Below are 230,686 nucleotides of genomic sequence, written 5' to 3'. Positions count from 1 at the left end.
CTCCGGCCAGCGCGCGCGCCAGCACCTGGATGAGCGGATACGCACTGCGCGGGCCGGATTCGAGCAGCCGGCCTGCGCGCCAGCCGATCGCGTTCTGCAGGCGTTGCAGCCAAGCCGCATCGTCCAGCGCCATCACCGCATCGGCCTGGTCGCGCGCAACACCGTGCACGGTGCCGAAGTGGCGATCACCACGCGGCAGCAGGGCGGTCGGGCCGGTATCGGTGAAGCGCTCCCAGGCGGTGCCGTCCGGCGCGCGCTGGCTGCGCACGCGGGCCACGAACAGGGTCTGCTGGAAATCATGGCGGTCGACCTCGATGCCGAGCGCGCCGCGCACGCCACTGGTCGTGCCATCGGCCCCCACCACCAGCCGGGCCTGCAGCACGCGTTCGCCGGTCTCGTCGGCCACCCGCACCTGGCGGTAGCCATCGACCACCTCGCCCAGGCCCAGGAAGCGCATGGGCCGGTAGCGCCGCAGCCGCGGCAGCTCCTGCAGGCGCGCTTCCAGCGCCTGGCCGAAGTCCCGCGCCACCACCACCTGGCCGAACCACGGCCGGTCGTAGTCGGAAGCCTCCAGCAGCACCCGGCCGAAATCGCCGGCGCGGCTGACGTGGATGCGGCGGATCGGGCCCGGCGCCATCGCCAGCTTCTGCATGACCCCCAGCGCGGTCAGCGCATTGACCGTGGCAGCGGCAAAACTGAGGTTGCGCTGGTCGAATACCGCCGGCAGCTCGCCGGCCGGGCTGGCCTCGAGCAGGCCCACATCGCGGCCCAGGCGGTCCAGGGCGATGGCCAGGCTGGCACCGACCAGGCCACCACCGACGATCAGCACGTCATGTCGTTCACTCATGATGTTCATGATACGCTCTCGCCCTGCCCGAACGCCCAACACCACCCGACCTGCGCCAACCGGCGCGGCGGGCTAGAATGAAACCTGAATCCGCTCCGGGCCCGCTGCCATGTCCGCCACCGCCAACCGCGCCTTCGTCCTGTCCGTCCTCGTGCTGTTGCTGGCGGCGACCCGGGTCAACCACTTCGCGGCGATCCCCGATGCCTCCTGGGCGGTGTTCTTCATCGGTGGCTTCTACCTGGCCACGTGGACACGCTGGGCGTTTCCGCTGTTGATGGTGTTCGCCGTGCTGGTGGACTGGATCGTGATCCGCAGCAGCGGCCTGGATTTCTGGCAGCACTACTGCGTGTCGCCGGGTTACTGGCTGCTGCTGCCGGCGTATTTCTCGCTGTGGGCCGGCGGCATGCTGCTGGGCCGCAACTACCAGGGCGCACGCTGGCCGGTGCTGGCCAAGGGGGCACTGCTGCTGGTGGCCTCGGTGGCGGTCTGCCACCTGCTGGCGCAGGGCGGTTTCTACTGGACCACCCGCAACGTGGCCGAGCCGACGCTGGCCGGTTGGGCGCAGAACTACGCACAATGGTTCGGCCCCTACCTGCGCACCACCGCGATCTACGTGGCGCTGGCGGCGGCATTGCAGCTGGCGGTGGAGCAGGTACTGAAGCTTCAGCAGGCCCGCCGCGACATCCGGCACTGAGCCGCGCCATGGGTCATCGCCTCTCGCGCATCTATACCCGCACCGGCGACGACGGCAGTACCGGCCTCGGCGACGGCCAGCGCGTGGCCAAGGACGACGCCCGGGTGGCGTCCTACGGCACCGTCGATGAAGCCAACGCTGCGCTCGGCCTGCTGCTTGCCACCGCGCTGCCCGAGGATGTCCGCGCGCTGGTGGTGCATCTGCAGCACCAGCTGTTCGACCTGGGTGCCGAGCTGTGCATCCCGGGCCACGCCGCCATCCACGCCGCCGATGTCTCGGCACTGGAACAGCAGCTGGACCACTACAACGCCAACCTGCCGATGTTGAAGGAGTTCATCCTGCCGGCTGGTGGCGAGGCCGCCGCACGCTGCCACCTGGCCCGCACCATCGTCCGCCGCGCCGAGCGCGAGACCGTCACCCTGGCCCGCCTTGAGCCCGTGCGCAGCGAGGCGCTGCAGTACCTCAACCGGCTGTCGGACCTGTTGTTCGTGCTGGCGCGCGTACTGGCCCGCGCCGACGGCCATGGCGAAGCGCTGTGGCAGCCACAGCAGCGCCAGCGCTGAGTCGGCACGATGCTGGTCTTCACCCATCCGTCCTGCCTGCTGCATGACCCCGGCCCCGGCCATCCGGAGTGCCCGCAACGCCTGCAGCAAGTACTCGATGCCCTGCACGCCGCGTTCCCCGGCCAGCTGGACTGGCGCGAGGCGCCGCCGGCCAAGTTCGGCGAACTGACCCGGGTCCACGACAGTGCCCTGCTCGACTTCGTGCTGCAGCCGCAGACCGCGCCGCTGCGCCAGCTGGACATGGACACCTGGACCTCGCCGGGCTCGGCCAGTGCCGCCGTGCACGCCGCCGGCGCCGGGGTGGCCGCGGTCGATGCAGTGATGCTGGGCGAGGATCCGCTGGCGTTCTGCGCGGTGCGGCCCCCGGGCCACCACGCCACCAGCAGCACCGCGATGGGCTTCTGCCTGCTCAACAACATTGCCATTGCCGCGGCCCATGCCCGCGACCGCCATGGGCTGGAGCGGATCGCGGTGGTCGATTTCGATGTCCACCATGGCAACGGCACCCAGGACATCTTCCAGCACGACGCCCGGGTCTCGTACTACAGCACCCACCAGGCCGGCCTGTTCCCCAATTCCGGCCTGCGCCGCGACCGCGGTGCCGGCAACCTGATGAACATCCTGCTGCCCCCCGGCAGTGGCGGTTTCCGCTTCCGCAACGTGTGGGCCGACGAAATGCTGCCGGCCATCGACGACTTCCGTCCGCAGCTGCTGCTGATCTCGGCCGGCTTCGACGCCCACCTGCGTGACCCGCAGGCCGACCTGATGCTGGAAACCGACGATTTCGCCTGGATCACCCGGGAACTTCATGCGCTGGCGCGCCGTCATGCGGCCGGCCGGGTGGTCTCGATGCTGGAAGGCGGCTATGACCTGCAGGCCCTTGCCGAGTGCAGCGTGGCCCATGTCCGGGCCCTGCTGCTGCCCCCTCCCGGCAGCGTCTCCGGATGAACCCGAACCGGCAGGCTGCGGCGTCCTTCATTGCCCCTATGCAAGGGATGGGGCAAGCTACCGTCCGTTTTCGCCCGAATCCGAACCGCGTGCGCCGAGCCCTCCGCCTGCTTCCCCTGCCTCTGAGCATCGCCATCTGCCTGCCGGCAATGGCCGATGAAAAGCCGCTCAACTGGGGCCTGTGCCCGGCTACCGACGTGATTCCCGCGTTCACCGATGCGCCCACCCCGGTCCCGGGGCAGGACAAGGCCGCCGCCAGCGCTGCGCGCGAGCAGCAGCCGACCGACATCGAGGGTGACCAGCTGCTGGGCACGACCACCGTGCCGCAGTACGAAGGCAACGTGGCCCTGCGCCGCGGCGACCAGTTCGTCGGCACCGACAAGCTCAGCTTCGATACCGAGAGCGGCAACTACATCGCCGACGGCAATGTCCGCTACCAGGACTCCTCGATCCGCATGGTCGCCAAGCGCGCCGAGGGCAACCAGGAAAGCGACACCCACAAGATCACCGACATCAAGTACCAGCTGGTGTCGCGCCGCGGCAACGGCGATGCCGAGTCGGTCGACCTGCAGGGCGCGGTCGGCCAGATGCACCGCTCCACCTACACCACCTGCGACCCGTCACAGCCGGTGTGGAAGCTGTCGGCGCCGCAGATCGAAGTGGACAACGACGAGGGCTTCGGCACCGCCCGCAACGCCGTGCTGCGGATCGGCAAGGTGCCGGTGCTGTGGGCGCCGTACTTCAAGTTCCCGATCGATGACCGCCGCAAGACCGGCCTGCTGTTCCCGCAGCTGGGCATGTCCGGGCGCAACGGATTCGACTACGCACAGCCGATCTACTTCAACCTGGCGCCGAACTACGACGACACGTTGACCCCGCGCTACATGAGCCGGCGCGGCCTGATGCTCGACAACGAGTTCCGCTATCTCTACAACGGCGGCCGCGGCGAACTGCTGACCGCGTTCATGCCCAACGACAAGCTGCGCGACCGCGACCGCGGCCGGGTGATGTTCAGCGGTTACCACAACGTGGACAGCCACTGGCAGGCCCGTGCGAACCTGGCCTGGGTCAGCGACGAGCGCTATGTCGAGGACTTCGCCAACCGCCTGGTCGGGGTGACTGCCTCGAACCTGCAGAGCACCGTGGGCCTGTACGGCACCGGCAGGAACTGGACGGCCGGCATCATGGCCGACCGCTGGCAGCTGACCGACTACACGCTCAATGAAAGCGCGCTGCCGTACAACCGCCAGCCGCGCCTGTACTTCAACTGGGACAAGCCGGTCCTGCCGTGGCTGGAAACCGGCATCTATGCCGAAGCCGTGCGCTTCACCCACGACGACATCAACTTCAAGTACGGCGCCGATGCGGGACCCGACCTGCAGTACACGCGCAACGGCCAGACCCAACGCATGTACGGCGGCTCGCGCCTGGACGTGAAGCCGTACGTGTCGTTCCCGATCAGTGGCGCGGCCTGGTACGTCACCCCGACCCTGGCCTACCGCTACACCGGCTACGACCTGGACCAGGGCCTGGCTGACAGCGTCCGCCGCAACGTGCTGGCCTCGCAGGGCATCGACCCGAACACCGCCACGCCGGAGCAGCTGCGCGGCAACAAATCGCCCAGCCGCAGCCTGCCGATCGGCAGCATCGACGCCGGCCTGTTCTTCGATCGCGAGACCACGATCGGCGGCAAGTCCTTCCTGCACACCCTGGAACCGCGCCTGTTCTACCTGCGCACGCCGTACCGCAACCAGGACGACCTTCCGATCTTCGACACCCGTGACTTCACGTTCAGCTGGGGCCAGCTGTTCCGCGACTCGCGCTACACCGGCGCCGACCGCCAGAACGATGCCAACCAGCTGACCCTGGCATTGGGCACCCGCTTCATCGACCAGACCACCGGCAAGGAACGCTTCTCGGCGGCCATCGGCCAGATCCAGTATTTCGACGAGTCGCGGGTGACCGTCACCCCGGGCGGCGCGCCGGTGGAAAAGGGCAAGTCGGCGTGGATCGCCGACGGCAACTACATGATCAACGACCGCTGGACCCTGGGTGCCACCTACCAGTGGGACCCGAAGTACAAGCGTGAGGATCTGGCCAGCGTCCGTGCCCGCTACCTGATGCCCAACGATGGCGTGATCAACCTGAGCTACCGCTACCGCATCAACTCGGGCGCCCCGGCCAACGCCAACAAGCACGACCGTACCCTGCTGGAACAGGCCGACCTGTCGTTCCTGTACCCGCTGAATGCGCGCTGGAGCCTGGTCGGTCGCTACTACTACTCGCTGCAGGACAAGGAGCCGCTGGAAATCATCGGCGGTGTCCAGTGGGACAGCTGCTGCCTGGCCGTGCGTGTGGTCGGCCGCCGCTATGTCCGCAACCGCGAAGGCGAGATGAACAACTCCATCCAGGTGGAGTTCGTGCTCAAGGGCCTGAGCTCCCTGGGGCAGGACACGGACCGTACCCTGCGCCGTGCTATCCTCGGCTACAACCGCGACGACCTCTATCTCGTGCCGCCGAGCAACACCGGGGCGACCCGGGATGACTACGATCCGAACCTGATCCCATGACCAAGCGCTTCCCCGTTCTTCTCGCCTCGCTGCTGGCGGTGTCCAGCGTGTCCGCCCCCCTGCAGGTGCTTGCCCAGGAGGCGCAGCCGCTTGACCGCATCGCTGCCGTCGTCGATGAGGACGTGATCCTGCAGAGCGAGCTCCAGCGTGCGATCGCCAACATCAAGGCGCAGTATGCCGGCCGGGAAAACCAGCTGCCGCCGGAAGACGTGCTCAGCCGCCAGGTGCTCGAACGCCTGGTGCTGGTCAAGCTGCAGGTGGCCCGCGCCCAGGGCAGCGGCATCCGTGTCAGCGACCAGGAGCTGAACCAGGCGATGAACGCCATCGCCCAGCAGAACGGTTCGAACCTGGATGCCCTTCGCCAGCGCCTGGCCCATGACGGTATCGATTTCAACGATTTCCGCGCGTCGGTGCGTGACGAGATCACCGTGCAGCGCCTGCGCCAGAGCTTCGCGCAGAGCCGCATCAGCGTCAGCGAGGGTGAAGTCGACGCCGCGCTGAAGCAGCAAGCGACGGTAGGCAACCAGTATCACCTGGCGCACATCCTGATCGCCCTGCCCGACGGTGCCAACGCCGACCAGATCGCCACCGGCCAGAAGAAGGCCGATGGCGTGAAGGCCCTGCTGGACAAGGGCGAGCTGGACTTCAATGCCGCGGCCGTGCGCTATTCGGACAGCCCGAACGCGCTGGAAGGCGGCGATCTGGGCTGGCGCAGCCTGGATGAAATCCCGCAGGCCTTTGCCCAGTTGATGGAAAAGATGAAGCCGGGCGAGGTGGTCGGCCCGATCCGCGGCCCGAGCGGCTTCCAGCTGCTGAAGCTGGTGGAAGTGCGTGACAGCAGTTCCGCCGCCGGTGAGCAGACGGTCACCGAGTTCCACGGCCGCCACATCCTGGTCCGCGTGGACGACCACCAGACCGATGCCGCTGCCAAGGCCAAGATCGATACCCTGCGCGCCCGCATTGCCGGCGGCGCCGACTTCCAGACCGTTGCCAGGGAGTCCTCCGAGGACAACAACAGCAAGGGCCAGGGCGGTGATCTCGGCTGGTTCCCGGCTGACGCGTTCGGTCCGGCCTTCGGCCAGCAGGTGAGTGGCCTGCAGGATGGTGGCGTCAGCCAGCCGTTCCGCACCGACGCCGGTTGGCACATCGTGCAGCGCGTGGCGACCCGCCAGACCGACGTGACCACCGACAACCAGCGCGCCCAGGTCCGCGAGACCATCGGCCGCCGCAAGCTGGAAGACGAGTACAACCGCTTCCTGCAGGAACTGCGTGGCGAAGCCTACGTCAGCTTCCGCAGCGGCGACCGCGCGGAAAACACCGCCACGCCGCCGCAGTCCTGACCGATGCGCCCCGAGCTCGCTCTGGTACCGGGCGAGCCCGCCGGGATCGGCCCGGAGCTGTGTGTCCGCCTCGTCCAGCAGCCGCGTGAAGATTGCCGGCTGCTGGCCTTCGCCGACCCGGACACCCTGCGCGCGGCTGCGGCCGCCCTGAACCTGCCCCTGCAACTGCTACCCGAGCACGCCGAAGCACGCGTCCCCGGCGATCTGCGCCTGCGCGCCGTCCGCAACGCGGTGCCCAGCCACTTCGGCCAGGCCGATCCGGCCAATGCCAGCGCGGTCATCGGCGCCCTGCTCGGCGCCGGCCAGGCCTGCCTGTCCGGTGAGCTGCACGGTGTGGTGACCGGCCCGGTGCACAAGGCGGTCATCAACGAGGGCGGCATCGCCTACAGCGGCACCACTGAACTGCTGGCCGACCAGGCCGGAGTGAAGGTGGTGATGATGCTGGCCAATCACATTGTCCGCGTGGCCCTGGCCACCACCCACCTGCCGCTGCGCGAGGTGGCCGATGCGATCACCGCGCCCAGCCTGGAACACACCCTGCGCACGGTGCATGCCGCGCTGCGCCGCGAGTTCGGCCTGCCTGCGCCGCGCATCGCGGTGCTCGGGCTGAACCCGCATGCCGGCGAAGACGGTCATCTGGGACGCGAGGAACTGGACCTGGTCATCCCCCTGCTGCAGCGCCTGCGCGCGGAGGGCATGGACCTGGTCGGGCCTCTGCCGGCCGACACCGCCTTCCTGCCGGCCAAGCTGGCCGGTTTCGACACCGTGCTGGCGATGTACCACGACCAGGGCCTGCCGGTGCTGAAGTATTCCGGCTTCGAACAGGCGGTGAACCTGACCCTCGGCCTGCCCTACCCGCGCGTGGCGGTCGACCATGGCACCGCGCTGGACCTGGCCGGCCGCGGCATCGCCGATCCTTCCAGCCTGCAGGCGGCAACGACGCTGTGTGCGCAGCTGGCGCGGCAACGTACACTGAGCGCATGAATTCCCCGCATTCCCCCTCCGGCCCGGTGTTCACCGCACCGGCCAAGAAGCAGCTTGGCCAGCATTTCCTGGCCGATCGCCACTACATCGACAAGATCGTGATGGCGGTCAACCCGAAAGATGGCGACCGCCTGGTTGAAATTGGTCCAGGCCAGGGCGCCATCACCCTGCCGCTGCTGCGCGTGCACCCGAAGCTGACGGTGATCGAGTTCGACCGCGACCTGATCGCGCCGCTGACCGCCGCCGCCGAGCCGCTGGGCGAGCTGACCATTGTCCATCGCGACGTGCTGCGCGTGGACTTCACCGAACTGGCCAATGGCCAGCCGATCCGCCTGGTCGGCAACCTGCCCTACAACATCTCCTCGCCGATCCTGTTCCATGCGCTGGAGCATGCCGCAGTGATCCGCGACATGCACTTCATGCTGCAGAAGGAGGTGGTCGACCGCATGGCCGCCGGCCCCGGCAGCAAGGTGTATGGCCGCCTCAGCGTGATGCTGCAGGCCTACTGCCAGGTGACCTCCCTGTTCGTGGTGCCGCCGGGCGCGTTCCGGCCGCCGCCGAAGGTCGATTCGGCCGTGGTGCGGCTGGTGCCGCGTGACCCGGCCTCGATCAGCATCAACGACCACACGCGCTTCGCCGAGGTGGTCAAGGCCGCCTTCGGGCAGCGCCGCAAGACCCTGCGCAATGCCCTGAACAACGTGGTGTCCGCCGAGCAGTTCATCGCTGCCGGCGTGCGTCCCGATGCCCGCGCCGAACAGCTGGACGTGGCCGAATTCATCGCTTTGGCCAATGCCTCCTGATTACACTGCCGGTATGGAAGACGCTGACGTATATGCCATCTCCGTCGAAGTCGCGCCGCGCTTCCTCGACGATCAATCCGCGCCGGAAGACGGTCGCTTTGCGTTCGCCTACACGATCCGCATCCACAACCAGGGGCGGGTCGCCGCACGCCTGGTCGCACGCCACTGGCGCATCACCGATGCCAATGGCCGTGTCGAGCATGTCGATGGCGACGGGGTGATCGGCGAGCAGCCGCGGCTGCGCCCCGGTGAAGACTTCCGTTACACGTCCGGTGTCATGCTGGGGACCGATCACGGGACCATGCAGGGGCACTACGACATGGTCGCCGACGATGGCACCGAATTTGCCGCGCCGGTCGCACCGTTCGTGCTGGCCGTCCCGCGTACCCTGCACTGACACGGAGGCCGAACGATGAGTGTGTGGGCGATCGGCGACCTGCAGGGCTGCTACGACGTTACCCAGCGGTTGCTGGAGAAGATCCGCTTCGACCCGGCCCAGGACACCCTGTGGTTCTGCGGCGACCTGGTCAACCGTGGCGGCCAGTCGCTGGAAACGCTGCGGCTGGTGCATTCGCTGCGCGAGCACAGCGTGGTGGTGCTGGGCAACCATGATCTTTCGCTGCTGGCCGTCGGTGCACGCACCGAAGAGGAGCAGCGCAAGGTCAACCCGGACCTGCTGCGCATCGTGCAGGCCGAGGACCGCGACGAACTGCTGGACTGGCTGCGCCTGCAGAAGCTGGTGCATGTGGATCGCGAGCTGGGCTGGATGATGGTGCACGCCGGCCTGGCGCCGAAGTGGACCACGCAGATGGCAGAGAAGCACGCCGCCGAAGTCGAGGTGCAGCTGCACGGCGCCGGCTACCGCAAGCTGTTCCGCAACATGTACGGCGACAAGCCAAGCTGGGCGCCGAACCTGTCCGGCTACGACCGTTCGCGTGCGATCATCAACGTGCTCACCCGCATGCGCTACTGCACCCCGCGCGGGCGCATCGGCATCGAGGACAAGGGCACCCCTGGCACGCAGGAACAGGGACTCTACCCCTGGTTCGAAGTACCGGGACGGGTCGAGCGCGACCTCAAGATCGTCTGCGGCCACTGGTCGGCGCTGGGCCTGACCATCACCCAGGGCGTGCACGCCATCGACACCGGCGCAGTCTGGGGCGGCAAGCTGACCGCGATCCAGCTCGATACCGACGAGCTGCGCGTGGTGCAGGTGCCGGGCCGTGATGTACCGGCACCCGTACCCCACGCCCGCCCGCCGGCGCGACCGGCGCACGAGCGCCCCGCCGCTGCGGTGCAGGGCAAGGAACAGGGCGGCGGCAACGCCGCTGCTGCCAACCCGGGCAACCGTGGTCCGCGCCGTCGTCGCCGTCGAGGTGGTGGCGGTGGAGGCTCCGGTGGACCCCACAACAACGGCGCCGCGCCGCAGGCATGACGCGGCGCGGCTGGGCACCATGGAGGGTGCTGCTGCTGACGCTGGCCCTGGCCAGCGGCTGCCAGCCTGCTTCGCCCCCGGCTCCCACCGGCGGCGGAAATGCCGCCCCCACGCCATCGCAGCCGCAGGCCCCTTCACCGCCACTGGTGGCCGCAGCGCGCGCACAGATCGGCGTCACCACCCGTTACGATTCCGCCTACCAGGTCCTGTCCTATCCCGGCGGCGACGTCCCGCTTGATCGCGGCGTGTGCACCGACGTGGTGGTGCGCGCCCTGCGCAGCCAGGGCCTGGACCTGCAGGCGCGCGTGCATGAAGACATGCGCGGCAACTTCAGCGCGTATCCCGCGATCTGGGGCCTGTCACGGCCGGACCGCAACATTGATCATCGACGTGTGCCGAACCTGATGCGCTGGTTCGAACGGCAGGGCTGGCAGCAACCGATCACCGCCCTCGCCACCGACTATGCGGCCGGTGACATCGTGGCCTGGAAGCTCAACGGCAACGGTCTGCTGCATGTCGGCATCGTCTCCGACCGGAGGCTGGCCAATGGCACACCGCTGGTGCTGCACAACATCGCGCGCGGCACGCGTGAAGAGAACCTGCTGTTCCAGCACGCGATCATCGGGCATTACCGGATGCCGTAGGCACCTGCAGAGCCGGGCCATGCTCAGCTACGGGAGGTATCAGGCAACAGCAGCCGAGCATGGCTCGGCTCTACAGAAAACCATCCTCAGCGGCGCACGTAATGCACGAAGCGGAACGCATAGGCGTGGCGGTCATCGGCCGGATGCGGCTCGCTGCTCACTTCCCGCCAGTCCTGCACGGCCACCTCGGGGAAATGGGTGTCGGCGGGGACTTCGGCATCGACCCAGGTCAGGTACAGGTCGCTGGCCTGGTCCAGCAGCTGGTGGAAGATCTCGCCGCCGCCGATGATGCACAGCTCGCTGGCGCCCTCGCCTTCGGCAATCGCCTTCGCCTCGTCCAGCGACGCCACCGCGCGCATGCCCGCGAACGGCACCTGGCCGCTGCGGGTCAGCACCAGGTTGGTGCGCCCCGGCAGTACGCGGCCGATCGACTCGGCCGTCTTGCGCCCCATCAGGATCGGCTTGCCCAGGGTGAGCGCCTTGAAGTGCTTGAAATCATCCGGCAGGTGCCAGGGCATGGCATTGCCCTGGCCGATGCCACGGTTGCGGTCCAGCGCCACGATCATCGAGAGCTTCATGGCACTCACACCGCCACCGGCGCCTTGATCGCCGGGTGCGGGTCATAGCCGTCGATGCGGATGTCGTCGAACCGGAAGCCGAACAGGTCGCTCACCTCCGGGTTCAACCACAGCTTCGGCAGCGCGCGCGGTTCACGCGAAAGCTGCTCGCGCGCCTGCTCGAAGTGGTTCGAATACAGGTGCGCGTCGCCCAGCGTATGCACGAAGTCGCCCACGCCCAGGCCCGTGGCCTGCGCCACCATGTGGGTCAGCAGCGCATAGCTGGCGATGTTGAACGGCACGCCGAGGAAGATGTCGCCGCTGCGCTGGTACAGCTGGCAGCTGAGCTTGCCGTCCACCACGTAGAACTGGAACAGGTTGTGGCACGGCATCAGCGCCATCTGCGAAAGCTCGCCCACGTTCCAGGCGCTGATCACCAGCCGGCGCGAATCGGGGTTGCGCTTGATCTCGTCCACCAGCCACTGCATCTGGTCGATCTCGCGGCCATCGGCGGTGGCCCAGCTGCGCCACTGCTTGCCGTAGACCGGGCCGAGATCGCCGTTCTCGTCGGCCCACTCGTCCCAGATGCGTACCTGGTTGTCCTTCAGGTAGCCGATGTTGGTATCGCCCTTCAGGAACCACAGCAGCTCGTGGATGATCGAGCGCAGGTGCAGCTTCTTGGTGGTGACCAGCGGGAAACCTTCATTGAGGTCGAAGCGCATCTGCCAGCCGAACACGCTGCGGGTGCCGGTGCCGGTGCGGTCGCTCTTCTCCGCGCCATGTTCCAGCACATGCGCGAGCAGATCCAGGTAGGCCTTCATGCCTTGCCCTCCGCAGCCATCACCGGTTGCGGCTGCAGCACCGGCGCACGGCGCGACATCGCCAGCAGCACCAAGCCGAAGGCGATGAGCGGCAGGCTGAGGATCTGGCCACGGGTCAGCCAGTCGAAGGCCACATAGACGCCGTTGTCGGGCATGCGTACGAATTCGACGGCGAAGCGGAACAGGCCGTACATCAGCGCGAACAGGCCGCCGACCAGGTAACGGTGGCGCGGCTTGGCCGACACCGTCCACAGCACCACGAACATCACCAGGCCTTCCAGGAACGCTTCATACAGCTGCGAGGGATGGCGGGCGAACTGGTTCAGCGCGCCGGTGGCGAACTGCGCCTGCAGGGTCGCGTGGTCCAACTGGTTCAGCGGCGCCGGCAGGCCCGACGGGAACACCACGCCCCACGTGCCGTCGGTGTACTTGCCCCACAGCTCGGCGCCGATGAAGTTGCCGATGCGACCAAACCCCAGGCCCAGCGGTACCAGCGGCGCCATGAAATCCATGGTGTCGAAGAAGTGCAGCGCGTGCTTGCGCGACCACCACCAGCAGGCACCCAGCACGCCCAGCAGGCCGCCATGGAAACTCATGCCGCCGTCCCACACCTTGAACAGCAGCAGCGGGTTGTGCAGAAAATCGCCCAGCGCGTAGAACAGCATGTAGCCGATGCGGCCGCCCAGCACCACGCCGAGCATGGCGTAGAACAACAGGTCGGAGAAGCCGTTGGCATCGACGCCCGGCAGGCGCCCGGCGGCGATGCGCGTGCGGCCCAGCAGCCAGGCCGCAGTGAAGCCGAGCAGGTACATGATGCCGTACCAGTGCACCTTGATCGGCCCCAGCGAGAGGGCGATGGGGTCGATGTCGTGGAAGTAGATCATGGAAGGTGCCTTGCGGTTGAACGTCTATTCTCGGGCCAGTGCCGCCCCGGCTCAACCAAGGATCTGCGGCGAGTTCGGCAACGCGTCATCGTTCGACCGCGTCGAGGCCGGAAAGTGCCCTTCGATCAGGCTGGAGACCTCGTCGATGGCATCCTGCAGCGCTTCCACCGGGTTGGAACCACGCAGGCCCTCGCGCAGGTGAGTGCAGACCCGCTGCCACTGCGCCGGGCTGACCCGGCCATGCAGGCCGCGGTCGGCGACGATCTCGATGGCATGGTCGGCCAACAGCAGGTAGATCAGCACGCCGTTGTTGTGGGCGGTGTCCCAGGTGCGCAGGCGTGCGAAGGCATGCTCGGCGGCCTGCCTCGGGGTGACCTTGTGCCACAACGCGGCCAGCGGCAGATCGGCCTCCACCGCGAACATCACCTGACCGCCGTGGCGCTGCTCACCGGAAGCGATGGCCTCGGTGATCGCCTGCAGCGTGGCTGGCGGGAACGCGCGCCGTACCGACGGCGAACATACATGGCGGAACAGACGTTGGATCATCACCAGCCTCCCGAAGCGCCACCGCCACCGGAACGGCCACCGCCGCCGCCCCAGCCGCCTCCGCCGCCGAATCCACCACCACCGCCGAAGCCGCCTCCCCCGCCCCAGCTGCCACCGCCCCAGCCACCACCGCCGGCAAAGCGCCCCGGATGGCCGGACAGCATCGCCACGATCAGGCCAACCACGCCGGCCAGGCCACTGGCCAGCAGGGTGGAGGTGAACAGGAACGCCGCCACGGCTGCGCCAGCGCCGCCGAGCAGGCCACGCAGCGGGCGCGGCACGCGCGCGAACACGCCGCGCAGGATGCTGCCGGCGAACACACCGATGAACAGCGCCAGAAACCAAGCATCGCCGCCGCCACCCGGCTCGCGCCCACGATGGCCACTGACCGGTGCCGGCAGCGTTTCACCATCGATCAGCTTGACCAGCACGGCGGTGGCATCGGTGATGCCCCCGGCGTAGTCGCCGGCGCGGAAACGCGGCACCAGGTATTCCTGGATGACCCGGTTGGCGATGGCATCGGGAATCGCGCCTTCCAGGCCGTAACCCGGCTCGATCCGCACGCGCCGGTCGTCCTTGGCCACCACCAGCAGCACGCCGTCATCGACGCCCTTGCGGCCGATCTGCCACTGGTCGAAGACCCGCGTGGTGTACTGCGCGATGTCCTCCGGCTGGGTGGTGGGTACCACCAGCACCTGCAGCTGGCTGCCCTTGCGCTGCTGCAGGTCCAGCGCCTGCTGCACCAGCGCCTGCTTCTGCGCGGCATCCAGCGTGCCGGTGGTGTCGACCACCGGCGAATCCAGCGCCGGAATCGGCGCCAGCTGCTGGGCCTGCGCCGCCAGCGGCAGCCACAGCAGCAGGGCCAGCAGCGCAGTGGCCAGGCGCATCGGTCAGTGGCCCGGCTGCGGTGCCGGCTGCTGCTGCGGCGCGTTGCCGAAATCCACCGCCGGTGCGTTGGAGATCTGCGCCTCGTTCTCCACGGTGAAGTTCGGCTTGGTCTTGTAGCCGAAGATCTTGGCGGTGATCACCTGCGGGAACGAACGGATGTAGGTGTTGTAGTCCTGCACCTGCTGGATGTAACGACCACGCGCAACCGTGATCCGGTTTTCGGTGCCTTCCAGCTGGGCCTGCAGGTCGCGGAAGTTCTGGTCGGACTTCAGCACCGGATAGTTCTCGGTCACCACCAGCAGCCGCGACAGCGCGCTGCCGAGTTCACCCTGGGCCTGCTGGAACTGCTTGAGCGAGGCTTCGTCATCGGCGTTGACGTTGATCTGGCCGACACGCGAGCGGGCGTTGGTGACTTCGGTCAGCACGCGCTCTTCCTGGCTGGCGAAACCTTTGACGGTCTGCACCAGGTTGGGCACCAGGTCGGCGCGGCGCTTGTACTGGTTGAGCACTTCGGACCAGCTGGCCTTGACCGCCTCATCCTTCTGCTGGATGGCGTTGTAGCCGCAGCCGGACAACAGGGAGGCCAGCAGCATCAGGGGCAGGACACGGGTGAACAGGCGCATGGCGGAGGTTCCGGGTGGGCTTGGCGCCGAGCATGCCATGGTTCGGGTGAAAGACCGGCCATCGGGCGCCGCCCCCTCCGCGGTGTGGTCCAGCCAGCTCGGGGATGGGCCGGGAGGGTGGGTCGGCTGGGGGCCGCTGCAAGTACGTCCATGTAAGCTCGGTCGCCGCATCCATGCGGCTCACGCCCCCAGCCGACCCACCCTCCCGGCCATGGACAGTTTTCTGCGCACCGCGGGAAGATCAAAAGAAAAATCAAAAGCAAAAGCCGGTTCTTCAGGCATTCGTGTCGACCAAGGTCGACACCTACCAAAGCAGAACGCCGTTCCGACCGATCGCGGCAATCTGTCGGAGGTGGGGCGGTGTGGGTTGGCAGGACCGTTGGCGCCATGGATGGCGCCATCGAGCCCCCATGGATGGGTTCACGGCGTGTCCTGCCAACCCACACCGCCCCGCCCAACCCTCAGAAAACCAGCGCCGGCTGTTGCGGTTGCTGTTGCTTCGGCGGTTGCCTTCGCCTTTAGCGGGTGCAGGGCGCAGCCCTGCCGGAACCCCACATCACTCAGCAGGCCTCAGCCACCGCAGTGCGCGGACGCCCCAGCCATGCCAGCAGCAGGCCCGACGCGGCCAGCAGGCCACCGGCCACCGGAATCGCGGCGTAGCCCAGTCCCGAGCTGATCACCGCCCCCCCCAGCGCAGCACCTACCGCATTGCCCAGGTTGAATGCACCCACGTTGATCGACGACGCCAGGCCCGGCGCCTCGCTGGCCACCTGCATCACCCGGATCTGCAGCGGCGGCACGAGGGCGAAGGTCGCCGCACCGAACAGCAGTACCCCCAGCGCCGCGGTGGCGTGGCTCATGAAGGCCAGCGGCAGCACGAACATCAGCACCGCCAGGACGGCCAGCAGGATCCGTGTGGCGCCATCGAGCGACCAGTCAGCCATCCGTCCACCGATGCCGTTGCCGAAGGTGAAGCCGATGCCGATCAGGGCCAGCGACATCGCGATGAAGGCATTGGAGGCGCCGGTCAATTCGGTCAGCACCGGTGCGACGTAGGTATAGAGGGTGAACATCGCACCCGCACCAAGCACGGTGGTGGCCATCGCCAGCAGCACCTGCGGCTGCAGGATCGCCTTCAGTTCGCGGCGCACGTCCGGGCGCGGCCCCGGTGCAGATGCCGGCAGCGCGAAGCCCAGCGCAGTGATCGCGATCAGGCCCAGCGCCGCAGTACCGGCGAAGGACAGGCGCCAGCCCAGCTGCTGGCCGACCCAGGTCGCCAGCGGCACACCGCCGATGTTGGCGATGGTCAGGCCCATGAACATGGTGGCCACGGCTGCGGCCTGCTTTTCCTTCGGCACCAGGCTGGCGGCGACCACCGCACCGATGCCGAAGAAGGCACCATGGTTGAGGCTGGTGACCAGGCGCGACAACAACAGCAGCCCGTAGTTCGGCGCCAGCGCAGACAACAGATTGCCGGCGACGAAGATCGACATCAGCAGCATCAGCGCGGTGCGCTTGCCGAAACGCCCCATCAGCAGGGTCATCACCGGCGCGCCCAGCATCACGCCCACGGCATAGGCGGTGATCAGCATGCCCGCAGTGGGGATGCCAACGCCGACGCCGTCGGCGATGACCGGCAACAGGCCCATCGGGGCAAACTCGGTGGTTCCGATGGCGAAGGCGCCAACGGCAAGCGCCAGCAAGGCGGCTCTGGAATTCATGGGGGGTCCTGGGGGCGGGAATCGGGAGTGCGTAGCCTGCGCGCTTTGCTGCGCCGGATTAAGCCTCGCCCCGGGAAAACACTGTTGATCCTGGTTCACAAGTGGAAGCCGGAACGCAGCCACAAGTGCAAAAACCGCGGTTCCGGTGTAGAGCCGAGCCCATGCTCGGCTGCTTCCGGCCGGTCAGCCGAGCACGGGCTCGGCTCTACAAGGCAGAACGCAGAACCCCCGGAATGCCGGGGGTTCTGAGGGACTCACACGCCAGTGGCGCACTTACCAGTTGCCGGCGCCCGGCACGTTGTGCTCGCGGGCGCGGCGGCGCATCAGCAGGTTCAGCCACTCCACCAGCACCGAGAAGCCCATCGCGGCGTAGATGTAGGGCTTGGGCACGTGCACGTCCAGGCCGTCCAGGATCAGCACCGCGCCGATCATCAGGATGAAGGCGAGCGCCAGCATCTTCACGGTCGGGTTGGCATCGATGAAGCGGCCCAGCGGGTTGGCGGCCAGCAGCATCACCATCACCGACAGCAGGATCGCGGCGACCATCACCGGAATGTGGTCGGCGATGCCGACGGCGGTGATCACCGAGTCCAGCGAAAACACGATGTCGATCACCGCGATCTGCGCGATCACGTAGCCGAACACGGCCGAGGCCTTGGTGGTGCTGGGATCTTCATCCTCGCCACCGCTGATCAGTTCCTTGATCTCCATGCAGCCCTTGATGATCAGGAACAGGCCGCCAACGATCAGCACCAGGTCGCGGATGGAGATGCCCATGCCGGCCACGGTGAACAGGTTTGCCGCCATGTGCGCCAGGTAGGCCAGCGATACCAGCAGGCCGATGCGGGTAATGCAGGCCACCGCGATGCCGAGCTTGCGGGCGAACGGGCGGCGCTCTTCCGGCAGCTTGCTGACAGCAATGGAAATGAACACCAGGTTGTCGATGCCGAGCACGATTTCCAGCGCGCTGAGCGTGAACAGGGTCACCCAGGCATTGGGGTCGGCGAGGAACTCAAAGGACATGGAAACTCTTCAAGGCAGTGGGGGAATGGGGTTTCAGCCGTAGCTGCCGGCCAGCGCGTGCGGAACCACGACCAGCGCCCAGCACAGCAACACGTTCATCATCAGCACGAACACCGCCGCCGAGCCCATGTCCTTGGCGCGGCCGGCCAGCTCGTGAATCTCACTGCCGTAGCGTTCGATCACCGCTTCGATGGCCGAGTTGGCCAGCTCCATCGCCAGCACCAGCAGCATCGAGCCGATCAGCAGCGCGCGTTCGACCGGCGTCTGGCCCAGCCAGATCGCAATCGGCGTCAGCAGGATCAGCAGGTAGACCTCAAGCCGGAACGAGGACTCGTGCAGCCAGGCAGCGCGCAGGCCCTGCCAGGACCAGCGGGCGGCCTGGAAGATGCGGCGCGGGCCGCGCGGCAGGTGGCCGAACTGATCAGCCACGGGTGGAACATCCAGCAACGGGGGCGCGGCGCAGCGACCGCTCAGACGCACGGCAGGGAATCATGGGTGCACAGGAATAGGCAGATGGCGGCCATTTTGCCACAAGGCCGCCAACCGCAGCCCGCGCCGGCCCGCTGAACGGCCTGCCAGGGGCAAGCAACGGCCCGGGCATGCTCCTATGATGGATGCCCCTTGCCTGCTGGAGCGCCTGATGTCCCGTCGCCGTACCTGCCTGTTGATGCTGGGCCTGCTGACTGCCGCACCGCTGGCCCAGGCGCTGAGCCCGGCCGAGTCGCCCCGGGTGCCAGAACAGGTCTCCAACGTGGCCTGGGCCGGCGACATGGCCCGCTTCGCCAGCGCCGACCAGTCCACCCCGCCGCCGCGCGGTGGCATCGAGTTCATCGGCAGCTCCTCGATCCGCTTCTGGGAGAGCCTGGCCACCGACTTCCCTGGCCAGCCAGTGTTCAACCGCGGCTTCGGCGGCTCGGAAGTGCGCGACAGCACCTGGTACGCCGACCGCATCGTGGTGCCGTATGCGCCATGCAAAGTGTTCTTCTACGCGGGCGACAACGACCTCAACAGTGGCCGCAGCGCCGTGCAGGTGCGCGACGACGTGGTTGCCTTCGTGCAGCGCGTGCACCGCGACCTGCCGAAGACCAAGGTGGAGTTCCTGTCGATCAAGCCGAGCCCGTCGCGCGCGCACCTGCTGCCGGCGATCAACGAGGCCAACACGCTGATCAAGGCCGCGCTGGCCAAGCTGCCCAACACCGGTTTCACCGACATCTACACGCCGATGCTCGGCGCAGACGGCCAGCCGGATGCGACGCTGTTCCGCGAGGACATGCTGCATATGACCCCGGCCGGCTATGCGATCTGGACCAGGGCGCTGGCGCCGAAGGTCAACTGCAACTGAGGGACTGCGGACGCCGGGCATCGCCCGGCGCTACCGCAACCCCATCCACGCATGGCGTGGATCTACTGAATCACGGGCAATGGGGTCGGAGGATCAGCGGAAGATCACCGTGGCCTCGGTGCCCTGCCCCGGCTCGCTGGCCAGGCTGACCTTCCAGCCGAAGCGGTCGCACAGCCGGCGCACGATCGACAGGCCCAGGCCGGTGCCCTGCGGACGGCTCGGCTCGGCGCGGTAGAACGGTTCAAACGCGCGCGACAGCGCCTCGGCGGACATGCCGATGCCGGTATCGCGCACCACCACCCGGTCATTGAGCACGTGCACGTCGATACGCCCTTCGTCGGTGTAGCTGCAGGCATTGCGCACCAGGTTGCTGACCACCACCTGCAGCACCCGCGGCGGTGCGTGCAGCTGTACCGGGCCGTCGCCGTGCAGGTGCACCGATACGGGCCGGTTGCCCAGCAGCTCGTTGGCGTTGTCCACCTCGTAGCGGACGATGTCGTTGACGTCGAACAGCTCGATCTGCGGTTCGACATCGGCCTCGCGGGCCAGGATCAGGAACGCATCGATCACCGCCTCCATGTCACGGCCTGCACGCTGGATGCGCTGCAGGCTGCGGCGCAGGCGCGGTTGCAGGGTTTCATCGCCAAGCGCCATGTCGCTGGCCACGCGGATGACGGTCAACGGCGTGCGCAGCTCATGGCTGGCATCACGGGTGAAGTTGCGCTCGCGCGCCACGTGCGCGCTGACCCGGTTGGCCAGCGAATGCAGTGCGGCCGCCAGCTGGCGGGTCTCGCCCTGCATGTCCGCCGGCAGCTTGTTCGGCTCCAGATCGGCCGCTTCGGGGTGGCCCGGGTCCCAGCGCGAGACCCGCCGCGCCAGCCAGTTCACCGGCGACACCAGTCGCTTGGAGGCACGGTAGGTGACCCAGCTGGCACCATACACCGCCAACAGGGTCAGCAGCACCGGCACGATGCCGAACCAGAACGCCAGCATCTCCGCGCGCGAGCGCAGGAACACCAGGTACAGGCGACCGGCAGGGCGCACGTCGACCAGCACCAGCTGGTCGTCCTGGGGCAGCTCGTGGAAGCCAGGCTCCAGGGTGCGCAGGTTGGCCGGCAATGACAGTGCCGACTGCCCGCTTTCCAGCAGGTAGCCGCGGATGTTGTGGGTGTTGGGCGGCGGCTGCACCGGCGACGCCTCGTGCAGCGTCCAGTAATAGGCCGCTTCCTCGCGCAGGGCGGCGCCGACCAGGCTGTGCTTGATCACCAGCGAGACCAGCCAGGCACCGAGCAGGATGCCCAGGCTGGCCAGGACTGCCTGCAGGATGAAGGCGATACGGATCTTGCGCGGCAGGCCGTGCGGCATTGCGGGGTCCCGGTCAGAGCGCTGCGATTATAGGCAGCGCGCTGCGCCGTAGTCGTGCACGGACGCTGACCGGCGGCAGCGCCGGCCGGTCATCCGTGCCCGGTGCGGGGTCGTTGCCCGGCCGGGCCTGATGCTGCACAGGCCGGGCCCCGATCAGGCCATCGGCTGGGCAATATCGGCAATGCGATAGCCGGCGCTCTGCACGGTGTGCAGCAGCGGACGGTCGAACGGCTTGTCGATGATCTTGCGCAGGTTGTACAGATGGCTGCGCAGGGTGTCCGAATCCGGCAGGCCATTGCCCCAGATCTCGCGTTCGATCTCCTGGCGGGTGACCACGCGCGGCGATTCGCGCATCAGGATGGTCAGCAGGCGCAGGCCGATCGGCGACAGCTGCAGCTCGGTACCGGCACGGGTAGCCCGCATGCTGACCGGATCGAGCACCAGGTCGGCGACCTTCAGCACCTCCGAACCGACCTGGCGACGTTCGCGACGGATCAGCGCGCGCAGGCGGGCTTCCAGCTCCTGGATCGCGAACGGCTTGGTCAGGTAGTCATCGGCACCGAACCCGAGGCCGGTGAGCTTGTCGTCCAGCGTGTCGCGTGCCGTGAGCATCAGCACCGGCGTGGACTTGCGCGCATCGTTGCGCAGGCGACGGCACACTTCGATGCCATCCAGGCGCGGCAACATGAGATCGAGCACCACGACGTCATAGCTGTTCTCCGCCGCGAGGCGGTAGCCATCCAGGCCGTCCTGTGCATAGTCGACTTCGAAGCCGCGACCTTCCAGGTATTCCCCGATCATCTCGGAGATGTTGCGGTTGTCTTCGACCACCAGCACCAAGCCGGAGGTCTCCTTCGTCTGACGCATGTGATTCCCTCTAACTTCAGCTTTGTGAAACATGCCGGATCGACGGTGGACGCGATGTGAAGTTCCGTCAAGAGGTACACAAACGGTTCAGAGCAGCGGCCTGAGCAGCGGCCAGACGTTGTCCAGCACCTTCGGCTGCGCCTGCGCCGTGGGGTGCAGGCCGTCGCCCTGCATCATGCCCGGCTGCAGGGCCACGCCCTCCAGCAGGAACGGCAGCAGCGGCACCTTGTACTGCGTGGCCAGCGCCTTGTAGGCCGCGGCCAGGCGCTGGCGGTAGGCCGGTCCGTAGTTGGGCGGCACGTCGATGCCCAGCAGCAGCACCTTGGCACCGGCCTTCTGGCTGGCCTGCACCATTTTTTCCAGGTTGCCCTGCACCTGCGCCGGGGTCAGCCCGCGCAGCGCGTCATTGCCGCCCAGCGCAATCACCACCACGGTCGGCTTCTCCCTGGCCAGCAGGCCCGGCAGGCGGGTCAGCGCGCCGGCGGTGGTTTCCCCGCTCATGCTGGCGTTGACGATGCGCGCCGGGGTTTTCGACTGCTGCCTGACCCGCTGTTGAAGCAAGCTGACCCAGCCGGCGTCGGCAGGGATATTGTGGGCGGCACTGAGGCTGTCGCCGAGCACCAGCACGGTGCCAGCCGGACCTTTGGCACAGGCCAGCCCCGGCAACAGCAGGAACCCTAGCAGCAGCACCATCATCGCGCCGGCTCGCCGGCTCCATCCCGTCTTGCGCATTGGAGTCTCCTCATCGACAGCCTGTCCCCCCGCAGCGCGCCCGTCGCCATCGCCGTCGACCAGGTCGGCAAATCCGTGCAGGGCCCGGAGGGTGAAGTCCACATACTGGACAACATCACCCTGACCGTCCATGAAGGCACCAGCGCGGCCATCGTCGGCGCCTCCGGTTCGGGCAAGACCACCCTGCTCGGCCTGCTGGCCGGGCTGGACCTGCCCAGTCGGGGCCGCATTGCGCTGTCGGGCCAGGACCTGGGCGACCTCGATGAAGAAGCGCGGGCCCAGCTGCGCGCGCGCGAGGTTGGCTTCGTGTTCCAGAGCTTCCACCTGCTGCCGGCGCTGACCGCCGCCGAGAACGTCGCGTTGCCACTGGAACTCGCCGGGCGCGAGGATCGCACGCGGGTCGATGAAGTGCTGGCGCAGGTCGGCCTGGCCCATCGCGCCCGCCACTACCCGCGCCAGCTGTCCGGTGGCGAGCAGCAGCGCGTGGCACTGGCGCGTGCCTTCGTCACCCGGCCGCGCATCCTGTTCGCCGACGAACCGACGGGATCGCTGGACCATGCCACCGGCCAGCACGTCAGCGACCTGCTGTTCGAACTCAACGCCGGCAGCGGCACTACCCTGGTACTGGTCACCCACGACATGCGCCTGGCGCAGCGTTGCCAGTACATCCATCGTATCGACGACGGCCGCCTGCTGCCGGTTGAGCGCGGAGCCCAGGCATGAACCTGCTGCGGCACGCGTGGCGCGCGCTGCGTCGCGAGGCGCTGGCCGGCGACCTGCTCACCGTGTTCGCCGCACTGGTGCTGGGCGTGGCGGTGATGACCGCGGTGGGCACGCTGGTGAACCGGGTCAACCTGGCGCTGACCGGCAGCGCGGCGGAAATGCTCGGTGGCGATCTCGGCATCGCCGGGCGCGATGATCCGCCGCAGGCATTCGCCGACGAGGCACAACGGCGTGGACTGGCCTACACCCGCATCGCCAGCTTCGGCAGCGTGCTGTTCCATGGCGAGGCCAGCCAGATGGCGAGCATCAAGGCGGTGCAGGCGGGCTATCCACTGCGCGGCACGCTGCGGGTACGGGCCACGCCCGGCGGTACGTTGATCACCGATGCCGGCATGCCGCCCAAGGGCCAGGCCTATGCCGACCCACGCCTGCTGCAGGGGCTCGGGCTGAAGGCCGGCGATGATCTCGAGTTCGGCGCCGGCACGCTGCGCATCGCCGGCATCATCGAGGCCGAGCCGGACACCGGCGGCGACCTGCTGACGCTGTCCCCCACCCTGCTGGTCAACCGCGCCGATGTGGAAGGCACGGGACTGCTTGGCCCCGGCAGCCGCATCAACTACCGGCTGATGTTTGCAGGACCGCCCGGGCAGGTCGCGTCCCTGCGTGAGTGGCTGCTGCCACAGGTGAAGGGCCTGCGCCTGCTGAGCGTGGATGACACCCAGCGCGGCGTGCGCCAGGCCTTCGATCTGGCCGGGCGCTTCCTCGGCCTGAGCGCGCTGCTGGCGGTGCTGCTGGCCGGTGTGGCCACGGCGCTGGCGGCCAACCGCTTCGCGCTGCGCCGCATCGACCAGGTGGCGATCCTGCGCTGCCTGGGTGCGCGCCAGCGCGACATCCTGCTTGGCCTGGCACTGCAGTTGCTGATGCTGGCGGTGCCGGCCTGTGCGCTCGGCATCGGCCTGGGCATGGCCGCGCAGGAAGGCCTGGTGCAGGTACTGGGCAGCCTGGTGCCGCAGCGCCTGCCGTTGCCCGAGGCGATGCCTGCGCTGACCGGCGCCGGCATCGGCCTGTTGCTGCTGTTCGGCTTCGGCCTGCCACCGCTGCTGCGCCTGCGCGGGGTGCCGCCGATGCGGGTGCTCAACCGTTCCTTCGCTGCCCTGCCGCCGGCGTCACTGCTGGCCTATGTGGCAGCGCTGGCGGCCAGCCTGCTGCTGGCGGTGCAGGTCACCGGCGACCTGAAGCTGGCGTTGTGGGTGCTGGGCGGCCTGGCCACGCTGGCACTGGCCGCCGGGGTGGTCGGCTTCGTGCTGCTGCAGCTGCTGCGCGGCCTGCAGCACCGCCTGCACGGCCACTGGCGGCTGGGCCTGGCCGCGCTGACCCGGCGCCGGATGCTGGCGGTAATGCAGCTGGTCGGGCTGTCGCTGTCGCTGTGTGCGCTGTTGCTGCTGGCGGTCACTGGACCGGGCCTGCTGCAGCAATGGCGCGAGCGCCTCCCCGCTGATACGCCCAACTACTTCCTGATCAACATCCAGCCCGAGCAGCGCGACAGCGTGCTGGCCACGCTGCGTGGACTGGGCGCCGGTGACGCCAGCATCGAACCGATGGCCACCGGCCGCCTGATCGCGATCAATGGCAAGCCACCGCTGCGCGTGGACCGCGAGCCCGGTCAGGACGGACAAGCGGCACAAGGCGAAGGTCAGCGCGATGACGACGACGAGAACCGGCCGTTGAACTTCAGCTGGCGCAGCACCTTCCCCCCCGCCAACACGCTGGTCAACGGCACCTTCTGGAAGAACGACAGCACGGCGCCGGAGGCATCAGTGGAGATCGGCTGGGCCAAGCGTTACGGCGTGTACCCGGGCGACCGCATCACCATTGCAGTGGGCGAGCAGGAACGCGAGTTCACCGTCACCAGCGTGCGCAAGGCGGACTGGAACACCTTCCGGCCGAACTTCTTCGTGTTGCTGAACCCGAATGCGGTGGGCGAAACCCCGCACAACCTGCTGTCGGCCTTCCATCTGCCGGCCGGCAAGGCGGCGGGCCTGGGCGAACTGGTGCGCGCGCAGCCGAACCTGTCGCTGCTGGACGTGGATGCGGTGATTTCGCAGGTGCGCGATGTGATGGAGCGCGTGGCGCAGGCGGTGCAGCTGGTGATGGTGTTCAGCCTGCTGGCCGGCGTGCTGGTGCTGCTGGCCGCGCTGCAGGCCACCGCCGGCGAGCGCCGCTATGACAGCGCGGTACTACGCACCCTGGGTGCGACCCGGCGCCAGTTGCGTGGCGCGGTACTGGTGGAGTTCGGCGCGCTGGGCACGCTGGCGGCGATGCTGGCGGTGGGCGCGGCCGCTGCGATCGGCGTGGCGGTCTCGCAGAAGGTGTTCGAGCTGCCATTGCTGCCGCCGTGGCCGGGGCTGCTGATTGGCGGCGTAGTCGGCATCGGCTTGAGCCTGCTGGCGGGCTGGTGGGGCACGCGGGCGATCCTGCATACGCCGCCGGCATTGGCGTTGCGCGAGGCCTGACGCCGTTGTGAAAGCAAAGGCATCCACGCATGGCGTGGATCTACCAGCGATAGCCCCAGTAGATCCACGCCGTGCATGCCAGTAGATCCACGCCATGCGTGGATGCAGTGCCGAGCAAGCTCGGCACCCACCGGTACAATGCACGTCCGGCACCCTACCGCGCCGATCAGCCTTCCTTCGGCGCCTTTTCCACGTACTTGGCGAAGACCTCGTCGATCTGCGCGTCCTTCACCTGTTTACCGGACTGGATCTCTTCGGCCTGGGTGAACAGCGGGATGATCATCGCCATGCCATCGAGCTTGGTCTTCAGGTGCACGCCCGGGGCCTGGCCGAGGAAGCCGTCCCAGCGCTGGCGCACTTTGGCCCAGTAGCCGGCGGTGGCCTTCCAGTAGGCGCGGGCCGGGGTGAAGTCGACCTCGGTTGTCTTGACGTAGTCGTTGAAGCCGAACTCGCGGGCGATCTCCACCTGGCTGCCGTCGGCGTTGCGCTGCACCTTGGTATTGAACTGCTCGTGGGTCCAGCCATTGGGCGTGAGCGTGTGGCGGTTGACCACGGCCAGCGCGTTGTAGTCGCTGCGCTTCGTGTATTCACGACGCGGCAGCGGGCGCCAGCTCAGGTCGCTGGTCCAGCTCGGCACATTGTTGGTGTACGTCCATTTGCCGGTGCCACAGTAGCGCGGTGCATCGCTCACTTCATACACGCACTGGGTCCAGGCGCCCTGGTTCACCGCTGCGGGAATGCGGCGTACCTGCCAGGTCTGGTCGGCGCTGAACTCGAAACGGCTGGGCGCTTCGTAGACCCAGTCCTGGCGCCAGTGCTTGGTAATGTGGCCGCTCTTCTCATCGAGCAACAGGTGCTGCAGCACGATGCGCTGCGGGGTGTCCTCGACCACGATGACCACTTCGCTGCCGCCGCTGCGCATCGCCGGCGCACGCTCGTAGCCGGGCTTGAGCAGCACGGTCTCGTCGAACGCGAAGTCGACGGTGTACTCGCCCTGCATGGCGAGGATGCTGTCGTGGTCGCGGGCGGTGTCGGAGGGCTGCGCGCTGGCCACGCCGCTGGCAGCGAGCAACAGCATGACGCTGGCTGTCTGGAACTTCATCGGGTCTTCCTTCGGGGTTGCAGATGTAGTGAGAGGCCGTCCGTGGCCGACAGGCGTTCCATCAGGAAAGGATCACAGGCGGATCAGCGGCAGGTCGCCGGGAACCCGCGGTGTCGGACGCCGCGCGGCATCGGCACAGCAGCAATCGTCGATCGCCAGCTCGCCTTCGGCACCTTCCAACCGCGCGATGCGACGCGCGGTGGCCGCGCCCAGCGAGGACAGGGTCGACAGGCTGGCTGCCAGCGTGCGGCCCTCGTCCGCGGCATGCAGGCGCAGCGTGCACAGGCGCCAGCGCTGGCCACCGAGGTGGCCGGCCAGGCGACGCCACAGGCGTTCGCCGACACTGCCATCGCTGTCGTGCTCCGGGCCCGGCGGCAGCGCCGCGACCAGCCGGTCCCAGGCCAGGAAATCGCTGTCGGGCAGCAGGTACAGGCGCCACACGCAGCGGCCGCGGGTATCAAGGAAACACAGGCTTTCGCGTACGCCTTCGCTGTCCACGCCCTGGCAGGCGTGCACGCGCACCGCCTGGCGCCAGCCACCGAGCTCGTTGCCGTCGGCGCGGTACAGGCACAACACGGTGCCAAGCGTGGCCAGCTGTGCCGGGGTCGGCCAGGCCGCGCTGCCCTGCACGGTGATGGCGTCATTCCTGCGTGCGGACAAGGCGCGGCTCATGAGGTCACCAGGAAACGGCAAGGCTGGCGGAAAGGGTGCGGCCCGGGCTGGTGTAGCGATCCAGCACGCGGCTGGTCGCCGACAGCGTCGAACCCACGTTGGACCAATCGATGTAGCGCTTGTCGCCCAGGTTGAACACGCCGACGTTGAAGGTCGCGCCCGGGGCGAAGTTCCAGTGCGCCATCAGGTCGGCCACGCCGTAGCCGGCCGGGCGGTACACCGTCGCTGCAGTGACGCGGTCCTTGCGCTTGACGAAGGTACCGGCCAGTTCGACGCCCCAGGCGTCGGTGTCGTACATCAGGCCGACGGTGCCGCGCAGCGGGTCGACCGAATCCAGCGGAGTGTCCTCGGTCTTGTTGTCGCCGCGCGACCAGGCCACCGAGCTGCGCAGCGCCCAGCCCTGCAGCGCCGGGTTGATCTGGCCGAAGTCAACGCCAGCCTTCAGTTCGGCACCGTAGATGCGCGCATCGGCGATGTTGCGCGACTGGAACACCATCAGGCCCTGGGCGTTGGTGCCGACCAGCGACTGCGACTCGATGAAATCCTTGTACTCGTTGTAGTAGCCGCTGACGCTGACGTAGGCGGCCGGTGACAGGAAGCGCAGGCCCAGCTCCATGCCATCACTGGTTTCCGGCTTCAGGTCCGGATTGGGGATGGCGGTGTAACCGAAGGCGAAGTTGGTGAAGCCCAGGTTGACGTCGTTGTACGGCGGCGAGCGGAAACCATGCGAGTAGCCGGCGAACAGCGACCATTCGTCGGTGAAGCGATAGACCACGCCCAGCTTCGGCGAGACGCTGGTCTTGGTCAGCCTGGCCACCGCAACGCCGGGATTGTCGTCGGCGAAGATGCTGTCCACTTCCGGCTTCAGCTCGTAGCGATCCACGCGCACGCCCGGCACCAGCGACAGCTTGCCGCCGGCCATGCGCATTTCATCCTGCGCGTACAGGCCCAGCTCGGTGGTCTTGCTGATCGGGAAATCGCGTACCGGGAAGGCGTCGGGCAGGATGGTGGTGCTGGTCTGGCCATTGGCCAGAACCTGATAGCCGTCGCGCTTCTGGCGGATCTCGGTACGCGCACCTTCGAAGCCGTAGGTCAGCGCGTGTTCGACACTGCCGGTGCTGAACGCCTTGTTGAATTGTGCCTGCAGGCCGTACACGCGCTGGTCGAAGTTGAACTCGCGGTGGCGGCGGCTGCGGTTGGCGCGGTCTTCGTCGGTGATCTGGTGGGTCTCGCTGTGCTGGGTATACAGCTGCCAATGCAGGTTGTCGGCGAAGCCCTTGTCCAGCGCATCCATTTCATGGGCGAACGACACGCGGGTGCGGTTCTGCGTGTCGCGCGCCTTCATGCCGGTGGTGGTGGTGCGGTCGATCGAGGACAGCACGTTGGTATCGGTGTTGTCTTCGTTGCCTTCCACGGTCAGGCGGAAGCGCTGGTCCTCGCTCGGTGCATAGACCAGCTTGGCCAGGCCACTGCGACCGTCGCGGTCCTGCGGGTTGGGCGCGGTACGGGTGTTGTCGAGGCTGCGAACATCGCCCTTGTTACCGGTTTCCTGGCCCTGGCGATGGTTGATGTTGACCATGCCGCTCCAGTGTTCGCCGCCGAACGCGCTGGTCACGCCGCCGAGCAGGCCCTTCCACTCACCGTCGTAGCCGAACTTCAGGCCGACGTAGCTGTCCTTGCCATCCTTCAGGTAATCGGCCGGATCCTTGGTGACGAAGGCCACCACGCCCCCGAGCGCGTCGGAACCGTACAGCGAGCTGGCCGGGCCGCGCACGATCTCCACGCGCTTGAGCGTGTCCAGATCGGTGAAGTTGCGGTTGGCGTTGGAGAACGAGCCGATGTTGAAGCTGGTGGGCATGGCGATGCCATCGGTCTGCACGCGCACGCGGTTGCCGTCCAGGCCACGGATGCGGATGCTGCCAAGGCCGAAGCGCGCGGCGCTGCGGCTGACCGACAGGCCCGGCTCGTAGCGCAGCAGATCCTTGATGTCCTGCACCAGGTGCCGGTCCATCTGCTCGCGGCCGATGACATCCACGGTGGCCGCCACGTCACTCACTGCCCGCTCGGTGCGGGTGGCGGTGACCTGCACGCGGTCGAAGTCGCGCGCATCAGGCGCGGCGGTGGCCGCGGCAGCAGCATGGGCGGACAGCGGCAGGGCCATCCAGACGGCGAGGCAAAGGGCGGTAGGGCGGGTCATCGGGTTCGTTCGGTCAGGCAGGGGAACCCCCGGTTACCGGCACACCCGGGAGGTGCACGCGGTAGACCGAGGGGGAGAGAGCGGGCGCGGACGGGTCGCCCACCCTGCCGGCGCTGCCGGCAGGAGGGAGGGAGGCGGGCGACCAGGCCGTGATTACTTGGTCAGGATCAGCTTGTCGTTGCTGGTGTGCCGCAGGCGGTAGAAGCGGTCGCCGTGCTGGATCAGGATTTCACGACGGCCCTTGAGCAGGGCTTCGCTGTCGATGACCTCTTCCGGCGGAACGACACGGACCGGACGATCGCGGAGGGTCAGCGTTTCGGGGCGCAGCAGTACAGGTTGAGCATTCATGAGCATCTGGACTCGTGCGAGGGACGAGTCAAATGATAATGATTCTCAGTTGACAATCAACAACCATTCTCACTTTGATTGATGGGATTAATGATCGAATTCGAAAATTCGATAGTCACCATCAATCAAAAGACGGGCACAGCGCTTTTGTAGAGTCGAGCCATGCTCGACTGCTCCTGGCACCGTCGCCTGGAAACGCACGCGCTGCGCGCGGAGTCGCGCATGGCTCGACTCTACAAAGACCTGGTCAATCTGAAGTCCAGCATGGCTCGACTCCGCAAAGGGCTGTCAGGCGACGGCGGCTTCGACCTGCGCCCAGCCAGCCGCATCGACCTGCTCCAGCACCTCCAGCGCCTGCAGGTTCTGCAGCAGCTGGCTGACCCGGCTGGCGCCAAGAATCACGCTGGAGACGTTCGGGTTGCGCAGGCACCAGGCAATCGCCAGCGCGGCCGGGGCGTGGCCCAGCTCACGCGCTGCTTCGCTGAAGCGGCGCACCTGGGCCAGGCGGGCCTCGGCGTCGTCACCCAGTACCAGCGCCTGCAGCCATTCCATGCCCTCGCGGCCCAGCCGCGCATCGGCCGGAATGCCCTGGTCGTACTTGCCGGTCAGCAGGCCCGAGGCCAGCGGCGAGAAGATGGTGGTGCCCAGGCCGGCACCGGCATACAGCGGCGCATACTCGACCTCGACGCGTTCGCGGTGCAGCAGGTTGTACTGCGGCTGCTCCATCGACGGGCCCTGCAGGTTGCGTGCTTCGGCGATGTCCAGCGCCTGCTGGATCTGCACCGCCGACCACTCCGAGGTCCCCCAGTAGAGGATCTTGCCCTGCCGCACCAGGGTATCCATGGCATGCACGGTCTCGGCGATCGGCGCGTCCGGATCCGGGCGATGGCAGTAATAAAGGTCCAGGTAGTCCACCCGCAGGCGCTTGAGCGCGGCATGGCAGGCGTCGGTCACATGCTTGCGCGACAGGCCGCGCTGGGTCGGCCGTGGGTCCTTGGCGCTGCCGAAGAACACCTTGCTGGAGACGCAGATGCCATCGCGCGGCAGGCGCAGGTCGGCGATCACATCGCCCATCACCTGTTCGGCGCGGCCGTTGGCATAGCCCTCGGCGTTGTCGAAGAAGTTGACGCCGTGGTCCCAGGCGGCCGCCACCAGGTTGCGGGCCTCGTCGCGCGGGATCTGGTCACCGAAGGTCACCCAGGCGCCGAAGGACAGGGCGGAAATCGGCAGGCCGGTGGAGCCCAGGCGACGGTATTGCATGCGAATCTCCTGCTGCGGGCCCGCATCCGGGCCGGGATCGAGCCCCATTCTACCTGCCGCCGCCGGCCGCAAGCCCTTGCCGTTGCTGGCCTGATCGGTACCGATGGGCGCGCGCACGCTGCTTTTTCTTGCCCCGGCCCCTGCCCTGCACTAGGCTTCCCGTTTTTCGCGACGCCCCAGGGGAGTCACTCACATGGTCGAAGGTTTGGGCAGGATCGGCTTCGGCCTGTTCGGGTTGGCGGTGCTGATCGGCATCACCTGGCTGTTTTCCAACAACAAGCGTGCGGTTGACTGGAAGCTGGTTGCCACCGGTATCACCCTGCAGATCGCCTTCGCGGCGCTGGTGATCCTGGTGCCGGGCGGGCGCGACGTGTTCGATGCGCTGGGCAAGGGCTTCGTCAAGGTCCTGAGCTTCGTCAACGAGGGTTCGGGCTTCATCTTCGGCTCGTTGATGGACACCAAGAACTACGGCTTCATCTTCGCCTTCCAGGTGCTGCCGACCATCATCTTCTTCTCGGCGCTGATGGGGGTCATGTACCACCTCAACGTCATGCAGGCGATCGTGCGCGTGATGGCCTGGTCGATCACCAAGGTGATGCGCGTGTCCGGCGCGGAAACCACCAGCGTCTGCGCCAGCGTCTTCATCGGCCAGACCGAGGCGCCGCTGACCGTGCGCCCGTACATCGCCAGGATGACCCAGTCCGAGCTGCTGACCATGATGATCGGCGGCATGGCGCACATCGCCGGCGGCGTGCTGGCGGCCTACGTGGGCATGCTCGGCGGTGGCGACCCGGCGCAGCAGGCCTTCTACGCCAAGCACCTGCTGGCGGCGAGCATCATGGCCGCACCGGCCACCCTGGTCGTGGCCAAGCTGCTGATTCCGGAAACCGGCACCCCGCTGACCCGCGGCACGGTGAAGATGGAAGTGGAGAAGACCTCCAGCAACATCATCGACGCGGCCGCTGCCGGTGCCGGTGACGGCCTGAAGCTGGCGCTGAACATCGGCGCGATGCTGCTGGCCTTCATCGCCCTGATCGCGCTGCTGAATGCACCACTCACCTGGTTCGGCGAAGTGACCGGCCTGGCCGCTGCCATCGGCAAGCCGACCAACCTGTCGACCATCTTCGGTTACGTGCTGGCCCCGATCGCCTGGGTGATCGGTACCCCGTGGGCTGATGCCACCACCGTCGGTTCGCTGATCGGCCAGAAGGTCGTGATCAACGAGTTCGTGGCCTACACCGAGCTGTCGCAGATCGTGAACGGCCAGGTGGCGGGCGTGAGCCTGTCCGACGAAGGCCGCCTGATCGCCACCTACGCGCTGTGCGGCTTTGCCAACTTCAGCTCGATCGCGATCCAGATCGGCGGCATCGGCGGCCTGGCGCCGGAACGTCGCCACGATCTGGCCAAGTTCGGCCTGCGCGCGGTGTTGGGCGGTACCATTGCCACCTTCATGACGGCGACCATCGCCGGCGTGCTGACGCACTTCAGTTGAACCCTTGGTTGAGAAAAGATTTCCTATGAGCAGCAGTGTCGTTGTCGTCGGTTCCTTCAATGTCGATCACGTGTGGCGGTGCGAGTCGCTGCCGGCACCGGGTGCGACCATTGCCGGCCGCTACAGCACCGGCCCGGGAGGCAAGGGCTTCAACCAGGCCGTGGCCGCCTGCCGCGCCGGCGCCGAGACGCACTTCGTGTGCGCGCTGGGCGATGACGCCGGCGGCGCCACCGCACGCGAACTGGCCGCGCAGGATGGCTTCGGCCTGATTGCCGAAGCCAGCAGCGAGCCGACCGGCACTGCGGGCATCTACGTGGACGCGCGTGGCCGCAACACCATCGTGATCGGCCCGGGCGCCAACGCCGCGCTCAGCACCGACTTCCTGCAACAGCAGCAGGCATTGCTCACCAGCGCCAAGGTGGTGCTGGTGCAGCTGGAATCGCCGGTGCAGACCATTGAAGCGGCGCTGGCCACGGCCCGCGAGGCCGGTGTCACCACCGTGCTCAACACCGCACCGGCGGACGCGCCCTCGACCATCGGCCTGCTCAAGCTGGCCGATGTGATCACCCCGAACGAGACCGAGTTCGCCGCGCTGCTCGGCCGCCATGTCGGTGAGCGCGTGGATGCCAACGATGTCGCCGCGCTGGATGGCGCCAGCCTGCATGCGCTCTGCCGCAAGCTGGTCGGCAACGGTACCGTGGTGGTGACCCTGGGTTCGGTGGGCGTGTTCGTCTCGCATGCCGACGAGAACCTGCGCGGCGATACCCAGCCGTACTACCGCGTCGGCGCCGAGCAGGTGCAGGCCATCGACACCACCGGTGCCGGTGATGCCTTCAACGGTGCGCTGGCCGCGTCGCTGGCGCAGGTGGCCGACGCCCCGTTCGCCCGCCACGTGCGCTTTGCCAACCAGTTCGCCGGTCGCTCGACCGAGAAGGAAGGCGCTGCAGCGGCGATGCCGCGCTTCACCCCGGCCGAGGCCGAAGCCAAGTAATTCCACGCCACGCGTGGATGACAAGGCCCGGGTGCACAGGCACCTGGGCCTTTCTTTTGCCCATTGCCCAGCCCCTGCGACCGCCTGTCGCATTGCCCACACCCTGCCCCTCGCTCACGATCCGCGCAGCTTCCTTGCACGGGCAGGACATGGACGGATTCCCCTGGTTGCTGGTCGCGGCCGCAGGCAGTGCCGCTGCGGCGCTGCTGCATATCGGCTGCATCGCCTTCGGCGCCGCGTGGTACAGATACTTCGGTGCCGGCCAGCGCGTGGTCCGGCTCGCGCATGCGGGGCACTGGTGGCCACCGTTGATGACCGCCGGCATCACGGCCGTGCTGGTGGCCTGGACCCTGTACGCACTGGCCGCCGCGGGCTGGCATTCGCCGCTTCCGGCCAGCCGCCTGGTCCTGCCCGCCATCGCTGCCTTGCTGCTGCTGCGCGCCGCGACGGGCTTCGGCCTGGCGCTGTTCCGGCCGGGGTACAACGGCCGGCGCTTCTGGGTGGTCAGTTCGCTGGCCTGCCTGGGCCTGGGGCTGGCCTTCGCCCTGGGTACCCGCCAGGCCTGGCAGAGCCTGGGTTAGCCGCCCACCATCGCCCGCCCTTGGGGGCGACGGAAGCAACCGTCAAGCATCTGCTGATGCCGGTACGGCATGAGGTCGGTGCCGATCGGCCTGAACCGGACCGTACCCGACACGGCCGTACCGCCGCCCGCGCCCTACAATGGGCGCATGCAGATCGGCCCGTACACCATTGCCCCCAACGTCGTGCTGGCGCCCATGGCCGGCGTCACCGACAAGCCCTTCCGCCTGCTGTGCAAACGGCTGGGCGCGGGCCTGGCCGCCTCGGAAATGACCATCAGCGACCCGCGCTTCTGGAACACGCGCAAGTCGATCCACCGCATGGACCATGAGGGCGAGCCGGCGCCGATCAGCGTGCAGATCGCCGGTACCGAGCCGCAGCAGCTGGCCGAGGCGGCGCGCTACAACGTCGACCACGGCGCGCAGATCATCGACATCAACATGGGCTGCCCGGCCAAGAAGGTGTGCAACGCCTGGGCCGGCTCGGCGCTGATGCGCGACGAGCAGTTGGTGGCGCGCATCCTCGAAGCCGTGGTCAACGCGGTGGACGTGCCGGTCACGCTGAAGATCCGCACCGGTTGGGACTGTGACCACCGCAATGGCCCGCTGATCGCGCGCATCGCCGAGGACAGCGGTATCGCTGCACTGGCCGTGCACGGCCGCACCCGCGACCAGCATTACACCGGCCAGGCCGAGTACGCCACCATCGGTGAGATCAAGGCCGCCCTGCGCATTCCGGTGATCGCCAACGGCGATATCGATTCGCCGCAGAAGGCTGCCCACGTTTTGAAGGAAACCGGCGTGGACGCGGTGATGATCGGCCGTTCCGCACAGGGCCGGCCGTGGATCTTCCGCGAAGTGGCGCATTACCTGGCCACCGGGCAGGAACTGCCGCCACCGTCGCTGGCCGAAGTGCGCGACATCCTGCTGGGCCACCTGCACGCACTGCATGCCTTCTATGGCGAACCGCAGGGCGTGCGCATCGCGCGCAAGCACCTGGGCTGGTATGCCAAGGACCGGCCGGAGAACGCCGCCTTCCGTGCGGTGGTCAACCGTGCCGAAGACCCGCAGAGCCAGATCGCGCTGACCACCGAGTACTTCGACCGCTTGATTGACGGGGAACCGGCGCTGTCTTCGGCGGCCTGACCGCCCTGCCGCGTCGCAACGTCGAGCCTGCTCGACCGAATTGAACTCCGAGAGCCCGCCCCATGACCCCGCCGATTTCCTCCCCGACCTACCTGCACGGGTTTTCCGGCACCGAACAGCAGCGCCTGATGACCCAGGCGCGCCTGCTGGAATCGAGCATCTTCGGCCAGATCGACTACAGCGGTGCACGGCGCCTGCTGGAAGTCGGCAGCGGCGTGGGTGCGCAGACCGAGATCCTGCTGCGCCGCTTCCCCGAGCTGCACGTGACCGGCGTGGACCTGAGCGAGACCCAGCTGGCCACCGCGCGCGAGAACCTGGCGCGCACCCCGTGGTGCAGCGACCGTTACACCCTGCAGCAGGCCGATGCCGGCGAACTGCCGTTCGAGGCGCGCAGCTTCGATTCGGCCTTCCTGTGCTGGGTGCTGGAACACGTTCCGTCACCGGCACGCGTGTTGAGTGAAGTGCGCCGCGTGCTGGCGCCGGGTTCACCGGTCTACATCACCGAGGTGATGAATGCCTCGTTCCTGCTTGATCCGTACTCGCCGCACATCTGGCGCTACTGGATGGCCTTCAACGACTTCCAGTACGATCACGGTGGCGACCCGTTCGTCGGCGCCAAGCTGGGCAACCTGCTGCTGGCCGGCGGCTTCCGCGACGTGCATACCGAGATCAAGACCATCCACCTGGACAACCGCGAGCCTGCCCGTCGCAAGACCATGATCGCGTTCTGGGAGCAGCTGCTGCTGTCGGCGGCCGACCAGCTGCTGCAGGCCGGCTCGGTGGACGAGGAAACCGTGGAAGGCATGCGCCGCGAGTTCCGGCTGGTGCAGAACGACCCGAATGCGGTGTTCTTCTACTCGTTCGTGCAGGGCCGCGCGACGGTGTACTGAGCCGACGCGGCGCTGCTGATGTTCCCGCCATCCACGCATGGCGTGGATCTACTCAACGGCACCGGCTGCGGGCGCTGATCGACGCAGTAGAGCCACGCCATGCGTGGCTGCCACCGCCGATGTCCCTTCATCCACGCATGACGTGGATCTACTCAACGGCACCGGCTGCGGGCGCTGATCGACGCAGTTGAGCCACGCCACGCGTGGCTGCCACCGCCGATGTCCCTTCATCCACGCAGGGCGTGGATCTACTCAACGGCGCCGGCTGCGGGTGCTGATCGACGCAGTAGAGCCACGCCATGCGTGGCTGCCAACGCCGATGTCCCTTCATCCACGCATGGCGTGGATCTACTCAACGGCACCGGCTGCGGGCGCTGATCGACGCAGTGGAGCCACGCCATGCGTGGCTGCCACCGCCGATGTCCCGCCATCCACGCAGGGCGTGGATCTACTCGGGCGCATGCCAGATCCGCTGCCACATGGCCGCCAGCCGGCGACTTGCGTCGGCGCGCGCGGCCGGGCTGCTGTAGTCCGCCCGCACCTGCTCGGGCACGATCGCCCGCCATTGCCCGTCGGCCTGCTCGGCGACGACGAAGTTGAAGGTGTAGTCCGGCTCCAGCCCCATGCGCAGGTCGCTCAGTACCAACTGGCCATCCACGACCTGCGCACGCATGAAACCGCGGTTGAACCACTGAAGCTGCTGCACCGCCGGGATGGCCCGCGCTTCGCGCAAGGCCTGCACGTTGGACGCATGGCCTTCGAACCGCATCGGCCCATGGTCGGCCACCAGTGAGCGATCACCCACCACGTAGCCATTGGGCGTCATCGCCACCACCCGCCACAGCAGCGTATTGAACGGCATCGGCACCGAGAAGCGCGGCGCGTCACCCAGGCCCATCGCCGCCAGGCTCTGCTGCGCGGCCCGATCGACCTGCGCCTTGGCGATCAGCCCCCAGCCCAGGTAGCCACTGCTGAACAGCAACGCCGCGCCCAGCACCTTGCCCACCCAGGGCCGCGCACGACCAAACCAGGCCAGCACGCAGCCCAGCAGCAGCCACACCGTGTAGCCAGGGTCGATGATGAAGACGCTGGAGCCCATGGTTGGGTGTGGCCGCAGCGGCCACCACAACTGGGTACCGTAGACGGTGAACGCATCCAGCAAGGGATGGGTAACCAGCGCCAGCTGGATCGCCCAGAACCAGCGCAGCGGTGACTGCGCGACGCGACCATTGCCGAAGCGCTTGAACAACCACCAGATCAGTGCGGCCACCCAGGGCAGCACCAGCAGCGAATGGCTGAAGCTGCGGTGTTCGGTCATGTTCGCCACCGGGTCGGCCGCAGTGAAGCCAAGCCACAGGGCGTCGAGGTCCGGCAGGGTGCCGAGCGCGGCACCGGCCAGCAGGGCCGCGCGGCGATGGCCGGGCGGAGCGATGGCAGCAGCGACGGCGCCACCGAGCACGATCTGGGTCAATGAATCCATGGGCCGATGCTAGCGGCTTGCGCGCGGTGTATGTAGAGCCGAGCCCATGCTCGGCTGCCGTTACACGCAATGAAGAGCAGCCGAGCATGGGCTCGGCTCTACAAGGGGACACACGCGGGCTATGCCGCCTGCGACAACCGCGCGCCCGGCAGCTCCACCAGCGTCTGGCCGTTGTGGTCCAGCAGGCGCAGCGCGCCGTCGTGGTCTTCGACCAGCGCGGTCAGGCTTTCCACCCAGTCCCCATCGTTGGCATAGACCAGGCCATCGCGTTCGACCAGCGAGGCGCGGTGGATATGCCCGCAGACGATGCCGTCCAGGCCACGCCGGCGCACGTCGTCCAGGCCGGCCTGCACGAAGCGCTCGATGTAGCGTTCAGCCGCACCACTGCGCTTCTTCAGGAACTCCGATAGCGACCAGTAGCGCATGCCAAGCTGGCGGCGCACCGCGTTCAATGCCTGGTTGCCGGTGAGGATGCGGTAATACAGCCAGTCACCGAACTTTTCCTGCAGGCCGCCGAAGTGGGTCACGCCGTCGTAGTCGTCGCCGTGCGCGACCAGCAGCCGGCGGCCATCGGCGGTCACGTGGATGGCGCGGCGGCGCACCTGCATCGCCGGCAGCATCAGCCCGCACACCTGGCGCAGCGATGCATCGTGGTTGCCGGGGATGTAGATGATCTCGGTGCCAGCGCGACGCAATGCGTGCAGCGCTTGGATGACCTCGCTGTGCGACTGCCGCCAGTTGGCACGGCGGTGCGCCATCCACCACAGGTCGATGATGTCGCCGACCAGGTACAGCCGTTCACAGCGCAGTTGCGAGAGAAAGCGCGCCAGCTCGGTGGCATGGCAGTGACGTGATCCCAGGTGCACGTCGGAGACGAACACTGCGCGCCGGTGCGGCGACAGGTTCGCCAGCGTGCTCATGCCGGCGCCCCCGCGTCGCGCAGGTAACGTTTGCGCTTGTTCGGCCGGATCGCACACAGGTCCACCTCGATCAGGCCGTCGATCGAATCGCTGAAGTCCGGATCCACCCCGAAGGCGAGGAAGCGCGCGCCGCCCGGTTCGCACAGATCGGTGTACTGGCGATACAGCGTGGGTACGCCGGTACCGAGTGCAGCCAGGTTGGCCTTGAGCACGTCGAACGCGGCGCCTGTATCCAGCTCACCGAAACTGGGCGGTGCGGCGAAGTACTGGAACGGCCGGTTCGATTCGGCCATGCCGGCGGTGCCGCTGTAATAGCGCTGGTAGTACGCCACCAGCTGCTCGCGCGCATCGCGCGGCAGCGCCGCACTGATCGACACCGCGCCGAACAGGTAGCGGATCCCCGGCCGGCACTGCAGGTAGGCACCGATGCCCTGCCACAGGTAATCCAGGCTGCGGCTGCCCCAGTAGTCGGGCACCACGAAGCTGCGGCCCAGTTCCAGGCCTTCGGCGATGTGGCTGATGGCGTCGTCGGAATAGCGGAACAACGACGCACTGTAGAGGCCGGACAGGCCGTGCCGGGCCAACGCGTGGGCACCACGCATGATCCGGTACGCGCCAGCGATGCGCTGCGCGGCGGCGTCCCAGATCACGATGTGCTCGTACTGCGGGTCGTAGTTGTCGAGGTCACGGCTGCGGCCGGTGCCCTCACCCACCTGGCGGAAGGTCAGTTCGCGCAGGCGGCCCAGTTCCAGCAGCATTGGCGAATCGGCAGTGCAGGTGGCCAGCAGGATCTGCTTGCCGTCGGCGGTCTGGCCCAGCTGGGTGGCGGCTGCGATGCCAGCGGCGACCTGCGAAGGTGGCACCGGGGCGGCCAGCGGCTCAGGGCCTGCGCAGGCAGCGGCATTGCCGGCCGCGCCATTGCGGCCCAGGGCATAGAGTGCGCGGCGTACCGCCAGCAGTTGGGCACCCGGATCGCCGCCGTCGCCCAGCCGCATCGGCTCGCCGATGCTCAGCCGCAGTGGGCGGCCACGACGGGTGAACATCTCGCGCGCCAGCAGCGCGGTACCGGCCGGCTTGAACAGGGTCGAGGCGCCATAGAACAGTGCCGAGTTGCGCGCTTCCACCCGCACCGGCAGCACCGGCGCACCGGCCGCGCGGGCAAAGCGGACAAATCCCCGCTGCCAGCGGCCATCGCGGATGCCGCGCAGCGACAGGCGCGAGACCTCGCCAGCCGGGAACACGATCACGCACTGCTCGGCGGCCAATGCCTGCTCCACCGCATGCAGGCTGCCGCGCTGCGCCTTGCCGCCCAGGATGCGCACCGGCAACAGCAGATCCTGCAGCGGCGCGATCGCCCCCAGCAGGTCGTTGGCCACGATCCGCACATCGCGGCGGATACGGCCGACCGCGTCCAGCAAGGCCAATGCGTCCAGAGCCCCGGAAGGGTGGTTGGCGACGATCAGCAGGCGGCCGGTGGCCGGAATCTTCGCCAGCGCGGCCGGATCCACCTGGTACTGGCCGCCGATGAACTCCAGGCCGGCGGCGACGAAACCGAAGCCGCGCAGGCCTGAGCTGCGCTGCAGGAAGGCTTCGATCTGGTCCAGGCGCGACCAGCGGCCGACGCTGCGCAGCAACGGCCGCGCCAATTGGCCGCGACGGCCATGGAACCAATCGGGGAAACGTTGCTGGAGACGCTGTTCGAGTTCCTGCATGGCGGATCCACTGATGCCCGGCGGCCGGATTGGCCGACAGCCTGCGCCCGGCAGGCGGCAGCCAGATGGCGGTTTCGGGGCAGAACGATGACGGTGGGCCCGCCTTTACGGCCGGGTCGCGGACTGCGCGGTCGGGAGGGTTGGGCAGTCCCGTCTGTTGTCACGCTGGTGGAACACTGGGCCTCGAGGCTGGCCCCCAATCCCGTCATGACGGCCGCTGCCGGGCCTACGCGGGCTTAACCACCGGCAACCGGTACGGGTTCACAATGCACAGGCGGCGCGCCCCGTGTATCATGCGCGCCCATCTTTCCATCCGAATCAAGGGATATTACGCCTGATGTCCAGCTATCTCTTCACCTCCGAGTCGGTCTCCGAAGGCCATCCGGACAAGGTTGCCGACCAGATCTCCGATGCGGTGCTGGACGCGATCCTGACCCAGGACCAGCGCGCCCGCGTGGCCTGCGAGACCATGGTCAAGACCGGCGTTGCAATCGTGGCCGGTGAAATCACCACCAGCGCCTGGATCGACCTGGAAGCGCTGACCCGCAAGGTCATCACGGACATCGGCTACGACAGCTCCGACGTCGGCTTCGACGGCGCCACCTGCGGCGTGCTGAACCTGATCGGCAAGCAGTCGCCGCACATCGCCCAGGGCGTGGACCGCAAGAAGCCGGAAGAAATGGGCGCTGGCGACCAGGGCCTGATGTTCGGCTATGCCACCAACGAGACCGACAGCTACATGCCGGCCGCGATCCACCTGTCGCACCGCCTGGTCGAGCAGCAGGCCAAGATCCGCAAGAAGAAGAACTCGCCGCTTTCGTGGCTGCGCCCGGACGCCAAGAGCCAGGTCACCCTGCGCTATGAAAACGGCGTGGTCTCGGCCATCGACGCCGTGGTCCTGTCGACCCAGCACGCCCCGGGCATCAAGCAGAAGGACCTCATCGAGGCCGTCCGCGAAGAGATCATCAAGCCGGTGCTGCCGGCCAAGTGGCTGCACAAGGGCACCAAGTTCCACATCAACCCGACCGGCAAGTTCGAGATCGGCGGCCCGGTGGGCGACTGCGGCCTGACCGGCCGCAAGATCATCGTCGACACCTACGGCGGCTGGGCCCGTCACGGTGGTGGCGCGTTCTCCGGCAAGGACCCGTCCAAGGTCGACCGTTCGGCCGCCTACGCGGCCCGCTACGTCGCCAAGAACGTGGTTGCCGCCGGCCTGGCCGACCGTTGCGAAGTGCAGGTCTCCTACGCCATCGGCGTGGCTGAGCCGACCTCGATCTCGGTTACCACCTTCGGCACCGGCAAGATCAGCGACGACAAGATCGAGAAGCTGATCCGCAAGCACTTCGACCTGCGCCCGTACGGCATCATCAAGATGCTGGACCTGATCCACCCGATGTACCAGCAGACCGCGGCCTATGGCCACTTCGGCCGCAAGCCGAAGGAGTTCAGCTACCTCAACGGCGAAGGCGAGACCGTCAACGCCACGGCCTTCTCCTGGGAGAAGACCGACCGCGCCGCCGCCCTGCGCGCCGATGCGAAGCTGAAGTAAGCAACACGAAGGGCCGCGCAAGCGGCCCTTCTCTTTCTGGTAGAGCCGGCCGCTGGCCGGCTTTTTCATGACCTCCGGAAACAATCGCGTGGTTGCCGGCCGGCGGCCGGCACTACCGGTTGCCGATACAATCGCCGCATGTCGACCGAACTGAAAACCCACCAGCTGTCCATGACCGTGCTGATGTCGCCGGAAATGGCCAATTTCTCCGGCAAGGTCCATGGTGGCGCCATCCTGCGCCTGCTTGACCAGGTGGCCTACGCCTGCGCCAGCCGCTATGCCGGCAGCTACGTGGTCACCCTGTCGGTGGACCAGGTGATGTTCCGCCAGCCCATCGCGGTGGGCGAGCTGGTCACCTTCCTGGCCTCGGTGAACTACACCGGCACCTCATCGATGGAGATCGGCATCAAGGTGGTGGCTGAGGACATCCTCAAGCGCAGCGTGCGCCACGCCAACAGCTGCTTCTTCACGATGGTCGCAGTGGATGAAGAAGGCCGGCCGACGCCTGTCCCGCCCTTGCAGCCGGCAACGTCCGACGAAAAGCGCCGCCAGGCCGCAGCACAGATCCGCCGCCAGTTGCGCCAGGAAATGGAGCAGCGCCACCTGGAACTGCTGGCGTCGAACCCGCCGTCGCCGGAAGAATAAGGACGTGCGGGGCAAGCCCCGCCCCCACCGGGGCCGCAGTTGCCGGCCAGCGGCCGGCACTACCCTTTCGAATTCGCCGGGCCATGCCCGGTGGATGCGGATCAACCGGTGTTCTGCACACCCTGCGAAACGCCGTTCACGCACGCCACCAGCGCGCGCAGCAGATCGTCATCCTCGCGCCCGCTGGCCCGCCAGCGCTGCAGCAGTTCCACCTGCAGCACGCTGATCGGATCGACGTAGGGATTGCGCAGGCGGATCGACAGCGCCAGCCGCGCGTCGTGGTCCAGCAGCGTCTTCTGGTCCATCAACGCCAGCAGCCAGCGCCGGGTGAGCTCCAGTTCGCGCTGCACCTGCGGGAAGAAGCGCCCATGCAGTTCACCCGACAACAGCGAGAACTGCTCGGCGATGGTGATATCGCCCTTGGACAGCACCATCGCGATGTCATCCAGGAAGGTACGGAAGAACGGCCAGTCCCGCGCCATATCGCGCAGGGTCTGTTCGTGGCCGGCATCGACCGCGGCCTGCAGGCCACTGCCCACGCCGTACCAGCCGGGAATCACCGCACGCGCCTGGCTCCAGGCGAACACCCAGGGAATCGCACGCAGGTTGCCCAGCGCTGCGTCCTGGCCGAGCCGGCGCGACGGCCGCGAGCCCAGCGTCATCCGCTCGATCACGTCGATCGGCGTGGCGGTACGGAAATAATCCATGAAACCGGCCTGGCCAACGAACCCGCGATACACCTCGCTGCTGGCCGCAGCCACCGCATCCATCACCGGCCGCCACGCATCCTCGCGCGGTTCGGCCGCGCGCGGGCGCAGGCTGGCGCGCAGCACTGCACCGGTAGCCTGCTCCAGCGAGCGCAGGGCCAGCGCGCGGATGCCGTACTTGCGATGGATCACCTCGCCCTGCTCGGTCACCCGCAGGCGGCCATCGATGCTGCCGCGTGGCGACGCATCCACGGCGTGGGTGGTCTTGCCACCACCACGGCTGATCGAGCCGCCCCGGCCATGGAAGAAGGTCAGGCGGATGCCGGCCTCGGCCGCCACCTCCAGCAGTTCCACCTGCGCGCGCTGAAGGCCCCAACGCGAAGCAGCAATGCCACCATCCTTGCTGCTGTCCGAATAGCCCAGCATCACCATCTGAACATCATCGCGTGCACGCAGGTGCGCGCGGTACACCGGATCCTCCAGCAGGTCGCGCAGCGTGGCGGTGCCGCGCTTGAGGTCGTCCACAGTTTCAAACAGCGGCGCGATATCGAGCGGCACGCCGCCATCGGCATCGACCAGGCCACCACGCCGCGCCAGCGCCAGCACCGCCAGCACGTCGCTGCGGTCGTGCGCCATCGAAATGATGTAACTGCCCAGTGCATCGCCGCCATGCCGCGCACGGGCATCGGCCAATGCAGCGAACACGGCGTCCAGCCGCCGGTTGCCTTCGTCGTCGCCTTTCGGCAACGGCACCTCGCCACTGGCATGCGGTGCCAGCAGGCGCGCGCGGCCCAAGGCATCCAGGCCCTCCCACGCCGGGTCGCCGCCCAGCACCGCCGCCAGCGCGCGCGCATGCACGCTCGATTCCTGACGCACGTCCAACCGCGCCAGATGGAAGCCGAACGTCTTCACCCGCCACAACAGCCGCTGCACGGCGAAGCCGCCAGCGTGTTCGCCGCGATTGGCGCGCAAACTGTCGAGGATCAGCTGCAGGTCGTCGATCAGTTCATCCGGGCCGGCGTAAGCGCCCTCGCCGTCTTCCAGCGTGGCCTGCAGGCGCGCGCGCATGCGATCGTTGAGCAGGCGGTAGGGCATGTCGGCATGGCGCGGGCGCGACTGTACCTGCGGCAGCAGCTGCTGGTAGTGCGCCACGCGCGCCTGCAGCGCATCGCTCACGCCCACCCGCTCGGTGGACTGGCTGAGCAGGCTGGCCAGCTGCAGCAGTTCCTTCTGATAGCGCGCCAGTACCGCCTGCCGCTGCGCATCCAGCGTAGTGCGGATGGTGTGGGCATCCACGTTCGGGTTGCCGTCCATGTCCCCGCCCACCCACGTACCGAAGCGCAGCAGGCGCGGCAGTGGCAGCTCTTCACCATAGGTATCGCGCAGCGCCTGCTGCAGCGATTCGTACAGCACGGGAATCACGCGGTACAGCACCTGCACCAGATAGAAGCCGACGTGCTCGCGCTCGTCATCGACGGTGGGCCGCACCGGCGAGGAATCAGTGGTCTGCCACGACGCGGTCAGCGCCATGCGGAAGCGCGCAGCATCGGCGGCCGCTTCCCCGGGCGTGCGCTGGCCGTCGAGGTTGTCGACCAGGCTGGCCACCATCAGCTGCTCTTTCTCCAGCAGCGCACGGCGCACCGCTTCGGTCGGGTGCGCGGTAAACACCGGTTCGATGTCGATGCGCGGCAGCCACTGCGCCAGCTCGTCCAGGCCCACGCCCTGCGCCTTCAGGTGCTGCAGCGCATCCTGCAGGCCGTCGGGCTGCGCCCCTGCGGTACCGGCACGCTGGTAGTCACGGCGGCGGCGGATGCGATGCACGCGCTCGGCAATGTTGACCACCTGGAAGTAGGTGCTGAAGGCCCGCACCATGGTCTCGGCCTGCTGCGGCGTGCGCCCGGCCAGCCCTTCGGCCAGCTCCGACAGCGGCGCCTGGTTCTCGCGACGGGCGATGGCGCGGGTGCGCACGTCCTCGACCTCGTCGAGGAAGGCCGCCGATACCTGCTCGACCAGCAGGTCACCGACCAGTGCGCCGAGCCGGCGCACGTCATCGCGAAGCGGAAGATCGGGGGAAGCAAACTCGATGCTGCTGCGGTACTCGTTCATCGGCGACGCACAGGCCTCGGTCAACGGATCCAGACCCCAAGCCTAAACCAGAACGGGCAGCGTGCTGCGATGCAAAAATGGTTTCATCTGCACGCATCCCTGGCGGACGCAGCCGAGCATGGGCTCGGCTCTACAAGCGTCGTGGCGCGTGACACCGTGTAGCGCCCGAGCCCATGCTCGGGCGGCGGCGCAGCCGCACAGGCGGCCCCTGTTACAGGGGCCGCCCTCATGCAGGTATCAGCGCTTCTTCTTCGCCTTGCCCTGCTCGGCCGGGCCGATGGTCTGCTCCAGCCAGCGCTCGCTTTCGGCCAGCATGGTCATGATCGATTCGCGTGCCCGGTAAGCATGCGATTCGTTGGGCAGCATCACCAGCCGCGCGGTGCCACCCAGGCCCTTCACCGCGGCGAACATGCGCTCGCTCTGGATCGGGAACGTGCCGGAGTTGTTGTCGTCCACGCCGTGGATGAACAGGATCGGATCCTTGATCCTGTCGGCGTAATTGAACGGCGCCATCTTCTGGTAGACGTCCTGCGCCTGCCAGTAGTTGCGCTCCTCGGCCTGGAAACCGAACGGGGTAAGCGTGCGGTTGTAGGCACCGCTGCGCGCGATGCCGGCCTTGAACAGGCGGGTGTGTGCCAGCAGGTTGGCCGTCATGAACGCACCATAGGAGTGGCCACCGATGGCGATGTGATCGCGATCGGTCACGCCTCGGCGCACCACTTCATCCACCGCCGCCTGCGCATTGGCCACCAGCTGTTCGATGTAGGTGTCGTTCGGCTCCTTGTCACCCTCGCCGATGATCGGCATCGACGGGCTGGCCAGCACTACGTACCCCTTGGCCAGGAACGCCTGCGGGCCCCAGTAGCTGACCGCGTTGAAGCGGTACGGCGAATCGGTCACCTGGCTGGCCGCGGCCGCGCTCTTGAACTCGCCCGGGTAGGCCCACATCAGCAGCGGGCGCGGGCCGTCGCGCTTGGGATCGTAGCCCGGCGGCAGCAGCAGTGTCGCGGTCAGGTCGACGCCATCCTTGCGCTGGTAGCGGATCTGCTCCTTCTGCACGCCCTTCAGCTGCGGCAGCGGATGGGCGAAACGGGTCAGCGCGCGCGGTGCGGCACCGGCATCGGCCAGCGACTGCACGTAGAAGTTGGCCGGTTCGTCCGGGCTCTCGCGGCTCAGCAGCAGCGAATTGCCCTGGTTGTCCAGCAATGCCACCGGCAGCGAATAGCTCGGCGCCTGCGAATGGAACAGGCGCGTCGCCTTGCCCGTGGCGATGTCGAAGCGGTCCACGAACGGGCGGTCGCCTTCCGGCGAAGCGCCGGCACCGGCCAGGTACAGGCTGCTGCCTTCCGGGCTGGTCTGCAGCAGCGAGCGACCACGTTCATCGCTGGCCAGCAGCGGCCGCCCCGGATCGGCATAACGGTCCTGCGCGTCACGATCCCACAGCAGGCGCGGCTCGGCACCGGCGTTGTCCGGGGCAATCAGCCAGGTCCTGGTCCTGCGGGTCTTCCACCACGACTCGGTCAGCAGGGCCAGGTCGCCACGGCCCCAGTTGATGCCGCTCAGGCGGCTGCCAAGCTGGGCCAGGGTCACCGGCGGCTTGTCGAACGGCGCAGCCTGCATCAGCACCGCATCGCGCACCTTGGCTTCCCGGTTCGGATCACCACCGTCCTGCGCTTCGGCCCAGACCAGGGTGGCATCGGCATCACCGCGCCAGCTGATGTCGCGCACGCCGGTCACTTCGGCATCGTTGCCGGTCGGCAGGCCTTCCACCAGCGGGCGCACCGCCACGGTATGCACCAGCTTGCCGGTGGCACGCTCGATCACTTCAATGCGGCGCGGAAAACTGCTTACCGGCACCACGTAGGAGTACGGACGCTGCACCGGCTGGCGCAGCACGAAGCGGCCGTCAGGCGACACCGAGAAGCCCATGAAGATGCCGGCCGCACCGATCGCGCGGGTACTGCCATCCAGGCCGACTTCCATCGGCTGGGTCGTCGCGTAGTAATCGAACTGGCGGGCGTCGGCTTCGTTCTTCAGCAGGTCCTGATAGGTACGGATCGACACCACGCCGCCGCCCTGGCTGGTCTGCTGCACGGCAGGGCCGGTCGGGACGCCGTCGGCGGCCGGGGCCGGCCCCAGGTTGGCCGGGCGGGTGAACACCACCAGCCCGCGGCTGTCCGGCAGCCACTGGTAGCCGCTGCCGATCACCGTGTTCAAGCCGGCAACCAGGCGGCGGGCGCTGCCACCGGCCACATCCACCAGCCACAGTTCATTGGCGCCGCTGGCGGCGTCGACCTGGTTGAAGGCCAGCCACTTCTGGTCCGGCGACCACATCACACTGGCGATCGACAGCGTGGCCGGCAGGCCACTGATCTGCCGCTCCTTGCCATCGGCCACGTTCATCAGCCACAGCTTCTCACCGAAGCTGAAGCGGCTGTCGGAGAACGTGCGCGGGTTGATGCGCAGGCCGGCCAGCTTCAGTTCCGGCTGCGCCACCACCTGGATCGACGGCAGCGACGGCATCTGCATCATCGCAGCCACGTCGCGGCGCGGCGACAGGAACAGCGACGGCGCGCGCGGGGCGTCGACCACTGCCTGCAGTGCGGCCGATGGCAGTTCGTAGCCATTGACGCCCTGCGCCTGCGCCGGAGCTGGCTGCGAGGCGGCCGCCCAGGCCAGCGGGGCCACCGCCAGCAGCCCCATCGACAGGACCAGGCCGGTCCAGCGCCGTGTGCGGCGCGCGTGCATGCTCATCGTTCCACCTGTGTGATGCGTGAAAACTCCGACCTTAACAGGCCGTGCACGTGGCCCCATCTGCCGATGGTTGGGTCATGCCGATGTCACGCTGGGGCCGCGATATAATGGGGGTTCTCCCCTGCCGAGGGGCGCTGCGACCGGATCCCACGAGGCCCGGCCAGGCTCGGTAAGGTGGCTTTGTAACAACGGCGCCCGGCTAGATGCGAGCATCCGCTCGCCCACAACCGGAGCACACGAATGAACGCTGTTGCCAAGACCTTCTCCACCGAAGGTGATTACAAGATCCGCGATATCACGCTGGCCGACTGGGGCCGCAAGGAACTGGACATCGCCGAGCACGAAATGCCGGGCCTGATGTCGATCCGCCGCAAGTACCAGGCCGAGCTGCCGCTGAAGGGCGTGCGCGTGACCGGCTCGCTGCACATGACCATCCAGACCGCAGTGCTGATCGAGACCCTGAAGGACATCGGCGCCGATGTGCGCTGGGCCTCGTGCAACATCTTCTCGACCCAGGACCACGCGGCTGCCGCCATCGCCGCCACCGGCACCCCGGTGTTCGCCTGGAAGGGCGAGACCCTTGAAGAGTACTGGGACTGCACCCTGGACGCGCTGACCTTCACCCTGGCCGACGGCACCCTGACCGGCCCGGAACTGGTGGTCGACGACGGCGGTGACGTGACCCTGCTGATCCACAAGGGCTACGAGCTGGAAAACGGCAGCGACTGGGTCAACACCGCGTCCGCCTCGCACGAAGAACAGGTCATCAAGAACCTGCTCAAGCGCGTGGCCAAGGAGCGCCCGGGTTACTGGGGCCGCGTGGTCAAGGACTGGAAGGGCGTCTCCGAAGAGACCACCACCGGCGTGCACCGCCTGTACCAGCTGGCCCAGGCCGGCACCCTGCTGATCCCGGCGATCAACGTCAACGACTCGGTCACCAAGAGCAAGTTCGACAACCTGTACGGCTGCCGCGAGTCGCTGGCCGACGGCCTGAAGCGCGCGATGGACGTGATGCTGGCCGGCAAGGTGGCCGTGGTCTGCGGCTACGGCGACGTCGGCAAGGGCTGCGCGGCCTCGCTGCGTGCCTACGGCGCGCGCGTGATCGTCACCGAGATCGACCCGATCTGCGCCCTGCAGGCGGCGATGGAAGGCTATGAAGTCAACACCATCGAATCGACCCTGGGCCGTGCCGACCTGTACGTCACCACCACCGGCAACCGCGACATCATCCGCATCGAGCACCTGAGCGCGATGAAGGACCAGGCCATCGTCTGCAACATCGGCCACTTCGACAACGAGATCCAGGTCGACGCACTGGTGTCCTACCCGGGCATCAAGCACGTCAACATCAAGCCGCAGGTGGACAAGTACATCTTCCCGAACGGCAACGCGATCTTCCTGCTGGCCGAAGGCCGCCTGGTGAACCTGGGCTGCGCCACCGGCCACCCGAGCTTCGTGATGTCCAACAGCTTCGCCAACCAGACCCTGGCACAGATCGACCTGTGGGCGAACAAGGACAGCTACGAGAAGAAGGTCTACCTGCTGCCGAAGAAGCTGGACGAAGAAGTGGCCCGCCTGCACCTGGAGAAGATCGGCGTGAAGCTGACCACCCTGAGCCAGGAACAGGCCGACTACATCGGCGTGCCGGTGGAAGGCCCGTTCAAGCCGGACCACTACCGCTACTGATGCCTGTGGGGTGCCGGCCAGCGGCCGGCACTACCGGCGTACGCGGGGTCGGATCCCTTTCCGCATGAAAGGGCTCTGACCCCGGCAACGGATGCAGACAGGACGGGCGCCTTCGGGCGCCCGTTCTGCGTTGCGGCACCCGGCAACCGATCGGCGCACCCTGTCACGAAGCACTAAGAAGCTGCTTGCTAGGCTTTACGCCCGCGTGGGCTGCCAACGGCAGGCCATGCGCCGGGACGCAGACACCAAAGGACAGGACATGCCGCGCAACCGTGAACGACTGAACCGGGCCATGAAGCCCCTGATGACCCTGTGCTGGGTGGCCCTGCTGGCCGCCTGCACCCCACCTGCCGGCGACGCCGGCGCTACGGCTCCGGCTGCGGCCAGCGGACAGGCCAGCCCCGCAGGCAAGGCCGCCGACGCGCCCGCCACGGTTGCCGACACGAGCGCTGGTTGCGCCGATGCAGCGTCGCCGGCACAGACCCTGGTCTGCAAGGACCCGACCCTGACCGGCCTGGATGCGGACATGGGCAAGGCGGTCACTGCCGCACAGGCCACGCTCGATGCAGCAGGGCAGAGCAAGCTGCACGCCGAACAGCAGCGCTGGCAGGAGCACACCCGCGACCTGTGCACCGATGCACAGTGCCTGCGGCAGGTGTACGCCGATCGCCTCAAGGTGCTGTCCGCTACGCGCGACGGCCTGGTCGATCAGGATGCATGCGAAGCCCCTGACGGCCAGCAGCAGTGCGTGGACCTGCTGGTGCTGCGCGATCCCAACAGCCAGCTGGCTAACTTCAACACGCTGCTGGGTGAGAACGGCCAGGAAGGCCGCCTGCTGGGCTGCACGGCCGCCACGAACATGGGCGGCGGCGCCAACGCCCTGCTCGCAGCCAACTGCACCCAGGAAACCTCCGCCGGCAGGCGCACCGTACAGCTGTGCAGCAACCAGATGGTTGGCCAGTTCGCCCTCGAACCGGCGCCGGCTGCTTACGGCACCCAGGCTATCCGCCAGCTGCTCGGCTTCACCCAGCAGCACTGCGCCGGCTGACAATCGCCGGGCACGCCCGGCGCTTTTGTCTCATTGAAGGACGATGACCATGGCAACGGATTCCACCATTACGCGCGAACAGCTGTCCACGCTGTTCCTCAACACCGAGCTGGGCGGCGACACCCGCCACCTGGACCACTTCTCATACGCACAGAAAGGCGCAAGCACTTATTCGTTCGGGCTGGTGCAGTTCGATGTCGGCGGCAATCCGCAGGCCAGGCGCTTCCTGCGCGACAACGGCTTCACCGATGGTGACATCGCACTGTTGTCCCAGCAGGGCGGATTGAGCACCCAGCAGCTGGCGGCGCTCGACGCCAAGTTGCAGGCCATTCCGCAGGCCAGGATGGACGAGCTCACCAACGCCAAGCTGGACAGCGCCATCGAGCGTGTCGATCAGGCCATCGCCAAGGTGCGTGCAACCAATCCGGCCGCGGCCGATGCCATCGCCGCCAACCCGGAGTTGCAGTTGGCCATGGCGGACTATGACAACCAGTTCGGCAGCATGGGCCCGCAGTTCATCAGCTATCTGGCCGGCAACGCGGAAAAGCTGCAGGGCGGCACGGTCCAGGCCGGCAATCCGCCGACGCGCGGCGACGTGCAGAACTTCGTCGATGCCACCAAGTACGGCATCCAGTCGCAGGCCGCCGTAGCCAGCCGCGATGAGCGCTTCGACCGGGCCATGGTCCAGATCGGCATCACCCCCACCCATGCTCCCTCGCACGGGTCACCGGGCACGCCTGCGGGCAACGGCGTGCTGGTCAACGGCAGCAAGGGCGATGAGGTGCAGGCCATGCAGCAGAAGCTGTCCGACCTGGGCTATCTGGGCAAGGACGGCAAGCCGCTGGTGGCCGATGGCGATTTCGGCCCCGGCACCCTGGAAGCGGTCAAGCAGTTCCAGCGTGATCACCACCTCACCGTAGACGGCAAGGCTGGCGGCACTACCCTGGCCGCACTGGATGCGGCCACGCAGCAGCGCGCACCGGCTGCCGAACCGACCATGGCCACCCCGGGCCACGCCGACAACCCGCGTTACCAGCAGGTCGTGGAAAAGCTGGAAGCACTGGAAGAACAGCGGCGCCAAGGCGGCCTGTCGCCGCTGTTCAATGACCGCAGCCAGCTCGAGAACGCCGCAGGCCAGGTGGCTTACGAGTCAAAGTTGGCCGGCATGAGCCAGGTCGATACCGTGCTGGCGCGGCCGGACAACCAGGGCGTGTTCGCGGTGCAGGGCCAGCTCGGCGATCCCGCCATGCATCGCACCTACGTCGACCTGTCGCAGGCGGTGAACCACAATCTGCAGGACAGCACGCGGCAGAGCCAGGCCCTGGACAACGAACTGTCGCAGCGGCAGACCCAGGAACAGATGCAGACGCAGCAGTCGATGTCGCGCTGATGCTGGATGCAGCCGATCGCAGCCGGGACGGGCGCCTTCGGGCGCCCGTTCTGCGTTGACGCGCGAGTCTCGGTCAAGGCAACGCCCCTGCCCCGCGCTAGGATGCGTCCATGACCCCGGCCATCAACCTGCTCAAGCGCGAGAAGATCGCCCACACCGTGCGCAGCTATGTGCACGACGCCCACGCCGAATCGTATGGTGGCGAAGCCGTCGACAAGCTCGGCCTCGACCCGGCCCAGGTCTTCAAGACCCTGCTGGCCAGCACTGAAGCACATGAACTGCTGGTGGCGATCGTGCCGGTGGCCGGCCACCTGGACCTGAAGGCGCTGGCCGAAGCGGCCGGCTGCAAGAAGTGCGAGATGGCCGCCGCCGACGCCGCGCAACGTGCGACCGGCTACCTGGTCGGCGGCATCAGCCCGCTGGGGCAGAAGAAGCGCCTGCGCACGTTCCTGGATGCCAGCGCGCAGGTGTTGCCCACGCTGCACGTCAGCGCCGGCCGCCGTGGCCTGGAAGTGGAACTGGCGCCGGCCGACCTGCTGCGCCTGACCGCCGGCCACTACGCTGCCATCGGCAAGGCACGCTGATGCGCTGGCCGTGGTCTGCGGCACCGCCGCCCAGGCTGGAAGACGCGCAGGCCGATGTGCTGCTGCAGGACCTGCTGTCGCGCGACGCGACGCGCATCACCGACGCCGCCCGCATCGTCGCACGACTGTTCAGTGCACCGTCGCTGGACGCATTGGCCGCGCATGTGGACCTGATTGAACGCAGCTGCCACGGCATCACCCTCGGCGGCATGCTGATCAGCAACCAGGCTCATCTGGAGGCGGCCCTGAAACGGCTGCGTCACTGGCAGGCGCACGCAGGCTGCCTGTGCGCGCTCAATCCCGGCTACCCGTTCTTCGATCCGCGCCGCCTGATCGAACAAGGGCAGATGCAGCTGCTCGCGTTGCAGGAGGCCGAGGATGGTTGGGGCGATTGCCACAACGTTGCCTGCATGCACTGCGGCCAGCATTGGCAGGCCATCGACCGCGAGTACCACTACCCGTGGTGGGAATGGAAAACTGCCTGAAGGCCAGGCAGCCAAGCATGGCGCGGCTCTACTGCGGTCCGTACACTCACGCGATGCGTGGATGACCACTATCGCTCACGGCCGCCAGTTCGCGTTGCTCTCCCAGAACTCGACAGAACGCCGGTAGGCCTCGCGGTCCAACGGCACGCCGGAACCGCCCTCTTCCACGCCCAGCGCATTGCGCATCATCGTGATCGGCGCCATCGGCACCTCTTCCGGCTCGGCGGTATAGATACAGCCGACGATGCCCCAGTCGGCCTCGATCGGCGAGCCTTCCTTCGCCAGCTGCTCGGCGCTGTACAGGATCACCACCAGATAGTTCGCACGCGGCGACTCCACGCCCTCGAACCAGCGCACCAGCACCGGCAGTTCGTCGCGATTGCGTGCCTCGTAACCACTGCGCAGCAGATGGCGGTTGGCCTCGGTGATCGGCACGGTCAGGCAGCGCGTGCTGGTCCAGTTCTCGTAGACGAACAGTTTGCAGAACGGCGCATAGCCGTCCAGTACCTTCATCGGCGCGTGCGCGTTGAGGTGCGCTTCGAACTGTTCGGCAGTGCAGTCCTGGATCGTGTTGCCACGCGGTACGCGCGGGAACAGGCGGGGACGGGCGAAATCGGTGAGAACGATGGACATGGCGCGGCGTGATCAGGGAATCCGCTGCACAGGGTAACCGCTGGTAGCGCCTACAACGCCATCCGCTCGCGCAGCTCCCGCGCCTGCCGTCGCGACACTTCCACCTCGCTGCCATCATCCAGCGTCAGATCGTAGCCGTCGCCGATGCTGGGCGACACCCCACGGATACGGCGCAGGTTGACCAGTGTGTTGCGGTTGGCGCGGAAGAATAGATCCTGCGGCAGGCGTGCTTCCAGCGCGCTCAGGCTGCGGGTCAACAGGGCGTTCTGGTCGCGGAACCACAGGCGCGTGTAGTTGCCATCCACCACCAGCCGGCGAATCTCGGAGACCGCCACGAACCAGCAGCGTTCACCCTCGCGCACGAACACCTGGTCCTGTGCGCCCAGCGTGTTTCGCAGTTCCAACGCCCCGCTCGCCACCACGTCGCGCTCGCGCGCCCGCTCCAATGCTTCCAGCAGGCGCGGCGCCTCCACCGGCTTCACCAGATAGTCCAGCGCATTGGCCTGGAATGCGCGTACCGCGTAGGTGTCATAGGCGGTAACGAACACCACCGCCGGCACCGCCTCCAGGCCGTCCAGCACATCGAAGCCGCTGCCGGAGGGCATCTGCACATCCAACAGCACCAGGTCCGGCGCCAGTGCAGCGATCGCCTCGCGTGCGGCCGGCACATCATCGGCCTCGCCCACGCACTGCACCCAGGGCAGCGCTGACAACAGCGTACGCAGCTCCTGCCGCGCCAGCCGCGCATCATCAACGATCAACACGCGCAGCACGCCACTCATTGCGCAATCTCCAGCAGGGCATGCATGCGGTCACCGACCGGCTGCAGCACGAATCGGCCACGCGTGCCCAGCTGCGCACGCAGGTAGGCCAGGCCGACGCCATGGCCATGGGTGGGTTCGCTGCCGGTTGCACGTGGATTGTCAACCTGCAACCGCAGCACATCATTGGCCAGCGAGGCATGGATCCGCACCTCGCCACCGCCCGGGCGACTGGCAATGCCGTGCTTGATCGCGTTCTCGACCAGCAGCTGCAGCGCCATTGCCGGCAGCTGTGCCTGCGTGGCATCGGCATCGATCTGCTGCAGCACCTGCAGGCGCTGCTCGAAGTGGATCGCCTCGATGGCCAGGTAGTCGTCCACCACTGCCAGTTCCTCGGCCAACGTGACCTGCTCACTGCGGTTGTGCGCCAGCGCCTGGCGCAGCGTGCGCGACAGCCGCGTGACCATGTCGCGCGCACGTTCCGGATCCTCCAGGATCAGCGCGCGCAGATTGTTCAACGCATTGAACATGAAATGCGGGTCGAGCCGCGCACGCAGCGCATCACGTTCCAGCGCACTGCGTTCGGCTTCGGCGCGCAGGCGGGCCAATTCGGCCTGGCGCGCGCTGCGCATGCCGTGCAGGCCGGCCCACATCGCGGTCCATAGCCCCAGCATCAGCACGGTGTTGAGCCAGTAGAGCAGGCGTGCGACCGGGCGGAAATCACCCGATCGGCCGCCAAAATCCACCCACCCCAGCGCCAGCGCCGGCTGCAGCACCGCCGTCAGCAGCAGTTGCGCCAGTGCTGCACCCAGCAGCACCGCCAGCGCCAGCCGCAGCACCAGCGCGCCCAGGTCCAGCCGCCACCAGTGGCGCCGCAAGGCCAGCGCGCGCAGGCTGCCGCTGATGCCATACAGCAGCACGCCGAGGCCGACGCTGATGAGCGTACTTCCACTGCTGCTGGCGCCACCGAACGCGCCGGTCATGGCCAGGCTGATCACGCAGAACAGCGCCCAGCCGAGGGTGTTGATCAACCAGAAGCGCAGTGCGGAAGTCGAATCGGGCATGGCCATGGCCGGAACGGTCGGAAGGATCAGCGGTGGCTGTCGAGGAACGCCTGCACCTGCCCACGCAGCCACTGCGGATCATCCCACATCAGGAAGTGGTGGCCGGTCGCGCTCAGTTCGATGCGCACGCCGGGCAGCGCGGCGTACTGCGACTGGAAGATCGCACGCGCCGATGATTCGGTCGCACCGAGTGCCTGGTAGGACGCCCAGGCGCCCAGGACCAGCGTAGGCGAGTGGATGCCGGCCACCTCGCTGCGCAGGTCGGTCACCAGCATCGAGTACATCGCATCGGCGGTGGTGGCGCGATCGCTGTCATGGCCCCAGCGCCTCAGTTCGGGCAGGCGCGCGGTGCTGCTGGTCAGCGGGGCCAGCGCCGCTTCAGCCTGCGCCTGGTAGCTGGCCGGGTCTGCAGCCAGCATCGCAGTGCGCATCTTTTCGGCCATCGGCTGCACGCTCTGTGCGGTCGCCTGCGGGTTCTGCATGCCTGCATAGAACGGCAACGAATCGACGATGACCAGCGGCCCCAGTGCGTCCGGTTCCTTTACCGCCATCTGCAGCGTCAGCACGCCGCCCAGGCTGTGGCCGATCACCGCCGGATGGTCCAGCTTCTGGTCATGCACATAGGCCAGCAGCTGGTTGCGCATGGCCGAAAGGAAATCCGCCGGCTGCGGGTCTGCCGGCGCGGCGCCGGCAAACCCCGGCAACTGCACCAGGTGGCACTGCACGTCCTGCAACGCGCGGCAGGTCTCGCGCCAGACCTCCGCGCTGCTGTTGAGGCCGGGAATCATCAACAGCGGGCGCCCCTTGCCGACCACCTCGACCTGCACCTTGCCGGCGGTCGAGTCAGTGGCGGCATGCGCCGAGCCGGAACCGAACACGGCCATCGCCATGCCGATCATCGCCAGCCGGGCCAGGTCTTTCATCGCATACCAAAATGCCAGGAAGATCTTCATCGTCTGCTCCTTCATCGGCTGGGTGGTGCCGGGATGGGAACAGCGTGCTGCCGGTCCAGCGCCCCCGGTTACGATTCCGGAGCAACGGCCGGTCAGCAGGGCGAACGGTCGCGCGCCACGGATGGCCCGCCCTCACACCGCAATCGCACATCCATCTTGATGAAGCGATATACTGATCCACACCCGCCGCCGCCGCCCGTGCCATGACTGCCATCAGCTTCGAGTTCTATCCGCCCAAGACCGATGAACAGCGCAGCCAGCTGGATCGCGCCGCAGCCAAGCTGAAGGACTACGGCCCCGAGTACGTGTCCTGTACCTTCGGCGCTGGTGGCTCGACGCTGAGCTATACCTCCGAGACCGTGCGCCATCTCAACCAGCACCATGGCTTCGAGGCCGCACCGCATCTGTCGTGCGTCGGCGGCACCCGCCAGGAAATCCGCGAACTGCTCAAGCTGTACCGCGCCATCGGCTGCCATCGCCTGGTCGCGCTGCGCGGCGACCTGCCCTCCGGCATGGGCTTCCCCGGCGACATGCGCTATGCCGCCGAGCTGATCGAGTTCATCCGCGCCGAACACGGCGATGCGTTCCGCATCGAGGTAGGTGCCTACCCGGAGACCCACCCACAGGCCTCCGATGCATTGGCCGACCTGAAGCACTTCAAGGCCAAGATCGATGCCGGCGCCAACGCGGCGATCACCCAGTATTTCTACAACCCGGATGCGTACTTCCACTTCGTCGATGCCGTGCGCCGGCTCGGCGTACAGGTACCGATCACGCCCGGCATCATGCCGATCGCCAACTTCAGCCAGCTGCGCCGTTTCTCCGAGCAGTGCGGTGCGGAGATCCCGCGCTGGATCAGCCGCAAGATGCAGGCCTATGGCGATGACGCCGAATCGGTGCGGGCGTTCGGTACCGAAGTGGTCGCCAGGCTGTGCCAGCGCCTGGTCGAGGGCGGCGCGCCGGGCCTGCACTTCTACACCCTGAACCTGGCCAAGCCGACCACGTCGGTGCTGAAGCTGCTGCACGGCTGAAAGCACGCCATGCCACCGCGATCGGCGCTACCCTGCGTCGATGAACCGGCTTTCCTTCCTGCTGTTGCTGCTGTCATTGTGCTCGGCATCGAGCGTTGTCCATGCGCAGTCCACGCGCTTGAACCGCTGCACCGATGCGCAGGGCCAGAGCGTGTATACCGACCGGCCCTGCGACAGCGTCGGCGCCCGATCACGATTGCCACCGCCCGCGCCCACCGGCAGCACCCTGCGGCGAGACACCCTGGGGGCGCGCTGCCCACGGCGCCTTAGCGAGCTGGTGGACGCGCTGCGCATCGGCATCCTCAGCAACGATGTGAACCGGTTGTCGTCGCTGTACCTGTGGGGCGCGGTCTCCGATGCCGGTGCGCAGCGCATCCTCGGTCAACTGGAATCGCTGGCGCGGCGGCCGCTGGTAGACGTGGTACCGGTGTATCCCTCGCAGGCGCTGCCGCAATCGCAGGATGAGGATCAGAGCCCTGCGGCGCAGGTATCCGACCCGGAGCCGTCGGCCGTGCGGCATCCGGTCGGCCTGCGCCTGGAACAGACCCTGCCCGGCAGCGTGTCGCGCGCTTCGACGGTGCTGGGGTTGCGGCGTCAATACGGGTGTTTCTGGATCACATTGTGACCGGGAGGGCTCACGCCGGCCACAACCCGCCAATCGCAGCGATACCCTGCCCACCGTGGCGACGGGCTTCGGCGATATGGCCGGCGACCATCCCACCCAACGCGTAGATCGGCAGCGACACCTGCGCGCGCAGCGCGGCGAAGGCCTCCCAGCCCAGCGGCACTGCCCCGGGGTGGCTGGCCGTGGCCTGCACCGGGCCGAGCACCACGAAGTCGCAGCCCAGCCGCTGCGCCGCCTGCAGCTGCTCCAGGTCGTGGCAGGACGCGGCGACAAGCTGCCCTTCCGGCAAGGGCCGTTCCTGCAGGTCCTGCAGCTGCTCGCTGCCCAGGTGCACACCCACGCCCAGTGCGCGTGCCAGCGCGACATCGCGGTTGATCAGCCATTGCACGCCGCGACGATGCGCGCGCACGGCCTGTTCGATCATTGCCTGCCGTTGCGGGTGTTCCGGTGGCAGGCGCAGCTGGATGCGCTGCTGGCCCGCCGCGACCGCGCGCTGCAGGCAGTCATGCCAGTGCTGCACGCCGCTGGCATCGTCAGCCGGCGCCGGCGTGATCAGGTAGCGGTCCGGTTGGCGCAGTGCGGCCACCACCGGCAGGTCGGCCGGCGGCATCGAATAGCGGCCCAGCTTGTCCTGCGCCACCCAGGTGATCGCCTGGCCTTCGCGGCCGCGCGGGGCGCCCTTCCAGCTGCGCACATGGCGCACTTCCAGGGTCAGGTGCTTGTCCGGATAGCGCTGCGGCACGTCCATCAGCCAGGGCCCGACATCGGCCTCGATGCCCAGCTCTTCGCGCAGTTCACGCGCCAGCGCCTGTTCGGAGGTCTCGCCGGATTCGCGCTTGCCGCCGGGGAACTCCCACAGGCCGGCCATGTCGCGGTTCTCGGTACGGCGGTTGAGCAGCACGCGGCCACGGGCGTCGGTGATGACGGCGGCCACGACGTGGATCGATCGGGTGGGGGAAGGCATGGGGGAAGCATGCCCAGAACAGTGCGGCCGGCGCAATCACGGATCCTGTGCAACTCCCCCGCAACAAACGAAAAGCCCCGCTTTCGCGGGGCTCTTCGGGATCAGCTCAGCTGGCCGTGGCAGTGCTTGTACTTCTTGCCACTGCCGCACGGGCACGGATCATTGCGGCCGATCTTCGGCTCGTCGCGCTGCATCTGCGCGACGCCCTGCTGGGCAGCCTGCACCTGCGCGGCTTCCTCGTCGGCACTGTAGCCGCCCGCATCCTGGTGCTGGAACTGCGACTGGCTCAGGCGAGCCTGCGCCTGCTGCCGCTCGGCGGCCTCCAGGGCCTGCACTTCCTCGTCGCTGCGGATACGCACGCGGGCCAGCAGGGTCACCACTTCGCGCTTGACGTTCTCCAGCATGTCCGAGAACAGCTCGAAGGCTTCCTTCTTGTATTCCTGCTTGGGCTGCTTCTGCGCGTAACCACGCAGGTAGATGCCCTGGCGCAGGTAATCCATGCGCGCCAGGTGCTCCTTCCAGCTCTGGTCCAGCACGGTCAGCATCACGTGCTTCTCCAGCGCGCGCATGGTCTCTTCGCCCAGGCTGGCTTCCTTCTCGGCGAAGTGCTGGTTGACGCGCTCCTGGACCTTGCTGGCGATGGCCTCGGCGTCCAGTTCCTCATGCTGCTTGACCAGGTCGGTCAGCGACATCTGCAGGCCGAAGTCCGACTCCAGGGTCGCTTCCAGGCCACGCAGGTCCCACTGCTCGTCGATCGAGTTCGGCGGCACGAAGCGCGCAACGATGTCGAAGATCACGTCGTCACGGATGCCGTCGACGTTGTCCTTCACCGATTCGGCGTCCAGCAGCTCGTCGCGCTGGGCGTAGATCACCTTGCGCTGATCGTTGTTGACGTCGTCGAAGTCCAGCAGGTTCTTGCGGATGTCGAAGTTGTGGGCCTCGACCTTGCGCTGCGCCTTTTCGATCTGGCGGCTGACCAGGCGGTCCTCGATGACGTCGTCTTCCTTCATGCCCATCATGCGCATGGCCTTCTGCACCCAGTCGGAGGCGAAGATGCGCATCAGGTTGTCTTCCAGCGACAGGTAGAAACGGGACGAACCCGGGTCACCCTGGCGGCCCGAACGGCCGCGCAGCTGGTTGTCGATACGACGCGACTCGTGGCGCTCGGTGCCGACGATATGCAGGCCGCCAGCGGCCTTCACTGCATCGTGGCGCTTCTGCCATTCGGCCTTGACCGCCGCCTTCTGCTCGTCGGTTGCGTCCTCGCCCAGAGCGTGGATCTCGGCTTCCAGCGAGCCGCCCAGCACGATGTCGGTACCACGACCGGCCATGTTGGTGGCGATGGTCACCGCCGCCGGGCGGCCCGCGTTGGCGACGATGGTCGCTTCGCGGTCATGCTGCTTGGCGTTGAGCACTTCGTGCTTCACGCCGGCCTTGCTCAGGTGCTCGGACAGCATTTCCGAGGTTTCGATCGAGGTGGTACCCACCAGCACCGGCTGGCCGCGCTTGGCGCACTCTTCGATGTCGGCCAGTACCGCATTGAACTTGCCCTTGCGGTTGAGGAACACCTGGTCCGGGCTGTCCTTGCGGATGGTCGGGCGGTTGGTCGGGATCACCACCACTTCCAGGCCATAGATGCTCTGGAACTCGAACGCTTCGGTATCGGCCGTACCGGTCATGCCGGACAGCTTCTTGTACATGCGGAACAGGTTCTGGAAGGTGATGCTCGCCAGCGTCTGGTTCTCGCGCTGCACCGGCACGCCTTCCTTCGCTTCCACCGCCTGGTGCAGGCCATCGGACCAGCGGCGGCCGGCCAGGGTACGGCCGGTGAATTCGTCGACGATGACCACTTCGCCATCGCGCACGATGTAGTCCACGTCACGCTGGTAGATCGCGTGCGCGCGCAGGGCGGCGTTGAGGTGGTGCACCACGGTCAGGTTCTGCGCCGCGTACAGGCCTTCGGTCTCGCCATCGAGGATGCCGGCCTCGACCAGCAGCTGCTCGGCGTGCTCCATGCCCGCTTCGGACAGGTGCACCTGCTTGCCCTTCTCGTCGACCCAGAAATCGCCTTCGCCGTCTTCCGCTTCCTGCTTGACCAGGTGCGGCACGACACGGTTGACGCGGATGTACAGCTCCGGGGAATCATCGGCCGGACCGGAGATGATCAGCGGGGTGCGCGCTTCGTCGATCAGGATGGAGTCGACTTCGTCGACGATGGCGTAGTGCAGGCCGCGCTGGTAGCGGTCGGCCTTGGACAGCGCCATGTTGTCGCGCAGGTAGTCGAAACCGAATTCGTTGTTGGTGCCGTAGGTGATGTCCGCGGCGTAGGCTTCGCGCTTGTCGCTGTGCGGCATGCCCGGGTACACCACGCCCACGCTCAGGCCCAGCCAGTTGTACAGCTTGCCCATCTGCGCGGCGTCGCGGCGGGCCAGGTAGTCGTTCACGGTGACCACGTGCACGCCCTTGCCTTCCAGCGCGTTGAGGTACACCGGCAGGGTCGCCACCAGGGTCTTGCCTTCACCGGTGCGCATTTCTGCGATCTTGCCCAGGTGAAGCACCATGCCGCCGATCAGCTGCACGTCGTAGTGGCGCATGCCCAGCACGCGGCGACCGGCTTCACGGCAGACCGCGAACGCTTCCGGCAGCACCTTGTCCAGGGCTTCACCGCCAGCAATGCGCTGCTTGAACTCCGGCGTCTTGGCCTGAAGCTGCTCGTCGGACAGCTTCTCGATCTCCGGCTCCAGCGCATTGATCTTGGCGACGATGCGGTTGAGCTGGCGCAGCTGTCGTTCGTTACGACTGCCAAATACGCGGGTAAGCAGGCTGTTGATCATTGAAGGAACCGGGTTGGATGGACACGACGCCCGGCCTCCCCCTGGGGATCCGTCCGCCGCAAACGAAACAGGGCGCCTGGCGCCCTGTCGATGGCAACACCCATTGTAGCTTGGGACGGCCCCAAGGGGTTTCAACCCTTTGGCGGCAATGGCATCCGAACATTCCCGGTAGTGCCGGCCGCTGGCCGGCAATCCGCGATGCTGCCGAAATCCATGAGGTTGCCGGCCAGCGGCCGGCACTACCAGATCAACCACATCGGGTCAGAGCCCTTCCGCAGCGCGGAAGGGATCCGACCCGCGCATCAGCCGCGGCTGACGCGCCCGACCGGCGTGTTGCCGCCGTCGCCGAGGAACTTGCGCGGGTTGACCACGTTGCCGTTCTCCCACACTTCGAAGTGCACGTGGGCGCCGGTCGAACGACCGGTGGAACCGGCCTTGGCCACTTCCTGGCCGGCACGGACCAGGTCACCGGCCTTCACCACCAGACGCGAATTGTGCGCGTAGCGGGTGACATAGCCATTGCCATGGTCGACATCGACGACATTGCCGTAGCCGCCCTTCACGCCGGCGAAGCTGACCACGCCCTCGGCCACGGCCATCACCGGGTCACCGACCTTTGCGTGGAAGTCCATGCCCTTGTGGGTGGCGGCGCCGCGGCCGAACGGGTCGGCACGGGTGCCGAAACCGGAGGTCACGTAGCTGTTGCGGATCGGCATGCGCGAGGGCACGGCGTTCTGCTGCAGCTGGTGGTCGAACATCAGCGATTCCATCACCGACAGCTGGCGGCCTGAAGCAGCGAAGCGCTGCTCCAGCACCTGTAAGTCGGCGTTGACGTCCTTGACCGGGATGTCGCTGGTCGGGCCGCCTGCGTCACCGTCACCGAGGCCGGGGGTCTCGTTGAAGTCGAACTCGCCGTCCTCCAGCTTGCCCATCTGGGTCAGCCGTTCGCCGAGGGCGTTGAGGCGGGTCGCCTGGGCCTGCAGCTCGCCGAGGCGAGCGGCCAGCGCATTGACCTGGGTCTGCGCATCGCGCTTGACCTTGGCCAGCTCCGCATCCTGGCGCTCGACCTTGGCCTGCAGCCGGGAATCATTCAGCGCGCTGGCGCCAATGCCGCCAGCAAGGCCGATAATGCAGCCTACCCCGAGCACGCTGCCCAGCAAGGCGCGGGGGCGGTCCTCGAAATAGAACCGCAAACGCGTGATCGGCGACGATTTGGCCTGTCCTTCACGCGTTTTGATTACGATCTTTTTGAATGCCATCAGTGAGTTTTCATGTCTGAGCCGAAATCCAGCGTTCGCCCCGCGTCGGCACCGAAACCGGCGCTGGATGCGGTAATGGCGGACAAAAGCGGGAACCCGCTGCGGCGTGCCCTGTGGCTCGACGCGCTGGACCGTCAGTTGCGCCCCCAGTTGCCGCCACCTCTGCGCAGCCGTTGCCGGCTGGCCAATGTGGACGGGGAACACCTCGTTTTTCTCGTCGAGTCCCCGGTCTGGCATGCCAAGTTGCGGCTTGCCGAAGCCCAGCTGCTCGACGCGGCCCGTTCCATCGGGCTGAAGGCCACCAGGGTGACCATCAAGACTGCGTCTCCCACTCCCACGCGCTCCCCAGCGCTCGACAACCGGAATGGACCCCACGCAGTTTCAGCCGCCACGCACAAAGGGCTACGCGACGCCTTGGCTTGCCTGCAGGACGTTCCCTCGAAGCCGAAGAAGCGGTCCTGATGGCAACGGAGCATCCGGCTCCGCTCCCCGTCGCGCGTGTCACCACGGCGTGAAACATTTCGGGGGCCGGGTCGCATCCTAGCGGCCATCCGGGGGCCTGTCGTTAGATTGTTGTTAAAACTGCGTTAAATTCAGGCTTCTGATCCAACAGGTTCACAAAACCGTGACCTTGAACCAGCCTTGACGTCTTTCAAGCACGCTGAATGCGTCGCCAACGCCGGAAACAAGAACGCCACCCAGGAAGGCGGCGTTTTTGTCTTTAAATTCAACAACCTACGGAATCAGGCGTATGCTGGGGTGGCGTATTCCACCGGATCCGGGGTGGCCGGCGAGTCGAAGCTGACCCATTCCCAGGCACTGGCGTCGGCCATCAGGGCCCGCACCAGCTTGTTGTTGAGCGCGTGGCCGGACTTGAAGCCCTCGTAGGCGCCCAGCACCTGGCCACCGGCCAGATAGAGGTCGCCGATGGCGTCAAGGATCTTGTGGCGCACGAATTCGTCGGCGTAGCGCAAGCCGTCTTCGTTGAGCACGCGGAACTCGTCCAGCACGATGGCGTTGTCCATCGAACCGCCCAGGCCCAGGTTGCGCTCGCGCATGTACTCCAGGTCGCGCATGAAACCAAAGGTGCGCGCGCGGGAGATTTCCTTGGTGTAGGCCAGCGTCGAGAACTCGATTTCCTGGCGCGACTGCTTGGCCGGAATCATCGGGTGATTGAACTGGATGGTGAAACCCAGCTTGTAACCCTCGTACGGAGTGAAGCGGGCCACCTTGTCGCCCTCGGTCACTTCCACGGTCTTCAGCACGCGGATGAAGCGCTTGGGCGCATCCTGTTCCACGATGCCTGCCGACTGCAGCAGGAACACGAACGGGCCGGCCGAACCGTCCATGATCGGCAGCTCGGCCGAGGACAGCTCGACGATGATGTTGTCCACACCCAGGCCGGCCAGCGCCGACATCAGGTGTTCGACGGTCTGGATCTTGGCGTCGTTGCAGGTCAGGCCGGTGCACAGGGTCACTTCGGTGACCAGTTCGGCCTTGGCCGGCACTTCCACCACCGGGTCCAGGTCCACGCGGCGGAACACGATGCCATGGTTGACCGGTGCCGGGCGCAGGGTCATGTAGACCTTGTCACCACTATGCAGGCCAACGCCGGTGGCGCGGATCGTGTTCTTGAGGGTGCGTTGCTGGATCATGGGGATGGACCGGAAGTGACACATTAGATTAACACGCGCACTCCCCTACCCTGGCTGAAACGCCAGTGACAGCCACCGGCAGGACACACCGGCACGCCGCTGGGAAAGCGCGTGAAGCAGGGCAGCCGGGCCCATCCTGGCCCGGCGCCCGCATTTTCAGGACATGGTGGCGCAACCCGGGGAGGACAACCCCGGGCCGCCCCGCTTAGTCCGCCTGGCGGCGCAGGAAGGCCGGGATGTCCAGGTAGTCGTTCGGCAGTTCCGCCGCTGCCGGGGCCGAAGCCGCCGGGGCCGACGGGGCCGACGCCGCCGCGGTATCGCTGCTGGCGCGACGCAGGCCCAGGCCCATGCCGCCCACGGCCTTGGACACGGCGTCGCCGCCGTTGTCGAACTCGCCGAACTCCGGCTGGCCGGTGGTGGCGTTGCGGACCAGCTTGATCGGTGCACGCTCGCCCGGACGCTGGGTCTTGCTGGCCGAGACGCGGTTCAGGCCAGTGGCCACCACGGTCACGCGCACTTCGTCCTGCATGTCCGGGTCCAGCACGGTGCCGACCACGACGGTGGCGTCTTCCGAAGCGAAACCGTCGATGGTGCGGCCGATCTCGTCGAACTCGGCCATGGTGAAGTCGGCGCCGGCGGTGATGTTGACCAGGATGCCGTTGGCACCGGCCAGGTTCACATCGTCCAGCAGCGGGTTCTGGATCGCCGATTCGGCAGCGGCCTGGGCGCGGTCATCGCCCCGTGCGGTGCCGGTACCCATCATCGCCAGGCCCATTTCGGACATGACGGTGCGCACGTCGGCGAAGTCGACGTTGATCAGGCCCGGACGCACGATCAGGTCGGCGATGCCCTGCACGGCGCCCTGCAGCACGTCGTTGGCGGCGCGGAAGGCCTGGATCATGGTCGCGTTGCGACCCAGCACGGTGATCAGCTTCTCGTTCGGGATCGTGATCAGCGAGTCGCAGTGCTGGCTCAGTTCCTCGATGCCCTTCAGCGCCACCTGCATGCGGCGACGGCCTTCGAACGGGAACGGCTTGGTGACCACGGCCACGGTCAGGATGCCCATTTCCTTGGCCAGCTGCGCCACCACCGGCGCAGCGCCGGTGCCGGTGCCGCCGCCCATGCCGGCGGTGATGAACACCATGTCCGCGCCCTGCAGCGCGTCCATGATGCGCTCACGGTCTTCCAGCGCGGCCTGGCGGCCGACTTCCGGGTTCGCGCCTGCGCCCAGGCCCTTGGTCACGTTGGTACCCAGCTGCAGCTGCAGCTTGGCACCACAATTCTTGATGGCCTGCGAGTCGGTGTTGGCGGTGATGAACTCCACGCCGTCCACCGCCGAGTTGACCATGTGCGCCACGGCATTGCCGCCGCCGCCGCCCACGCCAACCACCTTGATCACCGCATTGGGTGCCATCTTTTCGATCAGTTCAAAATGCGCCATGTCCGTGTCCTCGTTGTATCCGCTTGTCGGTGGCATGGACGGTCGGGCCTCCTGCCTTCGCGTGTCATGTTGCCGTTGCGGCTGTGTGGGTTGTGTAGTGCGTTGTTGCGTTGTTGCGTTGTGATGCGGGTACTGCGGGTGTTGCGCCGGGCTGGGCCCGGAGTTACGGGTTCCGCGTCAGAACTCGCCGCGGAACCAGGTCTTGAGTTTCTTGAACATGCTTCCAGCGCGCCCGGTCGGCAGCGACGGCCGCCGCGGGTGCTCGATCTGGCTGCCCATCAGCAGCAGGCCCACGCCGGTGGCGTGCACCGGGTTGCCGACCACTTCGCCCAGGCCGGTGACGTGCTGCGGGATGCCCACGCGCACCGGCATCTGCAGCATTTCCTCGGCCAGTTCGACCACGCCCTCCATCTTCGACGCGCCACCGGTCAGCACCATGCCGGCGCGCACCAGTTCCTCGAAGCCGGAGCGGCGCAGTTCGGCCTGCACCATCTCGAAGATCTCCTCGTAGCGGCCCTGCACGGCCTGCGCCAGCGAGTGGCGCGGCATGCGGCGCGGCGGCCGGTCGCCGACCGACGGCACCTGGATGCTCTCCTCGGCCGTGGCCAGTTGGGCCAGGGCGCAGGCATAGCGCACCTTGATCTGCTCGGCTTCCGGGGTCGGCGTGCGCAGCATGTGCGCGATGTCGTTGGTCACGTGGTCGCCGGCGATCGGCAGCGAGGCGGTGTGGCAGATCGCGCCCTGCACGAACACCGCGATGTCGGTGGTACCGGCGCCCATGTCGACCAGCACCACGCCCAGCTCGCGCTCGTCGGCGGTCAGCACCGCCACGCTGGAGGCCAGCGAGGACAGCACCAGGTCGTCCACCTGCAGGCCGCAGCGCTGCACGCACTTGCTGATGTTGGCCGCCGCCGACTGCGCGCACACCACCAGGTGCGCATGTACCTCCAGGCGCACGCCGGTCATGCCGACCGGGTTGCGGATGCCCTCCTGCGAATCGTCCAGCACGTACTCGCGCGGAATCGCGTGCAGGATCTTCTGGTCGGCCGGGATCGCCACCGCCTTGGCTGCGTCGAGCACGCGATCCAGGTCGCCCCAGGTCACTTCACCGTCGCGGATCGGCACGATGCCCGGCGAGTTCTTGCACTGCACGTGGTTGCCGGAGATCGAGGCGTACACCGAACGGATCTCGCAGCCGGCCATCAGCTCGGCTTCTTCCACCGCACGCTGGATCGACTGCACGGTCGATTCGATGTCCACCACCACGCCACGCTTCAGCCCGCGCGATTCGTGCGAGCCGATGCCGATCACTTCGATCGGGTTGCCCGGCGAATACTCGCCCACCAGCGCCACCACCTTGGAGGTGCCGATGTCCAGGCCAACGATCAGCGATTTGTCACCCTTGCGATTCATGTCCTTTCCTGCGTGCTTCTGGCCGGGGTCGCCGGCGTTTTCGCCGGCGTGGCCGGGGTACCCCAGCTCAGCGTGAAACCATTGGTGTAACGGAGGTCGGCGCGCTCGATCGGCGCGTCCTGGCGGTTGAGCTGCGGCAGCACCTTGACGAAGCGCTGCATGCGCGAGCGCGCGTCGTCACGGCCGACCACCACTTCGGTGCCGTTGCTCAGCACCAGCGACCAGCTGCCGCGTGCATCCATCGTCACCCGGCGCACGTCGACGCCGGCCGGTGCGAACAAGGCACGCGAGTCGCTGTACAGCTTCATCACTTCCTGGGTCTGGCTGTCCGGGCCATCCAGCTCCGGCAGTTCCAGGTCGGACAGTTTCTTCGGCGTGGGGAACAGCTTGCCCTGCTCGGAGACCAGGCGGTCGTTGCCCCAGCGTGCGAACGGCTTGTGCTCGACCAGGGTCACTTCCAGCACATCCGGCCACTGCTTGCGTACCTGCGCGCTTTCCACCCACGGCAGCTTTTCCAGCGCGTCCTGCGCATCCTGCAGCTTGACCGCGAAGAACCCGGCGCGCGCGTACGGCAGCAGCACCTGCTGCAGCTGCTCGGCCGGTACCCGCTTGAACTCGCCATGCACGCGCAGCTTCGCCAGCGGCCAGCGCTCGGCGCCGACCCAGCCATTGACCACGGCCACCACCGGCAGTGCAACCACCGACAGTGCCAACAGCCAGACGAAGATGCGCAGCAGCGCGTTCATGCGTGCGTGGCCTCCAGGGTCTGTTCCAGCACGCGCCACACCAGTTCCTCGAAACCGATGCCGGCCTGGCGGGCCGCCTTGGGTACCAGCGAATGGCTGGTCATGCCCGGCGCGGTGTTCACTTCCAGCAGGAAGAAACGGCCGCTGGCGCGGTCACGCATCACGTCCACGCGGCCCCAGCCACGGCAGCCGGCGGCGCGGAATGCGGCCAGCGCGATGCGGCGGATCTCGTCTTCGTCGCTACCGTCCAGGCCCGGGCACAGGTACTGGGTGTCCTCGGCGATGTACTTGGCGTTGTAGTCGTACCACTGGCCCTTGGGCACGATGCGGATCGACGGCAGGGCAACGTCGCCAAGGATGGCCACGGTCAGCTCATCGCCCACCACCATCTGTTCCATCAGCAACTGGCCGTCGTAGCGCGCGGCCAGGGCCACGGCCTCGTCCAGGCCGGCCTCGTCGGTGACCCGGCTGATGCCCACGCTGGAGCCTTCGTTGGCCGGCTTCACCACCACCGGCAGGCCCAGCTCTGCCGCCAGTGCATGCACCGTGGACGCGTCGACCTTCCGGTACTGCGGCGTTGGCAGGCCCAGCGACAGCCACACCTGCTTGGTGCGGATCTTGTCCATGCTCAGCGCCGAACCCAGCACGTCCGAGCCGGTGTACGGCACGCCGAAGGCGTCCATCAGGCCCTGCACGATGCCGTCCTCACCGCCACCGTTGTGGCCATGCAGGATGTTGAACACGCGGTCGATGCCACCGGCGGCGAGCGCGCTGGCCAGCGCCGGAATGCCATCGACGGCGAACGCATCGACGCCGCGCGACTGCAGGGCTTCGAGCACGTTGCGGCCCGAATCCAGCGACACCTCGCGTTCGCTGGAACTGCCGCCGAGCAGCACGGCGACGCGGCCGAACACGGCCGGGTCGGTCACGCGCAGCGGCGGGAAAGTCAGCGCGCTCACGCCTGGCCCTCCCCCTGGAAGCCTTCCACCGCGATATGGGCGGCCACGGCACCGATATCGCCGGCCCCCATCATCAGCAGCAGGTCACCGTCCTGCAGCACGTCCGGCAGCACGCTGGCCAGCTCGGCGGCCTTGCCCACCACCACCGGCTCGCTGCGGCCACGCGCGCGGATGGCGCGGGCCAGCGCATGCGAGTCGGCACCGGCAATGGGTTCCTCACCGGCCGGATAGACCTCGCTCAGCACCAGCGCGTCGACGCTGGACAGCACCGCGGCAAACTTGTCGAACTGGTCACGGGTGCGGCTGTAGCGGTGCGGCTGGAAGGCCACCACCAGGCGCTTGTCAGCCCAGCCGCCGCGGGCGGCGGCGAACACCGCCTCCAGCTCGCTCGGGTGATGGCCGTAGTCGTCGATGATGCGCACCTTGGCACCGCTGGCGGTGGTCACTTCGCCCAGGTCATTGAAGCGGCGGCCGACACCGGCGAAGCCTTCCAGCGCGCGCGCGATGGCGTCCGGCGCCACGCCCAGCTGCCAGCCCACCGCGGCGGCGGCCAGCGCGTTGAGTACGTTGTGCCTGCCCGGCAGCGCCAGCACCACTTCCTGGCTGGTGCCCTGCGGCAGGCGCAGGGTGAAGCGCATGCGCGATCCTTCCTGCACCACGTTCTCGGCGCGCACGTCGGCCTGCGGGCTCATGCCGTAGCTCATCACGTGGCGCGGGGTCCTGGCAGCCAGCGCGGCCACTTCCGGATCGTCGATGCACAGCACCGCCAGGCCGTAGAACGGCAGGCGCTGCAGGAATTCGGCGAACGCCGCCTGCACGCGGGCAAAGTCGTTGCCGTAGTTCTCCAGGTGGTCCGCATCGATGTTGGTGATGATCGACATCAGCGGGTTCAGGCGCAGGAAGCTGCCATCGCTTTCGTCGGCCTCGGCCACCAGCCACTGCCCACCGCCCAGTTTGGCGTTGGCACCGGCAGCTAGCAGCTGGCCACCGATCACGAACGTCGGGTCCAGGCCACCTTCGCTCAGCACCGCTGCGGTCAGGCTGGTGGTGGTGGTCTTGCCATGGGTACCGGCCACGGCGATGCCGCGGCGGAAGCGCATCAGCTCGGCCAGCATCGCCGCGCGCGGCATGATCGGAATGCGCTGGCTGCGCGCTTCCATCAGCTCCGGGTTGTCCTCGCGGATGGCGCTGGAGACCACCACGCAGTCGGTGCCCAGCACATTGGCTGCCGAGTGGCCGCGCATGATGCGCGCTCCCAGGCTGGCCAGGCGGCGGGTTGCCACGTTGTCGGCGTTGTCCGAGCCGGACACTTCGTAGCCCAGCGTCAGCATCACTTCGGCGATGCCACTCATGCCGGTGCCACCGATGCCGACGAAATGCACGCGCGGGAACGCGCGCACCAGGTCGTTGGTGTCGTGCAGGCGACGGATCATGCGCGGCCTCGCGCAGGGCAGGCGCGGTGGCATGCCTTCTTCATACAGCTTCCTCGAGAATGATATCGGCGATGCGCTCGGCGGCATCGACCTTGGCCAGGGCACGCGCGGCTTGCGCCATCTGCATGCGGCGGGCGGGATTTTCGGACAGATCGCGCAGCAGTGCGGCAATGCCGTCGGCCAGCGTTCCGTCCTGCTTCAGCAACACCGCCGCGCCGCGCTCGACCAGGTACTCCGCATTGCGGGTCTGGTGATCGTCGACGGCAGCAGGGAATGGCACCAGCACGCTGCCGACGCCGGCCGCGCACAGCTCGGCCAGGGTCGACGCACCGGAGCGGCACACGACCAGATCGGCCCAGGCGAAGGCCTCGGCCATGTCCGCGATGAACGGGGTGATTTCAGCCTGCACGCCGGCCTTGGCATACGCCTCGACCGCCTCGGCATGCATTTTCTCGCCGCTCTGGTGGCGCACCTGGACCGGCACGCCGGCACCCAGCGCGGCAATCGCCTGCGGCACGCCGGCATTGAGTGCGCGCGCACCCTGGCTGCCGCCCACCACCAGCACGCGCAGCGGGCCGTTGCGGTCGGCGAAGCGCTGTTCCGGCGGAGCGATGGCAGCGATCTCCGCACGCACCGGGTTGCCGACGAACTCCTCGCGCTGGGCGAAGGTGCCCGGGAAGCCGGTCAGCAGCCGGCGCGCATAGCGCGACAGGATGCGGTTGGTCAGGCCCGGTGCACGGTTCTGCTCATGCACGATCAGCGGCAGGCCATGCAGGCGGGTGGCCATGCCACCCGGGCCGGAGGCGAAGCCACCGAAGGCCACCACCGCACGCGGCTGGCGCTTGCGGATGATCATGCCGGCCGCGCGCAGCGCGCGCATCAGCCGCCATGGCGCCGCCAGCAGCGCCAGCTTGCCCTTGCCGCGCAGGCCGGTGATCGCCAGCGTGTCGATGGCGATGTCGTGCTGCGGCACCAGGCGGGTTTCCATCGCGCCTTCGGCGCCCATCCAGGTGACCGGCACGCCACGCTCGCGCAGCACGCGGGCCACGGCCAGGCCGGGGAAGATGTGACCGCCGGTACCACCGGCCATGATCATCACCGGGCGCACCTTCTCGTTGGCTGCACTCATGACAGCCTCCCGAAGGTCGGTTCGATGCGCGACTGCAGGCGGCTGGTGCCGCGCGCTGCGTTCGCCGCAGCGGCAGCCGTCGGCTCGGCGCTCGCCGGCACGCTGGCGGCCACCGGCGTGGCGGCGGCGTCCATCGGCTCGGCAGCCGTTTCTTCGGCGCCACCGATGCGCACGGCCTGGCGACGCTCGGCGCGCTTGAGCTCATAGGACACGCGCAGCAGCAGGCCCATCGCCACGCAGGTCATCAGCACCGACGAGCCGCCGGAGGAGATCAGCGGCAGAGTCAGGCCCTTGGTCGGCAGGATACCCAGGTTCACGCCGATCGAAACGAAGGTCTGCATGCTGATCCACAGGCCGATGCCGAAGGCGATGTAGCCGGAGAAGTGGCGCTTCATTTCCACGCAGCGCATGCCCAGCCAGAAGGTACGGCCGACCAGCAGCGCGTACAGCGCCACGATCACGCAGGTACCCAGGAAACCGAATTCCTCAGCGGTGACCGAGAAGATGAAGTCGGTATGCGCTTCCGGCAGGTAGTAGAGCTTCTGCACCGAATTGCCCAGGCCGACGCCGGTCCACTCGCCACGGCCCACCGCCATCAGCGCGTTGGACAGCTGGTAGCCGTCGCCCTGCTGGTCGGCCCACGGGTCCAGGAACGAGGTGATGCGGCGCATGCGGTACGGCTCGATGATCGCCAGCGCGCTCATGCCGACCAGGCCGATGACCACCGGCATCGACATGCGCGGCATGTTCACCCCGCCCAGCACCAGCATGCCGGCGGTGATCGCCAGCAGCAGGGTCGAAGAACCAAAGTCCGGCTGCAGCAGCAGCAGCACCACCAGCGCACCGGCCACGCCCAGCGGCTTGAGCATCGCCGGCCAGGTCGCATTGACCTCGTCGCGGAAGCGCACCAGGTAGCTGGACAGCCAGACGATGTACAGCACCTTCACCGCCTCGACCGTCTGGAACTTGGAGATGCCCAGGTTGATCCAGCGGCGTGCGCCGTTGACCGTGCTGCCCAGGCCCGGCGCGAACACCGCCAGCAGCAGCACGAAGCAGCCCAGCAGCAGCATCTGGTTGTACTGCTCGATGGACTTCAGCTCGGTGCGGGCGGCGATGACCGCCAGCACGATACCCACCGCCAGGAAGATCAGGTGGCGGTTGAGGTAGTAGAACGGGCTGCTCATCAAGGCGATCGAGCTGGACGCCACCATCACCACGCCCACGCCGGTGAGCGCGATGATCGCGCCCAGCAGCCACTTGTCGTAGCTGCCTTCGATGGCTTCAAGGCGTGTTGCCTGGCGGGACAGGTCGTTCATCTCAGCGCACCTTCAACGTGGCCAGGCCGATCAGCACGAGCACGACGGAGATGATCCAGAAGCGCACGATCACGCGCGGCTCCGGCCAGCCCTTCAGTTCGAAATGGTGGTGGATCGGCGCCATGCGGAACACGCGCTTGCCGGTCAGCTTGAACGAGGCGACCTGGATCATCACCGACAGGGTTTCGATGACGAACACGCCGCCCATGATCACCAGCACCAGTTCCTGGCGGGTGATCACCGCGATGGTGCCCAGCACCGCACCCAGCGCCAGCGCGCCGATGTCGCCCATGAAGACCATGGCCGGATAGGTGTTGAACCACAGGAAGCCCAGGCCGGCTCCGGCGATGGCCGCGCAGATGATGACCAGCTCGCCCGCGCCCGGGATCTGCGGGATCTGCAGGTAGTTGGCGAACACCACGTTGCCCGAGGCATAGGCGAACACGCCCAGCGCGCAGGCCACCAGCACGGTCGGCATGATTGCCAGGCCGTCCAGGCCGTCGGTCAGGTTCACCGCGTTGGAGAAGCCGACGATCCAGAAGTAGGCGATGGCCACGAAGCCGATGCCGGCCAGCGGCAGCGCGACCGACTTGAACATCGGGATGTAGAAGGTCAGCGCTGCCGGCACGTCGGCCGTGTAGAACAGGAACAGGCCCGCGGCCAGGCCGAAGATCGACTGCAGCAGGTACTTCCAGCGCGACTTCAGGCCGTTCGGGTCACGGCGGACGATCTTGATCCAGTCGTCATACCAGCCGATGGCGCCGAAGCACAGCATCACCGCCAGCACCAGCCACACGTAGCGGTTGCGCAGGTCGGCCCACATCAGCACCGACAGGGTGATGGTGAGCAGGATCAGCGAACCGCCCATGGTCGGCGTGCCAGCCTTGGAGAAATGGGTCTGCGGACCGTCCTGGCGGATCGGCTGGCCGCCCTTGAACTGGGCGAGCTTGCGGATCATCGCCGGGCCAAGCCACAGCGACAGGAACAGGGCCGTCAGCGCGGCAAGGATGGCGCGGAACGTCTGGTAGTTGAACAGCCCGAACAGGCTCTCCAACTGCTGCAACCATCGAGCCAGTTCATACAACATGCGGGGATTCCTCTCCTTGCGCCAGCAGCGCTTTGACAATCGTGTCCATGGCGCTGCCACGGGAACCCTTGACCAGGCAGCGCACGCCGGCGTGCAGCTCGTCCTTCAGCGCCTGCGACAGCGCGTCGTGGGTGGCGAAATGACGGCCGCCGTCGCCGAAGGCGGTGGCGGCGGCGGCACTGAGCGGGCCCAGCGCGTACAGGCGCTTCAGGCCGGCGGCGCGTGCGCGGATGCCGGCCTGCGCATGCAGCGCCTCGGCGTCCGGGCCCAGCTCGCGCATGTCACCCAGCACCAGCCAGCCCTCTTCCGGGGCAGCGGCCAGGGCATCGATGGCCGCAGCCAGCGAGCCGGGATTGGCGTTGTAGCTGTCGTCCACCAGCACCGCGCCGTTGCGCAGCTGATGGGCAATCTGGCGGCCCGGTACCGGCTGCGCCTCGGCCAGACCGGCCGCAATCAGCGCCAGATCGACACCGGCCGCCAGCGCCAGGCTGGCGGCGGCCAGCGCATTGCTGACGTTGTGGCGACCCGGCAGGCCCAGCACCACGCGGGCTTCGCCGGTCGGGGCGACCAGGGTGAACTGGCTGCCCTGTGCACCGGCGCGGATGTCGCGCGCGGTCACGTCCGCCGAGTGTTCCAGCCCATAGCGCAGCACGCGGCAACGCTGCGGGCGACCGACAAAGTGCTGCTCGAACCAGCGGCCGTAGGCATCGTCGGCGTTGATCACCGCCACGCCATCGGCCGGCAGCGCGGCATAGATCGCGCCCTTGGTCACCGCCACGCCGAGCAGGCTGCTCATGCGTTCCAGGTGTGCCGGGGCAATGTTGTTGACCAGCGCATAGCGCGGGCGGGCGATGTCGGTCAGGTAGGCGATATCGCCAGGCTTGCCAGCGCCCATCTCGTAGACGGCGTAGTCGGCATCTTCCGGCGCGTCGATCACCGCCAGCGGCAGGCCGATCTCGTTGTTGCGGTTACCCGGGTTGGCGTAGACCACCTTGTGCGCGTGCTGGGCCACCTGCTGCAGGATCGACAGCAGCAGGCTCTTCACGCTGGTCTTGCCATTGCTGCCGGTGATCGCGAACACCTCGGTGCCACGGTCACGCTGCATGCCGGTGGCGATCTTCGCCAGTGCCAGCTCGCTGTCGGCCACCAGTACCTGCGGCAGCTCGATCGGCAGCAGCCGCTCGACCAGCAGCGCACTGGCACCGCGCGCCTGCGCGTCGGCAGCGAAGTCATGGCCGTCGAAACGCTCGCCGCGCAGCGCCACATACAGGCTGCCCGGGCCCAGGCTGCGTGTGTCATTGCTGACTGCATCGATGGCCACGTCGTCGCCATGGATCTCGCCGCCGGCCCAGTGTGCGATCAGCGAAAGCAGGGTGCGCTTCATGCGGCGCCCTCCCCGGCCTTTGCCTGCAGAACACCGGCCTTGGCCGCCAGTGCAGCCGCAGCCACTTCGGTGTCGTCGAAGTCATGGCGCACGCCATTCACTTCCTGGTACGGCTCATGGCCCTTGCCGGCAATCAGGATGATGTCTCCGGCACCGGCACGCTTCACCGCCAGGCCGATCGCACGCGCGCGGTTGCGCTGCACGGTCACGGCATCGGCGTGCTGGAAGCCGGCCAGGATGTCGGCCACGATCACGTCGCCATCCTCGCCGCGCGGGTTGTCGTCGGTGACGATGACCTGGTTGGCCAGGCGCTCGGCAATCGCCGCCATCTGCGGACGCTTGCCGGTATCGCGCTCGCCACCGCAGCCGAACACGCAGAACAGCGTGCCCTGCAGATGGCCGTGCAGGCTGTCCAGCGCCTGCTCCAGCGCGTCCGGGGTATGGGCGTAATCGACCACCACGGTCGGCAGACCGTCTTCACCACCCAGGCGGTTCATGCGGCCACGGATCGGCTGCAGCGCCGACAGCACTTCGGCGATGCGCGGGAGCGGCTGGCCCTGCGCATGCAGAGTACCGGCCACGGCCAGCAGGTTGTCCACGTTGAAGCGGCCCAGCAGCGGCGACTGCACCGCAGCACGCTGGCCGTCGATGACCAGCTCGAAGGCAATGCCGCGTCCATCCAGTTGCAGCGCCTCGGCGCGCACGCTGGCGCCAGCGGCAGCGCGCGAGCTCAGGCCGATCGGTTGCACGCCAGCAGGCAGGCCAGCGAACAGCTGGCGACCGAAGGCGTCGTCCAGGTTGACCACCGCCGCCTTCAGGCCCGGGCGATGGAACAGCCGCGCCTTGGCCGCGCCGTAGCTGGCCATGTCACCGTGGTAGTCCAGATGATCGCGGGTGAGGTTGGTGAACACCGCCACGTCGTAGTGCACGGCATCCACGCGGCCCTGGTCCAGCGCGTGCGAGCTGACTTCCATCGCCACCGCGCGCGCACCGGCGTCGCGCAGCTGTGCCAGCAGCGCATGCATCTGCAGCACCAGCGGCGTGGTGAAACCAGTCGGCTCGACCGCACCATAAAGTCCGGCGCCCAACGTGCCGATACTGCCACTGGGCGTTCCGAGCAGGTGCCAGGCCTGGGCCAGCAGCTGCACGGTGGAGGTCTTGCCGTTGGTACCGGTCACGCCGACCATCGCCATCGCCCGCGACGGCGCGCCATGGAACTGGTCGGCCATCGCCCCCATGCGCGCCCGCAGGCCCGGCACGGCGATCGCATCGGCCGGCGCCGGCAGCTCGGCCGGTGCCGGTGGCTCGAACAGGATGACGCTGGCACCGGCCGCACGGGCCTGCTCGACAAAGCCCAGCCCATGCGCGCCGAAGCCGGCGATCGCGACGAAGGCATTACCGGGGCGCACGGCGCGGCTGTCCAGCACCAGGCCGGTCAGAACGGGATCATGGCCCGCCAGGGCCACGTCCGGAAGCAACTGCGAAAGCAACATCGAAGGACTCATTGCGTGCCTCCCGTAACGGGCGGCGTCTGGGCTTGCGCGCTCGGCAGCGCAGCATCGAATTCAGCGGCGGCATCGACCGGCAGCGCGGTCTCGGCCGGCGGTGCGGGCAGGATCGAGGCCGAATGGCCGACCTTGCCCGACTGCTGTGCGGCCAGCCACGACTGCAGGTCATCCAGCGGCACGTCCATCAGGCGCAGGGTGCCTTCCATCACGTTGTGATAGACCGGCGCCGACACCAGGCCGCCGTAGAACTTGCCGGCCTGCGGATCGTTGATGACGATGACGGTGGCGAAGCGCGGGTTGGTGGCCGGCACCACGCCGGCGAACAGCGCGTTGTAATGCCCGCGCTCGTAACCGCCCGGGCCAGCCTTGCGTGCAGTGCCGGTCTTGCCGGCCACGCGGTAGCCCAGCACCGCCGCCTGCTTGGCGCCGCCCTGGGTGACCACCGTTTCCATCATCGCCACCACCTGTCTGGCGACGTTCTCGTCGATGATCTGCTGGCCTTCGTTGCGCTGGCCCTTGACGAAGGTCGGCGCGATCAGGCGCCCGCCGTTGGCCAGCGCCGAGTAGGCGGTGGCAATCTGCAGTGGCGTGACCGACAGGCCGTAGCCGTAGGACATGGTGGTCTTGGTGGTCCCCGACCAGCGCGCCGGACGCATCACCACACCAGCCGATTCACCCGGGAAACCGCTGTGCGGCGCCGAGCCATAGCCGAAGCGGCGCACGCCGTCGTAGAAGGTCTGGTCCGGCATCTTCGCCGCAACCTTGGCTGCACCCACGTTCGAACTGCGGGTGATCACGCCGGTCACGTTCAGCACGCCGTTGTTGCGTGGCACGTCGCGGATGGTGAAGCGACCCAGCGTCATGTAGCCCGGGTTGGTGTCGATGATGGTGTCCTTGGTCACCGCACCGGCCTGCAGCGCGGTGGCGATGGTCAGCGGCTTCATCGTCGAACCCGGCTCGACCAGGTCGGTCACCGCACGGTTGCGGCGCGTATCAGGGATCGCGCCGGTCAACGAATTCGGGTTGTAGGTGGGCAGGTTGACCATGGCCAGGATCTCGCCGGTGGTCACGTCCATGATCACCATCGAACCACCGGCCGCCTTGTTGGCCACCAGCGCGTTGCGCAGCTCCTTGAAGGCCAGGTACTGGATGCGGCGGTCGATGCTGAGGGTCAGGTCCTTGCCCGGCTCAGCGGCACGCAGCAGATCGCTTTCGACGGTTTCCCCCTTGCGGTTGCGGATCACCCGCTTCGCACCGGGCTTGCCGCGCAGCCATTCGTCGAAGGCCAGTTCCAGGCCTTCCTGGCCGCGATCATCGATGTTGGTGAAGCCCAGCACGTGCGCCATCGCCTCACCCTGCGGGTAGAAGCGGCGGAACTCGCGCTGAGCCGCCACGCCCGGAATCTTCAGCGCGACCACCTTCTCTGCCTCGTCCGGATTGATCCGGCGACGCAGATACATGAATTCCTTGTCCGACTTCTGCGACAGGCGGCTGCTCAGCTCATCCACCGACATGCCGACCGCCTGGGCCAGCTCGGGGATGCGCTCGGGCGAACGCAGCAGGTCCTGCGGGTTGACCCAGATCGAGGCAACCGGCGTGGACACCGCCAGCGGCTCGCCGTTGCGGTCGGTGATCATGCCGCGCGAAGTCTTGATCGGCAGCTCGCGCAGATAGCGGGCCTCGCCCTGGCGCTGGTAGAAGTCGCTGTTGATGATCTGCACGTAGGCCGCGCGGCCGACCAGCGACACCGAGCACAGGCCGAGCGCCAGCGCGACCCAGCGCAGGCGCTGGCGCAGGTTGAAGGCATTGCGTGGACGGTTGCGACCGGCCTTGCTCATGGGCGCACCACCACGATGTCGGCGGCCTCGGGGAACTTCATGCCGAGCTTTTCGCGGGCGATGCGATCGACACGGTTGGCTTCGGCCAACGTGGCCTGCTCCAGCTGCAGGCGGCCGAATTCCAGGTTGATGTCATCGCGCTTGCGCTCGGCGCGCGACAGCTCGATGAACGTCTGCCGATGACGGTGACGCACGAACACGACGCCGATCGCCGAGGCCACGGTGCAGGCCAACAGGATGATCAGCAGCAACCGGCTCATGCGTCGGCCTCCCGCTTCTGGGCCACGCGCAGCACCGCGCTGCGGGCGCGCGGGTTGGCGGCCAGCTCTTCGTCGGTGGCCTTGATGGCCCCGCCAATCAGGTCCAGCGTCGGCACGAACGCAACGGCCTCGGGCAGGCGGCGGTTGGCCGGTGGCGCCTTGGCCAGGCGGTTCATGTACTGCTTGACGATGCGGTCTTCCAGCGAGTGGAAGCTGATCACCGCCAGACGGCCACCGGGCTTGAGCCTTTCCACCGCCGCATCGAGCCCCGCTTCCAGGTCTGCCAGCTCGCGGTTGATGTGGATGCGGATGGCCTGGAAGCTGCGCGTGGCCGGGTGGATCTTGTCCTTGCCACGCGGCATCACCGAGGCGATAAGCTCGGCCAGTTCGGCGGTGCGGGAGAACGGCTGCTTCTCGCGGCGGGCCACGATGGCGCGGGCGATGCGCCGGCTCTGCCGCTCTTCGCCATAGGTCCACAGCACGTCGGCGATCTCGCGCTCTTCGACGCGGTTGATCCACTGCGCGGCGCTTTCACCGCTGTCCGGGTCCATGCGCATGTCCAGCGGGCCGTCCTTGCCGAAGCTGAAGCCTCGTTCGGCCACATCCAGCTGCGGCGACGACACGCCCAGGTCGAACAGCACGCCGTCCAGGCCTTCGGCCGTGGCATCCCACTGCAGCAGCTGGGCGAAGCTGCCACGGAAGATGGACACGCGCGGATCCGGCGCGAAATCGCGCTCGGCAACGGCGATGGCTTCCGGATCCTTGTCCATGACCAGCAGGCGCCCCTCGGGACCGAGCTGGGTAAGCACGCCACGTGCATGACCGCCACGACCGAACGTGCCATCCAGATAACGTCCGTTTTCGATCACCCTCAGGCCTTCAAGGACCTGGGTGTACAGGACCGGCAGGTGCACCGCCGGCGACTGCGACACCGGAAGGTGACCGGTCTGCGCTTCTGGGCGCATCCGGGCACCCCGGCTCACAACTTCAGGTCGAGCAACCCATCACCCAGATCCTCGTCAGACAACGTCTGCTGGATCAGGGCCCGATGCGCCTGCTCGCTCCACAATTCGAACTTGTCGCCCATGCCGAGCAATACCGCCTTCTTCTCAATGCCCACCGCACCGCGGTGGCTGGCGGGGATGCTGATGCGACCGTTGCCGTCCAGTTCCAGATGGGCGGCCGAGCCGACCAGCTTCTGCTGCAACAGGCGCACGACGCGCTGGGTGTTGGGCTTGGACATCACATCGTCGCGGACCCGTTCCCATTCCGACTCTGCGTACAGCCACAGGCAGCCGGCTTCGAACGGGTTGTAGGTCAGCACGAGACGGTTGTTGCTGGCGCGCGCGACGAGGTCGCGGTAAGCGGTGGGAACCGCCATGCGCCCCTTGTCGTCAACTGTGATGGCCGTCTCGCCCTGGAACACGACGCCTGCACCTTGTCCTTCGCCCGGTGAAACATTGAACCACGAAAACCCACAAAACACCCGGATTTCCCTCTGATGCCCACCTTAGCAGCGGGCAGAGGGTTGTCAACAACTTTTCAGCAGGGAAATCGCCAGCCGCATCAATGGCTTGCAACAACCTTTAGAGAATTGTTCAAGGCTTATCCACAAGTTGCTGATCCGTCTCAATTTTTGAGATTGAACGGAAGTTCAGGGGCGTGGACGGGGCGTGAAACATCGACCGCGCATTCATCCCGGCCTGGCCGGAAACGGCGCCGTAATGCGCAAACGGTGCACAATGAGGCCATGTGCCTGCTCGCTCTTGGCTGGATGCACCACCCGCGCTGGCGGCTGGTAATGACCGGCAACCGTGATGAGTTCCACGCCCGCCCCACCGCGGCGCTGGCCCCCTGGCAGGATGAGACCTCCGTCATCGGGGGACGCGACCTGCGCTCCGGCGGTGGCTGGGCCGGGGTCGGCGCCTCGGGCCGGATGGCGGTGGTCACCAACGTCCGCGACCCGCTGGCGGCCCAGACCGGACCGTCGCGGGGCGCGCTGGTGGCCGACTTCCTGCGCGGCCGCGACCCGGCCGCCGTGCATATCGAGCGGCTGGCAACCGTGGCGGGTGCCTACGCCCCATTCAATCTGTTGCTGGCCGATGGCGACAGCCTGGAGTACCTGGGCAACCATCCCGCCGAACGGCAGACGCTTGGCCCGGGCGTCCACGGCATGTCCAACGGCGCGCTGGACGCGCCCTGGCCGAAGACCCGACGGCTGATGGCCGCGCTGTCGGCATGGCTGGAAGCAGACGGGATCAGATCCCTTTCGCAACGCGAAAGGGATCTGACCCCGGACCTGACCCCGCTCTGGAATGCCTTGGCCGATGAACACCGCCCCGCCGACAGCGACCTGCCCGACACCGGCATCGGCCTGGAACGCGAGCGCTGGTTGAGCCCGGCCTTCATCCGCGGCGACGACTACGGCACCCGCGCCAGCACCGTGCTGCTGATCGACGCCGACGGCCACGGCGAGATCCACGAACGCCGCTTCGGCCCGCAGGGTGCACCGAGCGGACAAAGCCACGTCATTTTCTGACCCGATCAAGACGGCCCTTGGCCGGATGCTCGTGGCGGGGGTAGTGCCGGTCGCTGGCCGGCAGCCTTTGGATGCTCGGATTCGCCATGAAGCTGCCGGCCAGCGGCCGGCACTACCCGCAGCTTGATGTCGCGATCCACGTGACGGCCGTCGCCATCGCAGCGGGCCTGAAACGTCATTCAGCTTCCAGCCGCGACCACGATCCGTCCGCACCCCAGGGGTTTCAGCATCGCCGCCACCCGACTGTGCCCTTTTCGCAATCGGCACTGTGTCTATAAATGTCGGCCCTGACCTCCCAGGGTGGTCGCGCCCGGCAGCACGCCGCGCGATCGACCGCAACCACAAGGAGGCCCCATGCGCCGCATCCTCATCCTGCTCGCCACCCATCTGCTCACCCTCGGCCTGGGCTTCGGCCTGGGCGTCTATCTGCTGCCGATCCTGATCGCCCCCGATGACCCGCCGGTCGCCCAGGTACAGGCCGCAATGAAAGACGCCACCTACCGCACCACCTTCCGCCGCGACCTCAAAGGCAGCGATGCGGTGCACTGGGCCGAAGGCAAGGTCAGCGTCAGTGCCACCCAGGTCGCCTTCGACGGGAAGATGGGACCGGGCCCGGATTACAAGGTCTATCTGGTTCGCGATTTCGTCGACAACAAGGCCGACTTCCTGAAGATCAAGGCGCAGGCCCAGCGCATCGGCGAGGTAAAGACCTTCAACCGCTTCCTGGTGGACGTCCCCGCGAACGTGGACGTGGACGACTACACCACCGTGGTGGTGTGGTGCGAGCGCTTCTCGCAGTTCATCTCCGCCGGGCAGTACCGTACGCCGGGCTGATCAGGGCATGGGGTCGGATCCCTTTCCTCTGGAAAGGGATCCGACCCCGGAATCACGGTAGATCCACGCCATGCGTGGAAGAAGAAAGAGGCGGAGCCGGCCGATAAGCCGGGTTCTGTCGTGGACAGTCATTCCTCTAGGCGTTACGTCACCGCAACGCTCAAGCAACCTACCCGGATCCAACGCGGGCCGCGCCAAAGGATCCCTATTTGGTCTTGCTCCAGGTGGGGTTTGCCGTGCCGGTCTGTTGCCAGACTCGCGGTGCGCTCTTACCGCACCATTTCACCCTTACCGGCCTTCCGAAGAAGACGTAGGCGGTATCTTTCTGTTGCACTTTCCGTCGGCTTGCGCCGCCCAGGCGTTACCTGGCACCTTGCCCTATGGAGCCCGGACTTTCCTCGGCACCCCCGAAGGGATGACGCGACTGTCTGGCCGACTCCGCCAGCGCGCATTCTAGCGTACGCACGCCTTTCCTGCCGTGCCGATCGCGGCGTCCGGTTCATCCACGCGTGGCGTGGCTCTAGCGGCCCTTCGCCTTCGCCTTCGCCATCACCGCCGCCCGCGACTCCAGCACCACCCCGACGATCAATTCCCGCACCTGCGGTCGCGAACCGTCCCATTCAATGCGGCGGACGCGCACGTCCACGCGATCGCCCGGCGCGTAGGCTTTCAACGCTTGGCCGACACCGAAGACGGTCTTCACTCGGGTACCCGCCACGGCCAGCACCTCATCCCCCTTGCGCAGGCCGGCGCGATGGGCCGGACCCTCGTCAGGCTCGGATTCGATCACGGTCGCGCCCCCCATCTGAACGCCGAGGACCGGGCGCAGCGCGTCGCTACGCGAATCCCCTTCCCCGGCCTGCTCGCGCGCCAATTCGGTGGCGCCCAGCAGTGCATCGTCCAACCCCGCATCGAAATAGGGCGCGTTGTCCACGAATGCGGCGCATTGCCACGACGCGCGCTCGGGCACCGGCTCGCGCCTCGCACGCAGGGCCTGCCGCAGGTCGCGCCATTGCGCCGCGCTGACGTACCGCTGCTGGCTGTTCACCAACTGCTGGTAGGCCGCCTCGATCTGTGCGTGGTTGTCGGCCCCCACCTGCAGACATGCCTCGTAGCTCTCCAACGCGTCACGTGCCGCGCGGTAGGTCAGGTAATTGCCGTAATCGCGAACCGACTGCAGCCGATTGAACTCGACCAACCCCGGATCGAACAGCAGGTAGCCGACATAGTCCGGGCCCAGATCGGCTTCGGTAATGGCTGCGGGTGGCGGCGCTTCAGCTGCAGGAGCTGGCACATCGGCCAGTGCGAACAGCAGGAACAGTCCCTTTTCAAACATCTGTCTTTCCTCCCTGAAGGAAATTTGAGAGCTTCGCCCCTTAGCCCCCCCCGGAATTCGGCCGCTGCCGTGTTCCAGCGTCCCAGTCTGTGAACGAGCCATGCAGGTCTGCACGCCTTTCAGGACTTTTCGCCCAGCTCCCGGCGAGGATCGTCGACCAACCGCTTTCTACTGCTACGGTCATACTCGGTCGGCGAGAACGGCATCGACGCACGCGCATAGATGGTGCCTTCCTCGCAGGTGCAGGTGGGCTCCGGCACCGCGCGCACTGCAATCAGGCGACTTAGCCATTCTTCTGACACATTGCAGAATGCGGCGAACACATCCTTTGGCAGGAAATGAGCCTGAAGGTAGGCTGTCAATGCCATCTCGAACAATTGCTCCCAAGTGGGGAATGAAGAGGCGTGTGCCGGAGCGTCTTCGCCCAGGACAGGCATTTGAAGACATCCCGAGCACCGGTCCTCACGCGTCAGAGGCCTCGGAAATGGGGTCACACTACGGACACCCTTCCGCATCGGGAGTATCCGCACGGGCTCGACTGATCTCAATGCCGCTCTGCAGGACGTCCCGCAATACCCAAGGCTGCAGGCTTCGTACGATCATCAGTGGGTCGGTCATTGCTGCTCATCACGACATCGCCTGTCCCCGGATTCGTCCCTCAGCCGCGCACGTGAGCACGTTCACGCGGCAGAGGTTGGCGTCCCTCCGGCGGATCCGAACCGTTTCGCATTTCGCGCCGCGCGCTGCCCCGACATGGCCCGGAGCGAGCGATCAACTGCCGTACAGCGCCTTGCGCGGCGCACCGGTCAGTTCCGCGGCCAGCTTGGCGGCGGTCGACGGCGGCAGGTGCTCGCTCAGCTTCGCGTAGACGCGGCGACCATGCGCCAGCTGCGCTTCCTCGTCGTCACCGGCACCCTGCACCATCACCACGAACTCGCCCTTGCGCTGGTTGTCGTCGGCCTCGACTTGGGCCAGCAGCCCCGCCAGGTCGCCATCAAGCACGGTCTCGAACAGCTTGGTCAGCTCGCGGGCCAGCACCGCCGGGCGCTCGCCGCCGAAGATCGCCGCCATGTCGGCCAGCGACTCGGCGATACGGTGCGAGGATTCGTAGAACACCATCGTGCGCACTTCGCCGGCCAGCGCCTGCAGGCGGTCGCGGCGGCCGCTGGCCTTGGCCGGCAGGAAACCCTCGAAGCTGAAACGGTCGCTGGGCAGGCCGGCCACGCTCAGCGCGGCGATGGCGGCGCAGGCACCGGGCACCGGGCTGACCTTGATACCCGCCGCGCGCGCGGCACGCACCAGGCGGAAACCGGGGTCACTGACCAGCGGGGTACCGGCATCGCTGACCAGCGCCAGCGACTCGCCGGCCTGCAATCGCGAAACCAGGCGCTGCGCCAGGGCCTCTTCATTGTGTTCGTGCAGGGCCACCAGCGGTTGCTGGATGCCGAAATGGGACAGCAGCTGGCCGCTGCGGCGGGTGTCCTCGGCACAGATGGCCGCCACCGAACGCAGCACCTCCTGCGCGCGCGGGCTCAGATCGGCCAGGTTGCCGATCGGCGTGGCGACGACGTACAGGGTTGGCACACTCATTTCAGCGGTACTCACGGGGCAAGGGTAGAATCGTAGCGTGTACCCGGCCAAGGCCGCTGCCCCCATCGCATGGACCCGATCATGAACAAGCCCGCCGCACGGATCTCCGCCCTGTCGTTGTCGCTGATGCTGCTGGCCGGTTGTGCCACCACCAGCCTGACCAGCACGCCCGATTCGCCGGCCCAGAGCCAGGCGCTGGCGCTGATCGAACAGGGCAAGCCGCGCGATGCCGCGCTGCAGCTGGAAGGCCTGGCCTCCACCCTGCGCGGCGGCGCCCGCAGCAACGCACTGGCCGATGCGGCCTGGGCCTGGCACCTCGCCGGCGACAGTGCCCGCGCGCGCAGCCTGCTCGGCCAGCTCACCGCACGCCAGCTGTCCGGCGCCAGCCTGCAGCGCTACCAGCTGACCAGTGCCGAGCTGGCCCTGGCCGACAAGCAGCCGGCGCAGGCGCTGGCCCTGCTGAAGGACCACGGCGACAACGTGCTGCCGGCCCTGCGCACACGCTGGTACCTGGCCCGTGCCAGTGCCCTGCAGGGCACCGGCGATGCCTTCGGTGCCGCCACCGAACGGGCCCGCGCCCATTCCAGCCTGACCGGCAGCGCGCGCAGCGAGAACCAGGCCGCCATTGCCGGCCTGCTCGGCACCCTCGACGACGCCACCCTGCGCAGCCGTGCCGCCGCCCTGCCGGCCAACGACCCGCTCTACAACTTCGCCGGCCGTGCACTGATCGCGCGCGGCCTGCCGCTGCCGCGCCCGTTCGACCGCGATGGCGCGGCCCAGTTCGACACCAGCAAGCGCCCGCCGGCGATGAGCGACGGTTACCGCCCGCCGGCCAAGCTGGCCGTGCTGCTGCCGCTCAGCGGCCGCCTGGCCACCGCCGCACAGCCGGTGCGCGATGGCCTGTTGAGCGCCTACTACGGTGAAAGCCGGCGCCGCCCGGACATCAACTTCTTCGACACCGCCGGCACCCCGGCCGGTGCCCTGGCCGCCTATGACAAGGCCGTCGCCTCCGGTGCCGACTTCGTGGTCGGCCCGCTGGGCCGCGACGAAGTGGACGCGGTGTACGGCCGCCAGCAGCTGCAGGTGCCGGTGCTGGCCCTGAACCGCGGCAAGGACGCACCGCCGGCCGGCAGTGCCGGCTTCTCGCTGGCGCCGGAAGACGATGGCATCGTCGCCGCCGAGTACCTGCGTGGCCGCGAGCGCGTCAAGGCGCTGGTGATCAACAGCGCTGACGACACCGGCCGCCGTGCCGCCGCCGCCTTTGCCCAGCGCTTCGCGCAGCGCGGTGGCCAGGTGGTGGCCACGATCGGCGTCACCGATGCCGTCGGCGATGTCGGCGCGCAGGTGCGCAACGCCGGCCAGGTCGATGCCGTGTTCCTCGCCGTGCGTGCGCCGCAGGCGCGCCTGCTGGCGCCGCAGCTGGCGCTGGCCGGTGCAGGCGGCGCGACCCGCGTCGGCACCTCGCAGCTGACCGTTGGCAGCGGCAAGGTGGAAGAAGACGTGGCGCTGGACGGCATTGTCTACCCGAACGAAGCCTGGAACGTGCGCAGCGTGTCCGGCCTGCCGTCGGCCAGCCAGGTGGCCAGTACCCTGCCGAGCGCACGCGGTGCGGCCGGCCGCCTGTTCGCCTTCGGTGCCGACGCCTGGAAGATCACCGCCTACCTGGACAAGCTGTCCAACGAAGGCGGCCTGGACGGTGCCACCGGCACCCTGTTCCTGGACAGCAACGGCAACATCCTGCGCCAGCCGGCCTGGTCGACCTTCAATGGCGGCCGGCCGATGCCGATCGTCGGTGGTCGCTGAACGCAGCCAACGGGGCTCGGCGGTGGAAGCCGCCGCCGAGCAGCACCTGCAACAGGCCGGACTGCAGCCGCGTGCGCGCAATGTGCGCTATCGCGGCGGTGAACTGGACCTGGTGATGGACGATGCCGGCACCGTGGTGTTCGTGGAAGTGCGCTACCGCGCGCGATCCGATTTCGGTGGCGGCGCCGCGTCAGTGGATGCGCGCAAGTGCCGGCGCCTGGCCCATGCCGCGCAACTGTACCTGCAGGACAACCCGGTGCTGGCCAATGCACCCTGCCGCTTCGATGTGGTGGAAGCCAGTGGCGAACCGCCGCAGCTGCACTGGCTGCGTGATGCATTCCGGCTGGATGATTGCTGATGGGTACCGTCCGCTCTGGTAGAGGCCGACCTTGGTCGGCGCTTGTGTGCCAACCAGGGTTGGCAGCTGCCAGAGCCGGCACGACCACGGTGCGTGACTGATGCCTTCGATCATCACCCATGCCGCTGTGCCGCTGGCGCTGTGGTGCGCCGCGGATCGTGGCCGCATCCCGCCGCGCCTGCTGGCCGCCGGCGTGATCGCCGCCATGCTGCCCGATGCCGATGTACTGGCCTTTGCGCTGCATATTCCCTACGCCGATGCGTTCGGCCATCGTGGCGCCAGTCATTCACTGCTGTTTGCCGGCGTGCTGGCCGCATTGGCTGCGGTGTTGGCGTTCTTTGGTAGTCGCCGACCTTGGTCGGCGGGTGTGTGCCAACCAAGGTTGGCATCTACCGTGCAAGCGGCGGTATTCGTCTTCGTCTGCGCCGCCAGCCATCCGCTGCTGGATGCGATGACCTCCGGTGGCCTGGGCGTTGCGCTGGCCTGGCCGTGGAGCGAACACCGCTTCTTCGCGCCGTGGCGCCCCATCCGCGTGTCACCGTTCGCGCCACAGTTCTTCAGCGCACGCGGCGTGGCTACCCTGCTCTCCGAACTGCGCTGGGTGTGGCTGCCACTGGCCGGCGCCGTTGTCGCCTGGAAACTGATCCAACCCGCTCCTGCTGCCCCACGAGATCCGTCATGAGTCCTGCCCTGCCCACCGCATTGGTTACTGAACTTTCCACCCTGCTGGGCGCGGAGGGCTGGCGCATGGATGACGGCGCGCTGGAGGCCAACGCACAGGACAACTCATGGCGCCATCAGCGTCCGGCTGCAGTGGCGTTTCCGGCGGACATCGAGCAGGTGCAGGCGCTGGTGCGTGCATGCCGCGCGCATGGCGTGGTTCTGGTCGCACGTGGCGCCGGCACTGGCACCACCGGCGCGGCCGTGCCGCTGCCCGGCAGCATCGTGCTGTCGTTCACCCGCATGGACCGCATCGTCGAGATCCGCGCCGGCGATCGCTGCGCGGTGGTGCAACCGGGCGTGCTCAATGGCGCCCTGCAGCAAGCACTGGCCCCGCACGGCCTGTTCTGGGCACCGGACCCGTCCAGTGCGGAGATCTGCAGCGTCGGTGGCAACCTGGCCTGCAATGCGGGCGGCCCGCGCGCGGTGAAGTACGGCACCAGCCGCGACAACGTGCTGGGCCTGGTGGCCGTCACCGGCACCGGCGAGTTGATCCGCTGCGGTGGTGCCTACACCAAGGATGCCACCGGCTACGACCTCACCCACCTGCTGGTGGGCAGCGAAGGCACGCTGGCACTGATCGTGGAAGCCACGCTGAAACTGACCCCGCTGCCGGTCAGCCAGGCCGGTCTGCGCGTGCTGTACCGCGATGCCGATGCTGCTGCGGCCGCCGTATCGCGGTTGATGTCGCAGCCGGTGGTACCCACCCGCCTGGAATTCATGGACGCGCGCAGCCTGGAGCTGCTGCGGCTCAATGGTGCTGACGTGCCGGAGGCCGGTGCGATGCTGCTGGTCGAGGCCGATGGTGACCACGACACCCTGCCCTATCTGTTGCAGGCATTGGCCAGCGCCGCCGAAGGCGACGGCATGATCGAGCTGGACGTGGCGATGGAAGGCCGCGCGCGCGACCAGCTGTGGGCGGCGCGCAAGGCGCTGTCGCCTGCGCTGCGCAGCGTCGCGCCGGGCAAGATCAATGAAGACGTGGTGGTTCCGGTGTCGCGCATTCCGGAACTGGTGGCCGGCGTGCAGGCCCTGGCACGGGACTACGCGCTCACCATCGTCACCTTCGGCCACGCCGGCAACGGCAACCTGCACGTCAACATCCTCTATCACCCGGAGGATGCAGATGAAAACATGCGCGCGCATGCCGCGCTGCCGAAGATCTTCGAGCTGACGCTGGCACTGGGTGGCACGTTGTCGGGCGAACACGGCATCGGCCTGGCCAAGCGCGATTTCATGGCGCAGGCGTTCACACCGGCTACGCTGGCGACGATGCGCGCGATCAAAGCCGCGCTTGACCCGGACGGTATCCTCAACCCGGGCAAGGTACTGCCGCCGGCATAGACCGCGCACACTCCTTCGCACTCCTGTAGAGCCGAGCCCATGCTCGGCTGCTCTTCGACCAGATCGCGATGAAGCCCGCGCTGCGCGCGCAAGCCGAGCGTGGGCTCGGCTCTACAACCATGTGACGTTCCCCTTCGCACTTCTGTAGAGCCGAGCCCATGCTCGGCTGCGCTTCGACCAGATCGCGATCAAGCCCGCGCTGCGCGCGCAAGCCGAGCGTGGGCTCGGCTCTACACCGGCGTGTCGCCTGCAATATCGATCAGGGTCTGCCGGAAACTGGGCAACAGCACGCGGTTGCCATGCCCGCTCAGGTGGTCGTTGTCGAAGAACAGCGGTTCCCCGTCTTCCACCGCCGAACAGGTCGTTGGCCCGCACAGCAGCGGCAGCGGATCCCACACCGTGAGCGATGGATAGCGCGCTGCCAGCTCGGCCAGCAACGCCATCTGCGGCGCACGCAGCCTCTCCAGATCATCGCGCGGCATGCTCAGGCCACCGGCACACGCCGGGTTGCGGCGGTTGAACCAGTCGGAACAGCGGTACGCACCGGCCTTGAACAACGGCAGCGGTGCATCCAAAACCACTTGCACGCCCAGCTTCTGCAGACGTCCAAGAACATGATCAGCCTCATCACGCGCGGCCTGCGCATCGGTCGGGGTGCGCTCGGCGAGCAGTTGACGATAGATTTCCTGCGCATCCTGTCGCCGCCAGTCGAATCCACGCAGCTCCGGCATGCGCAAGGCCGCCAGCAGCACGATGTCACCGGGGCGTGCATCGCGCTCGATGGTCGACAGCGTGTGCTCAATGAAGTCCTGGCAATCGGCTGGACTGGCCCGCAGCAGATTGACGAAGCTGCAGCCGCCGCGATCCTGCTGGCGCAGCTCCATGCCGGTCTGGCGCACGACCATGCTGGTCATGGTGCGATACGCCGCCGCGTGCGAATCGCCGGCCACGAACAGGCGCCGCCCTTCAAGCGCCGGCGCACTCAGCGGCTCCAGTGGGCGCCACGCGGGGTAGCGACGCGCCTGCCATGCATAGCCGTCGCGGGTCACGCTCAGCGAGACCTGCTCATGGTACTCCACCGTGGCCCAGGCACCCGCGCCACACAGCGCCACCAGCGGTACCGCCATCGCCAGCACCTTGGCCGGTGCCAGGCGCAGCAGCGGCAACGCACTGCGCAGCGGACGCTCGATGAAGTGATACGACACAGCCGATAGCGCCAGCAGCAGTACCGGATACAGCCACAGCGCGGCGCCGTGCAGGCCGTAGGTCCAGCGCAGCAGCACCAGCAGCGGCCAATGCCACAGGTACAGCGAATAGGACAGGCGCCCCAGGTAGGCGAGCGGTGCGCAGCCCAGCACGCGGGCGAGGCGTGATGTCCCCGGCATCGACACGCTTGCCAACAGCAGCAGGGTACCGGCCACGGTGGCCAGCACGCCGGGAACCGGCATCGCCAGCTGCGGTGCGATCACCACGCCTGCACCCAGCAGTGCCAGACCGACCACTGCAACCGCATCACCGTTCTGGCCCGGCGTGCGCGTGCGCATCCACTGGTACAGCAGCGCGCCCGCAGCCAACTCCCAGAATCGCGCCGGCAGCAGGTAGAACGCTGCCGCCGGTGCCGTCTGCGCCTGCCAGCCTGCCCACGCCAGCGACAGCAGGGTGAGCACCGGCAACAACCAGCGCAACCACGGCCAGCGCTCACGCCCGCGCAGCCACACGAAGAACAGCAGCGGGAAGACCAGGTAGAACTGTTCCTCCACGCCCAGCGTCCACGTGTGCAGGAAAGGGTTCAGTTCCGCGCCGGGTGAGAAGTAGTCGTCCTGCTGACCAGCCAGCACGATGTTGCTGAAGCCGACCAGCGCGGCCCAGCCGGTCTGGTCGAACTGCTCATTGCGCCACGCGCGGGGAATGAACAGCGCAGACAGTATGAAGGTGGTCACCAGCATCACCAGCAACGCCGGCAACAGGCGCAGCACGCGGCGCCGGTAGAAATCGAGCAGCATCGCGCCCAGCGACCCATGGGCGCGCGAAGCCAACGACTGGCTGATCACGAAGCCGGACACCACGAAGAACAGATCCACACCGGTGAAGCCACCCGGTAACCAGGCTGCGTTGGTGTGAAACAGGATGACGGCCAGCACCGCCAATGCACGCAGGCCGTCAATGGCAGCGTTGTGGGAACGTTCGGGAGGGGACATGCAGGCATCGGGTGGAAAACGATCCGACAGCATCACGACCGCTGCCGCAGTCATTCAATGGATGATCGCGACAGGCCGGGACATGGTTCAGCTCCGGTCCCAGTTCGCCCCTGTGGGAATGTCGTAATCACCACACTGACGCCGCGCCGCACGTCTGCAACGTTTTCGAATTTTCAAATCTTTCTCATTGGCATACGTGGCACTGCATGCAGATCATCTAGCGCCACCAACAACGGGTGGCACGGGCTTGCAATCCCGTTTGGTGAATGTCGTTTACGCTTGCCTGCCGGCGTCGCCCTTTCCTTGTTGGGTGGCGTCGGCAGGCATTCTGTCCGCGCACCTATGGCGGGCGGTGCGTGGGGGCCTCGTGCCCGCCGGCGTTTGACGACATTAACCACCGGTATTGCAACCACGCACCGTCCGCCACCCTCGCTGTTAAGCAGGGTGGCCCCTTGCCGCTTGCACAAGGACGCCGCCATGACCGCTTCCCCCTACCCGCACCTTTCCGCCACCCTGGGCGAGGCCGCCACGCGCCTGCCCGATGACCTGGCCCGCACGCTGGAAGATACCTTCGTTGCGCTGCAGACCGGCAACAGTGCCGGGGCCATTACCCTGCAGGCCTGCCTGCAGCACATCCGCCAAGGCGATGCCGCCGATGGTCAACCATGGCCCGGCACCAACCGCACAGCCGGGCAGCGCCTTGCCATGGCGCGTATCGACCGCGCCAATGCGGGGCTGAGTTTCCTGCTGGAACTGCTGCACGCCACCGAACGCGTACGCGTGGATGGGGATATTGACCAGCAGATGGGCGATGGCGCGCGCGAAGGGCTGCTGCTGGCCTGCCGTGGGCTGGCCGAGTATGTGGATGTGCAGTTGCGGGCGGTGTAATGGCATCTGTAGAGCCGAGCCCATGCTCGGCTCATCACGCTCCAATCGGATTGCAGCCGAGCGTGGGCTCGGCTCTACAAATGCCACGTCAACCCAAACAGTGCGCACCTGGGGTCAGATCCCTTTGCGGCGCAAAGGGATCTGACCCCACCCCGAAGGTTGACCCAGCAGGGCAGTACCGCTGCTGCTACGCGAAGTGCTGGTAACCGCCGTCGGCGGCTTCGCCGTCCACGTGTACGCCCTGCCCTTCGGCAATTCGGCCGATGCGGGTGAGCGGCACGTCCAGCGATTCGGCCAGGTAGTGCAGCGCGTCGCGCTGGTCGGCGGCGGCAGTGAAGCACAGCTCGTAATCGTCGCCACCGCGCAGTGCGCAGTCGCGTGCGGCCTCACGACCGAGCAGCTCACGCAGCGCGTGCGAGATCGGCAGCGAATCGGCATCGACATGTGCGGCCACGTTGCTGCGCGTGGTGATATGACCGAGGTCGGCCAGCAGGCCGTCGGACACGTCCACCGCCGCGTGCGCGAAGGCCCGCAGGCGCAGGCCAAGCGTCACGCGTGGCGTTGGCCGCAGCAGGCGCAGGCGCAGGCTTTCGTAGTCGGCCAGCAGCGTGGCGGTGGCGATGCTCAGTGCACCCTGCTGCCACAGGCGCAGCGCGCCGGCGGCATCGCCCAGCGTGCCGCTCACCCAGATGTCATCACCCACCTGCGCGCGGTCGCGGCGCAGCGCCTGGCCACGCCCGACCTGGCCCATCGCGGTCACCGACAGCGACAGCGGGCCGCGCGTGGTGTCACCACCGATCAGCGCGATGTCGTGCTGGTCGGCCAGGGCAAAGAAGCCATCGGCGAAGGCCTCGATCCAGTCTTCAGACGCTTCCGGCAGCGACAACGCCAGCGTGCACCACGCCGGGCGCGCGCCCATCGCGGCCAGGTCCGACAGGTTGACCGCCAGGGTCTTCCAGCCGATGTCGAAGGCCGGGGTTTCCACCGGGAAGTGCACGCCGCTGTTGAGCGTGTCGGCGGTGACCACCAGTTGTTCGTTGGCGCGCGGCTGCAGCAGCGCGGCGTCGTCACCGATGCCAAGCAGGATGTCGTCGCGCTCGAGGGTGCGGGCGCGGATGCGGTCGATGAGGGCGAATTCGGCCAGGGACATGGGGCGTTCCCGCTGTTGTACGTGCCGCGCAAGACGCGGTGGGCGGTAGTGCCGGCCGCTGGCCGGCAACCTCAGAATCCCTGCAGCTGCCGGCCAGCGGCCGGCACTACCACAGGCGGGTCAATGACCCGATTCGACCTTGCGCCATTCCACGGCGGCACGATCCAGCACGCCGTTGACGTAGGTATGGCCATGTTCGGAACCGAAGCGCTTGGCCGATTCGATGGCCTCGTTGATCACCACGCGGTACGGCACGTCCAGGCGGTAGCGAAGCTCGTAGGCGGCCAGGCGCAGCACCGCGCGTTCGATCGCATCCACTTCCTCGATGCCACGGTCCAGGTACGGGCCGAGCGCTTCGTCGATGTCGCGACGGTTGTCGAGCACGCCGTGCACCAGCGCCTCGAAGTACGCCAGGTCGGCGATTTCGCGGGCCTGCTCGTGGGCGAACTGGGCGATCAGCGACTGCGCGTTGCCGCCGGAGATCTGCCAGGCGTAGATGGCCTGCACGGCACGACGGCGGGCGCGCGAGCGCAGCACCGGGTCGACGCCATCGCGGCGGACGGGTTTACCGGAGGGCTTGCCCTGGGTGTTCTTGTTCATGGCAGTTGCTCCAGCAGATTGACCATTTCCAGTGCGGCGAGTGCGACTTCCTCGCCCTTGTTGCCGTGGCTGCCGCCTGCGCGGGCCTCGGCGTCTTCAACGCGTTCCACCGCCAGCACGCCGTTCAGCACCGGCACGCCGAAATCCAGCTGCACGCGCATCAGGCCTTCGGCACAGCGGTCGGCCACGTGTTCGTAGTGGCGGGTGTCGCCACGGATGACGCAGCCCAGGGTGAGGATGGCGGCGTGTTCATGGGCGGCGGCCAGGCGTGCAGCCACCAGCGGCAGTTCCCAGGCACCCGGCACGCGGATCACGTCGATGTTGGCTTCGGTGATGCCGTTGCCGGCCAGGCTCAGGCGCGCGCCTGCGACCAGCGCGTCGGTGATGCGGGCGTTCCAGCGGCTGGCCAGGATGGCGAAGCGCGCCGACTCGGGAGTGCGAAGATCGCCTTCGTAGTGGCTCATATGCGGCTTGGGGGACTCGATAAGGGGGTAATTCTAGCGTGGATGGGCCCCGGCCGTGGCTGGCGGGGGCCTGCAGGGTGTGCCGACCAACGGTCGGCACCCACCGGTGGCATGGGGTCGGCACCCACCGGTAGTGCCGGCCGCTGGCCGGCTCTACCCATTACAGGGTGACCGTCTCCACCACTTCCAGGCCGTACCCGGCCAGGCCGATCTGACGGCGCGGGGTGCCGAGCACCCGCAGCTTGCCCAGGCCCAGGTCGGACAGGATCTGTGCGCCGGCACCGTTGCGGCGCCACTGGCCCACGTCCTTGTCCTTGCCCGGCACCACCGGCGCCGGCTGCTGGCGCAGGCGGGCCAGCAGGGCTTCGCCATCGCGCGGGGCCGACAGCACCACCATCACGCCGCTGCCCTCGGCATCGATCGCCCGCAGTGCGTCGGTGGCGGCCACGCCGAAGTCGTCACGGCGCCAGTGCAGCAGGTCGGCCAGCGGGTTTTCCACCTGCACGCGCACCAGGGTCGGTGTTTCCGCATCCGGCGTGCCGCGCACCAGGGCGAAATGCAGGTCGTGGGCGATGCGGTCGCGGTAGGTCACCAGCTTGAACGGGCCGAATTCGGTGTCGATGTCGCGCTCGTCCACACGTTCAACAGTCTTTTCGGTGGCCAGGCGGTAGGCGATCAGGTCGGCGATGGAGCCCATCTTCAGGCCGTGCTCGCGGGCGAACACTTCCAGCTCCGGGCGGCGCGCCATGCTGCCATCCGGGTTCAGGATCTCCACCAGCACGCCGGCCGGTTCCAGCCCGGCCAGCATGGCCAGGTCGACGCCGGCTTCGGTATGGCCGGCGCGGGTCAGCACGCCGCCCGGCTGGGCGATCAGCGGGAAGATGTGGCCCGGCTGGTGCAGGTCCGACGGTTTGGCGTTGGGCTTGACCGCGGTGCGGATGGTGTGGGCGCGGTCGTGGGCCGAGATGCCGGTGGTAACGCCCTCGGCGGCCTCGATGCTGACCGTGAAGTTGGTCTGGAACTGCGCGGTATTGGCCTGCACCATCGGCGCCAGGCCGAGGTCGGCGGCGCGGGTGCGGGTCAGCGGCAGGCATACCAGGCCGCGGCCATGGGTGACCATGAAGTTGATGTCCGACGGCTTGACCAGCTCGGCGGCCATGATCAGGTCGCCTTCGTTCTCTCGGTCTTCGTCATCGACGATGACCACCATGCGGCCCAGGCGGATGTCTTCCAGGATTTCCGGAATCGGGGCGAAATTCATGCGGCATCTCCGTGTGGGTGCTGACCGTTGGTCGGCACACTGATCAACCGCTCCACATAACGGGCGACCAGATCGATTTCCAGATTGACCGCACTGCCCACGCCGGTGGCGGAGAAGGCGGTGTTGGCCACGGTGTGCGGAATGAGGGCGACTTCAAAGCCTTCATCGTCCACTTCGTTGACGGTGAGGCTGACGCCGTCCACGCAGATCGAACCCTTCTTGGCAATGTAGCGGCGCAGCGAGGCCGGCGCGGCGAAGCGCCAGCGCTGGGCACGTGCATCTTCATGGATGGACAGCACCTGGCCGAGGCCGTCGACGTGGCCGCTGACCAGATGGCCGCCGAGGCGGTCGGTCGGGCGCATGGCCCGTTCCAGGTTGATGACCGCACCCTCGCCCAGCTGGCCCAGCGTGGTCAGGCCCAGAGTCTCGGTGGAGGCATCGGCCTGGAAGCTGCGGGCGTCGAACGCGATGACGGTGAGGCAGACGCCGTTGATGGCAATGCTCTCGCCCATCTGCACGTTGTCGAACGGCAGATTCCCGACATTGAAGGTGAAGCGGACATCGCCGCCGATGGATTCGCGTGCGGCCAGACGACCGACGCCTTCGATGATTCCAGTAAACAAGTAACGTTCTCCGCGAAAAGTGAGCGAAAAACGCCGCAAGGCAAACAGGTGCACGCAGGGCAAGAGCCCTGTGGCACCGTCTTCTTTCATCCGGACTATGACCGTCGGCTCCGGCATTGGACCGGATCTGCTGACCCCCGGCCGTGGGCCGGGGCGCTCGCGGGCTCGTGCTTGCGCACCTACCGCCGGTGGGGAATTGCACCCCGCCCTGAAGACGTTTGTGTACCGGCGAACCGGCCTCGTCAGTGTACCAGCCCGGCCTGAACGGGGTGGGATGCTCAAGGTCGGGTCCCTTTCCGCAGGAAAGGGCTCTGACCCCATGGACCGCAGCAGCACAGGGGTCAGGGCCGTTTCCCGATGGGAAACGGATCCGACCCCCAACCCCGGTCCGCCCCAGCCTGTGACGGCCGTCTCTCGCATTTTGTAAAACTTTCATTAAAATCCGCAGCGGACGACATGAGGTCGCCACGGGCAGCCGCGAGGGCAGGCCCGCCAATGGACTGAAACTCACAGGAATTCCCATGCGCAAGATCCTGATCGTGGCCGCCCTGCTGGCCGCCGCCCCGTTCTCGGCTTCGGCCGAGGCCCTGAGCTACACCTACGTTGAAGGCGGCTGGACCCAGGTCCAGGTTGACGACAACCTGCTGGACGACCCGAAGGTCGACGGTGGCTACCTGCGCGGTTCGGTCGCGCTGGCCGAGCAGGTCTACGTGTTCGGTGGCTGGTCGCGCACCAGCAAGACCCGCCACTACGGCGAAGATTCGCTGAAGCTGGAACTGAACCAGCCGGAGCTGGGTATCGGCTACCACATGCCGTGGACCGACCGCCTGGACTTCACCGCCGATGCCGCCTGGGTGCGCCAGAACGCCGAATCGACCCTGCGTTATGACGGTGTGCGTTACCACGGCAAGGACCACACCAACCTGGGCCGCGTCACCATGGGCATCCGCGGCAAGCCGTCGCGCATGACCGAAGCCTGGGCCAAGGCCGGCTACATGGATGGCGGCAACAACTACAAGGGCACCTGGGTCGGCACTGTTGGCGGCCAGATCAACTTCACCAAGACCTGGGGTCTGGTGGGCGAGATCTCCGGCTACCGCGACGTCACCCAGTACTCGGCCGGCGTCCGCGCCAGCTTCTGATCCAACGGTCGCTCCTCGTCGTGCGATCGAACGGGCCCCGCAAGGGGCCCGTTTTTTTTGCCCCGCGCGTCGGCACGTGATCACAGGGCGCCGTCGGGCCTGCGCAAAGATGCGCTAGGCTTGCGCGCCTCTGGAACAGGAAACACCGTCATGAAGACCCCCTTGCGTACCCTGCTGGCCAGCGCCCTGCTGGCTGCCCCGCTGCTGGCCAGCGCCGCCCCGGCCACGCTGACGCCCGAACAGGCCTTCGATCTGTATGCCCGCGTCCTGCTGGAAGACGACGCCGCCGCGACCCGCACCCTCAACGATGCGCTGAAGCCCGCCTTCGACGGCCAGGACGCGGTAACCCCGAACCCGGGCGCATTGGCCAAGGCGCTGGCCGAACCGTGGCAGGTCGTGCTTGCCAGCACCGGCGCCAAGGCCGACGCGGCCACCAGCGAAGCGCTGTATGCCAAGGCCCTGCGTGATTCGAAGTGCCGCGCCAGCAAGAGCGTGATTGAAGACAACGAATACGTGGACGACCAGAAGCTGGCGCGCATCACCTTCAGCTGCCAGGTGCCCGACCTGGGCAAGGTACGTCCGCTGTTCGCCGCCAGCCTTGCCGCCGACGCCCGCCCGGCCTCGCGCAAGCAGTTCACCGACGCCTACACCCAGGCGCTGCAGAGCGGCGCGCGCGTGCCGGTCAGCGGCACCTTCACCCTGTACCCGGCCAAGGACAACGGCTACTGGTACAGCGGCAACTTCGATGATCTGGTGGGCACCGTGACCGGGGCGCTGGCACCCTTCGAGGAATGGATGCAGGACGTGCAGGCGGCCAGCGCACCGAAGGTGACCGGCGTACCCGGCTGCGACCTGCTGCTGCAGCAGCACCGCAGCTGCGTGGCGAAGATCGCGCCCGACCAGATCAGCGGCGTGGATGCGATGGCCGAGGAACTGAAGGCCAAGGCACAGGTGAAGTCGGCCGATGAGATGACGCAGGAGTGCAAGGCGCTGCGCCCGATCGCCGAGATGATGTGGACCGACGAGTGCACATAAGCACGATGTAGCGCCCTTGCCTGCAGCAGGATCAATGGCACTTTCAGAACCGTTGCATGGTCTTGCGCACACTGCGTGATCAATGCTGTTGCCCTCTTCCACGAGGGCAACAGCATGAAGCACCGCATAACCTCGACCACGGCCCTGCTTGTCGCGCTGATGGCGTGCTGGCAGGCCGAAGCGTCCAGACCCAGGACCTTCTACGTGCAACCTTCGGTTGCCTTCGAGTCGACCCAGCTGCGCGACCGCGACATCGACGCGCAACTGAGCGAGAACGACGATTGCCGGGCGTTCCTGCAGTACCACGATCAGTGCGCACCGTCGGTGCTGCCGGACGAGTACGACCAGGGCATCAGCCGGCGCAGGCTGCGGTGGAAGTCAACGCAACTGACGGGAGAAGCACTCGGTGCCTACTGCCGTGACCTGCATCTGCTGTGGAAGCAGCAATGGAAAGAGCAGTGCCCCGCCCACGAGGACGAGGGCACCTGACAGCGCCGGAACGGGGCCAGTGCCCCGCCATTGCCTCACGGGCGCAACAGCAGCCGGATGTCCTCGCCGACCTGGCGCTGGTCAACCACGCGCAGGCGGCGCTGCTGGCCCATTGCCTCGATGCCCAGGCCGGCCAGCAACGGACGACCGTTGTCGCCCAGCAGCGTGGGCGCCTGGTACAGCAGCAGTTCGTCCACCCAGCCAGCGCGCAGCAGCGCACCGGCCAGTGTCGCGCCGGCTTCGGTATGCACCTCGTTGATGCCACGCTCGGCCAGCAGCGCCAGCACCGCACCCAGATCCAACCGCCCCTCTGCGCTGGGCACGCTGGCAAATTCGGCGTCGGCCGCATCCGGTGCGCTCACCGCCGCATCGTGCAGGTACAGCGTCGGCGCACCGCCCTCGCGCACACGGCTGCATTCGAGCGAACGCAGGCGCGAATCGAGCACCACGCGCAGTGGCGGCATCACTTCGGCACCGGCCAGGCGCACGGTCAACATCGGGTCGTCGGCCAGCACGGTATCGGCGCCAGTCAGGATCGCACCGGCGCGAGCACGCCAGTGCTGCACGTCCTCGCGCGCGGCCGGCCCGGTGATCCACTTGGAGCTGCCGTCGGCCATCGCGGTGCGGCCATCGAGGCTGGCGGCCAGCTTCACCCGCAGCCACGGGCGGTTGCGCTCCACGCGCGACAGGAAGCCCTTGTTGAGCTCGCGCGCCGGCGCCGCCATCAGTCCTTCGGCAACCTCGATACCCGCATTGCGCAGCAGATCGAAGCCACCGCCATCAACCTTCGGGAACGGATCGCGCATCGCCGCCACCACGCGCGTCACGCCCGCTTCAATCAGCGCCAGTGCGCACGGCGGCGTGCGCCCGTAGTGGGCGCAGGGCTCCAGGGTGACATAAGCGGTGGCACCGCGGGCCTCGCTGCCGGCTTCGCGCAGTGCGAATACTTCAGCGTGCGGCCCCCCTGCGCGCTGGTGCCAGCCCTGCCCGACCACGCGTTCGCCGTGGGCGATCACGCAGCCGACCATCGGGTTGGGCCGGGTGGTATAGGCAGCGCGCTCGGCCAGGCGCAGCGCGTTGGCCATGTGCAGGTGGTCGAGGACGGAGAACGAGGGTGTCATGCGACCATGGTAACGCTGCCGGTGTTGATCCATGCCATCGGTGCCAATCCAGGTTGGCACCCACCCAGGCAGAGGCGGTCAGCCCTTCTTCTTCTTGGTCAGGGCGATCACATCGCCCAGCAGCTGCAGCTGTTCGGTGCTGGACGGCAGGTCGCGTTCGAGCTTCTCGATCTCCTCGCGGAAATCGGCCACGTCCTCGAAGCTGCGGTAGACCGAAGCGAAGCGCACATAGCCCACGTGGTCGAGCTTGCGCAGTTCGTTCATGACGAACTCGCCCACCTTGATCGAGGGCACTTCGCGCTCGCCGCTGATGCGCAGCTGGTGCACCACCGCACGTACCGCCGCTTCGATCTTGTCTTCGGGCACCGCACGCTTCTGCAGCGCGCGGTCGAACCCCGCGCGGACCTTGCGCTGGTCGAACGCTTCGCGGGTGCCATCGCTCTTGACGATGGCCGGCAGCTTCAGCTCGACCGTTTCCAGGGTGCTGAAGCGCTCGCCGCAGGCTTCGCATTCCCGCCGACGGCGAATCGTCGCGCCGTCTTCAGAGACGCGCGAGTCGATGACCCGGGTATCGGCATGTTGGCAGAAGGGGCAATGCATGGAACGCCTGGCTCAGGGAGCAATTGCCACGATCATGGCAGCGTCGCAAAGGTACCTGAGAAAGGGCGCCGCAGCAAATGCTGCCTGCGCGGAAGCGCCTGCATTCTGGCCACCCAAGGTGTCCGGCGAGTTCGTGATGTCCGGCTCAACCCGGTGCGGGCAGCGGCGATGCCACGCGTGACCAGCGCAGCCACGCCAGGTGCCCGGCCATCACCAACAGCGGTGGGCCAAAGCCGAGGAAGCCCAATGTCGAGATCTCCCCGTGCTTGAAGGTGAAGTACAGCGTGGCGGCAACCACGGCCAACGCGGCCAGCACACCCAGCGCCAGGCCGGCCCAGGCGGCAACCGGTGATTGGCGCAGGCCGGCAACACCGCGCCACAGGAACAGCCCGCTCAGCCACAACCACGACAGCAGGCCGATGATTCCCGCCGACGACCACAGCAGCAACAGCGTGTGCTCGTCGCCCGTCAGGTACTTGCCGTCCCATACGACCATCAGCCCCAGCACGGCACCCGTACCGCCTGCTGCCACGGTGGGCAGGCCCACCAGCAGGCCGGCAATGGCCATCCCGCGTTTGTGCAGGCGCTCATCCATGCGTTCGATGTCCTTCCATGGGCCACGTCATGCGCGGCGCTTGATCCACACCAGCATCGCCGCCGGCACCAGCATCGATGGGCCCAACAGCAACAGGGCGATGCCTTCGGCGTGGACCGTGATGCTCCACCACAGCGCCAGCCCCAGCGGGGGCACAGCGGCAAGACCGCCGGCCAGCAGCATCCACCACCAGAGGCGATGCACCTGCAGCCCGGCACGCCCCTGCAGCAGATACCCGGCGCTGAGCCACAACCAAGCCAGGCAGCCGGCAATGCCGGCCAGGCCCCACAGCGGCATCACAGTCACCGCGGCCAGCGTGCCATGGCCGAACTGGCCCAGGCCCGTCAGCAGCAGCATCGTCGCCGCGACACCGCCCACTGCCAGGCTGGGCAGGCCAAATGCCACCGCCAGGACGGCGTACAGGTACTTGAGGCGGCGCTCATCCATGCGCGGGATTCCTGGTGACGGGGTCAGGGCCCTTCCCTGCGGGAAGGGATCCGACCCCGGCGGCGATCAGCCGTAGACCGGGTACTTGCGGCACTGCGCGCTGACGGCATCACGCACGCGGGCGATGACGGCATCATCGTTCGGCGCGTCCAGCACGTCGGCGATCCAGTTGGCCAGGTCCACGCAGTCCTGCTCGACGTAGCCACGGGTGGTCACGGCCGGGGTGCCCAGGCGCAGGCCCGAGGTCACGAACGGAGAACGCGGATCGTTCGGCACCGAGTTCTTGTTGACGGTGATGTGAGCCTTGCCCAGCGCAGCTTCCGCATCCTTGCCGGACACGTCCTTGCCGATCATGTCGACCAGCATCAGGTGGTTCTGAGTGCCACCGGAAACGATCTTGTAGCCGCGCGAGATCAGCGTGTTGGCCATCGCCTGGGCGTTCTTCACCACCTGCTGCTGGTAGGCCTTGAAGCCCGGTTCCAGCGCTTCCTTGAAGGCCACGGCCTTGCCGGCGATGACGTGCATCAGCGGACCGCCCTGGATGCCCGGGAACACGATCGACTGCAGCTTCTTGACCAGGTCTTCGTCGGCGCCCTTGGCGATGATGATGCCGCCACGCGGGCCGCGCAGGGTCTTGTGGGTGGTGGAGGTAACGACGTGGGCATGCTCCAGCGGGCTCGGGTAGACGCCAGCGGCGACCAGGCCGGCCACGTGGGCCATGTCCACGAACAGGTAGGCACCGACCTTGTCGGCGATGGCGCGGAAGCGCGCCCAGTCGATCACCTGCGAGTACGCCGAGAAGCCGGCGACGACCATCTTCGGCTTGTGCTCCAGGGCCAGGCGCTCGACTTCGTCGTAATCAATCAGGCCCTGGTCGTTGACGCCGTACTGCACGGCGTTGAACAGCTTGCCCGAGGCATTGACCTTGGCACCGTGGGTGAGGTGGCCGCCGTGGGCCAGGCTCATGCCGAGGATGGTGTCACCGGGCTGCAGCAGGGCGAAGTACACGGCCTGGTTGGCCTGCGAGCCGCTGTGCGGCTGCACGTTGGCGTAGTCCGCGCCGAACAGCTGCTTGAGGCGGTCGATCGCCAGCTGCTCGGCGATGTCCACGTATTCGCAGCCACCGTAGTAGCGCTTGCCCGGGTAGCCTTCGGCGTACTTGTTGGTCAGCTGGCTGCCCTGGGCTTCCATCACCGCCGGGCTGGTGTAGTTCTCGCTGGCGATCAGCTCGACGTGGTCTTCCTGGCGCTGGGTCTCAGCGGCAATGGCCTTGGCCAGTTCGGGATCGTAGGTTTCGATGCGGACGTCACGCGGGAACATCGGGTACTCCAGCAGGCAGGGAAAGGGGTACGGCTCAGCCCCTGATTGTAGCCCCGCACCGGCCTGCCGGGGCCGAAAAGGCCGGGGCCGGCACTCCCGAAGGAATCCGGCCCCGTATGGTTTCAAGGGATGTTGTGGGATCAGGGCCCTTTCCGTTGGAAAGGGATCCGACCCCGGCCGCGATCCTCAGCGACTGTTGATGATGTAGTCGGCGATGATGCCGGTCGCCACCGCCACCAGCAACATGTTGCCGCGGTCGTCGCGGATCCAGTGGTGCCCATACGGCGGGCGGCGCAGGTGGTAGCGCGGGTAGTCGTTCACCACATAGATCGGGCCGCGGTAGTAATCGCGGTAGCGGTGGCCGACCTTCCAGCCATAGCCCGGGCCGTAGACCACGCGCGGCGGCGGCGGGGCCGGGCGATAGTAGCGGTCGTGGTCGCGGTGCCAGTCGCGGCGGTCGCGCTCCCAGTCGCGGCGTGCCTCGCGGCGGTCGCGTTCCCAGTCACGGCGGTCCTGTCGCCATTCGCGGCGGTCCTCGCGCCACTCGCGGCGGTCATGGCCGCGACGGTGGTCGTTGTCGGCAAAGGCCGGGGCCACCGCGCCGAACGCCAGCACAGAGGCCACGGCGCCGGCCATTACTCGATTGATGCGCATGTCAGACCTCTGCTTGGGTGGTGGTGAGCCCATATTGCGCAACCGATCTGAACCGTTTCCGGCTGGAAACGCTTCCCGCTGCAGGACTGTGACGCAGTATTCAGCCCACGGCCAGCCCGACCGCGCCTGCCCGGCGCGGGCCGGAACCGGTTCCGGCTATAATTGGCGGTATTCCTTTCCAGTCTGTGCCCGCTGCCACAACGGGATGTTCCCGTGATGGGCCGGGCGCAGGGCCGCGCCTACGGAGACCTCATGTCCTCGCAATACATCTACACCATGAACCGCGTGTCCAAGGTGGTCCCGCCCAAGCGGCAGATCATCAAGGACATCTCGCTGTCCTTCTTCCCGGGCGCCAAGATCGGCCTGCTGGGCCTGAACGGCGCCGGCAAGTCCACCGTGCTGAAGATCATGGCCGGCGTGGACACCGATTTCGAGGGTGAAGCCCGCCCGCAGCCGGGCATCAAGGTCGGCTACCTGGCCCAGGAACCGGAACTGGACCCGAACAAGACCGTGCGCGAGTCGGTCGAGGAAGGCGTGGGCGAAGTGCTGCAGGCCCAGGCCGCGCTGGAGGCGGTGTACGCCGCCTACGCCGAAGAAGGTGCCGACTTCGACGCATTGGCCAAGGAGCAGGAGCGCCTGGAGGCGATCCTGGCCGCCGGTGATGCGCACACCCTGGAAAACCAGCTGGACGTGGCTGCCGATGCGCTGCGCCTGCCGCCGTGGGATGCCAAGATCGCCAACCTGTCCGGCGGTGAAAAGCGCCGCGTGGCACTGTGCCGCCTGCTGCTGCAGAAGCCGGACATGCTGCTGCTGGACGAACCGACCAACCACCTCGACGCCGAGTCGGTGGAATGGCTGGAACAGTTCCTGGCGCGCTACACCGGCACCGTGGTGGCGGTCACCCATGATCGCTACTTCCTGGACAACGCCGCCGAGTGGATCCTGGAACTGGACCGCGGCCGCGGCATTCCGTGGAAGGGCAACTACACCGAATGGCTGGTGCAGAAGGATGAACGCCTGAAGCAGGAAGAAAACCAGGAAAAGGCCCGCCAGAAGGCGATCCAGAAGGAACTGGAGTGGTCGCGCCAGAACGCCAAGGGCGGCCGTTCCAAGGGCAAGGCCCGCCTGGCCCGCCTGGAAGAGCTGCAGTCGCAGGACTACCAGAAGCGCAACGAGACCAACGAGATCTTCATCCCGCCGGGCGAGCGCCTGGGCAACATGGTGATGGAGTTCAAGAACGTCTCCAAGAAGTTCGGCGACCGCCTGCTGATCGACAACCTGTCGATGCTGATTCCGCCGGGCGCGATCGTCGGCATCATCGGCCCGAACGGCGCCGGCAAGTCGACCCTGTTCAAGATGATCACCGGCCAGGAAAAGCCGGATTCGGGCGAGATCGTGATCGGCCCGACCGTGCAGCTGTCCTACGTGGACCAGAGCCGCGACAAGCTGGAAGGCAACCACAACGTCTTCCAGGAAATCGCCGGCGGCCTGGACATCCTCAACATCAACGGCATCGAGATCCAGTCGCGCGCCTACATCGGCCGCTTCAACTTCAAGGGCCAGGACCAGCAGAAGATGGTCGGTTCGCTGTCCGGTGGTGAGCGTGGCCGCCTGCACATGGCCAAGACCCTGCTGCAGGGTGGCAACGTGCTGCTGCTCGACGAGCCGTCCAACGACTTGGACATCGAAACCCTGCGTGCACTGGAAGACGCGCTGCTGGAGTTCCCGGGCAACACCTTCGTGATCTCGCACGACCGCTGGTTCCTGGACCGCATCGCCACGCACATCATCGCTTTCGAAGGCGACTCGCACGTGGAGTTCTTCCAGGGCAACTACCGCGAGTACGAGGAAGACAAGAAGCGCCGGATGGGCGATGACGCTGCGCCGAAGCGCCTGCGCTTCAAGGCGCTGAAGTAAGGCAACCGGAAAGGCCGCGCTCGCGCGGCCTTTCTCCTTTCGGTAGGTCACCACCGTTGGTGGTGACGCTTTGAAGCGTACCGACCAACAGTCGGTACCCACCACCAACGGTCGGTACCCACGTTCTGCATTCGGGTAGGTCACGACCGTTGGTCGTGACACCTTATCGTCGCGAGAATCCCCATGTCCCTGTTCGAGCGCATGTTCCAGCTGCAGCAGCACGGCACCACCGTGCGTACCGAGCTGCTGGCCGGCATCACCACCTTCCTGACGATGTCCTACATCGTCTTCGTCAACCCGGAGATCCTCGGCACCACCGGCATGGATGCGGGTGCGGTGTTCGTGGCCACCTGCCTGGCCGCCGCGCTGGGTTCGGCGGTAATGGCGCTGGCGGCCAACTTCCCGGTCGGCATGGCACCGGGGATGGGCCTGAACGCGTTCTTCGCGTTCACCGTGGTCGGTGCTGCCGGCCTGCCGTGGCAGCAGGCGCTAGGGGCAGTGTTCATCTCCGGCCTGGTGTTCCTGGTGCTGTCGCTGACCGGTGTGCGGGCATGGCTGGTGTCGGGCATTCCTTCGTCGCTGCGCTCGGCGATCGTGGCCGGCATCGGCCTGTTCCTGGCGATCATCGCGCTGCAGAAATCCGGCGTGATCGTCGGCAACGAAGACACGCTGGTGGCGCTGGGCCCGTTGAACACGGCGCCGCCACTGCTGGCGCTGGCCGGTTTCCTGTTGATCGCAGTGCTGGAAGCACGCCGGATCCGCGGCGCGATCCTGATCGGCATCCTGGCGGTGACCGGTGCGGGCTGGGCATTGGGCGACGTGCAGTACCAGGGCCTGGTTTCGCTGCCGCCGAGCCTGGCCCCCACCTTCCTGCAGCTGGACCTGCCGGGCCTGCTGCACCATGACGGCGGTGCGCCGATCGCGGTGTTGCTGCAGGTAGTGCTGGTGTTCGTGCTGGTGGAAGTGTTCGATGCCACCGGCACCCTGTATGGCGTGGTCGGTCGCGCCGGACTGCTGAAGCTGCCGGGCGCGCAGAAGCGCTTCGGCCGCGCGTTGCTGGCCGACAGCACCGCCATCGTGGCCGGTTCGGTGCTCGGCACCAGCAGCACCACCGCTTTCGCTGAAAGCGCCTCGGGCGTGCAGGTGGGTGGCCGTACCGGCCTGACTGCGCTGGTCGTATCGGCGCTGTTCGTGGCCGCGCTGCTGTTCTCGCCGCTGGCGGCGATGGTGCCCAGCTATGCCACCGCACCGGCGCTGCTGTTCGTGGCCGGCCTGATGCTGCGCGAACTGGTGGAAGTGGACTGGAGCGACCTGACCGAATCGGTGCCGGCCGCACTGTGCGCGCTGGCGATGCCGTTCACCTACTCCATCGCGAATGGCCTGGCGTTTGGCTTCATCGCGTATGCGGCACTGAAGGCCGGCACCGGCCGCTGGCGCGAAGTGCATCCAGCGGTATGGCTGGTGGCGGTGCTGTTCACCCTGCGCTACGCGTTGGAGTAAGCACACGGTGGTGCCGGCCAGCGGCCGGCACCACCGGTCGCTGGGTTCACCTGCTGCGCACGGTGCTCTGGGATGATGCGGGCATGGTTGCGCCCGTTCTTCCCGCAGATCCGTCTTCGCCGTTGCGCCGCCGCCTGCTGCGCGCGGCCGTGCTGGCGCCGTTGGCCGGTACGCTCGCCACCCTGCCCGGCTGCTCGCTGCCGGTGCAGGTCGACGGCACCTTCCTGCAGCCCTGGCGCAGCCACCTGCAGTGGGGACTGGCCGACTGGCAGCGCTCGTTGAAGCTTGCACATACGCTGGGCTGCCGTCAGCTGGTGCTGCAATGGACCGGCATCGTCGGCGGCAGTGACGGCGACTGGTCACTGCCCGACGGCAGCCTGCAGCAGCTGTTCACCGCCGCCAGCGAGAACGACATCCGCATCCGCGTCGGACTGCCCTTCCAGCAACGCTGGTGGCAGGCGATCGGGGCCGACGATGCCACGCTGCAGGCGTTCCTCGCCGACAGCCTGGCGCATGCACGCCGCTGGTTGGCACAGGCGCCCTGGGCGCAGGTACCCGCCTTCGAGGGCTGGTACCTGCCCTACGAGCTGGAGCAGTACCACTGGGCCGATCCGGCCCGCCAGCAGTGGCTGGCGCAATGGCTGCACGGGCTGGCAGACGCCGCCCGCGCGCGCGGCGGTGACTGCGCGATCTCCTGCTACTTCAGCCGCCTGCAGACCGACGGCAACCTGGTCACGCTGTGGCAGGCGGTGCTGGCACAGGCCACGCTGCGGCCGATGGTGCAGGACGGCGTGGGCGTTGCCGGCGCCGGCAACGTGCAGCAGCTTCAGCCGTTGCTCGATCACTTCCACGCGCACGACATCGGCTTCGATGCGATCGTCGAGCTGTTCCGCGAACTGCCCGGCAGCGCCGCTGATGGCAGCGGGTTCAAGGGCGAGACTGCCGATGCCGCACGGATCCAGCGGCAGCTGGCGTGGGCACGCGACAGCGGCGCACAGAACGTGCTGGTCTATGCGCTGGAGCCGTGGCTGACCCAGGACACGCCGCAGGCCGCGGCGCTGCGGCAGCGGTGGGGGCTGCCTCAGTAATAGAGGATGGCGGTGGCGAACAGGCCCTTGGCGCGCTGCGTATCACCGCCACCGATCGCAAAGCGGTACTGCACGGTCAGGTCGAGGTAGGAACGCGGCGTGTTGTAGCGGTCCTCGCGGAACCAGTAGCGCACGCCCAGGCCCGGCCCCGCGCCAAGTGACCAGCTGCGCTGCGTATCGTTGAGCGCGAACGACTGCGACGGGAACAGCGGGTAACGGATGTCGCGCACGCGCGAGCGCTGGTCCAGCCAGTCCGCCCCCACCACCAGATACGGCGTGACCACCCAGTGGGTCTGCCCGGCGCCAAAGCGGAAGCTGCGTCCGGCGCGCAGTTCACCGGCCGCAAACCACTGTTCGCGATGCAGGCGCCCGCTGGCATCGCCGATCCGCCGCACTGGTATGCCGTTGGCATCGAGTGCATCCAGCGTGAAATGCGCGCTGTTGTCATCCCATGTGTAACCGCCCTGCGCGTAGCCGCTGACCATCCACCACTGGTTCACGTCGGTGCGCAGGTCGGTACCGTGGTAATAGCCGTAGGTCAGGTAGGACATCCAGCCACCGGAACCGCTGGCCAGGCGGTAGCGGGCCAGCGTGCTGGCTTCCAGTGGCGGGTTCAGGGCCAGCTGCAGGCTGCACTGCACGGCCGCGGACGCGGGATAGACATCGCCCGTGCGGGTGGCGCTACCGAGAAACTGGCGGCGCTCGATGCCGGCGCTCAGGCCGGTCTGGCCGAAGGCGTAGCGCATGCCGAACGAGGCGATGGTGGACGGCCAGCCGGTGGTGGAATGCGAACGGCTGAGACGGTCGGCGCGAGCACGTGCGTCGGGTGTCGATTCGCCGGTGCACGGGTCCACGGCGCGAATCGATTCGTAGGTGCCGCCCTCGTCGTACAGCGTGTTGAGCAGCCGGGTGTACAGCTCCAGCGTACCATGCTGGTTATTGAACGCCGGGGGCCGCCAGAACGCTTCCAGCGTGCTGAACACCGAATCGCCCGGCGTACTGATCGCCGCGCCGCCGACATTGGTCGCGGCCTGGCGCGCGCCGCGGAAGCCGGCCGAGGCGATCACGCCCCACTCGCGCGAATAGTTGGCGATGGCATTGCGCACGTTGTAGCGCTGATGCGCATCCAGAGGCAGCTCACCGGCGTCGGCGCGATCAATGGCGCTGCGCAGCAGCGACACCGCCTGCGGATGATCGCCGTTGGCCGCACTCGCGTACGCCTGGTCGATCACCACGCTCTTGGGTGCCTTGCCGGTGGCCTCGGCGGCACGGAAGTCGGCCAGTGCGCGCGCCGGTTCACGGGCCTTCTGGTTGAGGTAGCCGCGTTGCATCAGCGCCACCGCGTCATCAGGGTGTTGTGCCAGCGTCGCATCCAGGCGCAGCCGCGCTTCGTCCTGCTGGCTGCGGTTGCCTGCCGCCAGCGTGGTGGTCAGCAGGCCTTGCAGGTCTGCATCGTCCGGTGCGAGTTGCACGGCCTGCCTTGCCTCACCGATGGCCTCGGCAAAGTCCTGCCGCGCGTAGGCTGCATATGCGCGCTGTGCGGCACCACCGTCGCCCTGCAGGTCAGCCGGCATCAGCTCGCAGACATTGCCGGTGCCATCCGACTGGCAATGCTGGAACGGCGCCGGATAGGCCTGCGCACTCATGCGCGGACGCTCGCGACTGGATCCGGTCGCCCTGGCGCGCTGCTCGATGCCCTGCTGCAGCAACTGCTGCGCGCGAGCATCGCCCACATCCGTGGGCAACGCCGCCTGCAGCGGTGCCAGCAGTGCAGCCGCACGTATGCGGTCCCCAGCGGCCAAGGCCGCATCCACGGCCAGCAGGCGCACGTTGCGCTGTTGCGTTGTGGACCCCGGCATGGCAAGCGCGGTGTCGAAGTCCTCATTGGCAAGCACGGTCTTGCCCTGGCGCTGGCGCAGATAGCCGCGCATCACCCGGGCATTGAGATCGCCGCCGTCGGCCTGCAGTGCCTGGTCGGCGCTGCGCTCGGCGTCGGCCAGCTGCCCCTGCTGCAGCTGCGCGGTGATCAACAGCAACCGGTACGAAGCAACATCCGGCGCAAGCTCGACGGCGGCCCGCGCCTGCGCGACGGCCGCCGCATCGTTCTGCGTGGACAGCGACTGGTAGGCCTGCTGGGCCTGCAGCAGCGCGCGCTGGCGGGCCAGCGCCACGCGCCGCGCGTGCAGTTCCTCGACGTTCGGTGCGCCCAGCTGCAGCGCCGTGCCGATGGCCGCGTCGGCCAGTTCGGCCTGTTGCTGTGCCTCCAGCGCCGCCACCCACAGCATCGCCCAGGCGCCCTGCTTCGGCTGCTGGCGGAAGGCCTGCTCGGCCTTGCTGGCTGCTTCCCGCATGCGCCCGGCGTCATAGGCACCATAGGCCTCGGTGGCCAGCGTGTAGGCCTGCTGCCTGGCACGGTCTGCGCCGCTGCCGGCCGCGCGCGGTGGGGAGGGGGCGCGCCCGCCCCTGGCATCCGGGGGCGTGCTGCGCGCAGCGGTGGCAGCGGCCAGTGCCGGCAAGGCCGGATCCTTCAACCCGGCATCCAGTGCACGGCGCGCCTGCTGCTGCGCCTCCGCCGACCGGCCCAGTTTCTGCAACGCATAGATCTGCAGCAAGCGCAGCCGCACCACGTCCGGGCGCAACCGGACAGCTTCGCTGGACTGCTGGTAAGCCGCTTGATAGTCGCCGCGCTCGTAAGCGGCGAGGGCCTGCTCGGCGACGCGGTATGCAGCACCGGACAACGGCAGCGACGCATCGGCCTGCGCCAGCACCGGCGCGGAGGTCGTAGCCAGTGCCACGGCAATGACGGTGGACAGCAGCGTGGTCTTCATGCGGGCAAGGCTCCGGGAGGCGGCGACTGCAGCGCGGCCGCACGCCGGCGCTGCTCCTGCATGGCCTGGGCCACGGCCTCTTCGGTAGTGATGCCCTGCTTGACCAGGTAATCGCCAATGCGGCCATCGCGCTGCGGCTTGTACGCATCCAGTGCGATCTCGAAGCGCGCGTGCTCGATCAGGCGCATCTCCACCAGCAGGTCGCCCAGCAAGGGTACGTTGTCCAGCTGCCAGTGCTGGTCGCCGCCGATCAGGCGCAGGCCTGCGTTGATTTCGCTTTCGCGGGCGATGCTCTGTTCGATGTGCGCGCTGCGGGTTTCCTGCTTCAGCAACGCCAGCGCGTCTTCGGGCAATGGGCTGGCCACGGCCAGCCGCAGTGTCTGCTGCTGCCGCGGCGGTAGCGGCAGCATGCGCCACTGCACGCAGGCATCGGCGCTGACCGGGAATGAGCCCGCGCGCAGGTAGTCGACGTCGATGACCGCACGCGGCAGGTCGCCCTGGAAGGCGATGGCTTCGGCCAGGGTTTCATCATCCAGCCAGCCCTGGGTTAGCAGGATGCGGCCCAGCGGCTGCCGCCGGCCGGCATGCTGCTGCGCCAGCGCCTGCTGCAGCCGCTCCGGTTCCACCGCCTGCCAGGTGGTCAACAGCTCACCGAGCTGCTTGCGGGTCTGCACCAACTGTGCCGCATCGGGGAAGTCGTGCATGGTCTTGTCCCAGACCATGCGCTTGCCGAACAGCAGGTAGGCCAGGAACACCTTCCATGCGCGGGCGGTGGCCATGAAGTTGATCATGTTGCCGACCACCATGCGCGGGATCGACATCAGCGCATGCTCCCAGCCGTACAGGCGGTTGACGAAGTAGAAGCGCTGCACGACGCGGGTCGCCAGCGCCGCCGTGGTCAGCAGCGCGACATTCATCTGCCAGGTACCGGCCTGGAACACGCTGGGGAACTGCATCGTCCACACCCCGGTCGCCTTCAACAGCCAGAACAACAGCAACTGCAGGAAGATGAGGTAGGCGATGATGCTGACGAACGAGGTGATGATGCCCTTGCGATCGCGCGCCAACAGGTACTTGGTAGCCAGCGAACCGCGCCAGCCCAGCGACTCCCAGCTCTGCAGGCCGATGCCCAGCACCCAGCGCGCCTTCTGCCGGTACGAGGCGCGGAAGTTGTCGGGGAAGTACTCACGCACGCACAGTGCCATCTGCTGGGTGCGCTCGCGCACCGGCCCCCAGCCGAACCAAGACGGCCGGCGCACGCGGAACTGCACCGGGAAGCGGGCGAAGATCGACTGCATGCCCATGGCTGCCAGCCGCGCACCGACGTCGTAATCTTCGGTGAGGCTGTCGGTGTTGAAAGGCTGGTTGTCGGTCTGCGCGCTCAACGCCAGCAGCGCACGCCGCGAAAAGCAGGTGCCGACGCCGGCCGACGGCACCATGCCGGACACGCTCTCGCGCACCACCAGGTCCTTGGCGTGCCATTCGGCGAACTCGTCCATGTAGACACCGGCCACCAGTTCGTACCATTCGCGGTCCAGCGAGGTGACCGGCAGCTGGATCATGTCCTTGCGCGGCAGCAGGTAGTTGTAGAAGCGCAGTTCCATCGGGTGCAGCACGTCTTCGCTGTCGTGCAGGATCACCCCGGCGAACTCGATGTCGTGGCGCTTCTCGTAGTCGAAGATCGCCAGGATCAGCCAGTTCAGGCAGTCGGCCTTGCTGGTCGGTCCGTCATGCGGCACCTCCACGCGGCGCAGGCGCTTGTAGCGACGGCGCATGCGCTCGACTTCGTCGATGGTCTGCTGATCGTTGGGATAGGTGCCGACGAACACGACGTACTCGCGGTAGTCGAGCACGTTGATCATGTTCTCGACCATCTGCGCGATGACGTCGTACTCCATCCACGCCGGCACCATGATCGCCAGCGGCTGTTCCGGCCGCTGCAGCAGGTCTTCCTGGGTCAGCGGCCGGTACGCGTCGCGGCGCTTGACAGTCAGCGCGCGCCAGCTCTCGCGCACCCAGTACCAGACATCGATGAACAGATCATCGAGGCTGGAGATCAGGATCAGCACGGCCACCGCCGCCGCCGTGGTTTCGAGGGCGGCGTAGTAGTTGGCCAGCTGGATGTTCCAGAACAGACCGTCCACGGTGGATCAATGTCCTGCGTTGGCGGACTTGCGGCGGCGCACCTGGGTGACGCGGGCGGCCAGCAGCGCGAATACGATCACGCCGACCAGCAGCAGCAACCAGACCATGTGCCGTTCCCACTTCGATTGCGGATTGCCATCGTGCGCGAGGCGCGTGCCATAGGGATCCTGGCGGTCGAATTCGCGCACGACATCAGTGCCGTCAAGCACGGCAAGATCGCCGCGCAGCAACCGGAACGGCGCGCTGAACGACGGTGCCTGTGCACCGAGGTCGCTGTAGAGAATGCCCAACTGGCCGCCGGACGATCCCACCTGCACCACCGCGGCGTGATCCAGGCCGCTGACATCCAGCAGCGGTTGCGACGTGCCACCGACCCGCAGGTGGCCGTCCTTCTGGCCGGCCACATCGACACCGGCCGGTGCAACGCCGAAGGCCAGCCATGGCGCGCCCGGGCTGACCGCGGCACCGGCATCGACCACCTTCAGTTCCGACGCCTCCGGCGAGGCGCCCACTGCACTGGCCACCGCGATGACCTTGCCCAGCGAGGCCGCTGCATCCTGCAGCCAGGCGCCGGGCACGAACACCTGGTTGCCGCGTGACAGCTGGCTGCTGGCACCGACGAAATCACTGCCCAGCGAGCGCTTGGCCAGGGTCAGGTGGCTGCTGGGCAGGATCGAGACTGGATAGCCGGTCGCCGGATCGTGGCAGTAGGGGCGTGCCGGTTGGCGCAGGAAGCTGACACGGATCTCGTTGCGCGCCGACAGCGCGTAGGCCGGTACCCTGGCCACCAGCCGTTGCGGTTGGCCGTTGGCCGACAGCACCTTGCCGCCCAGCAGGTAGTCGTTGAGGTAGATCGTGGCCACCGCGCCCTGACCCGCCGCATTGGGGGCCGCCGAGACATCGATCACCACTTGCTCGGGCAGGCGGCCATCGGCCGACAGCGTGCCCAGATCGAAGCTGGCGCTGCGGTCGGCGCGGGTCACCACATCCATGGTTCCGGCGATGTTTCCGAGCCGGCTCAGCAGTACCTGGTCACCGTCCAGTTTGGGCGTTCCTGCTGCGCTGACCTGCAGGCTGCGGCCCAGCGCATAGCTGCGCCACTGTTCGGCGAACAGTCCGGCCACCTTGCCCGCTGCCGCCGGGTCGACCACCAGCGTCGGACGGCCCGCAACGGCCACCACGCTGACCGAAGCGTTGGCGGCGGGCTTCTCCAGGCCGCTCATGTCAGTACCGCGCCACGCAGCAAACGCTGCGCCCGCATCGGTGCCCGCCGCGCCGACCTGTGCGGCCAGCGCGTCCAGCGCTGCGCGTACGCCGGCGCGCAATGCCTCGCTGCCGATCATCACATCGGCGGCAAGCGGCCCGCTGTCACGCAACGACAGCAGCGCCCCCACTTCGGCCAGATCCTTGATCGCGTGCACGCGTTCGCCCGTAGCCAGCGCTGCATAGGCCGGCACGCCCTGCAGGCTGGCCGGGACGCTGATGCCGGCCAGGTCGACGCTGTCGCCGACCTTGGGCAGCGCCACCACCTGCACCTGCTTGCCGCCGGCCTGCAACGCGGTACCAATGCGCCAGGCGGCATCATAGGTTGGCGCCTGCAGCGCCTTGCCCTCCACCAGCAGGCGCACCCGCGGTGGCAGCGCGCCCCAGGCCTTGGCGACGGTATCCACGGCACGCCCATCGAAGCGGTAGCTGAAGCGCGAATCCGGCGACAACCGCAGCACATTGGCCGGCGCGCTCTGGTCGGCACATTGATAGTCGGACACGATCGACCACCAGCCGACACCGACCCGCACGAAGCCGTTCTGGCGGGGTTCGCCATCGATGGCCAGCAGCTGGCTGGCATCGCCCTGGGCATCGGTGATCGAACGCGCGGCGACCGGATCGCCATCCACCGACCACAGGCCTGAAGTGCGCCCGGCGTGGCCACGCACATAGCGCCCATCGAGCTGCAGCTGCGCATCGCGGGTGGCAACACCGGCCGGCACCGGCAGGTAGACCTCGCGCTGGCTCGCCTGCCCACTGAGTACCAGCGGTTGGCGGAAGCCGAGTTCGCGCAGGGTCATCTGCCGGCTCACCGTGCTGTCGCCGCTCCATTCTGCGAACTGGCCGGCGACGCTGTCGGCGGCGTGGGCACTGCCAACCGCGCACGACAGGACGAACGCGGCGGCGGAAACAAACAGGGGACAGCGGCCGGTCTGGCTCATGGCGTCACTTCATGGAGAGGGTGGTGGGCGGCACCGCCGCTGCGGAGACCGGGCGAGAATTCGGGAAGCGGGGCGCCACGCAGGGCGGCGACGATGCGGGCGCTGGCGCGGCCGTCGCCATAGGGACTGCCATCGGGGTCGAAACGGGTCGGCTGCGGTGGCTGTGCCAGGGCCGCATTGACCCCCTCGACGATGCGCGAGGGCGTGGTCCCGACCAGCGTCACCACACCGGCCTCGACCGCCTCCGGGCGCTCGGTGACGTCGCGCATCACCAGCACCGGCTTGGCCAAGGCCGGCGCTTCTTCCTGCACGCCACCGGAGTCAGTGAGGATGACGTCGGCGCGCTGCATCAGGCGCACGAAGCGCAGGTAGTCCTGCGGCGGCACCAGGTGCACGTTGTCGAGGTTGCCCAGGTGTGCGTTGACCGGTGCCTGCACGTTCGGATTGAGGTGCACCGGGTACAGCACCTGCAGGTCCGGCCGCTGGGCCAGTTCGGCCAGCGCACGGCAGATGTCCTCGAAGCCCTGGCCGAAGCTCTCGCGGCGATGGCCGGTGACCAGCAGCAGGCGGCGCCCGGGGTCGAGCATGTGGAAGGGTTCGTCAGCCTGGGCACGCAGTGCCGGATCGGCATCCAGGCGCTGCACGGTCTGCTGCAGGGCATCGATGACGGTGTTGCCGGTGACCAGGATCTGACCGCCCAGATGCTCACGGGCCAGGTTGGCGCGCGAGCCGGGAGTGGGTGCATACAGCTGATGACCGACCACGTCGATCACCCGCCGGTTCATCTCCTCCGGCCATGGCCGGTTGATGTCGCCGGTGCGCAGGCCGGCCTCGACATGGCCGATCGGAATGCGGTGGTGGAACGCGGCCAGGCCGGCGGTCATCGCCGTGGTGGTATCGCCGTGCACCAGCACGCGATCCGGGCGGACCTGCGTGTAGAGCGCGTCAAGCCGCTCGAACAGCCTGGAACACAGGCCATTGAGGGTCTGGTTGGGCACCATGACATCCAGGTCATGGTCGGCGGTGATCTCGAACAGCGACATCACCTGGTCGAGCATCGCCCGGTGCTGGCCGGTGATGCAGACCACCGATTCGATGTCCGCAGCCTCGGCCAGGGCGCGCACCAGCGGCCCCATCTTGATCGCTTCCGGTCGGGTGCCGAACACCGACAGGACCTTCACCGGGGTGCTCCGGAAGGACCGTGCTGGAGAATGCCAGTAGCTGTAGCCACGTCTGGATCCTTTCGGCGTTCCCGCCCAATGCCCGCAGGCAGGAGACGGTCACCTCATGAGGAAACTCCAAATTCGCGACGTCCATCACATTAGATTGATGGTACGTGCGTCGTGGCAGTGATCTTCATCGTTGGAAGATCAAGACGCAGTCAACGCCGCCCGTGGGACGGGCGACGTTGCGGCGGAACGCAGCGGGGACAGCCGCCCGGGCGGCCTTACTCGTACTGGATGGTGAAGGTGGCCTGGCCGTTCGCGACACCTGCGCCGACTGTGCCAGCCTGGGTCTGCACATAGCGCGCGCGCAGCGGCAGCGCCATGACGCTGGTCCCCGGCGCGGTGGTGCCGACGTTGATGGTCTGGCCGAAGCGCACTTCGCGCTCGGTGGTGCCAACGCGCTGGACCATCTGGATGCCGATGCGGGTGGCGCTGTTGGTGGCCGCGCTGAGCTTTAGCACGCCCGGCATGTTCGAGCTGTCCTGGTCGGCATCGAGACGGATGCCGATCTTGCTCTGGTAGGCGGCAACATTGCTGCCCTGGCAGTTCAGGCGGATCTCGAAATCACGATCGACCGCGCGCGAACCGACACCGGTGAAGGTGGTGTTGGGCACGCTGCCGAAGTCGACGGCGATGTTGCGGCTGCCGGCCTGCACTTCGCAGGTCGGGCTGACCACGGTGGTGCCCGAGCCCTTGAAGGTGGAGGTCAGCACCGGTCGGCCGGGGCCATCACCGTCGAAGTAATACGTGGTGAAGCGACCATTCGGTGCGATCACGCCCGAGCCTGTCTGTGCCGCAGTCTTGATCAGCTGGATGCGGAACGTGCCTCCGACCAGCGAGATGGTGCTGTTGCTGGCGAAGTTGATGGTGTGCGGATAGTAGGTCTGGATCGCGCCGGAGTCGCGGTACAGGCGGATGCCCACGCCCGCCACATCGGTTTCATAGACGTTCGAGAAGCCGGCTACCGGACGCTTCTGCGCGGCGTTGACGTACTCGCCGATGGAACGGCCACCGGACCAGTCGCAGCGTGCCACGCTGTTCTGCTGGTTGATCGGTTCGCTGATCTCCTTGATCACGCCACCGACCGGCGTGCTGGGCAGGATCACGATCTGGCCCATGTCCATGGTCACGTCCTGCGCGGTGAACCAGCTGGACTGGATGCGGCACGACGCGCTGGCCTGCTGTGCCAGCAGTGCGCCACCCAGCAGTACAAGGGCCGTCAGCGCCTTGCGGCCACGGGAAGAAATCATCGGCATGCTGCCTCCAGCGGAATGAAGCCGGTCTTGGACGCATCGGCGCCCGCCGGAACCTGGTAATCGATGGTGCAGCGCTGGTCGGCACCGGCGCCCCACTCCACCAGCAGGCGGCCCTGGTTCTTTTCACTGCGTACGTACAGGCGGCCGCCCTGGCTGACCATGCCGACCGGCTGGCCCTGCTCATCCTTGACCTGTGCACCGAACGGCATGCTGCGGCCATCCGGGTTGCGTACCTGGATCAGCAACGCGTTGCCCTTGCGGGTATCGAAGCGCAGGTAGCTGATGGCACCGGCGAACGGTGCGATCGACTGGCTGGTGCTTTCCAGCTCGACGTCGTGGGCCATGCCCTGCGGATCGAGGGTGACAGTGTTGAGGCGGTACGGCGACACGTACGGCACCACGGCGTAGCCGCGGCCATCGACGCGCAGGCCCGGGGCGTTGCTGACGATCGCATCGCGCGCGCCCGGTGCCTCGACCAGCACCATGGTGTCGCCACGCTGCGGGGTGAACGTGAAGCCACCCGGATGCACCACCACGCTGCCGTTGGCACCGACGGAGGCCTGGCGGAAATCACGCGAGTGGCTGTAGGTGGCATTCAACGCGGAGTAGCGGCTGCGGTATTCGGCATTGCCGACCGCCGTGGTGCCACCCTCGCGGGAATCGGACAGGGCCACGCCGTAGCTGAAGTTGTTGTCGACGCCGGCCGAACCGGTGATGCCGACGCGGCTGTTGTCGTAGCCACCGCGGTCGCGCACGCCCAGATCGGCACTGAACGACACCGGGTGGGTACCACGGCCCAGCGGCACGCTCATCGACAGCAGGTACTGGGTGTCGGAACGGCCGAGCACGCCTTCTTCGGTGCGCAGCGCCGAGAAGCCGTAGTTCACCGAACGCCAGGCGTTGTTGTAGCCCACCTGGTACTGCTTGGAGGTGCCGGAGCGGTCATAGAAGTCACGCACCGAACCGGTCACGTACAGCGCACCGCCACGACGGCCCAGCGGCTGGTTCAAGGTCACCTGGAACTGGCTGCGCTGGCGACCACGGGTGGTCGGATCGATGCCGCGCTTGTCCGAGTCACGGCCATACAGCGCGTCCTGCAGGCTGTAGAAACCTTCGGTCGAGTAACGGTAGGCGGCCAGGGTCAGGTTGGTGCCGGTCTCGCCGATCATGTTGCTGTAGCTCAAGCGCACGCTGGCGCCGGTGTGGCTGCCGTAGTGGTCGAACGAGGTGCGTGCATGGGTGACGTCTGCCGCGAAGGCACCGACCCGCGTGGACAGGCCGACACCGTACAGCAGCGACAGGTAGCCATCGCTCAGCGCGCTGCCGCCGTACAGGGTCAGCTGGTTGCCGATGCCGCGCTGGTAGGTGCCCTGCACCAGCCAGGGTTCGTCGGCCAGCAGCTTGTTGCGCACCTGGCCGGCGGTCAGCGAGTAACGCGACACGCCTTCGCGCAGCATCTGCGGCACCGAGCCGAACGGCACCTTGAATTCGCGGCGGCGGCCATCGGCCTCGATCACGCTCACTTCCAGGTCGCCGCCGTAGCCGGTCGGGTACAGGTCATCGATGACGAAGTTGCCCGGCGAAACGGTGGAGGAGTAGATCAGCTGCTGGTTCTGGCGCACTTCGATGCGTGCGTTGGTCTCGGCGATGCCGCGCACCACCGGCGCGTAACCGCGCAGCGAATCGGGCAGCATGCGATCGTCGCTGGCCAGGCTGGCACCGCGGTAGCCGATCGAGTCGAACAGCTCGCCGGTGGTGTAGGCCTCACCGATGGTGAGCATGCCGCGCACCTGCGGGATGCCGCGCTGTGCGTAGGTGGCGATGCTCTGCCAATGGCGGCCGTCACCCTCGGACCAGGTCAGGTTGGAGTCGTGGCGGAACTGCCAGCCACCCAGGTTCAGGCCGGCATTGAGGCCGAGATAGGCACTGCGGTTGCGCTGGCCACCTTCGACACGGCTGTTGCTGTCGATGGCATTGAAGCTGTAGCCGACGAAACCGGCATTGATGCCGCGGTCCCACAGCGCCGGGTTGACGTAGCCGCGTGCCTCACGGCGCAGGAACACCTGCGGGATGCTGAGGTCGTAGCGCAGGTTGCCGCTGTCGTAGACACCATAGGCGTTGGCCATGCGCTGCTGCACCGGCACGCAGCTGGTCGTGTCGGTCGGCAGCGTCGGGTCCTGCTGCAGCAGCACGGCCTCGCTGTCCACGCCCATTTCTTCCAGCATCGGCAGCGGCAGGCAGGCGTCGACACGGCCCTGTGCATCGGCCTTGAACTGCAGGTCACGACGGCCCTGCCAGGCACCGTTGACGTAGACATCGACACGGTAACTGCCGGCCACCATCGGGTTGCCGTTGCTGAAGGCAGCCAGGTCGACCTGCTTGGCCTGGCCGGACAGGAAGCTCGAATTGAACTGGGCCGATTCCGGTGCACGCGCGTTGGCCGCACCACTCTGCGCCATCAGCGCCTGTTCGCCGAGATTGGCCGGTGCAGCCAGCGCCCATCCTGGGCAGGCCGCGCCAACAACCAGCAGGCAAAGCGCCTGATGGATCGACAATGTCAATCTGTTTCCGATCACACTGACATTCCTTCAATTCGCCGCACGGCGGCGGTGGCGGGATGCGCAGGCCCATGGCCGGCGCGGCGCGTTCAGCTCCCGGTGCTGTCGAGGCGGACGGTGTGCTCGACCCGGCCGCCGTAATCGTTGATGGTGATGAAGCGCACCTGGTTGGTGCCCGCCGGCGCGGCGAACTCCAGGCTCTGCTTCGGCGCGACCATCGCGCCCTTGTCCTCGACGGCTTTTTCGCTGCTGCCGGTCACGGCATGCACTTCGGCCAGAGTGACGTGGAAGGGGCTCGGGTTTTCCACCCGCAGGCGGTCGCCATTGCGGGTCCAGCGCAGCGCTGCCGGTGCGTCGTTGGCGACGCCCTTCAGGCCCTGCGGCCGGTAGAAAAGCTTCAGGCGCGAACGGAACGCAACCTGCAGGTAATTCTGGTCACCACTGTCGGCGTTGTCCGGCGACGGCGGTACGTCCAGCACATTGAGCCAGAACACCGTCTCGCGATCGGTCGGCAGCTGCGCGCCGGAGAAGATCAGGCGCAGCGCCTGGCTGCGGCCCGGCTCGACGCGCGCGATCGGCGGCGTCAGCACGAACGGAGCATCGCTGGTATCGGCGGTCTGGTTGGCGTCGCCACTGTCGATCCAGGCCTGGACCAGTGCGGGCGAGTCGCCCACGTTGTCGACCTGCACGGTGACTTCGCGTGCCTGTGCCGGGTAGATCACCCGCGTGCCATTGACCACCACGCCGGCCAGTGCGTTCTGGCAGAGGGGCAGCGTGAACGCTGCCAGCAGCAGCGCCCGGGGAAAGAGTGCTTTCATCGGAAGTACTACGCTCGAGGGGTGTGGCCAAGGGCCGCGGAGCACTGGCCGGCGCGTACGCCGGCCAATGCGGGTACGGCTACGATCAGTTGTAGATGATCGTGTACTTGACGCTGCTGGTGACGTCGCCCGGGGTGGCGGCGGCAGTGGCGTAGTACTCAGCGTAGTAGTTCAGGTCGGCCGAGCCGTCGGTGCCGACGGTGACCCACTGCGAGTTGGTCTGGGCCAGGCCAGCGCCAGCCGCCTTGATCGGCAGGAACTGGTTGTTCGAGCCCAGCAGCTGCAGCTGCACGTTGGTGGCAGCGTTGGCCGAGGCCTGGTTGACCAGGCGGCCGCTGTTGAAGTCGACGGTCGAACCCGGCTCGAAGTAGGTGGCGACGTTGCCGGCGCTGCACTTGGTCAGGTTGATGGCGAACGGGGTACGGCCCGCAACGGCACCGGCGGTAGCCAGGGTGTTCTTCGACACGGTCGGCAGGGTCACGGCGAAGTCCTTGCCGCCCGGGGTCGAGATGGTGCAGGTCTTGTCGGTCACCTTGCCATTGAAGGTGATGGTGCCGTCGGCGGCGTTGGCGGCCAGCGGAGCGGCGGCCAGCATCAGAGCGGCAATGAGGTTGATCTTGTGCATTCGCTTTTACCTAACCCTACTGAAGAGATGAGAAGTAGAGGAGGAAGCAAGGAGCACTGCCGGGCTAACAAGACCCATCCTTGCGTCTCACCTGTGGCCGGACTCGGACATACCTTCCCCTGAATCCGTGACGCAAGTATATGCACAAATGTGATGAAAGTCTCATTATTTTTCTGAACGCCAATTCATTGACGCTCTAAATGTGACGTGATAGGCGGAATCTGCGCCAGGGAGGCGTGAAAGATTTGACGACGGGGCCTCCAGATCGCGGCCGACCGTGGATGACGCGTTGAGAGGCGCGTTCGGCAGGCGCGGAAACAGGCTTTTTTCAAGCGGAAATCGCCTTATTTGATGCGCATCACTCTTTCTTGGTGATGGCCCTAGCAGATTCGGATTTGTCCTATTAAAGGCGGATCGAACCTGTCGCTAACTAGGACACACCGAACCAGAGAACGTGTCATGAGGAATTCCATTCTGCTGTGTGTGGCCCTGATGTCCGTCAGTGCGCTGGCCCAGGCCAGCAGCGGCAGCATCCATTTCAGCGGCCGCATCGCCGAGCCGGGCTGCACGACGAACCTGTCCCAGGGTGAGCTGAGCCTGGCGGCCTGCCCGCCGTCGGCCAAGGGCTCGACGGTGGAAGTGACGGCACTGGCCGATGGCCAGGCCGCGACGCTGCGCGATGGCAAGCGCCAGGGCCAGAAGCTGTCGGTGTCGGCCAGCGCGATGCGCGCCGGCGATATCGCCTTCTCCGAGCGTTACAGCGTGCAGGCTTCGAAGCAGCAGCCGCTGCAGGGCGCCTACCTGGTGGTGGTCGACTACCTGTAAGCCGACGTATTTACGCCGGCGGCAGCTCGAAGACCTGGCGCAGGTAGGCCAAGTAACCCGGGTCGTCGCACATGCTCTTGCCCGGCGAATCGCTGAGCTTGGCCACCGGCTGGCCGTTGCAGCGGACCATCTTGATGACGATGTTGAGCGGTGTCGGGCCCAGGTCATTGGTCAGGTGGGTGCCGACACCGAACGCGACCTGGCAGCGACCGCGGAAGTAGTCGTACAGGCGCATGACCTTGGCGATGTCGAGCCCATCGCTGAACACCAGCACCTTGCTGCGCGGATCGACCCGGCGCTGCTGGAAGTGCGCCAGCATGCGGTCACCCCAGTCGAACGGATCGCCTGAGTCATGGCGCACACCGTCGAACAGCTTGCAGAAATACATGTCGAAGTCGCGCAGGAACGCGTCCAGGCCGACCACATCGGACAACGCGATGCCGAGGTCGCCGCGGTACTCGCGCGCCCAGGATTCCAGTGCCGCCACCTGCGAATCACGCAGGCGCGGGCCGAGCGCCTGGAACGCCTGCAGGTACTCGTGGGCCATGGTGCCGTGCGGGGTCATGCCGTACAGGCGCGCGAAGTGGACGTTGCTGGTGCCGACCAGCTGCGGGCCGAGCGCGTCGCGCAGCAGCGGCAGCAGCCGGGCATGCCAGTCACGCGAGTAGCGGCGACGGCTGCCATAGTCGGCGATGCGGCATTGTTCGAAGCCGGGGGTATCGCGCAGCAGCGCGGCCTTGGCCTGCAGGCGGCGCTCGCCTTCGGCGAAGTCGGCCGTGGTGGTGTTGCGGAACCAGACTTCGTTGATGATCGCCAGCAGCGGCACTTCAAACAGGATGGTGTGCAGCCACGGGCCGGTGATGTCCAGTTCGATCTCGCCGGGCACGGCCGTCGACGCACGCAGTTGGATGTACTTGCGGTCGAGGTGGAACAGGCCGAGGAAATCGGCGAAATCCGGCTTCACGAAGCGCAGGCCACGCATGTAGTCCAGCTCCGCGTCGCTGAAGCGCAGGCTGCACAGGTGGTCGATTTCTTCGTCGATCTGGTCGATGTAGCGGGCCAGGTCAATGCCGGGCGTACGGCACTTGAACCGGTACTGCACCTGGGCGCCGGGGTGCTGGTGCAGCACCGCCTGCATCATGGTGAACTTGTACAGGTCGGTGTCGAGCAGGGACTGGATGATAGGCATGAGGCGGATTATGCGCCCGGCAGGGTGAACCGGGGTGCCTGCGGCCACACTCGGCTCACGGGGAACAGCATTGGTAGATCCACGCCATGCGTGGATGCTCCTGCGGCGCTACAACGACCTGCGCAGCAGGCGCGGCACCAGCATCGCCGCATGCGCCCAGATCGCGGCCCACACCGCAACGCGTACCGGCAGCGAGCGCTGCCTGGCCTCGAACTTCTGGAAGTAACGCCACAGCCCCCTGTGCTTGTGCCATTCCACGAAGAATGGCCGCGAGCGGCTGGAGACGCCGCGCACATGGGTAACCTGCAGGTCGTTGGCGATCGCCACCACCGCGCCGGCCTCGCGTGCGCGGCGGCACAGATCCAGGTCCTCGGCATGCAGGCGGTAACCCGCATCCCAGCCACCGATGCGCTCGAACAGGGTACGCGGCATCATCAGCAGCGCACCGGACAACGCCGGCACCGGCTGCACGGCCTGATGCGGATCGCGCGGAACCGCCAGCTTCGAACCCTTGCCCGGCGAGCGCAGCATCAGCAGGAAATCCGGATCGCGACGGCGCACCGCTTCATCGGCGTGGCCGTGCTCGTCCACCTGCTCCACGCCCAGCAGGCAATCGCCCAGCACCTCACCACGGCTGCGCAGTTCGGTCAGGGTGTCCGGCTCAATCATCAGGTCCGGGTTGATGAAGGCCAGCCAGGGGCTGTGCGAGTCGGTCACGCCCTGGTTGTTGGCGGCGGCAAAGCCGGGATTGTCCGGATTGCCGACGAAGCGCACGCGCGGGTCATGGCTGGCGTGCCGCTGCACGATGTCCAGCGTGCCATCCAGCGAACCATTGTCGATCACCCGGATCTCGGCGATGTCCTGCGCCTGGCGCAGGCGCGACAGGCAGGCATCGATGGTGCTGCCACTCTGGTAGGTGACGACGATGGCGGCAATGGCTGCATTCAAACGGGAGGCTCCGGCGCGGGCGGGACAAACAGGTCGCCCTGTTCCTTCGGCATTATCGCCTGCCGCATGCGCTGCTGCAGGTCGGCACGCAGACCGTGCAGTGGATCGTGCATCAGGAAATCGGCCAGCCGCGGCACCCAGGCCGGCCAGCGCGCGGCCAGGGCCTCCAGATCGCCATCGCGGCTGACCGCCTCTCCTGCCCGGCCGACGAACGCGGTCTCGCACAACACGTTGCGCCACCCCAGGCCCGCCATGCGCAGGCTCAGGTCGACCAGCGCGGCATTCCAGCCGGCATAGCTGTCCACGTCCAGGCCACCGGCACGGCGGCGAGCGTTGCCACGTACCAGCACCGCGTGGGTGACCGCCGATGGCAGCTCCGGGTGAAGCGTCGGCAACGTGGCGCAGGTATGCGCCAGCAAGGCCGGGTCATGGGGTTCGGGATTGATCTCGCCCAGCCGTGGCCACGCCGCGGTCTCGCCGGCATTGCACCAGGGGGTCGCGGTGGCGATGGCGGCATCGCGGGCGAAGGCATCCTGCAACTGCTGCAACCAACCGGGCGACGGCACGCTGTCCGGCGCCAGCACGGCCACGTCCAGGCCATCGCAGGCGCGCAGCATCTCGTCCAGATGGGCAACCTCGCCCAGTGGGCGCGCGCGCCGGGTGTACTCGGCCTGCAGCGGCGTATGCGCCAACCAGTGCTCGACCACGGCCTGCGCACGCGGCCCTGCCTGCGCATCATCGGCCAGCCAGACCGCGGTGCCCGGCGCGGTGCCGGCATCCAGTGCGGCCAGGCAGCGGTCGAGCGCGGCATCGTCCACGCACAGCGGCAACAACACGATCGCCCCCATCCCGCCTCCGTGGTTGTCGGTGGCCACAGCGTAGCACCGGGAGGGTATCGGCCGGGTTGCACCCGGCACCCGCCTCAGGCCAGAGCCGAAGCCGAAGCAACAGCAGAAGCCGGCTATCCGTGGGATGGCGGGGTGGGTCCGGTTGCGGGGGACGCTGCAAGTACGTCCATGTAAGCTCGGTCGCCGCATCCATGCGGCTCACGCCCCCGCAACCGGACCCACCCCGCCTGCGACAGTTTTCCGCGATCTGCCTGCTCTTCTGTAGAGCCGAGCCATGCTCGGCTCAGATCTCACAGATTTCGAAATATTCGATTTCGATGGAGAGTCATCCACGCATGGCGTGGATCGTGTCGACCAAGGTCGACACCTACCAACAGCCGCGGGGATCTGTCAGACGGTGGGGCGGTGTGGGTTGGCAGGACCGTTGGCGCCATGGATGGCGCCATCGAGCCCCCAGGGACGGGTTTACGGCGTGTCCTGCCAACCCACACCGCCCCGCCACCCCTCAGTAAACCCGCTGTTGCCGTTGCTCCGGCTCTGGCTCTGGCTCCGGCCTCTGCGGGTGCCGGGCGCAGCCCGGCCGCAAACCCCTTACTTCTTTGCGCGCGGCTGGTTCAGCGGCTCCATCGCGCGGAAGCGCTTGCTGTACTCATCGGTCAGGTTGCGCGATTCCTGGCTGTTGCGGACGATGGTCGGGGTCAGCAGCACGATCACTTCCGAACGACGGCTGGTGCGGGTCTTCTGCCCGAACAACGCACCGACCACCGGGATCCTGCTCAGGCCCGGAATGCCGCTGCTGCCATCGGTGGCCGAGTCGGTGATCAGGCCCGCCAGCATGATGGTGTCGCCGCTCTGTACCGCCGCTTCGGTGGACAGCTTCTTGGTCGAGATGCGCGGGTTGCAGTTGCGCTCGTTCGGGTTGCAGGCGTCCGGCACGTCGGAGGCGCTGCTGACCTCCTGCACGATATCCAGGAACACAGTGCCATCGCGGGTCACGCGCGGGCGTACCTTGAGGATCACGCCCGTGTCGATGTACTGCACCGAGCTGTAGGTGCTGGTGCCCACGCCGGTGTTCACCGTGGTGGTGTTGATCGGCACCTTGTCGCCAACGTTGAGCGTGGCCTCGGCGTTGTTGCGCACGAACACCGACGGTGTCTGCAGCAGGCGCAGGTCGGTGACCTTGTCCAGCGCGCTGACCACGGCGGCCGCGTTGTGGCCGGTGAACGCCCAGCCCACGCCGTCGTTGCCGGTGACACCGCCGGCGAAGGTATTCCACGAACCGCCCGCTGCCGGCGGCAGGGTCAGGCCTGCCAGTGCGCCGGTCAGCGCGCGACCAGCCACGGCGTTGTCGAAGAACCAGTTCACGCCATACTTCAGGTCACCGGTCAGCGCGACTTCGGCCACCTGTGCCTCGATGTGCACCTGCAGCGGCATCACGTCCAGCTTTTCGATCACCTCGCGGATCGAGCGCCAGGCCTGCGGCGTCGAGCGAACCAGCAGGGTGTTGGTCTCCTCCACCGCCGACACGCCGACGCGGTCGCCCTCCACTTCCAGGCTGACACTGACGTTGCCGGGCTGGCGCTGCGGCAGGTTCAGGCTGCCGTTGCTGCTGCCACTGCCACTGCTCCCGCCCAGCGTCGAGCCGAGGGTGCTGCTGTTGTTGTCCATGCCACGATCGCCGTCACCGCCCAGCTGCGACGGGATGGCGCCCGGCGCCAGTGAGGCCGGGCCGGAGCCGCCGCGGTTGCCACTGCTGGCGAAGGCCTCGCTGAGGCGTTCGGCCAGGTCGCGTGCCTTGATGTAGCGCAGCTCGTAGGAGAACAGGCGGGCGCTGCCACCTGCGGTGTCGATGCGATCCAGCCACTGCTGGATCTGGTCCAGGTAGCGTACCTGCGGCGTGATCACCAGCACGGCGTTGGCGTTCTCCAGCGGCAGGAAACGGAACATGCCGGCACTGGGCGTCTTGCTCTCTTCGCCGAACACCTTTTCCAGGTCGGCCGCGACCTGCTCAGCCTTGCCCGACTGGATCGGGAACACGCCCACCGACATGCCCGACAACCAGTCGACGTCGAAGATCTCGACGGTGCGCAGGTAATTTTCCAGTTCTGCGCGCGTACCACCGAGGGTGATCACGTTGCGGCCGCTGTCCACGTTGACGATGGCGTTGGGGCGCGCGTACGGCTCCAGCACCTTCTTCATCTCGGTGGCGGAGATGAACTGCAGGGGGACCACGCGGACCTCGAAGCCGCGTGCGCTGGCCGCCGGCGCGGTGCTCGGCGCGACCGTGCCGGCCAGCGCCTGGTCGGCGGCGACGATGTTGTAGCGGCCGCCGCTGTAGACCATGCGCGCGTTGTTCCAGCCCAGCACCATCTCCAGCAGGTTCAGCGCCTGCGCCGGCGAGACCGGCTTGGGCGTGGCCAGGGTGACCGTGCCCTGCACGCCCGGTGCGATCACGTAGTTCTGGCCAAGCATGTCACCAAGGATGGCCTTGACTACCGCATGCAGCGATTCGCCTTCGAAGTTGAAGGTGGCCTCGCCGGTGCTGGCGCCATGCAGCGCCGGTGCCGGTGCGCGCGCGGCCTCACGGTTGATCATGGTGCCGGTGCCGCGGCGGATCACCGCCTGCGGTGCGCCCTGGCTCTCGCGGGCGGCATCAGCGGCGACGTCGGCCGCTTGGCCGGCATCGGCGCTGGGCGACAGGTTGCCGTTGCGCTGCACGTGCGGCGCGGACACCGTACTGCAGCCGACCAGCAGCGCGAGGGCAAAGGACCAGGGAAGAAAACGCAGGTTCATGCATTCACTCTATCGGTTGGTGCCATCGCCCGGGGGCGGCGACGGTTGTTGCTGCTGTTGCTGCAGCTGGCGGCGACGGGCCTGGATGCGTTCGCGGATGGCCTGCATCTGCGCTTCGCTGGGACCATTGTTGTTGGCCGGTGGTGTTTTTGCAGCTGACGCCGCAGGCGTGGGGGCATTGCCGGCGGGCGGCGTCGATGGGGTTGCCGCGGCCGGGGGCGGCGCCGGCGGAGCACCCGCCGAAGGCGGCACAACGATCGCGCCTGCAGGCGGTACACCGTTGGCACCGCGCAGCACCGTCGGCGGCTCGCCGCCCTGGCCGTTGAACACCGCCAGTTCCAGGACCTGGTTGCCACCGGGGCCGATCACCGTGGCCTGGCGCGGCTGCAGCGCCACCAGCTGCCAGCCATCCACGGCTTCGCCGTTCAGGCGCAGGCGCAGCGAGCGGTTCTGTTCGGTGGTGAACGTGGCCATGCCGAAATCGCCGGTCAGCAGCACGCCGGTCAGGCGCAACGCGGCACTGGCCGCCGGTTCGCTGCCGCCCAGCAGATAGGGCCGCGGTCTGCGGTCTTCGGCGAACAGCGGGCGCTCACCGATCGCGCTGTAGCTGTCGGCGCTGGCCATGCGCTCGGCCGCCAGCGGCGGCAACGATGGCAGCGATGGCGCGGCGTCGGCATCACCGTCGGCGCCCGGCAGCTGGCTGCCCAGCCCGAAGACGGTTGACAGCCAGACCGCCGCCGCCCAGCCGGCCAGTGCCAGCAGGAAGCCGGTACGCAGGCTGATCTGCTCAAGCTTCATCGGCCACCTCCGGCCCTTCGGACGGGGGCGCCGGCTGGGGCGCAGGCGTGGCCTCGGCCGGCGACGTGGACGGTGCCGGTGCCGCAGCGGGTGCCGGTACCGTGCCATCGGCGGCGGCGGCGCCTGGCAGCAGATAGCCGGCCAGCTCGAAGGACACATCCAGGCCCAGCCCGGATTCGTTCGGCGATTGCTGGAAGCGCTGCGCGATCAGGTTGAGGTTGTCGACGAACAGGCGGGGGCTGCCGGTTTCGAGGCTGTGCAGCACGGTGGCCAGTTCAGCCACGCCGCAGCGCAGGCGCACCTGCATGGCGACGCGCACGAACTCGGCATCGCGCCGGTTGTCGGTCAGCGGCGTGCGGTTGCTGATGGTGCAGCTGCGGTTGCCCGGGCTGGCCATCGCCACCGCATCCTGCAGCCGGGCGCCCAATGCAGCGGCGGCAGCTTCGGCAGTGGCTTCGCGCAGGAAGCCTGGCCGCTGCTGCAGGGCCTCGCGGGTTGCACGCAGGCGCTGTTCGATCTGTGGCTGCTGCTGCAGCTGCGCCTGCACGCGCGACTCGCGTTCGCGCAGGGCGGCGACATCGGCATCGATCGCACGCAGCGGCTGGGTGAACCAGGGGTGCACCAGCAGCAGATAAGCCAGGCCCAGCACTGCCAGCAGCAGTGCCAGCGCCAACCAGCGATCACGGCGTGCGCTTGGCATCGGCATCGGCCGCCTCCGGGGTCGGTGCTGCGGCCGGCAACGGCTGCAGTTCGGCGGTCATGGTGAAGCGGTCGCGGCCACTGGCTGCGCCATCGGCCTGCAGCACCCCGGTCAAGTTGACCTTGCGCCACTGCGGTGCGTCCTGCAGCAGCTGCACCAGCTGCGATGCTTCGCGGCTCAGGCCGATCAGCTGCAGGTTGTTGTTCTCGATCGCCAGCTTTTCCAGATAGGTGCCTTCCGGCAGGCGCCGGGTCAGTTCGTTCCAGATCTCCACCGTACCGGCGCGCTGGCTGCGCTGCTTCTCAAGGAATGCAGCACCATCGATCAGCGCCTGCAGCTGCGCGCGTTCGCTGGCCACGCCACGCGCGCTGCGCGCGCTGCGCTCGACCTGCGCACGCAGTTCGTCGGCGGCGGCCTGGCGGTTGTCCAGCAACTGCACCGCGGCCAGTACCAGCATCACGATGGATGCCGCTGCCAGCAGCAGGTTCCAGCGCCGCATCGGGTCTGGCCGCAATTGGCGCTGCGCGGGCGGCAGCAGGTTCACCTGCAACACGTTGCCCTGCGCATCGATGGCATCGACGCCGGCCAGCGCATCGGCCCATTGGCTCACCCGCGCGCGCCATGCTTCCAGCTGCCGCAGTGGCCACGCCACCAGTTCGACCTGCAACTGCCCTTCGCCGCCCGCGCCGAGTTCACGCACGTCATAGCTGACCTGGGACGCTTCGAACGGGGTCTGCCGGTCGATTTCGAAGCCGACCACGGCACGCCGGCGGTCGGCCGCCGCGGCGGGCAGGCGCAGCGTGCGCCGCAGCACATCCGCCGCGGGCAGCAGCCACACCCGGGGCAGGCTGCGCAGGCGCGGCTCGAGTACCCGGTCCAGTTCCACCGGCGACAGCGGCCACGGCAGGCGCGCCACCACTTCGCGGCGTTCACCGGCCTCACGCCAGACCTGCAGCTGGTCGCTCTCAGGCTGCAGCAACAGGCGGGCCTGGCCCCAGCCCAACGCCCATTGCCAGCGCACCGGTACCCAGGCCAGCAGCGACTGCCGCCACCAGCGCAGGAAGCGGCCAGCACCCGGGCCGATCCGGCCCTGCACTTGCCGCAGACTGTCCTGCCACGCCGTCATCTTGCTGTCATTCCCTGCTCCCAGCGAAGCACTGTGTAGGTCCGCCCGGGAACCCCGCCCGAGCCACTGCGTACCACTGCCTGCAACACCGACCTGCGTCCACTGCTGTCGATGGCAGCGGACTCGATACTATAGGTGCCGCTGCTGCTGGCAAGCGTTGTCGTACCACCAGCGGAATCTGCATCACGCTCCTGCTGTGCGCGCTGCGCCATCACCCTGTCCGCATCCAGCCCCAGCGCGGTCAGCACCGGCGCACTGGCGAACTGCGGATCCGGCCGGGCCTGGCGGCTGTACAGGGTCAGGTGCGGCAACATCGCCCGGTACAGCGTGCCGCGCATGCCCAGCACGCGCTGCAGCTCGCCCAGGGTCTCGAAGCGCTTGTTGCGTGGGCCATAGGGCAACCCGGCTGCGGCGTAGTCCTGCGCTTCAGCACCACCGCCCGGCTGCAGCAGGCTGTCCTCGTCACGCCAGTCGATGATGGCCGCGGCCAGCTGCCGGGCCTGGGCATCGTCTTCACCCAGCGCCTTGAGGAAGGCGGCCAGCAGCGCGGCATCGGCCAGGTTCAGGTTGATCTTGCCGTTCTCGTCCAGCACCTTGATCTCGATGCTGGCGTCGTCGAACTGCCAGCGATAGGTCCGGCCATCGGCACGCCAGGGCGCGCGCTGCGGATCGGCCGACAGGCGCAGCAGGGCATATTCGAGGCCGGCACGCGCACGTTCCTGCCCGCGTGCATCGTCATCCAGCACGCGCTGCTGCAGGTGTTCGACCCGTGCGCTCAGCGCGAATGCGCCGACCAGCGCGGTCATCAACGCGATCAGCCACAGCACCAGCACCAATGCCGCCCCAACCTGACGCCTCATCGCGCGCCTCCGCTGCCACCTGCGCGCAGCGCCACCACCAGCGGTGGCCACGGCGCTCCACGGGCCGGCACGATCTGGATCTCCACCAGCATCGGCAGGCGGCGGGTGTCGTCCCAGCGCGGCATCCAGTCGGTCACCTGCCCAGTGCTGGCATCGATACCCCGATAGCGCAGCTGCACCGACTTCAGGTTCTCCACCAGCACCTCGGGCAGGCGCGGCGGATTCTCGGCGATGCGCTCGCCTTCCTGCAGCAGCACCAGCTCCAGCAGCAGGCGCTGTTGGCCATCGCGTCCGTCGACCTGCAGCGCGTGCAGGTAGGGGCCGCCACGGCCGAGGTATCCGGGCAGGTCGGCGGCGAACAACATGCGTTGCTCCTCCCCTTGGAAGAAGATCGGTTCGCGGGTGGGGTCCGGAACCTCCAGCGGGGTGCGCAACGCGCCCGCCAGCTGCCTGCGAAGCAAGGACTCGACCGCGCGCATGCGTTCGCTCTCGGCGGCGATCTGCTCGCCACGCTGGCTGACCGCCATCGCCGAGCGCACGCTGGCAAAGGCCAACGCCAGGCCGCCGGCCAGCAGCACGGTGGCCAGCATCACTTCGACCAGGGTGAAACCTGCGGCGCGGCGCCTCACCGGGCATTCTCCAGATCGGGCGGCAACAGGCGCAGGCTGCGCCAGCGCAGCTGCTCGCGCTCGCTGTCACCCCAACGCACCTGCAATTGCAGCTCTGCCAGCCATGGGGTCCCCGGTGACGTGGCCTGCACGACATTGCCAGCGCGTGGTTCCACCCACGGCTGAACCTGCAGTTCCCAGTGATAGCGCCCCTGTTCCCAGTCACCCTGCTGGCTGCCCACCTGCAGCGGTGCGTCGACGCCGGCCTCGGCCAGCAACGACTGTGCATGCAGCACCGCGCGCGTGCGCAGCTCGGCATCGCGCACCTGTTTTGCGCCGCCGGACAGGCTGCCCAGCAGCAGGGTCAACGCCAGGCCCAGCAGGGCGAAGGCGATGATCACTTCCAGCAGGGTGAAGCCACGCGCGCGCCGCTTCATTGCGCCCGCCAGGGGCCGGAGCGGACCTCACCGGTGAGCCAGCCGACGTCGACGCGCCATTCGGCGCCGTCGCGCTGCAACCGGATGCGGCCGCCGCTGGAGCCACCATCGGGATGAAATTCGATCACGCCCTGCCCCGGCGCGGTGGCCAGCTGCGCGGCGCCTTCGAACTGCACCTGCAGCTGTGCGGGCACCTCACCGTGGCGCTGGTTGGCGCCCTCCCAGCGCCGCCGCGCCGGCTCGATGACGAAGCGCTGCGGTTCGCCGCGGGCGATTGCCTGCGCGCGCACCATGCGCAGCTGGTTGGCGATGTCCTTGCCGGCGCTGCGCAGCTGCATGCCGGCGAAACCGCGCGACAGGCCAGCGGCGGTGATCAGGCCGATCGCAGCGATCAGTGCGATCACCAGCAGCATTTCCAGCAGCGACAGTCCCGCCGCGCGCCTGCCGTGCAGGCGCGGGTGGGGCAACCGGCGCGGCAGGAAATACGTCATGCGCGGTTACGGCTGGTAGCGGATGTCAGCGTCGACGCTGCTACCGCCGGCCTTGCCATCCTTGCCCAGGCTGACCAGCTCATACGGCTGGCCTTCGCCCGGTGCGCGGTATTCCAGGGCGTGGCCCCACGGGTCGTTCAGGTCGGCCGGCTTGGCGTACGGGCCGAGCCAGCCGCCAACACCGGCCGGTGCGGTCACCAGGTCATTGAGCGAGCCGGGCAGCTTGCCGGTGTCGATCTGGTAGTTGTCGATCTTGGACGCCACGGTCTGCACCTGCGCCTTGGCGATGTTGGCCTTGCCACGGTCGGCACCGCCCAGTACGCGGCTGGCGACCAGGGTCAGCACCGCGCCGATCAGCACGATGACGATGATGATTTCCAGCAGGCTCATGCCCGACTGGTTGCGCGCGGCGGTGAAGGAAAGGCGGATCGGTCGGCGACGGGCAATCATGGACGGTCCTTTCAGTTGCGGAGTGTCGGGGTTGCAGGGAGTGCCATCGTCAACCGATGGCATTGGTCAGGTCGTACAGCGGCACCAGCACGGCCACGATCACCGCGCCCACCACCGAGGCCAGCACCAGGGTGATCGCCGGCACCATCGCCGCCAGCAGGCGGTCGATGCGCCGGGCACTATCCTGTTCGAAGGTGTCGGCGGCCTTCAGCAGCATGGTATCGAGGGCGCCGGATTCCTCGCCGACCTGGATCATCTGCAGGGCCAGGCGCGGGAAGCGCTTGCCGCGCGACAGTGCCAGCGACAGGCCGGCACCATTTTTCACTTCATCGGCGGCCGCTTCCACATCGGCGGCCAGCGCGCGGTTGCCCAGTACGTTGCGCGCGATGCCCAGTGCGCCCAGCAGGGGCACGCCGTTGCGCAGCAAGGTGCCCAGCGTGCGCGCCAGGCGCGCGGTCTCCAGTTCACCGACGAGACGGCCGATGCCACGGCGTTGCAGCAACCAGCCATCCAGCGCCAGCCGGAACGCCGGTTGCCGCGCCTTGCGCTCGAAGAACAGCGCCAGCAGCGCCGGCACCACCAGCAGCAGCACCCACCAGTCGCGCACGAACAGGCCCAGCTGCAGGACCGCATTGGTGAACCACGGCAGCGCCACGTCCAGGCTCTCGTACATCTGCGCGAACTGCGGCACCACGTAGCCAAGCAGGAACAGCAGCGCACCGCCCACCACCACCAGCAGGATCGCCGGGTAGACCAGCGCGTTGATGACCTTGCCCTGCAGCGCGCGGCTGCGCTCCAGGTAGTCGGCCAGGCGTTGCAGGGTTTCATGCAGGCTGCCGCCGGCTTCGCCGGCGCGCACCATGTTCACGTAAAGGCGCGAGAACAGCCCATGCTGGCGTTCCAGCGCGGTGGACAGCGGTGCACCGCCGCGCACCACGTCGCGGATGTCGGTGATCGCGCGGCGCGATCGTTCGTCCTCGGGCAACCCCAGCAGGATCGACAGCGCGCGGTCCAGCGGCTGGCCGGCACCGAGCAGGGTCGCCAGCTGCTGGGTGAACTGCAGCAGGGCGGCGCCCTGCAGGGGGCGCTGCTGCAGCAGGTTGCGCCAGCTGCGGCCGCCGATCGCGCCGGCGTCGGCCAGCTGCGTCTCCATCGGCAGGTGGCCCTGGTCCTGCAGGCGCGCGATCAGCTCGGCCTCGCTGGCCGCTTCCATCTGCCCGTCGAAGACCTCACCGTGCGGATTGAGCGCCTTGTAGCGGTAGTTCGGCATGTCAGCCCCGGCGTCCTGCGCGCATCAGCTTTCCTCGGTCACGCGCAGCACTTCCTCGATGGTGGTCTGTCCGCTCAGCGCCTTGGACAGGCCATCCTCGTACATGGTGCGCATGCCGGCTTCGCGGGCGATGCGCTCGATCTCGCCCATGCCATCGCGACGCATCACCGCACGCCGCAGCGCATCGTTCATCACCAGGAATTCCATGATGGTGGTACGCCCGAGATAGCCGGTCGGCGCCAGCGCCGAGGGCTTCGGGCGGTAAAGGTGGATCGGTCCCTCCGGCTGCAGGCGGCGCAGCTCGAAGCGTTCGATCTCCTCTGGCGAGGCTGCGTAGCGTTCGGCATGGGTGGGCTCCAGCCGGCGCACCAGGCGCTGGGCCAGGATGCCGTTGATGGTCGAGGTGAGCAGGTAATCCTCCACGCCCATGTCGAGCAGGCGGGTGATGCCACCGGCCGCATTGTTGGTGTGCAGGGTGGACAGCACCAGGTGGCCGGTCAGTGCCGACTGGATGGCGATGCGCGCGGTTTCCAGGTCGCGCATTTCACCGATCATGATGATGTCCGGATCCTGGCGGACGATGCTGCGCAGCGCGTTGGCGAAATCCAGGCCGATCTGCGGCTTGGCCTGGATCTGGTTGATGCCCTCGATCTGGTATTCGACCGGATCTTCCACCGTGATGATCTTGACGTCGGCGGTGTTGAGCTGGCTCAGCGCGGTGTACAGCGTGGTGGTCTTGCCCGAGCCGGTCGGGCCGGTCACCAGCAGGATGCCGTGCGGCTGTTCCAGCACCTTGCGGAACTGCGGCAGGAAGGCGTCGGTGAAGCCGAGCCGGTGGAAATCGAAGACCACCGTTTCGCGGTCCAGCAGGCGCATCACCACGCTTTCGCCATGCGCGGTGGGCACGGTACTCACGCGCAGGTCCAGCTCCTTGCCCTGCACGCGCAGCATGATGCGGCCGTCCTGCGGCAGGCGGCGCTCGGCGATGTTGAGCCGCGCCATGATCTTGATGCGGCTGATCACCGCGGCGGTGAGATTGGCCGGCGGGCTCTCGCCCTCCACCAGCACGCCATCGACCCGGTAGCGGACTTTCAACCGGCTCTCGAACGGTTCGACATGGATATCCGAAGCGCGCAGTTCCACCGCACGCTGGATCACCAGGTTGACCAGACGGATCACCGGCGCTTCCGAAGCGAGGTCGCGCAGGTGCTCGATATCGTCGACCGCGCCGCCCTCGCCATCGGCGGTTTCCACGATCGCGCCCATCGCGCTGCGGCCCTGGCCGAACCAGCGCTCGACCAGGTCATCGATCTCCGCGCGCATGCCCAGCACCGGTGTCACCGGAACCCCCAGCGCCAACTGTACGGCCTGCTGCGGATAGGCATCGTGGGCATCGGCCAGCCACAGACGCACCCCGTGTTCATTCAACTCCAGCGGGCACACATGGAACTGCTTCAGGAAACGCAGCGACAGCGGTAGTCCTTCGGCCAGCGCCTGCGGCGGGGCCTCCGGCACCTGCTTGCCCTCCAGCAGCGGCAGGCCCAGCACCTCGGCGCTGGCCTGTGCCTGGTCGCGTTCAGACACCAGGCCCAGGCGCACCAGCAGGCCCAGCAGGCTGCCGCCGGCCTCGGCGTGCAGCGGCCGCGCGCGCGCCAGGTCTCCTTCCTTGAGCCGGCCGCGTGCCAGCAGCGCATCCAGGATGCGGCCTTCGGCATCGTCGGTAACGGTTGCAGCGAGCGCGTTCACGTGACTCTCCTGTCAATCGGACCGACTTTAGCAGTTAAGCCATGATTTCCGCCGCCCTGCCGCCAGCTTTCGTAAAAAGACGAAGCCCGTCACACAGGATGACGGGCCTCGGCCGTTCAACTACGACACGACAGGTTTACTGCGTGGCGAGGATGCTGACGCCGTTGTAGGCCGCTTCGCCCACCACCTTGATGTAGTAGGTGCCTGCCACCGGCTTGTTCACCCGTACCGTTTCGGACGTGCCGGGACGGGTCGACTTGCCATCGTTGTCGCTGGCGCTCGGCTCGCGTCCCTGGGCAATGTAGACCGACACGTTGCCGGTGCCACCGTAGGTGATCACGCTGAACTGCTTGCCAGCGGCTGCCTCGAAGCTGTACAGGCGGCTGCTGCCAGCCGTACCGTTCAGTCCCCCCACCGCGGCCTTGTTGGTCAGCGGCGTCGCCACCGGCCCGCAGTTCTCGGTGCACGGCTCTTCCAGTGCCTTGGCCAGCGCCGCCTTGGCATCGACGATGCCGGTGCCGATCGGGGTGGCGGCCGGAATGCTGACCGGGAACGGGCGCGCGGTTTCCTTCAGCAGCGTGCGCATCGCGGCGGGGGCCAGCGGATCCTTGCCCTTGGCGATCAGCGCGCTCTGCACCAGTGCAGCAACGGCAGCCACGTGCGGCGAGGCCATCGACGTGCCGCCCATGCCCATGTAGCTGTAGCTGCCCGACTGCGGGGTGGTGGCCGCATCGGAACCGGACTGCCAGACGTAGCCACCCGGGTTGCCGTCCACGCTGCCACCGCCGCCGGGGCCGGACAGGTCCACGCGGGTGCCGTAGTTGGAGTAGTAGGTGATGCCGCCGGTGATGCGGGTGGCGCCGACGGTCACCACGCCGTCGCAACTGGCCGGACGGTACTTGGATGCGTTGTCGGTCTCGTTGCCGGCCGCCACGACCACGGTGGTGCCACGCGAGATCGCGCCGTTGATCGCATCCTGGTAGGTTCCGTCACAGCTGCCGCTTCCACCCAGGCTCATGTTGATGATCTCGGCCGGGTTGGCATTGGCGGGCACGCCCGCCACGGTGCCGCCGGAGGCCCAGGTGATGGCGTCGGCGATATCGGAAAGGTAGCCACCGCACTTGCCGAGCACGCGGACCGGCAGCACCTTGGCCTTGTGCGCGACACCGGCCATGCCGACGCCGTTGTTGGTCTGCTCGGCCACGGTGCCGGCCACATGGGTACCGTGCCAGGAGCTGTCCTCCGCGACGGAGCCGGTGTAGCACTCGTTGTCGTTCTCGACCCAGTCGCCATAGTCCTGCGCGCCCGGCACGCGATCGTTGGTGGCACGGCGCGACGTCTCGGCATCGCTGATGAAGTCGTAGCCTTCCAGCAGGTTGCCGACCAGGTCCGGGTGCTGCGGCAGGATGCCGGTGTCGAGCACGGCTACCACCACGCCCTCGCCCTGCGATACATCCCACGCCGACGGTGCGTTGATGCCACCGGTGGCGTTGTGCAGGTGCCACTGGTACTGCTGGTAGTACGGGTCGTTCGGCGCCAGCGCCGGCTGCACGTCACCGGCGCGCAGCTCGGTGCGGCGCAGCTTCACGTCGGCTTCGGCGTACTGCACGGCCGGGTCGGCCTTCAGTTCCTTCAGCACGCGCTGCAGTTCCGCAGGCGCCAGGCGCCCCTGCAGGCGGATCAGGTCGGCACCGACGCCGAGCCTGCGCACGACCTGCGGGCCCAGCGTGCTGGCGCGGGCGGTGCCACCGGACAGGCTGGCGCGGGTCAGCGCGGACTGCACGGTGGACAGCTTGGCCGAACGGTCGCCCGCCGCAGCGGTGCCGGCACGATACTTGACGATGATGCGCTCGGCGCCCGGCTCGGCGGTGCTGGCCTGGCGCACCGGTTCACGGGTCGGCAACCCGGCGGCGTGGACGGCACCCACCGCGGCAATCGACAGCACGGCGGCGGCAAGCACATTGATGCGAAGGTTCTGCTTCTTGATCACGTCGAAATTCCTCTTCTGGGTCATGGATCGAACCAACACTGCGGCCATCATTCCTTGACGACTCCCGGCCGGCCCAGCCGGGATTGCCGTGACCTCCCCCCAGGCCCTCGTTGCAGGTGATGCGCCGGCGTGGGTGGCCGCCGGCGCAGTGGTTTGGCTTACCAGCCGAAGCCGGCACCAACGCCGACCGAGCTGTCGTCACTGCTGAAGGCGCCGCCGAAGGTGACCGTGGCGCGATCGCTGATCGCACGCTGGTAGCCCAGCGACAACGCCGACTCGCCGCCCTGGAAACCGATGCCGACGCCGACCCGGTTCTGGGTGCGGATGCCGGCGGCACTGGTGGCCATGTTGAGCATCGCCGCACTCATCGCGCCCTGGCGGTCGATGCGACGATCCATGTGGCGCAGGCGCCCGTCGATCTCGCCCTTGAACACATCGAAGCTATCGGCGACGGCCTGCACGCGGCTGTCGGTGTAGCTGTTGGCGGTGGCCATGCCACGATCCAGCTGGCCCTTGTTGACAGCGTCGGTGGCGGTGGTGCCGGCGGCGACGTTGGTGACCTGGCGTTCGTTGCCTTCGCTGCCCACCGACACCGTATTGGCACGATCGGCAACCGAGCCCTGGCCCAAAGCCACCGCGTTGGCAGCAGTGGCACTGGCGCCCTGGCCGATGGCGGTGGACGAGGCGCCACTGGCCACTGCGCCTTCACCCATGGCGACGGCATTGAAGCCGGTGGCCGGGGTGCCAACCGGAATCCCGGCACCGGCACCGGCGGCGGCGGCAGTCGGCGCGCCCTGCACGCGTGCGGTGCTGGCCGGTGCCGCATCGGCGGTGGCCGGTGCGTCGGCCATGCTGGCCAGCGGGCTCTCATCCAGCGACGCACTCATTGCGCGCAGGCTGGAAGCACCTGCACGCGTGCCACCGGCAGTACGACGGTCAATCTCACTGACCTTGCGGTCCAGCGCACCGAGCGCATCGCCGACGTTGCTGTACGTCGCGCCCTGGATCACATAGTTCGGCGCCACGAACACACCCTGCATGCCGACGCTGGCGCCACCGCCGAGGAAGCTGGCGGCATCACTGAGCGACTGGAACAACTGCCCGCCATTGATCGCCTGGCGACTGCCGGCGGCGATGCTGCCGGCACCGACGTTGTCGATGGTGGTGCCCTGGAAGCCGGACAGGGTCAGGCGATCACGGCTGGCGTCGTCATAGCCGACTGCGCTGGCCGCCGTGGTCTCGACCGTCGCGATGCGCGAATCGAAATCACCCACGCGGGTTTCCACTGCGCCCACGCGCTGGTTGGTGACGTTGAGCTGCGAACCGGTGACCGCATCGCTGCTGCCGGCAGCGATGCGGCCGTCGGCCACATTGACGATCCGCCGCGTGGCCGGGCCATCGGTGCCATTGCCACCGCCGACCGACACCACGTTGGCATCGAGCGCACGCGAGCCCGCACCCAGAGCCACCGAGTTCGCACCGGACGCGCCGGCGCTGTTGCCCAGTGCAAGCGCACCATTGCCAATGGCCATCGCGTTGGCACCCAGCGCATTGCTGCGTGCACCACTGGCACTGGCGGCCGAACCGACCGCAGCGGCATCGCTGCCGCTGGCACTGGCGGTACCCGCACCAGTGGCCTTGACGTAGCGTGCGGTGCCATCGGCGGTCGCCGCGACCGCATCGAGCTGGCCACGATTGACTGCATCGGTGCGCTCGGTACCAGCGGCGACACGGGTGATCTGACGATCACTGGTGCTGCTGCCCACTGACACGGTATTGGCACGATCAGCCACCGAACCGGCACCCAGTGCGATGCTGCCGGCCGCCGACGCATTGGCGCTGACACCCACTGCGGTGGCATTCGCACCGGTGGCCTTGCTGCCGTAGCCGACCGCCGTACCAAGCCGGCCACTGGCTTCGGCATAGCTGCCCAGCGCGGAAGCGCCATCGGCCGAGGCAGTGGCGCGGAAACCACTGGCCTGCGACTGCGTGCCACTGGCCGTGGCCTGCGCACCGCTGGCAGTGCTGTAGGCGCCCTTGGCTTGGGCGCCAGCACCACTGGCGCTGGAACCGAGTTCGCTGGCGCTGGCGCCGCTGCCCACGGCCACACTGTCGACACCACTGGCCTGCGCGTTGCTGCCCAGTGCCGCCGCGTTGTTGCCGGTGGCCAGGGCATCGACGCCGACGGCGGTGGCGTTGACGGCCATGGCGTTGGCTCCGCTGCCCAGCGCGGTGGCGCCGTTGCCGACGGCGTTGGCCGCGTTGCCGGCGGCCAGTGCGTTGTCACCGTCGACCAGGGCACCGGCTTCGCCATCGGCGTTGCCGCTGGCCTGGAACTGCCGGCCAGTCCTGTCGGCAACGCTGGCAACCGCGTCCAGCTGGCCTTTGTTCACCGCGTCGGTGGCCTCGGTGCCGGCTGCCACATGCGTCACCTGGCGCTCACCGCCCGCGGTGCCCACGGCCACGGTATTGTCGCGCTCGGCCTTGGAGCCGGCGCCCAGCGCCACGCTGTTCAACCCACTGGCCGTGGCACTGGCGCCCAGTGCCGTGCCATCTGCGGCATCCGCCCACGAATTCCAGCCGATCGCGGTGGCGTAATCTTCGGTCGCCCAGGCACCCGCACCGAATGCCGCTGCACCGGTGCCGCTGGCGCGCGACGGGATCAGGCCGAAGAAGGTGCTGCCACCGATGGCCACGCTCTCAGCGCCACTGGCTTCGCTGGACTGGCCGACCGCAACGGCACCGCTACCGGCCGCGGCGGCGCCGAAGCCCACTGCCGTGGTGTTGGCCCCGCTGGCGGCCGAGCCGTAGCCCAACGCGGTGCCGAGGCGTCCGCTCGCTTCGGCATAGCCACCGACGGCGGTGGTGCCATCGGCAGAGGCGGCACTGCGGAAGCCACTGGCCAGTGCCTGCGTGCCACTGGCGTTGGATTCGGTGCCGGTCGCGGTGCTGTACGCACCACTGGCCTGCGCACGCGCCCCTACCGCGCTGGCGCCGAGCTCGCTGGCGCTGGCGCCGGTACCGAGCGCAAGGCTGTCTTCGCCGGTGGCCTGTGCGGTACTGCCCAGTGCTGCGGCGTTGTTGCCGGTGGCCAGCGCATCGACGCCGACCGCCGTGGCGTTGGCCGCCAGTGCATTGGCGCCGCTGCCGAGTGCGGTGGCACCGTTGCCGATGGCGTTGGCCGCATCACCGCCCGCCAGCGCGTTGTCGCCCTCGACCAAGGCGCCGGTTTCACCATCGGCGCTGCCACTGGCCTGGAACTGCCTGCTGGTCTTGTCCGCTGCAGCCGCTACGGCGTCGAGCTGGTTCTTGTTGACCGCATCATTGCCCTGCGTGCCAGCGGCCACGTTGGTGATCTGGCGGGTATTGCCACCACCGCCCACCGACACGGTGTTGTCGCGGTCCGCGATCGAATCGGCGCCCAGCGCCACGCTGTTGGCCGCGCGCGATTCAGCGGCGTTGCCCAGTGCGGTGCTGTTGATGCCACCGGACCAGGCGCCACCACCGACGGCGGTGGAGTAATTGCCCGATGCTTCGGTGGCCAGCACGCCAAACAGCGAACCACCGACGGCGACGCTGTTGGTGCCGGTGGCCAGGCTACCCTGGCCGGTGGCGGTGCTGTAGGCACCCGACGCCTCGGAGTCGCCGCCCAACGCCACGCTGTTGGAACCGGTGGCACTGGCGAAGTTGCCGAAGGCGGTGGCGTTGAACGCCGATGCCTGGGAGTAGCCACCGATGGCGGTGCTGTAGCCACCGGTCGCTTCGGCGCCGATGCCGAACGCTGCCGACGCGGTGCCGCTGGCGACGCTCTCGCTGCCGACCGCCGTGGCGCCGCTGCCGCTGGCGTTGCTGAAGTAGCCCACCGCCACGGCTTCCTCGCCGGAGGCTTCGGACAACACACCGTTGGCGGTACTGCCGGCACCACTGGCGATGCTGGCGGCACCGAACGCCGCGCTCTGCTCGCCGCTGGCTTCGCTTTCCGCACCCTGCGCGGTGGCGTACTCACCGGTCGCCTGTGCGTTGGCACCGACGGCGCTGGCGTTGGCGGCGCTGGCCAGCGCGTTGAAACCGATCGCCTGCGCGTTGTTGGCCAGCGCATTGGCACCACTGCCGAGTGCGGTGGCACCGTTGCCGATGGCGTTGGCCGCATCACCGGCGGCCAGCGCGTTGTCACCGTCCACCAGCGCACCGGCCACGTCACCGCCGCTGCCACTGGCCTGGAAGAAGCGGCTGGTGGTGGTGGCGGTACTCGCCACCGCATCCAGCTGCGCCTTATTCACCGCATCGGTGGCCTGGGTGCCAGCGGCGACGTTGGTGATCTGCCGCTCGTTGCCGGTGCTGCCGACCGACACGCTGCGGGCGCGGTTGGCAACCGAGCCGGCGCCGAGCGCGACAGCGTTGCTGGCGCTGGCGTTGCTACCGGCCCCGAGCGCGATCGCGCTTTCACCACCGGCCACCGTGTTGGTGCCGATGGCAATGCTGTTGAGGCTGTTACCCAGCGCCTGGAAGCCCAGCGCCACGCTGTTGTCGCCATAGCCGAAGGCACCACGGCCGACTGCGGTTGAGCTGGCACCATTGGCCCAGCTGTTGTAGCCGATGGAGGTTGCGCCACTGCCGCTGGCCCATGCCGCGTTGCCGAACGCCGAGGCGTTGGTGGCGGTGGCCCATGCACCTGAACCGAAGGCGCTCGCACCACTGGCCGTGGCCCAGCTGTAGCCACCGACAGCGGTGCTGTCATCGCTGCTGGCGAAGGCGCTGTCACCGACCGCAACGGCATAGCTGCCGGTCGCACGCGACTTGCCGCCGGCCGCGAAGCTGTTGTCGCCACTGGCCTTGGCGGCATTGCCGAACGCGCTGCTCACGGCACCAGTGGCCTGCGCACCGCTGCCGACCGCCGTAGCGTCGGCAACGGCGGTGGTACCGACCTGCTGTGCCGTGCCGTCAGCACCGATGATCGGCTGGTTGTATTCGTCGTAGGCCTGGCCGAGGCCACCGATGGCAACCCCGCCATTGCCGGTGGCGTTGCTGTTGCGACCTACCGCCACGGCGTCGTCACCGATGGCCGAGGCTGCTGCACCGTGCGCGACCGCGCCGGCGCCGATCGCATTGCTCGACGAACCCGCCGCAACCGCACCTTCGCCGTCGGCCAATGCACCGGTATCGCTGCCCGCTTCGGGCTGTGCCTGGAAGAAGCGCGCGGTGCTGTCGGCGGTGCTGGCCACGGCATCCAGCTGCGCCTTGTTCACTGCATCCGTCGCCTGCGTTCCCGCGGCCACGCTGACGATCTGGCGTTCATTGCCATTGGTACCCACGGCCACCGTATTGGCCCGGTTGGAGCCCGAATAGGCGCCCAGCGCGACGCTGTTTTCGGCGCCAGCGGTGGCGTAGTAACCGATGGCCGTGCTGTCCTTGCCGATGGCCCAGGTCTGCGCACCCAATGCACTGGCGTTGTCGCCGGCGGCATAGGCAAAGTAGCCCAGCGCGGTGGACTCGGCACCCACCGCTTCGGTGAAGCTGCCATTGGCCAAGGAGCGGTCACCACTGGCGACGGCGCCACCACCGACCGCGGTGGAGGACACACCGCTGGCCCGCGTCTGCACATACAGTCCCATGCCCGGCACGATGTCGGCCGGGCCACCGATGGCGACGCTGCCAGCGCCGGTGGCGCTGCTCTGCGTTCCCAGGGCGGTGGCGTTGCTGCCACTGGCGGTGGCCGCCGCGCCGAAGGCCGCGCTGCCCTGCCCCGAGGCCAGCGCGTTGCTGCCGACGGCAGTGGCGCTCTGCGCGATGGCGACGGCGCCCGCACCCAGTGCACTGGTGCCATTGCCGATCGCATTGGCCGCCTCGCCAGCGGCCAGCGCATCTTCGCCTTCGGCCAGCGCACCGGCATCGCTGTTGCTGCTGCCGGTGGCCTGGAAGTGCTTGGCGGTGGCATCAGCCACGGCAGCGACCCCCTTCAACTGGGCCAGATTGACCGCATCGGTGGCTTCACTGCCCGCGGCAACGCTGGTGATCTGCCGCTCGTTGCCGGCACTGCCCACGGCCACGCTGTTGGCGCGCACCGCTTCGGAATTCGCGCCGAGCGCGACGCTGTTGGCGCCACGTGCAGTGGCGTAGTAGCCCACCGCGGTGCTCTGCGCACCGCTGGCCCAGGTCTGCGCACCGAGCGCGCTGGCATTCTCACCCGGGGCATAGGCGAAGTAGCCGACGGCGGTGGATTCCGCACCGGAAGCTTCGGTCAGGCTGCCGTTGGCCACCGCACGATCACCGCTGGCGATAGCGCCGGCGCCGACCGCGGTGGCGGCTTCGCCGCTGGCCTGGGTCTGCACGAAGAAGCCCAGGCCCGGAATCAGGTCGGCCGGGCCGCCGATGGCGACGCTGCTGGTACCGGTGGCGGTGCTCTGCGTACCCAGTGCGGTGGAGTAGTCACCGATGGCATTGGCGACCGCACCGAATGCGGACGACTGCGCACCGGCGGCATACGCGCCAACGCCGTAGGACGACGCCGCAAATCCACTGGCTTCGGCACTGGCACCGACTGCGGTGCCACCGACACCTGCGCTGGTGGCGCCGGTTTCCACTGGCACGCCACCACTGGTGATCAGCGGATTGCCATCGGCATCCACCGCAGCACCACCGACGGCGACACTGCCCGGGCCGTTGGCCTGTGCGTTGTTGCCGAACGCCGCGCTGTTCTGGCCCGACGCCAGCGCGTTGTTGCCGACGGCGGTGGCGTTCTGCGCAACGGCCGTGGCGCCGGCACCCACGGCGGTGGTGCCGTTGCCGATGGCGTTGGCCGCCTCGCCGGCCGCCAGTGCCTCGTCACCTTCGGCCAGCGCGCCGGCATCGCTGTTGCTGCTGCCAGTGGCCTGGAAACGCTTGGCCGTGGCATCGGCCACGGCGGCCACGTTCTTCAACTGGCCGACATTGACCGCGTCGGTATCTTCAGTACCCGCAGCGACGCTGGTGATCTGCCGGGTCAGGCCATATTCGGCGGCGCCGACAGAGACGGTATCGACGCGATCGGCCAGCGAGCCGGCGCCCAGCGCCACGCTGCCGGTGGCAACCGCCGCCGAGTTGGACCCCAGCGCGGTACTGTACTCACCGACGGCGGTGCTGAACGCACCCACCGCGATTGATGCTTCATTGGCGGCAGTGGCGCCGCGGCCCAGTGCGGTACTGCCCGGGCCCATCGCCACCGCACCGCCACCCACGGCAGTGGCGCCATCGGCGGTGGCTTCGGACAGCGCACCCAGGGCGGTGGCCGCGCCATTCTCGCTTGCAGCATAGGCACTGGCGCCGACAGCGGTGTCACCAAGACCGAACGCGGCAGCACTCTGCCCAACCACCACGCTGGCGTCACCGATTGCCAATGCGCCCTGGCCGAACGCGCTGGCGCCCAGGCCGGCGGCAATCGCCTGGGTACCGATGGCGGTGGTGGCATTGGCCAACGACTGCGCACCGGCGCCCGCTGCAACCGCGCCCTGCCCGTCGATCTTCGCCGCGTCGCTGTCATCACCTGCGCCATCGGCCTTGAAGTAGCGGTTTCCATCTGCGGCGACATCCGCCAGCGCGGCCTGCGTGGCGCGCGCCTGCGCATCCAGCTGTGACTTGTTCACCGCATCGGTGGCCTGGGTACCAGCGGCCACGTTGGTGATCTGCCGTTCCTTGCCGGCGTCGCCGACGGACACGGTATTGGCCCGCGCTGCTTTGGAGCCAGCGCCCAGCGCCACGCTGTTGGCGGCGCTGGCATTGCTGTTGCTGCCGATCGCCACCGCGTTGCTGCCCTTGGCCGTGGCCGAGCCTTCGATCAGGCACTTTTCCAGCAGCTTGCCGCTGAATGCGACGCAGGTAGCGCTGCCGCCGATCTGCACTGACTGTGCAATGGCGGAACCGCTCATGCCCAATCCCAATACCAGGCCCAGTGCCACCGCCAACAGCGCGGGCGTGGCCTGTGTCGTATCGCGGCGCTGGTCGACAACACCACCGCTGCTGTCGGAGGAGGCCAGTTCCGAGGCCACCACCAACTGACCCAATGCTTTGTTCCAGACCTTGCGATAAATCCGATTCATCGGTACGGCTCCTGATTGGACTGGTTTTGGGCAAAGCAACGCCACCGCCGGGCCTTGTGGCCCAACGTCCCCTGGGGGCGTTTATTCGCGTGATTTACTGCGGGGTATTGCCGAACGGCGCGCAGCGACAGAAAACCGAGCGCGTGCGCCGAGCGGTTACTGCGGAATGAATGGTTCTGAAACGGGGTTCAAGTGTTAACGGCAACTTTGCAGATCGTCAAGACTTTGACACGACAAATGCTATTGCCGTGAAGCAGTTCACCATTTCACGTGTTTATAAAAGTATTTTGTTAGGTACGCGTGACGGACCGCTGGCGCATGAAAACCGATGTAACTAGCGGGCGCGACAAGGGTTTCACGCGTGCAAAGAAAAACCCGCCGACGAAGCGGCGGGTTTTTCATACGCGGTGGCATTGCGGCCTGCGCGGAACGATGCGATCAGCCGCACCACACCCGCGCGTTGCGGAACATGCGCATCCACGGCGAATCACCCTGCCATTCCGCCGGTGCCCAGCTCAGGTTGAGCGCGCGCGGGGTACGTTCCGGGTGCGGCATCATGATGGTGACGCGGCCGTCGCTGCTGGTCAGGCCGGTGATGCCGTCCGGCGAACCGTTCGGGTTCAGCGGGTACTGGCTGGCCACCTTGCCATTGCCATCGATGTAGCGCAGCGAGACACGTGCAGCAGCCTGGTCGACGGCATTGTCGAACACGGCCTGGCCTTCACCATGCGCCACCGCCACCTGCAGGCGCGAGCCGGCCATGCCACGCAGCAGGATCGACGGCGATTCCACCACTTCCAGCAGCGCGGTGCGGGCTTCGAACTGCTCGCTGGCGTTGCGACGGAACTGCGGCCAGTGCTCGGCACCCGGAATGATGTTCTTCAGCTGGCTCATCATCTGGCAGCCGTTGCATACGCCCAGCGCGAAGCTGTCTTCGCGCGCGAAGAACGCGGCGAAGGCATCACGCAGTGCGCTGCGCTCCAGGATCGAGGTGGCCCAGCCACGGCCGGCACCGAGCACGTCGCCATAGCTGAAGCCACCACAGGCCACCAGGCCGGTGAAATCCTGCAGGGCCACGCGGCCTTCAATCAGGTCGCTCATGTGCACGTCGAAGGCACGGAAGCCGGCACGCTCGAAGGCGTTGGCCATTTCGATCTGGCCGTTGACGCCCTGCTCGCGCAGCACCGCCACGCGCGGACGCGCACCGCTGCTGATGAACGGTGCCGCCACATCCTCGTTGAGGTCGAAGCTGAGCTTCGGCTTCAGGCCCGGTGCGTTGAAGGCACGCGCGACCTCGCGCTCGGCATCGGCATTGGCCGGGTTGTCGCGGCGCTTCTGCATCGCGTGGGTGACCGACCACCAGGCATCGAACAAGGCCTCCCAGCGCCACTCGGCCAGGTTCTCGCCGCCCAGCGACACGCGCACCACCGGTGCGGTGGTTGGCTTGGCGATGCGCTGCGCGCATTCGGTCAATGCATGGCGTTCAACCAGGTCGGCAAACGCTGCACGGTCTTCGCGCGCGATCTGCACCACCGCGCCCAGTTCTTCGTTGAACAGGCTGCGGAACGGATCGTCACCCCAGGCATCGAGGGCGATGTCCAGGCCCAGGCGCGAGGTGAAGGCCATTTCGCACAGCGCGGCGAAAGCACCGCCGTCGCTGCGGTCGTGATAGGCCAGCAGCAGGCCGGACTGGCGTGCATCGCGGATCAGCTCGAAGAAACCCCGCAGGCGCTGCGGATCGTCCAGGTCCGGGGCGGCACCGGCGAAGGCCGGCAGGTCGCCGTGGTCGGCATGCACCTGGGCCAGGATCGAACCCCCCAGGCGCTGCTTGCCGGCACCGAGGCCGATCAGCCACAGCTCGCTGTCCACCTCCCGGTCGAGCAGCGGGGTCAACTGCTGGCGCGCGTCGGCGACCGGCGCGAACGCCGAGATCACCAGCGACACCGGCGACACACTCTTGTGCGCTTCACCCTGGTCGTGCCACTGCGCCTGCATTGACAGCGAGTCCTTGCCCACCGGGATGCTGATGTCCAGCTGCGGGCAGAGTTCCATGCCCACCGCCTTCACCGCGTCGTACAGCAGCGCGTCTTCGCCCGGGTGACCGGCCGCGGCCATCCAGTTCGCCGACAGCTTGATCTCATCCAGCGCATCGACCGGGGCCGCGCACAGGTTGGTCAGCGCTTCGCCCACCGCCATGCGTGCCGAAGCAGCGGCATCGAGCAGGGCCAGCGGGGTGCGCTCGCCGATCGACATCGCCTCACCGGCTACGCCGTCGAAGTCGGCCAGGGTGATTGCCACGTCGGCCACCGGCAGCTGCCACGGGCCGACCATCTGCTCGCGCGCGGTCAGGCCGCCGACGCTGCGATCACCGATGGTGACCAGGAAGTTCTTCGAGGCCACGGTCGGGTGCGCGAGCACGCGCAGGCCGGCTTCCTGCAGGTCCAGGCCACCGGTCTTCAGCGCCGGCCAGCGCGGTGCCGGCGGGTGCGCGGTATCGCGGTGCATCTTCGGCGGCTTGCCGAACAGCACGTCCATCGGCAGGTCGATCGGTGCATCGGCCGGGGTGTGGCCCGGCACGGCACCGTAGGCCACCACCAGATGTTCCTCGGCGGTGGCCACACCAACCGCAGCGAACGGGCAGCGCTCGCGGGCGCACAGCGCGGCGAACTCGGCCAGGCGTTCCTGGGCCACGCCCAGCACGTAGCGTTCCTGCGACTCGTTGCACCACAGCTGCATCGGCGACAGCGACGGATCATCGGTGGGCACCTTGCCCAGGTCGATGACACCACCGACGTTCGAGTCGTGCAGCAGTTCGGGGATGGCGTTGGACAGGCCACCGGCGCCGACGTCGTGGAAGAACTTGATCGGGTTGTTGGCGCCCATCGCCACGCAGCGGTCGATGACCTCCTGGCAGCGGCGCTCCATTTCCGGGTTGTCGCGCTGCACGCTGGCGAAGTCCAGGTCCTCGGCGCTTTCACCGGAGGCCACCGAACTGGCCGCACCGCCGCCCAGGCCGATCAGCATCGCCGGGCCACCCAGCACGATCACCGCATCACCGGCCTGCAGCGGGATCTTGTCGACCTGGACGCGGTCGATCGCGCCGAGGCCACCGGCCAGCATGATCGGCTTGTCGTACGCGCGCACCAGGTCGGCGCCTTCCGGCAGCTCGAAGCTGCGGAAGTAGCCGAGCAGGTTCGGGCGGCCGAACTCGTTGTTGAACGCGGCGCCGCCGAGCGGGCCGTCGGTCATGATTTCCAGCGCCGGTGCCATGCGCGGGTTCAGCGCGCGCGGCGCCTCCCACGGCTGCGGCAATTCCGGAATGCGCAGGTGCGAGACCGAAAAGCCGGTCAGGCCCGCCTTCGGCTTGCCACCGCGGCCGGTCGCGCCTTCGTCGCGGATCTCGCCGCCCGCGCCGGTCGAGGCGCCCGGGAACGGTGCGATCGCGGTTGGGTGGTTGTGGGTTTCCACCTTGATCTGGAAGGCACTGGGCACCTGCGCTTCGCGGCGGTATTCGCCACTGGCCGGATCGGGGCGATAGCGCGACGCCGGATGGCCTTCGATCACCGCGGCGTTGTCGCTGTACGCGCTGAGCGTGTGCTGCGGGGTCTGCTGGTGGGTGTTCTTGATCATCCGGAACAGCGAGCGGTCCTGCTCCTGGCCGTCGATGGTCCAGCTGGCGTTGAAGATCTTGTGGCGGCAGTGCTCGGAATTGGCCTGCGCGAACATCATCAGTTCCACGTCCGACGGCGAGCGGCCCAGCGCGGTGAAGCGTTCACGCAGGTAGTCGATCTCGTCCTGGGCCATGGCCAGGCCGAGGCGCTGGTTGGCGGCCTCCAGCTGGTCCACCGGCACGCGTTCCAGCTCGCCACGCGCCGGCGCCGAGAACAGCGCCTGGCCCTGCTCCACGGTCTCCAGCACCGACTGCGTCATCGGGTCGTGCAGCGCCTTGACCAGCGCCTGCTGAGCGTCGGCATCGGCCGGCCAGCCCTGCACGTCGATGCGCAGGCCACGTTCGACCCGGCTGACCGGCTGGCCGGCACCGCGGACCAGTTCGGTGGCCTTGCTCGACCAGGGCGACAGCGTGCCCAGGCGCGGCACCACGATGCGGCTGACTGCGCCTTCGGCCACGGCTTCGGCCTGCGGCGCCGCTTCGAGGATGCGGCACAGCGTGGTCAGGTCGGGGGCGGCGCTGCCTTCGGGCTGCACGAAGTAGACGTGCCAAGCGCCGCTGATGCGCAGGGAGGGAGCGATGGACTGCAGGCGGGATTCAAGACGTTCGCGGCGGAACGGCGACAGGGCGGGCGCGCCCTCGAGGACCATCATGTCCGGGGAACCGTAGTTGGGAAACGGGCCCGACATTGTACCGGAAGCAGGGGGTGGGCTTTGGCCGGGCGGCGCCCGGCACCCGCCGAGGCCAGGGCCGAAGCAACGGCAACGGCCAAAGCAACAGCAAGAGCTGGCTTCTGTGAGCTGGCAGGGCGGTGGGAGCCAGCAGGACACGCCGTAAACCCATCCATGGGGGCTCGATGGCGCCATCCATGGCGCCAACGGTCCTGCTGGCTCCCACCACCCCGCCCCGACAGTTTCCCGCGATCTGCGGCCATGCGTGGACGCTTCCCGGTAGGGCCGGCCGCTGGCCGGCAACCAGGAAATGTCAGAAATCAGGCATTGAAGAGCGCAGCGACCGGCTTTTGCCTTTGTTTTTTCTTCTGTCTTTCGTGGCTGGCCGCGCAGGAACCTGTCCGTGGCCGGGCGGGTGGGCTGCGCAGGGGCGTGAGCCGCATGGATGCGGCGACCGAGCTTACATGGACGTACTTGCAGCGCCCCCTGCGCAGCCCACCCGCCCGGCCAACCCCCAGAAATCCGCTGTTCGCGGCAAGCCCCAGCCACGAGGGGGCTCCGCCGATGGCCGCCGACCGCGCGCAGCGCCGCTTTCCGCCCAAATCGCCGAACCATGCGCTTGCTCACGGATTGACCACGCAATTGATGACAACGTTGTCCCCACCTGGCGCCGGACTCTCTCCCCGGCCTCCCAGGTGCCTCCGTCCGGCCCCTCCGTCGCCTTCCCGGGCGATGCCCGGACCTGCGTCACGCGCGGCGCCATCGGGGCCCGCGCGCCCTTTGATCGGAGACTCACCCATGTACGACCCGATTGTGCGCAGTGCCGAACGTTCGACCCGAAGCTGTCGTCCCCGCCATCTGGCCTGGCTGCTTGCCCTGGCCGCCGGCAGCGCCGCCCTGCCCGGCCTGGCGCAGGCTGCCAGCTGTGCTGGCGTGGCCCAGTGGGACCAGGCCAAGATCTACCGGGCCGGCGATACCCTGCAGAAAGGAGGCGTCCTCTATCGGGCGAACCAGGACATCTGGAACGCGCCACCGGACCATCCGGCCGGCGCGCCCTACTACACCAACCTCGGTGCCTGCGATGGCAGCGCCACCAACCAGCCGCCGGTGGTCAGCCTGACCTCGCCGGCCAACGGCGCCACCTTCAGTGCCGGCAGCACGGTCAACGTGACCGCCACCGCCAGCGATCCGGACGGCAGCGTCGCCAAGGTCGAATTCTTCCGCGACGGCAGCACGCTCGGCGTGGCCACCAGTGCGCCGTACGCGGCCAACTGGACCAATGCCAGCGCCGGCAGCCACACCCTGCGCGCGGTCGCTACCGACAACAACAACGCCACCAGCAGCACCGCGACCATCACCATCACCGTCAACGCTGCCGGTGGCGATACCACCGCGCCGAGCGTGCCCGGCGGGCTGGCGGCCGGAACGCGCACTGCCAACAGCATCGCGCTCAGCTGGAGCCCATCCACCGACAACACCGGTGGCAGTGGCCTGGCCGGCTATGACGTGTACCGTAACGGAAGCCTGGTCGGTTCGCCGTCCAGTGCCAGCTATGTGGATGGGGGGCTGACCGCATCGACCACCTACCGTTACCGCGTGCGGGCGCGCGACAACGCCGGCAACGCGTCGGCGCAGGGCACCGAGATCAGCGCCACCACGCTGGCCGGTGACGGCGGCACCACCGGCAAGCGGGTCATCGGTTACTTCACCCAGTGGGGCATCTACGGCCGCAACTACCGGGTCAAGAACATCGACAGCAGCGGTTCGGCGGCGCGCCTGACCCACATCAACTACGCGTTCGGCAACGTGCGCAACAATCGCTGCGAAGTCGGCATCACCCAGCCGTCGGATCCGAACAGCGGTGCCGGTGGCGATGCCTTCGCCGACTACACCAAGGCCTTCAGTGCCGCCGAGAGTGTCAGCGGCAGCGCCGATACCTGGGACCAGCCGCTGCGCGGCAACTGGAACCAGCTCAAGCAGCTCAAGGCCAAGTACCCGAACCTGAAGGTACTGATCTCGCTGGGTGGCTGGACCTGGTCGCGCGGCTTCTCCAGCGCGGCGCGCCCGGAAAACCGCCAGGCCTTCGTTGCCTCGTGCATCGACGCCTACATCAAGGGCAACCTGCCGGTGACCGACGGTGCCGGCGGCGCCGGTGCGGCGCTGGGCGTGTTCGACGGCATCGACATCGACTGGGAATACCCGGTGGCCTGCGGCATCGAATGCGGCAAGCCGGAAGACAACGCCAACTTCACCGCGCTGATGGCCGAGTTCCGCCGCCAGCTCGATGCGGTGCGTCCGGGCCTGTTGCTGACGGTGGCGGTGGGTGCCGGCATCGACAAGATCCGCGTCACAGATCCGGCGGCGTACCACCCGTACCTGGACTACATCAACGTGATGACCTACGACTTCCACGGCGCGTGGGATGCGAAGACCAATCACCAGTCGGCGCTGTTCGATTCGCCGAATGATCCGTCCACCGGCGACCAGAAGCTGTACAACAGCAACGACGCCATCGAGGCCTTCATCAGCCGTGGCGTGCCCGCCGCCAAGCTCAACCTGGGCATCGGCTACTACGGGCGCGGCTGGACCGGCGTGGCCAATGCCAACAACGGCCTGTACCAGGCCGCCAGCGGTGCTGCCCCGGGCACGTATGAAGCCGGCATCGAGGACTGGAAGGTGCTGAAGAACCTGGCGTGGCCGGGCTACACCGACAACACCGCCGGTGCCACCTGGATCTACAACGGCAGCACGCTGTGGAGCTTCGACACCCCGGCCAACATCACCCGCAAGATGGGTTACGTGAAGACCCAGGGCCTGGGCGGCGCGTTCGTCTGGGAGTTCAGCGGTGACGATGCGCAGGGCACGCTGACCAAGGCAGTCAGTGATGGCCTGAAATAAGGGAAAAGCCGGGGGTGCTGCGCGCCCCCGGCTTCCTACCTGTAGAGCCGAGCCCATGCTCGGCTGCGGAAACATCAGCCGAGCATGGGCTCGGCTCTACAGAAACAAGGTCGGCGGCGATCAGCGCTTGGCCGACAGCTTCTCCAACGCCGCACGCAGCTGTGCCGGCGGCAGGTAGCCCCCCAGCTGGGTGCCGTCCGGCGCGAAGATCGCCGGCGTACCATTCACGCCCAGCTGCTGGCCCAGCGCGTACTGCATCGCCACCGGATTGGTGCAGTTCCTGGCGGGAACGTTGCCGCCGCGCTTGGCGTTGGTCAGCGCCTGGCGACGATCCGCTGCACACCAGACCGAAATCATGTCGGTGTAGTCCTTGCTGCCCAGGCCCATGCGCGGGAACGCCAGGTACTCGACGGTGATGCCGTTGCGGTTGAGCTCGGCGATGTCCTGGTGCAGCTTGCGGCAGTAACCACACTCGATGTCGGTGAACACGCTGATGGTGTACTTGGCGTTCGGCGCGGCGAACACGATGCGATCGCCGTGGTTGGCCTTGGCCAGCAGGCCGCGGCGATAGCCGAGCAGGCCTTCGCTGTTGGCCGGGCCCTTGGCGCGGGTGTCGTAGGGCTGAGACTGGAACAGATAGCGGCCGTCATCGGACACATACAGAAGCTGGCCTGAAACGACGACCTCGCGGAAGCCGGGGAACGGTGCGGCGCCAATGTAGTCCACCTGGAAACCGGGGTTCAACGCGGTCAATGCGGCGCGTACCGCCTGGTCGGCCGGCGCATTCGCGGCCGGATTGGCCTTGGCCGCAGCGGCGGCGGGTGCCTTGGCGGCCGGCGGAGCCGGCTGGGCGCAGGCGGTCAGGCTGAGCGCACCGAACACGGCGGCGATGGCAAATCGGAGCATGGAGCGGTCCGCGACAGAAGAAGACCCCGGATTCTGACACAGCCGCCGGTACCGGGCGGCCACGCCCGGCAGCGCCCCGGGCAGCGATTCAGCCCGGCACTCAGCCACGCGGATGGTGGCGGGCGTGCAGCTTCTGCAGGTGCTCGCGCGCTACCAGGGTGTAGATCTGGGTGGTCGACAATGAACTGTGGCCGAGCAGCATCTGCAGCGCGCGCAGGTCGGCACCGCGGTTGAGCAGATGGGTGGCGAAGCTGTGCCGCAGCCCATGCGGGCTGATCCGCGCCGGGTCGATGCCGGCCACCTGTGCGTGGCGCTTGACCAGATGCCAGAACGCCTGCCGGGTCAGCGCATGCAGCGTCGGTTCGATGAACAACGGGGCCTGCCCATCCGCCAGGGCATGCACCTTGCCCTTGCCGACCAGCTGCGGGCGCGACTGCTGCAGGTAACGCTCCAGCCAGTGCTGGGATTCCTCTCCCAGCGGCACCAGCCGTTCCTTGCTGCCCTTGCCGGTGACCCTCAGCACGCCCTGGCGCAGGTTGACCGCCGTCGCGGGCAGCAGCACCAGTTCACTCACGCGCAGGCCGGCGGCATACATCAGTTCCAGCATGGCGCGATCGCGCAGGCCCAATGGGCTGTCGACGTCCGGGGCCGCCAGCAGCCCATCGATCTGGCTCTCGGCCAGCGCCTTGGGCAGCAGCCGTGGCAACTTCGGCGGGTCCAGCAGCGCGCTGGGATCCTCGCTGCGTTCGCCGCGGCGCACGCCATCGGCGAAGAACGCCCGCAACGCCGACAGCAGGCGCGCGTTGCTGCGCGGTGACCAGCCATGCCGGGTGCGCCAGGCCAGATAATCGAACAGCCCAGGACGCTCGATGCCGGCCAGGCCACCGTCGCGCCCATCCATCCAGCGCGCCAGCCCTTCCAGGTCACGCCGGTAACTGTCGAGGGTGGCACGGGCCAGGCCGTTCTCGGCCCAGATCGCATCGAGGAAGCGTTGGATGCGCACGCCGTCGTCGGCGCGAAGCTCGGGCAGTTGCTGGACCAGCTGGCGGCGTTCTGCGGGGGTGGAGACAAGGGCCATGCGTGCAGGATACGAGGGCCACTGCGGGCACGGCCAGCTTTGCGTATGCTCGGCGCATGTCCCGCCCTGCCACCGACACGGCCCCTGCGGCCGCTACCGAAATGCCCCGCCCACGTGCCTTGTTGGCCTGGCGCGTGCTGGCGATGGTCTACGACGCACTGCCGGTGCTGGCGCTGTGGATGCTGGCCGGCACGCTGTTCACCCTCGCCTATACCTTCAGCGGCCACGCGCAACGCGAGAACATCGCGCCGTTCAGTGCCTGGCAGTGGCTGCTGTGGGCGGTGTGCTGGGCGATCACGGGCTGGTACGCGACCGCCAGTTGGCGCCGCGGTGGACAGACCCTGGGCATGCGCCCGTGGCGGCTGAAAGTGCAATCAATCGATGGCACGCCGTTGCGGCGCGGCCAGTTGTGGCTGCGCTTTGCGGTGGGCACGCTGTCCCTGCTGCTGGGCGGGCTGGGATTCTGGTGGGCGTGGGTCGACCGCCGACGCCTGACCTGGCATGACCGCGCCAGCGGCACCCGCGTGGTGCGCATGCCGAAACGGTAAGGCACTGTCTGTAGAGCCGAGCCCGTGCTCGGCTGCTTTCCGCACTGTACGTGACAGCCGAGCACAGGCTCGGCTCTACAACAACCAGGATCAGCCCGACTTGCGCCGGAACAGCAGTCCGGACACCGCCAGCATCACGATCGGCGGCAACGCGTAGGCAATGCGGTAATCGAACTTCAGCGCGCCGGCCATGCGGCCGAAGAACAGCTGCAGCAGCCAGAAGCCCAATGCGAACAGGATGCCCAGGAACAGGCGCTTGCCCATGCCGCCGCTGCGCAGCGACCCGAACGCGAACGGCACCGCCGCCAGGCACAGTGCCAGCACATTCACCGGGTAGAACCAGCGGCTCCAGTACACATCCTCGAAGTCGCGCGCATCCAGCCCGTTACGCTGGCGGTAGGCAATGCTGGTGCTCAGCTCGGACACGCTGAGGTTGCGCGGCTTGGCGATGCCGGTGGCCAGCGCCGCCGCATCCAGCTTCGAGTTCCACGGCTCACGCGCCACTTCCTGGCGGGTGGCCGAGCGCTCGCCGAAGGTATCGCGGCGCACACCGGTCAGCACCCAGCCGTCCTTGTCATGCTCGGCCGTGGCCGCATGGGTCAGCGAGGCGATGTTGCCGTCTTCGGCGATCCGGTACAGGCGCACGTCGCGCAGGATCAGCCGCGTGCCCTTGTCGCCCACCAGCTGCTCCTCGCCGCTCTGGGCGTTGAGGAAGGTGTCGCCTTCGCGCGCCCACAGCCCCGAGTACCGGGTGGTGGAGATGTCACGGCCCCACTTGGCGCTGGACTTCAGTGCGTCGGCGCGGTCCTGGCCCCACGGGCCCAGCGTCTCGGCGCTGAGCACCATCACCGCGGTCAGCAGCGACAGCGCGATCGCCACCGACACGCTCAGGCGCTTGCGCGACAGGCCCAGCGCACGCAGGGCGGTCAGCTCCGAGGTCGCCGCCAGCTGGCCCAGGCCCATCAGTGCACCGATCACCGCGGCGGTCGGGAACATCGTGTAGGCGCGGCGCGGCACCGTGTACAGCACCCAGGCGGCGGCATGGCCCAGCGTATAGCCGTTCTTGCCGATGTCCTTGAACTCGCCGGAGAAGGCCATCACCACGTCCAGGCCGACCAGCACCGCCCAGGTCAGCAGCACCGTGGTGAACACCGAGCGACCCAGGTACAGGTCGAAACGCATCGGGCGCAGCCTCATGCGCGGGCTCCCTTCGGGCGGCCCAGGCGGCCATCACGTGCATACATCCAGATCGCCAGCGCCAGCAGCGGCAGGGTCAGCCACCACAGGCCGAGCGCGGCCGGGATCTTGCCGTTGGCGATCCAGCCACTGCCGATGAACATCAGGTTGGTACCCACCATGTAGGCCATCAGGGCCAGCATCATGCGTCCATAGCGCTGCTGGCGCGGCGAACTGCGGCCCAGCGGCACGGTCAGCAGGGCGAAGGCCAGCGCGATCAGCGGCGGTGCCAGGCGGCGGTGCAGCTGCGCCTGCGCCTGCGGGCGCGCATCGCCGATCAGCTGCAGGGTCGGCATCAGTTCCGGGTCGTCCTCGGTGCGGGTCTGCGCGCCGTCGGGCAGGGCCACGTCGTTGCGGGCAAAGGTCGCCAGCCGATAATCGAGTGCGCCGGCCACCGGCCCCTCCACCTGGTGGCCGTCATCCAGCTCCAGGAAACGCTGGCGGGTGCCCTCGAAGTACATGCGGCCGCTGTTGGCCGACACCACTTCCAGGCGGTCGTCCTTCTGCCGCTGCAGGAACACCTTGCCCAGCTGGGTGCCGTCGGGCGAGATCGAGGACAGGTAGACCACGCCGCCGTTGGGCAGCGGCGTGAAACGGCCCGGCTCCAGGCCGGCCATCAGCACGCTGCGGTTGGCCTCGATGATCATCTGCTCGGCCACCCGGCCTGCCCACGGGCCAAGCCACAGCGAGCAGGCGCCGACCAGCAGCACCACCGGCACCACCAGCGTCAGCAGCGGCCGCAGCAGTCGCTTGGGGCCGACACCAATGGCGGTGATGACCGCCATTTCCGAGTCGCGGTACAGCCGCGCCACGGCCAGCAGCAGGCCCAGCATCAGTGCCAGCGGCAGGATCAGCGGCAGGTAGGCGATGAACTGCAGGCCCAGCTGGGAGAACAGCAGCTTGGCTGGCAGGCGTCCGTCGGCGATGTTGCCGAGGATGTCCACCAGCACGCCGCCCACGCTGACCACCAGCAGGACGATCAGGGTAGCCAGGAAACTCTGGACGAAATCGCCCAGCAGGTATCGGTCGAGCTTCAGCATGGGGCGGTGGTTTAAACTCTGGGGTTCGTTCGCGGTGCCGCCCAGTCTACTGTCTGGGCGTAAACGGCCTGCGATTGTACGGACTCGCCAATGGAATCTGCTCAATGGCCCTCGAATTCACCCTGAACCACGTTGCTCCGGCCGCCGCCACCGTTGATTGCCTGGTGGTCGGCGCGTATGCCGACCATACCCTGACCCCGGCCGCGCAGGCCCTGGATGCCGCCAGCGGTGGCCGCCTGGCGGCCCTGGCCGAGCGTGGCGACCTGTCCGGCAAGACCGGCGCAACCACCCTGCTGCACGACCTGCCGGGCGTGACGGCCCCGCGCGTGCTGGTGGTCGGCCTCGGTGAAGCCGCCCGTTTCGGCGTGCCGCAGTACCTGAAGGCCGTGGGCGACGCCGTGCGCGCGCTGAAGGCCGGTGCTGCCCGCAGCGCACTGTTCACCCTGTCCGAAGTGGCGGTGAAGGACCGCGACGCGGCCTGGGCGATCCGTCAGGCGGTGATCGCCGCCGATCACGCCGCCTACCGCTATACCGCCACCCTGGGCAAGAAGAAGGCCGACGACGCCGGTCTGACCCAGCTGGCCATCGCCGGTGACGACAGCCAGGCCCTGACACAGGGCCAGGCCATCGCCGCCGGTGTCGAGTTCGCCCGTGAGCTGGGCAACCTGCCGCCGAACTACTGCACCCCGGCCTATCTGGCCGACGTGGGCGTAAAGTTCGCCGGCGAGCACGACGGTGCCGAAGCCGAGATCCTCGACGAGCACCAGATGGAAGCGCTGGGCATGGGTTCGCTGCTGGCCGTGGCCCGTGGCTCGGCCAACCGCCCGCGCCTGGTCGTGCTGAAGTGGACCGGCGCTGGCGACGCCAAGCCGTACGTACTGGTCGGCAAGGGCATCACCTTCGATACCGGTGGCGTCAACCTGAAGACCCAAGGCGGCATCGAAGAGATGAAGTACGACATGTGCGGTGGCGCCAACGTCATCGGCACCTTCGTCGCTGCGGTCAAGGCCAAGCTGCCGCTGAACCTCGTCGTGGTGGTCCCGGCGGTGGAAAACGCCATTGATGGCAACGCCTATCGTCCGTCGGACGTGATCACCTCGATGTCGGGCAAGACCATCGAAGTGGGCAACACTGACGCCGAAGGCCGCCTGATCCTGTGCGACGCGCTGACCTACGCGCAGCGCTTCGAGCCGGCCGCGCTGGTCGACGTCGCCACCCTGACCGGTGCCTGCATGGTCGCCCTCGGCCACCAGACCGCCGGCCTGATGAGCAAGCACGATGACCTGGCCAACGAGCTGCTGGCCGCCGGCGAGCACGTGTTCGACCGCGCCTGGCGCCTGCCGCTGTGGGACGAGTACCAGCCGATGCTGGATTCGAGCTTCGCCGACGTCTACAACATCGGTGGCCGCTGGGCCGGCGCGATCACCGCCGGCTGCTTCCTGTCGCGCTTCGCCGAAGGCCAGCGCTGGGCCCATCTGGACATCGCCGGCGTGGCCAGCGATGAAGGCAAGCGTGGCATGGCCACCGGCCGCCCGGTCGGCCTGCTGAGCCAGTGGCTGCTGGACCAGGCCGCCCGCGCCTGATGCCGTACCCGACCCTGGCCGGCAGACGCCGGCCGGGGCCTCGCCCGGCACTGCCGGGCCCCTGCCTGACCCGGACCCTGCCATGCCCCGCGCCGACTTCTACCTGATCGCCAAGCCCCGCTTCCTGACCGAGCCGCTGCGCCTGGTCTGTGAGCTGGCGCGCAAGGCCAACGACGCCGGGTTGTTCACCCTGGTGCTGGCCCGTGACCAGGCCCAGGCCGAGGAGCTGGACGAGCTGCTGTGGGCGTTCGACAACGACGCCTACATCCCGCACCAGATCGCCGGCGAAGACATGGACGAGGAAGAGGCCCTGGTACTGATCGCGGTACCCGGCACCGAGGCACCGGCGCGTCCGCTGGTGATCAACCTGCGCGACGAGCCCTGGCTGGGCCAGTGCGAGCGCGTGCTGGAAGTGGTGCCGGCCGATCCGGAAGCGCGCGAACCGCTGCGCGAGCGCTGGCGCCAGTACAAGGCCGCCGGTTACGACCTGAACAAGCACGACATGTGAGCGCGCCCCGGCCCCCTTGATGGGCCGCCGCCGCGCCCTGATCCTTCAACGATTACCTCCTGGTTCCCCCGCATGACCCAACTCGCCTCCAGCTACGACCCGAAGTCCTTCGAGACCGACCTCTACGAGGCCTGGGAGAAGGCCGGCCACTTCAAGCCGTCCGGCACGGGCGAGCCGTACACCATCCTGCTGCCGCCGCCGAACGTGACCGGCACCCTGCACATGGGCCACGCCTTCCAGCAGACCCTGATGGACGCGCTGGTGCGCTACCACCGCATGCGCGGCTACGACACGCTGTGGCAGGTCGGTACCGACCACGCCGGCATCGCCACCGAAATGGTGGTCAGCCGCAACCTGGCGCTGGAAGGCAAGGGCGAGACCCGCGATTCGCTGGGCCGCGAGGGCTTCATCGGCAAGGTCTGGGAGTGGAAGCAGCAGTCCGGCGACACCATCGAACGCCAGATGCGTCGCCTTGGCACCTCCGCCGACTGGTCGCGCAGCACCTTCACCATGGACCCGCAGCCGTCGGCGGCAGTCAATGAAGCCTTCGTGCGCTGGTACGAGCAGGGCCTGATCTACCGCGGCCAGCGCCTGGTGAACTGGGACCCGGTGCTGAAGACCGCCATTTCCGACCTGGAAGTGGAGAGCGCCGAGGAAGACGGCTTCCTGTGGTCGATCGCCTACACGCTGGACGAAGGCCTGAGCTACGAGCACGTCGAGCGCGATGCCGACGGCGTGGAAACGCTGCGCGAAACCCGCGACTATCTGGTCGTCGCCACCACCCGCCCGGAAACGCTGCTGGGCGATACCGCGGTGATGGTGCACCCGGAAGACGAGCGCTATGCGCACCTGATCGGCAAGAGCGTGGTGCTGCCGCTGACTGGCCGCCGCGTGCCGGTGATCGCCGACGACTACGTGGACCGCGCGTTCGGCACCGGCGTGGTCAAGGTCACCCCGGCGCATGATTTCAACGACTACGAAGTGGGCGTGCGCCACAGCCTGCCGATGATCAACCTGTTCACCCCGGTGGCGGCGCTGAACGAAAACGCGCCGGAACGCTTCCAGGGCCTGGACCGCTATGAAGCGCGCAAGGCCGTGCTGGCCGAACTGGAAGACCTGGGCATCCTGGTCGAGACCAAGGCACACAAGCTGCAGGTGCCGCGCGGCGACCGTACCGGCCAGGTGATCGAGCCGTACCTGACCGACCAGTGGTTCGTGAAGATGGACGACCTGGCCAAGCGTGGCCTGGAACTGGTCGAGGACGGAAGCATTTCCTTCGTGCCGCCGAACTGGATCAACACCTACCGCCACTGGATGAACAACATCCAGGACTGGTGCATCAGCCGCCAGCTGTGGTGGGGCCACCGTATCCCGGCGTGGTTCGATGCCGCCACCGGCAACTGCTACGTCGGTCGCAGCGAAGAGGAAGTGCGCGCGAAGCACAACCTGGGCAGCGACGTGGTGCTGAACCAGGAAAGCGACGTGCTGGAGACCTGGTTCTCCTCGCAGCTGTGGCCGTTCTCCACCCTGGGCTGGCCGAATGAGCAGGCCATGGCCGAGCGCGGCTTCGACCGCTACCTGCCATCGTCGGTGCTGATCACCGGCTTCGACATCATCTTCTTCTGGGTGGCGCGCATGATCATGGCCACCGACAACCTGGTCGGGAAGATCCCGTTCAAGGACGTCTACTTCACCGGCCTGATCCGCGACGGCCAGGGCCAGAAGATGTCCAAGAGCAAGGGCAACGTGCTCGACCCGCTGGACATCATTGACGGCATCACCATCGACGACCTGGTCGCCAAGCGCACCGGCGGCCTGATGCAGCCGAAGATGGTCGAGAAGATCGAGAAGGCCACCCGCAAGGAATTCCCGGACGGCATCGCCGCCCACGGTGCCGACGCGCTGCGCTTCACCATCGCCGCGCTGGCCACCCACGGCCGCGACATCAAGTTCGACATGAACCGCGCCGAGGGCTACAAGAACTTCTGCAACAAGCTGTGGAACGCCAGCCGCTTCGCCCTGATGAACACCGAAGGCGCTGCGTTCACCGGCGTGCCCAAGCCGCGCACCGATGCCGAGCGCTGGATCCTCGCGCGCCTGGCCGCCACCACCGCCGAAGCTCAGGGCCATTTCGCCGCGTATCGCTTCGACCTCCTGGCGCAGTGCCTGTACGAGTTCGCCTGGAACGCGTTCTGCGACTGGTTCCTGGAGCTGAGCAAGCCGGCCTTGAACGGTGCCGACGCGGCTGATGCCGAAAGCACCCGCCACACCCTGCTGTACGTGCTGGAAGCACTGCTGCGCCTGCTGCACCCGCTCACGCCGTTCATCACCGAACAGCTGTGGCAGCAGCTGGCCCCGCGCCTGGGCCTGGCCGAAACCACGCTGTCGCTGCGCCCGTACCCGACCGCCGCCGAATTCGCCGGTGATTTCGCCCAGGCCGAGGCCGACGTGGAATGGCTGAAGGCGGTGATCAGTGCCGTGCGCCGCGTGCGCAGTGAGCTGAACGTCGCACCGTCCAAGCTGGTGCCGCTGCGCCTGCAGGCCGGCCTGGCACAGGACCGCGTGCGTATTGAACGCTTCAGCGCTTCGCTGTCGTTCCTGCTGAAGCTGGACAGCATCCAGTGGCTGGCCGAAGGCGAAAGCGCACCGCCGGCGGCCGCCGCGATCGTGGGCGAGCTGAAGCTGCTGGTGCCGCTGGAAGGCCTGGTCGATCTCGATGCCGAGCGCGTGCGCCTGGACAAGGAAATCGCTCGCGTCGAAGCCGAAAAGGAGAAGAGCGAGACCAAGCTGGCCAAGTTCACCGACAAGGTGCCGCCGGCCGTGGTCGAGCAGGAACGCGTGCGCCTGGCCGACTGGAACACCCAGCTGGCCGGCCTGCGCGAACAGCGCGCGAAGCTGTAACGCCGCGCTCTGGTGCGTGCCAACCAAGGTTGGCACCTACCACGCCGGGAGAGGTTGGCACCCACCCAAGCGGAATCGGAAACGCCGGGCGATGCCCGGCGTTTCCATTTCCGCCGCATGGCATCATCGCCGGATGCCTCTTTCGATCTTCCTGCTGGTTCTCGCCGCTGCGGCACTGCATGCCAGCTGGAATGCGATCGTCAAGCGCGGGCCGGACAAGTTCCTCGGCACCGTGCTGGTCACCGGCAGCGCCGCGCTGCTGTCGGCCGCCGCCCTGCCCTTCCTGCCTTTTCCCGCCGCGCACAGCTGGCCCTGGCTGGGCGCATCGGTGCTGTTGCAGGTGACCTATTACGGGCTGGTCGCACGCTGTTACCAGCAGGTCGACATGAGCCTGGCCTACCCGCTGATGCGTGGCAGCGCGCCGATCCTGGTCGCACTGGCGGGCACCCTGCTCGGTGAACCATTGCCCGCTGCAGCGTGGCTGGGTGTGGTGCTGGTGAGCACCGGCATCCTGTGCATGGCAGTGGGTGCGCGTGGCGGCCAACTGCGCCTGCCGCTGCTGACCGCAGCGATGATCGCCACCTACACGCTGGTCGATGCGCAGGGTGCACGGCAGTCCGGCAGCGCGCTCAGCTACACGCTGTGGTTGTTCCTGCTGTCGGGCATTCCGCTGCCGCTGTGGGCGTTGTACACGCGCGGCGGCGCGGTACTGGACTATGCGCGGCAGCATTGGCCGCTGGGACTGGCCGGTGGCGTCGGCACCACCGCCTCCTATGCGATGGCGTTGTGGGCCATGACCCAGGCGCCGGTGGCGATGATCTCGGCGCTGCGCGAATCCTCGATCCTGTTCGCGCTGCTGATCTCGGTGTTCCTGCTGCGCGAACGGATACCACGCGCGCGCTGGCTGGCAGCGTCGCTCATCGTCGGTGGCGTGCTGGCGTTGCGGCTGGCGTGAGCAGAGCGTGCCAACCAAGGTTGGCACCTACCGGATATGCCATTGCACGCCTTGGTAGTAGCCGACCTTGGTCGGCGCATTGCTGCCAACCAAGGTTGGCGGCAACCGGTAGTGCCGGCCGCTGGCCGGCAACCCGTCTGCGTTAAAGCGGCGGCATCACCTGCAGGTCGCCGTCGACCAGCTCGATCGCCATCACCACCGCGTCCTCGCGGCCCTGTGCGGCCGGATAGTAACGCGGGCGGCGGCCGATCTCGTTGAAGCCTTCGCTGTGGTACAGCGCCAGCGCCGGCGTGTTGGACGGACGCACCTCCAGGAAGACGCGCTGGGCACCACGGTCGGCGGCCAGTTGCACCATCGCGCGCAGCAGCTGGCGGCCCAGCCCGCGCGACTGTGCCAGCGGGTCGATGCAGATGTTGAGCACGTGCGCTTCATCCGCGGCGATGCTGAGCACGCCATAGCCGACCAGCAGGCCATCGCGCTCCATCGCCAGGCCGGGATAGCCGGCGCGCAGGCAGTCGATGAAGATGCCGCGGGTCCAGGGAAAAGGATAGCCCCTCAGCTCGATCGCCATCACGGCATTGAGGTCGCTCTCGCGCAGCGCACGCAGGCTGACCGGGCCGGGCCGGGTCACCGCGCTCACCGCGCACCCCGCTTGCGCAGGGCACGCAGCTGCGGCCACAGCGCACGCTTGGCGGCCGGGTCACGGCGCAGCTGGTCCAGCGGCCAGCTGTCCATCAGCACCTGCGTCGCCGGGTCGTTCGGGTTGCAGCCGGACGCGCGCAGCAGCGCGATCTGCAGGCGATCGGGCAGGCGTACCACCGGCTGTCGTGCGTTGCCGCTGGGCAGCGGGCGCTCAGCCGCCGGCACGGTATCCGGGGCACTGACCGGCGTTTCGCGGCGCGGCGGAGCCGGGCGTTCCGCGCGTACTGCGGTCGCGGTCGCGGCGTGGGCGTCGCGCGGCGGCACAGCGGCCCGCACCGGCTCCGGTTCCGGCGGGGCAACACTGGCCTCGGCTTCGGCCACGCTCAACTGCAATGCGGCATCCAGCTCGGCGGCCAGCTGGCCGTCGTGATAGACGGTATAGCCCATGGCCTGCAGCCAGGCCTGCTGGGCCGGCGACCACAGCACGGGCAGGTCCTGGCTCACGCGGCCTCGGGCTTCTTGCGCAGGCGCTGCACGGCCCACATCACCGGGCCGGACAGGGCGTACAGGATGCCGACCGCGAACAGCACGCGCGGCAGGTCGATCACCGCGATGGCAATGGCGACCGGCACCAGCGCCAGCACCAGGAACGGCACGCGATCCGAACGGGTGCCCTTGGCCGCGCCGCCCTTGAAGCTCCAGAAGCGGATACGGCTGACCATCAGCAGCGCAGCGATGATCGTCACCGCCAGCGCCACGTAGCGCAGCTGGTTGCCATCCCAGCCCAGGTTGCCGTCGGCGAACGCCCAGACGAAGGACATCATCAGGCCCGCTGCGGCCGGGCTGGCCAGGCCAACGAACCAGCGCTTGTCGACCACCGCCACCTGCGTGTTGAAGCGGGCCAGGCGCAGTGCCGCGCAGGCCGCATACAGGAAGGCCACGGCCCAGCCGACGCGGCCGAGCAGCGGATCATCGAACTTTAGCCACGACAGCGACCAGTGGTACATCACCAGCGCCGGGGCCATGCCGAAGCTGACCAGGTCAGCCAGCGAGTCGTACTGCACGCCGAATTCGCTGCTGGTACCGGTCAGGCGCGCCACGCGCCCGTCCAGGCCATCCATCACCGCCGCCACGAACACGGCGATGCTGGCGTTGACGAAATCCCCGTTGGCCGCGGCGATGATCGCGTAGAAACCGGAGAACAGGCCGGCGGTGGTGAACAGGTTGGGCAACAGGTAAATCGTGCGCGAGCGCGGCGGCGGTGTGATCGGGTCCATGGAATCCAGTTTAATCGACTTGCCAGTGCTCGGCGCCAATGCTGCAATCGGCGTTCTACGCCCATTCCGTGGAGTTTGCCATGCGTGCCCTGTCCTGCCTTGGATGCCTGCTGCTGTTGGCCAGTGCCAACGCCGTGGCCGGTCCCGTCTACAAATGGAAGGACGCCCATGGCGTGACCCAGTACTCGGAGACCCCACCGGCGGGCAAGAAGTACGAGACCCGCGAGCAGGCCCGAACCCCGCAGGCCGCGGCCAGCACAGAGACCCCGGCCGCCCCGGTTCCCGAGCAGTGCAGCACGGCCCGGGCCAACCTGGCCCTGCTGGACGGCGGTGGCCAGGTGATGCAGGACACCGATGGTGATGGCAAGGCCGATACCCCGTTGACCCCGGAGCAGCACACCGCGCAGAAGGGATTGGCGCAGGCCGCCATCAAGGCGTACTGCCCACCGGCCGGTTAAGGGTATCGGCAGGGCTGCGCCCTGCACCTGCAGAGGCTGCAAGCAACGGCAACGTCAAAAGCGGGCATTCCGTGGAATGGCGGGGCGGTGTCGGATTGCGGGGACGCCGCAAGTACGTCCATGTAGGCTTGGCAGCCGCTTGCTCGTGTGCGCTGTCCTGCGCACACGGCAAGACCGGGGTTGGGCGTCCTGCCCAACCCGCCCGAGGCATGCCTCGGGTCCATGCGGCTGACACCCCGCAATCCGACACCACCCCACCCCCGACAGATCCCCGGTGGTCAGTAGATCCACGCCATGCGTGGATGAAATCTGTCGGATCTCGAGTTGAATCCGGGTCAGATCCGTTTTCCTGCGGAAAACGGATCTGACCCCAGGAGCCATTCCGACAGCTCGCAGGAAACTGTCGAAGGCGGGGTGGGTCCGGTTGCGGGAGTGTCCGCGGCATGGATGCCGCGGCCAAGCCCCCAAGGGTGAGGGCGCTTTGCTTGCGAAGCACTGCTTCGCAAGCGTCCGAACGCACAGCCGCCAGCGGCTGGGCCGGACCGCGGAGCGGGGTTTACGGCGTCCCCCGCAACCGGCCCCACCCCGCCATCCCACGGGAAACCCGCTGTTGCTTCGGCTGTTGCTTCTGAGGTTGCCGGCCAGCGGCCGGCACTACGGCGGGTGCAGGGCGCAGCCCTGCCGATACCCCTCCCCCCGGCCGGGCTGGCAGAATAGACGTCTCTGCCGTTATCCGAAGCCGACGATGCGCCTCTCCCAGTTCCACCTGCACACCACCAAGGAAACCCCCAGCGACGCCGAGCTGACCAGCCACCGGCTGATGCTGCGCGCGGGCATGATCCGCAAGCTGGCATCGGGCCTGTACACCTGGTCGCCGCTGGGCCTGCGCGTGCTGCGCAAGGTCGAGCGCATCGTTCGCGAGGAAATGAACCGGGCCGGCGCGGTGGAATTCCAGATCCCGACCATCCAGCCGAAGGAACTGTGGGAGCAGACCGGCCGGTGGCAGAAGTTCGGCCCGCAGCTGCTGAAGATCAAGGACCGCAAGGACCAGGTGTTCTGCTACAGCCCGACCGCCGAAGAAGCCGCCTGCGACTTCGCGCGCAGCGAGCTGTCCAGCTACAAGCAGCTGCCGGTGAACTTCTACCAGATTCAGACCAAGTTCCGCGACGAGATCCGCCCGCGCTTCGGCGTGATGCGCGCGCGCGAATTCCTGATGAAGGACGCCTATTCGTTCCACCTGCACGATGAGTGCCTGGTGCGCGAGTACGAGAACATGAAGTCGGCCTACAGCCGCATCTTCACCCGCCTCGGCCTGGATTTCCGCATGGTGCAGGCAGACTCCGGCGCGATCGGCGGCGATGCCTCGCAGGAATTCCACGTGATCGCCGATTCCGGCGAAGACGCGCTGGTGTTCTCCACCGGTTCGGACTACGCGGCGAACATGGAGGCGGCGATCGCCGCCGATCCGGCACCGCGTGCGGCCGCCACCGAAACAATGCGCAAGGTGGATACCCCCACCCAGAAGACCTGCGAGGACGTCGCGGCCCTGCTCGGCATCGACCTGCAGCGCACGGTGAAGTCGGTGGCACTGATCGCCGGCGAAGGCGAGGCACAGCAGTTCGTGCTGGTGCTGGTGCGTGGCGACCATGAGGTCAATGAGATCAAGCTGGCCAAGGTGGCCGGGCTGGACGAGCAACGCTTCGCCAGCGAGGCGGAAATCGCCGAGCACCTGGGCAGCGTGCCAGGCTTCCTCGGCCCGGTCGCGCCGGCCAAGGCCATCCGCGTGGTCGCCGATCGCGAAGTGGCGGCAATGGCCGACTTCGTCGTCGGCGCCAACGAGGCCGGTTTCCACCTGGCCGGCGTCAACTGGGGCCGCGACCTGCCGGAACCGGAAGTGGCCGACATCCGCAACGTGCGTGCCGGCGATCGTGCCGTGGACGGCGGTGAACTGAAGATCGCCCGTGGCATCGAAGTCGGCCACGTGTTCCAGCTCGGCCGCAAGTACGCCGAAGCGCTGGATGCCACCGTGCTGGATGAAAACGGCAAGGCGGCGGTGATGGCGATGGGCTGCTACGGTATCGGTATCTCGCGCGTGGTGGCTGCCGCGATCGAACAGAACCATGACGATGCCGGCATCATCTGGCCGGACGCGATGGCGCCGTGGCAGGTCGTGGTGTGCGTGATCAACCCGAAGGGCGATTCCGCCGTGGCCGACGCTGCAGCCAATCTGCTGCAGGAGCTGCGCGACGCCGGCCTGGACGCCGCGCTCGACGATCGCGGCCTGCGCCCGGGCGCGATGTTCGCCGACATGGAACTGATCGGCATCCCGCACCGCGTGGTGGTCAGCGAACGCGGCCTGGCCGCCGGCACCTACGAGTACCGCGCGCGCCGCGCCAGCGAGGCGGAGAGCCTGGACAAGGCCACCCTGCTGCAGCGACTGCAGGGCTGACGTGGAAAGACCGGGCCTGCCCCGGTCTTTTTTTTCTGCCCGCGGCCTTCGCCGATATTGCAGCGGACATAATCCGGTCAAAATCGCCGCCACGGCGCTGGTATGCCGCCACGGCATGTCCTGCCTGCATTTGTGCTGTGATTAATTCATCTCTATTCTGTCCGCCGACGCCATGGACTGGCTTGTCCCGTCCACACATTAGTTTCCGGAGTAACCGTAAATGAGCATTGACCTGACCGGCCTGTCAGCACGCGAGCTGGGCGCCCTGATCCGTACCGCCAAGAAGCAGCAGACCATCGTCGCCAAGCGCCGGCCGATCACCAAGGTGCGCGCCCAGCTGACCAAGCTGGCCAAGACCGAGGGCTACACCATCGAGGAACTGTTCGGCGACGCCCCGGCCCCGCGCGCGCGCAAGGTGGCCAAGGTCGCCAAGGCACCGTCGAAGACCGCCGGCCGCAAGCTGGGCAAGGTTGCCCCGAAGTACCGCAACCCGGCCAACCCCAAGGAAACCTGGACCGGCCGTGGCAAGCAGCCGCGCTGGATGGCTGAACTGACCGCCAAGGGCAACAAGAAGCCGGAAGATTTCCTGATCAAGAAGGCCTGAGGCCGGATCGGGGAGCAATGAAAAACGCCGGCGAAAGCCGGCGTTTCCTGTTTGTAGAGCCGAGCCCACGCTCGGCCATCCATATGCAAAGCCGAACATGGGCTCGGCTCTACAGGGTCTTGCGCGCCGGCATCAGCAGGTTGCCGAACAGCAGGCCCGCCACCAGCGCCATCACCACGTTCAGAACGGTGAGAAACACGCTCTGGCCGGCGCCCACGTCCTGCTGCTGGACCAGGGTCAGCACGCCACGCAGGCTGGTGCTGCCGGGCACCATCATGATGATGCCCGGCAGGCGGATGATCGCGCCCGGACGCCCGACCAGGCGTCCGAACAGGTTGCCACCGGCGGTCAGCAGCATTGCCGACAGGAAGATACCGGCCGGTGCGCCCCAGGCGTGGCCGCCGAACTTGGAGATCGCATAACCGGCCACCGAGGCGGCAATCACCCACGGATAATCGCGGCGATTGGCCTTGAACAGCATCGCGAAGGCAAATGCGGCGGTCAGCAGCGAGCCCCATTCCACCCACGGCCCCTGCGGCCGCGCGGCCCGGATCACCGGATCCAGGCCGAGCACATCGGCCAGGGTCACCGCGATCATCGCGCCGACGCTGAGCTTCATGATGGTGGTCAGCGCGCCGGCAAAGCGCGCGGTACCCGATACCCAGTGCTGGCTGGCCAGCTCATTGACCGCATTGGTCAGCGACATGCCGGGCAGCAGCACCACCAGCGAGGCGATGATCACCGTATTGAGGTTGAGCGCACCAATGAACGACGCGACCAGGGTGGCGACCATGCCGGCCAGCAGCGCGGCCAGCGCCTCGGCGGCTTCGCGGGTGGCCGGGCGGCGATCGGTGACCATGCCGAGCAGGCCGATCATCAGGCCGATGACACCGGCGGTGGCGATGTCCAGCCACGGCAGCTTCCACATGCCCGCCACGCCCGCCGCGCCGAGGCTGAACGACAGGATGGTGCGCAGCTTGCCGCGCCGGCCCGGATCCTTGTCCAGCTGGCGCAGCGCAGTGTGGCCCTGGGCGATGCTCATCCGCCCGTTGGACACTTCTTCGGCGATGTGGTCGGCAACGCTGAGCTTGTGCAGGTCGTTCTCACCCGGTGCCAGGCGGATCACGCGGGTGATGTCGCTGGAGCCGATCGCCTGGGCCGGATCGCTGAAGCTGAGGATGATGCCGGTGGGATTCGACCACGGTTCACAATCCAGATCGAGCTGGCGGGCCAGTGCAACCACCGCCGTTTCCAGGCGCTGGGCCGTGGTGCCATAGCTGTGCAGGCGTCCGGCGATCTCGGAAACGAAGGCCACGCGCTGTGCGTAGGTGGCCTGGGGCGTGGGGATCGTGTGAGCATCTGCGGACATGCGCCGTAGTATTACCTACGCTGGGGCCCACCGGAGAAATTCATCCAAGTTCGACGCGAAGCCCGATACAGAACGGTTATGCTGCGACCCGAATGGCCCACGTCACCCCGAATCTCGCCCCCCAGCTCGAACAGGATGCCCACGACCCGGGCCTGATCCGCCTGTCCGGCACCTGGACCTTGAAGACCGCGCTGGCCGCGGCCGAAGTCCTGCGCGGCGTTCCCGACGCGCTGACCGGCATCGATGCCACCGGCATCGAGCAGCTCGATTCGGCCGGCGTGCTGCAGGTGCTGCGCGTGGCCCATCGCGCCGATCTCCACGAAGACGCGCTGCAGTTCCGGCCGGACCACCAGGCGCTGGTGTGCACCATCGAGGAAGTGGCCGATGACCGGCCCAAGGCCAAGCGCGATTTCGGCGTGCTGGCCGCGCTTGAGCGGCTGGGTGTCAGCGTCCACGCCACCGGCCACAACATCAAGGCCCTGTGCAGTTTCCTCGGCGAGAACCTGGTCAAGGCGGCGCGGCTGGTCAAGGAACCCCGCCGCTTCCGGCTGACCGCCACCGTGCATCAGATGGAGCAGGTCGGGCTGGATGCGGTGCCGCTGGTGGCGCTGTTGTCCTACCTGGTGGGCGCGGTGATCGCGTTCCTCGGCTCGACCATCCTGCGCGACTTCGGCGCCGAGATCTACGTGGTCGAGCTGGTCAACATCGCTTTCCTGCGCGAGTTCGCCGTGCTGCTGACCGCGATCGTGCTGGCCGGCCGTACCGCCAGCGCCTTCACCGCGCAGATCGGTGCGATGAAGGCACGCGAGGAGATCGATGCGATGCGTACGCTGGGCCTGGACCCGGTCGACCTGCTGGTGCTGCCACGCTTGCTGGCGCTGCTGGTCACCCTGCCCTTGCTGACCTTCATCGCGATGATCGCCGGCCTGGCCGGCGGCATCACCGTCGGTGCGTTCGACCTCGACATCCCGCCGCAGATGTACATCGCGCGCATGCACGAGACGATGGAAGTGCGGCACCTGCTGGTAGGCCTGTCGAAGGCGCCGGTATTCGCCCTGGTGATCGGCCTGATCGGCTGCCTGGAGGGCCTGAAGGTCGAGGGCACCGCGCAGTCGGTCGGCGAGCGCACCACCTCCAGCGTGGTGCAGACGATCTCGCTGGTGATCATCATCGACGCCTTCGCGGCGTTGTGGTTCATGCACATGGACTGGTGACATGAGCACATCCGCCCTCCCCGAATCCATCGACATGCGCGACGACCAGGGCCACGAACTGGCCATCCGCGTGCGTGGCCTGGTCAACCGGTTCGGCAGCCAGACCGTGCACGAAGACCTGGATCTGGACGTACGCCGCGGCGAAATCCTGGGCGTGGTCGGCGGCTCCGGCACCGGCAAGTCGGTGCTGATGCGCTCGATCCTCGGCCTGCGTGTGCCGGATGCTGGGCAGATCGAAGTCCTCGGCCGCGATGCGCGCGCCGACGACGCCGAGAGCCGCCTGCACATCGAACGCAATACCGGCGTGCTGTTCCAGGACGGTGCCCTGTTCTCGTCGCTGACCGTGGGTGAGAACGTCCAGGTTCCATTGAAGGAACACCACCGCGAACTGCCCGAGCGCTGGCACTACGAACTGGCGCTGCTGAAAGTGAAACTGGCCGGCCTGCCCGCCGACGCGATCAACAAGCTGCCTTCGCAGCTGTCCGGCGGCATGCGCAAGCGCGCCGGCCTGGCCCGGGCGCTGGCGCTGGATCCGCCGTTGCTGTTCCTGGACGAACCCACCGCCGGCCTCGACCCGATCGGCGCGGCGGCGTTCGACCGCCTGATCAAGACGCTGCAGGAAGCGCTGGGGCTGACCGTGTTCCTGATCACCCACGACCTGGACACGCTGTATGCGATCTGCGACCGGGTAGCGGTGATCGCCGACCGCAAGGTGGTGGCCAACGCCGCCTTGCCCGACATCGAGAAACTGGATCATCCGTGGATCCAGGAATACTTCCACGGACCCCGCGCGCGCGCCGCGCGTGGCGAACAGATCGAGAGTGCCTGAGCCATGGAAACCAAAGCCAACTACGTGCTGATCGGCGCGTTCACCCTGATCACCGGCCTGGCCCTGCTGGCCTTCGGCCTGTGGGCGGCCAAGTACTCCTCCGACCGCACCTGGCAGGAGTACCGCGTGGTGTTCCGCGAAGCGGTGACCGGCCTGTCGGTGGGCAGCCCGGTGCAGTACAACGGCATCGCGGTGGGCTCGATCACCGAACTGAACCTGGTGCCGGACGACCCGCGCCAGGTGGTCGCGCGCATCCGCCTGAACTCCAACACGCCGGTCAAGACCGATACCCGCGCCAAGCTGGCGATCACCAGCCTGACCGGCCCGTCGATCATCCAGCTCAGCGGCGGCACGCCGCAGTCGCCGGCGCTGACCACGGTCAACAAGGACCCGGCACCGATCATCCCGACCACGCCCTCGGCGCTGCAGAACATCACCGACGTGGCCAACCGCATTGTCGAGCGCATGGACCAGATCCTCAGCGACCGCAACGTGGCCTCGATCAACGCGACGCTGGCCAACCTGGAGACGATCAGCGGTGGCCTGGCCGACCGTGACCAGGGCACGCAGGCGCTGTTGCTCAGCGCGCGCGATGCCGCCCGCAGCCTGGACACCACGCTGAAGACCACCAACGGCACCATCGAGCGCCTGGACAGGAACCTGGTGCAGCAGCTGCCCGGCATCATCGACAAGCTCGACACGACCCTGGCCAAGCTCGATTCGGCCGCCGGCAACGCCGATTCGATCCTTGGCGAGAACCGCGCCGCGATCAACAGCTTTGCCAACGATGGCCTTGGCCAGCTGGGCCCGACGCTGACCGAACTGCGCGGCCTGATCCGCGACCTGCGCCGGGTCAGCGACCGCCTCGAGAACAACCCCGCGCGCTACCTGCTGGGCCGCGACGCACCGAAGGAGTTCGAACCCAAATGAGCCCGACCACCCTTCCGCGCCTGCTGCTGGCCGCTTCGATGGTCACCCTGCTGGGCGGCTGCTCCATCCTCGGCAGCAGCGAGAAAACCGCGGTGACGCTGTACTCGCCGTCCGTGCAGGTCAAGGCGGACCCGGCATGGCCGCAGGCCAGCTGGCAGCTGGTGCTGGCCAAGCCCAGCGCCGCGCGCATGGTCGACAGCCCGCGCATCAATGTGCGGCCGACACCCTCCCAGCTTGAGATCTACAAGGGGGCCAGCTGGGCGCAGCCGGCCACCGACATGATCGAGGACACCCTGCTGCGTGGCTTCGAGGATTCCGGCCGCATCCGCGGCGTGGCCCGCAGCACTGCCGGCATCCGCGCCGACTACAAGCTGTCCACCGACGTGCGTCGCTTCGAATCGGATTACCAGGGCCAGGCCACGCCGACCGTGGTGATCGAGGTCAACGCCAAGCTGATCCATGTCGCCGACCAGCGCGTGGTGGCCGACCGCACCTTCCGCCAGGCGCAGCCGGTCGGCAGCACCGACGTGCCGGCGGTGACCGCGGCGTTCGAGCGCGGCCTGCAGCAGCTGGCACAGGACGTCGTCGGCTGGACGCTGGTGAGCGGGCAGGCCGACCAACCTAACGTCGCGCGCTGATCGATCAGCGCGGCGCAATCCAGCGGAACGTCAGGTTGATGCGCTCGCCCTGCACCCGCGTCATCTTCGGCAACGCGTGCTGGTAGAAGCGCTGGGTCTGCCCGGCCATCAGCAGCAGGTCACCATGGCGAAGCACGAATTCAGCCTTGCGCGCCGGATCGTCGCGTCGGCGCAGCAGGAAACGGCGCGCCGCACCCAGGCTCAGCGACGCGATCACCGGGGCCGGCCCCAGCTCCGGCTCGTCATCGCTGTGCCAGCCCATGTAGTCGCCGCCGCCGCGATAGCGGTTCAGCAGCACGCTGTTGAAGCGGCCGTAGCCTTCGGCCCGCAGGCGCCCGCGCACGGCCTGCAACACAGGCGGCCACGGATGCGGCACGAACTCGGCACCGGAGTAGCGGTAGCGCGCCTGCGGGTCGCCGATCCAGCAGCTCAGCCGTGGCGAGTCCACCCAGTTGCCGAACATGCGGATGCGGTGGACCTCCCACCGCACGTCGGCCTGCAGCGCCCCCCTGAGCCGGTCGGCGTCGGCAGCAGCCAGCCATCCCGGCAGGTGCAGGACATCGGCATCGGGCAGGTCATGGGGGAACAGCATGGTCACACGCTAGCACGCCGCCGTTTGCCGTCATGGCCGCCAACACCGAAAATGGCGCCATGACCGTTGCCCAGATGCTGATCCCGTCCTACCGCCCGCTGTCGCGAGGCCTCACCCGATGAGCCTGCGCCAGTCGCTGTTCCCGTTGCTGCGCGCCGTGTTCCGGGCCTTGCCGTTGCCGCAGGCGCAGCGCGACCGGTTGCGCACCCGGCTGTTGGCACGGCATGGCGACTGGGTGCCGCCGCCCCCCAAGGGGCAGCAGGATGAGTGGGGCGCGCGCGCCAGTGCCCAGCTGCGCTGGCGTGCCGATGAACCGGCGATCGGCCACGTGCCATGGCGTGAGGGAGCATTGCCGTCACCCATGCCAGCGACGCTGGTCGCTTTCTACCTGCCGCAGTTCCACACCTTCCCGGAGAACGACGCCTGGTGGGGCAAGGGCTTTACCGAGTGGCGCAACGTGACCCGCGCCCTGCCGCAGTTCGAGGGTCACATCCAACCCCGCCTGCCGGCCGACCTCGGCTTCTATGACCTGCGCAACCCGCAGGTGATGCGTGACCAGGCACGCTTGGCTGCGGAGTACGGCATCGGCGCATTCTGCTTCTACTACTATTGGTTCAGCGGCCGCACCCTGATGGAGGACCCGCTGCGTCAATGGCTGGCCGATGACAGCATCGACCTGCCGTTCTGCCTGTGCTGGGCCAACGAGAACTGGGCACGACGCTGGGACGGCCGCGACGACGACATCCTGATCGGCCAGCAGCACAGCGCAGAGGACGATCTGGCCTTCATCGCACATGTCGCGCCCTACCTGCGCGACCGCCGTGCATTGAAAGTCGAGGGTCGGCCGATGCTGCTGGTCTATCGCCCGAACCTGCTGCCCGACGCCCGGGCGACTGCCGAGCGCTGGCGCCGCTGGTGCCGCGACAACGGCGTGGGAGAGATCCACCTGGCCTACGTCCAGGGCTTCGAGCGACCGGATCCGCGCGATATCGGCTTTGATGCGGCGGTCGAGTTCCCGCCCAACATGAGTAATCCGCGCTCACTTTCGGCGCAGCAGTGGCTGCTCAATCCCGACTTCAATGGCGACGTGCGCGACTGGCGCGAACTGGCCAGCGGAATCGCCGCCCGTCCCCTGCCCGATTACCCGCTCTATCCCGGGGTCAACCCCGGTTGGGACAACGAGGCCCGACGTTCCGGTCGCGGCCGCGTGTACCTGCACGCTTCACCACGTGGTTACCGTGACTGGTTGCGCACCACGATCCATGAACGCCTCTCCGCAGCACCGCAGGCGCAGCGACTGGTGTTCATAAACGCCTGGAACGAGTGGGCTGAAGGTGCCGTGCTGGAACCGGATGCCCGCCTCGGCCATGCCTGGCTGCAGGCCACCCGTGAGGCGCTGTTGCCGGCGCCGGCGCCGGCACCGCGTCCGGCACCGGCAGTACATCTCCATGCCTGGTACCTGGAAACGCTGCCGGAGGTGCTGTCCGCGCTGCGCGAGGCAGCACTGGACTGGACAATCGTAGTGACCACGCCGGCTACGCAGATCGATCAGGTTCGGCAGGCCCTGGTGGCACACGGACTTGAGGGTGAGGTGGTGGCCGTGGACAATCACGGTCGCGACATCCTGCCGTTCCTGGAGGTCGCCGAACGGCTCCTCCAGGCAGGGCACGAAGTGGTGCTCAAACTGCACACGAAACGCTCAACCCATCGCGCAGATGGCGACCAATGGCGGCAGGAACTACTGCAACGGCTGGTACAGGGCGGACGCGCCGCACGCATCCTTGCCGCCTTCCAGGCCGACCCCGGACTGGGCATGGTGGTGGCCGAAGGGCATCTGCTTCCCGTTGCCGAATTCGTCGGTGGCAATGGCCCCCTACTGGCACGGCTGCAGGCGCGGCTTGGACTGCCCCCCCCCGTGGACACCAGTCGATTCGGCGCCGGCAGTATGGGCTGGTGGCGGCTTCAGGCCCTGCGCCCAGTATTGGACGCGCACCTGTATCGCAGCGCATTCGACATCGAGCAGGGCCAGATCGATGGAACGCTGGCCCATGCCGTTGAACGTGTATTGGGTGCGTGCTGTGAACACGCTGGACTGCGCATCACGACAGCCGCAGCCTGCCTCGGCGAGGCCGATGCCAGCAGCGACGAGTACGCCTACGCCCGACGCAGCTGACATGGAGGGGGCACAACGCGCCCCCTCGCCCGTATCGATCAGTCGCGCTGGAACGCGACGCCGGTCTTTTCCTTCAGCTCTTGATCGCTGACACCCGGCGCGGCTTCCACCAGCTGCAGACCAGTATCGGTCACGTCGAACACCGCCAGGTCGGTGATGATGCGGTCGACCACGCCAACACCCGTCAACGGCAGCGTGCATTCGGCCAGGATCTTGTGCTCACCGTTCTTGGCGGTGTGCTCCATCAACACCACCACGCGCTGCACGCCGGCCACCAGGTCCATCGCGCCGCCCATGCCCTTGACCATCTTGCCGGGCACCATCCAGTTGGCCAGGTCGCCCTTGTCGGTGACCTGCATGGCACCGAGGATGGCCAGATTGACGTGTCCACCGCGGATCATCGCGAAGCTGTCGTGGCTGCCGAAGTAGCTGGCGCCCGCACGTGCGGTGACGGTCTGCTTGCCGGCATTGATCAGATCGGCGTCGACTTCAGCGTCGGTCGGGAACGGGCCGATGCCGAGCAGGCCGTTCTCCGACTGCAGCCACACGTCCACGCCTTCGGGAATGTGGTTGGCGACCAGGGTCGGCAGGCCGATGCCCAGGTTCACGTAGGCGCCATCGGTCAGTTCCTGGGCGGCACGGGCCGCCATTTCATCGCGGCTCCACGCCATGTCAGTTGCCCTCCGCGCGAATGGTGCGCTGTTCGATTCGCTTCTCGGGATGCGGGTTGTGCACGATGCGGTGCACGTAGATGCCCGGCAGGTGCACCTGGTCCGGGTCGATGGCGCCGACCGGCACGACCTCTTCAACCTCCACGATGCAGACCTTGCCGGCCATCGCGCAGGCAGGGTTGAAGTTGCGCGCGGTCTTGCGGAACACCAGGTTGCCAGCCTCGTCGGCCTTCCAGGCCTTGACCAGTGCCACGTCGGCGCGCAACGCGGTCTCCATCACGTAGTGCTTGCCATCGAACGCGCGGGTTTCCTTGCCCTCGGCCACCACCGTGCCATAGCCGGTGGCAGTGAAGAACGCAGGGATGCCCGCGCCGCCGGCACGCAGGCGCTCGGCCAGGGTGCCCTGCGGGTTGAATTCCAGCTCCAGCTCGCCGGCCAGGAACTGCCGCTCGAATTCCTTGTTCTCGCCCACGTAGGACGAAATCATCTTCTTGATCTGCCGCGTTTCCAGCAGCTGGCCCAGGCCGAAGCCATCGACGCCGGCATTGTTGGAGATCACGGTCAGGCCCTTGACGCCGCTGTCGCGCAGCGCAGCGATCAGCGCCTCGGGAATGCCGCACAGGCCAAAGCCGCCCACGGCCAGGGTCTGCCCATCGGCGACCACCCCCTGCAGGGCCTCCGCCGCACTGGCGAAGCGCTTGCTGCGCTTTCCGCCGGAAGTCGATTGCTGCATTGCTGTACTACCCTGCACGTTGAGGATGACGGCATTCTAGCTGGAGGGCGGCGAAGGGCCTGGATGCGCCGCAGCATTGACGGAGCACCGGGCGGGCATTGCGTAGAAGGGCTGATTCCACCCAGAAGGGTGCCTCATCGCCTGCGCCCCTCCATCTACGATGACGCTGACCTTCACCGACGAAGACCTGTTCCGCTGGATCGACGAATGGACACTGCAGAAAAGCGAGCAGTGTCTGGGTGGCGTGCGCAACCGGCAACTTCGCGAGGGCCTGCTGACGGCCGAGGTGCAGGGTTCGGCCAGGCATCCCTACCAGGTGGAGATCGATCTGGCCGCCAGTATGCGCACCGCGCGCAGCCGCCTGCAGAGTGCCTGCTCCTGCCCCGTCGGCCGCGCCTGCAAGCATGTGGCGGCGGTGCTGGTCTCCCACATGCTGGAACCGCTGGCCATGGATGAGAGCCCCCTGACCGAACAGGACCTGGCGCAACCGCCGCGTGCTGAACTGCTGGCGGATCTCTCGCGTTGGCAGAGCACCCGGATCCGGCCGGCCCAGCCACGCCGGAACGGTGTCATCTTCGAACTGTCCACCTACAACCATCGCCCCGCCGTGCTGGTCCGGCGCGTCAAGTACGGTGCCGATGGTGCGATCAGCCCGGGCAAGTGGATGGATATCACCGCAGACCTGCTGCTGCAGCCTCCCGCATACCTCACCCCGACTGATCTGGCGGTGATGATCCAGCTACGCACCCAGCGGCAGCCCGCGACGAAAGACGAATGGATCGACTTCGCGGCCACCCTGCAGCTGCTCGTCTCCAGCGGCCATGGCTGGGTCTCATGTGGTACGCAGGACGTGCTGGCCCGGTCGGGCGCTCCACGCCGCGGCGAACTGGGCTGGGTCGTTGACATGGCGCAGGGCGCGACGCTGCTGGAACCCACGTTGAGCGTGGAGGGCGGCGCCAGAGGCGTGGTCCTGGGCCGGAGTGCGTGCTATCTGGACCCGGTCACCGGCGAGGTCGGTCCACTGCAGCTGGATGTCAGGCCCGAAGACGCCGACGCGTTCCTGAGCCTGCCCAGTTTGTTACCCAATGAAGCGTCGGTGGTCGCACAGATACTGCAGCAGATCGACCCTGCGCTGCCGCGCCCCGGTGCAAGCGACACGCTGCCCACCCTGCAGATCACTTCGATGATTCCCGTGCTGCGCCTGCATACGATCGAGTTCCGTCCGGCATGGCTTGGCCGCGGCGACGCTTCGCAATGGGCCGATATCGCGACCGTGGCCTTCGAATACGACGAGCACATCCGGTTCCTGGACGATCCGAGCCTGTTCGCACACGATCCGGAGGGCCAGCTTGCCCTGCTGCCCCGCGACCTGGCTGAGGAATCACGGCGTGAGGCCGAGCTGCGCACGGTGGGACTGCATCGCGACACGGCTCCGCGGGCGCCATTGGAGGGCGCAGGACCTCAGTTCCAGCTGCGCACCCATGACTGGACACGGTTTCTGCTGGACGACGTGCCGCGCCTGGAAGCCTTGGGCTGGAAGGTGGAGACGGACGACGATTTCCGCCATCGCATCACCCGGGTGGATGTGATCGACCTGGACATCCAGGCGGACCCGGCGGATGCGGGCTGGTTCAACCTGGGCCTGGACATCCAGGTGGAAGGCCGCAACGTGTCGATGGTTCCGCTGCTGCAGCAGGTGCTGCAGTCCGATCCCCGCTGGATGCGTGGCCAGCTGGACGCCATCGGCGACGATGAGAACATCCTGTTGACGACGGGCGACAACACGTGTCTGGCACTGCGGGCCGCACGGCTGAAGCCGATCATGGCCCTGTTGGCGGACCTGTTCGCCCAGCGCGGGGCGCCGCTGCGCCTGTCTGCGCTTGACCGTGGCCGCCTGCAGGCGCTGCAGGACACGGCGCACCTGCAGTTCCGGGGGCGCAAGGACACCCAGGCGATGGTGCAGCGGCTGATGCAGGCACCCGCATTGGGTGAAGTGCCGCCGCCGGCAGGGCTGGTGGCAACGCTGCGTCCCTATCAGCGCGAAGGCCTGTCGTGGCTGCAGTACCTGCGCCAGCAGGGCTTGGGGGGCGTGCTGGCCGATGACATGGGGCTGGGCAAGACCGTACAGACGCTGGCGTATGTGCTGGTCGAGAAGGAAGCCGGCCGCCTGGACCGTCCAGCGCTGCTGGTGGTGCCCACTTCGCTGCTGCACAACTGGCAGAGCGAAGCGGCACGCTTCACCCCGGGCCTGCGCGTGCTGACCCTGCATGGACCGGCACGTGAAACGCTGTTCGAGGCGATTCCCGGGCACGACCTTGTACTCACTACCTACCCTCTGCTGTGGCGCGACGAGCAGGCGCTGCAGGCACATGCCTACCATCTGCTGATTCTGGATGAAGCCCAGCAGGTGAAGAATCCGAAGTCTCGCGCGGCCATCACCCTGCGCACGCTGCAGGCGCGTCACCGGCTGTGCCTGACCGGCACGCCGCTGGAAAACCACCTGGGCGAACTGTGGACGCAGTTCGACTTCCTGCTGCCCGGCCTGCTCGGCAGCGAGAAGCAGTTCAACCAGCATTGGCGCCATCCGATCGAACGTGGCAGCGACCACCGTCGCGCCACGTTGCTGGCGCAGCGTCTGCGTCCCTTCATCCTGCGCCGGCGCAAGGACCAGGTCGCGTCAGAGCTTCCGCCCAAGACCCTCATTACCCGCGCGGTGGACATGGAGGGCGGCCAGCGTGATCTCTATGAAACCGTGCGTGCGGCAATGGAAAAGCAGGTACGCGAGGCCATCAGCGGCAGCGGGCTGGCGCGCAGCCATATCGTGGTGCTGGATGCCCTGCTGAAGCTGCGCCAGGTCTGCTGCGATCCGCGCCTGCTGCCGGGCGACGCCCCGGCACGCAATGCCGGCTCGGCCAAGCTGGAGCTGCTGCGCGACATGCTGCCGTCGATGGTCGAGGAAGGCCGGCGGGTTCTGGTGTTCTCGCAGTTCACTGGCATGCTGGCACTGATCGCGCAGGCGCTGGAGGAGCTCGGGCTGGCCTATGTGACCCTGACCGGCGACACCCAGGATCGGGCCTCGCCCGTGCAGCGCTTCATGCAGGGCGAGGTGCCGGTGTTCCTGATCAGCCTGAAAGCAGGTGGCGTCGGGTTGAACCTGACCGCCGCCGATACCGTCATCCACTTCGATCCGTGGTGGAACCCGGCGGCCGAAAACCAGGCCAGCGATCGCGCCCATCGCATTGGCCAGCAGCAGCCGGTGTTCGTTTACCGGCTGATCGCCGCAGGCAGCATCGAAGAACGGATTGCCGAGCTGCAGGAGCGCAAGGCCACGCTGGCCGACTCCATTCTCGAAGGCGGCGGCGCTACGGGGCCGCGCTTCAGCGAAGAAGACGTGCAGGCGCTACTGGCGCCGTTGCCGGGCCTGCCCGGCAAGCGTCTGCGTAAAGCGGGCAAGCGGTCGACGCGAACCTGACCCTCGGACGCCAGTCACGTGGCGTTGCGGCATGGAAACGATTCCCATACAGGACTGGGACTACAATCGTGGGCTGAGTTCCCCAAGGATCCCGATCAATGCCCCTGCCCGCCTTCAAGGCCTATGACATCCGCGGCCGCGTGCCGGAAGAACTGAACGAAGATCTGGCCCGCCGCATCGGCGTGGCGCTGGCGGCGCAGCTTGCGCCGGGCCCGGTGGTACTGGGCCACGACGTGCGCCTGACCAGCCCCGCGCTGCAGGATGCATTGGCCGCAGGCCTGCGCGGTACCGGGCGCGAGGTGATCGACATCGGACTGTGCGGCACGGAAGAAGTCTATTTCCAGACCGACCATCTGGGCGCGGCCGGCGGCGTGATGGTCACCGCCAGCCACAACCCGATGGACTACAACGGCATGAAGCTGGTCAAGGAGAACGCGCGGCCGATCAGCTCCGATACCGGCCTGTTCGCGATTTCCGATGCGGTCGCCGCCGACACGTCCGAGGCGCAACCGCCGCGTGCCGCGCAGAGCGCCCGGCACGACAAGAGCGCGTATATCCAGCATCTGCTGAGCTATGTCGATGCTGGCAAGCTGCGCCCACTGAAGCTGGTGGTCAACGCCGGCAACGGCGGCGCCGGTGCCATCGTCGACCTGCTGGCACCGCACCTGCCGTTCGAATTCATCCGCATCTGCCATGAACCGGACGGCAGCTTCCCCAACGGCATTCCCAACCCGCTGCTGCCGGAGAACCGCGCCGCCACTGCCGACGCGGTGCGCGAACACGGCGCCGATTTCGGCATTGCCTGGGATGGTGACTTCGACCGTTGCTTCTTCTTCGACCACACCGGCCGCTTCATCGAGGGCTACTACCTGGTCGGCCTGCTGGCCAAGGCAATCCTGGCGCGCAACCCCGGCGGCAAGGTCGTGCACGACCCGCGCCTGGTCTGGAACACCGTGGACATGGTCGAACAGGCCGGCGGCGTACCGGTGCAGTGCAAGAGCGGCCACGCCTTCATCAAGGAAAAGATGCGCGCCGAAGACGCGGTGTACGGCGGCGAGATGAGCGCCCACCACTATTTCCGCGAGTTCGCCTATGCCGACTCGGGCATGATCCCGTGGCTGTTGATCGCCCAGCTGGTTTCCGAAAGCGGGCGCTCGCTGGCCGATTGGGTCGAAGACCGCATGTCCGCCTATCCGTGCAGTGGCGAGATCAACTTCAAGGTGGCCGATGCCAAGGCCGCCGTCGCGCGCGTGATGGAGCATTTCGCGGCGCAGTCGCCCACGCTGGACCACACCGATGGCATCAGTGCCGACTTCGGCGACTGGCGCTTCAACCTGCGCAGCTCCAACACCGAGCCGCTGCTGCGCCTGAATGTTGAAGCCCGGGGCGATGCCGCGCTGATGCAGGCGCGCACCGACGACATCTCCCGCCTCATCCAGCAGTAACCGAGGAACGCATGAGCAGCATCCAGCCCGTCATCCTGTCCGGTGGATCCGGTACCCGCCTGTGGCCACTGTCGCGCGAGGCGTATCCGAAGCAGTTCCTGCCCTTGGCGGGTGAACTGACGATGCTGCAGGCCACCTGGAAGCGTGTCGCGCCGATCGCCGCGCGCGGGCCGCTGGTGATCGCCAACGAAGAGCACCGTTTCGTCGCCGCAGAGCAGCTGCAGCAGGTTGGCGCCGAGCCGGCCGCGATCATCCTCGAGCCGATCGGTCGCAACACGGCCCCGGCGATCGCGGTGGCCGCGCTGGAAGCCACCCGCGACGGCGCCGATGCGCTGCTGCTGGTGCTGCCCTCCGACCACGTGATCACCGACGAGGCGGCGTTCCGCGCAGCGGTTCAGGCCGCCGCCGGTGCCGCCGAAGCCGGCAAGCTGGTCACCTTCGGCATCGTGCCGACCGGCCCGGAAACCGGCTACGGCTACATCAAGGCCGCCGATGGCCAGGGCCTGCGTGCGGTCGAGCGCTTCGTCGAGAAGCCCGACCTGGATACCGCGACCGGCTATGTGAGCAGCGGCCAGTATTACTGGAACAGTGGCATGTTCCTGTTCAAGGCCTCGCGCTACCTGCAGGAACTGGAACGCTTCCAGCCCGCGATGCTGGCTGGCAGCCGCCAGGCCTGGCAGCAGGCGCGCCGCGATGCCGACTTCACCCGCCTGGACAAGGACGCCTTCACCGCCGTTCCGTCCGATTCGATCGACTACGCGGTGATGGAGAAGACCGCCGATGCGGTGGTGATTCCACTGGATGCGGGCTGGAACGATGTCGGTTCGTGGACTGCGCTGCGCGATGTCTCGCAGCAGGACGGCGACGGCAACGCGCACCAGGGCGACGTGATCGCCATCGACTGCCGCAATACCTATGCCTACGGCCAGCGCCTGGTGGCCATGGTCGGCCTCGATGACGTGATCGTGGTCGAGACCGACGATGCCGTACTGGTCGGCAAAGCCGACCGCATGCAGGAGGTCAAGACCGTGGTGGCACAGCTGAAGGCCGAGGGCCGCAGCGAGGCCACCTGGCATCGCAAGGTCTATCGCCCGTGGGGCGCCTACGATTCGATCGACAACGGCGAGCGCTTCCAGGTCAAGCGCATCACGGTCAAGCCCGGTGGCACGCTGAGCCTGCAGATGCACCACCATCGCGCCGAGCACTGGATCGTGGTCAGCGGCACCGCCGAGGTGACCCGTGGCGATGAAGTGATCCTGCTCAGCGAGAACCAGAGCACCTACATTCCGCTGGGCGTGACCCACCGCCTGCGCAACCCGGGCAAGCTGCCGCTGGAACTGATCGAAGTGCAGTCCGGCAGCTACCTCGGCGAGGATGACATCGTGCGCTTCGAGGATACCTACGGGCGCAGTTGAGGTTTGCCCGGGGTCGGATCCCGTTGCTGCGCAGCGGGCTCTGACCCGTTCCTGATCGGCCCGGCCGCGCGGCATCGCCGGGCACGGCCCGGCGCTACGGCCATCAGGCCAGCTCCGCCATCACCCGCTTCAGGCCGTCCTGCCAGGTTGGCAGCACGATGCCGAAATCCTGCTGCAGCTTGCGGTTGTCCAGCACCGACCAGGCTGGACGCTTGGCCGGGGTCGGATACTCGGAGCTGGGAATCGCCTCGACCGTCGGCACCTTGGCCAACACGCCGCTGGCCAATGCCTCGGCGAAGATCGCTTCGGCGAACCCATGCCAGCTGGTCTGGCCGCTGGCGGTCAGGTGCCAGGTCCCGGACAGCTGCTCCGGATGCTGCAGCGCCTGCAAGGTGACATCAGCGATCAGCGCGGCCGGCGTTGGCGTGCCGATCTGGTCGGCCACCACCCGCAACGCATCGCGTTCGGCCCCGACGCGCAGCATGGTGCGCAGGAAATTCGCGCCGTGCGAGGCATACACCCACGCCGTGCGGAAAATCAGATGGCGGCCACCGGCCGCACGCACCGCGTCCTCGCCATCGCGCTTGCTGGTGCCATACACGCCCAGCGGTGCGGTCGGCTCGTCCTCGCGATAGGGCGCGCTGCCCTGGCCATCGAACACGTAGTCGGTCGAATAGTGTACGAACGGCACGCCGTGGGCCGCGCACCAGCGCGCGATTGCGCCCGGCGCCTGCGCGTTGGCAGCAAAGGCCGCATCAGCGTCCTGCTCTGCGCGGTCAACGGCGGTGTAGGCGGCCGCATTGACCACCAGCGACGGCTGCACGCGATCCAGCAGTGCCGGCAGGCTGTCGGGCTGGCCGAAGTCGGCCGTTTCGCATGCACTGCCGTCCGGCAGCTGGCCGCTGCGGGTAGTCGCGACCACCTTGCCCAGCGGCACCAGCGCGCGCAGCAGCTCCTGGCCGACCTGGCCATTGCCACCGAACACCAGCACGGTCATGGCACGTAGACCGGCAGGCGGTCTTCAGCAATGTCCTTCAGGAATGGCGCGTTCTCGTCCTTGGCCGACAAGGTCGGGGCACTGACCGGCCAGTCCACGGCGATGTCCGCATCGTTCCAGCGCACGCCGGCATCGAAGTCCTTGAGGTAAACCTCGGTGCACAGGTAGCTGAACACCGCACGCTCGGACAGCACAGCGAATCCGTGGGCGAAGCCTTCGGGAATCCAGAACTGCTTCTTGTTCTCCGCGCTCAGCACCACCGCTTCCCACTGGCCGAAGGTCGGCGAGCCGCGACGGATGTCGACGGCCACATCGTAGACCTCGCCTTCGAGCACGCTGACCAGCTTGCCCTGGGGGCGCGGCCACTGGTAATGCAGTCCGCGCAGTACGCCCTGCGCGGACGTCGACACGTTGCTCTGCACGAAGCGATCGGGCAGGCCCAGCGCGGCGAAGCGCTCGGCATTCCAGGTTTCGAAGAAATAGCCGCGGGCATCGCCAAACACCGCCGGCTCGATCACCACGCAACCGGGCAACTTGGTTTCAATCACTTTCACGGAACGACTCCACGCAGGGCAAGCTTGTGCAGGTATTGGCCGTAGCCATTCTTGATCAGCGGCGCAGCCAGTGCTTCCAGCTGCTCGGCGTTGATCCAGCCCTTGCCGAACGCGATTTCTTCCGGGCAGCAGACCTGCAGGCCCTGGCGGGTCTGGATGGTCTCGATGAAGTTGGAGGCCTCCAGCAGCGACTGGTGCGTGCCGGTATCGAGCCAGGCATAGCCACGGCCGAGGGCCTCCAGGTGCAGGTGGGCCTCGCGCAGGTAGCGCTGGTTCAGATCGGTGATCTCCAGCTCGCCACGCGGCGACGGCTTGAGCTCGGCCGCATAGTCGCTGGCATTGCCATCGTAGAAGTACAGGCCGGTGACCGCGTAGTTCGAACGCGGATTCTCCGGCTTCTCGACCAGATCGATGACCTTGCCGTCCTTATCGAACTCGGCTACTCCATAACGTTCCGGGTCGTTGACCCAGTAACCGAATACGGTCGCGCCCTGCTCTCGCTGGTCGGCGTTGCGCAGCACTTCGCGCAGGCCGTGGCCGTGGAAGATGTTGTCGCCCAGCACCAGGCAGCTCGGCTTGCCGGCGACGAAGTCGCGGCCGATCAGGTAGGCCTGGGCCAGGCCGTCCGGACTCGGCTGCACCGCGTACTGGATGTCCATACCCCACTGCGAGCCGTCGCCCAGCAGCTGCTGGAACAGCGCCTGCTCGTGCGGGGTGTTGATGATCAGAACTTCGCGGATGCCCGCCAGCATCAGCACGCTGAGCGGGTAGTAGATCATCGGCTTGTCGTACACCGGCAGCAGCTGCTTGCTGACGCCCTTGGTGATCGGATACAGCCGGGTGCCGGAGCCGCCGGCGAGGATGATGCCTTTACGCTGCGTCATGTCGTCTCCAGGGTTCAGGCCGCAGTGCCGATGCGCTGCAGACGGTAGCTGCCGTCCAGCACGCCGTTGACCCAGTCCTGATTGTCCAGGTACCAGTCGACGGTAAAGGCGATGCCCTGCTCGAAGGTGTAGGCCGGTTCCCAGCCCAGATCGTTCTTCAGCTTGGACGCATCGATCGCATAGCGGCGATCATGGCCGGGGCGGTCGGTGACATAGGTGATCTGGCTGCTGCGCGGCTGGCCATCCGCGCGCGGGCGGCGCTGGTCCAGCAGGGCGCAGATCGCCTGCACCACTTCGATGTTCTGCTTTTCCGAATTGCCGCCGACGTTGTAGGTCTCGCCGACCTTGCCCTTGGCCAGCACGGTGCGGATCGCCTCGCAGTGGTCGGACACGAACAGCCAGTCGCGCACCTGCTTGCCATCGCCGTACACCGGCAGCGGCTCGCCGGCCAGCGCCTTGGCGATCACCAGCGGGATCAGCTTCTCCGGGAAGTGATACGGGCCGTAGTTGTTGGAGCAGTTGGTGGTCAGCACCGGCAGCCCGTAGGTGTGGTGGAAGGCACGCACAAGGTGGTCCGAAGCGGCCTTCGACGCCGAGTACGGCGAATTCGGGGCATACGGGGTGGTTTCGCTGAACTTGCCGGTCTCGCCCAAGGTGCCGTAAACCTCGTCGGTGGACACGTGCAGGAAGCGGAAGGCCGCTCCCTGTTCGGCCGGCAGCGCCTTCCAGTAGTCACGGACCGCTTCCAGCAGGCCCAGGGTGCCCACCACGTTGGTCTGGATGAAAGCGCCCGGGCCGTCGATGGAACGGTCCACGTGGCTCTCAGCGGCGAAATTCAGTACGGCGTCGGGCTGGTGTTCGGCCAGCAGGCGGGTGACCAGGGCGCTGTCGCCGATGTCACCCTGCACGAACACGTGGTTCGGGTTGCCGTCCAGGCTGGACAGGGTCTTCAGATTGCCGGCATAGGTCAGGGCGTCGAGATTGACGACCTTGATGCCACGGGCGACCGCTTCGAGAACAAAGTTACCGCCAATGAATCCGGCACCGCCGGTGACAAGCCATGTGGGCACTACCTGTTCTCCTGATCGAAATTCATCCAAGGGGTGCCATGAAGCACCCCAGCACAGCAGCACAGGATACATGTGGTTCGTCTTCACGACTGCCTGCGTGACGTGAACGACGCACTGGATTCACGCGAGCCATGCCGCAGCGCAGCATAACCATACGCATTCGCATGGTCGTCCCAAGCCAGCTAGAATCGGGATCCCACCCCCGAACCGGTTGCTTTACGAGGACCGGACGTTCTCCCCGTTATTGAAGGACCCCGTACCAGATGAAAATCCTCGTCGCGTACAAGCGCGTGGTGGACTACAACGTCCGCATTCAGGTCAAGCCGGACGGTTCCGGCGTGGTCACCGACGGCGTCAAGCTGTCCCCCAATCCCTTCGATGAAATCGCCCTGGAAGAAGCCCTGCGCCTGCGCGACAAGGGCATCGCCAGCGAGGTCGTGGTCGCCACCATTGCTCCGGCCGACGCCCAGGCGCACCTGCGCAATGGCCTGGCCATGGGCGCCAACCGTGCCGTCCATGTGGTCACCGACCAGGCCATCCAGCCGCTGACCGCCGCCCGCACCCTGCTCAAGCTGATCGAGAAGGAACAGCCGGACCTGGTGATCCTGGGCAAGCAGGCCATCGACGACGACGCGAACCAGACCGGCCAGATGCTGGCCACGCTGTGGGGCCGTCCGCAGGCGACCTTCGCCAGCAAGCTCGAGATCGCAGACGGCAAGGCCACGGTGACCCGTGAAGTCGACGCTGGCCTGGAAACGCTGGAAGTCGATCTGCCGGCGGTGGTCACCACCGACCTGCGCCTGAACGAGCCGCGCTTCATCAAGCTGCCGGACATCATGAAGGCCAAGGCCAAGCCGCTGGAGACCCTGCAGCTGGCCGACCTCGGCGTTGAAGCCGCCGACACCTTCAAGACCACCCAGTACGCCGCACCGTCCAAGCGCAGCAAGGGTGTGATGGTCAAGGACGCGGCCGAACTGGTGGCCGCACTCAAGCAGAAGGGGCTGCTGTAATGAGCAAGATTCTCGTCATCGCCGAACACCACGACGGCAAGCTCAACGCCGCCACCGCCAAGACTGTCAGCGCCGCCGCCGCCATCAGCGGTGCCAGCATCGACGTGCTGGTGCTGGCCGCCGATCCGGCCGCCGTCGCCGCCGAGGCCGCGAAGATCAGTGGCGTCGCCAAGGTCCTGACCGTGGCCAACGCTGCCAACGCGCAGGCCATCGCGCAGGTGCTGGCGCCGCAGATCGCGCAGCTGGCCAAGGGCTACACCCACGTGTTCGGCCCGTCGACCACCTTCGGCAAGGACCTGATGCCGTGCGTGGCTGCCCTGCTGGGCGTCAACCAGGTCTCCGACCTGATGACCGTCGAAGGCAGCCACACCTTCAAGCGCCCGATCTATGCCGGCAACGCGATCATCACCGTGGAAGCCCCGGCCGACCAGATCGTGGTCGCCACCGTGCGTGCCGCGTCGTGGCCGGAAGCCGCCGAGGGCGGCAGCGCCGTCGTCGAAGCGGCCAGCGTCGATGCTGCCCTGCCGACCCACACCCGCTTCGTCGGCCTCGCCGCTGGTGCCAGCGACCGCCCGGACCTGCAGAGCGCCAAGCGCGTGGTCTCCGGTGGCCGTGGCGTCGGTTCGGAAGAGAACTTCAAGGTGATCTTCCAGCTGGCCGACAAGCTCGGTGCCGCCGTTGGTGCCTCGCGTGCCGCGGTCGATGCCGGCTACGTGCCCAGCGACCTGCAGGTCGGCCAGACCGGCAAGATCATCGCCCCGGAGCTGTACGTGGCCGTGGGTATCAGCGGTGCGATCCAGCACCTGACCGGCATCAAGGATGCCGGCACGATCGTGGCGATCAACAAGGATCCGGATTCGCCGATCTTTGAGATTGCCGATATTGGGTTGGTGGGGGATCTGTTTGCGATCCTGCCGGAGCTGGAAGCTGCGCTCTGACATCGGATTGGCTGTTGGTCAGGGCGTCCTTGGGCGCCCTGGTCCACGCTGGAAAGTGCATGACACCAAGATTCCTACGCTTTCTGATTTCTGGCGGCTCCGCCGCCGCTGTGGAGTACGCCGCGTTCTTCGTGCTGCAATCCACTCTGGGCCCTTCCTGGCTGCTGGTCAGTCAGTCGCTCAGCTTCGCGTGTGGTTTTGTGGTCAGCTTCCTGCTGAACCGTCACTGGGTGTTCCATAGCGAAGGGAAGGCCGGACATGAGCTGCTCAAGTACGGAATCGTCGCAGGTATCAATCTTGCCGCCGGCAATCTGGCGATGCTGTTGATGGTGGGAACCGCGGGGATGCATCCGCTCATCGCCAAGTTCATTGTGATGGGAATGATCGCCGCTTGGAATTACCTGATATTTTCCCGACTGGTTTTCAGCACGAGCGCTGCGCAGCGGTGATCGCCCAAGCAAGCCAAGGTTCGCGGGCGACACCAAGAATCCAATAGCGAACCAGAAGAACAGTATGTTCCGTAGGCATGAACCGGCATCAATCGATGTCGGTTTTTTTTTGCGAACAAGGCAGCCGGTCTCATGATCCGGCACCAATCGCCACGATCAGCAAACTTCCGCCTCCACAGGCCGAACGTATTTCGCAACGTATCAGTCCAGTACGCAGCGCAATCTTTCGATACTCAATCACAAATGTGACAGTGCAATGAAGAAGCCCTATGATCCAGCACGCCAAGGAGTGCCGACCATTCAAGTCAGGCACCTCGCGCATTCCCATTCACGAGAGGCACGCAGGAAGAATTCCTTGGAGATTCTTCCATCTGGCTGATGAGCATTAGTATCTTGAACATGTGGCGGCGCCTCCCGGCCTGGGGAACCTGCGTTGCTGGATTACTGACCGGCGTATTGTTGTTGCGGATGGACCGCTATTACACGCATGCCGATCTTCTGTACCTGGGCATCAGTTTCCTGCTGGAACTGGTACTGCTCGATCTGGTTACTCGCTTCGCGCTTGGCGTCGGCAACCGGTGGCTGCGGATCGTTGCCCTGGTGATTCCCGCAGCAGCGGGTTTCGTCTACGTGGCCCAACTCTATTCGGCATGGCTGTCCGGGGGACTGATTCCACCCATTGCCTTCGCCAATCAGGAAGTGGTTGGACTGATCGCATTCAACGGCGTGTACGCGATGCTGGGTGCCTATCTGCTCGCCTTCATCGCATTCGCCGTTGTCCATCGCGCGGACGAGCCACGCTTCAGCCCACGCACTTCATTGGCATTGCTGGCCATGGCTGCGGCTGTCTATGCCGGCATGATCCACGCTCAGCCCCTGGCTCGCGGGATAGTCATTGCGCGTGGCGAGGCACCGATCTCGTCGTTCCTGCGTGCCTATTCCACCTTCGCCAGCATGAGCGGCCGCGCCCAGCTCACTGCAGCGGAGCTGCTTGAAGCTCGTGCCGAGTTCTCGCGGAAGAAGGTCTATCAGCAGGGATTCCCGGCCGAGATGACCGCCAGCCTGCCGGCCAAGCCGAACGTCATTGTGATCTTCACCGAAGGCATGTCTGCCCGCTGGATGGATACCTATGACAGCGCCCATGTCGGCGTGACTCCCAACCTGGACCGTCTGGCCGGGGGCTCGCTGGTAGTCACCAACTACTACAACCATACGGCTGCTACATTCCGTGGCCTGCGCGGGCAGTTGACCTCCGGCCACCAGGAAGTCGATGGCTACAACGAAGAAGGCACGGGCATCGGCCAGCGCGACGTTTCAGCCGACATCACCGCCGTCTCCCGGGCGAGCATCGCAGACATACTTCGTGCGCAGGGCTACAGCAGCATGTTCTTCCTGTCGCAGCAGGAGTACATCAACAAGATGATCGACACTCTGGGCTTCGACCGCGTACTGGGCCGCGACTACCTGTATGACCGCCACGTCCGCGGGAACACGCACGGTGCCCGTCCGAAGTATCTTTCCGACGTCCAGTTGTTCGACAGCATGCTCTCCGAGCTGGAAGCGCAGCCAGCTGACAAGCCATTCTTTGCGGCCGCCTACAACTTCCAGACCCATGCATTCCTGGATGGCAGCAACACATACGGCAAGGGCGACAACATCGTCCTGAACAGGTTCCACACCTACGACCACGACATCGGCCACTTCATCGATCGATTCATGGCCAGTCGACTGCATGAGAACACCCTGCTGGTGATCACCGCGGATCATTCCACTTTCCCCGGGCCGAATGCCGTTGCTGCGGACCCCCGTGTCCAGGGCTACTTCGTCGACAAGATTCCCCTGCTGATCTACTGGAAGGGGGTGGAGCACCACACGATCGACGCTGGTGGCAAGAACTCGCTGGATCTGGCGCCTTCGTTGCTCAGCCTGCTGAACGTGAAAAGCGCTCACAACCTGTTTCTGGGTTGCACGCTCTTCGAGCAATGCGCGCTGGACAGGGTGTCCAATATTGGCGTCGAGTACATCCTGACCGACGCCAACAGCTCGTACTCCGAGTACTACGTTCCTCCGGAACAGAAGGCGTATTACGAGCAGTCAAAAGAAACGATCGAACGCTACAAAGCGATGGATCTGATCATCGATACCCGATGATCGGCAATCTGGAGCACCTGAGGGTGCTCCAGATGCAAAGATCAGTTGTTCGGGGCGAACATTGGCCGTTCCAGCTGGAGCATTGAGCGCCCCGCCGTCATCGGCACCTTGCGGATCTCCTTGGGCGCGAAGGGCACGGCACCGAAATACTCCTCAATGCCATACATGGTTTCCTGCTCCGGCGCGCAGTGGAACACCATGCTCTTGCGCGTCCTGCCCGGCGAACGGATAGGCGTACCGCCATGCGGCAGCTCCGGGTGCCAGATGAAGCAGTCCCCTTTCTTGATCAGAGCGATGTGCTGCGGGATGCCGCGACGGTTGACTTCTTCCGCCACCCGCCCGATGTAGCGATTGAACGCATCGCCCAGTTCCGGCGGGGTAGCTCCAGTCGCCTGGATCGGCTCGATCTCGATCTTGTGCCCGCCGGGGAAGTACTGCAGCGGACCGGCATCTGCATGCACATCCTCAAGAGCGAACCAGATCCCCGCAAACATGTTGTTCGGCCGAGTGTGGAAGAACGGTGTATCGCGATGGATCGCCTGCTCGCTGGACTGCTCGAAGAAGAGCGACGTCGCCACGAATGCGCGATCAGAGAAGAACGTATCAAGTGTCTCCATCACCAGCGGCTTGCTGATGGCCAGCTGAGCCGCTTCGCTGACAAGATGCATGTTGGTAAGGCGCGAATGCCTACCGGTCTGCATGACGAACTGATCAGCCTCTTCCTTGTGCTCGTCAACGTACGCATTGAATGCATCGCAGATTCGGTCGCACTCCTCCGCGGTCAGTACACCGGTCAGGTGCACGAACCCCTGCTCATGCAGATTGGCGGCCGCCGAAGCCGCCGTGTGCAGCACCGGTTTACTGCCCTTGCTGCGCGAACCCAAGACGAAATCCAACAGGCCCATTGCTTTTTCCTTGAATGACACGGCCCCCTTTCCGGGAAGCCCGCTCGGGATTCCGAAGCCGCCGCCAAGCGTGCAGGCACCTAACCCCCCCCCTGTCCGGCAATCACCATGCACTGGCATGGGACCTAGACCGCCGGCCGCGCGGGGAGGGTACCACGGGAACCGCTAAGGCACCGAGACGCCTTGCTGATTAAGGCATGAAGAAGTTAAAAGCAACAAACAATATCGCTAGAATGCTGGCTCGAACCCCAACCAGCCTGGGCGGAGCCCCTCCAACGTGCGCCTGCCCCACCCAAAAAAGGGCCTTCTGCCGCCCGGCCCTCCCAGATGGCGAGGCGTCCTGGCGCTTTCCATCGTGACAGCGGGCTACCTGGCCGTGCTGGCCTACGTGGACCGTGACACCCGCGCGCTCGAACGACTGACCGCTCTTGCCGGCCCTTTGCTGGTGTGTTCGGCATTGGTGCTGGCCAGCTTTGCACTGCGCTATCAGCGATGGCATGGCGCACTTCAACGACAGGGGCACCCTGTCGGTCAATGGCACGGGCTGCGTGCCTACCTGGCCGGTTTCGCGTTCACGGCATCCCCCGGCAAAGCCGGCGAGCTGCTGCGCATCCGCTACTTCGCGGGTATGGGCGTACCGTCGCGCACCGTACTTGCGACCTTCATCCATGAGCGAGGCCAGGATCTGCTGATCCTCACGCTACTGGGCATGAGCGCAGCCGCCCTGGTGCCAGCACTGGGCGCAGTGCTGGGCCTGGTTCTGACGCTGTTGATCCTGCTCCTGCTGACCAGCTGCAGCGCCTGGTTGCAGACACGTCTGTTGCGGCTGATCTGCTTGGTACCCGTCACACCCTTCAGACGCCTTGCCTCCTTCCTGCTCGATGGTTTGATCGCAGCCGGACCATTGTGGAGGCCGGCTGTCGCGCTGCCCGGCATGGCCTGGGGAACGATCGCCTGGCTGCTGAGTGCCCTGGCATTCGCCACACTCTGCTCTGCCGTCGGCCTCCAGCTGGCCTGGCACCAAGCGCTGGGGATCTACCCGATTGCAATGCTGGCAGGCGCGGTGTCATTTGTTCCTGGTGGCGTCGGCACAACCGAAGCAGCCATCGCCCTGATGCTCGCTGCCACCGGCGCTTCGCTGGACGCGGCCCTGGCGGTAGCTGTCGGCATTCGGTTGACCAGCCTCTGGCTGGCGGTGGCCGTGGGCATGCTGGCCATGACGAATCTCGAACTGCAAACGACCCGCACCCCTTCCCTACCCTCCCGTCTCCATTGACCCGCCATGCACCTACTGCACACCGGAGCGCAGAATTTTGGCTATTGAACACCGTGCCCTGTGCGTCGATCTGGATGGCACCCTGCTCCGTTCGGACGTCCTCTACGAATCGTTGCTGGCCCTGCTGGCCCACAACCCGCTGTACCTGTTCCTGGTGCCGTTCTGGCTGCTGCGGGGCAAGGCCTACGTAAAGCGCCAGCTGGCCTCGCGCGTGCAACTGCCCGCCGAGACCCTGCCCTATGACGAGCGGGTCTTGGAGATCCTGCGCACGACCTCCCAACGCCCCCGGGTGCTGTGCACGGCCTCTGACCGGCTGCTGGTGCAGCCCATTGCCGACCACCTCGGGCTGTTTGAAGAGGTGATGGCCAGCGATGGCCAGACCAACCTGTCGGGCAGCAACAAGGGACAAGCGCTGGCAGCGCGCTTCGGCGAGCGCGGCTTCGACTACATGGGCAACGGCACGGTGGACCTGAAGGTCTGGGCTCATGCCGCTGGCGCGATCGTGGTCAACAACGGTGCCGGGCTGGCCAACGCTGCGGCGAAGCAGACTGAAGTGCTCGGCCACCTGCCTTCGCAGAACGGCGGTCTGATCACGTGGATCAAGGCGCTGCGCGTCTACCAGTGGCTGAAGAACCTGTTGGTGCTGGTACCACTGCTGACTGCGCACCGCTTTCTCGATCTCACCTCGATCATCGATGCGGGCGTGGCCTTCCTGGCCTTCGGTCTATGCGCATCCGGCGTGTACCTACTCAATGACCTGCTCGACCTGACCCCGGATCGCATGCATCCGCGCAAGCGCAAGCGCCCATTTGCTGCGGGCACATTGCCGCTGCTGCATGGTCTGATGGTGGCGCCGCTGATCACCCTCGCCGGCTTCGCCCTGGCGCTGGCCTGCAGCCCGGCTTTTGCAGGCGTGCTGCTGTGCTACTACGTGATGACCCTGAGCTACTCGCTCAAGCTCAAGCGCATTGTAATGATCGACGTGGTGATGCTGGCGGCGCTGTACACCGTGCGCATCATCGGCGGCGCGGTGGCGATCAGCTCCGAGCTGTCGTTCTGGTTGCTGGCGTTCTCGATGTTCGTGTTTCTCAGCCTGGCCATGCTCAAGCGCTACACCGAACTGGCCTCGGCACTGGCCAACGGCAAGGAAATGGCGATCGGCCGCGGCTACTCGGTGGCCGACCTGCCCTTGGTGCAGTCGCTGGGTGCTGCCGCCGGCTACATCGGCGTCGCGGTCTTCGCGCTGTACATCAACAGCCCGGAAAGCCTGGAGTTGTATACCAGCCCCAAGCTGCTGTGGCTGTTGTGTCCGATCCTGCTGTACTGGATCAGCCGCATGTGGATCGTCTCGCACCGTGGTGACATGCACGACGACCCGATCGTATTCGCGGCCATGGATCGCGGCAGCCAGATCGTCATCGGCCTATGCGTACTGATCGTGCTGATCGCCATATGAGTGGAACGCTCGGCCAATCCTGGGGGCGTTACCCACGGGTCGAACAGCGGATCGCTCCGATGCTCGACCGTCGGTCCCTCCTGCCGCTGCCGCCGGAGGGCGGTACGGTGCTGCCCCATGGCAATGGCCGCAGCTACGGCGACAGTTGCCTGAATCCTGGCGCCACGCTGCTGACAAGCCGCGCCCTGGACCGCTTCATCGACTTCGACCCTGCCACGGGCATCGTGCGCTGCGAAGCCGGGGTAACCCTGGCCGATATCCTGGATATCGCGCTGCCGCGTGGCTGGTTCCTGCCGGTCACGCCGGGTACCCGCTATGCAACCGTGGGCGGTGCGATCGGCAACGATGTGCACGGCAAGAACCACCACCGTGCTGGCACCTTCGGCCACCATGTGCGCTGCCTGGAACTGCTGCGCAGTGATGGTCTTCGCCAGCAACTCAGTCCGGCTGACGACAGCGGCCTGTTCGCGGCCACCGTGGGGGGGCTGGGCCTGACCGGCTTCATCACCTGGGCCGAACTGCAGCTGCGGCGGGTTCCTGGCCCCTGGATCGAAACCGAATCGATCCGCTTCGACAACCTGGCAGAGTTCTTCGCGTTGTCGCGTGATTCGGCCAGTGATTTCGAGTACACGGTTGCCTGGATCGATTGCCTGGCCAGGGGCCGCGCGCTCGGACGCGGCCACTTCCTGCGCGGCGACCACGCACCCGGCGAGGCGCACGCGGCCACGCCCAGCTCCGCACCCCGGCGCAGCATGCCGCTGGTACCACCGGTATCGTTGGTCAACAAGCTCACACTGCGCCCGTTCAATACGCTTTACTACTGGCGGCAACTGGCACGCCGCGCACGCCACCTGTCGCACTATCAGAACTATTTCTATCCGCTGGATGGCATCAACCACTGGAATCGCATGTATGGCCCACGCGGCTTCCTGCAGCACCAGTGTGTATTGCCGCCGCAAACCGCTCAGGACGCCACCGCCGCACTGCTGGGCGAAATCGCCCGCAGCGGGCGCGGCTCGTTCCTCGCGGTGCTGAAGGAGTTTGGCGACCGGCCTTCGTCGGGCCTGCTCTCTTTTCCGCGCCCCGGCACCACGTTGGCACTCGATTTCCCCAATGAAGGCACTGGCCTGTTGAGGATGCTCGACCGGCTGGACCGCATCGTCAGTGAGGCGGGGGGTGCCGTGTATCCTGCCAAGGACGCGCGCATGTCTGGCGCTCTGTTCCGCCAAGGCTACCCGGCCTGGGAAGCATTTTCCCGCTTCATCGACCCTCGATTCTCATCCGGCTTCTGGCGCCGGGTGATGGAGTAAGCATGCAGAAGATCCTGATCATCGGCGCAACCTCGGCCATCGCTGAATCGGTTGCACGCCTGTACGCCGCACGCGGCGCTGCGCTCTATCTGGCCGGGCGCAGCGCGAGCAGGCTGGACGCCATTGCCGCTGACCTGCGCGTACGCGGCGCTCCGCATGTGCACAGCGGCGTGCTGGACGTGAATGACGTGGCCGGCCATGACGCTCTGCTGGACAGCGCCTGGGCCTCCCTGGGCGGTGTGGACACCGTCCTGATCGCCCACGGCACGCTGCCCGACCAGGCCGCCTGCGATGCCTCGATCGACCTCTCCCTGCAGGAATTCGCGACCAATGGCACCTCCACCATCGCCCTGTCCGCCGCGCTAGCGCAGCGCCTGCAGTCCGGGGCCAGCCTGGCCGTCATTTCTTCAGTGGCGGGTGACCGTGGCCGCGCGAGCAACTACCTGTACGGAAGCGCCAAGGCCGCCGTCACCGCCTACCTGAGCGGCCTGGGCCAGCGCCTGCGTCCGCTCGGCATCAACGTACTGGTGATCAAGCCTGGCTTCGTCGATACACCGATGACCGCTGCGTTCAAGAAGGGCGCCCTGTGGGCCACCCCGGAGAAGGTAGCCACCGGCATCCTCAAGGCCATCGGCAAGCGCAAGGCCGTGGCTTACCTGCCGGGGTTCTGGTGGGCGATCATGATGATCATCAAGAACATCCCTGAAGCTGTGTTCCGTCGAATTTCCCTCTGACAACATCACGAACCAGGACGACCGCATGCCAGATATCGATCGCGATCTTGATGTGTTGTATCAGCACCGTTTCCCTGCAGAAGAACTCGCCAACAAGAACCGCATCTGGCAGGTGCTTTGCAGCGAGTACTTCAGCAAGTTCGTCAGCGCGAGCGACACCGTCGTCGACATCGGCGCCGGATACTGCGAGTTCATCAATAACATTCCCGCAGCCGGCAAAATTGCGGTCGATCTGAATCCCGATGTGCGGCGCTTCGCGGCAGACGGCGTGCGCATCATCAACGAGTCCTGCATGGCGGTAGCCTCGATACCCGATGCCAGCGTCGATGCAGTGTTCATGAGCAACTTTCTGGAACATCTTCCCAGCAAGGATCTGGTGCTGCAGACGCTGCGTGAGAGCGCGCGCATGCTGAAGCCGGGCGGTCGCGCGATCATCCTGCAGCCGAACATCCGGTTCCTGTATGACGAGTACTGGGATTACTTCGACCACCACACAGCTTTGAGCGACCGCAGCCTGGTGGAGGGCGTTCTGATGGCGGGACTTGAGCCCCGCGTTGTCATTCCCAGATTCCTGCCCTACACCACCAAGAGCCGCCTGCCGCAGGCGCCATGGCTGGTGTCGCTGTATCTGAAAATCCCTCTGGCGTGGTACATCCTGGGCAAACAGGCGCTGGTTGTGGCTTACAAGCCGCGCTGACCTTATTCCATTAGCAGTCGAGCTGGTCCATGGCAAACAAGAACGACAAGATCGTCATCACCGGCGCAGCCGGCCTGGTGGGGCAGAACCTCATCGTGGAGATGAAGCAGCAGGGCTACACCCGGCTGGTGGCGATCGACAAGCATGCGCACAATCTGGACATCCTGCGCAAGCTGCACCCGGAGGTCGAAACGGTGCTGGCCGATCTGGCCGAACCTGGCGCCTGGGCCGAACGGTTTTCCGGTGCACGCCTGGTTGTGCAGTTGCACGCACAGATCACGGGAAAGACCACCGACCTGTTCGTACGCAACAATCTGACCGCGACGGGCCATGTACTGGCCGCGTGCAAGGCGGCCTCTGTACCCTACATGGTGCACATCAGTTCTTCAGTGGTGAATTCGGTGGCCAAGGATGACTACACCGACACCAAGCGCGAGCAGGAACATATGGTCGTGGCCAGCGGCCAGCGCCACTGCGTGCTGCGCCCCACCTTGATGTTCGGTTGGTTCGATCCCAAACACCTGGGCTGGCTGTCGCGCTTCATGGCGCGCACCCCCGTGTTCCCCATTCCGGGCGACGGCAGGTTCATGCGCCAGCCGCTGTACGAACGCGACTTCTGCCGCTGCATCGCCAAGTGCATCGAGACCGAACCCGACGGTGCGGTGTTCGACATTGTGGGCGATACCCGCGTGGATTACGTGGACATCATCCGCACTATCAAGCGGGTCAAGAAGCTGCGCACGGTGATCGTGCACATCCCGATCGGCTTCTTCGGTTTCCTTCTGCAGGTCTACAGTCTGTTCAGCAGCAAGCCGCCCTTCACCGCCGACCAGTTGAAGGCACTCAGTGCCGGCGACGACTTCAAGGGCGTCGATACCGAAGCAGTCTTTGGGGTAAAGCAGACGCCGTTTGAGGAAGCAATCCGCGAAAGCTATACCGACCCGCGCTACAGCCACATCGTGCTGCAGCGCTGAATAAACAGAACAGACGGAACCCAATTCGAATGAGCACTTTCGCCATCATTGGTAGTGGCCCGATGGGCTTGATGGCAGCCCTTGAGCTGCTGAAGAAAGGTCACCAGGTTGATGTGTACGAGCGTGATGACCGTATCGGCGGCATGTCGGCCGACTTCGATTTCGACGGCCTGCGCATCGAACGCTACTACCACTTCATCTGCAAGACCGACTATCCGCTGTTCAAGCTGTTGGACGAGATGCAGCTGTCCGATCACCTGCACTGGACGGATACGAAGATGGGCTACTACTACCAGGGCAAGCTGCACAAGTGGGGAACCCCCTTCGCCCTGCTGGGCTTCCCGCATCTGGGCCTGGTCGACAAGGTGCGCTATGCCCTGCATGTCATGCACACCAAGGGTATCCAGGATTGGACCGCCCTGGACAAGAAGAATGCGCGCGACTGGATTACCCGCTGGATCGGCCCCAAGGCCTACAAGGTGATGTGGGAGAAAGCGTTCGCACTGAAGTTCTTCGAGTACCAGAACGACCTTTCGGCCTCCTGGATCGGCACGCGCATCAAGCGCGTTGCGCTGTCGCGTCGCAATCTGTTCAACGAGAGCATGGGTTACCTGCAAGGTGGCTCGGCCGTGCTGCTCGACAGGATGGCCAAGGAAGTCGTTCGTCTCGGCGGGCGCATCCTGCTTTCCCAGCCAATCCAGGAAGTCACCTCTGTCGAGGGCAAGGTTACCGGCATCCGCACGCCCGACGGTCATCAGCCCTATGAAACCGTGGTTTCCACCGCGCCCATCCAATACGTGCCCGGCATGGTTCCGGGCCTGCCGAAGGCGTTTGCCGACCAGGTCGGCGCCATCGAGAACATTCCGGTAGCCTGCGTGATCCTGAAACTGTCGCAGCCGGTCAGCGAGAATTTCTGGATGAACATCAGTGACGATCGCATCGCCATTCCCGGTCTGATCGAGTACAGCAACCTCAATCCAGGCAGTGGTGCGGGTGAGCACATCGTGTATGCGCCGTACTACATGCCCAAGACCCACCCCAAGTGGCAGTGGAGCAACCAGCAGCTCATCGATGAGGTCATCAGCTACCTGCCGATGATCAATCCTGCATTCAAGCCGGAATGGATCAAAGCGACTCATTGCCACCGCTACGAGTACGCGCAGACCATCTGCCCGCCGGGTTTCCAGGACATGTTGCCGCCGATGAAGACGCCCATGGAGGGGTTCTACATGGCCGATACGGCGTACTACTACCCCGAGGACCGTTCCATCAACGAGAGCATCGCGGTAGGGGCGACGCTGGCAGATCTCGCCAGCCGCTGAACCACTACCCATTGTCCTCCAGGCGGCCCTCCACGATGCCAAGCTTTTCCATCCTCAGTCGCCTGCACCCTGGGAGCAGTACGTTACTGCGCCTGTTCCTGCTACTGGGTGCGGTGGTCGTGGCGATACTGGGCCTCAGCGACCGCGGGTATCAAGGCCGCATCAGCGGTGGATGCTCGCAGGCGCTGTCGCCGTTCCTGAAGCAGGCAACGTCGTCCAGCCCACGAGCGATTTCCTTCTGCGACCTGCAGAACGCTGATACGGCAGAACTGGTCGTCGAACCCATCCCCGCCGGCACCCCATCAGTGTCGATCGAGATCGCCGGCTACGGTGATACCCCGGGTATCAGCGCGGTCCTGGCCGGGTCCGACGGAGCGGAGGTACCGGTTCCGCTACCGCGGGCGGGGGACCGCTGGGTCCGCTGGGTCATCGATGTGCCGCCTGCGTTGCAGACGCAACAGAGCCGCCTGATCGTGCGCGACCAGGCCCAGGAAGGCTTCGGCTGGATCGGCGTGGGCATTGTCTCCGGCTACGGTGGATGGCTGCCGGTCAGCATCGGGCTGCTGCTGGTCGCGGTGCTGTATCCCTGGCTGGGCCGCATCGGTCAGCGCAACGCGCTCTCCGACGCCCCGCGCCACCGACGTCAACGCCTCTGGGTCGGTGCATCCGTTGCAGCGGCAACATTGCTGGCACTCGTGCTGCGCCGTCCATCGCAATGGCGGCATCCCTACGTCTGGGTGGAAGATGGCAAGGACCTGCTGCCGGATTTCCTGCACTACGGATGGGGCACGCTGGTCCAGCCGGTGGCCGGCTACATCCTGCTGCCCAACAAGCTGATCAACGCCATCTCGGTCACGTTGTCGTTCCGCTGGTTGCCGGAAATCAGCCTGGCACTGGCGGCGGCGATGACGATGGCGGTCATGGTCACGCTGGCCCTTGCCCCGACGCGCCTGCGCGCTCCCTGGGCATGCGCGCTGGCGGTCCTTGCGGTTCCCACCGATGCGGAGGTCTTCTCCACATCGGCCTATGCATTGTGGTGGGGCGGTTTCCTGGTGCTGATTCCGCTGTTCTGGGATGAGCAGCGCTCTCCCGGGCTTCGCTGGCGGCTGCCCATGCTGCTGCTCGGTGCGCTGTCTTCGCCGCTCATCGTGATGATGGTGCCGCTTTACGGCGTGCGCGCACTTCTGCTGCGTCGGCGCGATGAGTGGTACCTGCTGGCCGTCGCCGGCCTGTTCGGCGCGATGCAGGCACTGCTCGTGGTGCTGAACCCGGTCGCTTCCCAGGAGCACCGCTCGCTCCCCGGCATCCCGGCGCTGCTGGAGCGCTTCGTCGGTCATTTCCTGTTCTGGCGCCCCGACCTGGCCCAGCCCGCACTCGTTGCGGGCATCGGCGTGGCGCTTTCGATCGTCATCCTGGCTGCTGCGTGGGCCCAGCGACGTGAACGCAACTGGGTGCTGCCTGCGCTCATCGCCTGCTTCCTGCTGTCGGTCGCCGCTGCCGCAGCTCGGGTGCCGGTCGATCCGCTGGACCCCTTCAGTGGCGGACCCCGCTACTTCTTCTATCCTTACGTGTTCCTTGCCTGGATCCTGATCCATCTGATTGGCGGGGCCCGCGGCCCGGCACGGGTGATGCTGGTGGTGCTGTTGCTGGCCCCCCTGCATCAGACGCTACAGTACGGATTCCGCACGCACACCACGCTGGACTGGCGGGTAGAGGTTCAGCGCTGTACGTCCGGTCACTCGCTTGCCGGCCCAGCCGTGCATTGGACTGGACGGCTGGAGAACCTATGGCACGCCCCGCTCACGGCAGAGCAATGCCGTCAGCTGGTCAGCCGCAGTCTGTTCGACAACCGCCTCGGCCCGCAGGATCTGCCGTCGTCCCCAGCCTCCTCCACACAGTACCCAGAAGTCTCCAGATGATCGTTTTCAACCTCCGCCGCCGACAGTCATGATCGAGCGCCGCTTCATTCTCTTCATTGTCGCCAGTGGTCTGGCCGCAATCGCGAACTTCGGCTCGCGCATCGCCTTGAGCCATGTCATGGCATATGTGCCTGCGATCGTCCTGGCATATCTCATTGGCATGGCCACCGCCTTCCTGCTCAATCGGGCCTATGTCTTCAAGGACGCGAACAAGCCCTTGGCCTCGCAGGTGATGTGGTTCGTCGCAGTGAACGCACTGGCCCTGCTGCAGACCCTGGTTGTCAGCCTGCTGTTCAGTCATTACGTCTTCCCATGGATGGGCCTGACCTTCCACCCTGAAACGCTCGCACACGCGTTGGGCGTCATTGCGCCGGCGGTGGTGAGCTACTTCGGGCACAAGCATTTCACCTTCAGGAAATCCTAGGCATGTCGACCCTTCCTCCTGCCTCGCCTGCTTCTCCGGGACCTGCAGGCCTGCGTTCACTGCTGCGACAGCCGGCCATGCTCCTGGGCTTGGCCCTCGCACTGTTGTATGCCGTGCTGGCGGTCCTTGCCGGCAAGCACGGTTACAGCCCGGTCCCGTTCTGGGACATGTGGGACGGCACGCTCGGCTTCTATCTGCGCCAGCAGAGCGACCTTTCGGCCTGGTGGGCCCAGCACAACGAACATCGCATCATTCTGGCCAGGCTTCTGTTCTTCATCGACCTGAAGTACTTCGGCGGTCATGCAGTGTTCCTGCTGATCGTCAACTATGCCCTGGCGCTCATCACCTTCGGGCTGCTGGCCTGGTGCGCCCTGCGCATCCTTCCCACGGCCACCTCCGCAATGCGCATCGTCGCCGCGGTGATCCTGAGCCTGGCCTTGCTGTGGACCCAGGAGAACAACTTGACCTGGGGCTTCCAGAGCCAGTTCTTCCTGGCTCAGCTGTTGCCGCTTGCCAGCCTGTTGCTGCTATGGCGCTCCAGCGTGGCCCCACGCTGCCGCAATGCCTGGTTCGGTGCCGCCCTGCTGCTGGCAGTAGTGGCCGCCGGCAGCATGGCCAACGGCGTCCTGGCCACCTGGCTGCTGCTGGCCGGCTGTATTCTCGGCCGACAGGGCACCAAACGCATTGCCCTGGTGGCGGTGGTCGCCCTGGGGGTCACGGCCCTTTACTTCCATGGTTACGTGTCCCCGGGCACCCATGGTTCGCTGTCCAACACCCTTCGCGATTCGCCGCGCGGCGTGATGTGGTTCCTCTTTGCCTATCTGGGGAGCCCTTTTGCGCACCTCGCCGGTGACGACAAGCCCAACCTCTACGTCGCCGTCGGCTGCGGCGCGATTGTCACCGTCCTGGCTCTCTACCTGGCAGGCGCCACGCTGCTTCGCAAGCACCGCGGCGTCGATCTGGAACTGGCACTTTCATTGTTCGTGGGCTACCTGGGCACATCGGCATTTGCGGTAGCCGGCAGCCGCATTGTGTTCGGCCTGGACAGTGCCGTGGCCAGCCGCTACACCACGCCAGCACTGTTGGTGATTGCCTGCGTGATGATCTTGGGGGTCGCCCGCCTGTGCCGTCGTTTTTCCTGGGCCCGCGGCCAGGCGGCCGCCGTACTGCTGGTCATCCCGCTGGTGTTCCTGCCGCTGCAGTGGAACGCGGTCAAGCACAATCCCCTGGCCGATTTCGAGAAGACCACGGCAGCCATGGCGCTGGAAATGGGCGCACGCGATGACGAGCAGATTCTCTGGACCTATCCGGACAGTCCGCGTGCGCTGGAAATCGCACGTGATGCGTCCACCCAGGACTTGTCGATTTTTGCCAGTACGTGGTTGAAGGGTGCGCGCGAGAGCATGGGCCAACGCTACGGCCAGGCACCTGCCCAAGGTTGTGGCGTGGTGCCGCCTGTTACCCGGGCATTGCCCGGATCGGGAGGCTGGTCACGCCTGCAGGGCGGGCTGGTCGATACCTATCTCGGCGAGGGTCTGGGTGCGCTCTACCTGCTGGATGCACAGGGCACGATCATCGGCCGCGGTATTCTCGCCGCCCCCGAGCGCCAGCAGGGCTCGGACAAGGTCGGCTCGCCGTTCAAGCTGTATGTGCGCGATGACACCCTGCATGCGGGCCCGATGAAGGTGGTCGTCCCCGGCATCTGCAGCGGCGACTTCAACTACAGCCCCTGAGCTGACGCGTCCCGCCTGGCTGCGTGCCAGGCGGGACGCGCCCATCAACGGCGCAGGCGTGCCAGCGCGCGGTGCAGCGGCGTATTGGGCTGGTTGGCGATGTCATAGCTGAGGAATGCCAGCAGGAACTGCAGGCCGCTGACGATGGCAATCGAGGGCAGCACCACCGTGCCCACCGGCGCGGAGACACCCTCATTGGCGGCAACAATCCAGTTCCAGCCGCCGTACAGTACGCCACCTCCGAGCAGCGCCAGCGCCGCGATCAATTCCAGTGAAGCGATGCTGAGGTCACGCAGGTAGTACCGGTAGGCGATGCGCTTGCAGAAGTTGCGGGCATGCTTGAGCGCGAACTCGCCGAGTACCTGACTGATCTTCAGGTTGCTCACTTCGTCGCCATAGCGCGCATCCATCGGGACATCCTGCACCACAGCCTGCATGGCATTGAGCCTGAACAGGAGATCCGTTTCAAAGAAGTAACGCGTGCTGATCGCCTCCATCGGCAACCGTTGTGCAACAGCGGCGTGGATGGCGGTGTAGCCGTTGGTTGGATCGAACAACCGCCAGTATCCACTGGACGCTTTGGCCAGGAAGGAAAGCCCCAGGTTGCCGGCGCGCCTCAGCATCGGCATCCGGCTGATGTGTGAAAGATCCCAGAAGCGGTTTCCCTTGGTGTAGTCGGCCTCGCCGCTGAGGATCGGTGCCACGAACAGGGGCAGCAGTGCCGGATCCATCTGGCCATCGCCATCGATCTTCACAATCACGTCCATGCCATCGGCGACGGCCTGACGGTAGCCGGTCATGGTGGCCCCCCCCACCCCCTGGTTGACTTCGTGGTAGAGCACGCGCACCCGCGGGTCGGTATTGTTTGCTTCGATGTAACGCCCGGACTGTTCCGGGCACGCATCATCCACGCAATAGATGGCAGTGACTTCCGGGCCGATGGTGGCGATCACGTCCAGGATATGCCGGATGACCTTGTAGCTGGGAACCACGACTGCGATCGCCTGTGACCGAGCGTGCTGTGTGATGTCCATCTGTCCGAGCATTGCCCTCTCCAATTCATTGTTGTCCATCACCGCCTCACGGATCCAACCGGTAGAACACCAGCCCGTCCGGGCCCACGGCTACCGGCTCTTCGCTGGCGCCCAGTTGCCGGTAACCGGTCAGACAGTACTGCCCATCCATGACCCGCGCATCACTCTGTCCCGGCAAGCGGTGTGCCAGCAGGTGGGTGACTCCGGCTCGACGGAGCATCGCACGGGTCTGCTCCGCCTGCGAACGGCAGAACATTGAACGCAGGTCCCTGGCGAAGTAGCCGTAGCCCGAACCCAGCCTGACGTTGAACAGGTAATCACGCTGGGCGAACGGCAGATAGGGAGTGACATACATCGACGGCAGCACCCAGTCCTCGCGTCCGTTAAGCACGATCGCATAGGCAGGCGCCAACACGACCGCGTCATCTGGCAGTTGGCTCTCCGCGCGCCGGAACGCACGCACATCCGCCTCGGTGATCGGGAACGTCCAGCCCTGATCAGACGGGGTTACTCCCTTGATATCCACCAGGACGAAGGCGGCGACCAGCGCCACCGCCACGCCACCCACAAGCACGTTTACCGGCACGCGAACCCAGCGCCGCGCTGGCAACGCCGGGTAGCGCCACTGCAGCAGCGCATCTGCAGTCATCACCAGCGTCGCCAGCAGCAGGGACCAGTGCAGGAGCACCGCGTACATGCTCAGCAGGCCGATGTAGCGCTGCGTGTACGTGCTCAGCAGGCTGGCTTCAAGCGTTTCGTGCCCCAATGCAAGCGTGGTGATGTTCGACACGCGAAGCGCCACGGCCACGGCAATGATCAACGCGATCTGGGCAGCCAGCAGCATCGAGAACGCGCGGCGGCGCCGGATCGCTTCGGGCGCGATGGTCAGCATGGCCACCGCAAGCACGGAGGTGATCGCAATCAGCAGACGCGTCACCGGCAACAGCCGCTGCCCCATCAACTGCTGCGACTCGGGCAGATACTGCATGCCGAAGCCGGGTTGGGGCCCATACCACAGCTCCCAGCGCAGTACCTCCATGATGTGCTCGAGGAACGCATCAGAGGTGCGGCTGAGTTCGGCCGGGGTGGCCAGCATGTGCAGCCCCAGTGTCTGTTCCACGAACTGGCGTACCGGTGGCAGCGCTTCTGCCATCAGTTGCAGGTAGTAGGGATCGGTGACCAGCAACAGGCCGCCGAGCAGGCCGCCGCCGACCATGCCCAGCAACGGAACGGCAACCTTGCCGCGCATCGCCCGGGCACGCCACCACAACGGGGCCATCAGCAGCAGCCAGGCCGGCACACTGAAACTGACAAAGCCAATCGCCAGCGATGGGTTGAGCTTGGCCGCCATGGCCCCGGCCAGCGGCAGGCTCAGCCAGGCCAGCAACCACGAACGAAGCGAACGTGCAGGCTCGAGCCAGGCGAACATCGCGCACAGGACCGGCAACAACAGAGTCGAGAAGGCCGCCAGCCGCCCGGTGCTGTTGAGATCGTCCACCGGGTACAGGAACATCGTGCCGCGCAGGATGGCGTAGCCCAGAACCACCGCAAGCAGGGCCGACCACATGCCCTGCGCAGGGTGGGACAGCGCCCGCGCCCGCATCCACAGGAAGATCACTTCCACGAACGCGAACACGGCCAGTGTCGCCTGCAGCACCGGCTGGATCTTCAGGAACGGGCCAATGTGCGCACCCAGCCCCGGCCAGGCCCACAGTGCTGCGAACAGGTGCAGCATTTTCGGGTACTTTTCCAGCCAGTCTGTATGGCCTGCAGTCAGCTTCGGATAGCCCGCATTGAACAGATCCAGGGCGAATGCAATGTGCTGATGCGTATCCAGGCCCAGGGCACCGGCGCGCAGGGAGTAGTGCGTCGCCGCCTTGAGCAGCACCAGCGCAGCCAACAGAGCGAGCAGCAGCCATGCCGGGCCGCCGAGGCGGTGCGCCTGGCGTGCCTCCGGCGCGCACGGCTTCCGCCACATGACGGTGACGGAAGCTGCGACCACGGCCAGGCACATCAGGGAAAGACCAAGAGGCAGGCCCAATGCCCGCCCCCAAACCCAGGTCAACGGTGCCAGCAGCAGCCAGAGCACCACCAAGCCTGTCTGGCCCAGCAACACGCGCACGAAGATCGCCGGCGACTGCAGCACCGCATCCAGCCGGAACATCCGGGCGACCAGCTCGCCCAGCCCCGCCATGCCGGCAAAACCGACGGCAAGCAGCAGCAGGAACTGCGCCTGCTCACCACTGTGCACAAACGGCACGGCGAGCAGGGCCAGGATCACGACCGGCAACAGGTAGGCGCGCAGAGTCTGGCCGCGCACCGGCCACACAGGGGCATCATTCACAATCAAGATTCCATCTTCAACCTCACGCCTCAAGGCGCAAGGCGTCCATTACATCTTCGGCGATCCTGTCGAAACTCCCCGCGCGCAGCAGCGGATGTTCCAGGCACGCAATCGAACCCGGCATCATCTGCCTCCGTTCGCATGCATCGACCTGGGCCATCAATGCCGCACAGATCGCCTCCGGAGTCATCGATTCCAGCGAGACGATGTTCTCTGTCGTCTCGTCCAGGCGCTTGTTGTCATAGCGATTGGTGACCACGCCCATTCCGAACGCGGCCATCTCCAGCGGTGGATAGCTGGGATGTGGCGACACCATCAAGGACAGTCCCAAGGCCGAAGTGGACAAGAGCTCAGCGTAGGCATCGATGTTCAACTTGCCCAGTGCCTTCAGACTGAACGGTCCCAGGTCCAGGTCGGACTGCAGCTCGCCGGGCGCGGCGACCTCCCACTGTGCTGCACGTGCGTCCTTCCATCCCCACAGGCGCAATCCTTCACAGATCAACTCGAACGCATTTCGCGGCGTACCAGGGCGCGCATAGACCACGATGCGGCGATCACGCGCCGCCGGCGCATTGCGGACCTGTTGCAGGGCCGGCCGAAGGCCGTCATGCAGCACCGGCTCGAACACCGAGCGCTGCGCGTAGCGCAGATCGTGCTGTTCAAAGAAGTCGGCAAGCAGGCCCGTATTGAAAATTCCGATGTCACGATCGCAGCGGTAGGTACTCAAAGCCAATGCGTACTGGCTGGACCATGGATAGAATCCTGGCTCGAAATCCTGGATCAGGTAGACCATCGGGCGGTCAACGCCGCCATTGCTGCCCTGCCATTGCAACATCCGCTGGGCCGCGTATGCGGTCCACCAGGCGGTTGCCACCCAGATGTCCTCGCCGGCAACCGGCAGGGTCTTCTGATAGCGATCGCTGAACGGTACGATCTGGCGCATCGCACTGGAGGTCTGGTCTGCCGGGACCAGCGTATGGTCGGAGAAGCGCGAAAGTGCTTCTTCATCCGGTGAACTGTCGACCAGCACGATCCGCGATGCGGGGAAATGCCGGCACAGCTCACGATAGATCAGCACGGCCGTGTGGATGCCGCCGAAGTAATGTTGCTTATTGATCGACGGCAGCACCAGATTCAGCCGCTTGCCTTCCCAGGCATCATGCCTGGGCGTGCACGGGGTGATCTCAGCGACGTTGGTACTGGGCGTGGGCGCGCCGGGAGCGCTTGCATCCAGCCGCGCGGCGACGCGCCGCAACAGGTTACCCAGGCGACTCATTGCACGCTCCCGCGCAGACGGGGCGACGAAGCCATGTAGTCCAGGTTCGGGCTGAAGAACGGATCACCTTCTTCGCGATACGGCGAATACGCTTCGGCCGAGCGCACGAAGTCGCTCTCGGGGATCGCACGCGGATCACGCGTCTTGGACTCGTGATGGATCATCACCGCGCGTGCGACGTAAACGGTGGCAAGGCCGCGTGCATGCGCACGCAGGCACAGCTCCACATCGCTGCCGCAGACAATGAAGGATTCATCGAACCCGCCCAGCGACTCGAACGTGTCACGCGCCACCACCATGCAGGCCCCCGTCACGGCCAGCACCTGGCGCTGCAATACCGGCGACACAAACAGATTCTGGTTGTGCACGGGCGCCTCGCCCTTGAAGACGTGGTCGGCCCAGCCACCCATGCCGATCACAACACCGGCATGCTGGATGGTGCGGTCGCCGTACAACAGCAACGGACCGCACACGCCCACGTCCGGTCGCAGCGCATTTTCGGCAAGCCGCTGCAGCCACTGTCCGTCGATGATCTCGGTATCGTTGTTGAGGAAGACCAGAACCTCGCCACGCGCCTCGCGGGCAGCCAGATTGTTCAGTGCCGACCAATTGAACGGTACGTCTGCGCGGATCACCCGGAAGCTGTCACGGCGGGACATCGCTTCCAGCCACTGCAGGGTCTCATCCTGGGTTGAACCATTGTCGACAACGATGATCTCGAAGGCGCGGTAGTTCGTCTTCGCGTACAGCGATTCCACACAGGTACGCAACAGGTCCAAGCCATCGCGGGTCGGGATGACGATGCTGGCCAAGGGCCCCTTGTCCGCATACGGATAGCGAACGTCATAGCAGAACAGCTGTTCGCCATCGTCCACCTGCGCCCCGGGATGGATTGCCTGCACATGCTGCAGCAGCGCGCGGCGACCGGCGTGGTGCGCATAGGGCTTGGAGCCGGCATTGGCCGCGGTGGAACCGGCGTGCGCGCGCCAGTGGTAGAGCACCTTGGGAACATGCGCGATGGTGGCGCCAGCTGCCGCACAGCGAAGCACCAGATCGTAGTCCTGCGAGCCGTCACAGTCACTTCGCAGCCCACCCAGCTGATGGACCAGCGCGGTGTCGAAACTGACCAGGTGTCCCAGATACATCTGCGACAGGAACAGGTCCAGATTCCAGTCGGGCTTGAAGTACGGATGGCGAAGGCGGCCGTCTTCGCCCAGCACATCATGGTCGGTATAGACGACACTTGCCGATGTGGCCACATGGCACGCGACCACCGCAGCCAGTGCATCCGGCTCCAGCAGGTCATCATGGTCGAGGAAGGTGATCCAGCGCCCCTTGGCCAGTGCTACCGCAGCGTTGGTCGTGGCCGCAATGCCCTGCCGTTCGCTTGAGCGTGAAACACGCAGGTTCGGCAACCGCCGCGCCAGTTCTTCCAGCACGCGTGCCACGTGCGGTTGATCGGACGCGTCATCGTGGATGCACAGCTCCCAGTTCGAGTAGGTCTGTGCTTCGACGCTGGCCACGGCCTCGCGCAGGAACACCTCCGGCGTGTTGCAGACCGGCATCACAATGCTGATCAGGCCGGCGTCGGCCGGAACCGTGGCCGGCGCCTGCTGGCGCAGCCATTCGGTGTAAACGTCCGGAGGCGTGGTCGCTGCTTGTGTGTGCGATCCATTGGCATACGCGAGAATCGCCCGGGCCAGATGCTTGGGGCCCCTGCTGGCAGCACGGGCCAGAGCAGAGAGGATGGTGCCGACAGAAACACCCTGTCCCTGCGCGCGACGAATGCTCCAATAGATTCCGCGAAGCAGATTACCCATCTTGGACATCAGGCATTACCTCGTTGATTCAGTACGATCACTTTTCGGTTGCCCCATCGCATCAAGACACGCCCCAACCCACCAGCGCGCCAATGACGAGGCACCCCAGCGCCAACCCCACCATTGCGGCCTTCCACTTGCGGCGCGAGCGCTGGTAGTCCGCCGTGCGCTGCTGCAGGCGCTGCTGGAGCTCACGTTCCACATCCAGTGCCCGCAGACGGGCGATCTCTGCGGCCTCCACCAGTTCGCCAATGCGCGCCTGGGCGCGCTGCGCCTGCTGCTGCTCATTGGCAATATGCGCCTTGAGCTCCTGCTCCCGTTGCTGCCATTCCGCATGCTGCGCGATCCAGTTGGCGCTCGCCTCATCCTTGCTCTGCTGCAGCTGCTGCGCATAGGCGGCGGTGGCACCCCACTCGCGCTTGGCCACAGCAAGATCGGTGACGTAGGCATCCAGCAGCCGCGCCGTGGACTCCCATTCCCTCTCGGAATTGGCAGTACGCACAGCGAGGTCACGCAACCCGCCCGCAAGCCCGGTCAGCAGCGCAGTCGCTTCCACGTCGAGTTCGGAACGGAACGGCGGATTGGCCTGGAGGCGCGTGGCATCGCTCTGCAGTCGCACCGCCACGCAGTACTCGCGATAAGGTTGGTCACTGTGGTCGCCGGCGAACACCCGACTGTTGTAGAGACGGTCGGCGGCGCTAACCAATGGTTCCAGCTCGGGGAACTTCACCTTGATGAAATGAGCGCCCATCAGGCTGGACCACAATGCGGCATTGCCCTGGCCGAAGCGCAGCACCGTCATGCCAGCGCTTTCAAATGCGGCAACGATTTCGGCGGTGTCGACCAGGCCGAACTCCTTGTGCTCCTGCAGCCAGACGTAGTCCTCGCCGAACAGCTCATGCCAGCGGCCATTCGCATCCAGTTCCGCATCGCGCACCCAAGGCTGGTCCGGCGGGAAGCCGACAATGACCGCACGGCCGGCGACACGCGCCATTTCGGTAGCGGCCTTGGCACGCAGAGGAGCGGGAATATGCTCAAGCACGTCCAGCGAAACCACCGCGTCGAAGCCCTGCTCCGGGAAAGGCAGCGCAGTGGCGTCTGCCACAACGAAGTCCTTCTCGTCCCCTTCGGCATGCAGATCGGTGTACAGGAACGTCGCCTGTGGCAGGAACTGCCCGAGCAGGCGCTGACGGTTGGCCCCTACTTCCAGCACCCGCGGCGCAGGCAGATCCAGCGCTTGCAACAGGTGCGTCGCCGCACCGTAGCGCTGGTAATGGTCAAAGGGAATTTCAAGAAGCGTCGGGGTCATGGACCTTCCACTCATGCGGGATATAGACCACGCCCTCACTGAAGTAGGGTGCGGCCACGGTGAAGACGCTGGCTTCGGACAGATAGTCCAGGCAGACCAGGCCCTTGTCAGTGAACAGTCCCACGTCAACGCGGTAGCTGCCGGTCAGCAGGGTCATCGATGGAATGCAATAGCTGACGCGATGAGACCCCCGCGAGGTGGGAATCACCACCCGCTCAAGATAGGTATTGGGACCAAAGATGTGCAGGCCATCCATGCCCTTGATCGCGACCCCCAGCAACAAGCCATCGACCACTTCATCGCCAACGGTATAGCTGATGTCCACCGTCAACGGCTCGAAGGGCGCGAGCATGTCGGTACTCAGTGCAACCGTTTCAAGGTGGGCCGGGATGCTGCCCGGGGCTGGTGCCTGGCGGACTTCCGCGCCCTCTGCCACAGCAAGGTCCTTGCCCAGTTCATAGTCGCGGAAGCGGTCGGCGACGAAGCTGGCTTCGCCATGCAGCTTGACCTTGCCGCCTTCCAGCCACAACGCGGTCTGGCAAAAACGTTTGACCTGTTCGAGCGAATGCGACACAAACAGGATGGTGGCGCCCCGTGCACGGATCTGTTCGATGCGTGCAAGGCATTTCATCTGGAAGCGGATGTCACCCACCGACAACGCTTCATCGATGATCAGCACATCCGGTTCGGTGTGGATGGCCACCGAGAACGCCAGGCGCACATACATGCCGCTGGAATAGGTCTTGACCGGCCGGTCGAAGAAATCGCCGATATCCGCGAAGTCGATGATCGACTGAAGCTTGTCGTCCACCTCTTTGCGGCTCAGTCCCAGCAGCGACGCACTCAGGTACACGTTGTCGCGGCCGGAGAAATCCGGATTGAAACCCGCCCCCAGCTCGAGCAGCGCGGCGAAGCGCCCGCGGATACTGACCGAGCCCGACGTCGGACGCACCGTGCCGCACAGGATCTGCAGCAAAGTCGACTTGCCGGCGCCGTTGCGACCGATGATGCCGACCGTTTCTCCCTTGGGCACGACCAAGGTGATCCCATCCAGCGCTCGGAAAGTACGGCTGGCCCGATCACCGGATGGCTTCAGCAGCGACAACAAGCGGTCGCGCGGGTTGGCATAGACCGGATAGTCCTTGGTCACGTCCAGCACTTCGATGGCCGCGTCAGGCGTGGCCTGCAACGTGGTGGTCTGCGGGTTGTTCATAGGACGTCCGAGAAGCCGCGCGAGAGGCGACGGAAGAGCGCGTAGGCCAGCATCGCCGCCACCACGGAAAGCAGGAAGTGCGGCAGCAGTGTCGCCATATCAGGCGCCGAGTTCTGGACAGTCACCGCACGCAGTTGTTCGATGGGCGTGACCAGCGGGTTGAAATATACCAACCCCCTGGCCGCCTCTGGCATCGCATGCGCCGGGAAGAAGATAGGACTGAGGAACAACAGCACGCTGCTGAGGATGCCGACAAACTGTCCGATGTCGCGCAGATAGACCCCGAGCGCCGACAGCGACCAGGCTATCGCAAGCAGCATGGGCGTCATTTCAAGCAGGATCAGTGGCGAGGCGAGCGCCCACGCCGACGGCAGCCCCGACTGCCAGGTCTGCGCGACCAGCAGGATAGTCAGGCCGATGCCGGCGGTCGTCAGCGCTGCGGCCACCTTCACCATCGACAGCACCGGCAGGGGAAAGACCACCTTCTTCACGAAGTTGGGTTGCCCTGCGATGATCCCAGGGGCCGTGATCAGCACTTCCGACAGCAGCGTGAACGGTACCAGGCCCGCAAACAGCATCAGCGCGAAGTCGCCGGTGGATTCGGCACCCGCCCATCGCGCCTTGAATACGCCACTGAACACCAGCGTATAGACACACAACATCAGCAACGGTTGCAGAACCAGCCAGAGAACACCCAATGTGGTGGTGCGGTACCGCGCTGCCAACTCACGCCCCAGCAGCTGGCGGAACAGGAACAGGAGATTGGCGTGCTTCTGCATGGATCAGCTATTCCCTGCCGACAGCGCATTTTCCAGATCCACCTGCAAATCACCCAGCTCTTCCACCCCCACGCTCAGCCGCACCAGTGCATCACTGATCCCCAGCTGCTCCCGACGCGCCACCGGGATCGAGGCATGCGTCATTACCGCCGGATGGTTGACCAGGCTTTCCACGCCGCCCAGCGACTCGGCCAGGGTGAACAGCTCGGTCTTCTCGCAGAAGCGCTTGGCCGCCTCGAACCCGCCCTTGAGCACGATCGAGACGATGCCGCCGTAGCCGGCCATCTGCTTGCCGGCCAGTTCATGCTGCGGGTGCGAGGCCAGGCCCGGGTAGATCACCTTCTCCACCGCCGGATGCTTTTCCAGCCATTGGGCCAGCGCCAGCGCGTTGGCGCAGTGTGCCTTCATGCGCAGCGGCAGGGTCTTCAGGCCACGCAGGGCGAGGAAGCTGTCGAACGGGCCCTGCACGCCACCCACCGAGTTCTGCAGGAACGCCATCTGTTCGGCCAGTTCGGCGTTGTCACCGACCACGACCATGCCACCGACCATGTCCGAATGGCCGTTGAGGTACTTGGTGGCCGAATGCAGGACCAGGTCCGCGCCCAGTTCCAGCGGGCGCTGCAGCATCGGCGAGGCGAAGGTGTTGTCCACCACCACGATCAGGCCATGGCGCTTGGCGATGGCAGCGACCGCGGCGATGTCCACGATCTTCAGCATCGGGTTGGTCGGGGTTTCAATCCAGACCATCTTCGTCTTCGGCGTGATCGAGGCTTCAAAGGCCGCCAGATCGGTCAGGTCGACGAAGCTGAAGTCCAGCCCGGCGGTACGGCGGCGCACGCGCTCGAACAGGCGGAAGCTGCCGCCGTAGATGTCGTCCATCGCCACCACGTGGCTGCCGGCGTCCAGCAGCTCGATCACCGTCGAGCTGGCCGCCATGCCCGAGGCGAAGGCGAAGCCACGGGTGCCGCCTTCCAGCGAGGCCACGCAGCGCTCATAGGCAAAGCGCGTCGGGTTGTGGGTACGCGAGTACTCAAAGCCCTGATGCTCGCCCGGGCTGGACTGGGCATAGGTCGAGGTGGCGTAGATCGGCGGCATCACCGCGCCGGTGCTGGGATCGGGCGACTGGCCGCCGTGGATGGCCAGCGTGGCCAGGGCCAGCGCGCGGTCGGGCGAAGAGGAGTTGGACATGTCGTTTCCTGAATGGCGCCGACGTGCGGCGCCGTCAAAGGATCGGGAGTCTATCAGCGCAGCCTTAACGAGCTTTGACGCGAATAAACCGGAATTCAGCGGTGAACGGCAGCGATCAGCGGTTTACTGCACGCGACGGCGCAGATAGTTCAGCAGGTCGATGCGGGTGATCAAGCCGAGGAAGGCGTCACCGTCCATCACGATCGCCACCTGCCCGCGGTCGAACACCGGCAGCAGGGCCTCGATCGGCGACTTCACGTCCAGCCGGTCCAGCTTGCTGACCATCGCGGTGGACACGGTGTCGCGGAAGCGCGCTTCGTCACCATAGACATGCAGCAGCACGTCGCTTTCATCGACGATGCCGACCAGCTGCTCACCGTCCATCACCGGCAGCTGCGACACGTCATACAGCTTCATGCGCTGGTAGGCGGTGGTCAACAGGTCGTTCGGACCGATCACCACCGTGTCGCGCTGGCCGTACGGACGCAGGATCAGGTCGCGCAGGTCACCGTGCTGCGGGCGCTCCAGGAAGCCGTTGTCCAGCATCCAGTAGTCGTTGTACATCTTCGACAGGTACTTGTTGCCGGTATCGCAGACCAGCACCAGCACCTTCTTCGGCGTGGTCTGCTCCTTGCAATACTTCAGTGCCGCGGCCAGCAGGGTGCCGGTGGACGAACCGCCGAGGATGCCTTCCTTGCCCAGCAGCTCGCGCGCGGTGTGGAAGCTCTCGGCGTCGCTGATGGCATAGGCCTTCTTGACGCGGCTGAAGTCGGAGATCGAGGGCAGGAAGTCCTCGCCGATGCCCTCCACCAGCCAGCTGCCCGACTTGTCGTTGAGCACGCCGTCGTTGATGTACTCGGCCAGGATCGAGCCGACCGGATCGGCCAGCACCAGCTCGGTCTTGGGCGACAGCCTGGCGAACGCACGCGACAGGCCGGTCATGGTGCCGGAGCTGCCGCAGCCGAACACGATGGCGTCGAGGTCACCGCCCATCTGCTCGAGGATCTCCGGGCCGGTGCCGAACTCATGCGCGGCCGGGTTGTCCGGGTTGCCGAACTGGTTGATGAAGTAGGCGCCCGGGGTCTGCTCGGCGATGGTCTTGGCCAGGTCCTGGTAGTACTCCGGGTGGCCCTTGGCGACGTCCGAACGGGTCAGGCGCACTTCGGCGCCCATCGCCTTCAGGTTGAAGATCTTTTCGCGGCTCATCTTGTCGGGAACGACCAGGATCAGCTTGTAGCCCTTCTGCTGGGCCACCAGTGCCAGGCCCAGGCCGGTATTGCCAGCGGTACCCTCGACCAGGGTCGCCCCCGGCTTCAGGTCACCCCGCTGCTCCGCTGCCTCGATCATCGACAGGCCGATGCGATCCTTGATCGAACCGCCCGGGTTGGCGCTCTCGAGCTTCAGGTAAAGCTCGCAGACGCCGGTGTCCAGGCGCTGGGCCTTGACGATCGGGGTCTGGCCGATGAGTTCGAGGACGGAAGAATGGATGGGCATTCGGAGGACTTTCGATTCGCGCCACGCAGGGCCGGACCGATGATTATCCGACGGATGGCGCTGAATGTCAGGTCGGCGCGGGCATGCCGCCCGCCGTCCCGTAGAGGGATGCGGACGGCCCCGGGTCGACGAGGAGACCGGTACCGCCCGCATCGGTGAGTTGTGCCTGCAGGCCAAGGCACCACCGCCTGTGGTGCCTTGGCGCGGCCGCCTCATCGGCGGTGCCGCGATGCCGGGGCAGGAGCGCCCGGCCGGGCCATCGATGGCCGGGTCACGCCGTTCCGGGCGTGACGGGGTGCGTCAAAGCGTGGGGGACGTCGTTGGGAGCGGTGTTTCGTACATTCGCAGAAGTCGTTGCTTGGCCAGCAGCTTCTCGCGCTTCATGCGACCCAGGGTGACATCATCGATCGGGAGTACACCCAGCTCCGCGTCCATGCACTTCTTGTTCAACTTGCGGTGCTGGTCATGGAGTGCCCTGAACTCCGGATCACGCGCGCGACGTGCGTCGATCTCGCTCTGGGGCTGATCTTCAAACATGATGGACCTCCTTCGACAGATACACGAACGCCCCGGCCGCAAAGCACGGGGCGTTGTTCATGGAGGAGTGCCGGCCGATGGCCACCTGGACGCCTGCAACGACCTGCGGCACTGGCCTGCGCACGTCGATCTGCTGCGGTTCGCGCCCTGCTTGCATCGGCCCGGCCCTCCCATCGTCCGGTCCGCGGCATTGCGTCCCGGACGATTGACCCTACGCCTGCTCAAGGCGGGGTACAAGGCCCCTGCGTCAAAAAGACCGAACCCCGCCGGGGCGGGGTTCAGGCTGAATGCTCATCGCAACGAAAAACAAACAATATCAATGCATTACGGCGCGATGATGACCTCGGCCGAGCGCGCCCGGGTGGACGCAGCCTTCTTGCCGCTGACCTGGATCCGGTTGCTGGCGACACCACCCGCGACCAGGGCGTCGCGCAGCGCTTCGGCACGCTTCTGGCCCACGCCGTTGGCGCTGTCGTAGGCCTCGATGCGCAGGCGCCCCTTCTTGCCGATGTTCAGGTACTCGGCCAGGGCCTTGGCCTGGTTGCGGGCGCCCCCCGACAGGCTGGAGGCGCCTGCGGCGAACGCGTCACCACCGAAGGTGAAGACCTCACCGCGAGCGTCGAACTTCGAACCGGGCAGCTTCTGCCCGGACACCAGCTCGGCTTCCTCCCGGGCCAGCCTGGCAGCGTTCTGCTGGGCAGCGCTCAGACGCTGCTGCTGCTTGCCGGCCACGCTGGTCAGGGCATTCTCGGCGTCCTGGCGGGCCAGGGTCTCGGCCTCGGCCGCCTGGCGCAGGCGTTCGGCCTCCTCGGCCTGCATCTGCGCCTGCATGCGCAGCTGCTCGGCTTCCTGGCGAGCGCGGGCGGCATCGCGGCGGCTGGCCTCGATCAGCAGGTCGCTGCGGGTACGCTCCAGGCGGTCGACCTCGCGCGCGGCCAGCGCGGTGCGCACGGCGGTCTCGGCAATCTCCACCCGGCGCTCGGCCAGGTACGTGGCCAGCTCCTGGTCGCGACGCTTGGCCTTGTCCAGAGTGGCGATGGCCTGCTGCGCCTGCATGCGCTCGAAGGCGCCCAGCTCAGCGGTATCGGGGTTGGCCTGGATGGCCATCAGGCGCTGGCTCAGCTGCGCCACCATCGGGTTGTCGGCGGCCGTGGCCAAGGTCGGCAGCGCCAGCAGCGCGGCCAGGGTTGCGGCGGTCATCGGCTTCACCGGCGGTCCTCCCCGGTCGACAGCTGGCGCTGCAGCTGGTTGACCTCGTTGCGGCGCAGCTGCAGCTGCGCGGTGACGGTGGCTTCCTCACTGCGGACGCGGGCCAGGTCGGCATCGGCGGCGGCGCGCAGGGCCATCGCCGGGGCGTTCTTGCGCTCGCGGCGGTCGCCGGCGGCGCGCTGGGCCTGCTCCAGCCCCTGCCGGGCCAGCCCGATCAGGTCCGGGGCGTACTGGTCGGCATCGGCCTGGGTGGCCTTGTCGACCGCCTGCCGGGCCTGCGCCAGTTCCAGGGCAGCGTCCTGCGCCCAGGCGGGGGCAGACAGTGCGAATGCAAACGCCATCACATACAGGCCATGGCGCATTCGTGCGAAGCTAAGTCGTTTCATTGGGGAGGCCGTACCGGTTGTCGGTTCACGGCCATTGTCGTCAAGCCGACACCGTGCTGGCAACGGGCGTCGGCCGTTTCGTTGGGGAAAATTCGCAATGGATATCGGCTACTTCCTGAAGCTGATGACCGAAAAGAACGCTTCGGACATGTTTCTGACCACCGGGGCACCGGTCTACATCAAGATCGAAGGGAAGCTCTATCCGCTGGGCAACACCGGCCTGCCGCCGGGCATGGTCAAGAAGATCGCCTACTCGCTGATGGACGAGGGCCAGGTGCCGCAGTTCGAGCGCGAGCTGGAGCTCAACATGGCCATCGCCCTGCCCGATGCCGGGCGCTTCCGCGTCAACGTGTTCAAGCAGCGGGGCGAGGTCGGCATGGTCATCCGCGCCATCCGCAGCCGCATCCCGAGCATCGAGGAGCTGAACCTGCCGCAGGTGCTGAAGGACGTCATCATGACCCCGCGCGGGCTGGTGCTGGTGGTGGGGTCCACCGGTTCCGGCAAGTCCACCTCGCTGGCGTCGATGATCGACCACCGCAACAGCACCACCACCGGTCACATCCTCACCATCGAGGATCCGATCGAGTACCTGCACAAGCACAAGATGTCGATCGTCAACCAGCGCGAGGTCGGCCTGGACACCCACGCCTTCCACAACGCGCTGAAGAACGCGATGCGTGAAGCGCCGGACGTGATCCTGATCGGCGAGATCCTGGATGCGGAAACGATGGAGGCGGCGATCGCCTTCGCCGAGACCGGCCACCTGTGCCTGGCCACCCTGCACTCCAACAACGCCGACCAGACCATCGAGCGCATCCTCAACTTCTTCCCGGAAAGCGCGCACAAGAACGTGCTGATGAACCTGGCGCTGAACCTGCGTGCGGTGATCAGCCAGCGCCTGGTGAAGAACAAGGAGGGCCGTCGCCTGCCAGCCACCGAGGTACTGATCAACACGCCGATGATCCGCGACCTGCTGCGCCGCGGCCAGGTGCACGAGATCAAGGCGGCGATGGAAGCCTCGCTGGAAGAAGGCATGGAGAGCTTCGACCAGTGCCTGTTCCGGCTGGCCAAGGCCGGTACCATCGAGCAGGAGGAAGCGCTGCGCGCGGCCGACTCGCGCGATGGCCTGGCCCTGAAGTTCCGCCTGTCCGAAGGCAGTAGCGGCGAGCACGACCCGTACGCCGATTTCTCGGCAGGCGCACCCAGCATCACCCACGGCTTCTGATCCCACGAAAAAGGGGACGGAGGGGATTAAGTCGTTTGTGCACTTGCGACTTGATCCCCCGTCCCCTTTTTCTGAAGAATTCAGGGGCGGTCTCATCCAATGAGACCCCTCATCCGTAGGTTTCCTCAATGGAAACCATCCGCAAGCTGGCCATTCTGGCTGATGCCGCCAAGTACGATGCCTCCTGCGCCTCCAGCGGCTCGGGCAAGCGCGATTCGCGCGCCAGCGGCGGTATCGGCAGCACCGAGGGCATGGGCATCTGCCACAGCTACACGCCCGATGGCCGCTGTGTTTCGTTGCTGAAGATCCTGCTGACCAACTTCTGCGTCTACGACTGCGCCTATTGCGTGAACCGGGTTTCCAGCAACGTGCCCCGTGCACGTTTCAGCGTGGATGAGGTGGTCACGCTCACCCTGGACTTCTACAAGCGCAACTACATCGAGGGCCTGTTCCTGTCCAGTGGCATCATCCGCAATGCGGACTACACCATGGAACAGATGGTGGAAGTCGCCCGGCAACTGCGCGAAGAACACCGCTACGCCGGCTACATCCACCTCAAGACCATTCCCGAGGCCTCGCCGGAACTGCTGGCCAGTGCCGGGCGCTATGCCGACCGCCTGTCCATCAACGTGGAACTGCCCACCGAAGCCGGCCTGAGCGCCTTGGCGCCGGAGAAGACGGTTCATTCCATCCGTGGCGCGATGGGGGAACTGCGCTGGCGCATCGAGGAAGCCAAGGAAGCTCGCAAGGCCCCCGCAGCGGTGGCACCGACGGCCAGCCGCAGCACTCGCCCGCGCCTTCCCCGTTTCGCACCGGCCGGGCAGAGCACCCAGATGATCGTCGGCGCGGACGGGGCAAACGACCAGCAGATCCTGGCCAGCGCCGACAGCCTGTACGGCAACTACCGCATGCGTCGGGTCTACTACTCCGCGTTCAGCCCGATTCCGGACGCCAGCCGGCAGCTGCCACTGCAGCCGCCACCGTTGCAGCGCGAACATCGCCTTTACCAGGCTGACTGGCTGCTGCGCTTCTACGGGTACGGCGTGGATGAGATTACCGATACCACCCAGGACGGCATGCTCGATCTGGATATCGACCCGAAGATGGCCTGGGCAATCCGCCATCCCGAGCGCTTTCCGGTCGATCTGAACCGGGCACCGAAGGAGATGCTGCTGCGCGTGCCCGGCCTTGGCGTGCGCAACGTCAAGCGCGTGCTGATGGCACGCCGTCACGGGCGGCTGCGCGTGGCCGACATCGCACGCCTGAAGGCACCGATGAGCAAGCTGCTGCCGTTCGTGCTGCTGGCCGACCATCACCCGCGCAAAGCACTGGACGATCCGGCGGCGCTGCGCGCGCAGCTGGCCCCGCCGCCGCGACAGGGTTCGCTGTTCGATGCCCCGTCCGCAGCCTGACGCGCAGCGCTGGTCGCTGCGGGTGGATCCGCCATGGTCGCTGGAGGCCTGGCGCGGCGGTGCACGCGAAGCCCTGCTGCGCGGCGTCGCGCCGGAGCAGCTGGACTGGCTCGAGGGCAGCGACGCATCACTGCTGGACGCGCCAGCGGTCACCTCGGCGCCCGCACAGGCCGACGCTGGCGCACCGACGGTACCGCGCGACTTCCTGGAGCTGGCGGACACCTGCCTGTGCCATCGCGACGGACAACGCATGGCCCTCCTGTACCGGTTGCTGTGGCGCATCGCCCATGGCGAACGCTCGGTGCTGTCAAACCCTGCCGATGCCGACGTACTGAGGGCGATGGCCATGGCCCAGGCGGTCCGCCGCGACACGCACAAGATGAAGGCATTCGTGCGCTTCCGCGAAGTGCCTGGCCAGCCTGATGCGTTCATCGCCTGGTTCGAGCCACAGCACCACATCGTCGACCGGGTCGCGCCGTTCTTCGCGCGCCGCTTCACCGGCATGCGCTGGGCCATCCTCACGCCTTCGCGCAGTGCCTCCTGGGATGGGCAGGCGCTTGCCTTCGGCCCCGGTGCACGACGCGAGGATGCCCCGGCCGAGGATGCACGCGAGTCGCTGTGGCAGACCTATTACGCCAGCATTTTCAATCCGGCCCGGCTCAACACGCGGATGATGATGCAGGAGATGCCGGCCAAGTACTGGCGCCACCTGCCTGAAGCCCGATTGCTGCCTCGCCTGGTACGCGACGCCGCCGACCGCGTGCAGGAAATGCATGACCGTCCCGCGCAGGCACCGCAACGCAGGATTCCGCTGCGAGCGAACCCTCCGGCACCGGCAGCCGAAGCCAGCAGCCTGGACAATCTGCGCGGACAGGCCAGCGCCTGCCGCCAGTGCCCGTTGTGGGAGCAGGCCACGCAGACCGTGTTCGGACAGGGGCCGGCAGGGGCCGGGGTGATGCTGGTCGGAGAGCAACCCGGTGACACCGAAGATCTGCGTGGGCAGCCATTTGCAGGACCTGCCGGCCAGGTGCTGGACCGCGCATTGGCGGAACTGGGGATCGATCGCGCCACGCTGTACCTCACCAACGCGGTGAAGCACTTCCATCACGAGCGGCGCGGCAAGGTGCGGCTGCACAAGCGGCCGGAGAGCCGTCACATCCAGGCCTGCCGGCCCTGGCTGATGGGTGAGATCGCGCGCGTGCGGCCCCAGGTGATCGTGTGCCTTGGCGCGACAGCGGCAGCCTCGGTGTTCGGCCATGATTTCGACCTCTCGCGTGACCGCGGGCGCTGGCACACCCTCGAGGACGGCACGCGCGGCTACGCCACGGTGCACCCGGCATGGGTGCTGCGACAGACCGACGATGCCCGCCGCGAGGAGGCCTACCGGTTGTTCCGCGATGACCTGGCCCGATTGCAACAGAAAGGGGACGGAGGGGATTAAGTCGTAAATGCACTTACGACGTGATCCGTTCCGCCCCCTCTGCTTTCAGGCGGCGTCGGGCTGGTTTTCCGGGCGTGCGCGGTCGAAGGCGTCCAGCGCCTGGCAGGCCGCTTCGATGCGGCGCAGGGTCGGGTACGGTGCCAGGTCCAGGCCGAAACGGTGGGCGTTGTACAGCTGCGGCAACAAGCAGATGTCGGCCAGGCCAGGGCGGTCGCCGTGGCAGAAGGTGCCGGTGTCGCGGCTGTTGGCCAGCATCGCTTCCATCGCGTCAAAGCCTTCGGCGATCCAGTGCAGGGTCCACTGCGTGCGGGTGTCGGCAGGCAGCTGCAGGTCGCGTTCCAGGTACTGCATCACCCGCAGGTTGTTGATCGGATGGATATCGCAGGCCACAAGCTGCGCCAGCGCCCGCACCCGTGCGCGGCCCGCAGCGTCGGCCGGCAGCAGCGGCACCTGTGGGAAGCGCTCTTCCAGGTACTCGATGATCGCCAGCGACTGGGTCAGCGTGTGCCCATCATGCAGCAGGGTCGGCACCAGCTGCTGCGGATTGAGCGCGCGATAAGCCTCATGGTGCTGCTCGCCACCGTCGCGCACCAGATGCACCGGCCGCGCCTCCCAGGCCAGGCCCTTCAGCTCCAGGCCGATGCGCACGCGGTAGGCGGCGCTGGATCGCCAGTAGGTGTACAGCACGATGCCGTCGTCGACCGGGATCTCCATCGCCGCCTCCATGCTCAGGGCTTGGCCGCCTGTTCGATGCGCTGCTCGATCGCACCGAAGATGCTGTTGCCGGCAGCATCGAGCATCTCGATGCGGACCACGTCGCCGAAGGACATGAACGGCGTGCTCGGCTTGCCGTCACGCAGGGTCTCGACCACGCGCTGCTCGGCGAAGCACGAGGCACCCTTGCTGGTGTCTTCGTTGGCGATGGTGCCCGAGCCGACAATGGTGCCGGCACCCAGCGGGCGGGTCTTGGCCGCATGCGCGACCAGCTGGGCGAAGTTGAACTGCATGTCCACGCCCGCCTCCGGCGCACCGAACCACTGGCCGTTGATGTGGGTCAGCAACGGCAGGTGCACCTTGCTGTCCTGCCACGCAGCGCCCAGCTCATCGGGGGTGACGAACACCGGCGACAGCGCCGAACGCGGCTTGGACTGCAGGAAGCCGAAGCCCTTGGCCAGCTCCCCCGGGATCAGGTTGCGCAGCGAGACATCGTTGACCAGGCCGACCAGCTGGATGTGGCTGGCGGCCTGTTCCGGGGTGGCCGCCATCGGCACGTCGTCGGTGATCACCACGATCTCCGCTTCCAGGTCGATGCCGTAGTCCTCGCTGACCACCTTGACTGCATCGCGCGGGCCGTAGAAGCCTGCGCTGGTGGCCTGGTACATCAGCGGGTCGGTATAGAAGCTCTCCGGCACCTCGGCACCGCGGGCGCGGCGCACGCGCTCGACGTGCGGCAGGTAGGCGCTGCCATCGACGAACTCATAGGCACGCGGCATCGGTGCGGCCAGCGCCTGCGGATCGAGGTCGAACACGCCATCGGCGTCGCCAGCGTTGAGCGATTCGTACAGGGCGTTCAGGCGCGGTGCGATGTGGCTCCAGTCCTCCAGGGCCTGCTGCAGGGTGGCGGCGATGCCGGTGGCGCGCACGCCGTGGCGCAGGTCACGCGAGACGACGATCAGGGTGCCGTCGCGGCCGCCTTCCTTCAAAGAACCAAGCTTCATGGGTGGGTGTCCGGAGTCGTGGGCAAACAAGTTTCAAGTGTAATCAAATCTGCGGCGGCGCCAAGCTGCAGCGCGGCATCGGCCCACCCTACCGCAGGAGGGGGTTCGGCAGGGCTTGCAGCCCTGCACCTGCTTCAAGCCAAGGCAACAGCCGATGCAACAGCAACAGCGGACATTCCGTGGAATGGCGAGGCACTGTGGGTTTGCGGGGACGCCACCGGACCCACCCCGCCATCCCTCAGGAAACCCGCTTTTGACGTTGACGTCGCTTTGGCCTCTGCGGGTACAGGGCGCAGCCCTGCAGAGAGAACCCCTTACCTGAACGGGGCTTTTTGCGCGAGGTCTCAGCCATCGGTTAGACTAGGCAGGTCTGCAGCGGCCGTCCGTTTCCCTCCGGGATCGCCGGCGACCAGGGTCCGCCCTCTTCGCCCGCCCCCACTCCGACGCCGTTCGTCACGCATTCCAGCCTGCGCTTCGTGCCGGCTGCACCCAACTTCTCGCAGCGCGGTTCACGGGAACGCTCCGAGTCAGCCGATCACTTTGATCTGCCCCCGTCTGTCCGCTCGGACAGGCGTTTCTTGTACCTGGAGCAATCTCAATGTCTTTTGAATCGCTGGGCCTGGCGCCCTTCCTGCTGCGTGCGCTTGCCGAGCAGGGCTACGAAACCCCGACCCCGATCCAGCAGCAGGCGATCCCGCTGGCGCTGGCCGGTCGCGACCTGCTGGCCGGCGCACAGACCGGTACCGGCAAGACTGCTGCGTTCGGCCTGCCGTTGCTGCAGCACCTGGGCACCGCCTCGCAGGAGGTGCGTGCCGGCCCGCGCAAGCCGCGTGCGCTGATCCTGGCCCCGACCCGCGAACTGGCTACCCAGGTGCATGACAGCCTGCGCGGCTACAGCAAGTACCTGCGCATTCCCAGCGCCTGCATCTACGGCGGTGTCGGCATGGGCAACCAGCTGGACATCCTGCGCCGTGGCGTGGACCTGCTGGTGGCCTGCCCGGGCCGCCTGATCGACCATCTGGAACGTCGCAGTGTCGACCTGTCCGGCATTGAACTGCTGGTGCTGGACGAAGCCGACCGCATGCTCGACATGGGCTTCCTGCCGTCGATCAAGCGCATCCTGGCCAAGCTGCCGAAGCAGAACCGCCAGACCCTGCTGTTCTCGGCCACCTTCGAGGACAACATCCGCCAGCTGGCGCTGGAGTTCATGCGCAACCCGGAACAGATCCAGGTGACGCCGAAGAACACCGTGGCCGAAACCATCACCCATCGCGTGCATCCGGTCGATGCCGGCCGCAAGCGCGACCTGCTGCTGCACCTGCTGGCGCAGGACAGCCGCGAGCAGACCCTGGTGTTCGCACGCACCAAGCACGGCAGCGACAAGCTGGCCACGTTCCTGGAAAAGTCAGGCATCAAGACCGCGGCGATCCATGGCAACAAGAGCCAGGGCCAGCGCCTGCGTGCGCTGGGCGACTTCAAGGCCGGCCGCGTGACCGTGCTGGTGGCCACCGACATCGCTGCGCGCGGCATCGACATCAACGAGCTGCCGAAGGTGATCAACTTCGACCTGCCGATGGTGGCCGAGGACTACGTGCACCGCATCGGTCGTACCGGCCGCAACGGCGCGACCGGCCAGGCGATTTCGCTGGTGGCGCAGGATGAAGTGAAGCTGCTGCGCGCGATCGTGCGCCTGCTGGGCCGCGACATGGACATCCGCGATGTGCCGGGCTTCGAACTGCAGGTTCCGATCCGCTGGGGCAACAGTGCGCCGGGCAAGGCCGAGCACGATACCGGCGAGCGCGCACCGCGCAAGAGCCACGCACGCCGTCCGCACGGTGATGCACCGCGCCATGCGCATGCCGGCCCGAAGAAGGCCGGTGGTGGCCGTCGCGAGGGCGGTGGCAACGGCCAGCAGCGTGCGGGTGCAGGCGCCGGTCAGGGCCAGCGTCGTGGCGGTGGTGGTAATGGTGGCGGCCGTGGCCGTGGCCGCGGCCAGGGCGGCGGCGGCAGTCGCGCCGGCTGATCCCAGCTGCCAGGGAGGGTGCTTCCCGCTGCGCGGGGGGCTATCGAGGGACGGCGCTGACGCGCCGTCCTTTTTTTTTGCTGGCTACCGTGAGTAGAAGCCGGCGGTGTGCTGCGCTGAGGGCGGATGGGCGTGGGGCCAGCGCAAAACACGCCGTAAACCCATCCATGGGGGCTCGGTCGGCGCATCCATGCGCCTCACGGTTTTGCGCTGGCCCCACGCCCATCCGCTTCAAGCATTGCCCGCGCCTTCTTCTCCCGCCGGGTAGCCGGGAGAAGAAAGATCAAATTCAAAGTCAAAAGCCGAAGCCGCAATTCTTGGCTTTGCCTTTGCGTTTGCCTTTGCTTTTGCCCTTGCTCTCGCCTTGGCGGTTCGATGCGTCCGCGCCCGCAGGAAACTGTCATGGGAGGCAGGGGGCCTCAGCCAGGACCGTTGGCGCCAAGGATGGCGCCATCGAGCCCCCATGGATGGGTTCACGGCGTGTCCTGGCTGAGGCCCCCTGCCTCCCAAGCGCAACAACGACTCGGAGCCAAATGATCTGGCCCCCCGTCAGCGGACGCCAAGAAGCGATACTTTGATCGCACCTGGAGGTCCCTTATGTCCCGTATCACCCGTCGTAGCTACACCGATGAGTTCAAGCACCAAGCCGTGGAGTTGGCCGAGTCGCTCGGGCCT

Annotated in this window: 192 protein-coding genes, 1 other RNA gene, 2 pseudogenes and 2 riboswitches (1 of these 197 cut by a window edge); of the genes and pseudogenes, 78 read left to right on the top strand and 117 right to left on the bottom strand. The window is 67.1% G+C overall.

Annotated elements, in window-relative coordinates:
- Positions 1-847, bottom strand: the 5' portion of a protein-coding gene (gene ubiH, locus AC5P74_RS12755; protein ID WP_346608024.1) for a 2-octaprenyl-6-methoxyphenyl hydroxylase. 362 nt of this gene lie to the left of the window's left edge; 847 of the gene's 1,209 nt are visible here — the first part of the coding sequence; the start codon lies at positions 845-847; its stop codon lies off the left edge, out of view.
- 109 nt (positions 848-956) lie between these two features.
- Here ubiH and AC5P74_RS12750 point away from each other — a divergent pair, with 109 nt between their 5' ends.
- The 10 genes from AC5P74_RS12750 to AC5P74_RS12705 all read left to right on the top strand — a co-directional run bounded on the left by AC5P74_RS12750 (position 957) and on the right by AC5P74_RS12705 (position 10,825).
- On the top strand, positions 957-1,541 hold the full coding sequence (locus AC5P74_RS12750) for a hypothetical protein (protein WP_005415353.1): 585 nt from the start codon (positions 957-959) through the stop codon (positions 1,539-1,541).
- Positions 1,542-1,549: 8 nt separating this feature from the next.
- The gene (locus tag AC5P74_RS12745) at positions 1,550-2,104 is read left to right on the top strand and encodes a cob(I)yrinic acid a,c-diamide adenosyltransferase (RefSeq protein WP_053500465.1); all 555 of its coding nucleotides are present in this window, start codon (positions 1,550-1,552) and stop codon (positions 2,102-2,104) included.
- A gap of 9 nt (positions 2,105-2,113) precedes the next feature.
- The gene (locus AC5P74_RS12740) at positions 2,114-3,052 is read left to right on the top strand and encodes a histone deacetylase family protein (RefSeq protein WP_053500468.1); all 939 of its coding nucleotides are present in this window, start codon (positions 2,114-2,116) and stop codon (positions 3,050-3,052) included.
- 89 nt (positions 3,053-3,141) lie between these two features.
- Positions 3,142-5,622, top strand: a complete 2,481-nt coding sequence (gene lptD / locus AC5P74_RS12735) for an LPS-assembly protein LptD (protein ID WP_111129210.1) — start codon at positions 3,142-3,144, stop codon at positions 5,620-5,622.
- The gene (locus AC5P74_RS12730) at positions 5,619-6,962 is read left to right on the top strand and encodes a peptidylprolyl isomerase (RefSeq protein ID WP_053500472.1); all 1,344 of its coding nucleotides are present in this window, start codon (positions 5,619-5,621) and stop codon (positions 6,960-6,962) included. The genes lptD and AC5P74_RS12730 overlap by 4 nt, the downstream gene beginning before the upstream one ends.
- A gap of 3 nt (positions 6,963-6,965) precedes the next feature.
- The gene (pdxA, locus tag AC5P74_RS12725) at positions 6,966-7,946 is read left to right on the top strand and encodes a 4-hydroxythreonine-4-phosphate dehydrogenase PdxA (protein WP_005415348.1); all 981 of its coding nucleotides are present in this window, start codon (positions 6,966-6,968) and stop codon (positions 7,944-7,946) included.
- On the top strand, positions 7,943-8,746 hold the full coding sequence (gene rsmA / locus AC5P74_RS12720) for a 16S rRNA (adenine(1518)-N(6)/adenine(1519)-N(6))-dimethyltransferase RsmA (protein ID WP_053500476.1): 804 nt from the start codon (positions 7,943-7,945) through the stop codon (positions 8,744-8,746). The genes pdxA and rsmA overlap by 4 nt, the downstream gene beginning before the upstream one ends.
- 13 nt (positions 8,747-8,759) lie before the next feature.
- Positions 8,760-9,143, top strand: a complete 384-nt coding sequence (apaG, locus tag AC5P74_RS12715; protein ID WP_008268668.1) for a Co2+/Mg2+ efflux facilitator ApaG/CorD — start codon at positions 8,760-8,762, stop codon at positions 9,141-9,143.
- A 15-nt stretch (positions 9,144-9,158) separates the two neighbouring features.
- A complete protein-coding gene (locus tag AC5P74_RS12710) occupies positions 9,159-10,181 on the top strand; it encodes a symmetrical bis(5'-nucleosyl)-tetraphosphatase (protein WP_005415345.1) in 1,023 nt (340 codons plus the stop codon).
- Positions 10,178-10,825, top strand: coding sequence for a DUF1287 domain-containing protein (locus AC5P74_RS12705; RefSeq protein WP_346608023.1), 648 nt, complete (start codon positions 10,178-10,180; stop codon positions 10,823-10,825). The genes AC5P74_RS12710 and AC5P74_RS12705 overlap by 4 nt, the downstream gene beginning before the upstream one ends.
- Positions 10,826-10,911: 86 nt before the next feature.
- Here the strand turns inward: AC5P74_RS12705 and AC5P74_RS12700 are convergent, their stop codons facing one another.
- The 9 genes from AC5P74_RS12700 to AC5P74_RS12660 all read right to left on the bottom strand — a co-directional run bounded on the left by AC5P74_RS12700 (position 10,912) and on the right by AC5P74_RS12660 (position 18,317).
- Positions 10,912-11,403: a dihydrofolate reductase gene (locus tag AC5P74_RS12700; protein WP_053500480.1), complete on the bottom strand. Its 492-nt coding sequence runs from the start codon at positions 11,401-11,403 to the stop codon at positions 10,912-10,914.
- A gap of 5 nt (positions 11,404-11,408) precedes the next feature.
- Positions 11,409-12,203 (bottom strand): thymidylate synthase, encoded by a 795-nt coding sequence (locus AC5P74_RS12695; protein ID WP_171958437.1) that lies wholly within the window; start codon positions 12,201-12,203, stop codon positions 11,409-11,411.
- Positions 12,200-13,087: a prolipoprotein diacylglyceryl transferase gene (gene lgt / locus AC5P74_RS12690; RefSeq protein WP_005415341.1), complete on the bottom strand. Its 888-nt coding sequence runs from the start codon at positions 13,085-13,087 to the stop codon at positions 12,200-12,202. The genes AC5P74_RS12695 and lgt overlap by 4 nt, the downstream gene beginning before the upstream one ends.
- A gap of 51 nt (positions 13,088-13,138) precedes the next feature.
- On the bottom strand, positions 13,139-13,633 hold the full coding sequence (locus AC5P74_RS12685) for a TPM domain-containing protein (RefSeq protein ID WP_053500484.1): 495 nt from the start codon (positions 13,631-13,633) through the stop codon (positions 13,139-13,141).
- Complete coding sequence (locus AC5P74_RS12680; RefSeq protein WP_069139523.1) at positions 13,633-14,520, bottom strand: TPM domain-containing protein; 888 nt, start codon at positions 14,518-14,520, stop codon at positions 13,633-13,635. The genes AC5P74_RS12685 and AC5P74_RS12680 overlap by 1 nt, the downstream gene beginning before the upstream one ends.
- A gap of 3 nt (positions 14,521-14,523) precedes the next feature.
- Positions 14,524-15,144 (bottom strand): LemA family protein, encoded by a 621-nt coding sequence (locus AC5P74_RS12675; RefSeq protein WP_069139522.1) that lies wholly within the window; start codon positions 15,142-15,144, stop codon positions 14,524-14,526.
- Between the two features lie 560 nt (positions 15,145-15,704).
- Complete coding sequence (locus AC5P74_RS12670; protein WP_053500074.1) at positions 15,705-16,865, bottom strand: MFS transporter; 1,161 nt, start codon at positions 16,863-16,865, stop codon at positions 15,705-15,707.
- A gap of 273 nt (positions 16,866-17,138) precedes the next feature.
- On the bottom strand, positions 17,139-17,888 hold the full coding sequence (locus AC5P74_RS12665; protein ID WP_005415336.1) for a TerC family protein: 750 nt from the start codon (positions 17,886-17,888) through the stop codon (positions 17,139-17,141).
- Positions 17,889-17,921: 33 nt separating this feature from the next.
- Entirely contained in the window at positions 17,922-18,317 is a 396-nt protein-coding gene (locus AC5P74_RS12660) for a diacylglycerol kinase (RefSeq protein WP_346607353.1), read from the bottom strand.
- Positions 18,318-18,528: 211 nt separating this feature from the next.
- Between AC5P74_RS12660 and AC5P74_RS12655 the strand changes: the two genes are divergently transcribed.
- Entirely contained in the window at positions 18,529-19,230 is a 702-nt protein-coding gene (locus AC5P74_RS12655) for an SGNH/GDSL hydrolase family protein (protein WP_346607352.1), read from the top strand.
- Between the two features lie 93 nt (positions 19,231-19,323).
- Here the strand turns inward: AC5P74_RS12655 and AC5P74_RS12650 are convergent, their stop codons facing one another.
- From AC5P74_RS12650 to AC5P74_RS12640, 3 genes are all read right to left on the bottom strand, one after another.
- The gene (locus AC5P74_RS12650) at positions 19,324-20,595 is read right to left on the bottom strand and encodes a sensor histidine kinase (protein WP_053500075.1); all 1,272 of its coding nucleotides are present in this window, start codon (positions 20,593-20,595) and stop codon (positions 19,324-19,326) included.
- Between the two features lie 153 nt (positions 20,596-20,748).
- Positions 20,749-21,462, bottom strand: coding sequence for a response regulator transcription factor (locus tag AC5P74_RS12645; RefSeq protein WP_002811889.1), 714 nt, complete (start codon positions 21,460-21,462; stop codon positions 20,749-20,751).
- Positions 21,463-21,549: 87 nt separating this feature from the next.
- Positions 21,550-22,194 carry an arylesterase gene (locus tag AC5P74_RS12640; protein WP_053500077.1) on the bottom strand — a complete coding sequence of 215 codons (645 nt, stop codon included), beginning with the start codon at positions 22,192-22,194 and terminating at the stop codon, positions 21,550-21,552.
- A 75-nt stretch (positions 22,195-22,269) separates the two neighbouring features.
- Here AC5P74_RS12640 and AC5P74_RS12635 point away from each other — a divergent pair, with 75 nt between their 5' ends.
- Both AC5P74_RS12635 and AC5P74_RS12630 read left to right on the top strand, forming a co-directional pair.
- The gene (locus tag AC5P74_RS12635) at positions 22,270-22,917 is read left to right on the top strand and encodes an ABC transporter ATP-binding protein (RefSeq protein ID WP_171958440.1); all 648 of its coding nucleotides are present in this window, start codon (positions 22,270-22,272) and stop codon (positions 22,915-22,917) included.
- The gene (locus AC5P74_RS12630) at positions 22,914-25,430 is read left to right on the top strand and encodes an ABC transporter permease (protein WP_346607351.1); all 2,517 of its coding nucleotides are present in this window, start codon (positions 22,914-22,916) and stop codon (positions 25,428-25,430) included. Before AC5P74_RS12635 ends, AC5P74_RS12630 begins: the two co-directional genes overlap by 4 nt.
- A gap of 166 nt (positions 25,431-25,596) precedes the next feature.
- On the opposite strand, the gene AC5P74_RS12625 is transcribed toward AC5P74_RS12630, so the two are convergent.
- From AC5P74_RS12625 to AC5P74_RS12605, 5 genes are all read right to left on the bottom strand, one after another.
- Complete coding sequence (locus tag AC5P74_RS12625; RefSeq protein ID WP_346607350.1) at positions 25,597-26,532, bottom strand: DUF6607 family protein; 936 nt, start codon at positions 26,530-26,532, stop codon at positions 25,597-25,599.
- 72 nt (positions 26,533-26,604) lie between these two features.
- Entirely contained in the window at positions 26,605-27,204 is a 600-nt protein-coding gene (locus AC5P74_RS12620; protein WP_053500083.1) for a hypothetical protein, read from the bottom strand.
- Positions 27,205-27,208: 4 nt separating this feature from the next.
- A complete protein-coding gene (locus tag AC5P74_RS12615; protein WP_495204963.1) occupies positions 27,209-29,401 on the bottom strand; it encodes a TonB-dependent hemoglobin/transferrin/lactoferrin family receptor in 2,193 nt (730 codons plus the stop codon).
- Between the two features lie 153 nt (positions 29,402-29,554).
- Positions 29,555-29,749 carry a hemin uptake protein HemP gene (hemP, locus tag AC5P74_RS12610; protein WP_005412278.1) on the bottom strand — a complete coding sequence of 65 codons (195 nt, stop codon included), beginning with the start codon at positions 29,747-29,749 and terminating at the stop codon, positions 29,555-29,557.
- A gap of 288 nt (positions 29,750-30,037) precedes the next feature.
- A complete protein-coding gene (locus tag AC5P74_RS12605) occupies positions 30,038-31,009 on the bottom strand; it encodes an aldo/keto reductase (RefSeq protein ID WP_346607348.1) in 972 nt (323 codons plus the stop codon).
- A 193-nt stretch (positions 31,010-31,202) separates the two neighbouring features.
- On the opposite strand from AC5P74_RS12605, the gene AC5P74_RS12600 reads away from it, so the two are divergent.
- From AC5P74_RS12600 to AC5P74_RS12580, 5 genes are all read left to right on the top strand, one after another.
- Entirely contained in the window at positions 31,203-32,501 is a 1,299-nt protein-coding gene (locus tag AC5P74_RS12600; protein ID WP_005415322.1) for a NupC/NupG family nucleoside CNT transporter, read from the top strand.
- Between the two features lie 25 nt (positions 32,502-32,526).
- Positions 32,527-33,492, top strand: a complete 966-nt coding sequence (locus tag AC5P74_RS12595) for a ribokinase (RefSeq protein WP_053500087.1) — start codon at positions 32,527-32,529, stop codon at positions 33,490-33,492.
- Between the two features lie 149 nt (positions 33,493-33,641).
- Complete coding sequence (locus AC5P74_RS12590; protein WP_053500089.1) at positions 33,642-34,073, top strand: hypothetical protein; 432 nt, start codon at positions 33,642-33,644, stop codon at positions 34,071-34,073.
- Positions 34,074-34,220: 147 nt separating this feature from the next.
- On the top strand, positions 34,221-35,216 hold the full coding sequence (gene dusB, locus AC5P74_RS12585) for a tRNA dihydrouridine synthase DusB (RefSeq protein WP_053500098.1): 996 nt from the start codon (positions 34,221-34,223) through the stop codon (positions 35,214-35,216).
- A 62-nt stretch (positions 35,217-35,278) separates the two neighbouring features.
- Positions 35,279-36,106: a class I SAM-dependent methyltransferase gene (locus AC5P74_RS12580; RefSeq protein ID WP_005415318.1), complete on the top strand. Its 828-nt coding sequence runs from the start codon at positions 35,279-35,281 to the stop codon at positions 36,104-36,106.
- 448 nt (positions 36,107-36,554) lie between these two features.
- Here AC5P74_RS12580 and AC5P74_RS12575 read toward each other — a convergent pair whose 3' ends face one another.
- From AC5P74_RS12575 to olsF, 3 genes are all read right to left on the bottom strand, one after another.
- Positions 36,555-37,586, bottom strand: coding sequence for a metal-dependent hydrolase (locus tag AC5P74_RS12575; protein WP_346607347.1), 1,032 nt, complete (start codon positions 37,584-37,586; stop codon positions 36,555-36,557).
- 119 nt (positions 37,587-37,705) lie between these two features.
- The gene (locus AC5P74_RS12570; protein ID WP_053498813.1) at positions 37,706-38,506 is read right to left on the bottom strand and encodes a UDP-2,3-diacylglucosamine diphosphatase; all 801 of its coding nucleotides are present in this window, start codon (positions 38,504-38,506) and stop codon (positions 37,706-37,708) included.
- Positions 38,503-40,218 (bottom strand): bifunctional ornithine lipid synthase OlsF, encoded by a 1,716-nt coding sequence (gene olsF / locus AC5P74_RS12565; protein ID WP_346607346.1) that lies wholly within the window; start codon positions 40,216-40,218, stop codon positions 38,503-38,505. The genes AC5P74_RS12570 and olsF overlap by 4 nt, the downstream gene beginning before the upstream one ends.
- A gap of 337 nt (positions 40,219-40,555) precedes the next feature.
- Here olsF and metK point away from each other — a divergent pair, with 337 nt between their 5' ends.
- Both metK and AC5P74_RS12555 read left to right on the top strand, forming a co-directional pair.
- Entirely contained in the window at positions 40,556-41,767 is a 1,212-nt protein-coding gene (gene metK / locus AC5P74_RS12560; RefSeq protein ID WP_005408103.1) for a methionine adenosyltransferase, read from the top strand.
- A 138-nt stretch (positions 41,768-41,905) separates the two neighbouring features.
- Positions 41,906-42,412, top strand: coding sequence for an acyl-CoA thioesterase (locus AC5P74_RS12555; protein WP_005415314.1), 507 nt, complete (start codon positions 41,906-41,908; stop codon positions 42,410-42,412).
- A gap of 101 nt (positions 42,413-42,513) precedes the next feature.
- Here the strand turns inward: AC5P74_RS12555 and ppc are convergent, their stop codons facing one another.
- Entirely contained in the window at positions 42,514-45,225 is a 2,712-nt protein-coding gene (ppc, locus tag AC5P74_RS12550) for a phosphoenolpyruvate carboxylase (RefSeq protein ID WP_139726741.1), read from the bottom strand.
- Between the two features lie 237 nt (positions 45,226-45,462).
- Positions 45,463-47,979 (bottom strand): S9 family peptidase, encoded by a 2,517-nt coding sequence (locus AC5P74_RS12545; RefSeq protein ID WP_032953936.1) that lies wholly within the window; start codon positions 47,977-47,979, stop codon positions 45,463-45,465.
- Positions 47,980-48,099: 120 nt separating this feature from the next.
- Positions 48,100-48,183, top strand: a riboswitch (S-adenosyl-L-homocysteine riboswitch).
- 36 nt (positions 48,184-48,219) lie between these two features.
- Between AC5P74_RS12545 and ahcY the strand changes: the two genes are divergently transcribed.
- From ahcY to AC5P74_RS12520, 5 genes are all read left to right on the top strand, one after another.
- The gene (gene ahcY / locus AC5P74_RS12540) at positions 48,220-49,665 is read left to right on the top strand and encodes an adenosylhomocysteinase (protein WP_033834449.1); all 1,446 of its coding nucleotides are present in this window, start codon (positions 48,220-48,222) and stop codon (positions 49,663-49,665) included.
- Positions 49,666-49,924: 259 nt separating this feature from the next.
- Positions 49,925-50,713 carry a lysozyme inhibitor LprI family protein gene (locus tag AC5P74_RS12535; RefSeq protein ID WP_005415310.1) on the top strand — a complete coding sequence of 263 codons (789 nt, stop codon included), beginning with the start codon at positions 49,925-49,927 and terminating at the stop codon, positions 50,711-50,713.
- A gap of 49 nt (positions 50,714-50,762) precedes the next feature.
- Positions 50,763-52,103 carry a peptidoglycan-binding domain-containing protein gene (locus tag AC5P74_RS12530; protein WP_229766028.1) on the top strand — a complete coding sequence of 447 codons (1,341 nt, stop codon included), beginning with the start codon at positions 50,763-50,765 and terminating at the stop codon, positions 52,101-52,103.
- A 110-nt stretch (positions 52,104-52,213) separates the two neighbouring features.
- Complete coding sequence (gene ybaK / locus AC5P74_RS12525) at positions 52,214-52,687, top strand: Cys-tRNA(Pro) deacylase (RefSeq protein WP_005415308.1); 474 nt, start codon at positions 52,214-52,216, stop codon at positions 52,685-52,687.
- Positions 52,687-53,172 (top strand): hypothetical protein, encoded by a 486-nt coding sequence (locus AC5P74_RS12520; protein WP_065178753.1) that lies wholly within the window; start codon positions 52,687-52,689, stop codon positions 53,170-53,172. Before ybaK ends, AC5P74_RS12520 begins: the two co-directional genes overlap by 1 nt.
- Positions 53,173-53,247: 75 nt before the next feature.
- Here the strand turns inward: AC5P74_RS12520 and AC5P74_RS12515 are convergent, their stop codons facing one another.
- From AC5P74_RS12515 to AC5P74_RS12500, 4 genes are read right to left on the bottom strand one after another with little or no spacing between them, the layout of a single operon-like run.
- Positions 53,248-53,805 carry a DUF3228 family protein gene (locus tag AC5P74_RS12515; protein ID WP_053498826.1) on the bottom strand — a complete coding sequence of 186 codons (558 nt, stop codon included), beginning with the start codon at positions 53,803-53,805 and terminating at the stop codon, positions 53,248-53,250.
- Positions 53,806-53,855: 50 nt separating this feature from the next.
- Positions 53,856-54,587 carry a LytR/AlgR family response regulator transcription factor gene (locus tag AC5P74_RS12510; RefSeq protein WP_188218684.1) on the bottom strand — a complete coding sequence of 244 codons (732 nt, stop codon included), beginning with the start codon at positions 54,585-54,587 and terminating at the stop codon, positions 53,856-53,858.
- Entirely contained in the window at positions 54,584-55,630 is a 1,047-nt protein-coding gene (locus AC5P74_RS12505; protein WP_495204962.1) for a sensor histidine kinase, read from the bottom strand. Before AC5P74_RS12505 ends, AC5P74_RS12510 begins: the two co-directional genes overlap by 4 nt.
- A 26-nt stretch (positions 55,631-55,656) precedes the next feature.
- Positions 55,657-56,583, bottom strand: a complete 927-nt coding sequence (locus AC5P74_RS12500) for an alpha/beta fold hydrolase (RefSeq protein ID WP_346607344.1) — start codon at positions 56,581-56,583, stop codon at positions 55,657-55,659.
- Between the two features lie 203 nt (positions 56,584-56,786).
- On the opposite strand from AC5P74_RS12500, the gene metF reads away from it, so the two are divergent.
- Together metF and AC5P74_RS12490 are read left to right on the top strand one after the other, a co-directional pair.
- Complete coding sequence (gene metF / locus AC5P74_RS12495; protein WP_495204961.1) at positions 56,787-57,614, top strand: methylenetetrahydrofolate reductase [NAD(P)H]; 828 nt, start codon at positions 56,787-56,789, stop codon at positions 57,612-57,614.
- A 40-nt stretch (positions 57,615-57,654) separates the two neighbouring features.
- Positions 57,655-58,239: a DUF4124 domain-containing protein gene (locus AC5P74_RS12490; protein WP_053498830.1), complete on the top strand. Its 585-nt coding sequence runs from the start codon at positions 57,655-57,657 to the stop codon at positions 58,237-58,239.
- Between the two features lie 10 nt (positions 58,240-58,249).
- On the opposite strand, the gene AC5P74_RS12485 is transcribed toward AC5P74_RS12490, so the two are convergent.
- The 3 genes from AC5P74_RS12485 to AC5P74_RS12475 form a co-directional block, all read right to left on the bottom strand.
- Entirely contained in the window at positions 58,250-59,203 is a 954-nt protein-coding gene (locus tag AC5P74_RS12485) for a Nudix family hydrolase (protein ID WP_171958420.1), read from the bottom strand.
- A gap of 101 nt (positions 59,204-59,304) precedes the next feature.
- On the bottom strand, positions 59,305-62,037 hold the full coding sequence (gene secA, locus AC5P74_RS12480) for a preprotein translocase subunit SecA (protein ID WP_005415301.1): 2,733 nt from the start codon (positions 62,035-62,037) through the stop codon (positions 59,305-59,307).
- A gap of 302 nt (positions 62,038-62,339) precedes the next feature.
- Positions 62,340-63,296: a M23 family metallopeptidase gene (locus AC5P74_RS12475; protein ID WP_053498833.1), complete on the bottom strand. Its 957-nt coding sequence runs from the start codon at positions 63,294-63,296 to the stop codon at positions 62,340-62,342.
- 12 nt (positions 63,297-63,308) lie between these two features.
- Here AC5P74_RS12475 and AC5P74_RS12470 point away from each other — a divergent pair, with 12 nt between their 5' ends.
- A complete protein-coding gene (locus tag AC5P74_RS12470) occupies positions 63,309-63,758 on the top strand; it encodes a DciA family protein (protein WP_049413132.1) in 450 nt (149 codons plus the stop codon).
- Between the two features lie 281 nt (positions 63,759-64,039).
- On the opposite strand, the gene lpxC is transcribed toward AC5P74_RS12470, so the two are convergent.
- The 15 genes and pseudogenes from lpxC to mraZ all read right to left on the bottom strand — a co-directional run bounded on the left by lpxC (position 64,040) and on the right by mraZ (position 80,891).
- Positions 64,040-64,951 carry a UDP-3-O-acyl-N-acetylglucosamine deacetylase gene (lpxC, locus tag AC5P74_RS12465; RefSeq protein WP_005415298.1) on the bottom strand — a complete coding sequence of 304 codons (912 nt, stop codon included), beginning with the start codon at positions 64,949-64,951 and terminating at the stop codon, positions 64,040-64,042.
- 205 nt (positions 64,952-65,156) lie between these two features.
- The gene (ftsZ, locus tag AC5P74_RS12460) at positions 65,157-66,392 is read right to left on the bottom strand and encodes a cell division protein FtsZ (RefSeq protein WP_005415297.1); all 1,236 of its coding nucleotides are present in this window, start codon (positions 66,390-66,392) and stop codon (positions 65,157-65,159) included.
- 177 nt (positions 66,393-66,569) lie between these two features.
- Positions 66,570-67,805: a cell division protein FtsA gene (gene ftsA, locus AC5P74_RS12455; protein ID WP_005408083.1), complete on the bottom strand. Its 1,236-nt coding sequence runs from the start codon at positions 67,803-67,805 to the stop codon at positions 66,570-66,572.
- Between the two features lie 68 nt (positions 67,806-67,873).
- A pseudogene (locus tag AC5P74_RS12450) lies at positions 67,874-68,551 on the bottom strand (cell division protein FtsQ/DivIB); the annotation flags it as partial.
- Positions 68,548-69,510: a D-alanine--D-alanine ligase gene (locus tag AC5P74_RS12445; protein WP_005415295.1), complete on the bottom strand. Its 963-nt coding sequence runs from the start codon at positions 69,508-69,510 to the stop codon at positions 68,548-68,550. The pseudogene AC5P74_RS12450 and the gene AC5P74_RS12445, both read right to left, overlap by 4 nt.
- On the bottom strand, positions 69,507-70,943 hold the full coding sequence (gene murC, locus AC5P74_RS12440; protein WP_005415294.1) for a UDP-N-acetylmuramate--L-alanine ligase: 1,437 nt from the start codon (positions 70,941-70,943) through the stop codon (positions 69,507-69,509). Before murC ends, AC5P74_RS12445 begins: the two co-directional genes overlap by 4 nt.
- Before the next feature lie 40 nt (positions 70,944-70,983).
- Entirely contained in the window at positions 70,984-72,072 is a 1,089-nt protein-coding gene (murG, locus tag AC5P74_RS12435) for an undecaprenyldiphospho-muramoylpentapeptide beta-N-acetylglucosaminyltransferase (RefSeq protein WP_053498836.1), read from the bottom strand.
- A complete protein-coding gene (ftsW, locus tag AC5P74_RS12430; RefSeq protein WP_005415292.1) occupies positions 72,069-73,388 on the bottom strand; it encodes a putative lipid II flippase FtsW in 1,320 nt (439 codons plus the stop codon). Before ftsW ends, murG begins: the two co-directional genes overlap by 4 nt.
- A gap of 1 nt (position 73,389) precedes the next feature.
- The gene (mraY, locus tag AC5P74_RS12425) at positions 73,390-74,475 is read right to left on the bottom strand and encodes a phospho-N-acetylmuramoyl-pentapeptide-transferase (protein WP_005415291.1); all 1,086 of its coding nucleotides are present in this window, start codon (positions 74,473-74,475) and stop codon (positions 73,390-73,392) included.
- On the bottom strand, positions 74,465-75,859 hold the full coding sequence (locus AC5P74_RS12420) for a UDP-N-acetylmuramoyl-tripeptide--D-alanyl-D-alanine ligase (protein WP_495204960.1): 1,395 nt from the start codon (positions 75,857-75,859) through the stop codon (positions 74,465-74,467). Before AC5P74_RS12420 ends, mraY begins: the two co-directional genes overlap by 11 nt.
- Complete coding sequence (locus tag AC5P74_RS12415; RefSeq protein WP_495204959.1) at positions 75,856-77,364, bottom strand: UDP-N-acetylmuramoyl-L-alanyl-D-glutamate--2,6-diaminopimelate ligase; 1,509 nt, start codon at positions 77,362-77,364, stop codon at positions 75,856-75,858. Before AC5P74_RS12415 ends, AC5P74_RS12420 begins: the two co-directional genes overlap by 4 nt.
- Positions 77,361-79,205, bottom strand: a complete 1,845-nt coding sequence (locus tag AC5P74_RS12410; protein WP_005415287.1) for a peptidoglycan D,D-transpeptidase FtsI family protein — start codon at positions 79,203-79,205, stop codon at positions 77,361-77,363. The genes AC5P74_RS12415 and AC5P74_RS12410 overlap by 4 nt, the downstream gene beginning before the upstream one ends.
- Positions 79,202-79,465, bottom strand: coding sequence for a cell division protein FtsL (ftsL, locus tag AC5P74_RS12405; RefSeq protein ID WP_005415286.1), 264 nt, complete (start codon positions 79,463-79,465; stop codon positions 79,202-79,204). The genes AC5P74_RS12410 and ftsL overlap by 4 nt, the downstream gene beginning before the upstream one ends.
- Positions 79,462-80,430 carry a 16S rRNA (cytosine(1402)-N(4))-methyltransferase RsmH gene (rsmH, locus tag AC5P74_RS12400; protein WP_012479154.1) on the bottom strand — a complete coding sequence of 323 codons (969 nt, stop codon included), beginning with the start codon at positions 80,428-80,430 and terminating at the stop codon, positions 79,462-79,464. Before rsmH ends, ftsL begins: the two co-directional genes overlap by 4 nt.
- A gap of 14 nt (positions 80,431-80,444) precedes the next feature.
- Positions 80,445-80,891 (bottom strand): division/cell wall cluster transcriptional repressor MraZ, encoded by a 447-nt coding sequence (gene mraZ, locus AC5P74_RS12395; RefSeq protein WP_004143635.1) that lies wholly within the window; start codon positions 80,889-80,891, stop codon positions 80,445-80,447.
- A gap of 324 nt (positions 80,892-81,215) precedes the next feature.
- Between mraZ and AC5P74_RS12390 the strand changes: the two genes are divergently transcribed.
- The 3 genes from AC5P74_RS12390 (at position 81,216) to AC5P74_RS12380 (ending at position 82,838) form a co-directional block, all read left to right on the top strand.
- Positions 81,216-82,004, top strand: a complete 789-nt coding sequence (locus AC5P74_RS12390) for an NRDE family protein (protein WP_495204958.1) — start codon at positions 81,216-81,218, stop codon at positions 82,002-82,004.
- Positions 82,005-82,090: 86 nt separating this feature from the next.
- Complete coding sequence (locus AC5P74_RS12385; protein WP_176746382.1) at positions 82,091-82,282, top strand: hypothetical protein; 192 nt, start codon at positions 82,091-82,093, stop codon at positions 82,280-82,282.
- Positions 82,283-82,358: 76 nt separating this feature from the next.
- Positions 82,359-82,838: a DM13 domain-containing protein gene (locus AC5P74_RS12380; RefSeq protein ID WP_414603845.1), complete on the top strand. Its 480-nt coding sequence runs from the start codon at positions 82,359-82,361 to the stop codon at positions 82,836-82,838.
- Positions 82,839-82,926: 88 nt separating this feature from the next.
- Here the strand turns inward: AC5P74_RS12380 and rnpB are convergent.
- The 4 genes from rnpB to rsmI all read right to left on the bottom strand — a co-directional run bounded on the left by rnpB (position 82,927) and on the right by rsmI (position 85,764).
- An RNA gene (rnpB, locus tag AC5P74_RS12375) (RNase P RNA component class A) lies at positions 82,927-83,278 on the bottom strand.
- 80 nt (positions 83,279-83,358) lie between these two features.
- Positions 83,359-84,174, bottom strand: a complete 816-nt coding sequence (locus AC5P74_RS12370) for a PDZ domain-containing protein (RefSeq protein WP_495204957.1) — start codon at positions 84,172-84,174, stop codon at positions 83,359-83,361.
- 119 nt (positions 84,175-84,293) lie between these two features.
- A complete protein-coding gene (locus AC5P74_RS12365) occupies positions 84,294-84,611 on the bottom strand; it encodes a hypothetical protein (protein WP_070489890.1) in 318 nt (105 codons plus the stop codon).
- A gap of 334 nt (positions 84,612-84,945) precedes the next feature.
- Positions 84,946-85,764, bottom strand: a complete 819-nt coding sequence (gene rsmI, locus AC5P74_RS12360) for a 16S rRNA (cytidine(1402)-2'-O)-methyltransferase (protein WP_065178763.1) — start codon at positions 85,762-85,764, stop codon at positions 84,946-84,948.
- Positions 85,765-85,845: 81 nt separating this feature from the next.
- On the opposite strand from rsmI, the gene AC5P74_RS12355 reads away from it, so the two are divergent.
- From AC5P74_RS12355 to AC5P74_RS12340, 4 genes are all read left to right on the top strand, one after another.
- A complete protein-coding gene (locus AC5P74_RS12355; RefSeq protein ID WP_053498120.1) occupies positions 85,846-87,567 on the top strand; it encodes a penicillin-binding protein activator in 1,722 nt (573 codons plus the stop codon).
- Positions 87,557-87,925 (top strand): YraN family protein, encoded by a 369-nt coding sequence (locus AC5P74_RS12350; RefSeq protein WP_171958409.1) that lies wholly within the window; start codon positions 87,557-87,559, stop codon positions 87,923-87,925. Before AC5P74_RS12355 ends, AC5P74_RS12350 begins: the two co-directional genes overlap by 11 nt.
- 100 nt (positions 87,926-88,025) lie before the next feature.
- On the top strand, positions 88,026-88,607 hold the full coding sequence (locus tag AC5P74_RS12345; protein WP_053498116.1) for a metal-dependent hydrolase: 582 nt from the start codon (positions 88,026-88,028) through the stop codon (positions 88,605-88,607).
- Positions 88,604-89,989: an FAD-binding oxidoreductase gene (locus AC5P74_RS12340; RefSeq protein ID WP_346607339.1), complete on the top strand. Its 1,386-nt coding sequence runs from the start codon at positions 88,604-88,606 to the stop codon at positions 89,987-89,989. Before AC5P74_RS12345 ends, AC5P74_RS12340 begins: the two co-directional genes overlap by 4 nt.
- A 230-nt stretch (positions 89,990-90,219) precedes the next feature.
- On the opposite strand, the gene AC5P74_RS12335 is transcribed toward AC5P74_RS12340, so the two are convergent.
- Positions 90,220-92,241 (bottom strand): acyltransferase family protein, encoded by a 2,022-nt coding sequence (locus AC5P74_RS12335; protein ID WP_346607338.1) that lies wholly within the window; start codon positions 92,239-92,241, stop codon positions 90,220-90,222.
- 423 nt (positions 92,242-92,664) lie between these two features.
- Between AC5P74_RS12335 and AC5P74_RS12330 the strand changes: the two genes are divergently transcribed.
- Complete coding sequence (locus tag AC5P74_RS12330; RefSeq protein ID WP_053498111.1) at positions 92,665-93,075, top strand: hypothetical protein; 411 nt, start codon at positions 92,665-92,667, stop codon at positions 93,073-93,075.
- 187 nt (positions 93,076-93,262) lie between these two features.
- Here AC5P74_RS12330 and thiL read toward each other — a convergent pair whose 3' ends face one another.
- From thiL to AC5P74_RS12305, 5 genes are all read right to left on the bottom strand, one after another.
- Entirely contained in the window at positions 93,263-94,225 is a 963-nt protein-coding gene (thiL, locus tag AC5P74_RS12325; RefSeq protein WP_053498109.1) for a thiamine-phosphate kinase, read from the bottom strand.
- 120 nt (positions 94,226-94,345) lie between these two features.
- Positions 94,346-94,825: a transcription antitermination factor NusB gene (nusB, locus tag AC5P74_RS12320; RefSeq protein ID WP_005415268.1), complete on the bottom strand. Its 480-nt coding sequence runs from the start codon at positions 94,823-94,825 to the stop codon at positions 94,346-94,348.
- The gene (gene ribH / locus AC5P74_RS12315) at positions 94,822-95,289 is read right to left on the bottom strand and encodes a 6,7-dimethyl-8-ribityllumazine synthase (RefSeq protein WP_005415267.1); all 468 of its coding nucleotides are present in this window, start codon (positions 95,287-95,289) and stop codon (positions 94,822-94,824) included. Before ribH ends, nusB begins: the two co-directional genes overlap by 4 nt.
- 160 nt (positions 95,290-95,449) lie before the next feature.
- Positions 95,450-96,550, bottom strand: coding sequence for a 3,4-dihydroxy-2-butanone-4-phosphate synthase (ribB, locus tag AC5P74_RS12310; protein WP_329843151.1), 1,101 nt, complete (start codon positions 96,548-96,550; stop codon positions 95,450-95,452).
- A complete protein-coding gene (locus AC5P74_RS12305) occupies positions 96,547-97,173 on the bottom strand; it encodes a riboflavin synthase (protein ID WP_005415265.1) in 627 nt (208 codons plus the stop codon). The genes ribB and AC5P74_RS12305 overlap by 4 nt, the downstream gene beginning before the upstream one ends.
- Before the next feature lie 74 nt (positions 97,174-97,247).
- A riboswitch (FMN riboswitch) is annotated at positions 97,248-97,393 on the bottom strand.
- A 301-nt stretch (positions 97,394-97,694) separates the two neighbouring features.
- Here AC5P74_RS12305 and AC5P74_RS12300 point away from each other — a divergent pair.
- The 3 genes from AC5P74_RS12300 to AC5P74_RS12290 all read left to right on the top strand — a co-directional run bounded on the left by AC5P74_RS12300 (position 97,695) and on the right by AC5P74_RS12290 (position 99,839).
- Positions 97,695-98,315 (top strand): hypothetical protein, encoded by a 621-nt coding sequence (locus tag AC5P74_RS12300; RefSeq protein WP_005415264.1) that lies wholly within the window; start codon positions 97,695-97,697, stop codon positions 98,313-98,315.
- Positions 98,316-98,465: 150 nt separating this feature from the next.
- Positions 98,466-99,350 carry a hypothetical protein gene (locus AC5P74_RS12295; protein ID WP_138953215.1) on the top strand — a complete coding sequence of 295 codons (885 nt, stop codon included), beginning with the start codon at positions 98,466-98,468 and terminating at the stop codon, positions 99,348-99,350.
- Between the two features lie 114 nt (positions 99,351-99,464).
- A complete protein-coding gene (locus AC5P74_RS12290; RefSeq protein WP_346607337.1) occupies positions 99,465-99,839 on the top strand; it encodes a hypothetical protein in 375 nt (124 codons plus the stop codon).
- A gap of 35 nt (positions 99,840-99,874) precedes the next feature.
- Here AC5P74_RS12290 and ribD read toward each other — a convergent pair whose 3' ends face one another.
- The 6 genes from ribD to AC5P74_RS12260 form a co-directional block, all read right to left on the bottom strand.
- The gene (gene ribD / locus AC5P74_RS12285) at positions 99,875-100,960 is read right to left on the bottom strand and encodes a bifunctional diaminohydroxyphosphoribosylaminopyrimidine deaminase/5-amino-6-(5-phosphoribosylamino)uracil reductase RibD (RefSeq protein ID WP_065178779.1); all 1,086 of its coding nucleotides are present in this window, start codon (positions 100,958-100,960) and stop codon (positions 99,875-99,877) included.
- Between the two features lie 78 nt (positions 100,961-101,038).
- Entirely contained in the window at positions 101,039-101,560 is a 522-nt protein-coding gene (nrdR, locus tag AC5P74_RS12280; protein ID WP_005415256.1) for a transcriptional regulator NrdR, read from the bottom strand.
- Between the two features lie 145 nt (positions 101,561-101,705).
- Complete coding sequence (locus AC5P74_RS12275) at positions 101,706-102,155, bottom strand: hypothetical protein (RefSeq protein WP_053498103.1); 450 nt, start codon at positions 102,153-102,155, stop codon at positions 101,706-101,708.
- A gap of 27 nt (positions 102,156-102,182) precedes the next feature.
- Entirely contained in the window at positions 102,183-102,602 is a 420-nt protein-coding gene (locus AC5P74_RS12270) for a hypothetical protein (RefSeq protein ID WP_053498101.1), read from the bottom strand.
- Positions 102,603-102,668: 66 nt separating this feature from the next.
- Positions 102,669-103,922 carry a serine hydroxymethyltransferase gene (gene glyA / locus AC5P74_RS12265; protein ID WP_005415251.1) on the bottom strand — a complete coding sequence of 418 codons (1,254 nt, stop codon included), beginning with the start codon at positions 103,920-103,922 and terminating at the stop codon, positions 102,669-102,671.
- Positions 103,923-104,108: 186 nt separating this feature from the next.
- On the bottom strand, positions 104,109-104,576 hold the full coding sequence (locus AC5P74_RS12260; protein ID WP_032953924.1) for an RcnB family protein: 468 nt from the start codon (positions 104,574-104,576) through the stop codon (positions 104,109-104,111).
- Between the two features lie 252 nt (positions 104,577-104,828).
- On the opposite strand from AC5P74_RS12260, the gene ettA reads away from it, so the two are divergent.
- From ettA to AC5P74_RS12245, 3 genes are all read left to right on the top strand, one after another.
- On the top strand, positions 104,829-106,493 hold the full coding sequence (ettA, locus tag AC5P74_RS12255) for an energy-dependent translational throttle protein EttA (protein WP_005415249.1): 1,665 nt from the start codon (positions 104,829-104,831) through the stop codon (positions 106,491-106,493).
- A 183-nt stretch (positions 106,494-106,676) separates the two neighbouring features.
- Positions 106,677-107,993, top strand: coding sequence for an NCS2 family permease (locus AC5P74_RS12250; RefSeq protein WP_005415248.1), 1,317 nt, complete (start codon positions 106,677-106,679; stop codon positions 107,991-107,993).
- 83 nt (positions 107,994-108,076) lie between these two features.
- The gene (locus AC5P74_RS12245; RefSeq protein ID WP_346607336.1) at positions 108,077-109,081 is read left to right on the top strand and encodes a DUF4434 domain-containing protein; all 1,005 of its coding nucleotides are present in this window, start codon (positions 108,077-108,079) and stop codon (positions 109,079-109,081) included.
- Here AC5P74_RS12245 and AC5P74_RS12240 read toward each other — a convergent pair.
- The 8 genes from AC5P74_RS12240 to AC5P74_RS12205 all read right to left on the bottom strand — a co-directional run bounded on the left by AC5P74_RS12240 (position 109,075) and on the right by AC5P74_RS12205 (position 122,744).
- A complete protein-coding gene (locus AC5P74_RS12240) occupies positions 109,075-111,909 on the bottom strand; it encodes an NfrA family protein (protein WP_495204956.1) in 2,835 nt (944 codons plus the stop codon). The genes AC5P74_RS12245 and AC5P74_RS12240 overlap by 7 nt on opposite strands.
- Complete coding sequence (locus AC5P74_RS12235) at positions 111,906-114,053, bottom strand: glycosyl transferase family protein (RefSeq protein ID WP_346607334.1); 2,148 nt, start codon at positions 114,051-114,053, stop codon at positions 111,906-111,908. The genes AC5P74_RS12240 and AC5P74_RS12235 overlap by 4 nt, the downstream gene beginning before the upstream one ends.
- 6 nt (positions 114,054-114,059) lie before the next feature.
- The gene (locus AC5P74_RS12230) at positions 114,060-116,261 is read right to left on the bottom strand and encodes a hypothetical protein (RefSeq protein ID WP_346607333.1); all 2,202 of its coding nucleotides are present in this window, start codon (positions 116,259-116,261) and stop codon (positions 114,060-114,062) included.
- Positions 116,258-117,442, bottom strand: a complete 1,185-nt coding sequence (wecB, locus tag AC5P74_RS12225; protein ID WP_346607332.1) for a non-hydrolyzing UDP-N-acetylglucosamine 2-epimerase — start codon at positions 117,440-117,442, stop codon at positions 116,258-116,260. The genes AC5P74_RS12230 and wecB overlap by 4 nt, the downstream gene beginning before the upstream one ends.
- A gap of 266 nt (positions 117,443-117,708) precedes the next feature.
- A complete protein-coding gene (locus AC5P74_RS12220) occupies positions 117,709-118,743 on the bottom strand; it encodes a fimbrial protein (RefSeq protein WP_206620183.1) in 1,035 nt (344 codons plus the stop codon).
- Entirely contained in the window at positions 118,734-121,298 is a 2,565-nt protein-coding gene (locus AC5P74_RS12215) for a fimbria/pilus outer membrane usher protein (protein ID WP_005415240.1), read from the bottom strand. The genes AC5P74_RS12220 and AC5P74_RS12215 overlap by 10 nt, the downstream gene beginning before the upstream one ends.
- 92 nt (positions 121,299-121,390) lie before the next feature.
- Positions 121,391-122,119 (bottom strand): fimbrial biogenesis chaperone, encoded by a 729-nt coding sequence (locus AC5P74_RS12210; RefSeq protein ID WP_005415239.1) that lies wholly within the window; start codon positions 122,117-122,119, stop codon positions 121,391-121,393.
- Positions 122,120-122,204: 85 nt separating this feature from the next.
- Entirely contained in the window at positions 122,205-122,744 is a 540-nt protein-coding gene (locus AC5P74_RS12205) for a fimbrial protein (RefSeq protein ID WP_005415238.1), read from the bottom strand.
- A gap of 459 nt (positions 122,745-123,203) precedes the next feature.
- On the opposite strand from AC5P74_RS12205, the gene AC5P74_RS12200 reads away from it, so the two are divergent.
- Positions 123,204-123,569, top strand: coding sequence for a hypothetical protein (locus AC5P74_RS12200; protein WP_070488750.1), 366 nt, complete (start codon positions 123,204-123,206; stop codon positions 123,567-123,569).
- A 10-nt stretch (positions 123,570-123,579) separates the two neighbouring features.
- Here AC5P74_RS12200 and pncB read toward each other — a convergent pair whose 3' ends face one another.
- The 17 genes from pncB to purL all read right to left on the bottom strand — a co-directional run bounded on the left by pncB (position 123,580) and on the right by purL (position 152,218).
- The gene (gene pncB / locus AC5P74_RS12195) at positions 123,580-124,758 is read right to left on the bottom strand and encodes a nicotinate phosphoribosyltransferase (protein ID WP_005415236.1); all 1,179 of its coding nucleotides are present in this window, start codon (positions 124,756-124,758) and stop codon (positions 123,580-123,582) included.
- A 108-nt stretch (positions 124,759-124,866) separates the two neighbouring features.
- The gene (locus AC5P74_RS12190; RefSeq protein ID WP_053498088.1) at positions 124,867-125,706 is read right to left on the bottom strand and encodes a glycosyltransferase family 2 protein; all 840 of its coding nucleotides are present in this window, start codon (positions 125,704-125,706) and stop codon (positions 124,867-124,869) included.
- Positions 125,703-126,554 (bottom strand): glycosyltransferase family 2 protein, encoded by an 852-nt coding sequence (locus tag AC5P74_RS12185; protein ID WP_065196237.1) that lies wholly within the window; start codon positions 126,552-126,554, stop codon positions 125,703-125,705. Before AC5P74_RS12185 ends, AC5P74_RS12190 begins: the two co-directional genes overlap by 4 nt.
- A gap of 591 nt (positions 126,555-127,145) precedes the next feature.
- Positions 127,146-129,347: a type II secretion system secretin GspD gene (gene gspD / locus AC5P74_RS12180; protein ID WP_053499718.1), complete on the bottom strand. Its 2,202-nt coding sequence runs from the start codon at positions 129,345-129,347 to the stop codon at positions 127,146-127,148.
- Between the two features lie 9 nt (positions 129,348-129,356).
- Positions 129,357-130,145: a type II secretion system protein, XpsN-like gene (locus AC5P74_RS12175; RefSeq protein WP_070489720.1), complete on the bottom strand. Its 789-nt coding sequence runs from the start codon at positions 130,143-130,145 to the stop codon at positions 129,357-129,359.
- Positions 130,135-130,851, bottom strand: a complete 717-nt coding sequence (gene gspM / locus AC5P74_RS12170; RefSeq protein ID WP_053499714.1) for a type II secretion system protein GspM — start codon at positions 130,849-130,851, stop codon at positions 130,135-130,137. The genes AC5P74_RS12175 and gspM overlap by 11 nt, the downstream gene beginning before the upstream one ends.
- Entirely contained in the window at positions 130,826-131,971 is a 1,146-nt protein-coding gene (locus AC5P74_RS12165) for a PilN domain-containing protein (RefSeq protein ID WP_495204955.1), read from the bottom strand. The genes gspM and AC5P74_RS12165 overlap by 26 nt, the downstream gene beginning before the upstream one ends.
- Positions 131,968-132,831, bottom strand: a complete 864-nt coding sequence (locus AC5P74_RS12160) for a type II secretion system minor pseudopilin (protein ID WP_346607330.1) — start codon at positions 132,829-132,831, stop codon at positions 131,968-131,970. Before AC5P74_RS12160 ends, AC5P74_RS12165 begins: the two co-directional genes overlap by 4 nt.
- Positions 132,828-133,460 carry a type II secretion system protein J gene (locus AC5P74_RS12155; RefSeq protein ID WP_346607329.1) on the bottom strand — a complete coding sequence of 211 codons (633 nt, stop codon included), beginning with the start codon at positions 133,458-133,460 and terminating at the stop codon, positions 132,828-132,830. Before AC5P74_RS12155 ends, AC5P74_RS12160 begins: the two co-directional genes overlap by 4 nt.
- The gene (xpsI, locus tag AC5P74_RS12150; RefSeq protein WP_005415227.1) at positions 133,457-133,876 is read right to left on the bottom strand and encodes a type II secretion system protein XpsI; all 420 of its coding nucleotides are present in this window, start codon (positions 133,874-133,876) and stop codon (positions 133,457-133,459) included. The genes AC5P74_RS12155 and xpsI overlap by 4 nt, the downstream gene beginning before the upstream one ends.
- Entirely contained in the window at positions 133,873-134,367 is a 495-nt protein-coding gene (xpsH, locus tag AC5P74_RS12145) for a type II secretion system protein XpsH (RefSeq protein ID WP_005415226.1), read from the bottom strand. Before xpsH ends, xpsI begins: the two co-directional genes overlap by 4 nt.
- A 6-nt stretch (positions 134,368-134,373) precedes the next feature.
- Positions 134,374-134,817, bottom strand: a complete 444-nt coding sequence (gene gspG / locus AC5P74_RS12140) for a type II secretion system major pseudopilin GspG (RefSeq protein ID WP_005415225.1) — start codon at positions 134,815-134,817, stop codon at positions 134,374-134,376.
- Between the two features lie 49 nt (positions 134,818-134,866).
- A complete protein-coding gene (gene xpsF, locus AC5P74_RS12135; protein WP_005415224.1) occupies positions 134,867-136,087 on the bottom strand; it encodes a type II secretion system protein XpsF in 1,221 nt (406 codons plus the stop codon).
- Positions 136,088-136,111: 24 nt separating this feature from the next.
- On the bottom strand, positions 136,112-137,833 hold the full coding sequence (gspE, locus tag AC5P74_RS12130) for a type II secretion system ATPase GspE (RefSeq protein WP_053499707.1): 1,722 nt from the start codon (positions 137,831-137,833) through the stop codon (positions 136,112-136,114).
- 136 nt (positions 137,834-137,969) lie between these two features.
- Entirely contained in the window at positions 137,970-139,823 is a 1,854-nt protein-coding gene (locus tag AC5P74_RS12125) for a S8 family peptidase (protein WP_495204967.1), read from the bottom strand.
- Positions 139,824-139,981: 158 nt separating this feature from the next.
- On the bottom strand, positions 139,982-147,895 hold the full coding sequence (locus tag AC5P74_RS12120; protein WP_495204954.1) for an ESPR-type extended signal peptide-containing protein: 7,914 nt from the start codon (positions 147,893-147,895) through the stop codon (positions 139,982-139,984).
- Positions 147,896-148,333: 438 nt separating this feature from the next.
- Positions 148,334-152,218, bottom strand: a complete 3,885-nt coding sequence (purL, locus tag AC5P74_RS12115; RefSeq protein WP_154582251.1) for a phosphoribosylformylglycinamidine synthase — start codon at positions 152,216-152,218, stop codon at positions 148,334-148,336.
- Between the two features lie 816 nt (positions 152,219-153,034).
- On the opposite strand from purL, the gene AC5P74_RS12110 reads away from it, so the two are divergent.
- Entirely contained in the window at positions 153,035-155,134 is a 2,100-nt protein-coding gene (locus AC5P74_RS12110; protein ID WP_495204953.1) for a glycosyl hydrolase family 18 protein, read from the top strand.
- A gap of 120 nt (positions 155,135-155,254) precedes the next feature.
- On the opposite strand, the gene AC5P74_RS12105 is transcribed toward AC5P74_RS12110, so the two are convergent.
- Entirely contained in the window at positions 155,255-156,040 is a 786-nt protein-coding gene (locus AC5P74_RS12105) for a thioredoxin fold domain-containing protein (RefSeq protein ID WP_053500398.1), read from the bottom strand.
- A 100-nt stretch (positions 156,041-156,140) separates the two neighbouring features.
- Entirely contained in the window at positions 156,141-157,118 is a 978-nt protein-coding gene (xerD, locus tag AC5P74_RS12100) for a site-specific tyrosine recombinase XerD (protein ID WP_171957965.1), read from the bottom strand.
- A gap of 56 nt (positions 157,119-157,174) precedes the next feature.
- On the opposite strand from xerD, the gene AC5P74_RS12095 reads away from it, so the two are divergent.
- Positions 157,175-157,666 carry an RDD family protein gene (locus tag AC5P74_RS12095; protein ID WP_495204952.1) on the top strand — a complete coding sequence of 164 codons (492 nt, stop codon included), beginning with the start codon at positions 157,175-157,177 and terminating at the stop codon, positions 157,664-157,666.
- A gap of 90 nt (positions 157,667-157,756) precedes the next feature.
- Here AC5P74_RS12095 and lptG read toward each other — a convergent pair whose 3' ends face one another.
- Together lptG and lptF are read right to left on the bottom strand one after the other, a co-directional pair.
- Complete coding sequence (lptG, locus tag AC5P74_RS12090; protein ID WP_206620175.1) at positions 157,757-158,863, bottom strand: LPS export ABC transporter permease LptG; 1,107 nt, start codon at positions 158,861-158,863, stop codon at positions 157,757-157,759.
- Positions 158,860-159,942: an LPS export ABC transporter permease LptF gene (gene lptF, locus AC5P74_RS12085; protein WP_495204951.1), complete on the bottom strand. Its 1,083-nt coding sequence runs from the start codon at positions 159,940-159,942 to the stop codon at positions 158,860-158,862. Before lptF ends, lptG begins: the two co-directional genes overlap by 4 nt.
- Positions 159,943-160,046: 104 nt before the next feature.
- On the opposite strand from lptF, the gene AC5P74_RS12080 reads away from it, so the two are divergent.
- The 4 genes from AC5P74_RS12080 to AC5P74_RS12065 all read left to right on the top strand — a co-directional run bounded on the left by AC5P74_RS12080 (position 160,047) and on the right by AC5P74_RS12065 (position 165,889).
- Positions 160,047-161,525 (top strand): leucyl aminopeptidase, encoded by a 1,479-nt coding sequence (locus AC5P74_RS12080; RefSeq protein WP_070489624.1) that lies wholly within the window; start codon positions 160,047-160,049, stop codon positions 161,523-161,525.
- 82 nt (positions 161,526-161,607) lie between these two features.
- Positions 161,608-162,033, top strand: coding sequence for a DNA polymerase III subunit chi (locus AC5P74_RS12075; RefSeq protein WP_005415211.1), 426 nt, complete (start codon positions 161,608-161,610; stop codon positions 162,031-162,033).
- Positions 162,034-162,105: 72 nt separating this feature from the next.
- The gene (locus AC5P74_RS12070) at positions 162,106-164,934 is read left to right on the top strand and encodes a valine--tRNA ligase (protein WP_171957962.1); all 2,829 of its coding nucleotides are present in this window, start codon (positions 162,106-162,108) and stop codon (positions 164,932-164,934) included.
- Positions 164,935-165,067: 133 nt separating this feature from the next.
- On the top strand, positions 165,068-165,889 hold the full coding sequence (locus AC5P74_RS12065) for an EamA family transporter (RefSeq protein ID WP_005415209.1): 822 nt from the start codon (positions 165,068-165,070) through the stop codon (positions 165,887-165,889).
- A 142-nt stretch (positions 165,890-166,031) separates the two neighbouring features.
- Here AC5P74_RS12065 and rimI read toward each other — a convergent pair whose 3' ends face one another.
- Genes rimI through pssA form a run of 3 tightly spaced genes read right to left on the bottom strand, consistent with a single transcriptional unit; the run spans position 166,032 to position 167,808 of the window.
- Positions 166,032-166,529 (bottom strand): ribosomal protein S18-alanine N-acetyltransferase, encoded by a 498-nt coding sequence (rimI, locus tag AC5P74_RS12060; protein WP_005415208.1) that lies wholly within the window; start codon positions 166,527-166,529, stop codon positions 166,032-166,034.
- A complete protein-coding gene (locus AC5P74_RS12055) occupies positions 166,526-167,035 on the bottom strand; it encodes a hypothetical protein (RefSeq protein WP_053500385.1) in 510 nt (169 codons plus the stop codon). Before AC5P74_RS12055 ends, rimI begins: the two co-directional genes overlap by 4 nt.
- The gene (gene pssA, locus AC5P74_RS12050; RefSeq protein ID WP_049414341.1) at positions 167,032-167,808 is read right to left on the bottom strand and encodes a CDP-diacylglycerol--serine O-phosphatidyltransferase; all 777 of its coding nucleotides are present in this window, start codon (positions 167,806-167,808) and stop codon (positions 167,032-167,034) included. Before pssA ends, AC5P74_RS12055 begins: the two co-directional genes overlap by 4 nt.
- Positions 167,809-167,888: 80 nt before the next feature.
- On the opposite strand from pssA, the gene AC5P74_RS12045 reads away from it, so the two are divergent.
- From AC5P74_RS12045 to AC5P74_RS12035, 3 genes are all read left to right on the top strand, one after another.
- On the top strand, positions 167,889-168,266 hold the full coding sequence (locus tag AC5P74_RS12045) for a DUF4124 domain-containing protein (protein ID WP_065196267.1): 378 nt from the start codon (positions 167,889-167,891) through the stop codon (positions 168,264-168,266).
- Between the two features lie 745 nt (positions 168,267-169,011).
- A complete protein-coding gene (locus AC5P74_RS12040; protein WP_346607681.1) occupies positions 169,012-170,715 on the top strand; it encodes a proline--tRNA ligase in 1,704 nt (567 codons plus the stop codon).
- Between the two features lie 220 nt (positions 170,716-170,935).
- Entirely contained in the window at positions 170,936-171,319 is a 384-nt protein-coding gene (locus AC5P74_RS12035) for an H-NS histone family protein (RefSeq protein WP_005415203.1), read from the top strand.
- Positions 171,320-171,428: 109 nt separating this feature from the next.
- Here AC5P74_RS12035 and AC5P74_RS12030 read toward each other — a convergent pair whose 3' ends face one another.
- Entirely contained in the window at positions 171,429-172,688 is a 1,260-nt protein-coding gene (locus tag AC5P74_RS12030; protein ID WP_005415202.1) for a threonine/serine exporter family protein, read from the bottom strand.
- Positions 172,689-172,780: 92 nt separating this feature from the next.
- On the opposite strand from AC5P74_RS12030, the gene AC5P74_RS12025 reads away from it, so the two are divergent.
- The 4 genes from AC5P74_RS12025 to AC5P74_RS12010 are packed head-to-tail and all read left to right on the top strand — an operon-like array spanning position 172,781 to position 176,299.
- A complete protein-coding gene (locus AC5P74_RS12025; RefSeq protein WP_065179137.1) occupies positions 172,781-173,902 on the top strand; it encodes an MlaE family ABC transporter permease in 1,122 nt (373 codons plus the stop codon).
- Position 173,903: 1 nt separating this feature from the next.
- Positions 173,904-174,731, top strand: a complete 828-nt coding sequence (locus AC5P74_RS12020) for an ABC transporter ATP-binding protein (RefSeq protein WP_005415200.1) — start codon at positions 173,904-173,906, stop codon at positions 174,729-174,731.
- A gap of 3 nt (positions 174,732-174,734) precedes the next feature.
- Positions 174,735-175,661, top strand: coding sequence for an MlaD family protein (locus AC5P74_RS12015; protein WP_005415199.1), 927 nt, complete (start codon positions 174,735-174,737; stop codon positions 175,659-175,661).
- A complete protein-coding gene (locus AC5P74_RS12010) occupies positions 175,658-176,299 on the top strand; it encodes an ABC-type transport auxiliary lipoprotein family protein (protein WP_049440685.1) in 642 nt (213 codons plus the stop codon). Before AC5P74_RS12015 ends, AC5P74_RS12010 begins: the two co-directional genes overlap by 4 nt.
- 4 nt (positions 176,300-176,303) lie before the next feature.
- Here the strand turns inward: AC5P74_RS12010 and AC5P74_RS12005 are convergent, their stop codons facing one another.
- Positions 176,304-176,891 carry an alpha-ketoglutarate-dependent dioxygenase AlkB family protein gene (locus AC5P74_RS12005; RefSeq protein WP_329842790.1) on the bottom strand — a complete coding sequence of 196 codons (588 nt, stop codon included), beginning with the start codon at positions 176,889-176,891 and terminating at the stop codon, positions 176,304-176,306.
- Positions 176,892-177,009: 118 nt separating this feature from the next.
- Here AC5P74_RS12005 and AC5P74_RS12000 point away from each other — a divergent pair, with 118 nt between their 5' ends.
- Positions 177,010-179,064: a glycoside hydrolase family 99-like domain-containing protein gene (locus AC5P74_RS12000; RefSeq protein WP_495204950.1), complete on the top strand. Its 2,055-nt coding sequence runs from the start codon at positions 177,010-177,012 to the stop codon at positions 179,062-179,064.
- 38 nt (positions 179,065-179,102) lie between these two features.
- On the opposite strand, the gene AC5P74_RS11995 is transcribed toward AC5P74_RS12000, so the two are convergent.
- Both AC5P74_RS11995 and AC5P74_RS11990 read right to left on the bottom strand, forming a co-directional pair.
- Complete coding sequence (locus AC5P74_RS11995) at positions 179,103-179,735, bottom strand: CoA transferase subunit B (protein ID WP_495204949.1); 633 nt, start codon at positions 179,733-179,735, stop codon at positions 179,103-179,105.
- A 1-nt stretch (position 179,736) separates the two neighbouring features.
- Positions 179,737-180,468 carry a CoA transferase subunit A gene (locus AC5P74_RS11990; RefSeq protein WP_329842794.1) on the bottom strand — a complete coding sequence of 244 codons (732 nt, stop codon included), beginning with the start codon at positions 180,466-180,468 and terminating at the stop codon, positions 179,737-179,739.
- A gap of 160 nt (positions 180,469-180,628) precedes the next feature.
- On the opposite strand from AC5P74_RS11990, the gene AC5P74_RS11985 reads away from it, so the two are divergent.
- From AC5P74_RS11985 to AC5P74_RS11975, 3 genes are all read left to right on the top strand, one after another.
- The gene (locus AC5P74_RS11985) at positions 180,629-183,940 is read left to right on the top strand and encodes a DEAD/DEAH box helicase (protein WP_495204948.1); all 3,312 of its coding nucleotides are present in this window, start codon (positions 180,629-180,631) and stop codon (positions 183,938-183,940) included.
- Between the two features lie 98 nt (positions 183,941-184,038).
- Positions 184,039-185,385, top strand: a complete 1,347-nt coding sequence (locus AC5P74_RS11980; RefSeq protein ID WP_188248445.1) for a phosphohexomutase domain-containing protein — start codon at positions 184,039-184,041, stop codon at positions 185,383-185,385.
- Positions 185,386-185,396: 11 nt separating this feature from the next.
- Positions 185,397-186,800, top strand: a complete 1,404-nt coding sequence (locus tag AC5P74_RS11975) for a mannose-1-phosphate guanylyltransferase/mannose-6-phosphate isomerase (RefSeq protein WP_206620165.1) — start codon at positions 185,397-185,399, stop codon at positions 186,798-186,800.
- A gap of 103 nt (positions 186,801-186,903) precedes the next feature.
- On the opposite strand, the gene rfbD is transcribed toward AC5P74_RS11975, so the two are convergent.
- Genes rfbD through rfbB form a run of 4 tightly spaced genes read right to left on the bottom strand, consistent with a single transcriptional unit; the run spans position 186,904 to position 190,305 of the window.
- Positions 186,904-187,797: a dTDP-4-dehydrorhamnose reductase gene (rfbD, locus tag AC5P74_RS11970; protein WP_495204947.1), complete on the bottom strand. Its 894-nt coding sequence runs from the start codon at positions 187,795-187,797 to the stop codon at positions 186,904-186,906.
- On the bottom strand, positions 187,794-188,351 hold the full coding sequence (rfbC, locus tag AC5P74_RS11965; protein WP_004141806.1) for a dTDP-4-dehydrorhamnose 3,5-epimerase: 558 nt from the start codon (positions 188,349-188,351) through the stop codon (positions 187,794-187,796). The genes rfbD and rfbC overlap by 4 nt, the downstream gene beginning before the upstream one ends.
- Positions 188,348-189,235 (bottom strand): glucose-1-phosphate thymidylyltransferase RfbA, encoded by an 888-nt coding sequence (gene rfbA / locus AC5P74_RS11960; protein ID WP_495204946.1) that lies wholly within the window; start codon positions 189,233-189,235, stop codon positions 188,348-188,350. The genes rfbC and rfbA overlap by 4 nt, the downstream gene beginning before the upstream one ends.
- 14 nt (positions 189,236-189,249) lie before the next feature.
- Positions 189,250-190,305 (bottom strand): dTDP-glucose 4,6-dehydratase, encoded by a 1,056-nt coding sequence (rfbB, locus tag AC5P74_RS11955; protein ID WP_053497903.1) that lies wholly within the window; start codon positions 190,303-190,305, stop codon positions 189,250-189,252.
- A 263-nt stretch (positions 190,306-190,568) separates the two neighbouring features.
- On the opposite strand from rfbB, the gene AC5P74_RS11950 reads away from it, so the two are divergent.
- The 4 genes from AC5P74_RS11950 (at position 190,569) to AC5P74_RS11935 (ending at position 194,853) form a co-directional block, all read left to right on the top strand.
- The gene (locus AC5P74_RS11950; RefSeq protein WP_057494113.1) at positions 190,569-191,315 is read left to right on the top strand and encodes an electron transfer flavoprotein subunit beta/FixA family protein; all 747 of its coding nucleotides are present in this window, start codon (positions 190,569-190,571) and stop codon (positions 191,313-191,315) included.
- Positions 191,315-192,253 carry an electron transfer flavoprotein subunit alpha/FixB family protein gene (locus AC5P74_RS11945; RefSeq protein ID WP_329842801.1) on the top strand — a complete coding sequence of 313 codons (939 nt, stop codon included), beginning with the start codon at positions 191,315-191,317 and terminating at the stop codon, positions 192,251-192,253. Before AC5P74_RS11950 ends, AC5P74_RS11945 begins: the two co-directional genes overlap by 1 nt.
- Positions 192,254-192,312: 59 nt before the next feature.
- Positions 192,313-192,702 (top strand): GtrA family protein, encoded by a 390-nt coding sequence (locus tag AC5P74_RS11940; protein ID WP_372485314.1) that lies wholly within the window; start codon positions 192,313-192,315, stop codon positions 192,700-192,702.
- A gap of 468 nt (positions 192,703-193,170) precedes the next feature.
- Positions 193,171-194,853: an LTA synthase family protein gene (locus tag AC5P74_RS11935; RefSeq protein ID WP_372485312.1), complete on the top strand. Its 1,683-nt coding sequence runs from the start codon at positions 193,171-193,173 to the stop codon at positions 194,851-194,853.
- 41 nt (positions 194,854-194,894) lie between these two features.
- Here AC5P74_RS11935 and AC5P74_RS11930 read toward each other — a convergent pair whose 3' ends face one another.
- On the bottom strand, positions 194,895-195,758 hold the full coding sequence (locus AC5P74_RS11930; protein ID WP_005415182.1) for a phytanoyl-CoA dioxygenase family protein: 864 nt from the start codon (positions 195,756-195,758) through the stop codon (positions 194,895-194,897).
- Positions 195,759-196,035: 277 nt separating this feature from the next.
- On the opposite strand from AC5P74_RS11930, the gene AC5P74_RS11925 reads away from it, so the two are divergent.
- The 10 genes from AC5P74_RS11925 (at position 196,036) to AC5P74_RS11880 (ending at position 207,603) form a co-directional block, all read left to right on the top strand.
- The gene (locus AC5P74_RS11925; protein WP_372485310.1) at positions 196,036-197,034 is read left to right on the top strand and encodes a lysylphosphatidylglycerol synthase transmembrane domain-containing protein; all 999 of its coding nucleotides are present in this window, start codon (positions 196,036-196,038) and stop codon (positions 197,032-197,034) included.
- 58 nt (positions 197,035-197,092) lie between these two features.
- Positions 197,093-198,490, top strand: coding sequence for a UbiA family prenyltransferase (locus AC5P74_RS11920; RefSeq protein ID WP_372486454.1), 1,398 nt, complete (start codon positions 197,093-197,095; stop codon positions 198,488-198,490).
- On the top strand, positions 198,487-199,800 hold the full coding sequence (locus tag AC5P74_RS11915; RefSeq protein WP_372485308.1) for an FAD-binding oxidoreductase: 1,314 nt from the start codon (positions 198,487-198,489) through the stop codon (positions 199,798-199,800). Before AC5P74_RS11920 ends, AC5P74_RS11915 begins: the two co-directional genes overlap by 4 nt.
- A gap of 2 nt (positions 199,801-199,802) precedes the next feature.
- On the top strand, positions 199,803-200,534 hold the full coding sequence (locus AC5P74_RS11910) for an SDR family oxidoreductase (protein WP_372485306.1): 732 nt from the start codon (positions 199,803-199,805) through the stop codon (positions 200,532-200,534).
- A 25-nt stretch (positions 200,535-200,559) separates the two neighbouring features.
- Positions 200,560-201,231, top strand: a complete 672-nt coding sequence (locus AC5P74_RS11905) for a class I SAM-dependent methyltransferase (protein WP_372485304.1) — start codon at positions 200,560-200,562, stop codon at positions 201,229-201,231.
- 29 nt (positions 201,232-201,260) lie between these two features.
- Positions 201,261-202,205, top strand: a complete 945-nt coding sequence (locus AC5P74_RS11900; protein ID WP_495204944.1) for an NAD-dependent epimerase/dehydratase family protein — start codon at positions 201,261-201,263, stop codon at positions 202,203-202,205.
- A 29-nt stretch (positions 202,206-202,234) separates the two neighbouring features.
- On the top strand, positions 202,235-203,527 hold the full coding sequence (locus tag AC5P74_RS11895; protein WP_495204943.1) for an NAD(P)/FAD-dependent oxidoreductase: 1,293 nt from the start codon (positions 202,235-202,237) through the stop codon (positions 203,525-203,527).
- A gap of 35 nt (positions 203,528-203,562) precedes the next feature.
- A complete protein-coding gene (locus tag AC5P74_RS11890) occupies positions 203,563-205,446 on the top strand; it encodes a hypothetical protein (protein WP_495204942.1) in 1,884 nt (627 codons plus the stop codon).
- Between the two features lie 28 nt (positions 205,447-205,474).
- Positions 205,475-205,870 carry a GtrA family protein gene (locus AC5P74_RS11885; RefSeq protein WP_005415173.1) on the top strand — a complete coding sequence of 132 codons (396 nt, stop codon included), beginning with the start codon at positions 205,475-205,477 and terminating at the stop codon, positions 205,868-205,870.
- 77 nt (positions 205,871-205,947) lie between these two features.
- A complete protein-coding gene (locus AC5P74_RS11880) occupies positions 205,948-207,603 on the top strand; it encodes a hypothetical protein (protein WP_372485297.1) in 1,656 nt (551 codons plus the stop codon).
- A 44-nt stretch (positions 207,604-207,647) separates the two neighbouring features.
- On the opposite strand, the gene AC5P74_RS11875 is transcribed toward AC5P74_RS11880, so the two are convergent.
- From AC5P74_RS11875 to AC5P74_RS11815, 13 genes and pseudogenes are all read right to left on the bottom strand, one after another.
- On the bottom strand, positions 207,648-208,649 hold the full coding sequence (locus tag AC5P74_RS11875; RefSeq protein ID WP_372485295.1) for a glycosyltransferase family 2 protein: 1,002 nt from the start codon (positions 208,647-208,649) through the stop codon (positions 207,648-207,650).
- Positions 208,650-208,683: 34 nt separating this feature from the next.
- Complete coding sequence (locus tag AC5P74_RS11870) at positions 208,684-210,981, bottom strand: hypothetical protein (RefSeq protein ID WP_495204941.1); 2,298 nt, start codon at positions 210,979-210,981, stop codon at positions 208,684-208,686.
- Positions 210,982-211,003: 22 nt separating this feature from the next.
- Positions 211,004-212,257: a rhamnosyltransferase WsaF family glycosyltransferase gene (locus tag AC5P74_RS11865; protein WP_457853211.1), complete on the bottom strand. Its 1,254-nt coding sequence runs from the start codon at positions 212,255-212,257 to the stop codon at positions 211,004-211,006.
- A complete protein-coding gene (locus tag AC5P74_RS11860; RefSeq protein ID WP_372485292.1) occupies positions 212,254-214,086 on the bottom strand; it encodes a glycosyltransferase family 2 protein in 1,833 nt (610 codons plus the stop codon). The genes AC5P74_RS11865 and AC5P74_RS11860 overlap by 4 nt, the downstream gene beginning before the upstream one ends.
- Positions 214,087-214,138: 52 nt before the next feature.
- On the bottom strand, positions 214,139-215,071 hold the full coding sequence (locus AC5P74_RS11855; protein WP_495204966.1) for a wsae: 933 nt from the start codon (positions 215,069-215,071) through the stop codon (positions 214,139-214,141).
- A pseudogene (locus AC5P74_RS11850) lies at positions 215,072-215,386 on the bottom strand (class I SAM-dependent methyltransferase); the annotation flags it as partial.
- Positions 215,367-216,599 (bottom strand): ABC transporter ATP-binding protein, encoded by a 1,233-nt coding sequence (locus AC5P74_RS11845; protein ID WP_005415166.1) that lies wholly within the window; start codon positions 216,597-216,599, stop codon positions 215,367-215,369. The gene AC5P74_RS11845 and the pseudogene AC5P74_RS11850, both read right to left, overlap by 20 nt.
- Positions 216,596-217,378 (bottom strand): ABC transporter permease, encoded by a 783-nt coding sequence (locus AC5P74_RS11840; protein WP_005415165.1) that lies wholly within the window; start codon positions 217,376-217,378, stop codon positions 216,596-216,598. The genes AC5P74_RS11845 and AC5P74_RS11840 overlap by 4 nt, the downstream gene beginning before the upstream one ends.
- 3 nt (positions 217,379-217,381) lie before the next feature.
- Positions 217,382-218,566 carry a cystathionine gamma-synthase gene (locus AC5P74_RS11835; RefSeq protein ID WP_495204940.1) on the bottom strand — a complete coding sequence of 395 codons (1,185 nt, stop codon included), beginning with the start codon at positions 218,564-218,566 and terminating at the stop codon, positions 217,382-217,384.
- 123 nt (positions 218,567-218,689) lie between these two features.
- Positions 218,690-220,060 (bottom strand): pyridoxal-phosphate dependent enzyme, encoded by a 1,371-nt coding sequence (locus tag AC5P74_RS11830; RefSeq protein WP_053497943.1) that lies wholly within the window; start codon positions 220,058-220,060, stop codon positions 218,690-218,692.
- Positions 220,061-220,360: 300 nt separating this feature from the next.
- On the bottom strand, positions 220,361-220,597 hold the full coding sequence (locus tag AC5P74_RS11825) for an HP1242/YdcH family protein (RefSeq protein WP_005407964.1): 237 nt from the start codon (positions 220,595-220,597) through the stop codon (positions 220,361-220,363).
- Between the two features lie 324 nt (positions 220,598-220,921).
- Positions 220,922-221,806, bottom strand: coding sequence for an OmpA family protein (locus tag AC5P74_RS11820; RefSeq protein WP_080375071.1), 885 nt, complete (start codon positions 221,804-221,806; stop codon positions 220,922-220,924).
- On the bottom strand, positions 221,803-222,168 hold the full coding sequence (locus AC5P74_RS11815) for a DUF4398 domain-containing protein (protein WP_005415160.1): 366 nt from the start codon (positions 222,166-222,168) through the stop codon (positions 221,803-221,805). The genes AC5P74_RS11820 and AC5P74_RS11815 overlap by 4 nt, the downstream gene beginning before the upstream one ends.
- Positions 222,169-222,289: 121 nt before the next feature.
- Here AC5P74_RS11815 and AC5P74_RS11810 point away from each other — a divergent pair, with 121 nt between their 5' ends.
- The 3 genes from AC5P74_RS11810 (at position 222,290) to AC5P74_RS11800 (ending at position 226,270) form a co-directional block, all read left to right on the top strand.
- Positions 222,290-223,417 (top strand): PilT/PilU family type 4a pilus ATPase, encoded by a 1,128-nt coding sequence (locus tag AC5P74_RS11810; RefSeq protein ID WP_049416904.1) that lies wholly within the window; start codon positions 222,290-222,292, stop codon positions 223,415-223,417.
- Between the two features lie 128 nt (positions 223,418-223,545).
- Positions 223,546-224,829: a putative DNA modification/repair radical SAM protein gene (locus AC5P74_RS11805; protein ID WP_346607658.1), complete on the top strand. Its 1,284-nt coding sequence runs from the start codon at positions 223,546-223,548 to the stop codon at positions 224,827-224,829.
- The gene (locus AC5P74_RS11800; protein WP_346607657.1) at positions 224,810-226,270 is read left to right on the top strand and encodes a UdgX family uracil-DNA binding protein; all 1,461 of its coding nucleotides are present in this window, start codon (positions 224,810-224,812) and stop codon (positions 226,268-226,270) included. Before AC5P74_RS11805 ends, AC5P74_RS11800 begins: the two co-directional genes overlap by 20 nt.
- Before the next feature lie 45 nt (positions 226,271-226,315).
- Here the strand turns inward: AC5P74_RS11800 and maiA are convergent, their stop codons facing one another.
- Both maiA and AC5P74_RS11790 read right to left on the bottom strand, forming a co-directional pair.
- Positions 226,316-226,984 (bottom strand): maleylacetoacetate isomerase, encoded by a 669-nt coding sequence (gene maiA, locus AC5P74_RS11795; protein ID WP_053497949.1) that lies wholly within the window; start codon positions 226,982-226,984, stop codon positions 226,316-226,318.
- A gap of 14 nt (positions 226,985-226,998) precedes the next feature.
- Positions 226,999-227,988 (bottom strand): fumarylacetoacetate hydrolase family protein, encoded by a 990-nt coding sequence (locus AC5P74_RS11790; RefSeq protein WP_005415155.1) that lies wholly within the window; start codon positions 227,986-227,988, stop codon positions 226,999-227,001.
- 598 nt (positions 227,989-228,586) lie between these two features.
- On the opposite strand from AC5P74_RS11790, the gene AC5P74_RS11785 reads away from it, so the two are divergent.
- Positions 228,587-230,011, top strand: coding sequence for a DEAD/DEAH box helicase (locus AC5P74_RS11785; RefSeq protein WP_053497951.1), 1,425 nt, complete (start codon positions 228,587-228,589; stop codon positions 230,009-230,011).
- The last annotated feature ends 675 nt before the right edge of the window (positions 230,012-230,686 follow it).

The sequence above is a fragment of the Stenotrophomonas sp. YJH_SMC_94-11 genome (assembly GCF_059370435.1).
Note: the sequence above shows the minus strand (reverse complement) of the source record. Positions and strands in the feature narration are given on the sequence as shown.

What these genes read in the sequence shown, in the direction of transcription:
- AC5P74_RS12750 (WP_005415353.1), top strand. Translation starts at nt 957, where the DNA reads ATGTCCGCCACCGCCAACCGCGCCTTCGTCCTGTCCGTCCTCGTGCTG.
- AC5P74_RS12745 (WP_053500465.1), top strand. Translation starts at nt 1,550, where the DNA reads ATGGGTCATCGCCTCTCGCGCATCTATACCCGCACCGGCGACGACGGC.
- AC5P74_RS12740 (WP_053500468.1), top strand. Translation starts at nt 2,114, where the DNA reads ATGCTGGTCTTCACCCATCCGTCCTGCCTGCTGCATGACCCCGGCCCC.
- AC5P74_RS12730 (WP_053500472.1), top strand. Translation starts at nt 5,619, where the DNA reads ATGACCAAGCGCTTCCCCGTTCTTCTCGCCTCGCTGCTGGCGGTGTCC.
- pdxA (WP_005415348.1), top strand. Translation starts at nt 6,966, where the DNA reads ATGCGCCCCGAGCTCGCTCTGGTACCGGGCGAGCCCGCCGGGATCGGC.
- rsmA (WP_053500476.1), top strand. Translation starts at nt 7,943, where the DNA reads ATGAATTCCCCGCATTCCCCCTCCGGCCCGGTGTTCACCGCACCGGCC.
- apaG (WP_008268668.1), top strand. Translation starts at nt 8,760, where the DNA reads ATGGAAGACGCTGACGTATATGCCATCTCCGTCGAAGTCGCGCCGCGC.
- AC5P74_RS12710 (WP_005415345.1), top strand. Translation starts at nt 9,159, where the DNA reads ATGAGTGTGTGGGCGATCGGCGACCTGCAGGGCTGCTACGACGTTACC.
- AC5P74_RS12705 (WP_346608023.1), top strand. Translation starts at nt 10,178, where the DNA reads ATGACGCGGCGCGGCTGGGCACCATGGAGGGTGCTGCTGCTGACGCTG.
- AC5P74_RS12700 (WP_053500480.1), bottom strand. Translation starts at nt 11,403, where the DNA reads ATGAAGCTCTCGATGATCGTGGCGCTGGACCGCAACCGTGGCATCGGC.
- AC5P74_RS12695 (WP_171958437.1), bottom strand. Translation starts at nt 12,203, where the DNA reads ATGAAGGCCTACCTGGATCTGCTCGCGCATGTGCTGGAACATGGCGCG.
- lgt (WP_005415341.1), bottom strand. Translation starts at nt 13,087, where the DNA reads ATGATCTACTTCCACGACATCGACCCCATCGCCCTCTCGCTGGGGCCG.
- AC5P74_RS12685 (WP_053500484.1), bottom strand. Translation starts at nt 13,633, where the DNA reads ATGATCCAACGTCTGTTCCGCCATGTATGTTCGCCGTCGGTACGGCGC.
- AC5P74_RS12680 (WP_069139523.1), bottom strand. Translation starts at nt 14,520, where the DNA reads ATGCGCCTGGCCACTGCGCTGCTGGCCCTGCTGCTGTGGCTGCCGCTG.
- AC5P74_RS12675 (WP_069139522.1), bottom strand. Translation starts at nt 15,144, where the DNA reads ATGCGCCTGTTCACCCGTGTCCTGCCCCTGATGCTGCTGGCCTCCCTG.
- AC5P74_RS12670 (WP_053500074.1), bottom strand. Translation starts at nt 16,865, where the DNA reads ATGAATTCCAGAGCCGCCTTGCTGGCGCTTGCCGTTGGCGCCTTCGCC.
- AC5P74_RS12665 (WP_005415336.1), bottom strand. Translation starts at nt 17,888, where the DNA reads ATGTCCTTTGAGTTCCTCGCCGACCCCAATGCCTGGGTGACCCTGTTC.
- AC5P74_RS12655 (WP_346607352.1), top strand. Translation starts at nt 18,529, where the DNA reads ATGTCCCGTCGCCGTACCTGCCTGTTGATGCTGGGCCTGCTGACTGCC.
- AC5P74_RS12650 (WP_053500075.1), bottom strand. Translation starts at nt 20,595, where the DNA reads ATGCCGCACGGCCTGCCGCGCAAGATCCGTATCGCCTTCATCCTGCAG.
- AC5P74_RS12645 (WP_002811889.1), bottom strand. Translation starts at nt 21,462, where the DNA reads ATGCGTCAGACGAAGGAGACCTCCGGCTTGGTGCTGGTGGTCGAAGAC.
- AC5P74_RS12640 (WP_053500077.1), bottom strand. Translation starts at nt 22,194, where the DNA reads ATGCGCAAGACGGGATGGAGCCGGCGAGCCGGCGCGATGATGGTGCTG.
- AC5P74_RS12630 (WP_346607351.1), top strand. Translation starts at nt 22,914, where the DNA reads ATGAACCTGCTGCGGCACGCGTGGCGCGCGCTGCGTCGCGAGGCGCTG.
- AC5P74_RS12625 (WP_346607350.1), bottom strand. Translation starts at nt 26,532, where the DNA reads ATGAAGTTCCAGACAGCCAGCGTCATGCTGTTGCTCGCTGCCAGCGGC.
- AC5P74_RS12620 (WP_053500083.1), bottom strand. Translation starts at nt 27,204, where the DNA reads ATGAGCCGCGCCTTGTCCGCACGCAGGAATGACGCCATCACCGTGCAG.
- AC5P74_RS12615 (WP_495204963.1), bottom strand. Translation starts at nt 29,401, where the DNA reads ATGACCCGCCCTACCGCCCTTTGCCTCGCCGTCTGGATGGCCCTGCCG.
- hemP (WP_005412278.1), bottom strand. Translation starts at nt 29,749, where the DNA reads ATGAATGCTCAACCTGTACTGCTGCGCCCCGAAACGCTGACCCTCCGC.
- AC5P74_RS12605 (WP_346607348.1), bottom strand. Translation starts at nt 31,009, where the DNA reads ATGCAATACCGTCGCCTGGGCTCCACCGGCCTGCCGATTTCCGCCCTG.
- AC5P74_RS12600 (WP_005415322.1), top strand. Translation starts at nt 31,203, where the DNA reads ATGGTCGAAGGTTTGGGCAGGATCGGCTTCGGCCTGTTCGGGTTGGCG.
- AC5P74_RS12595 (WP_053500087.1), top strand. Translation starts at nt 32,527, where the DNA reads ATGAGCAGCAGTGTCGTTGTCGTCGGTTCCTTCAATGTCGATCACGTG.
- AC5P74_RS12590 (WP_053500089.1), top strand. Translation starts at nt 33,642, where the DNA reads ATGGACGGATTCCCCTGGTTGCTGGTCGCGGCCGCAGGCAGTGCCGCT.
- dusB (WP_053500098.1), top strand. Translation starts at nt 34,221, where the DNA reads ATGCAGATCGGCCCGTACACCATTGCCCCCAACGTCGTGCTGGCGCCC.
- AC5P74_RS12580 (WP_005415318.1), top strand. Translation starts at nt 35,279, where the DNA reads ATGACCCCGCCGATTTCCTCCCCGACCTACCTGCACGGGTTTTCCGGC.
- AC5P74_RS12575 (WP_346607347.1), bottom strand. Translation starts at nt 37,586, where the DNA reads ATGGATTCATTGACCCAGATCGTGCTCGGTGGCGCCGTCGCTGCTGCC.
- AC5P74_RS12570 (WP_053498813.1), bottom strand. Translation starts at nt 38,506, where the DNA reads ATGAGCACGCTGGCGAACCTGTCGCCGCACCGGCGCGCAGTGTTCGTC.
- olsF (WP_346607346.1), bottom strand. Translation starts at nt 40,218, where the DNA reads ATGCAGGAACTCGAACAGCGTCTCCAGCAACGTTTCCCCGATTGGTTC.
- metK (WP_005408103.1), top strand. Translation starts at nt 40,556, where the DNA reads ATGTCCAGCTATCTCTTCACCTCCGAGTCGGTCTCCGAAGGCCATCCG.
- AC5P74_RS12555 (WP_005415314.1), top strand. Translation starts at nt 41,906, where the DNA reads ATGTCGACCGAACTGAAAACCCACCAGCTGTCCATGACCGTGCTGATG.
- ppc (WP_139726741.1), bottom strand. Translation starts at nt 45,225, where the DNA reads ATGAACGAGTACCGCAGCAGCATCGAGTTTGCTTCCCCCGATCTTCCG.
- AC5P74_RS12545 (WP_032953936.1), bottom strand. Translation starts at nt 47,979, where the DNA reads ATGAGCATGCACGCGCGCCGCACACGGCGCTGGACCGGCCTGGTCCTG.
- ahcY (WP_033834449.1), top strand. Translation starts at nt 48,220, where the DNA reads ATGAACGCTGTTGCCAAGACCTTCTCCACCGAAGGTGATTACAAGATC.
- AC5P74_RS12535 (WP_005415310.1), top strand. Translation starts at nt 49,925, where the DNA reads ATGCCGCGCAACCGTGAACGACTGAACCGGGCCATGAAGCCCCTGATG.
- AC5P74_RS12530 (WP_229766028.1), top strand. Translation starts at nt 50,763, where the DNA reads ATGGCAACGGATTCCACCATTACGCGCGAACAGCTGTCCACGCTGTTC.
- ybaK (WP_005415308.1), top strand. Translation starts at nt 52,214, where the DNA reads ATGACCCCGGCCATCAACCTGCTCAAGCGCGAGAAGATCGCCCACACC.
- AC5P74_RS12520 (WP_065178753.1), top strand. Translation starts at nt 52,687, where the DNA reads ATGCGCTGGCCGTGGTCTGCGGCACCGCCGCCCAGGCTGGAAGACGCG.
- AC5P74_RS12515 (WP_053498826.1), bottom strand. Translation starts at nt 53,805, where the DNA reads ATGTCCATCGTTCTCACCGATTTCGCCCGTCCCCGCCTGTTCCCGCGC.
- AC5P74_RS12510 (WP_188218684.1), bottom strand. Translation starts at nt 54,587, where the DNA reads ATGAGTGGCGTGCTGCGCGTGTTGATCGTTGATGATGCGCGGCTGGCG.
- AC5P74_RS12505 (WP_495204962.1), bottom strand. Translation starts at nt 55,630, where the DNA reads ATGCCCGATTCGACTTCCGCACTGCGCTTCTGGTTGATCAACACCCTC.
- AC5P74_RS12500 (WP_346607344.1), bottom strand. Translation starts at nt 56,583, where the DNA reads ATGAAGATCTTCCTGGCATTTTGGTATGCGATGAAAGACCTGGCCCGG.
- metF (WP_495204961.1), top strand. Translation starts at nt 56,787, where the DNA reads ATGACTGCCATCAGCTTCGAGTTCTATCCGCCCAAGACCGATGAACAG.
- AC5P74_RS12490 (WP_053498830.1), top strand. Translation starts at nt 57,655, where the DNA reads ATGAACCGGCTTTCCTTCCTGCTGTTGCTGCTGTCATTGTGCTCGGCA.
- AC5P74_RS12485 (WP_171958420.1), bottom strand. Translation starts at nt 59,203, where the DNA reads ATGCCTTCCCCCACCCGATCGATCCACGTCGTGGCCGCCGTCATCACC.
- secA (WP_005415301.1), bottom strand. Translation starts at nt 62,037, where the DNA reads ATGATCAACAGCCTGCTTACCCGCGTATTTGGCAGTCGTAACGAACGA.
- AC5P74_RS12475 (WP_053498833.1), bottom strand. Translation starts at nt 63,296, where the DNA reads ATGGCATTCAAAAAGATCGTAATCAAAACGCGTGAAGGACAGGCCAAA.
- AC5P74_RS12470 (WP_049413132.1), top strand. Translation starts at nt 63,309, where the DNA reads ATGTCTGAGCCGAAATCCAGCGTTCGCCCCGCGTCGGCACCGAAACCG.
- lpxC (WP_005415298.1), bottom strand. Translation starts at nt 64,951, where the DNA reads ATGATCCAGCAACGCACCCTCAAGAACACGATCCGCGCCACCGGCGTT.
- ftsZ (WP_005415297.1), bottom strand. Translation starts at nt 66,392, where the DNA reads ATGGCGCATTTTGAACTGATCGAAAAGATGGCACCCAATGCGGTGATC.
- ftsA (WP_005408083.1), bottom strand. Translation starts at nt 67,805, where the DNA reads ATGAATCGCAAGGGTGACAAATCGCTGATCGTTGGCCTGGACATCGGC.
- murC (WP_005415294.1), bottom strand. Translation starts at nt 70,943, where the DNA reads ATGATCCGTCGCCTGCACGACACCAACGACCTGGTGCGCGCGTTCCCG.
- murG (WP_053498836.1), bottom strand. Translation starts at nt 72,072, where the DNA reads ATGAGTGCAGCCAACGAGAAGGTGCGCCCGGTGATGATCATGGCCGGT.
- ftsW (WP_005415292.1), bottom strand. Translation starts at nt 73,388, where the DNA reads ATGAACGACCTGTCCCGCCAGGCAACACGCCTTGAAGCCATCGAAGGC.
- mraY (WP_005415291.1), bottom strand. Translation starts at nt 74,475, where the DNA reads ATGTTGTATGAACTGGCTCGATGGTTGCAGCAGTTGGAGAGCCTGTTC.
- AC5P74_RS12420 (WP_495204960.1), bottom strand. Translation starts at nt 75,859, where the DNA reads ATGAAGCGCACCCTGCTTTCGCTGATCGCACACTGGGCCGGCGGCGAG.
- AC5P74_RS12415 (WP_495204959.1), bottom strand. Translation starts at nt 77,364, where the DNA reads ATGAGTCCTTCGATGTTGCTTTCGCAGTTGCTTCCGGACGTGGCCCTG.
- AC5P74_RS12410 (WP_005415287.1), bottom strand. Translation starts at nt 79,205, where the DNA reads ATGAGCAAGGCCGGTCGCAACCGTCCACGCAATGCCTTCAACCTGCGC.
- ftsL (WP_005415286.1), bottom strand. Translation starts at nt 79,465, where the DNA reads ATGAGCCGGTTGCTGCTGATCATCCTGTTGGCCTGCACCGTGGCCTCG.
- rsmH (WP_012479154.1), bottom strand. Translation starts at nt 80,430, where the DNA reads ATGCGCCCAGAAGCGCAGACCGGTCACCTTCCGGTGTCGCAGTCGCCG.
- AC5P74_RS12390 (WP_495204958.1), top strand. Translation starts at nt 81,216, where the DNA reads ATGTGCCTGCTCGCTCTTGGCTGGATGCACCACCCGCGCTGGCGGCTG.
- AC5P74_RS12385 (WP_176746382.1), top strand. Translation starts at nt 82,091, where the DNA reads ATGAAGCTGCCGGCCAGCGGCCGGCACTACCCGCAGCTTGATGTCGCG.
- AC5P74_RS12380 (WP_414603845.1), top strand. Translation starts at nt 82,359, where the DNA reads ATGCGCCGCATCCTCATCCTGCTCGCCACCCATCTGCTCACCCTCGGC.
- AC5P74_RS12370 (WP_495204957.1), bottom strand. Translation starts at nt 84,174, where the DNA reads ATGTTTGAAAAGGGACTGTTCCTGCTGTTCGCACTGGCCGATGTGCCA.
- AC5P74_RS12365 (WP_070489890.1), bottom strand. Translation starts at nt 84,611, where the DNA reads ATGCCTGTCCTGGGCGAAGACGCTCCGGCACACGCCTCTTCATTCCCC.
- rsmI (WP_065178763.1), bottom strand. Translation starts at nt 85,764, where the DNA reads ATGAGTGTGCCAACCCTGTACGTCGTCGCCACGCCGATCGGCAACCTG.
- AC5P74_RS12355 (WP_053498120.1), top strand. Translation starts at nt 85,846, where the DNA reads ATGAACAAGCCCGCCGCACGGATCTCCGCCCTGTCGTTGTCGCTGATG.
- AC5P74_RS12345 (WP_053498116.1), top strand. Translation starts at nt 88,026, where the DNA reads ATGCCTTCGATCATCACCCATGCCGCTGTGCCGCTGGCGCTGTGGTGC.
- AC5P74_RS12340 (WP_346607339.1), top strand. Translation starts at nt 88,604, where the DNA reads ATGAGTCCTGCCCTGCCCACCGCATTGGTTACTGAACTTTCCACCCTG.
- AC5P74_RS12335 (WP_346607338.1), bottom strand. Translation starts at nt 92,241, where the DNA reads ATGACTGCGGCAGCGGTCGTGATGCTGTCGGATCGTTTTCCACCCGAT.
- AC5P74_RS12330 (WP_053498111.1), top strand. Translation starts at nt 92,665, where the DNA reads ATGACCGCTTCCCCCTACCCGCACCTTTCCGCCACCCTGGGCGAGGCC.
- thiL (WP_053498109.1), bottom strand. Translation starts at nt 94,225, where the DNA reads ATGTCCCTGGCCGAATTCGCCCTCATCGACCGCATCCGCGCCCGCACC.
- nusB (WP_005415268.1), bottom strand. Translation starts at nt 94,825, where the DNA reads ATGAACAAGAACACCCAGGGCAAGCCCTCCGGTAAACCCGTCCGCCGC.
- ribH (WP_005415267.1), bottom strand. Translation starts at nt 95,289, where the DNA reads ATGAGCCACTACGAAGGCGATCTTCGCACTCCCGAGTCGGCGCGCTTC.
- ribB (WP_329843151.1), bottom strand. Translation starts at nt 96,550, where the DNA reads ATGAATTTCGCCCCGATTCCGGAAATCCTGGAAGACATCCGCCTGGGC.
- AC5P74_RS12300 (WP_005415264.1), top strand. Translation starts at nt 97,695, where the DNA reads ATGCGCAAGATCCTGATCGTGGCCGCCCTGCTGGCCGCCGCCCCGTTC.
- AC5P74_RS12295 (WP_138953215.1), top strand. Translation starts at nt 98,466, where the DNA reads ATGAAGACCCCCTTGCGTACCCTGCTGGCCAGCGCCCTGCTGGCTGCC.
- AC5P74_RS12290 (WP_346607337.1), top strand. Translation starts at nt 99,465, where the DNA reads ATGAAGCACCGCATAACCTCGACCACGGCCCTGCTTGTCGCGCTGATG.
- ribD (WP_065178779.1), bottom strand. Translation starts at nt 100,960, where the DNA reads ATGACACCCTCGTTCTCCGTCCTCGACCACCTGCACATGGCCAACGCG.
- nrdR (WP_005415256.1), bottom strand. Translation starts at nt 101,560, where the DNA reads ATGCATTGCCCCTTCTGCCAACATGCCGATACCCGGGTCATCGACTCG.
- AC5P74_RS12275 (WP_053498103.1), bottom strand. Translation starts at nt 102,155, where the DNA reads ATGGATGAGCGCCTGCACAAACGCGGGATGGCCATTGCCGGCCTGCTG.
- AC5P74_RS12270 (WP_053498101.1), bottom strand. Translation starts at nt 102,602, where the DNA reads ATGGATGAGCGCCGCCTCAAGTACCTGTACGCCGTCCTGGCGGTGGCA.
- glyA (WP_005415251.1), bottom strand. Translation starts at nt 103,922, where the DNA reads ATGTTCCCGCGTGACGTCCGCATCGAAACCTACGATCCCGAACTGGCC.
- AC5P74_RS12260 (WP_032953924.1), bottom strand. Translation starts at nt 104,576, where the DNA reads ATGCGCATCAATCGAGTAATGGCCGGCGCCGTGGCCTCTGTGCTGGCG.
- ettA (WP_005415249.1), top strand. Translation starts at nt 104,829, where the DNA reads ATGTCCTCGCAATACATCTACACCATGAACCGCGTGTCCAAGGTGGTC.
- AC5P74_RS12250 (WP_005415248.1), top strand. Translation starts at nt 106,677, where the DNA reads ATGTCCCTGTTCGAGCGCATGTTCCAGCTGCAGCAGCACGGCACCACC.
- AC5P74_RS12245 (WP_346607336.1), top strand. Translation starts at nt 108,077, where the DNA reads ATGGTTGCGCCCGTTCTTCCCGCAGATCCGTCTTCGCCGTTGCGCCGC.
- AC5P74_RS12240 (WP_495204956.1), bottom strand. Translation starts at nt 111,909, where the DNA reads ATGAAGACCACGCTGCTGTCCACCGTCATTGCCGTGGCACTGGCTACG.
- AC5P74_RS12230 (WP_346607333.1), bottom strand. Translation starts at nt 116,261, where the DNA reads ATGAGCCAGACCGGCCGCTGTCCCCTGTTTGTTTCCGCCGCCGCGTTC.
- AC5P74_RS12220 (WP_206620183.1), bottom strand. Translation starts at nt 118,743, where the DNA reads ATGCCGATGATTTCTTCCCGTGGCCGCAAGGCGCTGACGGCCCTTGTA.
- AC5P74_RS12210 (WP_005415239.1), bottom strand. Translation starts at nt 122,119, where the DNA reads ATGAAAGCACTCTTTCCCCGGGCGCTGCTGCTGGCAGCGTTCACGCTG.
- AC5P74_RS12205 (WP_005415238.1), bottom strand. Translation starts at nt 122,744, where the DNA reads ATGCACAAGATCAACCTCATTGCCGCTCTGATGCTGGCCGCCGCTCCG.
- AC5P74_RS12200 (WP_070488750.1), top strand. Translation starts at nt 123,204, where the DNA reads ATGAGGAATTCCATTCTGCTGTGTGTGGCCCTGATGTCCGTCAGTGCG.
- pncB (WP_005415236.1), bottom strand. Translation starts at nt 124,758, where the DNA reads ATGCCTATCATCCAGTCCCTGCTCGACACCGACCTGTACAAGTTCACC.
- AC5P74_RS12185 (WP_065196237.1), bottom strand. Translation starts at nt 126,554, where the DNA reads ATGGGGGCGATCGTGTTGTTGCCGCTGTGCGTGGACGATGCCGCGCTC.
- gspD (WP_053499718.1), bottom strand. Translation starts at nt 129,347, where the DNA reads ATGAACCTGCGTTTTCTTCCCTGGTCCTTTGCCCTCGCGCTGCTGGTC.
- AC5P74_RS12175 (WP_070489720.1), bottom strand. Translation starts at nt 130,145, where the DNA reads ATGAAGCTTGAGCAGATCAGCCTGCGTACCGGCTTCCTGCTGGCACTG.
- gspM (WP_053499714.1), bottom strand. Translation starts at nt 130,851, where the DNA reads ATGCCGATGCCAAGCGCACGCCGTGATCGCTGGTTGGCGCTGGCACTG.
- AC5P74_RS12165 (WP_495204955.1), bottom strand. Translation starts at nt 131,971, where the DNA reads ATGACGGCGTGGCAGGACAGTCTGCGGCAAGTGCAGGGCCGGATCGGC.
- AC5P74_RS12160 (WP_346607330.1), bottom strand. Translation starts at nt 132,831, where the DNA reads ATGAGGCGTCAGGTTGGGGCGGCATTGGTGCTGGTGCTGTGGCTGATC.
- xpsI (WP_005415227.1), bottom strand. Translation starts at nt 133,876, where the DNA reads ATGAAGCGGCGCGCGCGTGGCTTCACCCTGCTGGAAGTGATCATCGCC.
- xpsH (WP_005415226.1), bottom strand. Translation starts at nt 134,367, where the DNA reads ATGACGTATTTCCTGCCGCGCCGGTTGCCCCACCCGCGCCTGCACGGC.
- gspG (WP_005415225.1), bottom strand. Translation starts at nt 134,817, where the DNA reads ATGATTGCCCGTCGCCGACCGATCCGCCTTTCCTTCACCGCCGCGCGC.
- xpsF (WP_005415224.1), bottom strand. Translation starts at nt 136,087, where the DNA reads ATGCCGAACTACCGCTACAAGGCGCTCAATCCGCACGGTGAGGTCTTC.
- AC5P74_RS12120 (WP_495204954.1), bottom strand. Translation starts at nt 147,895, where the DNA reads ATGAATCGGATTTATCGCAAGGTCTGGAACAAAGCATTGGGTCAGTTG.
- purL (WP_154582251.1), bottom strand. Translation starts at nt 152,218, where the DNA reads ATGATGGTCCTCGAGGGCGCGCCCGCCCTGTCGCCGTTCCGCCGCGAA.
- AC5P74_RS12110 (WP_495204953.1), top strand. Translation starts at nt 153,035, where the DNA reads ATGTACGACCCGATTGTGCGCAGTGCCGAACGTTCGACCCGAAGCTGT.
- AC5P74_RS12105 (WP_053500398.1), bottom strand. Translation starts at nt 156,040, where the DNA reads ATGCTCCGATTTGCCATCGCCGCCGTGTTCGGTGCGCTCAGCCTGACC.
- xerD (WP_171957965.1), bottom strand. Translation starts at nt 157,118, where the DNA reads ATGGCCCTTGTCTCCACCCCCGCAGAACGCCGCCAGCTGGTCCAGCAA.
- AC5P74_RS12095 (WP_495204952.1), top strand. Translation starts at nt 157,175, where the DNA reads ATGTCCCGCCCTGCCACCGACACGGCCCCTGCGGCCGCTACCGAAATG.
- lptG (WP_206620175.1), bottom strand. Translation starts at nt 158,863, where the DNA reads ATGAGGCTGCGCCCGATGCGTTTCGACCTGTACCTGGGTCGCTCGGTG.
- lptF (WP_495204951.1), bottom strand. Translation starts at nt 159,942, where the DNA reads ATGCTGAAGCTCGACCGATACCTGCTGGGCGATTTCGTCCAGAGTTTC.
- AC5P74_RS12080 (WP_070489624.1), top strand. Translation starts at nt 160,047, where the DNA reads ATGGCCCTCGAATTCACCCTGAACCACGTTGCTCCGGCCGCCGCCACC.
- AC5P74_RS12075 (WP_005415211.1), top strand. Translation starts at nt 161,608, where the DNA reads ATGCCCCGCGCCGACTTCTACCTGATCGCCAAGCCCCGCTTCCTGACC.
- AC5P74_RS12070 (WP_171957962.1), top strand. Translation starts at nt 162,106, where the DNA reads ATGACCCAACTCGCCTCCAGCTACGACCCGAAGTCCTTCGAGACCGAC.
- AC5P74_RS12065 (WP_005415209.1), top strand. Translation starts at nt 165,068, where the DNA reads ATGCCTCTTTCGATCTTCCTGCTGGTTCTCGCCGCTGCGGCACTGCAT.
- pssA (WP_049414341.1), bottom strand. Translation starts at nt 167,808, where the DNA reads ATGGACCCGATCACACCGCCGCCGCGCTCGCGCACGATTTACCTGTTG.
- AC5P74_RS12045 (WP_065196267.1), top strand. Translation starts at nt 167,889, where the DNA reads ATGCGTGCCCTGTCCTGCCTTGGATGCCTGCTGCTGTTGGCCAGTGCC.
- AC5P74_RS12040 (WP_346607681.1), top strand. Translation starts at nt 169,012, where the DNA reads ATGCGCCTCTCCCAGTTCCACCTGCACACCACCAAGGAAACCCCCAGC.
- AC5P74_RS12035 (WP_005415203.1), top strand. Translation starts at nt 170,936, where the DNA reads ATGAGCATTGACCTGACCGGCCTGTCAGCACGCGAGCTGGGCGCCCTG.
- AC5P74_RS12030 (WP_005415202.1), bottom strand. Translation starts at nt 172,688, where the DNA reads ATGTCCGCAGATGCTCACACGATCCCCACGCCCCAGGCCACCTACGCA.
- AC5P74_RS12025 (WP_065179137.1), top strand. Translation starts at nt 172,781, where the DNA reads ATGGCCCACGTCACCCCGAATCTCGCCCCCCAGCTCGAACAGGATGCC.
- AC5P74_RS12020 (WP_005415200.1), top strand. Translation starts at nt 173,904, where the DNA reads ATGAGCACATCCGCCCTCCCCGAATCCATCGACATGCGCGACGACCAG.
- AC5P74_RS12015 (WP_005415199.1), top strand. Translation starts at nt 174,735, where the DNA reads ATGGAAACCAAAGCCAACTACGTGCTGATCGGCGCGTTCACCCTGATC.
- AC5P74_RS12010 (WP_049440685.1), top strand. Translation starts at nt 175,658, where the DNA reads ATGAGCCCGACCACCCTTCCGCGCCTGCTGCTGGCCGCTTCGATGGTC.
- AC5P74_RS12005 (WP_329842790.1), bottom strand. Translation starts at nt 176,891, where the DNA reads ATGCTGTTCCCCCATGACCTGCCCGATGCCGATGTCCTGCACCTGCCG.
- AC5P74_RS12000 (WP_495204950.1), top strand. Translation starts at nt 177,010, where the DNA reads ATGAGCCTGCGCCAGTCGCTGTTCCCGTTGCTGCGCGCCGTGTTCCGG.
- AC5P74_RS11995 (WP_495204949.1), bottom strand. Translation starts at nt 179,735, where the DNA reads ATGGCGTGGAGCCGCGATGAAATGGCGGCCCGTGCCGCCCAGGAACTG.
- AC5P74_RS11990 (WP_329842794.1), bottom strand. Translation starts at nt 180,468, where the DNA reads ATGCAGCAATCGACTTCCGGCGGAAAGCGCAGCAAGCGCTTCGCCAGT.
- AC5P74_RS11985 (WP_495204948.1), top strand. Translation starts at nt 180,629, where the DNA reads ATGACGCTGACCTTCACCGACGAAGACCTGTTCCGCTGGATCGACGAA.
- AC5P74_RS11980 (WP_188248445.1), top strand. Translation starts at nt 184,039, where the DNA reads ATGCCCCTGCCCGCCTTCAAGGCCTATGACATCCGCGGCCGCGTGCCG.
- AC5P74_RS11975 (WP_206620165.1), top strand. Translation starts at nt 185,397, where the DNA reads ATGAGCAGCATCCAGCCCGTCATCCTGTCCGGTGGATCCGGTACCCGC.
- rfbD (WP_495204947.1), bottom strand. Translation starts at nt 187,797, where the DNA reads ATGACCGTGCTGGTGTTCGGTGGCAATGGCCAGGTCGGCCAGGAGCTG.
- rfbA (WP_495204946.1), bottom strand. Translation starts at nt 189,235, where the DNA reads ATGACGCAGCGTAAAGGCATCATCCTCGCCGGCGGCTCCGGCACCCGG.
- AC5P74_RS11950 (WP_057494113.1), top strand. Translation starts at nt 190,569, where the DNA reads ATGAAAATCCTCGTCGCGTACAAGCGCGTGGTGGACTACAACGTCCGC.
- AC5P74_RS11945 (WP_329842801.1), top strand. Translation starts at nt 191,315, where the DNA reads ATGAGCAAGATTCTCGTCATCGCCGAACACCACGACGGCAAGCTCAAC.
- AC5P74_RS11940 (WP_372485314.1), top strand. Translation starts at nt 192,313, where the DNA reads ATGACACCAAGATTCCTACGCTTTCTGATTTCTGGCGGCTCCGCCGCC.
- AC5P74_RS11935 (WP_372485312.1), top strand. Translation starts at nt 193,171, where the DNA reads ATGGACCGCTATTACACGCATGCCGATCTTCTGTACCTGGGCATCAGT.
- AC5P74_RS11930 (WP_005415182.1), bottom strand. Translation starts at nt 195,758, where the DNA reads ATGGGCCTGTTGGATTTCGTCTTGGGTTCGCGCAGCAAGGGCAGTAAA.
- AC5P74_RS11915 (WP_372485308.1), top strand. Translation starts at nt 198,487, where the DNA reads ATGAGTGGAACGCTCGGCCAATCCTGGGGGCGTTACCCACGGGTCGAA.
- AC5P74_RS11910 (WP_372485306.1), top strand. Translation starts at nt 199,803, where the DNA reads ATGCAGAAGATCCTGATCATCGGCGCAACCTCGGCCATCGCTGAATCG.
- AC5P74_RS11905 (WP_372485304.1), top strand. Translation starts at nt 200,560, where the DNA reads ATGCCAGATATCGATCGCGATCTTGATGTGTTGTATCAGCACCGTTTC.
- AC5P74_RS11900 (WP_495204944.1), top strand. Translation starts at nt 201,261, where the DNA reads ATGGCAAACAAGAACGACAAGATCGTCATCACCGGCGCAGCCGGCCTG.
- AC5P74_RS11895 (WP_495204943.1), top strand. Translation starts at nt 202,235, where the DNA reads ATGAGCACTTTCGCCATCATTGGTAGTGGCCCGATGGGCTTGATGGCA.
- AC5P74_RS11890 (WP_495204942.1), top strand. Translation starts at nt 203,563, where the DNA reads ATGCCAAGCTTTTCCATCCTCAGTCGCCTGCACCCTGGGAGCAGTACG.
- AC5P74_RS11885 (WP_005415173.1), top strand. Translation starts at nt 205,475, where the DNA reads ATGATCGAGCGCCGCTTCATTCTCTTCATTGTCGCCAGTGGTCTGGCC.
- AC5P74_RS11880 (WP_372485297.1), top strand. Translation starts at nt 205,948, where the DNA reads ATGCTCCTGGGCTTGGCCCTCGCACTGTTGTATGCCGTGCTGGCGGTC.
- AC5P74_RS11875 (WP_372485295.1), bottom strand. Translation starts at nt 208,649, where the DNA reads ATGCTCGGACAGATGGACATCACACAGCACGCTCGGTCACAGGCGATC.
- AC5P74_RS11865 (WP_457853211.1), bottom strand. Translation starts at nt 212,257, where the DNA reads ATGAGTCGCCTGGGTAACCTGTTGCGGCGCGTCGCCGCGCGGCTGGAT.
- AC5P74_RS11860 (WP_372485292.1), bottom strand. Translation starts at nt 214,086, where the DNA reads ATGTCCAAGATGGGTAATCTGCTTCGCGGAATCTATTGGAGCATTCGT.
- AC5P74_RS11855 (WP_495204966.1), bottom strand. Translation starts at nt 215,071, where the DNA reads ATGGCGCGTGTCGCCGGCCGTGCGGTCATTGTCGGCTTCCCGCCGGAC.
- AC5P74_RS11845 (WP_005415166.1), bottom strand. Translation starts at nt 216,599, where the DNA reads ATGAACAACCCGCAGACCACCACGTTGCAGGCCACGCCTGACGCGGCC.
- AC5P74_RS11840 (WP_005415165.1), bottom strand. Translation starts at nt 217,378, where the DNA reads ATGCAGAAGCACGCCAATCTCCTGTTCCTGTTCCGCCAGCTGCTGGGG.
- AC5P74_RS11835 (WP_495204940.1), bottom strand. Translation starts at nt 218,566, where the DNA reads ATGTCCAACTCCTCTTCGCCCGACCGCGCGCTGGCCCTGGCCACGCTG.
- AC5P74_RS11830 (WP_053497943.1), bottom strand. Translation starts at nt 220,060, where the DNA reads ATGCCCATCCATTCTTCCGTCCTCGAACTCATCGGCCAGACCCCGATC.
- AC5P74_RS11825 (WP_005407964.1), bottom strand. Translation starts at nt 220,597, where the DNA reads ATGTTTGAAGATCAGCCCCAGAGCGAGATCGACGCACGTCGCGCGCGT.
- AC5P74_RS11815 (WP_005415160.1), bottom strand. Translation starts at nt 222,168, where the DNA reads ATGCGCCATGGCCTGTATGTGATGGCGTTTGCATTCGCACTGTCTGCC.
- AC5P74_RS11810 (WP_049416904.1), top strand. Translation starts at nt 222,290, where the DNA reads ATGGATATCGGCTACTTCCTGAAGCTGATGACCGAAAAGAACGCTTCG.
- AC5P74_RS11805 (WP_346607658.1), top strand. Translation starts at nt 223,546, where the DNA reads ATGGAAACCATCCGCAAGCTGGCCATTCTGGCTGATGCCGCCAAGTAC.
- AC5P74_RS11800 (WP_346607657.1), top strand. Translation starts at nt 224,810, where the DNA reads ATGCCCCGTCCGCAGCCTGACGCGCAGCGCTGGTCGCTGCGGGTGGAT.
- maiA (WP_053497949.1), bottom strand. Translation starts at nt 226,984, where the DNA reads ATGGAGATCCCGGTCGACGACGGCATCGTGCTGTACACCTACTGGCGA.
- AC5P74_RS11790 (WP_005415155.1), bottom strand. Translation starts at nt 227,988, where the DNA reads ATGAAGCTTGGTTCTTTGAAGGAAGGCGGCCGCGACGGCACCCTGATC.
- AC5P74_RS11785 (WP_053497951.1), top strand. Translation starts at nt 228,587, where the DNA reads ATGTCTTTTGAATCGCTGGGCCTGGCGCCCTTCCTGCTGCGTGCGCTT.